At 61.1% G+C, this 226,960-nt stretch carries 213 protein-coding genes, 1 tRNA gene and 2 pseudogenes; 117 read left to right on the forward strand and 99 right to left on the reverse strand.

What is annotated here, in order from left to right; all coding sequences use genetic code 11:
• The first annotated feature begins 49 nt into the window (after positions 1-49).
• Both ATY76_RS00005 and ATY76_RS00010 read left to right on the forward strand, forming a co-directional pair.
• Positions 50-126 (forward strand) — tRNA-Met (locus ATY76_RS00005).
• Positions 127-497: 371 nt separating this feature from the next.
• Positions 498-1,025 carry a L,D-transpeptidase family protein gene (locus tag ATY76_RS00010; protein WP_088673707.1) on the forward strand — a complete coding sequence of 176 codons (528 nt, stop codon included), beginning with the start codon at positions 498-500 and terminating at the stop codon, positions 1,023-1,025.
• Positions 1,026-1,093: 68 nt separating this feature from the next.
• Here the strand turns inward: ATY76_RS00010 and ATY76_RS00015 are convergent, their stop codons facing one another.
• The gene (locus ATY76_RS00015) at positions 1,094-3,406 is read right to left on the reverse strand and encodes a membrane-bound PQQ-dependent dehydrogenase, glucose/quinate/shikimate family (RefSeq protein ID WP_088672753.1); all 2,313 of its coding nucleotides are present in this window, start codon (positions 3,404-3,406) and stop codon (positions 1,094-1,096) included.
• Between the two features lie 200 nt (positions 3,407-3,606).
• On the opposite strand from ATY76_RS00015, the gene ATY76_RS00020 reads away from it, so the two are divergent.
• Together ATY76_RS00020 and ATY76_RS00025 are read left to right on the forward strand one after the other, a co-directional pair.
• Entirely contained in the window at positions 3,607-4,716 is a 1,110-nt protein-coding gene (locus ATY76_RS00020; RefSeq protein ID WP_088672754.1) for an acyltransferase, read from the forward strand.
• Between the two features lie 329 nt (positions 4,717-5,045).
• Positions 5,046-5,345: a hypothetical protein gene (locus ATY76_RS00025; RefSeq protein WP_088672755.1), complete on the forward strand. Its 300-nt coding sequence runs from the start codon at positions 5,046-5,048 to the stop codon at positions 5,343-5,345.
• A 49-nt stretch (positions 5,346-5,394) separates the two neighbouring features.
• On the opposite strand, the gene ATY76_RS00030 is transcribed toward ATY76_RS00025, so the two are convergent.
• A complete protein-coding gene (locus ATY76_RS00030) occupies positions 5,395-6,033 on the reverse strand; it encodes a sugar transferase (protein WP_088672756.1) in 639 nt (212 codons plus the stop codon).
• A gap of 452 nt (positions 6,034-6,485) precedes the next feature.
• On the opposite strand from ATY76_RS00030, the gene ATY76_RS00035 reads away from it, so the two are divergent.
• Positions 6,486-7,232, forward strand: coding sequence for a Crp/Fnr family transcriptional regulator (locus ATY76_RS00035; RefSeq protein WP_088672757.1), 747 nt, complete (start codon positions 6,486-6,488; stop codon positions 7,230-7,232).
• A gap of 98 nt (positions 7,233-7,330) precedes the next feature.
• Here ATY76_RS00035 and ATY76_RS00040 read toward each other — a convergent pair whose 3' ends face one another.
• Positions 7,331-8,353 carry a glycosyltransferase family 2 protein gene (locus ATY76_RS00040; RefSeq protein ID WP_088672758.1) on the reverse strand — a complete coding sequence of 341 codons (1,023 nt, stop codon included), beginning with the start codon at positions 8,351-8,353 and terminating at the stop codon, positions 7,331-7,333.
• A 170-nt stretch (positions 8,354-8,523) separates the two neighbouring features.
• Positions 8,524-9,435: a glycosyltransferase gene (locus ATY76_RS00045; protein ID WP_088672759.1), complete on the reverse strand. Its 912-nt coding sequence runs from the start codon at positions 9,433-9,435 to the stop codon at positions 8,524-8,526.
• Between the two features lie 268 nt (positions 9,436-9,703).
• Here ATY76_RS00045 and ATY76_RS00050 point away from each other — a divergent pair, with 268 nt between their 5' ends.
• Entirely contained in the window at positions 9,704-10,003 is a 300-nt protein-coding gene (locus ATY76_RS00050) for a hypothetical protein (protein WP_088672760.1), read from the forward strand.
• Between the two features lie 65 nt (positions 10,004-10,068).
• Here ATY76_RS00050 and ATY76_RS00055 read toward each other — a convergent pair whose 3' ends face one another.
• From ATY76_RS00055 to ATY76_RS00075, 5 genes are all read right to left on the reverse strand, one after another.
• Complete coding sequence (locus ATY76_RS00055; RefSeq protein WP_088672761.1) at positions 10,069-11,538, reverse strand: hypothetical protein; 1,470 nt, start codon at positions 11,536-11,538, stop codon at positions 10,069-10,071.
• 57 nt (positions 11,539-11,595) lie between these two features.
• Positions 11,596-12,975, reverse strand: a complete 1,380-nt coding sequence (locus ATY76_RS00060) for a polysaccharide biosynthesis/export family protein (RefSeq protein WP_088672762.1) — start codon at positions 12,973-12,975, stop codon at positions 11,596-11,598.
• A 4-nt stretch (positions 12,976-12,979) separates the two neighbouring features.
• Positions 12,980-14,002, reverse strand: a complete 1,023-nt coding sequence (locus tag ATY76_RS00065; protein WP_088672763.1) for a glycosyltransferase — start codon at positions 14,000-14,002, stop codon at positions 12,980-12,982.
• Positions 13,999-15,747, reverse strand: a complete 1,749-nt coding sequence (locus ATY76_RS00070) for a tyrosine-protein kinase domain-containing protein (protein ID WP_088672764.1) — start codon at positions 15,745-15,747, stop codon at positions 13,999-14,001. The genes ATY76_RS00065 and ATY76_RS00070 overlap by 4 nt, the downstream gene beginning before the upstream one ends.
• 119 nt (positions 15,748-15,866) lie before the next feature.
• A complete protein-coding gene (locus ATY76_RS00075) occupies positions 15,867-16,568 on the reverse strand; it encodes a sugar transferase (RefSeq protein WP_088672765.1) in 702 nt (233 codons plus the stop codon).
• Positions 16,569-17,026: 458 nt separating this feature from the next.
• On the opposite strand from ATY76_RS00075, the gene ATY76_RS00080 reads away from it, so the two are divergent.
• The 5 genes from ATY76_RS00080 to ATY76_RS00100 all read left to right on the forward strand — a co-directional run bounded on the left by ATY76_RS00080 (position 17,027) and on the right by ATY76_RS00100 (position 22,785).
• Positions 17,027-17,764: a Crp/Fnr family transcriptional regulator gene (locus ATY76_RS00080; RefSeq protein ID WP_088672766.1), complete on the forward strand. Its 738-nt coding sequence runs from the start codon at positions 17,027-17,029 to the stop codon at positions 17,762-17,764.
• Positions 17,761-19,110 carry a glycosyltransferase family 4 protein gene (locus tag ATY76_RS00085; RefSeq protein WP_245309633.1) on the forward strand — a complete coding sequence of 450 codons (1,350 nt, stop codon included), beginning with the start codon at positions 17,761-17,763 and terminating at the stop codon, positions 19,108-19,110. Before ATY76_RS00080 ends, ATY76_RS00085 begins: the two co-directional genes overlap by 4 nt.
• Positions 19,107-20,351: a glycosyltransferase family 4 protein gene (locus ATY76_RS00090; protein ID WP_088672768.1), complete on the forward strand. Its 1,245-nt coding sequence runs from the start codon at positions 19,107-19,109 to the stop codon at positions 20,349-20,351. The genes ATY76_RS00085 and ATY76_RS00090 overlap by 4 nt, the downstream gene beginning before the upstream one ends.
• A gap of 73 nt (positions 20,352-20,424) precedes the next feature.
• Positions 20,425-21,906: a lipopolysaccharide biosynthesis protein gene (locus tag ATY76_RS00095; protein ID WP_088672769.1), complete on the forward strand. Its 1,482-nt coding sequence runs from the start codon at positions 20,425-20,427 to the stop codon at positions 21,904-21,906.
• Positions 21,907-21,957: 51 nt separating this feature from the next.
• On the forward strand, positions 21,958-22,785 hold the full coding sequence (locus ATY76_RS00100; RefSeq protein WP_088672770.1) for a glycoside hydrolase family 16 protein: 828 nt from the start codon (positions 21,958-21,960) through the stop codon (positions 22,783-22,785).
• A 27-nt stretch (positions 22,786-22,812) separates the two neighbouring features.
• Here ATY76_RS00100 and ugpC read toward each other — a convergent pair whose 3' ends face one another.
• From ugpC to ATY76_RS00130, 6 genes are all read right to left on the reverse strand, one after another.
• Entirely contained in the window at positions 22,813-23,886 is a 1,074-nt protein-coding gene (ugpC, locus tag ATY76_RS00105; protein ID WP_088672771.1) for a sn-glycerol-3-phosphate ABC transporter ATP-binding protein UgpC, read from the reverse strand.
• Positions 23,883-24,809 carry a PfkB family carbohydrate kinase gene (locus tag ATY76_RS00110; protein WP_088672772.1) on the reverse strand — a complete coding sequence of 309 codons (927 nt, stop codon included), beginning with the start codon at positions 24,807-24,809 and terminating at the stop codon, positions 23,883-23,885. The genes ugpC and ATY76_RS00110 overlap by 4 nt, the downstream gene beginning before the upstream one ends.
• On the reverse strand, positions 24,810-25,832 hold the full coding sequence (locus ATY76_RS00115; RefSeq protein WP_088672773.1) for an SIS domain-containing protein: 1,023 nt from the start codon (positions 25,830-25,832) through the stop codon (positions 24,810-24,812).
• Entirely contained in the window at positions 25,829-26,674 is an 846-nt protein-coding gene (locus ATY76_RS00120; protein WP_088672774.1) for a carbohydrate ABC transporter permease, read from the reverse strand. The genes ATY76_RS00115 and ATY76_RS00120 overlap by 4 nt, the downstream gene beginning before the upstream one ends.
• Positions 26,674-27,558: a sugar ABC transporter permease gene (locus ATY76_RS00125; RefSeq protein WP_088672775.1), complete on the reverse strand. Its 885-nt coding sequence runs from the start codon at positions 27,556-27,558 to the stop codon at positions 26,674-26,676. Before ATY76_RS00125 ends, ATY76_RS00120 begins: the two co-directional genes overlap by 1 nt.
• Positions 27,559-27,637: 79 nt before the next feature.
• Positions 27,638-28,876 (reverse strand): extracellular solute-binding protein, encoded by a 1,239-nt coding sequence (locus tag ATY76_RS00130; RefSeq protein WP_088672776.1) that lies wholly within the window; start codon positions 28,874-28,876, stop codon positions 27,638-27,640.
• Positions 28,877-29,101: 225 nt separating this feature from the next.
• Here ATY76_RS00130 and ATY76_RS00135 point away from each other — a divergent pair, with 225 nt between their 5' ends.
• The 5 genes from ATY76_RS00135 to ATY76_RS00155 all read left to right on the forward strand — a co-directional run bounded on the left by ATY76_RS00135 (position 29,102) and on the right by ATY76_RS00155 (position 35,086).
• On the forward strand, positions 29,102-30,307 hold the full coding sequence (locus ATY76_RS00135; RefSeq protein ID WP_088672777.1) for an ROK family transcriptional regulator: 1,206 nt from the start codon (positions 29,102-29,104) through the stop codon (positions 30,305-30,307).
• A 364-nt stretch (positions 30,308-30,671) separates the two neighbouring features.
• Entirely contained in the window at positions 30,672-32,027 is a 1,356-nt protein-coding gene (locus tag ATY76_RS00140) for an extracellular solute-binding protein (RefSeq protein ID WP_088672778.1), read from the forward strand.
• A 127-nt stretch (positions 32,028-32,154) separates the two neighbouring features.
• Entirely contained in the window at positions 32,155-33,039 is an 885-nt protein-coding gene (locus tag ATY76_RS00145) for a sugar ABC transporter permease (protein WP_077994876.1), read from the forward strand.
• A gap of 10 nt (positions 33,040-33,049) precedes the next feature.
• Positions 33,050-33,964 carry an ABC transporter permease subunit gene (locus tag ATY76_RS00150; protein ID WP_088672779.1) on the forward strand — a complete coding sequence of 305 codons (915 nt, stop codon included), beginning with the start codon at positions 33,050-33,052 and terminating at the stop codon, positions 33,962-33,964.
• Between the two features lie 12 nt (positions 33,965-33,976).
• Entirely contained in the window at positions 33,977-35,086 is a 1,110-nt protein-coding gene (locus tag ATY76_RS00155; RefSeq protein WP_088672780.1) for a sn-glycerol-3-phosphate import ATP-binding protein UgpC, read from the forward strand.
• 6 nt (positions 35,087-35,092) lie between these two features.
• Here the strand turns inward: ATY76_RS00155 and ATY76_RS00160 are convergent, their stop codons facing one another.
• Positions 35,093-35,566 (reverse strand): cupin domain-containing protein, encoded by a 474-nt coding sequence (locus ATY76_RS00160; protein WP_009994847.1) that lies wholly within the window; start codon positions 35,564-35,566, stop codon positions 35,093-35,095.
• An 87-nt stretch (positions 35,567-35,653) separates the two neighbouring features.
• On the opposite strand from ATY76_RS00160, the gene ATY76_RS00165 reads away from it, so the two are divergent.
• Positions 35,654-36,190, forward strand: coding sequence for a hypothetical protein (locus tag ATY76_RS00165; protein ID WP_088672781.1), 537 nt, complete (start codon positions 35,654-35,656; stop codon positions 36,188-36,190).
• Here ATY76_RS00165 and ATY76_RS00170 read toward each other — a convergent pair.
• Positions 36,187-36,957 carry a TIM barrel protein gene (locus tag ATY76_RS00170; protein ID WP_088672782.1) on the reverse strand — a complete coding sequence of 257 codons (771 nt, stop codon included), beginning with the start codon at positions 36,955-36,957 and terminating at the stop codon, positions 36,187-36,189. The two genes, ATY76_RS00165 and ATY76_RS00170, sit on opposite strands and share 4 nt — an antisense overlap.
• Positions 36,958-37,085: 128 nt before the next feature.
• Here ATY76_RS00170 and ATY76_RS00175 point away from each other — a divergent pair, with 128 nt between their 5' ends.
• Positions 37,086-37,874, forward strand: coding sequence for an SDR family oxidoreductase (locus tag ATY76_RS00175; RefSeq protein ID WP_088672783.1), 789 nt, complete (start codon positions 37,086-37,088; stop codon positions 37,872-37,874).
• 196 nt (positions 37,875-38,070) lie between these two features.
• Entirely contained in the window at positions 38,071-38,535 is a 465-nt protein-coding gene (locus ATY76_RS00180) for an Rrf2 family transcriptional regulator (protein ID WP_088673708.1), read from the forward strand.
• Between the two features lie 12 nt (positions 38,536-38,547).
• Here the strand turns inward: ATY76_RS00180 and ATY76_RS00185 are convergent, their stop codons facing one another.
• Complete coding sequence (locus tag ATY76_RS00185) at positions 38,548-39,672, reverse strand: acyl-CoA dehydrogenase family protein (RefSeq protein ID WP_088672784.1); 1,125 nt, start codon at positions 39,670-39,672, stop codon at positions 38,548-38,550.
• Between the two features lie 273 nt (positions 39,673-39,945).
• On the opposite strand from ATY76_RS00185, the gene ATY76_RS00190 reads away from it, so the two are divergent.
• Positions 39,946-40,722, forward strand: coding sequence for a metallophosphoesterase family protein (locus ATY76_RS00190; protein ID WP_190233557.1), 777 nt, complete (start codon positions 39,946-39,948; stop codon positions 40,720-40,722).
• Between the two features lie 9 nt (positions 40,723-40,731).
• Here ATY76_RS00190 and ATY76_RS00195 read toward each other — a convergent pair whose 3' ends face one another.
• The 3 genes from ATY76_RS00195 to ATY76_RS00205 all read right to left on the reverse strand — a co-directional run bounded on the left by ATY76_RS00195 (position 40,732) and on the right by ATY76_RS00205 (position 46,895).
• Positions 40,732-43,917 (reverse strand): multidrug efflux RND transporter permease subunit, encoded by a 3,186-nt coding sequence (locus ATY76_RS00195; RefSeq protein ID WP_088672785.1) that lies wholly within the window; start codon positions 43,915-43,917, stop codon positions 40,732-40,734.
• Entirely contained in the window at positions 43,914-45,092 is a 1,179-nt protein-coding gene (locus ATY76_RS00200) for an efflux RND transporter periplasmic adaptor subunit (protein WP_088672786.1), read from the reverse strand. The genes ATY76_RS00195 and ATY76_RS00200 overlap by 4 nt, the downstream gene beginning before the upstream one ends.
• A gap of 261 nt (positions 45,093-45,353) precedes the next feature.
• Positions 45,354-46,895, reverse strand: a complete 1,542-nt coding sequence (locus ATY76_RS00205) for a cation:proton antiporter (RefSeq protein ID WP_088672787.1) — start codon at positions 46,893-46,895, stop codon at positions 45,354-45,356.
• Positions 46,896-47,111: 216 nt separating this feature from the next.
• On the opposite strand from ATY76_RS00205, the gene ATY76_RS00210 reads away from it, so the two are divergent.
• The 4 genes from ATY76_RS00210 (at position 47,112) to ATY76_RS00225 (ending at position 51,369) form a co-directional block, all read left to right on the forward strand.
• Complete coding sequence (locus ATY76_RS00210; RefSeq protein WP_088672788.1) at positions 47,112-47,576, forward strand: MarR family transcriptional regulator; 465 nt, start codon at positions 47,112-47,114, stop codon at positions 47,574-47,576.
• On the forward strand, positions 47,569-48,789 hold the full coding sequence (locus ATY76_RS00215) for an HlyD family secretion protein (protein WP_088672789.1): 1,221 nt from the start codon (positions 47,569-47,571) through the stop codon (positions 48,787-48,789). The genes ATY76_RS00210 and ATY76_RS00215 overlap by 8 nt, the downstream gene beginning before the upstream one ends.
• Positions 48,782-50,323: a DHA2 family efflux MFS transporter permease subunit gene (locus ATY76_RS00220; RefSeq protein ID WP_088672790.1), complete on the forward strand. Its 1,542-nt coding sequence runs from the start codon at positions 48,782-48,784 to the stop codon at positions 50,321-50,323. The genes ATY76_RS00215 and ATY76_RS00220 overlap by 8 nt, the downstream gene beginning before the upstream one ends.
• A gap of 368 nt (positions 50,324-50,691) precedes the next feature.
• On the forward strand, positions 50,692-51,369 hold the full coding sequence (locus tag ATY76_RS00225; RefSeq protein WP_088672791.1) for a hypothetical protein: 678 nt from the start codon (positions 50,692-50,694) through the stop codon (positions 51,367-51,369).
• Positions 51,370-51,402: 33 nt separating this feature from the next.
• Here ATY76_RS00225 and ATY76_RS00230 read toward each other — a convergent pair whose 3' ends face one another.
• The 3 genes from ATY76_RS00230 to ATY76_RS00240 all read right to left on the reverse strand — a co-directional run bounded on the left by ATY76_RS00230 (position 51,403) and on the right by ATY76_RS00240 (position 53,359).
• Complete coding sequence (locus ATY76_RS00230) at positions 51,403-52,020, reverse strand: DNA-3-methyladenine glycosylase (protein ID WP_088672792.1); 618 nt, start codon at positions 52,018-52,020, stop codon at positions 51,403-51,405.
• Between the two features lie 49 nt (positions 52,021-52,069).
• Positions 52,070-52,384 (reverse strand): hypothetical protein, encoded by a 315-nt coding sequence (locus ATY76_RS00235; RefSeq protein ID WP_088673710.1) that lies wholly within the window; start codon positions 52,382-52,384, stop codon positions 52,070-52,072.
• A gap of 66 nt (positions 52,385-52,450) precedes the next feature.
• A complete protein-coding gene (locus ATY76_RS00240) occupies positions 52,451-53,359 on the reverse strand; it encodes a LysR family transcriptional regulator (RefSeq protein ID WP_088672793.1) in 909 nt (302 codons plus the stop codon).
• Positions 53,360-53,478: 119 nt separating this feature from the next.
• On the opposite strand from ATY76_RS00240, the gene ATY76_RS00245 reads away from it, so the two are divergent.
• Positions 53,479-54,222: an SDR family oxidoreductase gene (locus ATY76_RS00245; RefSeq protein ID WP_088672794.1), complete on the forward strand. Its 744-nt coding sequence runs from the start codon at positions 53,479-53,481 to the stop codon at positions 54,220-54,222.
• 237 nt (positions 54,223-54,459) lie between these two features.
• On the opposite strand, the gene ATY76_RS00250 is transcribed toward ATY76_RS00245, so the two are convergent.
• Entirely contained in the window at positions 54,460-55,371 is a 912-nt protein-coding gene (locus ATY76_RS00250; protein WP_088672795.1) for a LysR family transcriptional regulator, read from the reverse strand.
• A gap of 164 nt (positions 55,372-55,535) precedes the next feature.
• Here ATY76_RS00250 and ATY76_RS00255 point away from each other — a divergent pair, with 164 nt between their 5' ends.
• The 7 genes from ATY76_RS00255 to ATY76_RS00280 all read left to right on the forward strand — a co-directional run bounded on the left by ATY76_RS00255 (position 55,536) and on the right by ATY76_RS00280 (position 66,105).
• Complete coding sequence (locus tag ATY76_RS00255; protein WP_088672796.1) at positions 55,536-56,351, forward strand: alpha/beta hydrolase fold domain-containing protein; 816 nt, start codon at positions 55,536-55,538, stop codon at positions 56,349-56,351.
• Between the two features lie 46 nt (positions 56,352-56,397).
• Complete coding sequence (locus ATY76_RS00260) at positions 56,398-57,588, forward strand: efflux RND transporter periplasmic adaptor subunit (protein ID WP_088672797.1); 1,191 nt, start codon at positions 56,398-56,400, stop codon at positions 57,586-57,588.
• Between the two features lie 123 nt (positions 57,589-57,711).
• On the forward strand, positions 57,712-60,912 hold the full coding sequence (locus ATY76_RS00265) for a multidrug efflux RND transporter permease subunit (protein ID WP_088672798.1): 3,201 nt from the start codon (positions 57,712-57,714) through the stop codon (positions 60,910-60,912).
• Between the two features lie 160 nt (positions 60,913-61,072).
• The gene (locus ATY76_RS33540; RefSeq protein ID WP_190233558.1) at positions 61,073-61,228 is read left to right on the forward strand and encodes a hypothetical protein; all 156 of its coding nucleotides are present in this window, start codon (positions 61,073-61,075) and stop codon (positions 61,226-61,228) included.
• On the forward strand, positions 61,225-63,009 hold the full coding sequence (locus ATY76_RS00270) for an IlvD/Edd family dehydratase (protein ID WP_088672799.1): 1,785 nt from the start codon (positions 61,225-61,227) through the stop codon (positions 63,007-63,009). Before ATY76_RS33540 ends, ATY76_RS00270 begins: the two co-directional genes overlap by 4 nt.
• A gap of 155 nt (positions 63,010-63,164) precedes the next feature.
• Positions 63,165-64,955 carry a GGDEF domain-containing phosphodiesterase gene (locus ATY76_RS00275; protein WP_088672800.1) on the forward strand — a complete coding sequence of 597 codons (1,791 nt, stop codon included), beginning with the start codon at positions 63,165-63,167 and terminating at the stop codon, positions 64,953-64,955.
• 298 nt (positions 64,956-65,253) lie between these two features.
• Entirely contained in the window at positions 65,254-66,105 is an 852-nt protein-coding gene (locus ATY76_RS00280) for a GNAT family N-acetyltransferase (RefSeq protein WP_088672801.1), read from the forward strand.
• Here the strand turns inward: ATY76_RS00280 and ATY76_RS00285 are convergent.
• A complete protein-coding gene (locus ATY76_RS00285) occupies positions 66,102-67,019 on the reverse strand; it encodes a DMT family transporter (protein ID WP_088672802.1) in 918 nt (305 codons plus the stop codon). The two genes, ATY76_RS00280 and ATY76_RS00285, sit on opposite strands and share 4 nt — an antisense overlap.
• Before the next feature lie 193 nt (positions 67,020-67,212).
• Here ATY76_RS00285 and ATY76_RS00290 point away from each other — a divergent pair, with 193 nt between their 5' ends.
• A complete protein-coding gene (locus ATY76_RS00290; RefSeq protein ID WP_088672803.1) occupies positions 67,213-68,511 on the forward strand; it encodes an adenylosuccinate synthase in 1,299 nt (432 codons plus the stop codon).
• A gap of 60 nt (positions 68,512-68,571) precedes the next feature.
• The gene (locus tag ATY76_RS00295) at positions 68,572-71,091 is read left to right on the forward strand and encodes a hypothetical protein (RefSeq protein WP_088672804.1); all 2,520 of its coding nucleotides are present in this window, start codon (positions 68,572-68,574) and stop codon (positions 71,089-71,091) included.
• Positions 71,092-71,424: 333 nt separating this feature from the next.
• Here ATY76_RS00295 and rpoH read toward each other — a convergent pair whose 3' ends face one another.
• Together rpoH and ATY76_RS00305 are read right to left on the reverse strand one after the other, a co-directional pair.
• The gene (gene rpoH, locus ATY76_RS00300; protein WP_088672805.1) at positions 71,425-72,333 is read right to left on the reverse strand and encodes an RNA polymerase sigma factor RpoH; all 909 of its coding nucleotides are present in this window, start codon (positions 72,331-72,333) and stop codon (positions 71,425-71,427) included.
• Between the two features lie 176 nt (positions 72,334-72,509).
• Positions 72,510-73,535, reverse strand: a complete 1,026-nt coding sequence (locus tag ATY76_RS00305; RefSeq protein ID WP_088672806.1) for an RluA family pseudouridine synthase — start codon at positions 73,533-73,535, stop codon at positions 72,510-72,512.
• Between the two features lie 41 nt (positions 73,536-73,576).
• Here ATY76_RS00305 and ATY76_RS00310 point away from each other — a divergent pair, with 41 nt between their 5' ends.
• Positions 73,577-73,963 carry a hypothetical protein gene (locus ATY76_RS00310; RefSeq protein ID WP_088672807.1) on the forward strand — a complete coding sequence of 129 codons (387 nt, stop codon included), beginning with the start codon at positions 73,577-73,579 and terminating at the stop codon, positions 73,961-73,963.
• A 7-nt stretch (positions 73,964-73,970) separates the two neighbouring features.
• Entirely contained in the window at positions 73,971-74,795 is an 825-nt protein-coding gene (locus tag ATY76_RS00315) for an RNA methyltransferase (protein ID WP_088672808.1), read from the forward strand.
• Between the two features lie 3 nt (positions 74,796-74,798).
• On the opposite strand, the gene ATY76_RS00320 is transcribed toward ATY76_RS00315, so the two are convergent.
• Both ATY76_RS00320 and ATY76_RS00325 read right to left on the reverse strand, forming a co-directional pair.
• The gene (locus ATY76_RS00320; RefSeq protein ID WP_088672809.1) at positions 74,799-75,959 is read right to left on the reverse strand and encodes a hypothetical protein; all 1,161 of its coding nucleotides are present in this window, start codon (positions 75,957-75,959) and stop codon (positions 74,799-74,801) included.
• 116 nt (positions 75,960-76,075) lie between these two features.
• Entirely contained in the window at positions 76,076-76,663 is a 588-nt protein-coding gene (locus tag ATY76_RS00325; RefSeq protein WP_088672810.1) for an EipA family protein, read from the reverse strand.
• A gap of 194 nt (positions 76,664-76,857) precedes the next feature.
• Between ATY76_RS00325 and ATY76_RS00330 the strand changes: the two genes are divergently transcribed.
• Complete coding sequence (locus ATY76_RS00330) at positions 76,858-77,505, forward strand: histidine phosphotransferase family protein (RefSeq protein ID WP_088672811.1); 648 nt, start codon at positions 76,858-76,860, stop codon at positions 77,503-77,505.
• 120 nt (positions 77,506-77,625) lie between these two features.
• On the forward strand, positions 77,626-77,988 hold the full coding sequence (locus ATY76_RS00335) for a response regulator (protein WP_011426567.1): 363 nt from the start codon (positions 77,626-77,628) through the stop codon (positions 77,986-77,988).
• 215 nt (positions 77,989-78,203) lie between these two features.
• Here the strand turns inward: ATY76_RS00335 and ctrA are convergent, their stop codons facing one another.
• The gene (ctrA, locus tag ATY76_RS00340) at positions 78,204-78,905 is read right to left on the reverse strand and encodes a cell cycle two-component system response regulator CtrA (RefSeq protein WP_003542362.1); all 702 of its coding nucleotides are present in this window, start codon (positions 78,903-78,905) and stop codon (positions 78,204-78,206) included.
• 436 nt (positions 78,906-79,341) lie between these two features.
• Here ctrA and ATY76_RS00345 point away from each other — a divergent pair, with 436 nt between their 5' ends.
• On the forward strand, positions 79,342-79,692 hold the full coding sequence (locus ATY76_RS00345; RefSeq protein ID WP_088672812.1) for a flagellar export protein FliJ: 351 nt from the start codon (positions 79,342-79,344) through the stop codon (positions 79,690-79,692).
• 134 nt (positions 79,693-79,826) lie between these two features.
• On the opposite strand, the gene ATY76_RS00350 is transcribed toward ATY76_RS00345, so the two are convergent.
• Positions 79,827-80,105: a GNAT family N-acetyltransferase gene (locus ATY76_RS00350; RefSeq protein ID WP_088672813.1), complete on the reverse strand. Its 279-nt coding sequence runs from the start codon at positions 80,103-80,105 to the stop codon at positions 79,827-79,829.
• Positions 80,106-80,204: 99 nt separating this feature from the next.
• Here ATY76_RS00350 and ATY76_RS00355 point away from each other — a divergent pair, with 99 nt between their 5' ends.
• Entirely contained in the window at positions 80,205-80,705 is a 501-nt protein-coding gene (locus ATY76_RS00355; RefSeq protein ID WP_088672814.1) for a paraquat-inducible protein A, read from the forward strand.
• A gap of 20 nt (positions 80,706-80,725) precedes the next feature.
• Here the strand turns inward: ATY76_RS00355 and ATY76_RS00360 are convergent, their stop codons facing one another.
• Positions 80,726-81,001, reverse strand: a complete 276-nt coding sequence (locus tag ATY76_RS00360; RefSeq protein WP_007533628.1) for a DUF1153 domain-containing protein — start codon at positions 80,999-81,001, stop codon at positions 80,726-80,728.
• A gap of 398 nt (positions 81,002-81,399) precedes the next feature.
• On the opposite strand from ATY76_RS00360, the gene ATY76_RS00365 reads away from it, so the two are divergent.
• Positions 81,400-82,146 (forward strand): helix-turn-helix transcriptional regulator, encoded by a 747-nt coding sequence (locus tag ATY76_RS00365; protein ID WP_088672815.1) that lies wholly within the window; start codon positions 81,400-81,402, stop codon positions 82,144-82,146.
• A gap of 108 nt (positions 82,147-82,254) precedes the next feature.
• On the opposite strand, the gene ATY76_RS00370 is transcribed toward ATY76_RS00365, so the two are convergent.
• Positions 82,255-82,980 (reverse strand): sugar transferase, encoded by a 726-nt coding sequence (locus tag ATY76_RS00370; protein ID WP_088672816.1) that lies wholly within the window; start codon positions 82,978-82,980, stop codon positions 82,255-82,257.
• Between the two features lie 653 nt (positions 82,981-83,633).
• Positions 83,634-84,431: a 3'(2'),5'-bisphosphate nucleotidase CysQ gene (cysQ, locus tag ATY76_RS00375; protein ID WP_088672817.1), complete on the reverse strand. Its 798-nt coding sequence runs from the start codon at positions 84,429-84,431 to the stop codon at positions 83,634-83,636.
• Between the two features lie 550 nt (positions 84,432-84,981).
• On the opposite strand from cysQ, the gene ATY76_RS00385 reads away from it, so the two are divergent.
• From ATY76_RS00385 to ATY76_RS00415, 7 genes are all read left to right on the forward strand, one after another.
• Positions 84,982-85,884 carry a branched-chain amino acid ABC transporter permease LivH gene (locus ATY76_RS00385; RefSeq protein WP_088672819.1) on the forward strand — a complete coding sequence of 301 codons (903 nt, stop codon included), beginning with the start codon at positions 84,982-84,984 and terminating at the stop codon, positions 85,882-85,884.
• Between the two features lie 4 nt (positions 85,885-85,888).
• Positions 85,889-87,286 carry a high-affinity branched-chain amino acid ABC transporter permease LivM gene (livM, locus tag ATY76_RS00390; RefSeq protein ID WP_088672820.1) on the forward strand — a complete coding sequence of 466 codons (1,398 nt, stop codon included), beginning with the start codon at positions 85,889-85,891 and terminating at the stop codon, positions 87,284-87,286.
• Positions 87,286-88,161, forward strand: coding sequence for an ABC transporter ATP-binding protein (locus ATY76_RS00395; RefSeq protein ID WP_088672821.1), 876 nt, complete (start codon positions 87,286-87,288; stop codon positions 88,159-88,161). The genes livM and ATY76_RS00395 overlap by 1 nt, the downstream gene beginning before the upstream one ends.
• On the forward strand, positions 88,161-88,904 hold the full coding sequence (locus ATY76_RS00400; protein ID WP_190233559.1) for an ABC transporter ATP-binding protein: 744 nt from the start codon (positions 88,161-88,163) through the stop codon (positions 88,902-88,904). The genes ATY76_RS00395 and ATY76_RS00400 overlap by 1 nt, the downstream gene beginning before the upstream one ends.
• Before the next feature lie 128 nt (positions 88,905-89,032).
• Positions 89,033-89,386: a DUF6867 family protein gene (locus tag ATY76_RS00405; protein ID WP_088672822.1), complete on the forward strand. Its 354-nt coding sequence runs from the start codon at positions 89,033-89,035 to the stop codon at positions 89,384-89,386.
• A 120-nt stretch (positions 89,387-89,506) separates the two neighbouring features.
• Positions 89,507-90,628 carry a branched-chain amino acid ABC transporter substrate-binding protein gene (locus ATY76_RS00410; protein ID WP_088672823.1) on the forward strand — a complete coding sequence of 374 codons (1,122 nt, stop codon included), beginning with the start codon at positions 89,507-89,509 and terminating at the stop codon, positions 90,626-90,628.
• Between the two features lie 76 nt (positions 90,629-90,704).
• Positions 90,705-90,971, forward strand: coding sequence for a hypothetical protein (locus ATY76_RS00415; protein WP_088672824.1), 267 nt, complete (start codon positions 90,705-90,707; stop codon positions 90,969-90,971).
• Between the two features lie 44 nt (positions 90,972-91,015).
• Here the strand turns inward: ATY76_RS00415 and ATY76_RS00420 are convergent, their stop codons facing one another.
• Positions 91,016-91,933, reverse strand: a complete 918-nt coding sequence (locus ATY76_RS00420; protein WP_088672825.1) for a response regulator transcription factor — start codon at positions 91,931-91,933, stop codon at positions 91,016-91,018.
• Positions 91,926-95,309, reverse strand: a complete 3,384-nt coding sequence (locus ATY76_RS00425; protein ID WP_088672826.1) for an ATP-binding protein — start codon at positions 95,307-95,309, stop codon at positions 91,926-91,928. The genes ATY76_RS00420 and ATY76_RS00425 overlap by 8 nt, the downstream gene beginning before the upstream one ends.
• Positions 95,310-95,488: 179 nt before the next feature.
• On the opposite strand from ATY76_RS00425, the gene ATY76_RS00430 reads away from it, so the two are divergent.
• The 19 genes and pseudogenes from ATY76_RS00430 to ureG all read left to right on the forward strand — a co-directional run bounded on the left by ATY76_RS00430 (position 95,489) and on the right by ureG (position 112,542).
• Positions 95,489-97,393: a phosphatase PAP2 family protein gene (locus ATY76_RS00430; RefSeq protein WP_088672827.1), complete on the forward strand. Its 1,905-nt coding sequence runs from the start codon at positions 95,489-95,491 to the stop codon at positions 97,391-97,393.
• Between the two features lie 189 nt (positions 97,394-97,582).
• On the forward strand, positions 97,583-98,875 hold the full coding sequence (gene urtA / locus ATY76_RS00435) for an urea ABC transporter substrate-binding protein (protein ID WP_088672828.1): 1,293 nt from the start codon (positions 97,583-97,585) through the stop codon (positions 98,873-98,875).
• A 114-nt stretch (positions 98,876-98,989) separates the two neighbouring features.
• Entirely contained in the window at positions 98,990-100,615 is a 1,626-nt protein-coding gene (gene urtB / locus ATY76_RS00440) for an urea ABC transporter permease subunit UrtB (RefSeq protein ID WP_088672829.1), read from the forward strand.
• Positions 100,612-101,676: pseudogene (gene urtC / locus ATY76_RS00445) on the forward strand (urea ABC transporter permease subunit UrtC); the annotation flags it as partial. The gene urtB and the pseudogene urtC, both read left to right, overlap by 4 nt.
• 104 nt (positions 101,677-101,780) lie before the next feature.
• Complete coding sequence (gene urtD, locus ATY76_RS00450; RefSeq protein WP_088673712.1) at positions 101,781-102,536, forward strand: urea ABC transporter ATP-binding protein UrtD; 756 nt, start codon at positions 101,781-101,783, stop codon at positions 102,534-102,536.
• A gap of 76 nt (positions 102,537-102,612) precedes the next feature.
• Positions 102,613-103,131, forward strand: coding sequence for a hypothetical protein (locus ATY76_RS00455; RefSeq protein WP_088673713.1), 519 nt, complete (start codon positions 102,613-102,615; stop codon positions 103,129-103,131).
• 18 nt (positions 103,132-103,149) lie between these two features.
• Positions 103,150-103,845, forward strand: coding sequence for an urea ABC transporter ATP-binding subunit UrtE (gene urtE / locus ATY76_RS00460; protein WP_003542323.1), 696 nt, complete (start codon positions 103,150-103,152; stop codon positions 103,843-103,845).
• A gap of 149 nt (positions 103,846-103,994) precedes the next feature.
• A complete protein-coding gene (locus tag ATY76_RS00465) occupies positions 103,995-104,816 on the forward strand; it encodes an urease accessory protein UreD (RefSeq protein WP_088672831.1) in 822 nt (273 codons plus the stop codon).
• A gap of 21 nt (positions 104,817-104,837) precedes the next feature.
• Positions 104,838-105,140, forward strand: coding sequence for an urease subunit gamma (locus ATY76_RS00470; protein WP_088672832.1), 303 nt, complete (start codon positions 104,838-104,840; stop codon positions 105,138-105,140).
• A gap of 4 nt (positions 105,141-105,144) precedes the next feature.
• A complete protein-coding gene (locus ATY76_RS00475) occupies positions 105,145-105,396 on the forward strand; it encodes a DUF1272 domain-containing protein (protein WP_085743101.1) in 252 nt (83 codons plus the stop codon).
• Between the two features lie 10 nt (positions 105,397-105,406).
• Positions 105,407-105,712 (forward strand): urease subunit beta, encoded by a 306-nt coding sequence (locus tag ATY76_RS00480; RefSeq protein ID WP_010014268.1) that lies wholly within the window; start codon positions 105,407-105,409, stop codon positions 105,710-105,712.
• A 17-nt stretch (positions 105,713-105,729) separates the two neighbouring features.
• Positions 105,730-106,137, forward strand: a complete 408-nt coding sequence (locus ATY76_RS00485) for a lysozyme inhibitor LprI family protein (protein WP_088672833.1) — start codon at positions 105,730-105,732, stop codon at positions 106,135-106,137.
• A 16-nt stretch (positions 106,138-106,153) separates the two neighbouring features.
• Complete coding sequence (locus ATY76_RS00490) at positions 106,154-106,792, forward strand: Urease operon accessory protein (protein WP_190233593.1); 639 nt, start codon at positions 106,154-106,156, stop codon at positions 106,790-106,792.
• Between the two features lie 101 nt (positions 106,793-106,893).
• Positions 106,894-108,606, forward strand: a complete 1,713-nt coding sequence (gene ureC / locus ATY76_RS00495) for an urease subunit alpha (RefSeq protein WP_088672835.1) — start codon at positions 106,894-106,896, stop codon at positions 108,604-108,606.
• Positions 108,607-108,638: 32 nt separating this feature from the next.
• Complete coding sequence (locus tag ATY76_RS00500; protein ID WP_088672836.1) at positions 108,639-109,310, forward strand: TIGR02117 family protein; 672 nt, start codon at positions 108,639-108,641, stop codon at positions 109,308-109,310.
• Positions 109,311-109,640: 330 nt separating this feature from the next.
• The gene (locus tag ATY76_RS00505; protein ID WP_088672837.1) at positions 109,641-110,504 is read left to right on the forward strand and encodes a GGDEF domain-containing protein; all 864 of its coding nucleotides are present in this window, start codon (positions 109,641-109,643) and stop codon (positions 110,502-110,504) included.
• An 80-nt stretch (positions 110,505-110,584) separates the two neighbouring features.
• Positions 110,585-111,169, forward strand: a complete 585-nt coding sequence (ureE, locus tag ATY76_RS00510) for an urease accessory protein UreE (protein WP_088672838.1) — start codon at positions 110,585-110,587, stop codon at positions 111,167-111,169.
• 5 nt (positions 111,170-111,174) lie between these two features.
• Positions 111,175-111,846: an urease accessory protein UreF gene (locus ATY76_RS00515; RefSeq protein ID WP_088672839.1), complete on the forward strand. Its 672-nt coding sequence runs from the start codon at positions 111,175-111,177 to the stop codon at positions 111,844-111,846.
• Between the two features lie 84 nt (positions 111,847-111,930).
• Complete coding sequence (ureG, locus tag ATY76_RS00520) at positions 111,931-112,542, forward strand: urease accessory protein UreG (RefSeq protein ID WP_008534592.1); 612 nt, start codon at positions 111,931-111,933, stop codon at positions 112,540-112,542.
• A 95-nt stretch (positions 112,543-112,637) separates the two neighbouring features.
• Here ureG and ATY76_RS00525 read toward each other — a convergent pair whose 3' ends face one another.
• From ATY76_RS00525 to ATY76_RS00555, 6 genes are all read right to left on the reverse strand, one after another.
• A complete protein-coding gene (locus ATY76_RS00525) occupies positions 112,638-115,958 on the reverse strand; it encodes an efflux RND transporter permease subunit (protein ID WP_088672840.1) in 3,321 nt (1,106 codons plus the stop codon).
• Positions 115,959-115,970: 12 nt separating this feature from the next.
• Positions 115,971-117,161, reverse strand: a complete 1,191-nt coding sequence (locus ATY76_RS00530; RefSeq protein WP_088672841.1) for an efflux RND transporter periplasmic adaptor subunit — start codon at positions 117,159-117,161, stop codon at positions 115,971-115,973.
• 499 nt (positions 117,162-117,660) lie between these two features.
• Positions 117,661-118,632 carry an ABC transporter substrate-binding protein gene (locus ATY76_RS00535; RefSeq protein WP_088672842.1) on the reverse strand — a complete coding sequence of 324 codons (972 nt, stop codon included), beginning with the start codon at positions 118,630-118,632 and terminating at the stop codon, positions 117,661-117,663.
• 59 nt (positions 118,633-118,691) lie between these two features.
• A complete protein-coding gene (locus ATY76_RS00540) occupies positions 118,692-119,819 on the reverse strand; it encodes an ABC transporter permease (protein WP_088672843.1) in 1,128 nt (375 codons plus the stop codon).
• Complete coding sequence (locus ATY76_RS00545; protein WP_088672844.1) at positions 119,816-120,745, reverse strand: ABC transporter permease; 930 nt, start codon at positions 120,743-120,745, stop codon at positions 119,816-119,818. Before ATY76_RS00545 ends, ATY76_RS00540 begins: the two co-directional genes overlap by 4 nt.
• 234 nt (positions 120,746-120,979) lie before the next feature.
• Positions 120,980-121,765 (reverse strand): ABC transporter ATP-binding protein, encoded by a 786-nt coding sequence (locus ATY76_RS00555; protein ID WP_088672846.1) that lies wholly within the window; start codon positions 121,763-121,765, stop codon positions 120,980-120,982.
• Positions 121,766-121,859: 94 nt separating this feature from the next.
• On the opposite strand from ATY76_RS00555, the gene ATY76_RS00560 reads away from it, so the two are divergent.
• A complete protein-coding gene (locus ATY76_RS00560) occupies positions 121,860-122,273 on the forward strand; it encodes a cupin domain-containing protein (RefSeq protein WP_088672847.1) in 414 nt (137 codons plus the stop codon).
• A 57-nt stretch (positions 122,274-122,330) separates the two neighbouring features.
• On the opposite strand, the gene hydA is transcribed toward ATY76_RS00560, so the two are convergent.
• From hydA to ATY76_RS00575, 3 genes are read right to left on the reverse strand one after another with little or no spacing between them, the layout of a single operon-like run.
• Complete coding sequence (gene hydA, locus ATY76_RS00565; protein WP_088672848.1) at positions 122,331-123,785, reverse strand: dihydropyrimidinase; 1,455 nt, start codon at positions 123,783-123,785, stop codon at positions 122,331-122,333.
• Positions 123,786-123,819: 34 nt separating this feature from the next.
• A complete protein-coding gene (locus ATY76_RS00570; RefSeq protein WP_088672849.1) occupies positions 123,820-124,425 on the reverse strand; it encodes a hypothetical protein in 606 nt (201 codons plus the stop codon).
• Complete coding sequence (locus tag ATY76_RS00575) at positions 124,425-125,678, reverse strand: Zn-dependent hydrolase (protein ID WP_088672850.1); 1,254 nt, start codon at positions 125,676-125,678, stop codon at positions 124,425-124,427. Before ATY76_RS00575 ends, ATY76_RS00570 begins: the two co-directional genes overlap by 1 nt.
• A gap of 299 nt (positions 125,679-125,977) precedes the next feature.
• On the opposite strand from ATY76_RS00575, the gene ATY76_RS00580 reads away from it, so the two are divergent.
• Positions 125,978-126,628, forward strand: a complete 651-nt coding sequence (locus ATY76_RS00580) for a TetR family transcriptional regulator C-terminal domain-containing protein (protein WP_088672851.1) — start codon at positions 125,978-125,980, stop codon at positions 126,626-126,628.
• 4 nt (positions 126,629-126,632) lie between these two features.
• Here the strand turns inward: ATY76_RS00580 and ATY76_RS00585 are convergent, their stop codons facing one another.
• The 3 genes from ATY76_RS00585 to ATY76_RS00595 all read right to left on the reverse strand — a co-directional run bounded on the left by ATY76_RS00585 (position 126,633) and on the right by ATY76_RS00595 (position 130,441).
• On the reverse strand, positions 126,633-129,206 hold the full coding sequence (locus tag ATY76_RS00585) for an HWE histidine kinase domain-containing protein (protein WP_088672852.1): 2,574 nt from the start codon (positions 129,204-129,206) through the stop codon (positions 126,633-126,635).
• Entirely contained in the window at positions 129,203-129,739 is a 537-nt protein-coding gene (locus tag ATY76_RS00590; RefSeq protein ID WP_088672853.1) for a biliverdin-producing heme oxygenase, read from the reverse strand. Before ATY76_RS00590 ends, ATY76_RS00585 begins: the two co-directional genes overlap by 4 nt.
• A 291-nt stretch (positions 129,740-130,030) precedes the next feature.
• Positions 130,031-130,441, reverse strand: coding sequence for a rhodanese-like domain-containing protein (locus ATY76_RS00595; RefSeq protein WP_088672854.1), 411 nt, complete (start codon positions 130,439-130,441; stop codon positions 130,031-130,033).
• 72 nt (positions 130,442-130,513) lie between these two features.
• On the opposite strand from ATY76_RS00595, the gene ftrA reads away from it, so the two are divergent.
• The 3 genes from ftrA (at position 130,514) to ATY76_RS00610 (ending at position 134,327) form a co-directional block, all read left to right on the forward strand.
• Positions 130,514-131,515, forward strand: a complete 1,002-nt coding sequence (gene ftrA, locus ATY76_RS00600) for a transcriptional regulator FtrA (protein ID WP_088672855.1) — start codon at positions 130,514-130,516, stop codon at positions 131,513-131,515.
• A 140-nt stretch (positions 131,516-131,655) separates the two neighbouring features.
• Positions 131,656-133,335, forward strand: a complete 1,680-nt coding sequence (locus tag ATY76_RS00605) for an alpha-amylase family protein (RefSeq protein ID WP_245309634.1) — start codon at positions 131,656-131,658, stop codon at positions 133,333-133,335.
• Positions 133,332-134,327 carry a TIGR03885 family FMN-dependent LLM class oxidoreductase gene (locus tag ATY76_RS00610; protein ID WP_088672856.1) on the forward strand — a complete coding sequence of 332 codons (996 nt, stop codon included), beginning with the start codon at positions 133,332-133,334 and terminating at the stop codon, positions 134,325-134,327. The genes ATY76_RS00605 and ATY76_RS00610 overlap by 4 nt, the downstream gene beginning before the upstream one ends.
• Positions 134,328-134,458: 131 nt before the next feature.
• On the opposite strand, the gene preA is transcribed toward ATY76_RS00610, so the two are convergent.
• The 5 genes from preA to ATY76_RS32980 all read right to left on the reverse strand — a co-directional run bounded on the left by preA (position 134,459) and on the right by ATY76_RS32980 (position 139,754).
• Positions 134,459-135,772 carry an NAD-dependent dihydropyrimidine dehydrogenase subunit PreA gene (gene preA, locus ATY76_RS00615; protein WP_088672857.1) on the reverse strand — a complete coding sequence of 438 codons (1,314 nt, stop codon included), beginning with the start codon at positions 135,770-135,772 and terminating at the stop codon, positions 134,459-134,461.
• Positions 135,773-135,786: 14 nt separating this feature from the next.
• Positions 135,787-137,148 (reverse strand): NAD(P)-dependent oxidoreductase, encoded by a 1,362-nt coding sequence (locus ATY76_RS00620; protein ID WP_088672858.1) that lies wholly within the window; start codon positions 137,146-137,148, stop codon positions 135,787-135,789.
• Positions 137,149-137,556: 408 nt separating this feature from the next.
• Positions 137,557-138,552 (reverse strand): HWE histidine kinase domain-containing protein, encoded by a 996-nt coding sequence (locus tag ATY76_RS00625; RefSeq protein ID WP_190233594.1) that lies wholly within the window; start codon positions 138,550-138,552, stop codon positions 137,557-137,559.
• Positions 138,553-138,744: 192 nt separating this feature from the next.
• A complete protein-coding gene (locus ATY76_RS00630; protein ID WP_088672859.1) occupies positions 138,745-139,539 on the reverse strand; it encodes a response regulator in 795 nt (264 codons plus the stop codon).
• A 32-nt stretch (positions 139,540-139,571) separates the two neighbouring features.
• Complete coding sequence (locus tag ATY76_RS32980) at positions 139,572-139,754, reverse strand: hypothetical protein (protein WP_141103917.1); 183 nt, start codon at positions 139,752-139,754, stop codon at positions 139,572-139,574.
• A 51-nt stretch (positions 139,755-139,805) separates the two neighbouring features.
• Between ATY76_RS32980 and ATY76_RS00635 the strand changes: the two genes are divergently transcribed.
• The gene (locus ATY76_RS00635; RefSeq protein WP_088672860.1) at positions 139,806-140,012 is read left to right on the forward strand and encodes a NepR family anti-sigma factor; all 207 of its coding nucleotides are present in this window, start codon (positions 139,806-139,808) and stop codon (positions 140,010-140,012) included.
• A gap of 10 nt (positions 140,013-140,022) precedes the next feature.
• Positions 140,023-140,580 carry an RNA polymerase sigma factor gene (locus tag ATY76_RS00640; protein WP_004677121.1) on the forward strand — a complete coding sequence of 186 codons (558 nt, stop codon included), beginning with the start codon at positions 140,023-140,025 and terminating at the stop codon, positions 140,578-140,580.
• Between the two features lie 319 nt (positions 140,581-140,899).
• Here the strand turns inward: ATY76_RS00640 and ATY76_RS00645 are convergent, their stop codons facing one another.
• The 7 genes from ATY76_RS00645 to ATY76_RS00675 form a co-directional block, all read right to left on the reverse strand.
• A complete protein-coding gene (locus ATY76_RS00645) occupies positions 140,900-141,301 on the reverse strand; it encodes a hypothetical protein (protein WP_088672861.1) in 402 nt (133 codons plus the stop codon).
• 9 nt (positions 141,302-141,310) lie between these two features.
• The gene (locus ATY76_RS00650; protein ID WP_088672862.1) at positions 141,311-141,655 is read right to left on the reverse strand and encodes a DUF883 family protein; all 345 of its coding nucleotides are present in this window, start codon (positions 141,653-141,655) and stop codon (positions 141,311-141,313) included.
• A gap of 151 nt (positions 141,656-141,806) precedes the next feature.
• Positions 141,807-142,601: a heme ABC transporter ATP-binding protein gene (locus ATY76_RS00655; protein WP_088672863.1), complete on the reverse strand. Its 795-nt coding sequence runs from the start codon at positions 142,599-142,601 to the stop codon at positions 141,807-141,809.
• A gap of 22 nt (positions 142,602-142,623) precedes the next feature.
• Complete coding sequence (locus ATY76_RS00660; RefSeq protein ID WP_088672864.1) at positions 142,624-143,733, reverse strand: iron ABC transporter permease; 1,110 nt, start codon at positions 143,731-143,733, stop codon at positions 142,624-142,626.
• A gap of 2 nt (positions 143,734-143,735) precedes the next feature.
• Complete coding sequence (locus ATY76_RS00665) at positions 143,736-144,665, reverse strand: ABC transporter substrate-binding protein (RefSeq protein ID WP_088672865.1); 930 nt, start codon at positions 144,663-144,665, stop codon at positions 143,736-143,738.
• Positions 144,666-144,676: 11 nt separating this feature from the next.
• Entirely contained in the window at positions 144,677-145,726 is a 1,050-nt protein-coding gene (locus ATY76_RS00670; protein WP_088672866.1) for a ChuX/HutX family heme-like substrate-binding protein, read from the reverse strand.
• Positions 145,727-145,745: 19 nt separating this feature from the next.
• Entirely contained in the window at positions 145,746-145,928 is a 183-nt protein-coding gene (locus ATY76_RS00675; RefSeq protein WP_088673716.1) for a hemin uptake protein HemP, read from the reverse strand.
• Between the two features lie 177 nt (positions 145,929-146,105).
• Between ATY76_RS00675 and ATY76_RS00680 the strand changes: the two genes are divergently transcribed.
• The 6 genes from ATY76_RS00680 (at position 146,106) to ATY76_RS00705 (ending at position 149,389) form a co-directional block, all read left to right on the forward strand.
• Positions 146,106-146,531 carry a hypothetical protein gene (locus tag ATY76_RS00680; RefSeq protein ID WP_088672867.1) on the forward strand — a complete coding sequence of 142 codons (426 nt, stop codon included), beginning with the start codon at positions 146,106-146,108 and terminating at the stop codon, positions 146,529-146,531.
• A 57-nt stretch (positions 146,532-146,588) separates the two neighbouring features.
• The gene (locus tag ATY76_RS00685) at positions 146,589-147,911 is read left to right on the forward strand and encodes a TonB C-terminal domain-containing protein (protein WP_088672868.1); all 1,323 of its coding nucleotides are present in this window, start codon (positions 146,589-146,591) and stop codon (positions 147,909-147,911) included.
• A gap of 109 nt (positions 147,912-148,020) precedes the next feature.
• Complete coding sequence (locus ATY76_RS00690; RefSeq protein ID WP_088672869.1) at positions 148,021-148,428, forward strand: DUF2325 domain-containing protein; 408 nt, start codon at positions 148,021-148,023, stop codon at positions 148,426-148,428.
• On the forward strand, positions 148,425-148,697 hold the full coding sequence (locus tag ATY76_RS00695) for a hypothetical protein (RefSeq protein ID WP_088672870.1): 273 nt from the start codon (positions 148,425-148,427) through the stop codon (positions 148,695-148,697). The genes ATY76_RS00690 and ATY76_RS00695 overlap by 4 nt, the downstream gene beginning before the upstream one ends.
• A gap of 9 nt (positions 148,698-148,706) precedes the next feature.
• A complete protein-coding gene (locus ATY76_RS00700) occupies positions 148,707-149,021 on the forward strand; it encodes an antibiotic biosynthesis monooxygenase (protein WP_016733880.1) in 315 nt (104 codons plus the stop codon).
• Positions 149,018-149,389, forward strand: coding sequence for a VOC family protein (locus tag ATY76_RS00705; protein WP_088672871.1), 372 nt, complete (start codon positions 149,018-149,020; stop codon positions 149,387-149,389). Before ATY76_RS00700 ends, ATY76_RS00705 begins: the two co-directional genes overlap by 4 nt.
• Here the strand turns inward: ATY76_RS00705 and ATY76_RS00710 are convergent.
• Both ATY76_RS00710 and ATY76_RS00715 read right to left on the reverse strand, forming a co-directional pair.
• Positions 149,386-149,757 (reverse strand): DUF423 domain-containing protein, encoded by a 372-nt coding sequence (locus tag ATY76_RS00710; RefSeq protein ID WP_088672872.1) that lies wholly within the window; start codon positions 149,755-149,757, stop codon positions 149,386-149,388. The genes ATY76_RS00705 and ATY76_RS00710 overlap by 4 nt on opposite strands.
• Positions 149,754-150,164: a group II truncated hemoglobin gene (locus ATY76_RS00715; protein ID WP_088673717.1), complete on the reverse strand. Its 411-nt coding sequence runs from the start codon at positions 150,162-150,164 to the stop codon at positions 149,754-149,756. Before ATY76_RS00715 ends, ATY76_RS00710 begins: the two co-directional genes overlap by 4 nt.
• A 170-nt stretch (positions 150,165-150,334) precedes the next feature.
• Between ATY76_RS00715 and ATY76_RS00720 the strand changes: the two genes are divergently transcribed.
• The 4 genes from ATY76_RS00720 (at position 150,335) to ATY76_RS00735 (ending at position 153,291) form a co-directional block, all read left to right on the forward strand.
• Entirely contained in the window at positions 150,335-150,898 is a 564-nt protein-coding gene (locus ATY76_RS00720; RefSeq protein WP_088672873.1) for a TetR/AcrR family transcriptional regulator, read from the forward strand.
• Between the two features lie 19 nt (positions 150,899-150,917).
• The gene (locus ATY76_RS00725) at positions 150,918-151,259 is read left to right on the forward strand and encodes an SMR family transporter (protein ID WP_088672874.1); all 342 of its coding nucleotides are present in this window, start codon (positions 150,918-150,920) and stop codon (positions 151,257-151,259) included.
• A 193-nt stretch (positions 151,260-151,452) separates the two neighbouring features.
• Positions 151,453-152,238 (forward strand): ThuA domain-containing protein, encoded by a 786-nt coding sequence (locus tag ATY76_RS00730; protein WP_088672875.1) that lies wholly within the window; start codon positions 151,453-151,455, stop codon positions 152,236-152,238.
• A gap of 9 nt (positions 152,239-152,247) precedes the next feature.
• Positions 152,248-153,291 (forward strand): Gfo/Idh/MocA family oxidoreductase, encoded by a 1,044-nt coding sequence (locus ATY76_RS00735; RefSeq protein WP_088672876.1) that lies wholly within the window; start codon positions 152,248-152,250, stop codon positions 153,289-153,291.
• A 118-nt stretch (positions 153,292-153,409) separates the two neighbouring features.
• On the opposite strand, the gene ATY76_RS00740 is transcribed toward ATY76_RS00735, so the two are convergent.
• The 7 genes from ATY76_RS00740 to ATY76_RS00770 form a co-directional block, all read right to left on the reverse strand.
• Positions 153,410-153,805, reverse strand: coding sequence for a DUF1236 domain-containing protein (locus ATY76_RS00740; RefSeq protein WP_088672877.1), 396 nt, complete (start codon positions 153,803-153,805; stop codon positions 153,410-153,412).
• A gap of 117 nt (positions 153,806-153,922) precedes the next feature.
• A complete protein-coding gene (locus tag ATY76_RS00745; protein WP_088672878.1) occupies positions 153,923-155,035 on the reverse strand; it encodes an ABC transporter permease in 1,113 nt (370 codons plus the stop codon).
• A gap of 1 nt (position 155,036) precedes the next feature.
• Positions 155,037-156,164: an ABC transporter permease gene (locus ATY76_RS00750; protein ID WP_088672879.1), complete on the reverse strand. Its 1,128-nt coding sequence runs from the start codon at positions 156,162-156,164 to the stop codon at positions 155,037-155,039.
• Positions 156,161-157,906 carry an ATP-binding cassette domain-containing protein gene (locus tag ATY76_RS00755; RefSeq protein WP_088672880.1) on the reverse strand — a complete coding sequence of 582 codons (1,746 nt, stop codon included), beginning with the start codon at positions 157,904-157,906 and terminating at the stop codon, positions 156,161-156,163. The genes ATY76_RS00750 and ATY76_RS00755 overlap by 4 nt, the downstream gene beginning before the upstream one ends.
• The gene (gene hlyD / locus ATY76_RS00760; RefSeq protein WP_088672881.1) at positions 157,903-158,916 is read right to left on the reverse strand and encodes a secretion protein HlyD; all 1,014 of its coding nucleotides are present in this window, start codon (positions 158,914-158,916) and stop codon (positions 157,903-157,905) included. Before hlyD ends, ATY76_RS00755 begins: the two co-directional genes overlap by 4 nt.
• Positions 158,913-159,617: a CerR family C-terminal domain-containing protein gene (locus ATY76_RS00765; RefSeq protein ID WP_088672882.1), complete on the reverse strand. Its 705-nt coding sequence runs from the start codon at positions 159,615-159,617 to the stop codon at positions 158,913-158,915. Before ATY76_RS00765 ends, hlyD begins: the two co-directional genes overlap by 4 nt.
• Before the next feature lie 121 nt (positions 159,618-159,738).
• Positions 159,739-161,103: a phospholipase D-like domain-containing protein gene (locus tag ATY76_RS00770; protein WP_245309635.1), complete on the reverse strand. Its 1,365-nt coding sequence runs from the start codon at positions 161,101-161,103 to the stop codon at positions 159,739-159,741.
• Between the two features lie 64 nt (positions 161,104-161,167).
• Here ATY76_RS00770 and ATY76_RS33935 point away from each other — a divergent pair, with 64 nt between their 5' ends.
• Positions 161,168-161,320 carry a hypothetical protein gene (locus ATY76_RS33935; RefSeq protein WP_176538952.1) on the forward strand — a complete coding sequence of 51 codons (153 nt, stop codon included), beginning with the start codon at positions 161,168-161,170 and terminating at the stop codon, positions 161,318-161,320.
• Between the two features lie 238 nt (positions 161,321-161,558).
• Positions 161,559-161,873 (forward strand): hypothetical protein, encoded by a 315-nt coding sequence (locus ATY76_RS00775; RefSeq protein WP_245309636.1) that lies wholly within the window; start codon positions 161,559-161,561, stop codon positions 161,871-161,873.
• A gap of 12 nt (positions 161,874-161,885) precedes the next feature.
• On the opposite strand, the gene ATY76_RS00780 is transcribed toward ATY76_RS00775, so the two are convergent.
• Positions 161,886-162,902, reverse strand: coding sequence for an NAD-dependent epimerase (locus ATY76_RS00780; RefSeq protein ID WP_088672884.1), 1,017 nt, complete (start codon positions 162,900-162,902; stop codon positions 161,886-161,888).
• A gap of 217 nt (positions 162,903-163,119) precedes the next feature.
• Between ATY76_RS00780 and ATY76_RS00785 the strand changes: the two genes are divergently transcribed.
• Positions 163,120-164,046, forward strand: coding sequence for an endonuclease/exonuclease/phosphatase family protein (locus ATY76_RS00785; RefSeq protein ID WP_088672885.1), 927 nt, complete (start codon positions 163,120-163,122; stop codon positions 164,044-164,046).
• Between the two features lie 151 nt (positions 164,047-164,197).
• Here ATY76_RS00785 and ATY76_RS00790 read toward each other — a convergent pair whose 3' ends face one another.
• The 3 genes from ATY76_RS00790 to ATY76_RS00800 all read right to left on the reverse strand — a co-directional run bounded on the left by ATY76_RS00790 (position 164,198) and on the right by ATY76_RS00800 (position 167,530).
• A complete protein-coding gene (locus tag ATY76_RS00790; RefSeq protein ID WP_088672886.1) occupies positions 164,198-164,503 on the reverse strand; it encodes a hypothetical protein in 306 nt (101 codons plus the stop codon).
• Positions 164,504-164,637: 134 nt separating this feature from the next.
• The gene (locus ATY76_RS00795) at positions 164,638-166,065 is read right to left on the reverse strand and encodes a mannose-1-phosphate guanylyltransferase/mannose-6-phosphate isomerase (RefSeq protein ID WP_088672887.1); all 1,428 of its coding nucleotides are present in this window, start codon (positions 166,063-166,065) and stop codon (positions 164,638-164,640) included.
• A 40-nt stretch (positions 166,066-166,105) separates the two neighbouring features.
• Positions 166,106-167,530 carry a phosphomannomutase gene (locus tag ATY76_RS00800; RefSeq protein WP_088672888.1) on the reverse strand — a complete coding sequence of 475 codons (1,425 nt, stop codon included), beginning with the start codon at positions 167,528-167,530 and terminating at the stop codon, positions 166,106-166,108.
• A gap of 206 nt (positions 167,531-167,736) precedes the next feature.
• Here ATY76_RS00800 and ung point away from each other — a divergent pair, with 206 nt between their 5' ends.
• The 3 genes from ung to ATY76_RS00815 all read left to right on the forward strand — a co-directional run bounded on the left by ung (position 167,737) and on the right by ATY76_RS00815 (position 170,122).
• The gene (gene ung / locus ATY76_RS00805) at positions 167,737-168,438 is read left to right on the forward strand and encodes a uracil-DNA glycosylase (protein WP_088672889.1); all 702 of its coding nucleotides are present in this window, start codon (positions 167,737-167,739) and stop codon (positions 168,436-168,438) included.
• Positions 168,439-168,573: 135 nt separating this feature from the next.
• A complete protein-coding gene (locus tag ATY76_RS00810; protein WP_088672890.1) occupies positions 168,574-169,506 on the forward strand; it encodes a VOC family protein in 933 nt (310 codons plus the stop codon).
• Positions 169,507-169,516: 10 nt separating this feature from the next.
• Complete coding sequence (locus ATY76_RS00815) at positions 169,517-170,122, forward strand: alpha/beta hydrolase (RefSeq protein WP_088672891.1); 606 nt, start codon at positions 169,517-169,519, stop codon at positions 170,120-170,122.
• Between the two features lie 153 nt (positions 170,123-170,275).
• On the opposite strand, the gene ATY76_RS00820 is transcribed toward ATY76_RS00815, so the two are convergent.
• Entirely contained in the window at positions 170,276-170,509 is a 234-nt protein-coding gene (locus ATY76_RS00820) for a KTSC domain-containing protein (RefSeq protein ID WP_088673718.1), read from the reverse strand.
• An 86-nt stretch (positions 170,510-170,595) separates the two neighbouring features.
• Positions 170,596-170,817: a hypothetical protein gene (locus tag ATY76_RS33550; protein WP_190233561.1), complete on the reverse strand. Its 222-nt coding sequence runs from the start codon at positions 170,815-170,817 to the stop codon at positions 170,596-170,598.
• A 311-nt stretch (positions 170,818-171,128) separates the two neighbouring features.
• Between ATY76_RS33550 and ATY76_RS00830 the strand changes: the two genes are divergently transcribed.
• Positions 171,129-171,920, forward strand: coding sequence for a metallophosphoesterase (locus ATY76_RS00830; protein WP_088672892.1), 792 nt, complete (start codon positions 171,129-171,131; stop codon positions 171,918-171,920).
• 107 nt (positions 171,921-172,027) lie between these two features.
• On the opposite strand, the gene ATY76_RS00835 is transcribed toward ATY76_RS00830, so the two are convergent.
• Both ATY76_RS00835 and ATY76_RS00840 read right to left on the reverse strand, forming a co-directional pair.
• The gene (locus ATY76_RS00835; protein ID WP_088672893.1) at positions 172,028-173,347 is read right to left on the reverse strand and encodes a UDP-glucose/GDP-mannose dehydrogenase family protein; all 1,320 of its coding nucleotides are present in this window, start codon (positions 173,345-173,347) and stop codon (positions 172,028-172,030) included.
• Between the two features lie 326 nt (positions 173,348-173,673).
• Entirely contained in the window at positions 173,674-174,273 is a 600-nt protein-coding gene (locus tag ATY76_RS00840; RefSeq protein ID WP_088672894.1) for a transglutaminase-like cysteine peptidase, read from the reverse strand.
• Between the two features lie 308 nt (positions 174,274-174,581).
• Between ATY76_RS00840 and ATY76_RS00845 the strand changes: the two genes are divergently transcribed.
• From ATY76_RS00845 to ATY76_RS00865, 5 genes are all read left to right on the forward strand, one after another.
• The gene (locus tag ATY76_RS00845; protein ID WP_088672895.1) at positions 174,582-175,991 is read left to right on the forward strand and encodes an O-antigen ligase family protein; all 1,410 of its coding nucleotides are present in this window, start codon (positions 174,582-174,584) and stop codon (positions 175,989-175,991) included.
• A 306-nt stretch (positions 175,992-176,297) separates the two neighbouring features.
• The gene (locus ATY76_RS00850; RefSeq protein WP_190233595.1) at positions 176,298-177,509 is read left to right on the forward strand and encodes a polysaccharide biosynthesis/export family protein; all 1,212 of its coding nucleotides are present in this window, start codon (positions 176,298-176,300) and stop codon (positions 177,507-177,509) included.
• A gap of 81 nt (positions 177,510-177,590) precedes the next feature.
• On the forward strand, positions 177,591-178,286 hold the full coding sequence (locus ATY76_RS00855) for a sugar transporter (protein WP_088672897.1): 696 nt from the start codon (positions 177,591-177,593) through the stop codon (positions 178,284-178,286).
• Positions 178,287-178,337: 51 nt separating this feature from the next.
• Entirely contained in the window at positions 178,338-180,614 is a 2,277-nt protein-coding gene (locus ATY76_RS00860; RefSeq protein ID WP_088672898.1) for a polysaccharide biosynthesis tyrosine autokinase, read from the forward strand.
• Positions 180,614-181,318, forward strand: a complete 705-nt coding sequence (locus ATY76_RS00865) for a hypothetical protein (RefSeq protein ID WP_088672899.1) — start codon at positions 180,614-180,616, stop codon at positions 181,316-181,318. The genes ATY76_RS00860 and ATY76_RS00865 overlap by 1 nt, the downstream gene beginning before the upstream one ends.
• 170 nt (positions 181,319-181,488) lie before the next feature.
• On the opposite strand, the gene ATY76_RS00870 is transcribed toward ATY76_RS00865, so the two are convergent.
• Positions 181,489-182,202, reverse strand: coding sequence for an Ig-like domain-containing protein (locus tag ATY76_RS00870; RefSeq protein ID WP_280950920.1), 714 nt, complete (start codon positions 182,200-182,202; stop codon positions 181,489-181,491).
• Positions 182,203-182,841: 639 nt separating this feature from the next.
• Between ATY76_RS00870 and ATY76_RS00875 the strand changes: the two genes are divergently transcribed.
• The 4 genes from ATY76_RS00875 (at position 182,842) to ATY76_RS00890 (ending at position 188,874) form a co-directional block, all read left to right on the forward strand.
• A complete protein-coding gene (locus ATY76_RS00875; RefSeq protein ID WP_088672901.1) occupies positions 182,842-184,410 on the forward strand; it encodes a right-handed parallel beta-helix repeat-containing protein in 1,569 nt (522 codons plus the stop codon).
• A 472-nt stretch (positions 184,411-184,882) separates the two neighbouring features.
• Positions 184,883-186,649: a type I secretion system permease/ATPase gene (locus ATY76_RS00880; protein WP_088673719.1), complete on the forward strand. Its 1,767-nt coding sequence runs from the start codon at positions 184,883-184,885 to the stop codon at positions 186,647-186,649.
• 15 nt (positions 186,650-186,664) lie between these two features.
• Positions 186,665-187,972: an HlyD family type I secretion periplasmic adaptor subunit gene (locus ATY76_RS00885; protein ID WP_088672902.1), complete on the forward strand. Its 1,308-nt coding sequence runs from the start codon at positions 186,665-186,667 to the stop codon at positions 187,970-187,972.
• 206 nt (positions 187,973-188,178) lie between these two features.
• Positions 188,179-188,874, forward strand: a complete 696-nt coding sequence (locus tag ATY76_RS00890) for an SGNH/GDSL hydrolase family protein (RefSeq protein WP_088672903.1) — start codon at positions 188,179-188,181, stop codon at positions 188,872-188,874.
• Between the two features lie 42 nt (positions 188,875-188,916).
• Here ATY76_RS00890 and ATY76_RS00895 read toward each other — a convergent pair whose 3' ends face one another.
• From ATY76_RS00895 to ATY76_RS00950, 12 genes are all read right to left on the reverse strand, one after another.
• Positions 188,917-189,393 carry a glycosyltransferase gene (locus ATY76_RS00895; protein WP_088672904.1) on the reverse strand — a complete coding sequence of 159 codons (477 nt, stop codon included), beginning with the start codon at positions 189,391-189,393 and terminating at the stop codon, positions 188,917-188,919.
• Positions 189,390-189,848 carry a glucuronosyltransferase gene (locus ATY76_RS00900; RefSeq protein ID WP_088672905.1) on the reverse strand — a complete coding sequence of 153 codons (459 nt, stop codon included), beginning with the start codon at positions 189,846-189,848 and terminating at the stop codon, positions 189,390-189,392. Before ATY76_RS00900 ends, ATY76_RS00895 begins: the two co-directional genes overlap by 4 nt.
• A 232-nt stretch (positions 189,849-190,080) precedes the next feature.
• Complete coding sequence (locus tag ATY76_RS00905) at positions 190,081-191,064, reverse strand: glycosyltransferase family 2 protein (RefSeq protein WP_088672906.1); 984 nt, start codon at positions 191,062-191,064, stop codon at positions 190,081-190,083.
• Positions 191,061-191,945, reverse strand: coding sequence for a glycosyltransferase family 2 protein (locus ATY76_RS00910; protein ID WP_088672907.1), 885 nt, complete (start codon positions 191,943-191,945; stop codon positions 191,061-191,063). Before ATY76_RS00910 ends, ATY76_RS00905 begins: the two co-directional genes overlap by 4 nt.
• A 23-nt stretch (positions 191,946-191,968) precedes the next feature.
• Positions 191,969-192,907, reverse strand: coding sequence for a glycosyltransferase (locus tag ATY76_RS00915; protein ID WP_088672908.1), 939 nt, complete (start codon positions 192,905-192,907; stop codon positions 191,969-191,971).
• Positions 192,908-192,985: 78 nt separating this feature from the next.
• Entirely contained in the window at positions 192,986-193,807 is an 822-nt protein-coding gene (locus tag ATY76_RS00920) for a galactosyl transferase (protein ID WP_088672909.1), read from the reverse strand.
• 12 nt (positions 193,808-193,819) lie between these two features.
• Positions 193,820-194,851, reverse strand: coding sequence for a polysaccharide pyruvyl transferase family protein (locus ATY76_RS00925; RefSeq protein ID WP_088672910.1), 1,032 nt, complete (start codon positions 194,849-194,851; stop codon positions 193,820-193,822).
• Positions 194,852-194,881: 30 nt separating this feature from the next.
• Positions 194,882-196,384, reverse strand: coding sequence for a lipopolysaccharide biosynthesis protein (locus tag ATY76_RS00930; protein ID WP_088672911.1), 1,503 nt, complete (start codon positions 196,382-196,384; stop codon positions 194,882-194,884).
• Positions 196,385-196,535: 151 nt separating this feature from the next.
• On the reverse strand, positions 196,536-197,438 hold the full coding sequence (pssM, locus tag ATY76_RS00935) for an exopolysaccharide glucosyl ketal-pyruvate-transferase (protein WP_088672912.1): 903 nt from the start codon (positions 197,436-197,438) through the stop codon (positions 196,536-196,538).
• Complete coding sequence (locus ATY76_RS00940) at positions 197,435-197,941, reverse strand: acyltransferase (RefSeq protein WP_064804382.1); 507 nt, start codon at positions 197,939-197,941, stop codon at positions 197,435-197,437. Before ATY76_RS00940 ends, pssM begins: the two co-directional genes overlap by 4 nt.
• Complete coding sequence (locus tag ATY76_RS00945) at positions 197,941-199,092, reverse strand: glycosyltransferase (protein WP_088672913.1); 1,152 nt, start codon at positions 199,090-199,092, stop codon at positions 197,941-197,943. Before ATY76_RS00945 ends, ATY76_RS00940 begins: the two co-directional genes overlap by 1 nt.
• Before the next feature lie 31 nt (positions 199,093-199,123).
• The gene (locus ATY76_RS00950; protein ID WP_088672914.1) at positions 199,124-200,197 is read right to left on the reverse strand and encodes an endo-1,4-beta-xylanase; all 1,074 of its coding nucleotides are present in this window, start codon (positions 200,195-200,197) and stop codon (positions 199,124-199,126) included.
• A gap of 268 nt (positions 200,198-200,465) precedes the next feature.
• Between ATY76_RS00950 and ATY76_RS00955 the strand changes: the two genes are divergently transcribed.
• Positions 200,466-200,774 carry a hypothetical protein gene (locus ATY76_RS00955; protein WP_245309638.1) on the forward strand — a complete coding sequence of 103 codons (309 nt, stop codon included), beginning with the start codon at positions 200,466-200,468 and terminating at the stop codon, positions 200,772-200,774.
• Between the two features lie 60 nt (positions 200,775-200,834).
• Here ATY76_RS00955 and ATY76_RS00960 read toward each other — a convergent pair whose 3' ends face one another.
• A complete protein-coding gene (locus tag ATY76_RS00960) occupies positions 200,835-201,722 on the reverse strand; it encodes a DUF6030 family protein (RefSeq protein WP_088672915.1) in 888 nt (295 codons plus the stop codon).
• A gap of 545 nt (positions 201,723-202,267) precedes the next feature.
• On the opposite strand from ATY76_RS00960, the gene ATY76_RS00965 reads away from it, so the two are divergent.
• From ATY76_RS00965 to ATY76_RS00995, 7 genes are all read left to right on the forward strand, one after another.
• The gene (locus ATY76_RS00965; RefSeq protein ID WP_088672916.1) at positions 202,268-202,900 is read left to right on the forward strand and encodes a methyltransferase domain-containing protein; all 633 of its coding nucleotides are present in this window, start codon (positions 202,268-202,270) and stop codon (positions 202,898-202,900) included.
• Between the two features lie 211 nt (positions 202,901-203,111).
• On the forward strand, positions 203,112-203,537 hold the full coding sequence (locus ATY76_RS00970; protein ID WP_088672917.1) for a helix-turn-helix transcriptional regulator: 426 nt from the start codon (positions 203,112-203,114) through the stop codon (positions 203,535-203,537).
• A gap of 9 nt (positions 203,538-203,546) precedes the next feature.
• Complete coding sequence (locus ATY76_RS00975; RefSeq protein WP_088672918.1) at positions 203,547-205,388, forward strand: peptide antibiotic resistance protein; 1,842 nt, start codon at positions 203,547-203,549, stop codon at positions 205,386-205,388.
• A 20-nt stretch (positions 205,389-205,408) separates the two neighbouring features.
• Positions 205,409-205,621 carry a hypothetical protein gene (locus ATY76_RS00980; protein WP_088672919.1) on the forward strand — a complete coding sequence of 71 codons (213 nt, stop codon included), beginning with the start codon at positions 205,409-205,411 and terminating at the stop codon, positions 205,619-205,621.
• A 48-nt stretch (positions 205,622-205,669) separates the two neighbouring features.
• Entirely contained in the window at positions 205,670-206,842 is a 1,173-nt protein-coding gene (locus ATY76_RS00985; RefSeq protein WP_088673720.1) for a YcaO-like family protein, read from the forward strand.
• Entirely contained in the window at positions 206,839-207,546 is a 708-nt protein-coding gene (locus tag ATY76_RS00990; protein WP_088672920.1) for a TfuA-like protein, read from the forward strand. Before ATY76_RS00985 ends, ATY76_RS00990 begins: the two co-directional genes overlap by 4 nt.
• Before the next feature lie 102 nt (positions 207,547-207,648).
• Complete coding sequence (locus ATY76_RS00995) at positions 207,649-207,897, forward strand: hypothetical protein (RefSeq protein ID WP_088672921.1); 249 nt, start codon at positions 207,649-207,651, stop codon at positions 207,895-207,897.
• A gap of 376 nt (positions 207,898-208,273) precedes the next feature.
• On the opposite strand, the gene ATY76_RS34495 is transcribed toward ATY76_RS00995, so the two are convergent.
• Positions 208,274-208,480, reverse strand: a complete 207-nt coding sequence (locus ATY76_RS34495; protein WP_088672922.1) for a hypothetical protein — start codon at positions 208,478-208,480, stop codon at positions 208,274-208,276.
• Positions 208,481-208,819: 339 nt separating this feature from the next.
• Between ATY76_RS34495 and ATY76_RS32990 the strand changes: the two genes are divergently transcribed.
• On the forward strand, positions 208,820-209,014 hold the full coding sequence (locus tag ATY76_RS32990; RefSeq protein WP_141104966.1) for a hypothetical protein: 195 nt from the start codon (positions 208,820-208,822) through the stop codon (positions 209,012-209,014).
• Positions 209,015-210,270: 1,256 nt separating this feature from the next.
• Here the strand turns inward: ATY76_RS32990 and ATY76_RS01015 are convergent.
• A complete protein-coding gene (locus ATY76_RS01015) occupies positions 210,271-211,899 on the reverse strand; it encodes a winged helix-turn-helix domain-containing protein (RefSeq protein ID WP_088672925.1) in 1,629 nt (542 codons plus the stop codon).
• 235 nt (positions 211,900-212,134) lie between these two features.
• Between ATY76_RS01015 and ATY76_RS01020 the strand changes: the two genes are divergently transcribed.
• Positions 212,135-212,461 (forward strand): GYD domain-containing protein, encoded by a 327-nt coding sequence (locus tag ATY76_RS01020; protein ID WP_190233564.1) that lies wholly within the window; start codon positions 212,135-212,137, stop codon positions 212,459-212,461.
• A gap of 62 nt (positions 212,462-212,523) precedes the next feature.
• Here the strand turns inward: ATY76_RS01020 and ATY76_RS01025 are convergent, their stop codons facing one another.
• Together ATY76_RS01025 and ATY76_RS01030 are read right to left on the reverse strand one after the other, a co-directional pair.
• Positions 212,524-213,522, reverse strand: a complete 999-nt coding sequence (locus tag ATY76_RS01025; protein ID WP_088672926.1) for an ABC transporter permease — start codon at positions 213,520-213,522, stop codon at positions 212,524-212,526.
• Between the two features lie 35 nt (positions 213,523-213,557).
• Positions 213,558-214,427 carry an ATP-binding cassette domain-containing protein gene (locus ATY76_RS01030; protein WP_348627503.1) on the reverse strand — a complete coding sequence of 290 codons (870 nt, stop codon included), beginning with the start codon at positions 214,425-214,427 and terminating at the stop codon, positions 213,558-213,560.
• Between the two features lie 129 nt (positions 214,428-214,556).
• Here ATY76_RS01030 and ATY76_RS01035 point away from each other — a divergent pair, with 129 nt between their 5' ends.
• Positions 214,557-215,537 carry an NAD(P)-dependent oxidoreductase gene (locus ATY76_RS01035; protein ID WP_088672928.1) on the forward strand — a complete coding sequence of 327 codons (981 nt, stop codon included), beginning with the start codon at positions 214,557-214,559 and terminating at the stop codon, positions 215,535-215,537.
• A gap of 45 nt (positions 215,538-215,582) precedes the next feature.
• The gene (locus ATY76_RS01040; RefSeq protein WP_088672929.1) at positions 215,583-216,572 is read left to right on the forward strand and encodes a sugar-binding protein; all 990 of its coding nucleotides are present in this window, start codon (positions 215,583-215,585) and stop codon (positions 216,570-216,572) included.
• Positions 216,573-216,613: 41 nt separating this feature from the next.
• On the opposite strand, the gene ATY76_RS01045 is transcribed toward ATY76_RS01040, so the two are convergent.
• Positions 216,614-217,483 (reverse strand): LysR family transcriptional regulator, encoded by an 870-nt coding sequence (locus ATY76_RS01045; protein WP_088672930.1) that lies wholly within the window; start codon positions 217,481-217,483, stop codon positions 216,614-216,616.
• A 405-nt stretch (positions 217,484-217,888) separates the two neighbouring features.
• Here ATY76_RS01045 and ATY76_RS01060 point away from each other — a divergent pair.
• Positions 217,889-218,299, forward strand: a pseudogene (locus ATY76_RS01060) (serine hydrolase); the annotation flags it as partial.
• Positions 218,300-218,353: 54 nt separating this feature from the next.
• Here the strand turns inward: ATY76_RS01060 and ATY76_RS01065 are convergent.
• Positions 218,354-219,727 (reverse strand): DUF882 domain-containing protein, encoded by a 1,374-nt coding sequence (locus tag ATY76_RS01065; RefSeq protein WP_088672932.1) that lies wholly within the window; start codon positions 219,725-219,727, stop codon positions 218,354-218,356.
• Positions 219,728-219,939: 212 nt separating this feature from the next.
• Here ATY76_RS01065 and ATY76_RS01070 point away from each other — a divergent pair, with 212 nt between their 5' ends.
• From ATY76_RS01070 to ATY76_RS01080, 4 genes are all read left to right on the forward strand, one after another.
• On the forward strand, positions 219,940-221,085 hold the full coding sequence (locus ATY76_RS01070) for a hypothetical protein (protein WP_210199509.1): 1,146 nt from the start codon (positions 219,940-219,942) through the stop codon (positions 221,083-221,085).
• 402 nt (positions 221,086-221,487) lie between these two features.
• Positions 221,488-221,646 (forward strand): hypothetical protein, encoded by a 159-nt coding sequence (locus ATY76_RS33555; protein WP_190233565.1) that lies wholly within the window; start codon positions 221,488-221,490, stop codon positions 221,644-221,646.
• Positions 221,647-222,190: 544 nt separating this feature from the next.
• Positions 222,191-222,691, forward strand: a complete 501-nt coding sequence (locus ATY76_RS01075) for a hypothetical protein (RefSeq protein WP_088672933.1) — start codon at positions 222,191-222,193, stop codon at positions 222,689-222,691.
• The gene (locus ATY76_RS01080) at positions 222,684-223,412 is read left to right on the forward strand and encodes a hypothetical protein (protein WP_088672934.1); all 729 of its coding nucleotides are present in this window, start codon (positions 222,684-222,686) and stop codon (positions 223,410-223,412) included. Before ATY76_RS01075 ends, ATY76_RS01080 begins: the two co-directional genes overlap by 8 nt.
• Positions 223,413-223,531: 119 nt before the next feature.
• Here ATY76_RS01080 and ATY76_RS33995 read toward each other — a convergent pair whose 3' ends face one another.
• On the reverse strand, positions 223,532-226,624 hold the full coding sequence (locus ATY76_RS33995; protein ID WP_348627493.1) for a helicase-related protein: 3,093 nt from the start codon (positions 226,622-226,624) through the stop codon (positions 223,532-223,534).
• Between the last annotated feature and the right edge of the window lie 336 nt (positions 226,625-226,960).

Consider the following 226,960-nt stretch of genomic DNA (forward strand, 5'->3'; position numbering starts at 1 on the left):
CCGATACAAAAGGGTCGCAAAAGCGGCCCTTTCTGCTGTAAAATAATATCGCGGGGTGGAGCAGCCCGGTAGCTCGTCAGGCTCATAACCTGAAGGCCGCAGGTTCAAATCCTGCCCCCGCAACCAAACAAATAGCCCGCCTCGTGCGGGCTTTTTGTTTGGTAACGGGTCGAGGATTTAATGCCTCTTCAGGGGCCCGCAAGGCGGCAAAGCCGACGAAGCGGGACAGAAAACCTCCAAATCCTGCCCCCGCAACCAAACTTCCCAATATCAGATCAGAACAAAAAGAACTTTAAAGCCCGCGCCAAGTGGGCTTTTGGCGTTCTTGGATACTAACTTGCAGTCCTCCCAGCGCCTCAAGAACCCATCGTGAGCGAAACCGGCCGCAGCGTAACGATGAGGGAAATTCGGCGGCGGTTCCTGGCCTCACTGAAGACATCTTGTTTTGCCCGTGTTGCGTGTGCGATTTGCGCGGGGACGGTGAAGAGGGGCTGTCGATGAAGTTGAGGGCGTTGATATTTATCGTCGGAGCGGGGGCGGCGGCGATTGGGGGGGGTGCTATTCTCGGCAGCGGCATTGAGCCGCCGTTGCCTGCCGATGTGAGGGCAGATGCCGTTCTCATCGACAAGACGAGCCATCGTATGACGCTGTTCAGCGGCGGGCAGACGCTGCGAACCTACGCGGTCTCGCTGGGGCGTGGCGGCCCGGAGGCGAAGACGCGGGAGGGGGACAACAGGACGCCGGAGGGTAATTACCGGATCGATGGACGCAACCCGCGCAGCGCCTTCCACCTTTCTCTCCACATCAGCTATCCCGATTCCAGCGATGTTGCCGCTGCTGCGGCGCGAGGCGAGAAGCCCGGCAGCGACATCATGATCCACGGCATCCGCAACGGTCTTGGCTGGGTTGGCACTTTCCACCGCTGGGTGGACTGGACGGCCGGCTGCGTTGCCATCACCAATGCCGAGATGGAGGAGATCTGGCGGGTGGTGCCGGACGGCACGCCCGTTGAAATCAAGGGGTAGGTGCGATCATGGCGGCGAGCTTATCCGGCACGCGGTTTCCACGCCTGCCGGACAGTACGCGGCCGATCTCAGTTTTTCAGGGAGAAGGCGAGAACGTAGTCGCCGACATCCTTTGAATAGGGCGCCCCGCCGACTGAAATCACGACATATTGCTTGCCTGTCTTCGGCGAGACGTAGGTCATCGGTGTCGCGCTCGAGCCGACGGGCAGGGGATATTTCCAAAGCTCCGACCCATTCTCGGCATCATAGGCGCGGATGTAATAATCCTGGAAGCCGGCGAAGAAGACGACGCCGCCGGCGGTCGCCGACGTGCCGGCATAACTCGGCAGACCCATCGGCATCGGCAGATTGGTTTTGATCTTGAAAGGCCCTAGCTCTTCGGCGGTCCCGGCCGGAACCTGCCATGCGATTTTGCGGGTGTTGAGATCGACGGCCGTGACCGTGCCAAAAGGCGGCTGCGTGCAGGGCACGCGGAGCCTCGAGGTCCACATCTCGGTGTTCATGCCATAGGGTGTGCCGCGCTGCGGGGCGGAGGGGCCGTGGGCGGTCGTGGTCAAGGCAAAGTCGACATAGTCATGGCGCGGAACGAGCGCGAAAATGCTCGGCACGCGGATATCGTTCAGGAAGACCCGGTTGTTGAGCAGGTCGACGGAGACGCTTCCCCAGTTGAGACCGCCCAGATTTCCGGGCTGCTGGATCGTCGGTTGGATGCCGATCGGGGTGAAATCGCCGTCGTACCGCATCTTTCGATAGGCGATGCGGCAGGCCAATTGGTCGAACATCGTGAGGCCCCAGGCCGTCTGCTCGGTCACGCGCTCCGCGCCGATCGTCGGCATGCCGACGGAATAGGGTTGGGTCGGAGACAGTTTTTCATCCGGCGCGCCTCCCTGTTGCGGCACCGGCTTCTCCTGGACCTCGGCAAGCGGCGCGCCGGTCTGGCGGTTGAGCAGGAAGAGTTGGCCGCGCTTGGTGGTCTGCAAGAGGGCGGGCACCGTGCCGCCATTGCCGTCCGGCAGGTCGATCAGCGCCGGTTGGGCCGGCAGATCATAATCCCAAATATCGTGATGCACGGTCTGGAACTTCCATCTCTCCCGACCCGTCGTCACGTCAAGCGCGACCAGGGTCGCGTTATATTGGTCGGCGAAAGCGGGGCGATTGACGCCGTAATAATCCGGCGTGGTGTTGCCGAGCGGCGCATAGATGAGGCCGAGCTTGTCGTCGAAGGCGGCCGTGGTCCACATGTTGGGGGTGGCCCGCGTGTAGGTTTGCCCTTCCGGCGGAAGCTTGGTGATCTCAGGATTGCCGAGATCCCACGCCCATTCGAGCTCGCCGGTAACGACGTTGAAGGCGCGGATGACGCCGGATGGCTCGCCGACCTCCTGATTGTCGGTGACCCAGCCGCCGATGACGATCAGATTGTGGGCGATCAGCGGCGCTGATGTCTGGAAATAATAGCCTGTCTTGACCTCGCCCATGCCCTGGGAAAGCTGCACGGTGCCATTGTCTCCGAAGCCCGTGCACGGCGCTCCGGTTCTGCTGTCGATCTCTAGCAGGCGGGCATCGATCGTCGTTTGCACCAGGCGCTCGTTGCAAAGACCATCGGCCGATTGTGCCTCCGCCGGCATCTTGTAGTAGCCGAGGCCGCGGCAGCGCTGCCAATAGGGCGCGGCCGCCTTAGGGTCGAAGGTCCAGCGAGGCTTGCCGGTATCCGCATCGAGCGCTGCAATCACGTTGGTCGGCGTGCAGGTGTAAACCGTGTCGCCGATCTGCAGAGGCGTGTTCTGATCGGCACCCTCGCTTTTGCCGGTGCGATAGGTCCAGGCGAGATCCAGCGTGGAAACATTGGCGCGGTTGATCTGATCGAAGGGAGAGTAGCGATCTCCGGCCGTGGTGCGGCCGTAGGATGTCCAGTCAGCCGGCGCATTGTCGCCCTTGGCGGTCTTGTAGGCGGGAATGTCGGCCGAGGGGCGAATGGTCCCGTGCGGCGTGAAAGCAAGGCTGAAACCGCTGACGAACAGGATTGCCGCGAGCAGGGCGCCGCCATAGGAGAGCCTGCGGCTGACCGTCGGGCAAAGCGACGGGGCAAAGAGAAGCGCAAAGCCTGCCAGCGCCAGAGGGGACATCAGCCGCGCGAAGAGCGCCCAGAAATTCAAGCCGGACTCCCACAGCGCCCAGGGAACGGTGAAAATGGCGACAAGCAGGACGATGAGGCTGCCCGAAGCCTTCCGGCGCCACAGCAGCAAGGCGCCAGCCAAGTAAGCAAGGCCGGCGAGTGCGTAATAGGGCGAGCCGCCGAGGCTGAGCAGCCAGATGCCGGCCCCCGCCAATCCCAGGCCGATCAGGGCGAGAACAATACAGAAAAGCATGGCAAGAAATTTCATGGATCTCCTCATCCAATCTGCTGTCCGATCGCCCGCGTCCCATCCCAAGCATCGCCTTCGGGAAGCGGCCGTTCGTTCAATTTTTAACTGATGTACCTCTGGTCACTGACACGCGCCGCCGATCCGGCAATGATGCCGCAGTCGTTCTGCGGCAGCAGCCTGCCATTCCAATTGCGTCGATACTTCTGAAAGGGGCACAGATGTTTCTCGGGGAAAAGCTTGATCTGGCGAACGGGCGGCCGACAGGATTCGACTACATGCGATTACTGTTAGCTTTTTCAGTGCTTTGGATACATACGGCCCGCGTCACATATGGCGATGACCTGTTTCTCTGGGAGTCGCCCCTCAGGCCGTTCATCAAATCCGTGCTACCCATGTTCTTCGTCCTGAGCGGATTTCTGGTGGCCGGCAGTCTTGAACGATCGAAGACATTGATTTCCTTCCTGGGCAACCGGTTTATCCGGATCTATCCCGCTCTCACGGTAGAGGTGTTGCTGGCTGCCTTTATACTCGGAGCGATCTATACAGAGTATGACCTGCGTGACTACTTCAGCGATCCGCAGTTCTTTACGTATCTGATGAATGTCACTGGCCATATTCATTTCAATCTTCCAGGCGTATTTCTCGACAATCCCGACGCCGCGATGGTGAACGGACAGCTCTGGACGGTACCTTTCGAGCTTGAGTGCTACATCGTGATCGCCGCGCTCTTCCTGCTTGGCGTCGTCAGGCGGCGCGTGATTGCCCTCGTCGTAACGCCGGGGCTGATCATAGCCTTCGCTCTTGCGCGCTACTGGAAGCACGGCAGCGGCTGGGCCGATATGCCCACGACCGCATCGGGCAATCTTCTCATTTGCGCTTTCCTCGTCGGGGTGACCTTCTATCTCTACAGGGATAGGGTTCTCTGGGATGTCAGGATATTCCTGGCCTCTTTGGCACTCATCCTCGGCGCTTACTGGTTCACATCCCTAGGGGATTTCGTTGCCATTCCAGCCATGGGGTATGTCACGGTCTTCCTCGGTCTGACATCGCCCGCCAAACTCGGCATCCTGCGCGGGGCCGATTATTCCTACGGCGTCTTCCTCTATGGCTATCCGATCCAGCAGGCCTTCGTGGCACTCGGGCCCTGGGCGCATAATTGGTGGCTGAACGGCATCGTCTGCAGCGTCATTGCCACCGGCTTTGCCGCCGTTTCGTGGAGATACATCGAAAAGCCGGCATTGAAATTGCGCAAACAGGTCACCTGGCTCGAAAACCTTCGTCTGCAATACGGCACAAAACGGGAATGGGCCGGCGCGATCTCGAAATAGAATCCCCGGTACCGCCGCCAACTTCATCGCAATCGTGAGAGATCAGCAGGGCTTGCCATCACGGCGGGCCCTGTTTCGTTGCGCTTGCATGATTGCGCAGATGAGGTTCTCTCAGCAGGCAGATCTGCCGGTTGGGAATGCTGAGGACGTCTTCTCGGGATGAATAGTCGAATATTTCAAAGGCGTTTGATCAACCTGTTCATCCGGCTTAGCAATATTTTAACAATAACCGATAAAATACTTTGATCGAACTTCGTTTCGACTTTGGGCTTTGTCGTGTCGTTGAAGGCTGGCGGAAGCTTGAAGGAGGCGTGAAGAGAGGGGTAACAATGCTGAAGAGCGCGCTCATCGTGGTCGCCGTCTCCATTGCCGCCGGAGCGACCATTCGCGCCTGGGCTTTCGCAATTTTTGCATTTTTTCTAATGGCTGCCTTCGGCGTCGTGATCCTGCTGAAGGGCTCTTCGCTGACGGAAGCGATCGTTTCCTCCCTCAAGCTGCTTGTGCTGATGGAGATCTGCTATCTCGCGGGCCTCTTCGCCTTCTCCCTTTGGGGGCATAGTCAAAGGCGCCGGAAAAAGAACGCCATTGCCGACCGCTCGCATGCGACAGGCAAACGTCCGAACGGGTAGGGCCATCTCGCCTATACGATAAGCGAGCTGGTCTTGCGGGACATATTTTTCAGGAGTCCAGCCTCGGCAATAGAGCGTGCCGGGAGATGAGGGCGGAGAGGGTCTTTCCCAGGATGACGAAATCCCAGGCGAGCGTCCAGTTGGACAGGTATTCGATATCGAGGGAAAGCCTGTTCTGGTAGCTGGGTTCGCCGCAACCGCCGGTTTGCCAATGGCCGGTCAGGCCAGGACGGACCGATATATAGGCATAGGCATGTTCGCCATACCGCAGCAGTTCTTCCCCAGTGACGGCGCAGGGGCCGACCAGGCTCATTCGACCTAGCAACACATTGATCAATTGCGGAAGCTTATCGAGGCTCGATCTCCTCAGGATATCGCCGACGATGGTGATATGCGGGTTTGGCGTCGCGTCGGCTCTTGCCGTGCGAAACTCGAGGCAACCGAACTCTCTTCCCTTAAAACCAACCCGAAGATGACGATTGAAAACAGGCCCGCCGTCACTTAGCGTGACGATGATTGCCACCAACAGAAACAACGGCGCCAGAAGGAACAAGAGGCTAGCCGCAACGACGATGTCCAATGCGCGCTTCAGAATTCTGTTGATCGTATGGGATTGTGACGAGTTGGGGGCCTTGGCAAAGTCCCGCCAAGGTTCGCTGGCATCGATCCCCTGATTTTTTCCCGCCATCCGTGTCTCCGTTACATATTCGCAGAAAGCACAGCCAAAGCTTGTTTTAATGCAGATATCATGTCTGTGACCATGGTCATATCCTATGGTAAATTCTTCGCTCATAAAAGTAATCAATTGGATATTTAAAGTATTGCCTGCGGCATGCGAAGCGACTTGCCGATATTCTTGGATGCTTTTCGTTTGTTAAGGTTACTTGGCGGACATTGTTGGGTCGAATGTTATCGCTGGCTGGTCGATGGGAATTGTATAAATTGTCGCACCTCCTTCTACGGTTTTCCTGTAGATAGAATTCGATACGGTTATTATTATATATAAATATGAGCAATCGTCATTTTTATGTATAGTTTCAACACGGGAATTTTATCTTATTATTGTTTGACTTTGCAATCTAACCGATTAGGAATGTCGCTGCTGAAAATAAATTAAGTAGTCTGCGTGAGGTTGCGCGTATGGACGGGGTAATTAATATCAGAGCAGACAGGACTGGCGGGAGCGCGGCGCGTATGGGCGAAGCGGTTATTTCAGGAGCTGGACGTATCGAATACGGCGGCAGGGCCGATCTGGATCACGAATTCCCGTTTTGCCGGACAAGTGTTCGGAAGTTTCGCCGAGGCGAAGTTATTGCCGGCGCCGGCGTCCTCATCGATATGTTCGCCCGCGTCCAGCGCGGAATGGTGAGTGCAAGCACGCCGCTTCCCGATGGGCGCGAGTTCATCGTCGAGATCATTCCGAAGGGCGGGTTGATCGGCGAACTGGAAGTGTTGCGCAAACAGTCGCTCAGCCTCGAATATAGAGCCTCTTCGGATTGCGAGCTGCATTTCTTCGACGGCCGCCTGCTCAGGGAATTGTGTGCCAACGACCAGCAATTTCAGGTGAAGATCCTGTCGAAGGCGCTGGCTCGAGCTTCCGAACTCGAACTGCGTCTCATTTCCAACGCCGGCTCCAGCCTGAAGCAGAGACTGGCCCGGACGCTGCTGCGTCTTTCCGCCGTTTACAAAACGGAGGCGGGCAATAGCGGCGACGAGCTCTTGATTTCCCAAAATGATCTCGCCGCGACGCTGCCGGCGTCGCGTGAAAAGGTCAATCAGTGCCTGAGGCGCTTGCGCGAGAGCAAGGTGCTCGACGGGACTCAGGGTAAAATCCGAATTCTCAATCGCAAGGTGCTGGAAGCCTATGCCGAGGGTGCGGCTGCCTGAGGCGTTATTGCAGAATGAAGTAGCCGAAAAACCCTATACACCCGCCGTCCGGCGGGTTTCTTATGGAATGGATTGGAAACTTGCGTTGAAGAATTGCTTCAGACTTCGCTCTCCGAAGCATTCCTCCAGTATTTCCAGCCTTCGCCCTGGATGAGGCCGTGGTCGGACAGATCCTTCCAGCTTCGATAGGTGCCGGTGTCGTCATAGACGAAATGATCCATGCCCTTGGCCGAGGAATAGACCGTATATTCTTCCGTATGTTGCGACCGGTGCGCGGCATCGGCGACCTTGTGCACGAAGGTCGACAGGAATTTGAAATGCAGGAGCGCGCCGGATACGCCGGGCGCGCCGCGCATATCGCCCAGATTGAGGGCAAGCGGCCAGACCTGATGCGACGACTTCAGAAACAGGCGTTCGCCATCCACATAGACCAACGGGATCTTGTTGAGGGCGGGGCCATCCCAGATCCTGTCCTGGAAGTAGACGCGCCCGCGAACGCCGCCCTTGATCCATATCGTCCAGTTGCTCTCGTCGAAATGCGCGACATAGCCGGACCGGTCGAAAAGATTGCAGATCTCGAGCGGGTTCCGGCCGGGCTCGCATATGTTTTCGAGGACCGGATGGGGGCTGTACATGTCGATCATGACGGAACGGAGGGAACGGCCGCCCATGGAATCGATGTAAGCGGTCAATTGATCGATCGGCCGGGTATCGCAATGCGGATAGACCAGAAACTCATCCGCATCGACATAGAGGACCCACTTGTCCCGGCAGTGGCGGTTGATGACTTCGTTGATCCAATCGTTTCCGAATCTGGCCGCCTTGTAGGAGCCGTGGGCGGAAAGAAGAGAGACATCCTCGAAGCCGGAGAGCAACTCTATCGTGCCGTCGGTCGAGCCGTTGTCGATGCATATGAAGTGCTCGAAGCCGAGATCGCGGTAATATTGCAGGAAGAACGCCAGCCGGTGTCCCTCGTCGCGGATGACGCATATGACGACGTGGCGCGCCTGCTTGAGCCCGTTGCGCAGCAGGTCGTAGCGAAGCTGCCGGGCCTTCAGCGACCGGCGCAGGCGGGCTTTTACATAATGGGAGATGCTGGCGACGGAAGCCCTGTAACCCATAGTCTGCCCCGAATATCCACGCCGCAAGGGCGCATTCTCCCTTTTTGCTCCCGGATGACGATCTGGGTTTATGCCCGTATCCGCGCGGGAGGCGGCGATCCCGCGTTCCGCCCGATGAGGTCCGCTGACATCGCCAGTAGATTCGCCCTCCGTTGCATCGATCCGCTTCATCATACGATGTAATCACCGACCAGCAGGGTCTGGACGCGCGGATTGGGCTGCTCCCTTTGAACGGCGTGCTTCATGCGCGCCCGCATCGAGCGATATTTATAGAGTATTTTTCGGTCGAAACTTATTCCGCGGTAGAGGGCGTTGTAGATCGGGTGGGCTTTGCGCAGATCGACATAGACTTGGCTCTCCGTGTCGCTCCACGGGAAGAAGGTTCCATGCCATGGCTTCGGATGCGCCATGTAGTGGACGATCGACAAGGACGACATGTCCACCAGGTGGAGGAACTGCTTGGGAAAGTTCCAGCGGTTCGAGATCAGGATGAGCGCGGACCCGCAAACATAGTTCAATGCTCCCTGATCATGTTTGCCGTCGCAGGCTTCCGGATTTTTGGCAAAAAGCTCGAGCGCCTCCTGCCCGATCCAGCCGTTGCGATGGAATTTCAGGACACCGGCATTGAAATAATGGCTGTCCTTTCCCGTGGCGAGGAAATCATGGATGGCCGTATAATCGCGTGCGGCGAAAAACCGGCCTTCGGGCACGGCGGCGCTTTCGAATTCACCGAGATCGCTGACGATCTGGGTGTCGCCGTCGAGGTAGATGATCTGGGTATAGTGGGCCGGCAGCACCTCGCAGAGGACCAGCTTCGCCATCGTGCTGACACTGATGCGCCCCTGGAAATGCGCGCCGTCGAGCTTGCCGAGTGAAGCCTGCAGCGCTTCGGTGGCATCGATCAGTTCCACCCCGCTTGCCGCGAGCAGGCTCTTCAATTCGTCGAAATTCTCAAGGTATTCCGACATGAGAACGCAGACATCGCTCGCAAGGCTCGCAAATTTGCGGGCCTGAAGCGCCGACAGAATGGTCGGAAACGAATATTCGACGTCCGTGACGTAGACGATGCATTGGTTGTTCATGGCCTCACCCTTTCGATCGTCCGCAACCGCGAAGTCGAGGGAACAGTTGTTGATTGAGCCGATGGGGCTGTCGTAGGAAAGCCTGGTGCGGTATATACTGCCGCAATGCGGCCTGCGCGTCGGCCAACCCACGTCCGGCTGCTAATGGTTGTTTCATTGTTGAGATGGTCACCATGCAGAATGGCCTGCCTGCGATGAGGCTGTGTTTCGACATCTGGTCCCCTGGTGCGGCGATCCGGACCGGGATGCAGAGAGAAGGGATTTCGCGATGCTGATCACTGCGCTCATTGCCGCCGTGGTTTCGATAGTTGCCGGCGCTTCCATCCGCGCCTGGGCCTTCGTGATCTTTGCATTCATTGTGGCAATCGGCGTCGGCAGCGTGGTTTTCGCGGACGAGGCTTCCGTGCTTGCGGCACTGGGCTCCGCCATTGCGATCCTCGTGCTCATGGAAATCGGCTATCTCTCCGGCGTGTTTCTCTCGGGGCTCGTGCGCAGAAACGCCAGACTGCGCGAAAACAATTCCGTCGCAGACAGTGTTTCTGCCGCCAGCGAACGCCAGCAAGGCTGACGTCGGGACATCCTGCAACGTGCCGGGCTGCCTTTCAGGGACATCACGAAGGTTCTCAGCGGTTCTCATCGGGCTGAACCCATCGGCGCTCTCATAAGAGATGCCGATGCCTCCAGAGAGCGGCGGTTCGCGGCCGAGCGGGCCGTCCGATGCCGCGGGATGTAAGGTTTAGCCAGGCAGCCTGCGGCAAGCCCCGCAGTGGTGCTGAACAGCAGGCCGAGATCCGTGCCGCTGCCCGATATCGCCGCAGAACCGATCTGCGCGAAGGATGCCATGACGGCGGCGTTTCCGATCGCGTGCGTCTCCCGATCGCCGAACTTGTACCGGCCGGACGCTCTTATCAGACTATAGACGAAGGCGACGAACAGGAGCGTGCCGGTCAAGCCGACATTGGACAGCAATGCTGCAATGAAACTGGAGGCGCGGACGGTGCCGAGACCGGCGCCGAAAGTGGCGGTATCGACGAATGCGATCAGCGCCAGCGTGTTCCAGGCGGTGCGTTCTTCGCCGGATTGCGATTGAAGCTTGTCCGATACGGTCGTGGCCAGCAGGCCCGAAACGGAATCCCATGCATCGGGGACGAGGCTGAGGGCGATGATGGCGCAGGGGATGAAGAATAGCGTGATCGCCAGGAAGGTGAGGTGCGGCGTCGTGGCCGGCCCTCCGATCAGCCGTTTCAGGCAGAACAGCATGAACATGCAGACGACGAAGGCGCCAGCGACATAGGCGGTTGTCGAGGTGCAAAGCACGATCGTGGGGACGATGAAGAGGGTCGCAAGCCCTGCCATGCGGCTTTCCACACGCTCCAGCCAAAGCATGAGCGTGAAGGCGAAATAGGCCAGCGCGACGGCGCCGTAGATGCTCGCTTCGGGAAACGGGCCGACGATCCGCTTAAAGCCGTGGATCGCCTCGGCCGTGTGCATCGTGTAATTCGCGTTTCTGATGATGTCGAGCAGTTGGGACTGGCCGATCTGGAATGTTGCGATGTCGATCAGCGCGAAGGCGAAACATACGAGCGACGCGACGATCAGCTGTTGGGCGATGAAACGAGCGTATCCGAGCCGCGCAAACCCGGCGACGACGGCAAAGCAGGCGAGGTCCCCGAGGAGATAGACCGATTGGCTGAGATTGGACGAGCCAGGAGCCAGGGGCGCGGCCACCGTCGACATCATGCCCGAGGCGTCTCTGGCGGAGGAGTAAACGAGGGTCGCACCGGCAAAGATACGCGGCAGGAAGAAGGACGACACCACCGAGAACAGGATGTAGCAGGCGAACCAGAAGCCCGGTCCCGGATAGGCCAAAGTGGAAAGCGTTGCCTGCGTTTGAACTGGGCGCAACAGGGCCGTCATGACGAGAAAGAGCACCAGAAGATGGCTCGGCTGGATGCTGCTGCCGCCGAGCGCGGGCAGTTGCAAAGCCGCCGCGGCTCCGAGCAGGGTCGACATGCAAAGGGCCGTGATCGCAAAGCGTGCGCCATTGAGCATGCTGAGCATGCCAAGCAGCAGAACGAGGAAGCCGATCGGTTCTATCGACATGCTTCAGATCCCGCGAGGCGAACGCCGCCAGTTGTCGTCGATCATCACAGCCGCCTCCTAATTGGATCCCGTCTGGGATATCCAGCCGGAAGCCGCCCGATTGTCGCCGGCCACGTCGGATAGCGGCGCTGCCGAGCTCTGTTTTTGCGGCGCGTTCTCAGGCTGGGAAGGCGATGTCTGAAGGCTGGTGTCCAGGCCGACCTCGACGAGATCATGCGGCAACAATGCGGTTTGCGCGTCCGCCACGATGTCGCGATAGGTGCCGTCGTCATTGCGGCGTACGATCTTGTAATTCTTTTGCGCTCTGCCGAGACCCGGCGTCTCCGCATGGATCTCGGCGAGTTGGGCGTCATAGCCTGCCTGCTCGCCCAGAAGCTGGGCGACCTGAATGTCGATCGCTGCTCTGCCGATTGCGAGATTGACCTGGTTCAGAAGCTCCTGGTTCTCGCTGTTCTGCCGGTTGACAATATTGATCTTGGAGCGGTCGGCCTCGCTCTGGCCCTGGCGCGCCGTGGTGAGGGCAACTTCGAGATCGATCAGGGTGCCTTGAGCGTCCGCGACCCAGCGGTCGACCGAAACCTGGCGGGAGTTGCTGACCAGACCCTTGCTCACCAGGCTGTTGACGTTGTTCAGTTCCTTCTGGGCCAGATCGATCTGCCGCTTCTGCGAACTGATCTTGGCCTCGAGCGACTCGACCTGCTGCCCATAGAGCTGGGTGAGGTTGTTCGCCGCTTCGATCTGGCTTTCGATATCGACGCGCCGCAGCCGCATCAGGTTCAATTCCTGCGCCTTCAGCTTGTCCACGTCGGGGCTGCCGGCGAGTTCGGCGGGGATCTCGAAGCTCTGCTCGCCTGTGATTTCGGCGCGCAGGCGCGCTTGGCGCATCAGGAGATCGCGCCGGTTCAGCACGGCGGTCCGATAGGCGCCGGCAGCCTGGATCCGGTCGCGCTCGAAGTAGGTATTGTCCTCACGCTCCCTGAGGAAGCCGCCGGCGATGCTGACGGCCTTCATCACGGTCATGTTCGGTTCAAAAGGATAGCGGCCGGGGTTCTGAACGGTTCCGCTCACGAAGATCGGTGCATGCTCGGAGATCTCAACGGCGATGTAGGGCTTGCCGGGAAGTGCTGCCTTCGCGGCGAGCGCGCTGGCGATCGCATCCGCAAGTTCTTCGGTGGTCTTTCCGGTGGCCTGCACATGGCCCGCGATCGGGATCGACACGTCGCCGGCATCGTCGATGGTGTAGACGCCATCGAGCGACTCCCAGCTGGCATAGCGGGAATCGGACGACCGCCATTCGACAACGCGCAATCTGACCTTGTCTTCCGGCACGAGCGATAATCCTTGCGCATGGATGACGCTCCCGCCGGTCAGGCAGGAGAATGCCAGCACGGCAAGCAAGGTGGAGATCAAGCGATCGGATAAAGATATGCGTGACATGGGTCTATCTCCGTTTCGTTGCGATCGACGGCGAAGGCATCTCGCGCGGCGAGGGATTGCCGAGTTCGAGAATGCGGGACGGAGAAACGCGGCCGAAGAGAAGATCGGACAGCGCCAGCAAATTGCCATTCAAACGTCCCCACCGATCGATCAGGCGGTCCTTGAAGAGGACGCCCGAGGTATTCGCCAGGATATTACGACCGATCTGCGCGAGTGCGCGGCCTTTCGACATGGTGCCCTTGCGGACCAGGTAGACGGGGTTCGCGACCTGCGAATAGCCGAGCCTTCGGCCGGGTTGCCGCCCCGATCTGACGCCGAGATGCACGCCGCGGGCGCCTTCGACGCGCACGGACCTGCCGTAGCGGGCGATGGACCGGCTGAAATCGACATCCTCGAGCCATCCGTAAAGCGGCAGTTGTTCGTCGAAGGTCAGCGCGTGCTCCAGAACGGGCGCAAGGCGCACCGCCATGTTGCACCCATAGGCGTTATAGACATCCGTCACCCGCTCGACCCCTTCGCCGGCCGTGTCGATGACCTGCAGCGCCTGCGCCATGGCGAGGCCGCCATCGAGGACGCCATCGGCCAGCACCTCGCCGGTCGCGATCGCCACGTCGGACCTGGCCGCGAAGACGGCCGCCATCCGCGACAGGAAGGTCGCGGCAGGAATGAAGTCGTCGTCGAGGAAGATCAGGACGTCGGTATCGGCTGCGGCGGCCTCGATGATCCTGTTGCGTTGGCAGGTCAGGCCGCGGCTGCCGACGATGACTTCCACATCGCGGCGGCCGGCGAGCCCGGAAGCATCCTCGATGGCGGGTACGCAGATGATGAGCCGTTCCGTCTGGCGGGGCAGGCCTGTGAGATAATCGACGGTGTCGCGCAGGATCGAGGGGCGACCCGCCGAGGCGATCCCCACGGCAATTCGCAACGGATCTCCTGCTCGCCCTGCCGCGGCTTCCGCGCCGTGGGGCAAAGGCGCCAGTCCGATCGGACCGCCCTGCCGGGTTGCTCCTGCCGAAGGCGAGATCATGACTCTACCCTCTTCGGTGCATTGTTGATGATCGCGCCGAGGATCTCCCCTCCGACATTACGCAAGGTGTCGATGACGCGCACGGTGTCGTCGATCGAGGTGCGCCCATGCGAGGTGACCACGAGGATGCCATCCAGTTCCGGCGCGATTGCATTGGCATCGGGCGAAGCGGAGAAAGCGGAAATATCGACGAATATGGCGTCGAACTCCTTTTTCAGGTCGGCGAAGCTCAGCTGCGTGCGGCGGGAGCTCAGGCGAATGGCCGGCGTCACCGCCTCCACCTTGCCGAGCGGCAGGAATTTCAGTGTCGGCGTGAGGCGCAAGGCCGCCGTTTGGATGAGCTCGCCGTTGTCGAGCACATCGACGAGGCCTGTGGAGCTATGGGGCGCGATCGATGTGCTGAGCGAGGATTTGTCTGCGGCCGCATCGATTAATAGGGTATGTGCCCCGGATATCGAAGACAGCACCGCCAGTTCGCAGGCAATGGTCGATGCGCCGCTGCCGGGGTCGACGGCAACGATACCGATGACGACGCGGCGTTTGCGCCGCAGACCGACGACGGTCGCGCTCAATTCCGCCATGTCGGGAATGACAGGATAGGCGGCCGTGGAACCGCTGTCCGTGCCGGCGGCGAGGAACCGTGTCGGATCGCCGTTCCGGTTCCTCTTCGATCTCGCCAGCAAGGTGACGAAGGACAGGCCGCCCGCGTCGGCGATCTGGTGGGGGCGGACGATCCGGCGGTCGCTGGCGTGCCTGATCATGGCGAGCGCGAGGCCGGCGCCGAGGCCGACTGCGCCGGCAAAGGTCATGATGAGCGTGCTGCGCGGCCGCGCCTTCGACAGCGGCAGCGTGGCCCGCGAGACGATCGTGGCGTCGGACACTGGGTAGGTGATCCGCTGCTTGGCCTCGGTCAGCTGGGTCAGCGTGCTTTCATAAAGGGTGCGGCGGGCATCCGTCGCGCTCTGCAGCTCGGCAAGCTTGAACTGGTCGCGCGGATTGCTGTTGAAGGTGTTCAGGGCATTGGAGGCATCGGCCAGTCCGCGCTGCTGCTCCCGCAGGAATTTTTCCAGCCAGTCGCTATATTGGCGGGAGGCATCGGCCTTCATCGCGATGTTCTTCTGGATATATTGCCTGGCGAGCGTATCGGCGATGGCGACCGCCTTCTGAGGGCTCGATGCCGCAGCCGATATCTCGATAACCGTCGAACTGCCGATCCGGCGTATGTCCATCATGCTGAGCAGCGTGGCGACCGTTACGTCGTGGAGCCGCTCCTCCTCGGTCTGCGGTCTGGCTTGCATTTCGCTCGGGTCGTCTGCCGTATACTGCGCAGTAGTGCCCAGGAGCCAGTCCTTTGCCCTACCCAGCAGCGAGGGCTTCCAATCGACAAAGTCGGGATCGCTATCCAGATTCAGCGCCCTTACCGTTCCGGCGATGACGTCGGTGGAGCCGGCGATTTCCAGCTGTCCTTCGATGAAAGCGTCCTCCGCGATGGCTCTTTGAGCTTCAGTGCCGCTCACCTGGGGAAAGATCACCAGCTGGGTGCTGGCCACGAAAGTGGGCTTGGCCGTCAGCAGGTAGCTTGCGGCGATCATCAGGAAGACGACCGCCGTCGCCGCGATCCAAGGCCAACGCATCTTCAGGAAGAAGAGCATGTCGCGCAGGGTCAGCGGCGCATTGCCGCCAGTGGCTGCGGCGGCGGACAGGGATATCGGAGAAACACCGCTGAAGATCGTGCTTGAGGTCATGTCGTCCTAGTCCAAAATGGCGAGATTACGGAGGTACGCGGTACTGGCTGCCTGGAAGGGACGAGGGGAGTAGCGCATCTTCCGATTTCGGGCATGATCAGCGCTCTCCCTCGGAATGCTCAGTACGAGCCACGCTGCGAGAACAGAGCGGGAATGGTCTTGGCGATGATGACGAAGTCCCGGGCGAGCGACCAGTTGTTGATATAGTGGACGTCGAGGGAGATCCGGTGCTCGTAGCTGACATCGTTGCGCCCGCTGGTCTGCCACTGGCCGGTCAGGCCCGGGCGGACGGCCATGTAGGCCCACACATGCTCGCCATAGCGGGGCAATTCCTCGGCGGTGACCGGCCGCGGCCCGACGAGGCTCATCTCGCCGCGCACGATGTTGATCAACTGAGGAAGCTCGTCGATGCTCGATCGCCTGAGGATGTCGCCGACGGCGGTGATCCTCGGATCGTCCTTCAGCTTGCGTGTCGTTTCCCATTCGATGCGGGCAGCCGGGTTGTTTTGCAGCAGTTCGGCAAGCTGAGCACTGGCACCGGTCTTCATCGTGCGAAACTTCAGGCATCCGAAGGCTGCTCCGCCGGCGCCGATGCGCGTGTGGGAATAGAAGACGGGACCGCGATCACTGAGCTTCACGATCACTGCGATGATCAACAGAAGCGGGGATAGCAGGACCAGAGCGGTAACCGCGATGAGAAGATCTATCGCGCGCTTCGATGATTTGCCTGCTGCACGAGGCCGGGACGCATGAAGACCGCCGCCGTTCGCGGGGCCTTCGACGCGCGACCATGCCTCGACGCTATGTGCTTCCCATGTCATCGGCCGCCTCCAAAACATCGGTCAAGAACCGTGCAAACTTTGCTGCGCCGCACTCTGGTTGTCTGTTACCAAGGTCATAATCCTTAACAATTTGTTTATGCTACTAACCGGCTCAAGATAATTTCGACTGTCCCACCGTAAGCCTTTTTCTCGTTTCGCCAGTGATATGTCTTGGTTTTGGCGGAAAATATGTGATGCTAATTTATAAAGTTGGCATAATCATTTAAGTTATCGCTTATTTTTAGTTCATAAAGCCGTTTTATTGAGCATATGTATTTAGTATTTTGAAGGCATTCCAGTTTTTTTAAGATGTTATTCTAGCGCATTTAATTTTTAACCAGATATAGAATTGAATTTTACGTTATGTCGCGTTTGTTTTATTTGACTTCGATATTAACGCAATATAAATGATGCAGTGCAGCATTACCTATCGTTATCCGAGTATTGGGAGTTTGCGCATGGACCGGGCGACGCATCTATCGGATCGCAGGATCGGTATCGCTAAGGCCGCGATCGCGACCGGAGGGGGCATTCATCTCAACAGCCGCATTGTCCTCGACGATGAATTTCTTTCCCGCCGCTCGAGCGTGCGACGGTTTCGCCGCGGCGAAATCATCGCCGGGGCGGGCGTACTCGTCGATACCTTCGCGCGGGTGCATTCTGGGCTCGTCAGCGCCAGCACGATGCTTCCCGACGGCCGGGAGTTCATCGTCGAGATCATTCCGAAAACCGGTCTCATCGGTGAGCTCGAGGTGCTGCGCAGGCAGACCTTGACGCTGGAATACCGGGCCGGTTCCAATTGCGAGCTGCATTTCTTCGAAGGCCGGCTGCTGCGCGACATGTATGCCAGCGATCCCTCTTTCCGGGAAAAGGTCTTCTCCAGGGCGATGGCGCGGATTTCGGAGCTCGAGCAGCGGATCATTTCAAATGCCGCGTCGACCCTGCAGTCGAGGCTGGCCAGCACGCTGCTGCGGCTCTCCGCGGTCTATGGAAAAGATGCGGCAAACAGCGGCGACGAGTTGATCATCTCGCAGAACGACCTGGCCGCGACGCTGCCGGCGTCCCGCGAGAAGGTCAACCAGTGCCTGCGCCGCCTTCGGGAATGCAAGATCATCGACGGAGGGCAGGGCAAGATCCGTATTCTCAACCGCAGGGCTCTGGAAGCTTGTGCCAATGGCGCGATGTCGGTGAAGTGATGCGTCCATCGCTTCCCGAGACCCTGAAATTCGCCGCAAATGTCAGCCGCTTCCTCCACCCCAGCAGGGCACGGATCGATCGCGTGGTCGTCATCGACGATTACTCGACGGCCAGGGGCGGCGCGACGGCGCTGGCGGTATTGTCGGCGAAGCTCTTTCGCGGCCTCGATATTCCGGTGACCTATATTTGCGGCGATGACGCCGCCAATGCGGAACTCGCCGCGCTCGGAGTGTCGATGGCCGGCCTCAACAGCCGTGATCTGCTCAGCGCCGACCGCGCGAAGGCCTTCGTGACCGGCATCCATAACGGCGCTGCCGTGCGTATGGTGGCGGAATGGATCGCGGCAAACGACACCGCGCATACCGTCTACCACGTCCATGGCTGGCATCAGATCCTGTCTCCCGCGCTTTTCAAGGCGCTGGCGCCGGTCGCCCAACGGTGTGTCGTTCATGCGCATGATTTCTTCACCGGCTGTCCGAACGGCGCCTTCTTCGACTATCAGTCTCAGCAGACCTGCGTTAAACGCCCGCTCGGCGCCAGCTGCCTTGCGACGGCCTGCGACAAGCGGAGTTATTCGCACAAATTGTGGCGGGTCGCCCGGGGTTCCAACATCTTCCGGCTGCTGAGGGATCAGGCCGATTTCGGCCGGATCATCCTGCTGCACGAGAAGATGGCGAGCTTTCTCGTCGGCGCAGGCTACCGGCCGGAACGGCTGACGACGATCCGCAATCCTGTTGCGCCCTTGTCGGTCAGACGCATCGAAGCGGAGGCGAACGAGGAGTTCGTCTTCATCGGCCGGCTGGACGAGGAGAAGGGCGTCGAAGACGCCGTTGCCGCCACGCGCCGGGCCGGCGTCAGGCTCTGCGTGATCGGCGACGGGCCGCTGATGCCGCAGGTGGCGGCCTCCGGAGATCACGTCCGGGCGCTCGGCTGGCAGTCGCATGCCGAGATCGGCCCGATCATCCGCAAGGCGCGCGCATTGCTGATGCCGTCGCGCTATCCCGAACCCTTCGGTCTCGTCGCGATCGAAGCGGCCCGCAGCGGCCTGCCCGTCATCATGTCGCGCGGCGCCTTTCTGGCCGAGGAAATGGAGCGGGCCGGCATGGCGCTCGCCTGCGATACGGCCGATGAAATCGCCTTTGCCGATACGCTGACGCGCTTCAGCCAGATGCCGAAGCATGAGGTCCGCGCCATGAGCGAGCGGGCTTTCCTGATGTCGCCCGATCTCGCCTCGACACATGAAGAATGGCGCGACGCGCTTCTTGCCGAATATCACAGCCTGCTTTCGACGAATGCGGTTCGCGAGCCGACAAACGGTGCGGCGATACAAGGAGTATTCAGTTGACCCTTAAAGCAACAACCTCCCTTCCCGATGCGAGAGCGTTTCTCACCGATGCGCCCGTTGTGGCGAAACGGCGTGTTGCGGAGGCCGGAAGCGCGAGCGATGGCAAGCAGCTTCGCGTTGCCATCGTGCATTACTGGCTGGTTTCAATGCGCGGCGGCGAGAAGGTTGTCGAAGAGCTGTGCCGGATGTTTCCGCAAGCCGATATTTTCACGCTCGTCTGCAACCGGGATCGCATCAGCGATTTCCTGAAGACGCGCAACATCCGCACGTCCTTTCTGCAGAAGATCCCAGGCGCCCAGCGGCATTACACCAAGATGCTGCCGCTGATGCCTTTCGCGCTCGAGCAGTTCGATCTGCAGGAATACGATCTCGTGCTGTCGAGCGAATCCGGACCGGCCAAAGGCATCATCACGCGCGCCGACGCGCTGCATGTCTGCTACTGCCATTCGCCGATGCGCTATATCTGGGATCAGTTCCATGTCTATCGCCATGGCCTTCCCTGGGTCGGCCGCGCCCTGATGTCGGTCACCGCGCCGATGCTGCGCGCCTGGGATGTGACGACTGCCTCGCGGGTCGATACGTTCGTCGCCAATTCAGACTATGTCGCAAGCCGCATCCGGCGTTTCTACGACCGGGATTCCGTCGTCATCCATCCGCCCGTTGCGACTGACGATTTTGCGGTGGGGAAAGGCAAGGGCGAATTCTATCTCTATGCCGGACAACTGACGACCTATAAGCGGCCGGATATCGCCGTGCGCGCCTGCACCGAAGCCGGTCGCAAGCTGGTGGTGATCGGCGAGGGAGAGCAGCTGGCTTATCTGAAGTCGATTGCCGGACCGACCGTCGAGTTTCTCGGCCACCAGCCCTTCAACGTGCTGCGCGATCACCTGTCGCGATGCCGCGCCCTCCTGTTTCCAGGCACCGAGGATTTCGGCATCCTGCCGGTAGAAGCCATGGCATCGGGGCGTCCGGTTCTCGCTTTCGACGCCGGCGGCGCCAGGGAAACCGTTTCCTCGCCGCAGGTCGGTTTCCGCTTCGCGGAACAGACGACGGAAGCCCTGCTGGAAACGATGGCGGCGTTCGAAGAGGTCGAGGACGATATCGATCCGCATGCGATCCGCGCGCACGCGCTGAAATTCTCCGCCGCCGTGTTCCGCGACCGGCTGACCAATCTCATCGAGCAGCAACTGTCCAACCATGGCGACCGATCCGACGAAATTTTCAGAAGACGGGCTGGCTGAAGGATCGAAGCTGCCCGTCTTAGTGCCGCGACCGAAACCGTCTCATACCGTCGACGAGGAATGATAGCAGAGCATGTCAAGCGTATCTCAGAGGACGGCAACGGCGAGCATCTGGACGATCAGCGGAAAATTCCTCGCCCGGCTGCTTGATTTCGTCAGCCTGCTGGTGCTGGCAAGACTTCTGAGCCCCGCGGATTTCGGCCTCGTCGCCATTGCAACCTCGGTGCTCGTGATCGTCGAAACGGTGCTGGACCTGCCGTTGACGCAGGCGCTGATGCGTCAGCCGTCGCCTTCGGACAAGATGTTTGCCACGGCCTTCACCCTCAGCCTGCTGCGGGGGGCAGCCATCAGTCTGCTGATGATCGTCATCTCCTGGCCGATGGCGCTGATTTACGACGATTCCCGGCTCTTTGCCCTTGTCGCCGTTCTTTCGATCGCGCCTGCCATGCGCAGCATGATCAGCCCGCGCATGGTGCTCTTCATGCAGCGTTTCGATTTCAAGCGCGAATTCGCGCTCGATCTGATCACCAAGGGCTCGACATTGCTGTTCGGTGTCGGCGTGGCGGTGACGACCGGCAGCTATTGGGGGCTGGCGGCCGGAGCGGTCGCAGGCCCGACCGCGGCGATGATCACCTCCTACGTCTTTGCGCCGATGCGGCCGGCCCTCAGCCTTTCGGAATGGAAGCACTTTCAGGACATGATCAGTTGGAACACCGTGTCGCAGGTGTTGAATTCGATCAACTGGCAGCTCGACCGGCTGCTGCTGCCGCGCTTTACCGGCCTGTCGACGTTCGGCGCCTTCAGCGTTGCAGACAATATTGCCGGGATTCCGTACCAGACCTTCGTCGGGCCGCTGCTGCGCCCGCTGATGGCGGCATTTTCCACCGTCGAAGACCGCCGCAATCTGGTCGCTGCCTATCTGAAGGCGACGAACGCGATCAGCTTCGTTGCCGCGCCCATTCTCATCGCGCTCGCCATGCTCGCCGAGCCCACCGTGCGCGTGCTCGTCGGCGAGAAATGGCTATCGGCCGCGCCGATCCTGCAATGGCTCTGCCTCGTCAGCCTGCTCGGTCTTCCCACCAACATCATGCCGGCTTTGGCCATGGTGCTGGACAATACCCGTTCGCTGGCTCTGAGGATGTTCGTCGAATTCGTCGTCCGGGTGCCGGTCACCATCCTCGGCATTGCCTATTTTCAGGTGGCGGGAGCGCTCGGCGCGCGGATCGTGGCGGTGCTCGTCGCCTATGCCGCATCGCTCATCATCACGCGGCGGCTGATCGGCGCGAGTTTTGCAGCGCAGCTGGGTTCCTTCTGCCGTCCGCTGGCCGCGAGCCTGCCGATGATCGCCTTCCTGCTCTGGGTGGAGCCGATGATCTCCGCCATGCCGGTCGGCTTCAATCTCATCGCCGGCCTGGCGCTCTGCGGCGGGGCGGGGGTGGCGATTTTCTGGGCCTTTGCGCTGCTGCTGTGGCAGTTCCTCGGCAGGCCCGACGGCATCGAGACGATCGTCGTTCAAAGGCTGACGCCGCGGCGACACGGGCTTCTCACCTCATGATGGATCGAGGTGCAGTCCAACGATTGGGTTTGGCGTTTTCGGAGGAACGAAATGCGTTACGGGATATCTTCTAAGGCTCTTGGTCTGCTCGTCGTTCTCGGTCTGGCGGCTTTGCCCGGCCAGCCGAGCGTCGCCCAGGAGCCGATCAACATGAATGCCTATCAGCTGACGTTGGAGGAGAATTTCGACAATCTCGACGTTTCGGCATGGGGCGAGAGAAGCTCCCGCTGGATCGCCCATACGCCCTGGAATGGCGATTTCGGTGACGCCCGCTTCACGGATCCGGCTCCCGGCTTTCCATTCACCACCGACCAGGGAATCCTGAAGATCGAAGCGCGCAAGGGAGAGGACGGAACCTGGCGTTCGGGCCTGCTGTCGGCGGTCAACCCCAAAGGCGAGGGGTTCTCGCAGCAGTTCGGCTATTTCGAAGCGCGGATGAAGCTGCCGCCGGGCAAGGGTGTCTGGCCGGCTTTCTGGCTCATCGGGCTCGACCGGTCGAAATACACCGCCGAGATCGACGTCCTGGAATATTACGGACGCGCGCCTTACGAGTTCAGCATGGGCTTCCATATCTGGCGCCAGGCCCAGGGCGGCCAGAACTCCAACGGCGGCTATTGGAAGACCGTCCAGGATGGAATTTTAAACAGCGAGTATCATACCTACGGCGTCGACATACAGGCCGACAAAACGACCTTCTATCTGGATCGCGAATACCTCTGGAGCTTCGACACGCCGAAGGAATTCCACATGCCGTTCTATCCGCTGGTGAACCTGGCGCTCGGCTCGGGCTGGCCGATCGACGAAACGCCGAACCCTTCCATTCTGCTCGTCGACTATATCCACGTCTACAAGCGGAAGCCTGCCGACGCGGCGAATTGAACGAACGGCCGCTTCCGCCGCTCCATCTCAGCCCAGGCAGCTGAGACCTGTTTGAGGATCGAAGAGATGCATCGCCTCCTCATCGAAGAAGAGCGTGAGCTTTTCGCCGTCGCGGATCGCCGTACGCGGCGGCAGGCAGGCCATCAGTCGCTGGTTTCCTGCGAGCGCGGTGACGACGAGTTCGGGGCCGGTCAGTTCCGCAACCTCCAGGGTCGCCTCGATCGACGGGCCGGTTCCGTCCGTGCGGAGCGCTTCGGGACGGATGCCGAGGATCAGGTCACGGCCGTCGCCGGCCGCCTCGCGGAAGCGGGTGGGCAAGGGCAGGCCGGCATCGGAGCCTGAAAGCATCAGCCGGCCGTCACGCGCCGTCACCTTCAGCAGGTTCATCGGCGGCGCGCCGACGAAGGTCGCGACATAGAGCGTGGCCGGATGATTGTAGATCTCTTCCGGCGTGCCCAGCTGCTCGATGCGGCCGTCGCGCATGACGGCGATGCGGCTTGCCAGCGTCATCGCCTCGATTTGGTCATGGGTGACATAGACCACCGTGGTCTTCAGCATCTGATGCAGCCGCTTGATCTCGGTGCGCATCTCCATGCGCAGCTTGGCGTCGAGATTGGAAAGCGGCTCGTCGAACAGGAAGACCTCAGGCTTGCGCACCAATGCGCGGCCGATCGCCACGCGCTGGCGCTGGCCGCCGGAGAGCTGGCTCGGCTTGCGGTCGAGGAGATTTTCGATCTGTAGGAGCTTGGCGGCATCGCGCACAGCCTTGTCGCGCTCGGGCGCCGGCACTTTTCGCATTTCCAGGCCGAAGCCGATGTTCCGCTGCACCGTCAGATTGGGATAGAGCGCATAGGATTGAAAGACCATGGCGATGTCGCGGTCCTTCGGATGCACGCCGAGCACTGACCGCCCGCCGATCCTGACGTCGCCGCTCGTCGCCTCGGCAAGGCCGGCAATGATGTTGAGCAGCGTGGACTTGCCGCAGCCGGAGGATCCGAGCAGCACGAGGAATTCGCCGCTTTCCAACGAAATGTCGATGCCTTTCAGCGTCTCCACCTCGCCATAGGTCTTGCGGATGTTTTCGATGTCGAGCGCGCTCATCGCACGGTCTCCTGTGGGGATGACGGACCGTAGCTGCGGGGAAGAGTGGAGATGGCACGTGAGGCAACCTGCGTTCCGGCCGCCAGGCACGAAGCCAGCGGCTTGCCGTCTGCCAGTGCTGCCAGGAAGCCGGCATTGAAGACATCGCCGGCGCCGATCGTATCGACGACCTTGACGATGGGCGCGGCTACCGACACCGGGAGGCCATCCGGCCCGATCGCGATGGCGCCATCCGGGCCACGCTTGACGACGACGATCGCGCCTTCCGGCATATGCGACCTGATCTCACGGGCGGCCTCGATCGGATCGTTGACGCCGGCAAGCGTCGTCGTCTCGACCTCGTTCAGGAGGGCGATGCCGCTGCGGGAAAGCCAGGCGCGGGCGGCCGCGCAATTTTCTTGTGTCCAGCCGTCGAGCGGCCAGCCGGTATCGAGAGCGACGGTGATGTCGTGGCTTTTGGCCCAGTCGAAGAAGGCGTCATATTCGCTCGCCAAGTCGTCGGTCAGAAAGCCGCCGCAGAGAAGCGCGTAACCGCCGCGCAGCCTTTCGCCGTCGATGACGGCGAATACGTCGGCGAGGCTGAAGCGTGGCAGGTGGCCGGTCGTCGTGAAGAAGGTGCGCTCGCCGTCCGGGTGGGTGATGCCGACGGAAAGCGTCGTTCTCTCGGGGCGCACCGGCCAATTTTGGGAGCGGTGGCCGAAGGCTTCCGCCAGCCAGCGGCCGAACTGGTCGCTGCCGATATTGGCGGCAATCTCGAACTCGATACCGAGCGCCTGCCAGGCGAGCGCGCTGTTGCCGGCCGACCCGCCGACCCTCAGCTCGTCATGATCGACGATGATTTCCGTGCCGGCCTTTGGCCAGGGGGCGGCCGGTCCGAGGATGAGATCGACATTGACGTTGCCGATGACTGCAAGCGGCCGCATTCATTCACTCCGGGTAATCTTGGTGGACCGGACCGGCGTTCCGGCATTCTCCACGCGGGTTTCGGCAAAAGCGATCATCAGCCGCTGGGCGACCGGCAGCATGGCGAAGATCGCCGCAAGGTCCGTCGCCGGCGTAAAGCGGATCGTCACCGCCCCGGCGACCGGGGCTTCGCTCGAAGCATCGAACAGGATGACGGGCGCGCTGGTCTCGACGGCGGACACCGCCATGGCGGTGACGAGGCCGGCGGTTTCGTCGAGACCTCGGAACAGCACGACGCCAATCTCCGGCCCCAGCATCTCCATCGGGCCGTGGCGCAGCTGGCCGCCTTCGAGCGAGAAGCAGGGGCGGCGTGAAAGCTCCGTCAGCCCGAGGGCCAAAGCCTCGGCGACGCCTTGCAGGCGGCGGCCGGAGCTGACGACGGTCGAGACGGTTTCGAGTGCGGCAAGCGCCGCTGAGATGTCATGGTCTTCGGGCGTCTTGAGGACGGCAAGTGCGGCTGCCGGATCTTCGCCGAGGGCGGAAAGGATTGCCAGGTGCAGGGCGAAGGTCACCGTCAGGCTGCGGGTCGCGGCGAAAGCGAGCTCGGTGCCGCCGCTGCCGACCAGTGAGGGGGCGGTTCTGGCGAGGAAGGAACTGCCTTCGAGCGTCAGGCCGAAGGTTTCTTCAGTGCCGCCGGTCTCGTTGAACCAGCGCACCACTTCGGCGCTCTCGCCCGATTGCGAAGTGACGAAGACCGTCCTGCCTGCGATCGGCAGCGGCTGGCCGAGCTGCTCGGAGAGTGGCAGGGCGATGGCCTCGATGCCGAGGGCGCGGTAGAGCGGCTCGACGGCGCGGTTGACCGCATGCGAGCCGCCCATACCGAGCAGAAGCAGCCGGCCGGTCTTCTCAAGCGAGGCGGCCGCTCTTGCCGCCATGGGTGCGGCGGCTTCATAAGAGGCAAGCGCATCGGCGTGCTGGCGCGCCATTTCGCGATCGATCGCCGCAAGTCCGGCGGCCCGGTTTTTCTCCGTTGTCATCTTCATCCCTTGACGCCGCCGCTGGTGAGCCCCGAAATCAGGGCGCGTTGCATGACGAGACCGATCAGCACCGGGGGCAGGGCGGCGAGCACGCCTGCCGTGGCGATCAGTCCGTAATCGGAAACGCGGCCGCCGGCGAGATCGGCAATGGCGACGGTCAGCGTCTTGGCGCGCTGGTCCGAGGTGAAGAGCAGCGCATAGAAGAATTCATCCCAGGCAAGCAGGAAGGCAAAGAGGCTCGATGTCGCGACTACGGGGGCGGCGAGCGGCAGGGTGATGATCCTCAGCGTCTGGAACAGGCCGGCGCCGTCGATCATCGCAGCGGATTCGATCTCACGCGGGATGGAATCGAAGCCCGATTTCATCAGCCAGGTGGTGAAGGGCGCCAGGATGGTGAGATAGACGAGGGCGAGGCCGAAGACGTTGTTCAGCATGCCGAGATGGGAAAGCCCCATATAGAGCGGCACCGCGAGCGCCACCGGCGGCAGCATGTAGGTCGCGATCACCATCGACAGCGACCAGCCCACCGAAGGCGTGCGCGACACCGCCCAACCGGCCGGTATGGCGAGCGCGATGGCGGCGATCGTCGCCATGCCGGCCACCTCGATGCTGTTGCGCAGCGATGAGGTGAAGGCGGCGCCGGCGCTGTTTTCCAGCGTCGACAGCAGGACTTGGTATCGGGAGAAATCCGCCGCCTGCGGCCACCAGCGCAGCGGCTTTGCCGCAAGATCGGCGGCCGGCGAGATGCTCATGATGAAGAGCCACAGGATCGGCGCCAGGATGACGGTGGCAAGCAGGAGCGCGCAAAGATGGATGAAAGCGGAAAAGAGCGGGCTCTGGCGTTCCATCAGGCGGCACTCCCGGCGGTCTTACGCACCAGTGCGGCATAGCCTGCAGCAAGCAGCGTCACCAGCAGCGTAACGATCAAGGCCAGAGACGCGCCCGATCCCGCCCGCTGGAACGAGAAGGCCTCCTGATAGACGAGGATCGAGAGCGTGCGGGTGCTGTTGGCCGGGCCGCCGCGGGTCATGACCCAGATGATGTCGAATACCTTGAAGGCTTCGATCGTGCGCAGCACGAGCGCCACCATCAGCGGACCGGCGAGATAAGGTAGGATGACGAAGCGGAAGCGGGCAAAAGGCCCCGCGCCGTCAACGAGGGAGGCGGCGGTGATATCGCGCGGCACGGCCTGGAGTGCGGCAAGTGCGATCAGCGCCACCAGCGGAAAATTTTTCCAGCAGTCGGCGACGATGAGGGCGGCGAGCGCCGTGCCCGGCTCGCCGAGCCAGGAGCGATAGGCATCGAGCAGGCCGAGCTGCGTCAGCGCTGCGTTGAGCGCACCGTATTCAGGATTGTAGATCAGCCGCCAGAGCGTGGCGTTGACGACGGTCGGCAGCGCCCAGGGCAGGATCATCAGGGCGCGGAGCGCCGTGCGACCGCGGAACTGCTGGTTCAGCAGGAGGGCGGCAAGCACGCCGATCACCATTTCGGCGGCGACCGAGACGATCGCGAACCAGGCCGTCGTGACCAGCGTGCGCTGGAAATTCGAGCCGGAGAGCATCTTCACGTAATTGTCGATGCCGACGAAATTGCCGCCGGTGCCGACGAGCTTGGCGTCGGTGAAGGAGAGGCCGACGGTATCGACCAGCGGCCAGCCGATGACCGAGATCATGACCACGAGAAGCGGCAGCATCAACAGCCACGCGCGCGTTGTCAGCCATGTGCCCGACATCGAGGCGACCCTTTTTCATTCTTAGGTTATTGGAATCGAGCCGGGCGACGACAAGCGCCGCCCGGGGTTCATGCCGGGCTCAGAGGCCGCTGCTTTCGGCGGCCGACTTCAGTGCATCCTCAGGCGTTGACTGGCCGAGCAGCGATTCCTGGATCGCCTGCTGCAGCGCGGTCGAAAGCTCCTGATATTTCGGCGTCGTCGGGCGCGGATACATGGCGGCGAGGCCGACCTTGGCGGCGGAAATCAGCTCCTCCTGGCCCTTGGTAACGGCCGGGTCCGCGTAAGAGGAGGCCCAGATCGGCAGGCTGAGCTTGGCGTAGGCGTTCTGTGTCGCCTGCGAGGTCATGAAGGTGATGTATTTCCAGGCCTCGTCGGGATGTTTGCTGGCGGAGGTGATGCCGAGGCCCATCGAGCCGTTGACGGCCGAAGCCTCGCTCTTGCCGGCGACACCCGGCGCCGGCACGACACCGACCTTGCCCGCGACCTTGCTGTCCTTCGGGTCGTTGGCCATGTTGTACATGTAGGTCCAGTTCAGCGCGAAGGCGGCATCGCCGTTCTGGAAGACCTTGCGGACATCCTCTTCCAGGAATTCCTTGGAGTTCGGGTTCGTCAGGCCTGAGGTATAGCTCGAGACCATGTATTTCAGCGCGTCGAGGCCGCCGCCGGTCTGGAAGGCCGGCTTGCCGTCCTTCAGGAAATCGCCGCCATAGGCGCTGACGAGCGTGGTGTAGTCGCAGACCGCGGCTTCGGCCTGCGACCAGCTCCAGGCGATCGGGGTGGCGAGCAGGCCCTTGTCCTTGATGGTCTTGGCCTGTTCGGCCAGCTCGTCCCAGGTCTTCGGTGGGGCCTTGATGCCGGCCTTCTCCAGGATTTCCTTATTGTAGAACAGGTATTTGGTGTCGAGGATCCACGGCATGCCGTAATATTTGCCGTCATACTGTACCGTGGTCCAGGCACCCGGCAGTACGCCCTTCTTCATCTCGTCGGTGATGCGGGAGGAGACGTCGACCAGCACCTTGTTGGTGGCGTATTCGGCCGGCCAGATGACGTCGAAAAGGACGACGTCGTAACCGCCGCCGGAACCCTGCGCCAGCACCGTCTTGTCGTGCAGGCCTTCATAGGGAACGAATTCGAGATTGACCTTGATATCGGGGTTCGCCTTGGCAAAGGCGTCGGTCATGGCGCGCACATCGGCCTCGCTGTAAGCGGCTTGCGCCATGAACAGCGCGTTGAGCGTCGTTTCGGCGAAAGCATGCGGGGCAAGGGATGCGCCGATCAAGGCCGCACCCAAAAGCGTCTTGTTCAAGGATTTCAGCATTGCAGCCTCCAGTTTTTGACATTTACGCATGGCCGAGGGCGGATTTTCCGCCATCGGTTTTCGAGAAGGCACGCGTAAAAAAACGTGCCGGTTCGTGATCTCGGAGCGCGTTGGAGGCCCTGTGCGGCTTCCTGCGTTCCCTGGAACTCTTCGGTCCCTTATTAAGTCAATTGTCTTGACTTATTACTTCTTCAACATTCTACTGGAGTCAAGAGGCAATTGCACATGAATGACAGCAGGCCGATCAGGGCCAAGAGCGGCACCAATCACGAAGGCACCAGCGCGCATAACCGGCGCGTGATGATCGATGCCCTGCGGATCAACGGCGCGCTCTCGCGCGCCGATCTGGCGCGGGCGACGCGGCTGACCAAGCAGACGGTGTCGAATATCATCGAGGAGCTCGAGCGCGACGGTCTCGTCAGTTCGCAGGAGGCGGTGCGAAAGGGCAGGGGCCAGCCCTCGACCCCGTATCGGCTCGTTCCCGAGGGCGCCTTTGCGATCGGCCTGCAGATCGACCGGCACGTGACGCGGGCGGTCGCCGTCGATCTCGTCGGTAGCGTTCTCGTGCGCGCCGAGGCCGGTTTGCCGCCCGGTGGCCCGTCGACAGGCGCGAAGGTCATTCTCGATCTCGTCACCGGCGTGCGCTCGAAGCTCGCCGCGATCGTCCAGCAATCGGAGACGCGGCTGGTCGGCCTCGGTGTCGCGATGCCCGGCCCCTTCGGGATCGACGGCAGCGGCGACGATCCGTGGATGATGGAGGCCTGGCAGAAGTTTCCGCTGCTGGAGACCCTCACCGCAGGCACCGGGCTCGATGTCGGCCTGCAGAACGATGCGGCCGCGGCTGCGACCGCCGAGCGCATGGTGGGAGCCGCCCACGGTCTCGATCATGCCATCTGCCTTTTCGTCGGTTACGGCATCGGCGCCGGCCTCATTTTAAACGGCGAACTCTACCGCGGCGCCAACGGCAATGCCGGCGAGATCGGCATGGCGCTGCTCTTTGCTGACGGCAAATCGACGCCGCTCGAACACCGCGCCTCGCTTGCCTCGCTCTATCAGCATCTGTCGGCCGACCCCGCCGATCCCGATCTCCATGCGCGCATCGACGACCTCGCCTTGCGGGGCGATCCGAGTATCGAGGCCTGGATCGAGGCGGCGGCGGCGGATCTGCGCTGGAGCATCCATCTGATCGAAACGATCTTCGATCCGCAGACGGTGATCCTCTGCGGCAGCGCGCCGGTGGCATTGGTGAACAGGCTGATTGCGGCGATCGGTCCGCTGCAGCCTTCGACCGCCGAAAGGCGTGGCCGCACCCTGCCGCGCCTGCAACCCGGCATGGCCGATCCCTGGTCGGTGGCGCTCGGGGCGGCCGCCGGACCGATCAGCCGGGCATTCGATCCGCATTTCGCTGCAATTTTGAAGGACTCCCGCTGATTTCCAGGCTGAAACCAAGCGTTGCACAGCAGTGCAGCGGCAGAAAAGTGGTTCTCTTTGTAAGTTTCAAGTGACCATTGCTAGCGAATAAGGCGGCGATGCCGAAGTATAGTCAAATATTGAAAATCGTTGAAATTTATAGGAATTCTGGTATAGATATAATTATTCGGCAGTGCGCTGGGGTGGTTGGTTAGGCTTCTCTCAATATAGCCTTCAGCCGTGGCAAATAACATCCGCATGAAGGTTTCGTGACGGCGCGATTTCGGTTGTTTCATGTCATGGAATATTCATTGGCCGCGGCAATTTGGACCAGCTAATAGGGCGTGCGCTGAAAGTGCGCGTCTCTTTTACGTTCGAGGTTCTCATGCAAGCCAAGCTTCTCGGCGCCGTCGGCGCCCTTCTCGCTACAGCGTTTCTTGCTGGCCCGGCTGCCGCCGCCGAAAAGACCAAGATTGACTTCTGGTTCGGCAATTCCGGCGACATCGCAAAGCGTGTCCAGGAACAGTGCGATCGCTTCAACCAGTCGCAGGCCGATTACGAAGTCGTCTGCACCAGCCAGGGCAGCTACGACGCCTCCCTGCAGAACACCATTGCCGCCTTCCGCGCCGGCAAGCAGCCGACCATCGCCCAGGTTTCCGACGCCGGCACGCTCGACATCATGCTTTCCGGCGCCTACTACCCGGCAAACAAGCTGATGGCCGACATGGGCTACACCGTCGACTGGAACGATTACTTCTCGGGCATCGCAGGCTATTACGCCACGTCGAAAGGCGAGATGTATTCCTTCCCCTTCAACTCCTCGACCGCTCTGCTCTACTGGAACAAGGACGCCTTCGCCAAGATCGGCAAGGATCATGCTCCGGCGACCTGGAAGGAAGCCGGTGAGGACTTCAAGGCTCTGAAGGACGCCGGCTATGCATGCCCGCTCGCCTTCGACATCTCCAACAACGAAGTCTGGCAGTACGTCGAGCAGTTCGAAGCCGTCAACGGCGAGCCGATCGCCACGAAAAAGAACGGCTTCGAAGGCCTCGACGCCGAGCTTGTCTTCAACAAGAACCCGCTTCTCGTCAGCTACATCAAGGACCTCAAGTCCTGGTACGACAACAAGCTCGCCGTCATCAAGAACAAGGCCGTCGGCCAGACCTTCGTCGAAGCCTTCGCTGCCGGCGATTGCCAGGTCATTCTGACCTCGGTCGGCGACCACGGCAATATCGGCCGCACCGCCAAGCAGGGCATGAACTGGGGCGTTGCCATGCTCCCGACCTACGGTGACGCAACCCGTCACAGCTCCTATGTCGGCGGCGCTTCGCTCTGGGTTCTGAAGGGCCATTCGGACGCCGAGTACAAGGCCGCGGCTGCCTTCTTCAACTTCATCGCCAAGCCGGAAGAAGCTCTGACCTGGTCGACCGTTACCGGCTATATCCCGGTCCGCAACTCCGGCTTCGAATATCTGAAGAAGCAGGGCTTCTACGACAAGGCGCCTTACGCCGGCCGCGAACTCGCCATTCAGAGCCTGACCGTTTCCTCGGCTGGCGATGCAGCGGCCAAGGGCATCCGTCTCGGCGGCCTGCTGCAGGTCCGCACCGAGATCGCCAACAGCCTGCAGGCGATCTTCGTCAACAATGCCGACGTCCAGGCCTCGCTCGACTCGGCTGCCGAACGCGGCAACCAGCTTCTGCGCCGCTTCCAGCAGACCTACAAGAACGTTCAGCTCCCCTGATCGCCTGATTGAACCGCACCCGGCCCGCCTCGCGCGCGCCGGGTGCGTCTTTGCAAGTTCTCCCAATCAGTCGCGGATGCGCGCTGCCGCCCGCGCCCGACGTCAAACCAGGCGAAAACGACCACCCATGGAAAAGCGCGTCACTTTCTCCTCGACGACGATCGGCCTGCTCTTCGCATTCCCGATGCTGCTGCTGATCTTCGTCTTCTTCTACTGGCCGAGCGCGCAGGCGCTCTATTGGGCGTTCACGCTCGAACAGCCATGGGGCGGCGGCAATGCCTGGGTCGGCTTCGACAATTTCAAGCTGCTGCTCAGCGATCCGATCTATTGGGAATCGATCACCCGCAGCATGGTCTTCGGCTTCAGCTCGACGATCATTGCCATGGGGCTGGCGCTCATCCTGGCGCTTTTGACGGACCGCGAACTGCGCGGCCATAAGATCTACCGGTCGGTTTTCATCTGGCCCTATGCGATCGCCGCGCCCGCTCTCGGGCTCGCCTTCCGCTTCATCCTGGCGCCGGAGGCCGGCCTTCTCTCGGTCATCAACCATGTCTGGCCGGGCCTCTGGAATCCCGCGCTCGACGGCAAAGACGCGATGATCGCCGTCATCGTCGCCTTCTCCTGGAAATATATCGGCTATAACTTCATCTTCTTCCTCTCGGCTCTGCAGGGCATTCCGCGCTCACTGATCGAAGCGGCCGCCATGGATGGCTCGGGGCCGCTGCGCCGCATGTGGGACCTCCAGTTGCCGCTCTTGACGCCGACCTTGTTCTTCCTGCTTGTCATCAACATCACCGAAAGCTTCCAGGATTCCTTCGGCATCGTCGACGTCATGACGCAGGGCGGCCCTGCGCGCGCGACGGAGCTGATGGTCTACAAGATCTATTTCGACGGTTTCCGGGGCCTCGATTATTCGGGCGCTGCGGCGCAATCCATCATCCTGATGCTGCTCGTCGTCATGCTCACCATCTTCCAGTTCCGCTTCATCGAGCGGCGCGTGCATTACAAGTGAGGTCGCGGACATGATCGAACGCACGCCGATATTCAACTTCATCTGCTACGCGCTTCTGGCGCTCGGCTTGGTGATCGCGCTTCTGCCTTTCGTCATCGTCATCATCGCATCGACGCTCGATCTGGAGACGGTCAACCGCGTGCCGCTGCCGCTGACGCCGGGCTCGCATTTCTGGGAAAACGCCCGCGAAGCCTGGGTGCGCGCCGATCTCGGCAACAAGCTGCTGCACAGCATCATCTTCGCGACATCGGTCGCCGCCGGCAAGGTCATCCTTTCCGCCATGGCAGCCTTCTCGATCGTCTATTTCCGTTTCCGCGGCCGACACCTGATCTTCTGGATCATCTTCATCACGCTGATGCTGCCGCTCGAAGTACGCATCGTGCCGACCTATTCGATTGCGGCCAATGCACTGCAGCCTTTCCAAACAATCCTCGACGTCACGGGCATCACCGCGCTCGTCGCCTGGGTATCCGGCCTCCAGATCAAGCTGGAATGGGGGCTGTTGAATTCCTATACCGGCCTTGTGGCGCCGCTCGTCGCCACCGCGACCGGCACCTTCCTCTATCGCCAGTTCTACCTGACGGTTCCCGATGAGCTTGCCGAGGCTTCGAAGATGGACGGATCGGGACCGGTCCGGTTCTTCTGGGACATTCTGCTGCCGTTGTCGCGGCCGAACATGATCGCGCTGTTCACGATCATGTTCGTCTGGGCATGGAACCAGTATCTCTGGCCGCTTCTCATCACCACCGATCCGAATTTCGGCATTGCGGTGACGCAGCTCAAAACCCTGATCCCATCCGAATTCGGCCTGCCTGACTGGAACGTCGCCATGGCGGGTACACTGATCATCATGTCGCCGCCGCTGGTGCTCGTCATCCTGATGCAGCGCTGGTTCGTGCGCGGCCTTATCTCCACCGAGAAGTGAAGGAACAGTCCTGTGGCACCGATCTCAATCCGTGACGTGAAGAAGAGCTACGGCAAACATCCCGTCGTTCATGGCGTCGATCTGGAGATCCAGTCCGGCGAATTCATCGTCATCCTCGGCCCCTCCGGCTGCGGCAAGTCCACGCTGCTGCGCATGATCGCCGGCCTCGAGGAAATCAGCGGCGGCGAAATCGCCATCGATGGCCGCGTCGTCAACAAGCTGGAGCCGCGCGAGCGCGGCTGCGCCATGGTGTTCCAGAACTACGCGCTCTATCCGCATATGACGGTCGCCGAGAATATCGGTTATGCCTTGAAGGTCGCGGGCGTCGCGAAGGCGGAGCGAAATCGGCGCATCGCCGAAGTCGCCAAGGCGCTCAGCCTCGAACCTTTCCTCGACCGCCGCCCCGCCGCTCTTTCCGGCGGCCAGCGTCAGCGCGTCGCCATGGGGCGCGCGATGATCCGCGAGCCGAAGGTGTTCCTCTTCGACGAGCCGCTGTCGAACCTCGATGCCAAGCTGCGCATCGCCATGCGCGCCGAAATCCGCCGCCTCCACCGGCGCCTCGGCGCCACCTCGATCTTCGTCACGCATGACCAGACCGAGGCGATGACGCTGGCCGACCGGCTGGTGGTGATGAACGGCGGCAGGGTGGAGCAGGTCGGCACGCCGGAAGAGGTCTATCATCATCCGGTCTCGCGTTTCGTCGCCGGTTTCGTCGGCACGCCGGCGATGAACCTGCTTGAAGGCACGATCAACGACGAGGGCGTCTTCGTCTACGACCAGAGCCGCAAGATCGCGCTGCCGCGCGAACGCGCCGCGAGCCTGAAAGGCAAGCGCGTTGTGCTCGGCATGCGCGCCGAGGCCGCCGGGCTGGTGGCGCCGGATGCGCCCGGCGCCTTGATCGCAACGGCCGATTTCATCGAAGAGCTCGGCGCGAGCCGCGTCGTTCATGCCGACTTCGACGGGCTGCCCTTTGCCGTGGCGCTGACGGAGGCCGTGACGGTGAAATCGGGCGATCAGATCGGCATCGCAATCGATCACAATGCAATCCACCTCTATGCCTACGATACCGGCCGGATCATCGAGAATTCCGCCATGAGCAGCGCCGCCACGGTTCACGCGTAACGGATATCAGCGATGGATCGGATCGATCCAGGGAACGTCTTCCGGTTTTTCCACCGGCTCGATATCGAGATTGACGACGACGGGTTCCTGGCCTGAGCGAACGAGCACGCATTCCAGCGTCTCGTCGCGGCTGGCGTTGATCTCCTGATGGGGCACATAGGGCGGGACATAGATGAAATCGCCGGGGCCGGCCTCGGCGGTAAATTCCAGATGCTCGCCCCAGCGCATGCGGGCCTTGCCCTTGACCACATAGATTATGCTTTCGAGATCGCCGTGATGGTGGGCGCCGGTCTTGGCATTGGCATGGATCGTCACCGTGCCGGCCCAGATCTTCTCGGCGCCGGCGCGCGCATTGTTGATCGCGGTCGCACGGTTCATGCCCGGCGTCTGCGCGGTGTTGGGATCGAGCGAATTGCCGGGAATGACCTTGACGCCATGTTCCCGCCAGTCGATGTGAGAATGCTCGTGGTCGCCGCTCATGCCTTGCCTCCGCCTTCGATGTAAACAATCTAGGTGGGCGCCGCCCGGCGGCCAAGTGGATTTATCTTCAAGGAAAGCGTTCACCCGATGAGCCATCTCCCGCAGATCGATTACGACACCGCTTCGCCAGAGGTTCGCGCGGCGCATGATGAAGAAATCAGGCTGCGCGGGCGCATGACCAACATGAAGCGAACGCTCCTGCATTCGCCGGTCGCCCATCGCATCTATGCCGAGTGGTTCACGCTGCGGGCCGAGCTCGATCCTGTCATCAGCGACCGGGAGGTCTGGATCTTCTCACATGCGATCTCGAAGGCGGCGAAGTCGAAGATCGCCATCACCTTCTTTCGCCGGGCGCTGATCGGCAAGGGTTTCGACCCCGATGCGCTGGAGCTTTCGGAAACGGAAGCGCTGCTCGACGCCTTCGGCAGGGCTGTTGTCACCGATTCCAACGCCGTTCCGGCTGATCTCTGGGCCAAGCTGAAGGAGCGCTACGAAACCAAGGTGCTCGTCGATCTCGTCGCTTTCGCCGGCATCATGCTGGCGACCGCCGTCTTCAACAATGTCGTCGAGGTCGAGTTCGATCCCGGACTCGAGGCTTTCGCAGAAGGCGCCAGGCAGATTTAGCCGCCGAGCGAGGCGATCGCGGCTTTGACGGCGTCCGCACCGGACCTGGTCGGACGGTATTCGAGGCCGACGGCGCCATCATAGCCGTTGGCGAAGATCCAATTGAGGCGGTGGGCGAGGTCGATGCCGCCGGAGCCGGGTTCGTTGCGGCCGGGATGATCGGCGACGTGGACGTGGAAGACACGGCCGAGACAGCCGTCGAGCACCTCTTCGGTGCGTTCGTCCATCACGGCGGAATGGTAGATGTCGTAGACGATGCCGATCTCGGGACGGGCGACGTCATCGACGATATCAAGCCCTTCGCGGGTCGAAGCAAGGAAATAGCCGATATGGTCGATACGGGTGTTGAGCGGCTCTACGCCGAGGCGCACGCCGCTGCCTGCGAGGAGGTCGGCGCCGGCTTTCAGCGCTTCGGTGAGCGCCTGGCGCTGCGCCTGCCGGGTGAAGCCGGGAAGATCGTCGCCTGCCTGGGCGATCAGCACCGGCGCGCCGAGACGCCTGGCGACGGCAGCGGATTCGGCAAGACCCTTGAGCCAGGCCTGCCGGTTGGCGGCGTCGGTCAGCGCGATCATCGGTTCGGCAACGAGGCTGGTGACGGCAAGCCCGGTTTCATCAAGCGCCGCCTCGATCGCGTCGAGGTCCTTGTCGGTCCAGCGCCAGAATTCGACCGCCGTCAGGCCGCCGGCATGGGCGCGGCGGATGCGATCGGCAAAGCTGTCGCCTTCTTCGGCAAACAACCACTCTATGCAGGCTGAATAACGTCGCATGAAAACTCCTCCCATGTGCGGGCGCAAGCTGCGACAGATCCGAGCCTGCCGCAAGGCTTGACGCCCGAAATCATTGGCGAAACACTCGCCCCATCGGGCCGGGCTCGCCGGCGCTTGTGGAGGAAGATATGGATCTCGGATTGAAGGGAAAGATCGCGGTCATCACGGGTGCATCGGTCGGCATCGGCCTGGCGATTGCCGAGGGGCTGGCGGCTGAGGGTACGGATCTCGTGCTCGCCGCGCGCGGCGGTGAGCGGCTGGAGGTGGAGGCCGCCCGCATTGCCGAGAAATACGGCGTCAGCGCCACCGCCGTGGCCGCCGACGTCGCGACGGCAGGGGGAACGGAGGCGATCATTGCTGCGGCCGCAGAACGGGGCGGCGCAGATATCCTCATCAACAATGCCGGCACCGGATCCAACGAGACGGTGATGGAGGCGCCGGACGAGAAGTGGCAGGCCTACTGGGACCTGCATGTGATGGCCGCCGTGCGGCTGGCGCGCGGGATCGCGCCGCAAATGAAGAAACGCGGCGGCGGGGTGATCCTGCACAATGCCTCGATCTGCGCCGTCCAGCCGCTCTGGTACGAGCCGATCTACAATGTCAGCAAATCGGCGCTGATGATGTTTTCCAAGACGCTATCGACCGAGCTCATCCCCGACAACATCCGCGTCAATTGCATCAATGCCGGCCTGATCCTGACGCCCGACTGGATCAAGACTGCCAAGCAGCTGACGGCCGAAAGCGGCGGCAACTGGGAAGGCTATCTGCAGAGCGTCGCCAACGAGCATGCCGCCTCCAAACGTTTCGGCACGCCGGAGGAGCTGGCAAACGTCTTCGTCTTCCTGAGCTCGGAGCGGGCGAGCTACTGCATCGGCTCGACCTATTTCGTCGATGGCGGCATGCTGAAGACGATCTGACAGAGCAGCGCGGGCGGCAGGGCCGGGGCTGTAATCGAGCGGCGGCCGGAATGTCGCCGCGCAGCCGCCGGAAGGGTAGGTAGACGTTGCCAATATAAGCTATAAATAATAGCTATTTTGTTGTATGTTCACGCTTTTGACGCTATTTGCCTGCTATTATCAGGATGAATACTGCGATTTCCACAGGGCGACGACGATGCTGACGAAAAAGGGAAAATACGGGCTGAAGGCGCTGGTCGATCTGGCGCGGCTGGCGCCCGGAGAAACCGCCTTCATCAATGACATCGCGTCACGCAACAATATCCCGAAGAAGTTTCTCGACACGATCCTGCTCGAACTGCGCAATGTCGGCATCCTGCGCTCGAAGAAGGGACCGGGCGGCGGCTATTCCCTGTCGCGGCCGGCCTCCGAAATCCGTATCGGCCATGTCATCCGCACATTGGACGGCCCCTTGGCGCCGATCCGCTGTGCCAGCCGCACGGCTTTCGAGGCCTGCGACGACTGTGCCGATCCGGAAACCTGTCAGGTGCGGCGCTCGATGACCGATGTCCGGGACGCGATCGCCGCCATTCTCGACAATATGAGCCTCGAACAATTCGTTTCCGGCGGCGGCCGCATCCAAGGCGACAAAGAGGAATTTCCGATCTCCGCCGCCAGCTGAGATCTCGTCGCTTCAAGCCTCGCCCAGCTTCGCCATATGGTCGCCGGCTGTCCGCAGCAGCTTGTCTCGCGGCAGCGACAACGCGTGGATGCGGGCATTGCGCCAATGGCGGTCGAGGTTGAGCCCGATGCCGGCCGATATTCCCCCCGCGAGTTCGAAAAGCGCATTTGCAGCGCCGAGCGCGGTATCGCCGGCCAGGATTGCGGCAGCCGAGGCGGAGAAATGCGCATCCGCGATTGCGGCCTCCACCGAATTGACCTGGGCGATATCGAGCTTGCGGCCGGCTCGTTCCAGCGCTGCCGCGGTCATTTCGATGCGGACGGCGTGCTGGCCGAGCGGCGCTAGGACGGCGCTGCGATCGCCGATCGCGCTCAGCAGGTCGCTCCATGCGGCGCGCGTGATGCCGAGGCTGACGCCGGCCTTGAGCAGCAAGCCAAGCGAGATGTCTGTCGAATATTCGGAGGCGGGGGCGGGCGCAATCGCATCGGCATTGACATGGAGTTCGGCGACGATCGCCGTCGCCGATCCATTGGTGCGCTGGCCGAAGCCATCCCAATTATCGACCACCTGAACATTGTCGTCGCCGCAAGCCAGGTAGAGCGTGACCGGACGGCTGGGCGGGGCGGTGGCGGCAGCGGCGATCCAGTCGGCGAAGAGAATGCCGGGCGCTTGATGCGTGCGCCCGCTCGCACGGTAGCCCGGGCCTTCGGCCGTCAGGTCGGTGCCGTCAGCGAAGGCGGTTGCCGCGAAGCGGTCGCCGAGCAGCACGCGGGCAAACAGCGACGTCCTGAGATCCTCGGAGGCTTGGGTGCGGATGGTTTCCAGCACGCAGAAATGATTTCCCAGCGCCTCGCCGATCGAGGCATCGCCCTCGGCGATGATCGCAACGATCTCGGCGAGCAGAGCGTTCGACACGTCGAGCCCTTCATATTCGGGTGGAACGGTGATCGCTGTCAGTCCCGATGCCGACAGCGCGTCGAGCTCGGCATGCGGCAGGATGCGGTTGACATCGCGTTCGCTCGCCTGACGCCGGAATGCGGCGGCGAGATCGCGGGCCGCAGATATCGCCTCCTCTTCGCTTTCGATGCGGTGCGCGGGAGGCCTGAGGCTATCATGAAACTGCGATACCGTTCCCATCGGTCACTCTTCCTCGATGGCTACAGGAGTGAGGGATTGATCCTCGAATGATAAGGCCGGTTTTTCCAAGAAACCCGAAAGCTTTGAATTTTCTTACCAACTTGATCGCCTTGTCCTCCGCCCTAGTTTGGGTCAATGAGAGCATGACGTGGAAACGTGTGAGCGGTTTCGGACGACACCATGCTTGAACTCCTAACTGAGAAGAGGATTTAGATTTTAGGCCGCCCCGACCTAAAATCATCCTGTTCCGGGGCTAATCTGATCGGAAGAACGATGAGCGACTCTCTCGCCCGCGACAGCGAGGTTTCTAAAATGGGGCGCCAGCAGAGACCGCGTCTGACGCTTGAGATTGCCGATATCCCAACCTATGCGGTCGGCGATATCCATGGCCGCTATGACCTGCTCGTCAAAGCCGAGGAGGCTATCCTGCGCGATGGCGCACAGCTGCCGGGACGCAAGCTGATCGTGATGCTCGGCGATTACATCGACCGCGGTCCGGAGTCGGCGCAGGTCATCAGTCATTTGATGGATCCGCTGTCCGACGATTTCGAGCGCATCTGCCTTGCCGGCAATCATGAAATCGCCATGCTCGATTATATCGACGGCTGGGCGTCCTATGACGACTGGATGCGCATGGGGTCTGCGGAACTGCTGAAGTCCTATGGCCTCGATCCTGAGCATCTGCCGCTGATCTTCCCATCTGGCGCGAAACTCGACGCCTTCATCCGCCATTCGCTGCCGCACACGCATATCGATTTCATGCGGGCGATGCCGGTGATGCTGGACACGCCTTATGTGCTCTTCGTGCATGCCGGCATCGATCCGACCGTGCCGCTTGCCGCGCAAACGGACGAGGACCTGGTTCTCATTCGCCACCGCTTTCTCGAAAGCAGGGTGCCCCTGCCGAAGCTCGTCGTCCATGGCCATACCCCGAACGATGAGCCCGAGATCCGGCCGAGGCGGCTCAATCTGGACACGCGCGCCTTTCGCAGCGGCAAGCTCACTGTCGCCCGCTTCTGGCGGGGTCAGGTGCATCTGTTTTCCACCTGACCCGCAGTTTTAGACGGTCTCTCTTTCAACCGGCACCGCCTCGACCGGCTTTTCAGCCGGCCGGGCGCGGCGCCGGCCGCGCAGCACGACGTAGAAGACCGGCGTCAGGAACAGGCCGAAGAGCGTCACGCCGAGCATGCCCGAGAAGACGGCGGTGCCGAGCGACTGGCGCATTTCGGCGCCGGGACCGGTGGCGATAGCGAGCGGCAGAACGCCGAAGATGAAGGCGAAGGCCGTCATCAGGATCGGGCGCAGGCGAAGGTGGCTGGCCTCGATGGCGGCCTCCACCGAAGACTTGCCTTCCTCTTCCGCCTGTCTTGCGAATTCGACGATCAGAATGGCGTTCTTGGCCGCAAGGCCGATCAGCACGATCAGGCCGATCTGCGTCAGGACGTTATTGTCCATTCCTCTCAGCGAGACCCCGATCAGTGCCGCGAGAACCGCGAGCGGGACGATGAGAATGATCGCCAGGGGCAAGACCCAGCTTTCATATTGAGCTGCCAAGGCCAGGAAGACGAAAATGACGGAGAGGGCGAAGATATAGACGGCGGTGTTGCCGGTATGGGTCTCCTGATAGGCGAGTTCCGTCCATTCGAAGGTCGTTCCCGGCGGCAGGATCTTGGCTGCCAGTTCCTCCATCTTCTTCAGCGCATCGCCCGTCGAAGTGCCGGGCGTCGGGTTGCCCTGAAGCGGCACCGAGACATACATGTTGTAGCGCTGGACGAGGGCAGGGCCGCTGGAATCCTGGATATCCATCAGCGTTCCGAGCGGCACCAGCGCGCCGGTCGCCGAGCGGACCTTCAGGGCGAGGATGTCTTCCCTGTCCATGCGGTATTGCCGGTCGGCTTGGGCACGAACCTGGTAGACACGGCCGAACGCATTAAAATCGTTGACGTAAGCAACGCCGAGATTGATCGAAAGCGCGTTGAAGATGTTGGGGATCGGCACGTTCAGGAAGCGCGCCTTGTCACGATCGATCGACAGGAAATATTGCGGGCTCGCATCGGAGAAAGTCGTAAAGACGCCGGTCAGCCCGTCGGTCGTTGCCGCCGCCCCCATCATCTGGCGGGCCAGGCCGAGCACGCGCGTCATGTCGGGGTTTTCAAGATCGGAAATCTGCATCTTGAAGCCGCCGGAATTGCCGACGCCGCGCACGGAGGGCGGCGGGATGGCGATGATGAAGGCTTCCTGGATGCTTTGCAGCTTGCCGAAGAGCTCGCCGATGATCTTGTTGGCGTTGTCTCCGCCCTCCTCGCGCTCGGCGAAGGATTTGAAAGGAACGAAGACGACGCCGGAATTCGAGGCATTGGTGAATGTCGCCCCGCTGAAGCCTGCAAATTGCACGGCGTTGCCGACGCCGGGCACGGTTCGGGCGATGTCGCCGACCCGTTTGACGACGGCATCGGTGCGCGCAAGCGAGGCGCCGTCTGGAAGCTGGACGACGACGATCGCGTAGCCCTGGTCCATGGTCGGGATGAAGCCCGAGGGAACTTTGGTGCTCATGTACCAGGTCGCGCCGAGAAGGCCGGCGAAGGCGAGCATCGAGCAGGTCAAGCCCACCCAGCTGCTGACCAGGTGCCGGACGGTCCAGGAATAGCCGGAGCTCATCCGGTCGAAACCACGGTTGAAGCCGTTTGCAAGGCCGCTTCCTAGCCGTGACGCGATGCTCTTACGCTTTCCTTCGTGGTCGTGGGGTTTCAGCAATATACCGGCAAGAGCAGGCGAAAGCGTCAGCGAGTTCAGCGCCGATATCGCGGTGGTGACGGCGATCGTGACGGCGAACTGCCTGTAGAACTGGCCCGAGATGCCTGGGATGAAGGCTGTCGGCACGAAGACCGCGATCAGCACCAGGGAGATGGCGATGACCGCGGTTCCCACTTCGTCCATGGTGACGTGAGAGGCCTCTTTCGGCGTCATGCCGCGCGCCAGATTGCGCTCGACATTTTCCACCACCACGATCGCGTCGTCGACGACGATGCCGATCGCCAGCACGAGGCCGAAGAGCGTCAGCATGTTCAGCGAAAAGCCGAAGGCCAGGAGAACGGCGAAGGTGCCGATCAGCGAGACGGGAATGGCGACGATCGGTATGATCGCGGTCCGCCACGATTGCAGGAAGACGAGGACGACGATCGCCACCAGGATGGCCGCTTCGGCGATGGTTTTATAGACCTCGTTGATCGAGGCCGAGATGAACTCGGTCGTATCGTAGACGATGCGATATTCCAGACCTTCCGGGAAGTTCTGGGAAATATCCTTCATGATCGTCTGGACCTGATGGGCGGTGTCGAGGGCGTTGGTGCCGGGCCGGGCGAAAATGCCAAGCGCAACAGCGGGATCGTTGTTGAGGTAGCTGTTGGTGACGTAGTCCTGCGCGCCGAGTTCGATGCGGGCGACATCCTGCAACTGCACGAGCCGGCCGGCGCCCGTCGATTTGACGATGACGTAGCGGAATTCGCGCGCGTCGGAAAAGCGTCCGTCGGTTCGCACCGTATATTCGAAGGCGTTCCTGCCGGTCACCGGTGGCGCGCCGATCTTGCCGCCGGAAACCTGGACGTTCTGGTCTCTCAAGGCGGAGACCACGTCGTCCGATGTCATGCCGTAGGCGGAGAGTTTTTCCGGGTCCAGCCAGATGCGCATCGAATATTGCCGCTCACCGAAAAGCTGCACGTCGCCGACACCGTCGAGACGCACCAGAACGTCGCGAATGCGGTTGCGGGCGTAGTTCGAAACGTAAAGTTGGTCATAGCGATGCGACGGCGACAGGAGGTGCACCACCATCATCAGGTCAGGCGAGCTTTTGTCCGTCGTCACGCCCAGCCGCTGGACTTCCTCGGGAAGACGGGGGAGCGCGATCGACACGCGGTTCTGGACAAGCACCTGGACCTTATCGAGATCGGTGCCGAGCTTGAAGGTGATCGTCAGCGACATCGCGCCGTCGGCGCTGGAATAGGAGGACATGTAGAGCATGTCTTCGACGCCGTTGATCTGCTGTTCGAGCGGCGTCGAGACGGTGTCGGCGATGGTCTGCGGGTCGGCGCCCGGATAGGAGGTGCGCACGACGATGGTGGGCGGCGCGATCTCCGGATATTGGGAGACCGGCAGCTGCGTATAGGCGATGCCGCCGACGACGAGGAAGACGATCGAGATGACGGCCGCGAAAATCGGCCGATCCACGAAGAAGTGTGCAAATCTCATTGTCCGGTCTCCGCATTTGCGGCTTCCGGCGGCGTGTCCTGCCGCTCCTGCGGCAGCTCGCTCATCTGAGGCGTGATCGTCGAGCCCGGCCTTGCGCGCATCAGGCCGTTGACGATGATCGTCTCGTTGCCGTCGAGGCCCTCGCGGATGACGCGATAGCCATAAAGCCGCGGTCCGGGCCGTACCGGCTTGGTCGTAACCTTGCCTTGCGCGTCAACGACATAGACGACGCGTTCATTCTGATCCGCGCCGATCGCCTCATCAGGAACGAGGATGGCCTTGTAGGTGTTGGAGGCTGCGACCTGCACGCGGCCGAACAGGCCCGGCTGCAGGACGAGATCGGGATTTGCAAGGCGGGCGCGGATGCGGATGGTGCCGCTCTCGTTGTCGACCCGGTTCTCGGCGAAATCGAGTTTTCCCTTGAAGGGTTTGGCATTGGGATCGGAGATCGTGACGGAGACGTCCACGCCGCCGCCGCCCAGTTGGAGGTCCGTGCCCATCTTGCGCGCGGTGTCGGCGAAATTCAGCAGGCGGCGCTCGTCGACGTCGAAATAGAAATCGATCGGATCGAGGGAAACGATCGTGGTAAGCACCGTCTGGTCGGCCTGCACGAGGTTGCCGGTCGAGATCAGTCGGCGGTCGATGCGGCCGCTGAGCGGCGCCTTGATTTCGGTATATTCGAGATCGAGCGCCGCGCGATCGGCGGCGGCCTGCGCGCCGCGGACATTGGCCTGGGCGGAATCGAATTCACGGCGGCGATCATCAAGCGTCTGGGCGGACTGACTGCCGCTCGAAGCAAGCGACTGGGCGCGCTTGTACTGAGCATCGGCGAAGACGAGGGTGGACTGCGACGCCTCGAGCGAGGCCTTTGCCTGATTGAGCGCGGTTATGAACGGCCGCTGGTCGATGACGAAGAGCAGGTCGCCCTGCTTGACGAGGGCGCCGTCCTCGAAATGGACTTCCTGCAAATAGCCGCCGACGCGTGAGCGCACGGAGACCTCGTCGACCGGCTGGAAACGGCCGATGAATTCGTCATTATCGACGACATCGCGCACCACAGGCTTTGCGACGGTGACGGGAGGAGGAGCGGACGGTGCGCCTTGGGCCATTGCGGCCAGAGGCATGAACGTGGCGATGCAGCCGAGCATCAATATCCGTCGAAGCGCGTAAGTCATACCGGTCCCTCCAATCTCGACGGCCGATCGACTGCCGCCGAACCTAAGATGAAGTGATGCTATTCATGTCTTGCTGCTGTGAACGGAAGCCTGAGCTCCCGTGATTTCCCCCGGCGTCCGATCGATGGAAGGGAAGGCCGGCACGCGATGCATAATGGAAAAGTCGTAACGCTGTGGAACGGGATATAAACGGCAGCGGCGAAAAATAGCAAATGCCAATTATGTCAAATTCCGGATTCCACGAAAACGTCATGGAGCACATCAGCTCTCGACGATCTCGTCGCGGCCGGGCGGCAGGACGGCGAGTTCGGCCCAGTCGAGCTCCTGCTCCAGCGTGTGGAAGACATCGTCGTCGATCTCGCCGGCACGGCGCATCGCCGCCAGTTTTCGGCGTTTGGCGATGATGACATTGCGGCGCTGTTTGTCGAGCCTGCTGACCTCGCGCGGGTGTTTTCCGTCGGCGGCGATCTCGCGCTCGGAGGTGTAGACGTCGCGCAGAATTCGGGTGGATTTGTCCTCGCCTTCTAGCTCGGCAAGCGCTGCATCGATGAGCGCGATGCGGGCTTTGGTGAGATCGCGGTCCAAGGATGTGTCCGGATCGAATTTCAGGAAGCGGATCAGCGGCCCGAGCGTCAGCCCCTGGACGATCAGTGTGCCGAGAACGACGGCAAGGGCGCTGAGCAGGATGATATCGCGGTCGTGGAAATCGATCGGCAGGGCGAGCGCGGTCGCGAGCGTCACGAGGCCGCGCATTCCGCACCATCCGGCCAGCAGGCTCGTTGGAAAGGTGGGAACGGCTTGTTTCGTTCGCCCGCGCACGGCGAGATAGGTAATTGCGCGATTATAGAGGAGCACCCAGATCAGGCGGACGACGATGACAGTGACGAAGACCGAGGCGGCCAGGGTGATCGCGAAGTCGAGCCGGCCGGGATCGATATCAACGACGATTTGACGAACTTGCAGGCCCATCAGCAGGAAGGCGAGCACGTTGACCAGGAAGACCGCGGCTTCCCAAACCGAATAGGAATGGATGCGATGGCGGGCCGACTGCCGCTCGGGCATGTAGCGGGCGATCACCATGGCATAAACGACGATGGTCAAAATCGCTGAAAGGTGCAGCCGCTCGGCGATAATCCATGCGCCAAACGTGGCGACGAATTCGAGCAAGGTGCCGCCGAGCGTGCCCGCCAGTTTGACGCCGACGACCATGTAGAGGCGGCCGAGGAGATAGCCGAGAAGGATCCCTCCCGGCACCGCAAGCGCCAGCTGCGCCAGTGCGCCGCTGAAGAAGGCCGGGCTCGAGGCGGCGGCCACCGCCGCGCTGAAGATCAGGAGCGCGACGGCATCGTTCAAAAGGCTCTCGCCTTTCAGAACCACGTAGGTCTGGCGCGGCAGGTCGAAGCGGTCGAGCATGGCGGTCGCCGCTGCCGCATCGGGTGGCGCGACGATGGCGCCGAGGGCCAGAGCTGCGGCAAGCGGCAGGCCGGCCGTCGTCATGGCGACGGCGGCTACTGCGACGGCCGTCAGGATGACGGCGATGGCGGCGAGCGAGAAGAGCGGCAGCCAGTTGCGCCTCAACGTCCTTGGCGGCAGGTCGTAGGCGGCGTCAAAGAGCACAGGCGCGATCAGCAGCGCCAGCGCCAGTTCCGGATCGATGGCGACCTCGGGCGCCCAGGGTACGGCGGCGACGATGATGCCGGCGATCGCCAGCATCGTGGGATAAGGGATGCGGAATTTCCGGGAGAATTGCAGGAAGACGATCGCTACCAGAAGCAATGTCAGCATGCTTTCGAAGAACGCCATCGAGCCCTCCTGCGCGCCTCCGGCGGAGGCGATCTCCCTCGGAAATTAGGGCCGAAGCCGGCCCGCGGCTACCGTAGGAGCCAGCTCTTTCGCGGCTGCTGCGGCATTTTGGCCGCAGCAGCGGAATCTGCCGCCAGCGCTCTTGTGCAGTGCACGCGGCGGAAATATATCTACCCATATCATAAGTATGCTTATAAATAGCCGGCAAAGGTCCACATGAACGCCACGCCCACACTCGGTTTCCTTCTCCACGATGTCGCACGGCTGCTGCGCAAGCGGTTCGAGCAACGCGCGAAGTGCCTCGGGCTAACGCGGTCGCAATGGCAGACGCTTGCCTATCTCTCGAACAATGAGGGCATCCATCAGAGCGGTTTGGCCGAAATCCTCGAAATCGAGCCGATCACGCTGGTGCGCATCCTCGACAAGCTCGCCGAACGCGGGCTGATCGAGCGCCGTCAGCACCCGACCGACCGGCGCGTCTGGCTGCTCTACATGCGCGAGGAGGCGCATCCGCTGCTCGCCGAAATGCGCGAGCTCGGCGATGTGACCCGCGCCGAGGCGCTGGACGGTGTTTCGGCCGAGCAGCGCGAGCAGCTCTACCAGATCCTATCCGCAATGAAGACGAACCTGGTGCAGGCTTGCCGAACACCGGTTGAAGAGAATGAGATGAACGATGGCTGATCAACCCAACCTCCGCGTCGTTGCCGACGCCAATGCCAAGACATCTGAAGAAATCCAAATCAAACAGCAGGAAACGGTAGCCGAAGCGCCTTCATCCAATTCAGCGCCGGCTGCCGCCGTGGCTGCGCCTGGCGGCAACAAGGTCCGCCGCCGGCGCAGTCTCACGCGGCCCGTTCTTTTCGCCCTGCTGCCGGTGGCGCTAGTCATCGGCGGTTATTACTACGTCAATGGCGGCCAGGTGATGTCGACCGACAACGCCTATATCCAGTCCGATATGGTCGGGGTCACCACCGACGTCTCGGGCATCGTCGACGCGATCAATGTGCATGAGAACGAGGCGGTCAAGGCGGGGCAGGTGCTCTTCAGCCTGAAATCGGATTCCTTCAAGATCGCGCTCGACGGCGCCAAGGCGCAGCTCGGCGCGCAGCGCAACCAGATCATGAACCTCAAGGCGAGCTATCAGCAGTCGCTCGCCGAGATCACCCAGGCGCAAGCCGATCTGCCCTATTATCAGGATCAGTTCGACCGGCAGCAGAGTCTGGTCAACAACGGCAGCGCGACGCAATCCGCCTATGACGAGGCCAAGCACAATCTCGAGGCCGCGCGGCAGAAGGTTGCCGTCGCCAAGGCGGAAGCGGCAACGACGCTGGCCCAACTCGGCGGCTCGGCAGACCAGCTGGTCGAGGAAAACCCGCTCTATCTGCAGGCGAAGTCACAGGTCGACAATGCGCAGCGCGAGCTTGACCACAGCGTCGTCAAGGCGCCGTTCGACGGCATCGTCACCAATGTCAACGCCTTGCAGGTGGGCTCCTACCTGCAGGCCTCGCAGCAGGCGTTCTCGCTCGTCGCCACCGACCATCTGTGGATCGCCGCCAGCCCGAAAGAAACCGAGCTGACCTACGTCAAACCAGGCCAGACGGCGGAGATCTATGTCGATACCTATCCCGGCGTGACGTGGAAGGGCAAGGTCGAGAGCATCAGCCCGGCTTCCGGCTCCAGCTTCTCGCTGCTGCCGGCCCAGAACACCACCGGCAATTGGGTGAAGGTCGTGCAGCGCATTCCGATGCGCGTCAGCATCGAGGATACCGACGGCAGGCCGCCGCTTCGCGTCGGCATGAGCACGGTGGTCGATGTCGAAACCGGCCATATCAGAGGCCTGCCTGACTTCGTCAACACGCTTCTGGGCCGGTCTCAGGGCAAGGACCATGAGTAACGCTTCCGCATCTCCGGCAACCCCTGTTGCCAATCGCGGCGCGATCACCGCCTGCGTCATTCTCGCTGTCATCATGCAGGCGCTAGATACGACGATCGCCAACGTGGCGCTGCCTTATATTCAGGGCAGCGTGTCGGCCTCCGCCGACCAGATCAACTGGGTGCTGACCTCCTATATCGTCGCGGCGGCGATCATGACCCCGCCCTCCGGTTTCCTCGCCGCCAAGTTCGGCCGCAAGCGGGTGCTGCTCGTCGCCATTGCCGGCTTCGTCGGCGCTTCGGTGCTCTGCGGGCTTGCGCAGTCGCTGAACCAGATCGTCGCCTTCCGCCTGTTGCAGGGCCTGTTCGGCGCATCGCTGGTGCCGCTTTCCCAAGGCATCCTCCTCGACATCTATACGGTCGAGGAGCGCGGCTCGGCCATGGCCCTCTTCGGCGTCTCGGTCATGGTCGGGCCGGTCCTCGGGCCCGTCATCGGCGGCTGGCTGACCGACAATATCAGTTGGCGCTGGGTGTTCTACATCAACGTGCCGATCGGGGCGCTCGCCTTCGCCGGCATCGTCATCTTCGTCTCGGAAACGAAGAGGGATGCGCTCGCCAAGCTCGACTGGTTCGGTTTCGGCATGATGAGCCTGTTCATCGCCTCGCTGCAGCTCTTCCTGGACAGGGGCGAGCAGCTCGACTGGTTCTCATCAGGCGAGATCATGCTCGAAGCGATCATCTGCGCCGCCGCCTTCTATCTGCTTCTGGTGCATACGCTGACGGCGGAGAAATCCTTCGTCAATCCGAAGCTGTTTCTCGACCAGAACTTCTCGATCAGCATGATCTTCATCTTCGTGATCGGCATCACCTATCTCGCCTCGCTGGCGCTGATGACGCCCTATCTGCAGACGCTGATGGGCTATCCGGTCATCACCGCCGGTATCGTCATGGGTCCGCGCGGCCTCGGCACCATGCTGTGCATGTTCATCGTCGGGCGGCTGATCGGCAAGGTCGATACGCGCTGGCTGCTGGTGCTGGGGCTCGGACTCACCGCCTGGGCGATGTACGACATGACCGGCTGGACGCCCGACGTCTCGCAATGGACGATCGTCTCGGTCGGTTTCATCCAGGGCGCCGGTCTCGGTTTCCTCTTCGTGCCGCTGACGACGATCGCCTTCGCCACGCTACCCGCCCATATGCGCGGCGACGGTACCGGCCTCTACAACCTGTCGCGCAATATCGGCTCGTCGGTCGGCATCTCGATCGTCTCGGCGCTGATCGTCGAGAATACGCAGAGCAATCACGAATCGATTGCCGCCTATGTGACGCCGTTCAACCACGCCTTCAACGCGGTGGCAGCGCAGGGGCTCAGTCCCGTGACGGCGGCCGGACGCGCCTCGCTCAACGAGATCATCACGCTGCAATCGACGATCATCGCCTATATGGACGATTTCAAGCTGTTGATGCTGATGTCGCTCGCGGTCATCCCGCTGGTGCTTCTGCTGCGCAAGCCGAAGGCGGCGCCTGCCGTCGATCACAGCGCCGTCATGGAATAAGCTCCGGATTTTGCGAAACTTTAGATCGCCTATGCCGGGCTTATCACAAGGTCGACACAAATAAGAGTTGACTGAAATGAAGTGAATGTGCGGAATAGGTTGTCGAGGGGAAGTTCACGGCTAGCTTTTTGCTGCACGCATGGAAGCCGTTGAATCGAGGGACATAAGGCTTCAGCGGTGGCAGAATCTTCATCAAGGCCTGAAGGGGATAGAATTGTTATTGAGCTATATCCGGGGATCCGATCGAGCTCGGTGACCTCTCCAATAGTTTTGCCGCTTTGGCGCGGATCTATGAACGCCATTACCGGCAAAGCGGCGAAACGGGGCCAAAACTCCATATAACCAAGTTGGAAACTGGCTCCATCCTCATGGAGATTGCTCCCTATATTACCATGATGGGTGTGCTGACTATAATGGACAACACGGTAGTTGTAGCGGATTTTGCTAACAGGCTTTCGCGTGGAATCAAGGCATTCTCATCGCCTGCCGACGTTGCCCCTCCGGTAGACCCGCCATCAATCGGTGATGCAAAAGATATTCGAGAGTTTACCAAGCCTCTTCTTGGTAAGGTCGGCTCGTCTCTTGGCATAAAGCACGCGCGCTATAAAAAGACTGATGGACATAAAACAGTCGTGGTCGAATATAGTTTTGCGGAACCTGAATTAAACCGTGCCGCCATCAACATAGAGAGGCTTATAGACGGCCCTATCATGATTGAAGCTCCGGCCGAAATGGTGACATTGTCTCCGCCGAGCGAGCAGATAAAGCGCGAAGTTATGCTGTTTATGGATCAAGCCAACCGACATCCTGGCAAAGAAAGCGGCCGCACCGGAGATAGGGGGATTATTCCGTCAATCTCGGAGAAGGCCTTGCCCGTTTATTTCCGCAAGAGCTTTCACGATATCAAGGGGCACATTACTCGTGACATTAATCCGCTAACGAGCACGTTCGTCGTTGATGTGCATGTGCAATACCTCGGAAATGAGCCAAAAGGCTATATGATTACAGATGTGCACCAAGCTATACCCGCAGATGACAGCGAATGATTATTCTTTGTTACATTAGGCCGTGGAATTGCCTTAGCGAAACGGCTTGCTGAGATAACGCGATCCCTGAATGCCAAAGCGCCAAGGTGCTTCGGCATTTCTAGTGATGCCGATGCGCTTTCCCGAAACGACAGGCACCGGCGCGGATGGCGTGAGCGCATAAGGCGGGCGGTCGAGCAGTCTGTCGTTGATGTCGATATCGATGCCGAGCGCTTGGCAGAGCTTGCCGGGACCGCTGCAGAGCGCCGTCAGCATATCGGTGCCCCGGCGCTCCATCATGGCGGGGATCCCTGTTTCAGGCTCAAGCGCCCGGATCAGCACGGCCGAGCCCGGATGACAGACGAAATTCAGGCACCAGTACATGCCGTAGATGCGGTAGATATAGACATTGCCCGGTCTGCCGAACATGGCGCCGTTGCGCCTGGTAGGCCCGCGAAAACTGTGCGAGGCCTCGTCATCGGGGAAATAGGCTTCCGTCTCGGTGATGCGGCCGCCGGCGCCGTTGACAGTCAGGTGGCAGCCGAGCAGATCGCGGGCGACAGCGATCGCGTCTCTTTCGAAAAACGCCCTGAGGCTTTCGCCGGCAAGCGTGCCGGCGCCGATCGCGCTTGTTGTCATTCCACCATCGGTCATGGTCGAGGCAGATACCATCCGGCGCGCCTGACGTCATCCCTAAACCTTCGGACGCGGCAGGCAGGTTTCACCGGCCGGCATTCGGGTCGCGCATCGGGATCGAGGAGACGGTGACGGAGACCGGGTCGCTCGCCGGGAAGGAATCTTCCAGACCCTCCTCAAGCTCCTCTTCGAGCAAGGCGGGGTCCTTGCGGCGCGCGCTGTCTCTGTGGGCCGGTTCAATGGCCACCGCCAGCAGGGCCTTGGCGCGCGAGACGGCGTTTTTGGAGGTCAGCTCCGGCGTGCTTCGCAGCGTCACGGCAATGCTGTCCTCGCCTTCGCCGCCGAATTCGACGACGAAGCCGTCTTCCGTCTGGTAGACGGTGATATCGTTGAGTGCCATGGCCATCCCCTCCTGCGCCTCACAAGGACGCGCGGCGCCGCAGCGCTCATATTAGCAAGGCTCGATTTACTGAAGCGCGTTTTCGGAATTTTGTCGAGCGAAGACCTTCACCAGCCAGTCGATGAAGACGCGCACGCGCGGCGAAAGCTGTCGGTTGCGGGGATAGAGCAGCGAGACCGGGGTCGGCGTCAGGGGGAAATCCTCCAGCACATGGACCAGCGTTCCCTCTGCTAAGTCCTTTTCGGCGTGGTAGCGCGGGATCTGAATCAGGCCGAGGCCCAGCCTCGCCGCCGAAACATAGCTTTCGGCGGCATTGACGGCGACGGCTGCGGGGATGATGATTTCACGCACGGTGCCTTCGACGATGAATTCGAGCGGCAGCAGACTGCCGGTGGCGCTGGAACGGAAACCGACCATGCGATGGCCGGCCAGCCGATCCGGATGCTGCGGCAGCCCATGGGCGGCGATATAGGCGGGAGAGGCAAGCGTAATCTCATCCAGCATCGCGACGCGGCGGGCGACCATGTCGCTATCCGCAGGCATGCCGACGCGCAGCACGCAATCGATGCCTTCGCGCACCAGATCGACCAGCCGGTCGCCCTCGCTCATGTAAAATTCGATCTCCGGATAGGTTTGGAGAAAGGACGGCAGGCTCGGCAGCACGAAATGGCGGGCGAGCGTGCCGTGCACGTCGACGCGCAGCAGGCCCTTCGGTTTGGTGCCGGCGAAAGCGCCTTCCGCATCCTCGATGTCGGCGAGGATCGACAGGCAGCGCTGATAATAGGCCTCGCCATCGAGCGTCGGGCTGACATGCCGCGTGGTGCGTTGGAGCAGGCGAACGCCAAGGCGGGCTTCGAGCTGCTTCACCGCATCGGTGACGGTCGAGCGCGGCAGGCCGCTGTCTTGCGCGGCGTGAGTGAAGCTGCGCCTTTCCACGACGCGGCAGAAGACACGCATGGCGTCGAACCTGTCCATGTAATTTGTTCGCCATTCCCGGATGGTGATGTCGAAGATTGCCCGATTATCCGTCACAAGAAAAGGCGCATCTTCTCTTCATCGAAAACGCGCTGAGGCGCACATGAAGGAGAAGAACAATGGCTTCGAACGACAATCGCAAGGTCGCACTGGTCACGGGCGCTTCCCGCGGCATCGGTGCCGAGGTCGCCAAACGTCTTGCCAAGGACGGTTTCACCGTCGTCATCAACTATTCCGGCAATGCCGCGCCGGCCGAAGAACTGGCCCGGGAGATCGAGCAGGCCGGCGGCGAGGCGCTGACGGCGAAGGCCGATGTCAGCGAGGCGCAAGCCGTCCGCCGCATGTTCGATGCTGCGGAAGCTGCTTTCGGCGGCATCGATGTGCTCGTCAACAATGCCGGCATCATGATGCTCTCCCCGCTCGCCGAGGCGGAGGACGAAAATTTCGACCGCCAGATCGGCGTCAATCTCAAGGGCACCTTCAATACGCTGCGGGAAGCCGCCAAGCGCCTGCGCGACGGCGGCCGGATCATCAATTTCTCAACCTCAGTGGTTGGGCTGAAGCTCGAAACCTATGGCGTCTACGCCGCCACCAAGGCCGCCGTCGAGACGCTGACCGCGATCATGGCCAAGGAGATGCGCGGCCGCGACATCACCGTCAACGCCATCGCTCCAGGCCCTGTGGCCACTGAGCTTTTCCTCAACGGCAAGTCGGAGGACCTCATCGCCCGCATGGCCAGGATGAACCCGCTGGAGCGCCTCGGCACGCCTGAAGACATCGCGGCTGCGGTCGCCTTTCTCGCCGGTCCCGACGGCGGCTGGATCAACGGTCAGACACTGCGCGCCAATGGCGGGATGATCTGACGAGGGCACCGTCATCGCAAATATGTGAACGGAACTCGCGGCCTTGCCCTCTTACAATCTTTCGGAGAGTGCCTATAACTCATTTATCGCGAATGAGTGGAGTCCCTTCCGCTTCCTTGCGAACCTCCAGCGCCTGCCGCACCCTCCCTACGGTGCGACAGGCACGATGTTCAAAGAATTGCGGCCCGTCGAAGGTTTCCCCTGCCTTCCGGGCCGTACCTGTTTTGATTGTGACGCTCAGAGGTCGTTCAGCTTCGCCTCGACCAGCAGTTTCACCAGCCAATCGACGAAGACGCGGACCTTGTTGCTGAGGTGGCGGTTCGGCGGATAGACCACGTAGAGCGGGATCGCATCGCGGCGCCATTCCGGCAGCACGCGCAAAAGTTCGCCCCGTGCCATCGGCTCGCGCGCCATGAAGGTCGGTATCTGGGCAACGCCGAGCCCCGTCAGCGCCGCCGTCAGATAGGTGCGGCTGTCGTTGACCGAAGCGATGTAGCGCGGCGTGGTCTCGACCATTTCATTGCCCTTGCGGAATTCGAAGGGCAGCGTCCGGTTGTTCTGGGCGCGGAAATAATTGACGGAGTAGTGCGTCGCCTCCAGATCCTCCGGCCGCTCGGGCATGCCGAATTTCTGGATATAAAGCGGCGCTGCGCAGGTGATCATTTCCATCTCCGAAACCCGCCGCGCGATCAGCGATTGATCGGTCGGTGTGCCGGCCCGCAACGCGCAGTCGACGTTTTCCGCGAGATAATCGACGGTGCGGTCGCTGACGCCGACATCCAGGCGGATATCGGGATAGCGCTGATAGAAATCGCACAATGCCGGAACGACAATCGCATCGGCGAAGGCGCCGCTCATTTCGACGCGCAACCGTCCGCTCGGCAGGCTCTGCGAGTTGGACAGGCTGCCGTCGAGTTCTTCCAGCTCGGAGATGATCTGGGCGGCACGTTCATAGTACAGTGCACCGTCCGTGGTCACCATGACCCGGCGGGTGGTGCGGTTCAGAAGCTTGGTGCGCAGATGCGCTTCCAGGCCTTGGATGAGATTGGTCACCGTCGCCTTGGGCATGGCGAGCATGTCGGCGGCGCGGGTGAAATTGCCCGTCTCCACCACGCGGATGAAGACGCGCATTGCCGAAAGCTGATCCATCGGTTTCAAATCCGCAGTTTGCGTTGCACCATTATTCGAGAATTGGAACAGTGTAATCGCGATATCGCTTCTTATTCCCTGTTCTGAATAACAATATCTTTTTTGTGCAAAATGCAAGCGGCAGGCGTTGTCCGCTTGTGACTGCCCGCAAAAGAGATCGACCGATGACGGTGGAATGGAAAGATATGATGCTGGATAAGGTGGCCATCGGCCCCGTATCCGCGCGTGTCTACCAGGGCGCCGATTACGGCAAGGGTCCGCCGATCGTGCTTTACCTGCATGGCGGCGCGTTTCTCGACAGCGAAACGAATGTCGACAGGCCGGTGGCGATGAGCCTCGCCAAGGCTGGCGCCATCGTCGCCGCCGTCGACTACAGCAGCCTGTCCGGCAACCTGTTTCCGAAGGCGCTGGAAGTTTCCTTCTCCGTTTTCACCTACCTCGCCAACAAGCGCGCCGCCGGTCTCGGCGACCGGAAGTCGCTGCTCTTCGTCGCCGGCGAAGAGGCGGGTGGCAATGTCGCCGCCGGCGTGGCGCTCAAGGCGCGCGACCAGATGCCGGATGCGCTCGACGGCCAGGTGTTGATTTCGCCGCTGCTCGATCCCTTCATGGGCACGTCCTCGATCCGCAAGGCCGAAGCGGTCGGCATGCGTCAGCGCTGGACGGAGGGCTGGAGCCATTACCTGAGCGGTGGCGGCTGCCATCCTTATGCGGCGCCCTGTCTCTGTTCGCGTCTTTCAGGCGTCGCGCCGGCGCTGATCTTCACCGCGGAGGACGATCCTCTGCACGACGAAACACTTGGTTACGGTGCCCGCCTGAAACAGGCCGGCGTCGGTGTGCGCCAGCATGTTCTTCCCGCCGGGACGGGCTGGCCCTCGATTTATGGTGGGAAATCCGGGGAAGCGCCGGACTGGCAGGAACACGTCAGCCGTCATTTCGGAAGCTTCCTTCAGGACGTGAGCGTCCAACCGCAATTGCATTGAAGAAGATCTGATATTTCGGCGGCCTGGGGCCGCAAGGAGAGTACTGATGACGTCCAGAAGTAAACGCTGGGCCCTGGTGGGCGCCGGCATAGGCCTTATTGCGTCGGTTTCAGGCGCTGCATTGTTTTTCGAGCTGCCGATGAGCCGGACCGCCACGGCCGCGTCCGAGCCGGCGCAGCCCCCCGCCGTGCCGGTGACGGTTGCCGTCGTCGCGGCGCGCGACGTGACGGCCTGGGAGAGTTTCTCCGGCCGTCTCGAAGCGGTCGACCGTGTCCAGGTCCGTCCTCGCGTCGAAGGCGCGATCCTCTCGGTGGCTTTCCGTGAGGGCGCGCTGGTGAAGCAGGGCGACCTGCTCTTCACCATCGACCCGGCTCCCTATCAGGCGAGCGTGGCGCAGGCCCAGGGCCAGGTCGCTTCGGCCGAAGCCAAGGTCAGCCTGGCACAGACCGAGCTCGACCGCGGCCGCAGGCTTTCCGACAACCGCACCATCTCCCAGAGCGATCTCGATCAGCGCCAGAGCGCGCTGGCCGAGGCTCAGGCCGGGCTGCGTTCGGCGCAGGCCGCATTGCAGTCGGCCCAGCTCAATCTCGATTATACGCAGGTGCGGGCGCCGGTCTCGGGCCGCATCGGCAAGATCGAGGTGACGACAGGCAACCTGGTTGCGGCCGGTTCGGCGTCGCCGGCGCTGACGACGCTCGTTTCGGTCGATCCGATCTATGCGAGCTTCAACGCCAGCGAAGAGATGGTGACGCGCGCGCTCGCCCAACTGCCGCAGACCCACGGCGCTCTGCCTCCCGTCGAGCAGATCCCCGTCGAGGTCGGTACGCTCGCCGATGATGGCACCCCCATCAAGGGCAAGCTGCAACTGATCGACAACGAGGTCGATGCATCGAGCGGCACGATCAGCGTACGCGCCGTCTTCGACAATCCGGGCGGGCGCCTCATCCCCGGCCAGTTCGTGCGCGTGCGCATGGGCCAGCCGAAGGCCGAGAACAAGATCGTCATCAGCGATCGCGCGGTCGGCACGGACCAGGACAAGAAGTTCGTCTTCGTCGTCGATGGCGAAAACAAGGTCGCCTACCGCCAGGTCCAGCTCGGCATGCTGTCCGATGGCCAGCGGGTGGTCGAAAGCGGCCTGACCGCCGGCGAGAAGATCGTCGTCAACGGCCTGCAGCGCATTCGTCCGGGCGCCGTCGTCATCCCGCAGATGGAAGAGAAGGTCGCGACCGCGCAGTAACGGCCTGGATGCCCTTTCCCATCGGGGAGAGGGCTAATACCCGAAATAATACGACCTACCGGCGGCTTCCAAACCGCTGGCGAGGGACTTTGCATCCATGTTCACCCCGGAGAGGGCTTTGATATGAACATCTCCAGATTCTTTGTCGACCGGCCGGTCTTTGCCGGCGTTCTTTCGGTCCTCATCGTGGTTGCCGGCCTGATCGGCCTGCGCGCGCTGCCGATTTCCGAATATCCCGAAGTCGTGCCGCCGTCGGTCGTCGTGCGCGCCACCTATCCCGGCGCCAACCCGAGCGTCATTGCCGAAACCGTGGCAACACCGCTCGAAGAGCAGATCAACGGCGTCGAGGGCATGCTCTACATGTCGAGCCAGGCGACGTCGGACGGCGTGCTCAACGTCACCGTCACCTTCAAGCTCGGCACCGACCCCGACAAGGCGCAGCAGCTCGTGCAGAACCGCGTCAGCCAGGCCGAACCGCGCCTGCCGGCGGAAGTGCGCGCACTTGGCATCACGACGGTCAAGAGTTCGCCCGACTTCATCATGGTCGTCAACCTCGTCTCCGACGGGAGCAGCCACGACATCACCTATCTCCGCAACTACGCGACTCTGAACGTCAAGGACCGGCTCGCCCGCATCGCCGGCGTCGGCCAGGTGCAGGTCTTCGGCGCCGGCGATTATTCGATGCGCGTGTGGATCGATCCGCAGAAGGCCGCCGAGCACGATCTCGCCGCAAGCGACATCAGCAACGCGATCAGCTCGCAGAACGTCCAGGCGGCAGCCGGCATCATCGGCGCGTCGCCGAGCCAGCCGGGCGTCGACCTGCAGCTCAACGTCAATGCACAAGGACGTCTGCGCACACCCGAGGAATTCGGCAACATCATCGTCAAGACGGGCGCCAATGGCGAGATCACCCGCCTTCGCGACGTCGCCCGCATCGAACTCGGCGCCGCCGATTACACGCTGCGTTCGCTGCTCGACGGCAAGCCGGCCGTTGCCGTTGCCGTGCTTCAGGCGCCTGGTTCGAACGCCATCGAGATCGCCGACAATGTGCGCGCGACCATGGACCAGCTGCAGCTCGCCATGCCCGAAGGGGTCAAATACGAGATCGTCTACGATACGACGAAATTCGTGCGCTCCTCGATCGAGAAGGTCATCGACACGCTGCTCGAAGCCGTCGCGCTCGTCGTCCTCGTCGTCATCCTGTTCCTGCAGACATGGCGCGCCTCGATCATTCCGCTGATCGCGGTTCCGGTCTCGATCATCGGTACCTTCGCAGTCATGTATGTCTTCGGCTTCTCGATCAACGCGCTCAGCCTGTTCGGTCTGGTGCTCGCGATCGGTATCGTCGTCGACGACGCGATCGTGGTCGTCGAAAACGTCGAGCGCAACATCGAACACGGCCTGTCGCCACGGGCCGCGACCTACAAGGCAATGAAGGAAGTCTCCGGCCCGATCATCGCGATCGCGCTGGTGCTCGTCGCGGTCTTCGTGCCGCTCGCCTTCATCTCCGGCCTGTCGGGACAGTTCTATCGGCAGTTCGCGCTGACGATCGCGATCTCCACCGTTATCTCGGCCTTCAACTCGCTGACCCTGTCGCCGGCGCTCGCAGCTCTTCTCCTGAAGGGTCATCATGCGCCGAAGGATTGGCTGACGCGGTTCATGGACGCGATCTTCGGCTGGTTCTTCCGCGGCTTCAACCGCGTCTTCGGTGCCGGCTCGAATGCCTACGGCAAGGGTGTCGGCGGCCTATTGTCGCGCAAGAGCATCGTCATGGTGATCTACCTGGCTCTGGTCGGCGCGACCTACAGCATGTTCACCACCGTCCCGGGCGGCTTCGTGCCGTCCCAGGACAAGCAGTATCTGATCGGTTTCGCTCAGCTGCCGGATGCCGCCAGCCTCGACCGCACGGAAGACGTCATCAAGCGCATGACCGACATCGCGCTCGCCCAGCCGGGCGTCGCCAATGCGATCGCCTTCCCCGGCCTGTCGATCAACGGCTTCACCAACTCCTCGAATGCCGGCATCGTCTTCGTGACGCTGAAGGACTTCGAGGAGCGCAAGACGCCTGATCTCTCGGGCGGCGCCATCGCCATGGCGCTGAACCAGAAATTCGCAGTCATCCAGGACGCCTTCATCGCCATGTTCCCGCCGCCGCCGGTCAACGGTCTCGGCACGACGGGCGGTTTCAAGCTGCAGATCGAGGATCGCGCGGGCTTAGGCAACCAGGCACTCGACGAGGCGACCAAGGCGGTGCTCACCAAGGCCTACCAGACGCCTGAGCTCGCCGGGCTGTTCTCCAGCTTCCAGATCAACGTGCCGCAGCTCTATGCCGATCTCGACCGCGCCAAGGCCGAGCAGCTTGGAGTTTCCGTCACCGACGTCTTCCAGACGCTGCAGATCTATCTCGGTTCGCTCTATGTGAACGACTTCAACGCCTTCGGCCGCACCTACAGCGTCCGGGTGCAGGCCGATGCCAAATTCCGCGCCCAGCCGGAAGATATCGGCCAGTTGAAAGTTCGTTCGGCATCTGGTGAGATGATCCCGCTTTCGGCGCTGCTGAAAGTGGAGCCGAGCACCGGTCCTGAGCGCGCCAACCGGTACAACGGCTTCCTCGCCGCCGATATCAACGGCGGTCCGGCGCCGGGCTTTTCCTCCGGTCAGGCGCAGGCGGCAATCGAGAAGATCCTTCGTGAGACCCTGCCTGCCGGCATCGACTTCGAATGGACGGATCTGACCTATCAGCAGATCCTGGCCGGCAATTCGAGCGTTGTCGTCTTCCCGCTGGCGCTGCTGCTTGTCTTCCTGGTGCTCGCCGCCCAGTATGAAAGCCTGACGCTGCCGCTTGCGATCATCATGATCGTGCCGATGGGCGTGCTCGCCGCGCTGACGGGCGTCTGGCTCACCGGTGGAGACAACAACATCTTCACCCAGATCGGCCTCGTCGTCCTTGTCGGTCTATCGGCGAAGAACGCGATCTTGATCGTGGAGTTCGCCCGTGAGCTGGAGTTCGAAGGCAGAACGCCGCGGGAGGCCGCGGTCGAAGCCAGCCGCCTGCGTCTTCGCCCGATCCTCATGACCTCCATGGCCTTCATCATGGGCGTCGTGCCGCTCGTTGTCTCCACAGGCGCCGGTGCGGAAATGCGTGCGGCCATGGGTGTCGCGGTCTTTTCCGGCATGATCGGCGTCACCTTCTTCGGCATCTTCATGACGCCGGTGTTCTACGTGCTGCTGCGGCGGATGACGGGCAATCGCCCGCTCGTTCAGCACAAGCCGGACGAACACAAGGAAGAAGAGGCCGAGGTCATCAGGCTCGCCGCGGAATAACGGAATTCAACCTTCCTTTGTCGAGTAAATCGGGCGGGAACTTCGGTTCTCGCCCGTATCGTTTTTGGCATGTCTCATAAAAATGCGTTACGTTCATCAAAATGGTTTGCAACGGTAGGCGAGGGGACTATCAAAGACGTTCAGCAGTTGGGAGGACTGAATGATCGGTGCGAGCCTGGCGGTGACGGTCCGGGATCAATATCCCGGCAACGCCCAATCTCTTGCGGCAGAAAATGCAGTTGGCGCGGAATGGCTTAACGGCGCGCTTCTCCTCCATCTCGAAGAGAAGAATGCCCGGCCGGGAGGAAGACAGTGACGAATAGCCATTCGCCGAAGCGGCGCCTGCGTTCACAGGACTGGTTCGACAATCCCGATCATATCGATATGGCGGCGCTCTATCTCGAGCGTTTCATGAATTACGGGATCACGCCGGAAGAGCTGCGTTCGGGCAAGCCGATCATTGGGATTGCCCAGAGCGGCAGCGACCTTACCCCCTGCAACAGGGTCCATGTCGAGCTCGCCAAGCGCGTGCGCGACGGCATTCGCGATGCCGGCGGCATTCCGATCGAGTTTCCGACGCACCCGATCTTCGAGAATTGCAAGCGCCCGACGGCCGCACTCGATCGCAATCTTGCCTATCTCGGCCTCGTCGAAATCCTTTACGGCTATCCGCTCGATGGCGTGGTGCTGACGACCGGCTGCGACAAGACCACGCCGTCGGCGATCATGGCGGCCTCGACGGTCGATATCCCAGCGATCGTGCTCTCGGGCGGGCCGATGCTCGACGGCTGGCACGAGGGGGAGCTCGTCGGCTCCGGCACGGTGATCTGGCGGATGCGGCGGAAATATGCGGCAGGCGAGATCGATCGGGAAGAGTTCCTGCAGGCAGCGCTCGATTCGGCTCCATCCGTCGGCCATTGTAATACGATGGGGACTGCCTCGACGATGAATGCGCTCGCCGAAGCGCTCGGTCTTTCGCTGACCGGCTGCGGCGCCATTCCGGCTGCCTACCGCGAGCGCGGCCAGATGGCCTACCGCACCGGACGGCGGGCCGTCGAGATCGTGTTCGAGGACCTGAAGCCGTCCGATATCCTCACGCGTGAGGCTTTCCTCAATGCGATTCGCACCAATTCGGCGATCGGCGGCTCGACCAATGCGCAGCCGCATCTGGCCGCCATGGCGAAACATGCCGGCGTCGAACTTCATCCCGACGACTGGCAGGTGCATGGCTTCGATATTCCGCTGCTGGCCAACGTCCAGCCGGCGGGCGCCTATCTCGGCGAACGCTATCATCGCGCCGGCGGCACCCCGGCGATCATGTGGGAACTGCTGCAGGCCGGAAAGCTTGACGGCAACTGTCGCACGGTGACCGGCAGGACGATGGGCGAGAATCTCGAAGGGTGCGAAGCCAGCGACCGCGAGGTCATCCGGCCATTCGGCGAGCCGCTGAAGGAGCGGGCCGGCTTCCTCGTCCTCAAGGGCAATCTCTTCGATTTCGCGATCATGAAGATGAGCGTCGTCTCAGAGGATTTCCGCCAGCGCTATCTCAAGGAACCCGGGCGGGAAGGCGTCTTCGAGGGCAGGGCCGTGGTCTTCGACGGGTCGGAGGATTATCACAAGCGTATCAACGAACCTGAACTCGGCATCGACGAGAACACCATTCTCGTCATCCGTGGCGCCGGGCCGCTCGGCTGGCCGGGCTCGGCCGAGGTGGTCAACATGCAGCCGCCGGATCATTTGCTGAAGCGCGGCATCCGCAGCCTGCCGACGATCGGCGACGGCCGCCAGTCCGGCACGGCCGACAGCCCTTCCATCCTCAACGCCTCGCCGGAAAGTGCCGCCGGCGGCGGCCTCGCCTGGCTTCGTACCGGCGATGTCATCCGCATCGATTTCAACCAGGGGCGCTGCGACATGCTGGTCGATGAAGCCGAGATCGAGCGGCGCAAGGGCGACGGCATTCCGCCGGTGCCGGCGGATGCGACGCCCTGGCAGCGGATCTACCGCCGCTCGGTGACGCAATTGTCGGACGGCGCCGTGCTGGAGGGAGCGGCGGAGTTCCGCCAGATCGCCAAAAGTCCGCCGCGGCACAATCACTGATTTGGCAGGGACGCGGGCCTGCAATCCCTATGATCCAAAAAGGGAAGCCGTAACCAACGGTTCACCTAGTGACTAGTTCGCGCCTCCGGACAAGGCTTCCTTAATGCCGGGCTGAGACCATATTGCCATTAAGGAAGCTTCCAAGGCTGAGAGCGTTGCCAGAGAACAAAGCCACACGGTCCGAACAAGAGTTTCAGGATCTTCTGCGCCGTCTCGAACTCGCCCTCGATGCATCTCAGATCGGTGTCTGGGAGCACAGCATCGCGAAGGACGGGATCTTATGGGATGCGCAGATGCACCGGCTCTACGAAACCGGCGAGACATGCCGGCATGTGCCGGCGTGGTTCTGGTCGAATGCGATCCATCCCGATGACCGCGAGCGGGCCGAACGCGACTTCGACCAGGCGATCGCGGCGCGGGGCGCCTATAACTCCCAGTTCCGGATCGTGCTGCCGGGCGGCGAAATCCGCCATTTGAGGTCGCGTGCGCATTTTTATGTCGATGCGGAGGGCATGCCTTCCTTTATCGGCGCCGAGTGGGATGTGACCGCCGACGTGCAGCTTAATGCGGAACTCGCGCGGCAGAAGATCGTCGCCGAGGCGAGGGCGCTGGCGCTCGAGGAAAGCAATGCGCGCATCGAGCATGTCGCCGATCACGATTACCTCACCGGCCTGCCGAACCGGCGCCTGCTCGACAAGCGTCTCGGGGAGCTGCCGGCTGACCGGAACATCGCGACGCTCGGCGTGCTGCATCTCGACCTCGACCAGTTCAAGCAGATCAATGACAGCCACGGCCATGGGGCAGGCGATGCGGTGCTGAGAGCCGCAGCCCTTCGCATCACCGCGGCCATTCCCGCCAATGGCATGGTGGCGCGTGTCGGCGGCGACGAATTCGTCATCGTGCTGGTCAATTTCACCGACCTCGCCGAATTGAAGCTGATCACCGAGGATCTCCAGCGGCGGCTTCGGAAAAAGATCCGTTTCGGCGAACAGATGCTGCAGTCCGGCGCGTCGATCGGCGTGTCCTGGAGCGGCGACCGGCGGGCGCGCAACCTGCTTGCCGAATCCGACCTGGCGCTCTACCAGGCCAAAAAGCTCGGGCGCAATCGCGTCGAATTCTTCACGCGGCAACTGCAGGAGGACCTGCGTGCCAAGCGCCGCCTTGCCGAGGAGATGAAGCTCGGGCTGGAGCGCGGCGAGATCGTTCCCTATTATCAGGTGCAGGTCGATGCCCGGACGCGGGAGGTGATCGGTTTCGAGGCGCTGGCCCGCTGGAAACATCCCGAGAAGGGCGTGCTTGCGCCGGGGGTATTCCTGAAGATCGCCGATGAGCACGGGCTTTCGGCGGAAATCGATGCGGCGATCCTGAAAAGCGTTCTCGAAGACCGGCTGTTCTGGCTGTTGCGCGGCGTCGCGGTGCCGCGCATTGCCGTCAATATCTCGGCGTCTCGCCTTGCCGATCCGGCGCTGCTCGGCAAGCTGAGGAAACTCGACATCCCGCCCGGCGTCATCGCCTTCGAACTGATCGAGACCATTTTCCTCGATGACAGCGACGAGAAGCTGCTCGAGCATATCGACGATATCAAGAAGATGGGCATCGACATCGAGATCGATGATTTCGGATCGGGTCACGCCTCGCTCATCGGTCTCGTCAAGCTGCGGCCGAAACGGCTGAAGATCGACCGGCAACTCGTCAAGGAGGTCGTCAGCTCCGCCGAGCAGCGGCGCGTGGTGGGGTCGATCGTGGAGATCGCCAAGGCGCTCGATGTCGAGGTGATCGCCGAGGGCATCGAGACCGAGGAGCATGCCGTCGTGCTGGGTGAGCTCGGTTGCGACGGCCTGCAGGGTTATGCATTCGGTTATCCCACGCCGGCGGCCGAGATGGACCGGCTTTTTGCATCGATGATGAACGGGACCGAAAAGCAAAAGACGGCGATGGGCGGCTGAGATGCTTTCCTCGCCCTCAAAAGCGGGCGGACGTTATATCTTCGCTGCGGCGTTTTGCTCCTATCGACAGGAAGACAAACGGTCCGCAAGTAATTTTCTTGAGCTTGCAACGGCCCGGTTTCATGATAATGCGGAAACGAAGCTTTTTGCATTGCATCGAAAATGATTATACCGCGTCGCCAAGACCATGAGCGCGGGATTCTCCATCATTTGCAGGTGCAATCGGGGAGCCTGGACCTGACAATTGCTTTGCCGTTGCCGGGATGGACTTGCGGGACATTAAATCTGGGAAGGTCGCATGAATTCGGGGGATTTTGCCGTTCGTTCGATGCGGCCCGGCGAACTGGAGCTCGTGCTCGAATGGGCGCGCCAGGAGGGATGGAACCCGGGCCTCGACGATTCGCTGGCATTTCTCGAAGCCGATCCTTCGGGCTTCTTCGTCGGCGCCATCGGTGAGGTTCCGGTCGGCTCGATCTCGGTCGTCAAATATGGCGACAGTTTCGCCTTTGTCGGCCTCTACATCGTCCATCCGGATTTCCGCGGCAAAGGTTACGGCAAGGCGATCTGGGAGGCGGGTATCGCCACGGCGGAAGGCCGGACGATTGGTCTCGACGGCGTCGCCGCACAGCAGGAAAATTACCGCAAGGCCGGCTTCGAGCCCGCCTATTCCACCATCCGTTACGGCGGTGTCGCCTCTTCCCTGCCTGTCTCGACGCTCATCGCGCAGCCGGTGCTGGATTCACGCCTCGAGGGCTTGCAGCGCTACGACTCGGCGATCTTTCCGCAGCCGCGGGATGCGTTCCTTGCGGCCTGGTGCACAGGCCGCAAGGGCCGCCGGACGGCCGTGGTGCGCAAGAGCCACAAGATCCGCGGCTACGGCACGATCCGCCGCTGTTACGAGGGCTACAAGATCGGGCCGTTGTTTGCCAATGATGCCGACAGCGCCGCGGCGCTGCTTGCCGAACTGATCCCCGAAGCGAAGGGGGCTTCGATCTTCATCGACATTCCCGTCGAGAACCGCGAGGCGGTGGTACTTGCCGAAAGCATCGGCCTTCGACCGGTGTTCGAGACGACGCGCATGTATCGCGGGCCGGCCCCGGCCATCCCGCTGAAACACGTCTTCGGCGTGACAACGCTCGAGCTTGGTTAGTCCACGGGCGAGGCGGGAACGGTCGGAGCTGAAGCTTTCGGCCGGCCCTTTTCGGCGATCGCGATGCCGCCGAGGGTCAGCACCAGTGCGATCATGTGGAAAGACTGAAGCTTCTCGCCGATCAGGGCGACGGAGAGCAGGGTTCCGAATACTGGCACGAGATTGATGAAGAGCCCGGCCCGGTTGGCGCCGATCGCTTCGACGCCCTTGATATAAAGGATCTGCGCCAGCAGCGAGGGGAAGATTGCCGTATAGAGCGTGATGCCCCAGCCGGCCTGATCAGGCCATTGCGCCGCACCCCGGCCTGCTTCCCAAAGGAGCAGCGGCAGCGAGGTCAGCATGGCGGCGATGGCCGGGAAGGCCATCAGCGTTCGCCAGTCGACCGGCGGTTTCCAGCGCAGGAAGATCGTGTAGAGCGAATAGGCGACGATGGCGATCATCATCAGCCCGTCGCCGCGGTTGAGCTGCAGCTGCAGCAGCGTGGCGAGGTCGCCATGGGCGGCCGTCAGCGCCACGCCCACCAGCGTCAGTCCGAAGCCGAGGCACTGCGCCAGCGAAATGCCGGTGCGGAAGAAAACGAAATTGAGCAGGAAGATCAGCATGGGAATGCCGGCCTGCTCGATGGCGACGTTGATCGCCGTCGTATATTGCACCGCCGAGTAAAGCATGGCGTTGAAGAGCGTGTAGCCGATTGCGCCGTAACACAGCAGCAGCGGCAGGTTCTTCCTGGCGATCGGCCAGTCCTTCTTGAGCTGTGGCACCGAAATCAGCGCGATCAGCGCGACGGCCAGGAACCAGCGCAGGAAGGTCAGCATCATCGGGCTGACATGGCCGACCGCAAGCTTGCCGGCGACGGAGTTGCCGCCCCAGCAGAGGGTGGCAATGACGAGGCAGATATAGGCCGTGGCTTGCAAGAGCGTTTCTTCCTCGGGTTTTGGTGAGCGACAAGCGACGTTTTCGCAGGGGAAATAGCCTGCCGGCGGCTGATTTGTCACGTAAAAAGCCCAATCGCCTGTGACAACAGGGTCGCTTTCCCAAAAACAAAGCTTTATAGATGCGCGGGTTTGAGCAGGTGCGCGGTTCAGCGCCGGTAACAGGAAGAGTTAGATGACGAACGTAGTCGTGGTCGGTTCGCAATGGGGTGACGAAGGCAAGGGCAAGATTGTCGACTGGCTTTCTGAACGCGCGGATATCGTCGTGCGCTATCAGGGCGGACACAATGCCGGCCATACGCTCGTCATCGACGGCACGAGCTACAAGCTCTCGCTGCTGCCCTCCGGCGTCGTGCGTCCCGGCAAGATGGCGGTGATCGGCAACGGCGTCGTCGTCGACCCGCACGCGCTGATCGCCGAGATCGGCCGGCTGGAGGCCCAGGGCGTGAGTGTCACGCCTGACAATCTGCGTATCGCCGACAATGCGACGCTCATCCTGTCGCTGCACCGCGAGCTCGACGCGATGCGCGAGGATGCGGCTTCCAACAGCGGCACCAAGATCGGCACGACGCGCCGCGGCATCGGCCCGGCCTATGAAGACAAGGTCGGCCGCCGCGCCATCCGCGTCATGGATCTTGCCGACCTCGAAAGCCTTTCCGGCAAGGTTGACCGTATCCTGACGCATCACAATGCCCTTCGCCGCGGCCTCGGCGTTGCCGAAGTCAGCCACCAGGCAATCATGGAGGAACTGACCTCGATTGCCGATCGGGTCTTGCCGTTCCGCGATACGGTCTGGCTCTTCCTCGACAAGGAGCGCCGCAAGGGCGCCCGCATTCTTTTCGAAGGCGCGCAGGGCAGCCTGCTCGACATCGACCACGGCACCTATCCTTTCGTGACCTCCTCGAACACGGTGGCCGGTCAGGCTGCCGCCGGTTCCGGCATGGGTCCCGGCTCGCTCGGCTATATCCTCGGCATCACCAAAGCCTATACGACCCGCGTCGGCGAAGGCCCGTTCCCGACCGAACTCACGGACGAAGTCGGCCAGTTCCTTGGCGAAAAAGGCCACGAATTCGGCACGGTGACCGGGCGCAAGCGCCGCTGCGGCTGGTTCGACGCGGCCCTCGTGCGCCAGTCGATCGCCACCAACGGCATCACCGGTATCGCGCTCACCAAGCTCGACGTGCTCGACGGCCTCGATGAATTGAAGATCTGCGTCGGCTATATGCTTGACGGCGAACAGATTGATCATCTTCCCGCAAGCCAGGGAGCGCAAGCTAGGGTCGAACCGGTCTATGTCACGCTGGAGGGATGGAAGGAATCGACCGTGGGCGCGCGCAGCTGGGCGGATCTTCCGGCACAGGCGATCAAGTATGTTCGCCAGGTCGAAGAGCTGATCGGGGCGCCGGTCGCGCTGCTTTCCACCAGCCCGGAGCGGGATGACACCATACTTGTGACCGATCCGTTTGAGGATTAAGCTCACGGGTCACTGTAGGGGATAGTTCGGGAGAGTGCCGGACTTCTTGAGAAAGTACTGATGGCGGATTTTATTGCAGTTATTCGGCGGGCCGTGGACGGCTTGGCTGAAAATACCCCCGAGATGCGGGTGAAGGTCTACGAACGTGCTCGCGGCGCAGTGCAGCGGCAGCTCGAGAACATGAAGCCGCGTCCGCCGGAAGCCATGCTGCAACGCCAGCTCGAAAAGCTCGAGGCCGCCATCCGCGAAGTGGAAGGCGAACACGCCGAGGCGCTGCCGCTCGACGAGGCGGTTGCCGCCGAAGCCGAGCCGGAGGTTTCGGAAGAACAAGCGGTTCACGACGAAGGCGAATCAGCACCCGCGGCGCAGACGGCAGCCGGGGAACCGGTTTACGAAGCCTATGCGGAACCGCAGGCCGCCGAGCCTGCCGCGACTGCCGAGGAACCGGATCAAGAGCACATGGAGGCTGTCGCGCCGCAGGAGCCTCAGGACGAGGTCCCTGCCGACGAGCCCCTTTCCGAAGAGACGGCTGCCCCCACTGAGGCCCATGTTTCCCCGGAGGAAGAGGAGCCCGCTCCCGCCGGGACATACTGGCATCCCTCGCATGAGGAGGAGGCGCCGGCCGAGGAATGGCATGCCGCCGAGGCGCATCACGCCACTGCCGAGGACGTGCCGGCTGAGGACGGCCTTCGGGAGCCGGTCGCCGAGCATCATCCCTACGAGGAAGCCGACGATTACCGGGGTGACGAGCAGCATCCCGCGCAGGCCGAAGAGATCGCGGCCGAACCGGCTGATGCCGAAGCCGACGAGCCTCAGGGCGAGGCGGCTTACGAGCCTATCGAATCCTTCCAGCCGGTCGCGGGCGGCCTGGGCCAAGCGGCCCAGCGGCTGGTGGAGCCGGTCGCCGATTTCGATCGTCCGCAGGAATTTGTCGAGCATAGCCGCGAGGAGCCGCTGCAGGCGGATGCCGCGGGACATTTCGATCCCGTCTGGACCGAGCCTGCCGCCGAGACGCCGGCCCCGGCACCCAAGGATGCCGAGACCGAATGGGCGGAAGAAGAGCTCCGGCAATATTCGGAAACGGCGCCTGCTGCCCCCGACACTTCGGCGCGCGCCTTCGAAGACGTGATATCGAGCCTCGAAAAAGTGGCGCCCGCCGCCGTGATGCCGACCGCCAAGGAAGCTTTCTCTTGGGAGAAGGCCGCCTTCGACGATCTGCCGCCGATCGAGGCCGGCACCGACAAGAAGACGCCGGTTGCCTCGCATTTCGACGATGTCGATATCTTCGCGGAAGTGCACGACGGAAAGCCTGCGCCCGCCGCCGGCGCACCGAACGAGCAATGGCGCGAAGCAAAGACGCTTCGCGGCTACGATCGCCGCGGCCCGGTCGCCGCAGACGACGATGACAGCAATCCCGGCATGGATATCGATCAGCTCGTTGCCTCCAAGCTGCAGGGCAAGAGCTTCCGCATGGAGCCGAAACGCCGCCGCTTCGGCATCGGCACGGTGATTACGCTCATCTTCGCGCTCATTCTGATCGGCGGCGGCGCCTATGCCGGCTGGATGAACAGAGAAGCGCTGGTGGCGATGGTCGACGGGCTCGTGAGCTCGGCGCCGTCGCAGGCGACCCGGAACGAAGCGACGATGGCTCCGTCCGAGTCTGCGACGCCTCAACAGCCGGGCGCAGCGGCGCCGGCCGCCCAGCCGACAGCCCCACAGAGTGCTGAGAATACTTCCCCGGCGCTGGCACAGCCGAACCAGCAGGTGGCGTCGCTGAACAATGACGGCGCGGCGGCCAGTTCCAAGTTTACCCAGCGGCTGTTGACCGACGGCACCGAGGTCGATAGCGGGCCGGCCAGCGTGCCGGGAACGCCGACTGCGGAAGGAAAGTCGGTCGCCGAACAGAACGTCGCCGCGGCCGATACGCCGCCGGCGAGCGCGCAAGGCGATGCGGCACCGGCCGAAACGCTGACGCCGAACGGTCCGGCGGCATCGCCGCAGCAGACCGCACCCGTCGGCTCGTCGCAGAAAATGTTCCTCTATGAGGAGCGCATCGGCCAGAGTTCGCCAACGGCGATCGAGGGATCGGTCGTCTGGAGCGTGCAGCGCGAAGCCGGCCAGGACGGCCGGCAGGAGGCGACGGTGCAGGGCAACGTCACAGTTCCCGAGCGCAATCTCTCGGCACTCGTCACCTTCAAGCGCAATTCCGATCCGTCGCTGCCGGCAAGCCACCTCGTCGAGATCGTCTTCTCCGTGCCGCCGAACTTCGAAGGCGGCAGTATCGAAAGCGTTCAGCGTATCTCGATGAAGCGCACCGAGCAGGATCGCGGCGACGCGCTGATCGCGGTTCCGGCCAAGATCACCGATGATTTCCACATGATCGCACTCAACGACTATCCCGACGCCCGCAAAGCCAACCTGGACCTCATGGCCACCCGCAGCTGGATCGATATCCCGATCACCTACCGAAACGGCCGCCGCGCGCTGCTGACGATGGAAAAGGGCGACTCGGGAACGGAAGCCTTCAACACCGCGATCAAGGAATGGAACGCTCTCGGGGATGTCTCGACGAGCCAGTGAGGTGGATCGCGGCTTCTGCCGGTGGCCCCCTCATCCGCCTGCCGGCACCTTCTCCCCGCAGGGGAGAAGGAGAGCTGTGACAGCGTTCCGCCCCTCTTGAAAGCATCGATCGTGGAAACGAAGGCAAGCGGCTTGCTCCGTCTTCTCCCCAGCGGGGAGAAGGTGGCCCGAAGGGTCGGATGAGGGGGCCGCACGGCGTGCCCGTCAGGACCGCCTGTTTTGCTGAGCTTGAGCCACATAGCCACAGCCTTACGCGCTCTGTACAAACCGTAGAAACAGAAACGCCACCCGTCCGTGCCGGAGGGGTGGCGTTTCGATTCTCAAGCCAGTCTATCAGGCCGTAGCTTCGACCACGCGGACGGCCTTGGCGCGTTCCAGGGCTTCCTTGCGGACGGCGTCCTGGACTTTTTCGAAGGCGCGGACCTCGATCTGGCGGACGCGTTCGCGGCTGATGTCGAATTCCGCCGAAAGATCCTCCAGCGTTACCGGATCTTCGGCGAGGCGGCGGGCCTCGAAGATGCGGCGTTCGCGTTCGTTCAACACGCTCATGGCTTTCGCCAGCATGCGCCTGCGGGTTTCGAGCTCATCCTGTTCGATCAGCACGTCTTCCTGGCTGTCGTGGTCGTCAACCAGCCAATCCTGCCACTGGCCGCTATCGCCTTCGGCTGCCTTGATCGGCGCGTTCAGCGAAGCGTCGCCGGAAAGGCGGCGGTTCATCGAGATGACCTCCTCCTCCGACACATTCAGCTTCGTGGCGATTTCCGAGACGTGCTCGGGCTTCAGATCGCCGTCGTCGATCGCCTGAATGCGGCCTTTCAGCCGGCGCAGGTTGAAGAACAGGCGCTTCTGGTTGGCTGTCGTGCCCATCTTCACCAGCGACCACGAGCGCAGGATATATTCCTGAATCGAAGCCTTGATCCACCACATGGCATAGGTGGCGAGACGGAAACCGCGCTCCGCGTCGAATTTCTTCACGGCCTGCATCAGGCCGACATTGCCCTCGGAGACGACTTCGCCGATCGGCAGGCCGTAGCCGCGGTAACCCATTGCGATCTTCGCGACGAGACGAAGATGGCTGGTGACGAGCTTGTGGGCGGCATCGCGGTCGCCATGTTCGGCGTAGCGCTTCGCAAGCATGTATTCCTGTTGCGGTTCGAGCATGGGAAACTTGCGGATTTCGTCGAGATAACGATTGAGACCGGCTTCGCCGGCGGTAATGGACGGCAAGGTATTTCGGGCCATAGTGCACCCTCCTGATATAGATTCCGGTTCCCGATGGAAACGCGCCCTCGCGTCAAGAAAGGCAAACCGGGACGTGCGGCTTTATCCAAGCCCGCACTAAGTCTATATACAGATAAGTATGGCAAAAGCGCGGTTCAAGGCGTCGCTCACGCAGGTGTGAGACCCTCGAGAAACGTCTATCCCCGCAGCGCCTCGATCAATTCCACCATATCATCCGGCAGTGGCGTTTCGAAATGCATGACCTCGGCGGTGCGGGGATGCTCGAACTGCAGCATGAAGGCATGCAGGGCCTGACGGTCGAACGCCTTGACGATTTTGCGGACCTCTTCGGGCAGGGCATTGGCCTTGGTCTTGAAGCCTGCGCCATAAACCGTATCGCCGAGCAGCGGATGGCCGATATGGGCCATGTGGACGCGGATCTGGTGCGTGCGGCCGGTTTCGAGATGGCACTCGACCAGCGAGGCGAGCGCGGTGGCGTCCGGGTTCTCCTGGAAACGCTCGATCACTTGGTAATGCGTGATCGCCTCATCGGCGTCGTGACTGTCAGGGCGCTTGACGGCGCGGCGGGTGCGGTCGCCGGTGGCGCGGCCGAGCGGTGCGTCGACCGTGCCCGACAGCGAGCGGGGCCGGCCCCAGACGACGGCCTGATAGGCCCGCTCCAGCGGCATGGTGCGGCCGTGATCGGCAAATTGAAGCGAGAGATGGCGGTGGGCGATGTCGTTCTTGGCGACGACCATGACGCCGGTCGTGTCCTTGTCGAGGCGATGGACGATGCCGGGGCGGCGCACGCCGCCGATGCCGGAAAGCGTATCGCCGCAATGGTGGATCAGGGCATTGACCAGCGTCCCCGTCCAGTTGCCCGCGGCGGGATGGACGACGAGGCCGGCTGGCTTGGAGATGACGATGAGGTCATCATCCTCATATAGGATATCCAGCGGAATATTTTCACCCCGCGGCGTCGGGTCTTCGGGCTCGGGCAGGGTGATCTCGAAACTGTCCCCGGCGCGCACCTTGCGCTGCGGATCGGTGACGAGCTGGCCGCGCATGGAAACCTGGCCGTCCTTGATGAGCACCTTGATCCGGCTGCGGGAAAACTCCTCGCCGAGCTGCGCCGTCAGCCAGGCGTCGAGCCGGCCTTCGGCGGTTTCATCGGCCGTCAGGACTTTTCTAATGCCGGCTGCTTGTTTAAAGGGGTCGCTCAAGACGCTTCTTCTCCGACGTATTTTTAGAACGGGACGCACAGATGACAGTAATCGAGCCAGACGACCAGGAAGAGAAGCCCCTTGATCCGGCGATGGAAAGTGTCCGGCGCAAGATGGTCCGCCTGCAGATCGTTTCCGGCGCCATCATGTTCGTGAGCCTTATGGCGGTCTTCGGTGCCGTTGTCTACAAGGTGACGCGCAGCGAATCGAAGGAGCCGGCCTCGGCCATCAGCGCCTCCGGCGTGCCTTCGGATGCGCCGCTTGCGGCGACTGTCTCCCTGCCGCTCGGCTTCAAGGTGCAGTCCACGTCGTTATCGGCAGGGCAGATCCTGTTCTACGGCGAAACCGTCGAGGGCAAGAGAAAGGCGCTGGTGCTCGATCTCAGGACGGGCCGTACCGTCGCCGACGTCACCGTCGCTGGCAATTGAGGCCGGCATGGCCGCCGACCCGATCGTCATCGACAGCGCCGCCGACCCGCGCATTGCCGAATTCCGCGATATCCGCGAGCGTGACCTGACGGGCCGGGAGAACCGTTTCATCGCCGAAGGCACCGTCGTGCTGCGCATGCTCGCCGAGGCGCATGCGGCAGACCGCGGCTTCTCGGCCGAAAAGATCCTGCTGCTCAGCAACCGCGTCAACGGCGTGCGGTCCATCCTGGAGCGGTTTCCTGCCGATGTGCCGGTCTATGTCGCCGAGGCGGATGTGCTTGACGGCATCGTCGGCTTTCACCTGCATCGCGGTGTTCTCGCCCTCGGCCGGCGAGAGGATCGCGGCGAGGCGGCCCTTCTCGATGCATTGCCGGAACGGGCGCTGGTGCTCGTCGGCTGCGGCATTTCCAACCACGACAATGCCGGCTCGATGTTCCGCAATGCGGCCGCCTTCCGGGCGGATGCGGTTCTGCTCGACGAAACTTCCTGCGATCCGCTTTACCGCAAGGCGCTGCGTGTCTCGGTCGGTTCGGTGCTGAGCGTCCCGCACCGGCGCGGCGGCAAGGCGCTGGATATGCTTCTAGCACTTGCCGAACGTGGCTTTGCCATCTGGACGCTCTCACCGCATGGCAAGACCGATATCCGTGCCATTCCGGCCTCGGCGCGTATGGCGCTGGTCATCGGCACGGAAGGGGAGGGCTTGCCGGAAGAGCTGCTTGCGCGCTTTCAGAGCGCACGCATCCCGCAGTCTGACGAACTCGACAGCCTCAACGCCGCGACCGCGACGGGGATCGCGCTGTTTTCCATGGCCTCGGCCATGGGCCGGATCTGAAGCTTATCGCACCGGATCGGCAATGATGGCGGCCGCCCGGTCGGCAAGGCTGACGCGCTCGTTCGGGTTCTTGTTGCCGGCATCCGGCAGCAGTGTCCGGATCGGTGAAGAAGGGCCTTCGTTGAGCGCGGTCAGCGCCACCATATTGGCGGCGATCGAGGCGATCTCCTCGCGGATCGCGCCATCGCGTCCGGTCACGGTCTTTGCCTTCTGCAGGCGCTCGGCAAGGGCAGCACTGCGCGTGCGGACATCCTCGCCCATCTCAGCGGTGATGGCGGCGGCGTCGAATGCGGATTCGGCTGCATCTTCGGCGGTTATTTCCACCGGCAGTTCGGCCGCCATCTTGGCAAGGCCGGCATCGCGCAGCACCCGGTTGATCTTGCGGATCTCGGCATTGGCGGCCTTCAACTGGTCCTTCAACTTGGTGATCTCCTGCTGGCGGCGGGCGAGCTGTGTTTCCTTTTCAGCGGCGGAAGCGCTTTCGCGCGCGGCCTTGTCCTCCAGGCGGATCACCATATGCTGCTGCTGCGTCAGTTTTTGCTCGGCATCCTTGGCGCGCTTCTGCAGCAAGGTGACGTCCTGGCGCAGCGTGTCGCGTTCGTCGCGCAGCGCGTTGGCGCGGAATTTCAAGCTTTCCGCCTCGGTGTCGCGTGCCGCCAGGTCGATTCTCAGCCCGTCGGTCTGTTCGCCGAGCTTGCTCAGCCGCGTGCGCATTGTCGCCAGCTCGCTCTCCTTGTTGGCAACGGATTGCTCGGCGATGTGAAGGTTGGTCTTCAATTGGCTGATATAGTTCTCGTCCTTGCGCAGATGCGAGCGCTGCTCGGCCGCCTCGACATGCATCTCGCCGATCTGAGCCTGCAATTCGCCGATCTCGGCGGCAAGCCTTCCGGCATCGACGGCAAGCGCATCGTGGCGCAACTGGAACGACAGGGATTTTTCGCGCTCGCGCAGAAGGTCCTGCGTGGTGCGGGCGTTCTCGGCGGCATAGAGCGCGCGCACCATATCCTTCTGGGCGCGCACTTCCTGCGGGCTCAGCGGCATCGTCGCCTTCAGCCGGTTCTCGGTGTACCAGACGATGCGACGATGGACGGCGGGCGAAACCAGAAAGACGAGGAAGGCCGCGGTCAGGAAGCCCAATCCGAACAACAGAGCATATTCGATCACGGCGCGGCCATCGATTAGAAGGTTAATACAGGGTCAACCGTGATGATTAAGCATGCATGGCGGATATCGCAAGGCCGCCGATGCGAACGGCGGCCATTTGCTGCGGTTTTGCCGGCTCAGAAGGGGTTCCAGGTCGGCGCGCTGGTGATCTTGAGATAGCCGACATTGACGCCGAGGCGGGCGCCGACGCCGGTGCGGATCGGCACGACCAGCACGTCGTTGTTTTTCAGCAGCGTCATGCCGAAGCCGGCGATCACATAGGCCGAGCCGCTGACGCCGCCGAAGCGGGCATAGATGCCGTTGACGGTAGGCAGGTCGTAGACCAGCATCATCACGCGGGAGCCCTGGCCGCCGTAGTCGATGCCGAGGGAAGGGCCCTGCCAGTAGAGCGGATGTTCGCCGGCATTCTTGGTGTTCAGCTGGCCTTCGCCATAGGTGAGACCGGCGATGAAGGCGCCGCCGCCTTCCTGTCCGAGGATATAGCCGTTCGGCAGACCGTATTTCTGAAAGGCGCTCTCGACGACTTTAGCAAGTCCGCCGCTGGCCGAGCCGAAAAAGGAGTGGCCGGTATCGACGATCTCCTGCATCGTATATTTGCTGTTGTCCTGCGCGGCGGCCGTTCCGGCAACCATTAAGGTGGAGAGGACGATGGCCGAAAACAGCCTGCAGAAGCCGATGAATCGGCGCGGGAATCGATGGCGCATGGTGTCATCCGTTCGTCGGTTGGCTGTGAGCGGCAAGCGCTCGCGGCGATTGATGCATTTTGCGCCGATGATCTTAACAATCGGTTTACCAAATATGGTGTCATTATGGCACCGAATGCGATCGCAAACTTCGCGCAATTTCGACGAAGCATAATCCCGGGCGCGATGAACTTGCCGCCCCTCAGGAGACGATGATGTCCAAGAACCCCAATCTTACCCTGTCCGGCCCGGACCTGGCCGCGCTTCTCTGCAGCCGCGTTTGCCACGATGTCATCTCGCCCGTCGGCGCGATCAACAACGGCCTGGAACTCCTGGATGAGGGCGGTGCCGATTCCGATGCCATGGATCTGATCCGCACCAGTGCACTCAACGCTTCTGTCCGGCTGAAATTCGCCCGTCTTGCTTTCGGCGCGTCCGGCTCCGTCGGCGCGTCTATCGATACCGGCGAGGCCGAGCGGGCGGCGAAGGATTTCGCTGTCGCCGAAAAGAAGACCGAGGTGATCTGGAACGGGCCGCGCGCCATCGTCGCCAAGAACCGCGTCAAGCTGCTGCTCAATCTCTTCCTCGTCGCCTATTCCTCCATTCCGCGCGGCGGCGTGCTGGAGGTGACGCTCGAAAATCCCGAATTCGACGCCAAGTTCAAGCTCACGGCGAAGGGCAAGCTGATGCGTCTGCCGCCGAAGTTCGTCGAGATCTCGACCGGCACGATCGAGGAGGCGATCGACGCCCATTCGATCCAGCCTTACTACGCGGTGCTTCTGGCCGAGGAGTGCGGAATGACACTCGATCACAGCGCAAGCCCCGATGAACTGGTGTTCACCGCAGTGGTTGCCACTGCCTGAAATCGGTGCGGGGAGGGGTCGCTGCGCGCGTCCGGTAACGATTCCTTAGCCTGATGGACCTATTCTCTAAGGTTGTAAGAGGCCCCTCGCTGCGACGAATGCGGGGGAAAAGGAGCGGCCATGCAAAGGTTCATGATCACCGATAATTCGGACATCGTCCGCAAGGTCGGCAAGCGCATTCTCTCCGAACTCGACTTTCTCGTCAGCGAGGCCTCCAATGCCGCCGAGGCGCTGCAGCGCTGCCAGACGGAACTGCCGGAATATCTGATCGTCGATTCCGGCATGGAGGGCGCGCTCGATCTCATTGCTGCCATCCGCGCCATGGACGGCGGCAAAGAGGTCAAGATCTATTACTGCGTCATCGAGGCCGATTTGAAGAAGCTGATGGCGGGAAAACGCGCCGGCGCCACCGACTTCCTGCTGAAGCCGTTCGATCGGAAGATCCTGACCGCCGTCTTCGGAAATCGCGCCATCGCCGCCTGACGGAAGGCGTATTCCGCAACATCGCCCAATCCCGGAACCCGATGCCGAAAAGCGCGGGCGCGTTCGGCTGACGCCGCGGCTCTCTATTTCTTCTGCTTCGCTGGCCGAAATGAAAGGTTCTGCCCCTATTGGCTGAGGCAGCGTTGCCGGCCAAAAACGAAAAAATCCCGCCGGAAGGGCGGGATCTTCGTCATCCGATAAGGGGGATCGGAAAATCAAGCGGTTTCAGCGTATTCGGCGCCATCCGGCTCGCGAAGAACATAACCGCGGCCCCAGACCGTCTCGATGTAGTTGGCGCCGCCGGCGGCGTTGGCAAGCTTCTTGCGCAGCTTGCAGATGAAGACGTCGATGATCTTCAGTTCCGGCTCATCCATGCCGCCGTAAAGGTGGTTCAGGAACATTTCCTTGGTGAGCGTGGTGCCCTTGCGGAGCGAAAGCAGCTCCAGCATCTGATATTCCTTGCCCGTCAGGTGGACGCGCTGGCCGCCGACTTCGACGGTCTTGGCGTCGAGGTTGACGATGAGCTCGCCCGTCATAATGACCGACTGTGCGTGGCCCTTGGAGCGGCGAACAATAGCGTGAATGCGGGCGACGAGCTCGTCCTTGTGGAACGGCTTGGTCATGTAGTCGTCGGCGCCGAAGCCCAGGCCGCGAACCTTGTCTTCGATGCCTGCCATGCCCGACAGAATGAGGATCGGTGTCTTGACCTTGGACAGGCGGAGAGTGCGGAGCACTTCATATCCGGACATGTCGGGCAGGTTCAGATCGAGAAGGATGATATCGTAATCATACAGCTTGCCCAGATCGACGCCTTCTTCACCGAGATCGGTGGTATAAACATTGAAACTTTCAGATTTGAGCATCAGTTCGATGCTCTGCGCCGTAGCGCTGTCATCCTCGATGAGTAGTACCCGCATAATTATCCCCTTTACCGCCGCCGAAAGGTGGTCTGGCCCCCTACACGCTACCGAACAAGCTACGTGATTTGGAAGCTGCCACGAAATGGTTAACAAATTCTAATTCACTCTGGCAAGGAGTATCGAATTTATTAAATAATTTTTCCATTTCTCTGTTTTCCAATAGGAATCTCAAAAAGGCGTTCCTCAACTTTAACATTAGGAAACAGCGCTAAGTGATTCATCCGACTCGCCAATGAAAAGGTTCGAACTTCATGCCGCGGCATTTACCGAGCCTTAAATCATCGGGTCTATCATTAACGATGCCCGTAAACGAAAGGTTACCAGCGGTAGGTTTTTGTTAATATCGCAGGAAATTTTTTAGCAAACCGTGTCAAAGCGGCGCGCAGGGCGGTTTCAAGTTGAGCCGGGGTCTCGCATCACGGGAGTAATGCGTATGAAGTCGCGAGAAAGTCTCGTTCGCCTGAAAGAGTTTCAGGTGAACGAAAAACGACGTCAATTGCAGCAATTGCAGATGATGATGTCCGAATTCGAACGGATGACGAAGGATCTGGAGAGCCAGATCGTCGTCGAGGAAAAGAAGTCCGGTATATCAGACCCGAATCACTTTGCTTATCCGACCTTCGCCAAGGCTGCGCGTCAGCGGGCCGACAACCTGCAGGTTTCGATCAAGGAACTGAAGATGCAGGAAGAGGCGCTGGAATTGGCGCTCGAGGAGATGCAGGCGGAATATGCAAGGGCGGCGGCGCTGGAAGAGCGTGACGTCAGCGCCCGGGCAAGGGCCTAACAGAAGGACGGGCGCCGGCTTCGGCGCCTGGGATCGCCAGAGAGAAGCCATGTATGATGGGCGCGCTGTCCGTCATACATGGCTTTTGGTGTTTCCGTTATCGTCCCAAAGTGCGGCTACTTCGGCCGCATGAATCAATTCACGACATCGTGCCATTCCGGGTGGCGCTGCGCCTGGGCTTTGAAGAAAGGGCAGAGCGGAATGATCTTCCAGCCGCCGGCGCGGGCAGCTTCCACCGCGTGAAGCGCCAATGCCTGGCCGACGCCCTTGCCGCGCAGCGCGTCGGGAACGGCCGTGTGATCGATGATGACGAGCTTCGGCGACGTGCGTGAATAGGTCATCTCCGCCCCGTGGCCTTCGACCTCTACGGCATAGCGGCCGCCGGAGGCGCCTTCTTCATTTCGAATGTCCATCGTCTTTCCTCATGCACAGATATTGTTGCCGCCGACGGTGACACGGCGGCGCGGCCGTGCCAAGCCGGTGACGCAGTTCCAGGGGGAAACGGAGTGTTCATGAAAAATGTCGGATCGGCGCGAGGTTTCACGGCAAGGAGCGCGCTTTCGGTAATCCGCCCGGTTCTTCTCGTGACGGCGCCGTTCCTTCTGGCGCTCGGCCTCGTCTTGCCGCTGGTCCGTTTCGAGACGCTGTATTTCTTCGATCAGACCCCATCGCTCATCGAAATCGTCGTTTCGCTCTGGCAAGGCGGGGATGGGCTGCTGGCGGCGATCGTCGCGCTGGTGTCGATCGTGCTTCCGCTCCTGAAGATGATTGGGATCGCGGCGGAAGCGACGGCTGCCGGCGCGGCCGGGAGCCTTTTCTATCGTCGCGTCGTGCCGCATCTGTCCAAGTGGTCAATGATGGACGTGCTGCTGGTCGCGATCGTCATTGCTGCGGCGAAGACAACGGGGTTGGCGGATGCCTTCACGCAGCCCGGCCTCTGGTGTTACGCGGCCTCGTCAATGATTTCGGGCCTTCTTCATTCCCTGATGGGAAATGCGTCCGGCCCGAAATAAATGTCGATGATGGCGTGCGATCAGTGGCGATATTGCTGGATGCGCGTGGTGCGCAGGCCGGCCAGGCCATGGCTGTTGATCGACGACTGCCAGGAAAGGAACTCTTCGACCGTGAGCGTATAACGCTCGCAGGCCTCTTCCAAGCTCAACAGGCCACCGCGAACAGCCGCGACAACCTCTGCCTTGCGGCGGATCACCCAGCGCCGCGTATTGGGCGGCGGAAGATCCGCGATCGTCAGGGGGCTGCCATCGGGGCCGATGACATATTTTACTCGGGGACGTATCATTTCGGTCATGGGACTCTCTACACAACGCAAGACCACGGACGCCACTCTAGCTTGCCACATTTAAAAATTGCCTAAGCCCATCGTAAGACTTTGATAACAAATTTAGATGGGCCGAGGCGATTTAGGACGATTGCCCGCCGCTACGTCAATTTGTGACGGCTGCATGGGAGCCATGCGGAATAAATATTACCTGCTTTTCCCGGAAAATTTTATAAGCGGCGCAGCATAAACGAGCGCAAGCCTTCGTCTCCGTCTTTCCGCTGTATCAGTTCAGTTCGGGCTTTTTCGTTTCGTACTCTCGGAATTCGGAATGGGTGCGGGCGAAAGCCGGCTTTGCCGATGCTGTGGCGTGAGCCTTCTCCGCCGCCAGCGACGCGAGCCGAAGCTTGCTCCAGAAGGATACGCACATGAAAAGACGCGAGCGCGCAGGCGGCGACTGCGCTGAGGATGCTGCATTTTCGCCTTCGCAGGCCGATGGCTCCGGCATGTCTTTCAACGAAAGCAAGGCGCGGCTCGGGGAGCTGGCGAAGCTTGCGGATTTCGATTTCTACCTGCTTTCGGCTTTCCCGCGCGGCGACCGCACGGGCTTCATCGAAAATTGCCTGAGCAGCAACTGGCCGCAAAACCTCGTCAGCTTCTACGAGGCGGCCGATCTCTTCTATTGCAGCCGGCTGCTGACCGCGATGAAGCGCACGGCGATGCCGGTCTTCTGCGAGGAGGGATCTTTTGAGGGCAGTGCGGCCAATCAGGAAAACCGGCGTCTCAACACACTCTTTCAGATGCACGGACTGAAGAACACCTTCGCCCTCACGCTGCACGACGCTGACCTGAAACAATACATCTTCGCCTTCTCGGGCAGCGCTCCCATGCCCGCACGCGAGCAGGCGACGGCGCTGCTTTACGGCTGCATGGAGCTTCTGGACAGGGTCTCGCGCGCTCAGAGCTTCAAGGATGCGCCATTGGAGACGCTGACGCGGCGCGAAATCGAATGCCTGCGCTGGTCGGCAGCCGGAAAGAGCAGCGACGAGATCGCGATCATTCTCGATCTCTCGTCGCATACGGTGGCTGGCTATCTGAAGAGCGCGATGCGCAAGCTTGATTCGGTAAACCGCATGCAGGCGGTCGCCAGGGCATTCCGATACCGGCTGCTCTGAAAAGCGTTGCTCTTCGCTACGAGATTTTCCTCCAAAAGCATTTCGCCCAAAACCGCGCTGCGGTTTTGGGCGAAATGGGAAGGGGCGGGCTGGCTGGTTACGGAAGGCTTAGAAGCCTTTTCCGCGGGTCAGTTCCGACACGACGGTGCCGACGATGATGTGCATATCCATCAGAATGGAAAAATTCTGAACGTAATAGAGATCGCAGGCGATGCGGGCGCGGGCCTTGGCCGGACGATCGGTCGGGCCGCGCAGGCCGCGCATTTGGGCAAGGCCGGTCATGCCGGGACGCATGGCGTGGCGCTGGTGGTATTCCGGAACGAGTTCTTCGTAAAGCATGTCGCTGGCGCGCATGCCGATAGCATGGCAACGCGGGCCGACGACCGACATGTCGCCCAGCAGCACGTTCAGCAGCTGCGGCAGCTCGTCGATATTCGTGCGGCGCAGGATGGCGCCAATGCGGGTGACGCGTGGATCGTTCCTCACCGTCTGGGCAACGCCGGTGGCATCGCAGAGATCGGTGCGCATGGAGCGGAACTTGTAGACCTTGATGGCCTTGCAGTTCTTACCCCAGCGGGTCTGCTTGAAAAGTACCGGTCCCGGGCTGTCGAGCTTGATCAGCACGGCGACCAGCAGAAGGAAAGGAGCGAGGACGAGGAGGGCGCTCAACGACGAAACGATGTCGAACGCCCGCTTCAGGGCAAGATCCATCCACGGCGCCTGCGGCGCATCGCTATGGATAACAGGGGTCTGGATCTTCAGGCTCGGCAGCTGGCGGCGGCTCGGCCGGAAGGACTCATTCGAAATGGTGTTGTTTAGTTCCGTGATGCTCAAGGATCGTACTCTGTTGTCTTCGAGGGGGCGCGGCGGCAATAGGCGATCAATGGTTAACCCTGTCACCAGGGCTGCACTCAGGTCTTGGTAACCCTACTAAAACGGAAAAATGCGACAATTGTGTAATGCTGTCCAGAGAAATATCGCATCGCAACAAATCTTTCGCATTTGCGTTAAGTTGAGGCAAGCTCATGATATTTCGTTAATAATTGGAATTTCATCAAGTTTTTTAGGCCTTTGGCATGGGCTTCCAGGGGTTGGCCGGCGTGCGGTTTCGGCACGCGACCAATAGACGTCAGGGAATGTTTTTAACGAATTCCCGCCCTAAATTTTGAGGGCGAGGGTGTTCGCTGGTTCCCAAAATGTGTCGGAATATGACAAAATCAAGGCGAGGCCGCGCATAGCAGACGTTCGAAAAAGACGCAGCAAGCCGGCTCCGGGGGTAGAATCACCCCTAAAACCCGGCGATCGCGAATCAGTTTGCGAGCTCATCGCCTCTGGTGGCGCAGGGAGCGGCTCGATCACAGCAAGACAGTAGGTGGCGAGGGGAAGGGATGGCTGCACGTGCGGAACTGGTCGCTACCAGCTGCAGACAGGCAGTAAATTTCGAAGGACGAGCGCCGTTGCCGGTATTCGGCGATCCCGGCGCGGAATCATGCCGGCTCGAGCACGCGTTTCCTGCCGCCCCAGGAAATGAAGTTCGGATTGGCGAAGTCGAAATCGGCGGCCGTTCCCGTCTTTCCATAAGTCAGCGGCGCGCCGTCCAGTGTCACGGTCGAGCCGCCGGCGGCGCGCAGCACGGCGTCGCCGGCCGCGGTATCCCATTCCATGGTGCGGGTGAAGCGCGGATAGACGTCGGCCTTGCCTTCGGCCAGCAGGCAGAATTTCAGCGACGAGCCGATGTTGGTGCATTTGGAAATGGCGTGGTGCGCAAGGAAGCTGCCGGTTTCCGGACTGTTGTGGCGCAGGCTTGCGAGCGCCAGCCTGTCGTCCGGCTGCTCGCGGACGGTGATGGCTGTACGCTGGCCGACCGCGAAATCCTCGGTGATGACCAGCCTTTCCGCGCGGCCGCATTCTCCGGAGAAGGCAAGCCCGAGTGCGGGAGCATAGACGATGCCGGCCACCGGTGCGCCGTTTTCGATATAGGCGATGTTGACGGTGAATTCCTGCCGTCCGTCGACGAATTCACGCGTGCCGTCGAGAGGATCGACCAGGAAGAAACCGCGGCCGCTGATATCGGGCACCTTGCCGGCGGCAACCGATTCCTCGGCCACGACAGGTATGTCGGGATAATCTCTGGCAAGATGGCCGAGGATGATGCGCTCGGCCTCCTCGTCAGCGACGGTGACCGGACTTGCATCCGCTTTCATCGCGACGGGAAAGCCCTCGCGCAAGACCGTGATGATGGCCTTACCGGCTTCCAGTGCCGCCTTTTCAAATGTCCTCAGCATTGTCCTTTTGCCGTTCGCCACGCGTCGAGCGCCCCGCTGCCGCTCGTCCGCAAACCATCCCTGTCACAACCATATACTTGCCAGCTATTTATATGGTGTTTCCGTCACGCTGCGCATCCCCAATTCACGCATTCGGAATGCTACCATAAGTTCCCAGTATTGTCAGACGAAGATGGCGGGCGTTTGCTCGTGAAATGGCATTCGAAAAAACACCCGCCTCAGGGTCGGAATTTGCGCCAACTTCCAATTCGGTGGAATAGCTTACGCACTATGGTGTTGGTAGGAATCACCGGCGTCGTTTGGGAACGGTTAATTCAGTGACCGTTTTTGGCTAAAAACGCGCCCAACTTTGCTGTTTTTCTGTGGATTTTGGTTCAAAATGGGCCATGTCGGCCTGTTTCCGCAAGAATCTGGCGGAGTAAATCCTTTTTGTCTTCACATTTTCAACGAAACCGCTATGCATGCGGCTTATGAGGTTGCCTGAAACGGGGAACCGAATAACCAAAAAGAGATGCAGCATTTTGCGCTCGCATCCAGGGGAAAACGACATATGGAGTATTTCGTCCAGCAGCTCTTCAATGGGCTGACGCTCGGATCCATCTATGGCCTTGTGGCTATCGGCTATACGATGGTTTATGGCATTATCGGCATGATCAACTTCGCCCATGGCGACATTTTCATGCTCGGTGGTTTCGCCGCTCTTATCGTCTTTCTCGTCCTCACATCCATCTTCGCAGGTCTCCCGGTGGCAGTGCTGCTGCTGGCGATGCTTGTCGTCGCGATGTTGATGACGAGTTTGTGGAATTGGACGATCGAGCGCATCGCATACCGCCCATTGCGCGGTTCGTTCCGCCTGGCGCCGCTGATCACTGCGATCGGCATGTCGATCGTGCTGTCCAACTTCATCCAGGTGACGCAGGGTCCGCGCAACAAGCCGATCCCGCCGATGGTGAGCTCGGTCTACCAGTTCGGCAATATTTCGGTGTCGCTGAAGCAGGTCATCATCATCGTCATCACGGCGGTGCTGCTTGCGGCCTTCTGGTATATCGTCAATCGTACAGCACTCGGCCGCGCCCAGCGCGCCACCGAGCAGGACCGCAAGATGGCGGCGCTGCTTGGCGTCAATGTCGACCAGACGATCTCCATCACCTTCGTCATGGGTGCGGCACTCGCTGCCGTCGCCGGGACGATGTATCTGATGTATTATGGCGTTGCTTCGTTCGCCGACGGCTTCACGCCGGGCGTGAAGGCGTTTACCGCGGCCGTTCTCGGCGGCATCGGCTCGCTGCCGGGCGCCGTTCTCGGCGGGTTGATGATCGGCCTCATCGAATCGTTGTGGTCGGCCTATTTCACGATCGCCTACAAGGATGTCGCGACCTTCGCCATCCTCGCTTTCGTGCTGATCTTCAAGCCGACAGGTATCCTGGGACGGCCGGAAGTCGAGAAGGTATAACGTCATGGCAAATATCGAGAATTCTGCAGGCGAGCCCGATGCCGGACTTGTCCAGAAGGGGCTTAGGGAAGCTTTTTTCGCCGGCCTCGTCACCCTTGGTCTGTTCGTGCTTTATGTCGGTCTCGGCACGCAGCAGAACATCAATAACGAGCTGATTGTCGTCCAGCGCTGGGGGCTGCTTGCGATCTTCGTGCTGATCGCTGCCGTCGGCCGGTTCATCATGGTCGTCTTGATCAAGCCGAATATCGATCGCCGCAAGCTCAACAAGGCGCGAGAGGGCGATCTCGAGATCTCGACCGAGAAGAACTTCTTCCACCAGCATTTCCTCAAGATCGCTCTTGTATTCCTGCTGATCTACCCGATGGCTGCTCTGCTCATCTACGGTCCGCAGCGCTCACTGACGATGGTCGATAATTTCGGCATTCAGATCCTCATCTACGTGATGCTCGCCTGGGGCCTCAACATCGTGGTTGGTCTCGCGGGTCTTCTCGATCTCGGATACGTCGCCTTCTACGCCGTCGGCGCCTATTCATACGCGTTGCTTTCAAGCTATTACGGCCTCTCTTTCTGGGTGCTGCTGCCGCTTTCGGGTATCCTTGCGGCTCTCTGGGGCGTCATTCTCGGCTTTCCGGTGCTGCGTCTGCGCGGTGATTATCTCGCGATCGTCACGCTGGCCTTCGGCGAGATCATTCGTCTGGTCATCATAAATTGGACGGAAGTTACGAAAGGCACTTTCGGTATTTCCGGTATCGCCAAGGCGTCGGTCTTCGGCATCTGGACTTTCGACGTCGGCAAGGCGAACAATTTTGCCAAAGTGTTCGGGCTGCCCATGGCCTCCGGCTACTACAAGGTCTTCCTGTTCTACGTCATCCTGGCGCTTTGCATGCTGACCGCCTATGTCACGATCCGGCTGCGCCGCATGCCGATCGGTCGTGCATGGGAAGCACTGCGTGAAGACGAGATCGCCTGCCGTTCACTTGGTATCAACACCGTGACGACCAAGCTCACGGCGTTCGCGACGGGTGCAATGTTCGGGGGCTTCGCAGGCTCGTTCTTCGCAGCCCGCCAAGGCTTCGTTTCACCGGAATCCTTCGTCTTCCTCGAATCGGCAGTCATTCTTGCTATTGTCGTTCTTGGCGGCATGGGTTCGCTGACGGGTATTGCGATCGCTGCTGTCGTCATGGTCGGCGGCACCGAGGCTCTTCGCGAAATGGATTTCCTGAAGGAGATCTTCGGACCTGACTTTACGCCGGAACTTTACCGGATGTTGATCTTCGGCCTGGCCATGGTCATCGTCATGCTGTTCAAGCCACGCGGCTTCGTTGGTTCGCGTGAGCCGACCGCCTTCCTCAAGGAGCGCAAGGCGGTCTCAGGAAGCTTCACCAAGGAGGGCCACGGTTGATGAGCCCCATTAGCAACGCGATGTCGAACGACACGCTTCTCAAGGTCGAACACCTGTCGATGAAGTTCGGCGGCCTGATGGCCATCAACGACTTCTCCTTCGAGGCCAAGCGCGGCGATATCACCGCGCTGATCGGTCCGAACGGTGCCGGCAAGACCACCGTCTTCAACTGCATCACCGGCTTCTACAAGCCGACGATGGGGATGATCACGCTCAACCAGAAAAGCGGCAAGCAATATCTGCTGGAGCGTCTGCCGGACTTTCGCATCACCAAGGAAGCCAAGGTGGCGCGCACCTTCCAGAACATCCGGCTGTTCTCCGGCCTGACGGTTCTCGAAAATCTGCTCGTCGCCCAGCACAACAAGCTGATGCAGGCATCGGGCTTCACCATCCTCGGCCTCATCGGCATCGGTCCCTATAAGCGGGAGGCAACCGCCGCGGTCGAACTTGCGCGCCATTGGCTCGAAAAGGCAGAACTGATCGACCGCGCCGATGATCCGGCGGGCGATCTTCCTTACGGCGCCCAAAGGCGTCTCGAGATTGCGCGCGCCATGTGCACCGGGCCGGAATTGCTCTGCCTGGATGAGCCGGCCGCGGGCCTCAATCCGCGGGAATCGGCGAAGCTCAATGAGCTTCTGCAGAGCATCCGCGCCGATACCGGAACATCCATTCTGCTCATCGAGCACGACATGTCGGTGGTGATGGAAATTTCCGACCACGTCGTCGTCCTCGAATATGGCCAGAAGATTTCCGATGGAACGCCCGACCATGTGAAGAACGACCCGAAGGTCATCGCGGCCTATCTCGGTGTCGAAGACGAAGAAGTGGAAGAGGTGATCGCAACCGTCGAGCAGCTCGAAGGAGGCGCAAATTGATGGGCGATGCAGCAATGACGGGTCAACCGCTTCTTCAGGTGAATGGCGTCGAAACCTATTATGGCAATATCCGTGCGCTGGCCGGCATCGATGTCGAGGTCAACAAGGGCGAGATCGTCAGCTTGATCGGCGCCAACGGCGCCGGCAAATCGACGCTGATGATGACGATCTGCGGCAGCCCTCAGGCCCGCACCGGCTCCGTCGTCTTCGAGGGCCGCGACATCACCAAGCTTCCGACCCACGAAATCGCCCGGCTGCGCATCGCGCAGTCGCCGGAAGGTCGCCGCATCTTTCCCCGTATGACGGTTCTGGAGAACCTGCAGATGGGGGCGGGTCTCGACAATCTCAAATATTTCGCCGAGGACGTCGAGAAAATCTTCACGCTCTTCCCGCGCCTCAAGGAACGCCACGCCCAGCGCGGCGGCACCCTTTCGGGCGGCGAGCAGCAGATGCTGTCGATCGGGCGTGCACTCATGGCCCGCCCGAAGCTGCTGCTGCTTGACGAACCTTCGCTCGGCCTGGCGCCGCTCATCGTAAAGGGCATCTTCGAGGCGATCAAAAAGCTGAATGAGCAGGAAGGTCTGACCGTGTTTCTGGTCGAGCAGAATGCATTCGCAGCTCTTAGGCTTTCGCATCGCGGCTACGTCATGGTGAACGGCAAGGTAACGATGAGTGGCTCCAGCAAGGAACTCCTCGCCAACCCCGAGGTCCGCGCCGCTTATCTCGAAGGTGGAAGACACTAGACAGGATGATTTTAGGGCGCGTTAGCCAAAATCTGAATCCTGCTCTGAATGAAATGATGAGAGCATGACGACCAAAACCGCGGGTTATAATTTTCGGTATCGTGCTCTCGTCGAAGGGAGAGATTAACATGCAGGGGCTTTTCTTCGAAAGCGATAGCGGCGCTCGCGTCGTCATCCGCGCGATCGTCGTACTGATCGGCTTCTGGACGGCCTGGCGGGCCGGCAAGGCGGTTGCCGATGGCTGGAGCAACTATCCGCTGGTGGTCGTCTATACCTTTCTGCTGGCCTGGGCGATGCAGTTTCTGCATCATGCCCTGTTCAATGGGCCGATGCTCAGTGCTCTCTACTACGGCATCGATTTCGTGACGCTGCTGGTCTTCGCGACGGCCGGCTTCCGCTATCGCCGCACCAATCAGATGGTCAACAACTATTACTGGCTGTACGAAAAAACTTCCGCGTTTTCGTGGAAGGACAAACATTGACAGTCCGTTGAAACTAGGCATGAATTGCCTTCAGAGTGGAACAGCTTTCCTGGCGCAGTCAATGGTGGGTAATGCGCCGGGTCTTGGACCGGAACCCGCCCAAAAATTGGGAGTAACAATATGAAGAAGTCTCTTCTGTCGGCAGTGGCTCTGACGGCGATGGTCGCCTTCAGCGGCAACGCCTGGGCCGACGTCCTCATCGCTGTCGCAGGTCCGCTGACCGGCCCGAACGCCGCTTTCGGCGCGCAGCTTCAGAAGGGCGCCGAGCAGGCGGCCGCTGACATCAACGCAGCCGGCGGCATCAACGGCGAGCAGATCAAGATCGAGCTCGGCGACGACGTCTCCGACCCGAAGCAGGGCATTTCGGTCGCCAATAAATTCGTTGCTGACGGCGTCAAGTTCGTCATCGGCCACTTCAACTCGGGCGTTTCGATCCCGGCTTCGGAAGTTTATGCCGAAAACGGCATTCTCGAAATCACCCCGGCCGCTACCAACCCGAAGTTCACCGAGCGCGGCCTCTGGAACACGTTCCGCACCTGCGGCCGTGACGACCAGCAGGGCGCCATCGCCGGAAAGTATCTTGCCGACCACTTCAAGGATGCCAAGATCGCCGTCGTTCACGACAAGACCCCCTACGGTCAGGGCCTTGCAGACGAAACCAAGAAGGCCATGAATGCCGCCGGCGTGACCGAAGTCATGTATGAAGGCATCAATGTCGGCGACAAGGATTTCTCGGCCCTCATCGCCAAGATGAAGGAAGCCGGCGTCTCGATCATCTATTGGGGCGGCCTGCACACCGAGGCCGGTCTCATCATCCGCCAGGCTGCCGACCAGGGCCTGAAGGCAACGCTGGTTTCGGGCGATGGTATCGTTTCGAACGAACTGGCCTCGATCGCTGGTGACGCCGTTGCCGGTACGCTCAACACCTTCGGTCCCGACCCGACGCTGAACCCGGCCAACAAGGAACTCGTCGAAAAGTTCAAGGCCGCCGGTTTCAACCCCGAAGCCTACACGCTCTACTCCTACGCTGCGATGCAGGCGATCGCCGGTGCGGCCAAGGCTGCCGGTTCGGTGGATCCTGAAGCCGTCGCCGCTGCCATGAAGGAAAAGGGTCCGTTCCCGACGGTTCTCGGCGACATCTCGTTCGACGAAAAGGGCGACCCGAAGATCCCCGGCTACGTCATGTACGAGTGGAAGAAGGGTCCGGACGGCAAGTACAGCTACTTCCCGCAGGGCATGTAAGCCTTATTTCCCTTATGGATATGATCTGATCGAAGCCCGGCTCCTGCCGGGCTTCTTTATTTTTCAGGTTATTTCAATGCGGTTCGCCCGCGGCGACATGATGGACGAAGCTGTGCCGATTTCGGCGCGGGTAGCAGGCACGATCCGCGGCGCGGGTCTCGACGCCTATAAGGCGAAGCCGAATGTACCGGAAATCTTACGGCAAATGGCGAACGTGATCTGCCGCATCTCGGCAGCGGCAGCGGCGGCGGCGGCGGAGATGCGGACCGCCATGGGTATGAAGGTGGTCGAGAAGGTGACGGATCTCTTCGAGGGCGGGGACGCGCCCGATCGGATCGTCTGAAGGATCATGGAGAGAGCGGGTACAGCGTGCGCTCCAATATGCCTTTACATCTCGTGCAGCACATGCGTCGCCTTTACCGCGGCTGATGCGCGGTTCTCGACGCCGAGTTTCACATAGATCTGCTCGAGGTGCTTATTCACCGTGCGCGCCGACAGTCCCAATATCTCGCCGATATCGCGGTTGGCCTTGCCCTTGGCGATCCAGAGAAGCACTTCGGATTCGCGCTGTGTGAGCGAGAAGCGCTGGCGCAGCACCTCGTCGTCGCTGCGCTGGCTGGCGGCCGTGAGGCGGAAGAGATATTCGTCCGGGCCGATCGCGCCGAGGAAGGCGAGCTGCAGCGCCGCCTGGCCGGCATGGGTGATCGAGATGATGCCGTCGCGCACTGCGGCCATGCGGTCGCGCATCCAGCCGGCGATATGGCGGACGACGACCTCCATGCCGTCGTCGCTGCCCATCGCCGTATTGACCAGCCGCGTCGCCTGCGGCGTCGACCAATGGATCGCACCGTCGCCCTTGACCGCCAGCAGGTGGCGTCCGGCGGCATCAAGCGCGACACGGGCGCTCTGGGTCGAGCGGGCATTTCGGAGATGGACACGGATGCGGGCGCGCAATTCGTCGATGTTGATCGGCTTGGTGAGGTAATCGACGCCACCGGATTCCAGCGCATGCACGACATGCTCGGTCTCGGTCAGTCCGGTCATGAAGATGACCGGCACCTGCGCCACCGCGGCATTCGCCTTCAGCCGGCGGCAGGTCTCGAAGCCGTCCATGGTGGGCATGACCGCGTCGAGCAGGATGAGATCGGGCGTGATGCGCTCGACGATGCCAAGTGCCGCCGTGCCCGACGTCGCGATCAGCACGGAAAAGCCGGACTGTTCGAGCGCGTCGGTCAGGAAGCCCAGCGCCTCCGGCGAGTCGTCGACGAGAAGAACGATGTCGCGAGGGAGGGCCGGCTCAGCCAATGGATTCCACCTTTTCGTCGAAGTCGTGCAGGAAGTTCATGAAGCCGGTCAGATCGAAGGCGGCCACATAGGGTCGAAGAGCCTCCGTGAATGGCCGATTTGCCTCCACCTTGGCAAGGTCGGAAAGCTTCGCTTCAATGCCTCTGATGTAACCGATCTCGCCGAGCCGCAGCAGTTCCTGCACATGGGCGGCACCCGGGCTCAGCATCGGCGCCTCGGTCTTTTCCACGATGGCCGGCGCCGCATCGGCGTAGATCCATTTCAGGCCGAGATGCAAAGCGAACTTGTCGCGCAGCTGGCGGATGTCGACGGGTTTGCCGATCGCATCATTGTGGCTGTCGTCGCTGTCGCTCAGAACTGCCGCATCGCCGATATTGGCCGAAAGCATCAGCACCGGCGCCGTCTGGCCGGCTTCGCGCAGGCGCGAGACGAGCTGCCAGCCGCTCATGCCGGGCATCAATATATCGACGAGGAAGAGGTCGGGCATGATGCCGTCGATCAGCGTCAGGCACTCCGCACCGCCTGCCGCCGTCAGCACGATGAAATCGAGCGGCGCCAGGATTTCGCGCATCATCTCGCGGTGATCCTCGTTGTCGTCGACGACGACGATCGTGCGGCGCGGACCGTCATAGCCGGCGATGCGCTTTTCCTGCGGCGGTGCTGCGGCGCGCATGACGGCGGAAAGCATCAGCCGCACGCGGAAGGTCGAGCCTTCGTCCTTGACGCTCGAAACCGCAATTTCGCCGCCGAGCGTGTTGGTCAGGAGCCGGGTGATGGTGAGGCCGAGACCGAGGCCGGGCATCGGCCGCACGCTGTCGGCCTCGCCGCGCTGGAAGGGTTCGTAGATGCGGGTCAGATCCTTCTCGGCGATGCCGCGGCCGGTGTCGGTGACGGTGAAGGTCGCAACCTGGCTGCGATAGGCGATCTCGAAGGTGACGCTGCCCTCGTCGGTGAACTTGATGGCATTGGAGAGCAGGTTGACGAGGATCTGGCGCAGGCGCTTTTCATCGGTGCGGACGAATTGCGGCAAGGCGGGCGAGCGCTCATGCAGGAAGGCAAGCCCCTTTGCCTGCGCCTGCGGGCGGAACATCTCGACGATCTGGTCGAGGAAATCCTGGATGTTGATCTCGTTGGAATAGACCTGCAGGCGGCCAGCCTCGATCTTGGAAATATCGAGAAGGCCGTCGATCAGGCCGGAGAGATGTTCGGCGCTGCGGCGGATGACCTTGATCGAGGAATGGCGCGGCGCCGGGATCGTCTCGTCGCGTTCGAGGATCTGGGCATAGCCGAGCACGGCATTCAAAGGCGTGCGCAGCTCATGGCTGAGGCCGACGACATAGCGGCTCTTGGCGCGATTGGCAGCTTCGGCCGTTTCCTTGGCATTCTGCAGGGCGGCGTCGGTCTTCTTGTGCGCGGCGATTTCCTTGAGCAGCAGCGTGTTCTGGCGCGAGGATTCCTCCTCGGCGACGACGCGGCTGTCATGGGCGAGCACGTAGAACCAGCAGACGACGCCTGAAATCACCGAGAAGACGAAGAAGACGATCAGGATGGTGCGGTTGACCACTTCGGCCGTCTCGGGCGAGGCGGAGGCGACCTGATGGGCGATCATCGCCAGGATTGCGCCGATCGCGGTCAGCGCCAGCGCGACGGCGATGCCATAGCGGCCGAGGCGCGTCGTCAGCTTGCCCAGAATGCTTTCCGGCAGCAGCGTCCTGGCGACGGTGCCGACCTGCGCGTTGAAACGGGCGGCCGGCTTGCACATGTCGTGGCAGCGGCTGTCGAGCGAGCAGCAGAGCGAGCAGATCGGCGCGGCATAGGCGGGGCACCAGGCCATGTCCTCCGGCTCGAAAGGGTGTTCGCAGACGGAGCAGGTGATGCTCGTCAGGTTTTTCCAGCTCTGGCGCGGTTTGCGGGCGAGGTAGAACTTGCCCTTCGTTGCCCAAGCGAGGGCCGGTGTGGCGATGAAGGCGATGGCGAGGGTGATATAGGGAGCGAGCGAAGCGGCCGTCTCGCCGAAGGCGCCGAAATGGGCGATCAGCGATACCGTCGCCGACAGCGTCATGGCGCCGAGGCCGACCGGGTTGATGTCGTAGAGATGGGCGCGCTTGAACTCGATGCCGGGAGGGGCGAGGCCCAGCGGCTTGTTGATGAAGAGATCGGCGGAGATCGTGCACAGCCAGGCCATGGCGATGATCGAGAAGATGCCGAGCGTCTCCTCCAGCAGCCGGTAAATGCCGAGTTCCATCAGCAACAGGGCGATCGCCACATTGAAGACCAGCCAGATGACGCGGCCGGGATGGCTGTGGGTCAGCCGCGAGAAGAAGTTCGACCAGGCGAGAGAGCCCGCATAGGCGTTCATCACGTTGATCTTGAGCTGCGAGACGACGACGAAGGCCGCCATCAGCAGCAGCGCGGCATTGTGCCAGGGGACCATGTAGCCGAAGGCGGTCAGATACATCTGCGCGGGATCGGCGGCGCGGTCGAGGGGCACGCCGGAGGTGAAGGTCAGCACGACGAGGAAGGAGCCGGCAAGCAGCTTCGGCGCGCCGATGATGACCCAGCCGGGTCCGGCAAGGAAGACGGCCAGGCGATGGCGCCATTTGCGCTGCGGCACCGGCGGCAGGAAGCGCAGGAAATCGGCCTGCTCGCCGATCTGCGACATCAGCGCCAGGATGACGGCAGAAGCGGCGCCGAACTCCACCAGATCGAAATCGGCGATGGTGCCGGGCGGGCCTGAGGCGTGGCGGATGCCGGAAAAGGCGCGCCAGAGATCGAACTTCTCCCAGTCCATGAAGGCGATGAAGATGAAGGGCAGGATGTTCAGCACGATCCAGAAGGGCTGGGTGATCAGCTGGAACTTGCTGATCAGCCGCACGCCATGCGTCACCAGCGGGATCACCATGACGGCGCTGATGATATAGCCGATCCACAGCGGAATGCCGAGCGTGAGCTCCAGCGCGCCGGACATGATCGATGCTTCGATCGCAAACAGCATGAAGGTGAAGCTCGCATAGATCAGCGAGGTGATGGTGGAGCCGACATAGCCGAAACCGGCGCCGCGCGTCAGAAGATCGATATCGACGCCGTGGCGGATGGCGTATCGGCTGATCGGCAGGCCGATCGCCAGCATGGCGAGCGAGGCGACGATGATGGCATAGAAGGCGTTGGTGGTGCCGTAGGAGAGGGTGATCGCGCCGCCGATTGCTTCGAGCGCCAGGAAGGAGATCGCGCCGATGGCCGTCTGCGAAATGCGCTCGGAGGAGAAATGCCGGGCGCTCTTTGCGGTGAAGCGCAACGCATAATCTTCAAGCGTTTGGTTGGCGACCCAGCGATTATATTCGCGTCTCACCGGAATGATGCGTTGGCGCGCTGTCATGCCCTCTTTCCGGCACTCTCGTTGGGCTCATCTTCTCCGCGGCAGTTTTGGCGGGATGGACGGGAAAGGCAAGAGGCGGAGCATTGGCAGATTCGCAGAACAGTAATATTTTTGAAACGGCTCTGTCACATAAGCGCTCTAACCCTCCCGCCGTTCGTTCAACCATTTCGGGTGCACCCATGTCTGTTTTAAGCCTTTTCCGTTTGAGCACCGCTCTCGTCTGCCTGGTTTCGATCGTCCCGTCGCTTGCTGCCGCCGATCAGGCCACGGCGGCAAAGGCGCCTTACGCCGAGACCGGAAATACCAACAAGCGCGGTGACGCCTGCTTCTCGACTGTCGACACCAATGCCGCCGTTCATCTTCTCTCCGGCTTCCTGGAAGTCTGGACGCCGCGCACGCCTTTCGTCGATGCCGGCGTCGAGGCGCCTGCCAAGGACAATTGCCCGGCGGTCGCCAAAACGGATTGGGACGGCATTCCCTTCAGCAAGACCGACGGCCAGATCGTCAACAAGCTCGTCCATGACGCGAACATCGCCTATTCCGTCAAGGTGACCAAGGCGCGGACGCCCGAGCAGGCCGTTGCCGCCTATCTCGACGACCGGCGCGGCAAGAATGCCAGCATTGTCGACGGCCTCGGCCCTCTGACGGATGCCTGGAAGGCCGGTTCCAAGCAGACCACCACGATCACCGAGGTGGCGGCCGATGCGACGACGGTCAAATATGACGACAAGGGCAACAATCGCGGCGCCGGCAGCAAGCCGGACACGGAAAACAAGACCGATGCCAATCCCGATATGGGCCTGGCCATCGACTTCATCAACGCCGCAAGCGGTGACGGCTCGACGGAGCCTGCCAAGCGCTATTTCAAATATGGCCGTCCGTATCGCTGGAGCCGGGACGTGTCGGTTGTCCCGACGCTCGAGCCCGCCAAGAGCGGCAAGCCGGTCGAGGATGGCGGCTTCCCGAGCGGACATACGGCGGAAGCCTGGCGCGATGCGCTCGCCATGGCCTATCTCGTGCCGCAGCGCTTCCAGGAAATGATCACGCGCGCCAGCGAACTGGGTGAGGATCGTATCCTCGCCGGCATGCATTCGCCGCTCGACGTGATGGGCGGCCGCATGCTCGGCACCGCCACCGTCGTCTACAACCTGAACAAGGCCGATAATGCCGCGCTGAAGAGCGATGCTTACGCCCAGGCGCAGTCGTGGCTGATCGCAAAGTCCGGCGTTGCCGATGCGGGTGCGCTTCAAGTCGCCGCTCATGCGGCGCCGCTTGCCGCAGACCGTTTCGCCGATCATGAGGCCAACCGCGCTTACGTGCTGCAGCGCCTGAGCTACGGCCTGCCGACGATCCATGCGACCGACCAGCCGGCCCGCGTGCCGCAGGGCGCCGAAGCGCTTCTCGAAACCCGTCTGCCCTATCTCGACGGCGAACAGCGCCGTGCGGTGCTCGGCACGACGGCGATCGCCTCAGGCTATCCGCTCATCGACGACGCCGAAGGTTACGGCCGCCTCAATCTGTTTGCCGCAGCCGACGGCTACGGCGCTTTCGACCAGGATGTGACCGTGACGATGGATGCGGAGAAGGGCGGTTTCAATGCGATCGACACCTGGCGCAACGACATCGGCGGCAAGGGCAGACTTGTAAAGAGCGGCAGCGGTATCCTCGGCCTGTCAGGCGCCAACAGCTATGCCGGCGGCACCGTCCTGGAAGCAGGCGTGCTGGTCGCCGGCTCGTCTTCGGCCTTCGGCACCGGCGGACTGACGGTCAATGGCGGTTCGCTGGTCGTGGCCGCCGACAAGCCGCTGACCGTGGGTGGTGATTATCAGCAGGCCTCCAATGGCGTGGCGAAGCTGACGCTCGGCGCGGACGGCGCCGGCACCCTTGTCGTCAAGGGCAAGGCGGAGCTCGCGGGCAATCTTGACGTGGCGCTTGCCAACGGCTTCACCCCGGCGTCCGGAACCACGATCGAAATCCTGAAGGCAGGCAACGTCACCGGCAGCTTCGGCAAGTTCACAATTTCCGGCCACAGGGCGAGCCTCTCCTATGGTCCGACATCGGTCACTTTGACGATCGGCGACTGATTTCCGTGTCATAGCTGGAAGGGCATCCCGGCCGCGGGATGCCCTTTGCTTTTCGGCCTGCCCGTTTACCCCCTGCGCCTACGTCATTTTGCGTATGTGTTTTCGCGCTGCAGCACCCGATAGTCCCCTCGGCAACAGTTGATTTCCGTTTCCGGCCTGTTGCGGAACAAAAGAGGGGAGTTCAATCAGATGAATCTCAGAACTACTATTACAGGTGCCGCGCTCGGCGCCGTCATGGCTGCCTCGGCCGCCTTCCATGGCGCGGTCGCTGCCGATGACACCATCAAGGTCGGCGTGCTGCATTCGCTATCCGGCACGATGGCGATTTCCGAAACCACGCTGAAAGACGCCATGCTGATGCTCATCGACGAGCAGAACAAGAAGGGCGGCCTTCTCGGCAAGAAGCTCGAGGCCGTCGTCGTCGATCCGGCTTCCGACTGGCCGCTCTTTGCCGAAAAGGCGCGCGAGCTGATCGAAAAGGACAAAGTCGCCGCCGTCTTCGGCTGCTGGACGTCGTCCTCGCGCAAGTCCGTCCTGCCTGTTTTCGAAGAGCTGAACTCGCTGCTCTTCTATCCGGTGCAGTATGAGGGCGAAGAATCCTCGCGCAACATCTTCTACACGGGTGCCGCACCGAACCAGCAGGCGATCCCGGCCGTCGACTACCTGATGAACACCGAAGGCGTGAAGCGCTTCGTGCTCGAAGGCACCGACTACGTCTATCCCCGCACGACCAACAAGATCCTCGAAGCCTATCTCGAATCCAAGGGCATTCCGAAGGAAGACATCCTCGTCAACTACACGCCCTTCGGCTTCTCCGACTGGCAGACAGAGGTCGCCAAGATCAAGGAATTCGGTTCTGCCGGCAAGAAGACCGCCGTCGTCTCGACGATCAATGGTGACGCCAACGTGCCTTTCTACAAGGAACTCGGCAACCAGGGCATCAAGGCAACCGACATTCCGGTCGTGGCCTTCTCGGTTGGCGAAGAAGAGCTTGCCGGTCTCGACACCAAGCCGCTCGTCGGCCATCTCGCCGCCTGGAACTACTTCGAGTCCGTGGAAAGCCCGGCCAACAAGAAGTTCATCAAGGAATGGCATGCGTTCACCAAGAACGACAAGCGCGTGACCAACGACCCGATGGAAGCCGCCTATATCGGCTTCAACGCCTGGGTGAAGGCCGTTCAGGCCGCCGGCACCACCGATACGGATGCCGTTCTCGACAACATCATCGGCGTCACCGTTCCGAACCTTTCCGGCGGCTATGCCACCGTCATGCCGAACCACCACATCACCAAGCCGGTGCTGATCGGTGAAATCCAGGCCGACGGCCAGTTCGAAATCGTCCAGCAGACGCCGGCCGTCGTCGGTGACGAATGGTCGGATTACCTGCCCGACTCCAAGGACCTGATCTCCGATTGGCGCAAGCCCCTCAACTGCGGCAACTTCAACGTTGCGACCGGCAAGTGCGGCGGCAAGGGCTCCTGAGGAAAACCCCGATCCGTTGACAGCCTGAAGACTTCCGTCCGGATCGGATCCGGGCGGAAGCTCCGTCCTTACCGCTGCGCCTGCAGGCCGGCGACAATCAAGGCGAGAGAGCCGATGTTTCGCGCCATCAAGATTTTTCTTCTGACATTTTGCCTGCTGCTTTCGGGCCTGACGCTCCCGGCGGCCGGCCTTCGCGCTGAGGACGATGTGCACGCCCTTGTCGATGCGCTCGGCGTCGGCGGCTTTCCCGAGCGTGACGCGGCCATCCGGGCGCTCGTCGCTTCCGGGGATTCGCATGTCAGCCAGATCCTGCAGCGCTTGAGCGACGGCCAGCTCTACGTCAATTCGGAAGGCGGTCCCGTTCTCGTGCAGGGCGGCACGGAGGACGAGCCGACTTATTCCGATCCGATCACCGGCGAGGCGGTCGCCGACATCGACCCCGACATGATGTCGAAGGTCAAGATCAACAATGCGCTGCGCACCACGATCACGACCATGATGAGCCAGCTGACGCTGCTGAGCCCGGATCGCGCCGCGCGGCTCGCAGCCGCCGAGGGCATGCTCAAGGATGCCGATCCCGCCAATCTCGATCTCCTGAATTCGGCTCTTTCGAGCGAGAAGGACGGCGAGATCAAAAACACGATGGAAGCGGCGCGCGCCGTGATGGTGCTGAAGAGCGACGCCGGCATCGAGGAGAAGAAGGCGGCGATTGATACGATCGCCGCGCGCGGCGGCCGCGATGCGCTGACGATCCTGTCGACAGCGATGGCGACCGCGCCCGACGACCTGAAGCCGGCGATCCAGGCGGAGATCGACTCGATCAACCGCGATCTGGCGCTTTGGGATGTCGTGCAGAACGTCTGGTACGGTCTGTCGCTTGGCTCGGTGCTGCTGCTTGCGGCCATCGGCCTTGCCATCACCTTCGGCGTCATGGGCGTCATCAACATGGCGCATGGCGAGATGGTGATGATCGGCGCCTATACGACCTATGTGGTGCAGGAAACGATCGCCTCGGCCTTTCCCTCGTTTGCCGATTATTCGCTGGCCTTCGCGGTGCCGGCCGCCTTCCTCTTCACCGGCCTCGTCGGCCTCGTGATCGAACGTTCGGTGATCCGCTATCTCTATGGCCGGCCGCTGGAGACGCTGCTCGCCACCTGGGGCGTGTCGCTGATCCTGCAGCAGGCGATCCGCAGCTATTTCGGCCCGACCAACCGCGAGGTCCGCAATCCGAGCTGGATGTCCGGCGCCTTCGATTTCGGCGGGCTCGTCATTACCTGGAACCGGCTCTGGATCATCGTCTTCTCGATGGTGGTATTCGTGACGCTCCTGATGCTGCTCAAGCGCTCCGCCTTCGGCCTGCAGATGCGGGCGGTGACGCAGAACCGGCGCATGGCCTCGTCGATGGGCATCCGCACCGGCTGGGTCGATGCCTTCACCTTCGCGCTCGGCTCCGGCATCGCCGGCATGGCCGGCGTGGCGCTCTCGCAGATCGACAACGTCTCGCCGAACCTCGGGCAGAATTACATCATCGACAGCTTCATGGTCGTCGTCTTCGGCGGTGTCGGCAATCTCTGGGGCACGTTGGTCGGCGCGCTGTCGCTCGGCGTCGTCAACAAGTTCCTCGAGCCCTTCGCCGGCGCCGTGCTCGGCAAGATCCTGGTGCTCGTCCTCATCATTCTCTTCATCCAGAAGCGTCCGCGCGGGCTCTTCGCACTCAAAGGAAGGGCGGTGGAAGCATGATAACGGCCTTCCTTCTCCGGTCTCTCGATCGCAGGATCTCTGTCGCCGTCGCGCTGCTGTTGGCGGTCGCCATTCTGGTGCCCGTCTTGAACCTCGCGACCGGCCCGAGCCATCCGCTGCACATCCCGACCTATATCATGGCGCTGTTCGGCAAGTATCTGACCTATGCGCTGCTGGCGCTGGCGCTCGATCTCGTCTGGGGTTTCTGCGGCATCCTCTCGCTCGGCCACGGCGCCTTCTTCGCGCTCGGTGGTTATGCGATGGGCATGTATCTGATGCGCCAGATCGGCTCGCGCGGCGTCTACGGCGATCCCGTCCTGCCCGATTTCATGGTGTTCCTGAACTGGAAGGAACTGCCCTGGTTCTGGTACGGCTTCGACCAGTTCTGGTTTGCGGCGCTGATGGTGCTCGCCGTGCCCGGCCTGCTCGCCTTCGTTTTCGGCTGGTTCGCCTTTCGCTCGCGCGTCAACGGCGTCTACCTCTCGATCATCACCCAGGCGATGACCTATGCGCTGCTGCTGGCCTTCTTCCGCAACGACATGGGCTTCGGCGGCAATAACGGCATGACCGACTTCAAGGATATCCTCGGCTTCAACATCCAAGCCGACGGCACGCGCGCCAGCCTCTTTGCCGCGACCGCGATCTTCCTGGCGCTGTCGCTTACGATCGCCTCGGCGATCGTGCGCTCGAAGTTCGGCAAGGTGCTGGTCGGCGTGCGCGATGCTGAAAGCCGCACGCGCTTCCTCGGCTACCGCGTCGAGCATTTCAAGCTCTTCACCTTCGTCGTCTCGGCGATGATGGCGGGCATAGCAGGCGCGCTCTACGTGCCGCAGGTCGGCATCATCAATCCCGGCGAATTCGCACCGGCCAATTCCATCGAAGTCGTCATCTGGACGGCCGTCGGCGGGCGGGGAACGCTGATCGGGCCGATCATCGGCGCGATCCTCGTCAATGGCGGCAAGACGATCTTCACTGGCCTGTTCCCGGAGTTCTGGTTGTTTGCTCTCGGCGGTCTCTTCGTCGCCGTGACGCTGTTCCTGCCGAAGGGCGTCGTCGGCACGATTTCGCACTATCTCGGCAAGCGGAAGATCGTGTCCGAACGTGCGCCGCCGCCGGCGCGGGAAGAAGGCGTCGAGCCGAAAATTCAGGCAGCGGAGTGAAGGCCATGATCCCCGACGTCAAACCCACCAGCGTGCTTTATCTCAGCGGCGTCTCCGTTTCCTTCGATGGCTTCAAGGCGCTGAATTCACTCTCGATCGTCATCGAACCGGGCGAGCTTCGCGCCATCATCGGCCCGAACGGCGCCGGCAAGACGACGATGATGGATATCATCACCGGCAAGACTAGGCCTGACGAGGGCGAGGTGTTCTTCAACGGCACCATCGACCTCACCAAGAAGGACGAAGCCGATATCGCCCAGCTCGGCATCGGCCGCAAATTCCAGAAGCCGACGGTCTTTGAAGGCCATACGGTCTGGGACAATCTCGAACTGGCGCTGAACCGCCGCCGCTCGGTGTTTTCGACGCTGTTCTACCGGCTTTCGGGCGAGGACAAGGCACGCATCGAGGAAATCCTCGAAACGGTGCGGCTGACGCACCGGCGCGACGAACTGGCCGCCAACCTCTCGCATGGGCAGAAGCAGTGGCTGGAGATCGGCATGCTGCTCGCGCAGGAGCCGAAGCTGCTGCTCGTCGACGAGCCGGTGGCCGGCATGACGGACGCGGAGACGGCGGAGACGGCAATCCTGCTCAAGGACATCGCCAAGACCCGCTCGGTCGTGGTCGTCGAGCACGATATGGGCTTCATCCGCGACCTCGGCGTCAAGGTGACGTGCCTTGCGGAGGGCTCGGTGCTGGCGGAAGGATCGATCGATTTCGTCAGTTCCGATCCGAAGGTGATCGAGAACTATTTGGGGCGGTGAAGAATGCAACTTCCAGGCTTGAACCTGACAAGAGAAGACGCTCTAAAACGGGCGGGTTTTATTGTGGGGTTTCATCATGGCTTTTCTCGGCATTCTGGTGGTGGCGATCAGCGGCGCGGCCGTCTGGTATTGGCGTTTGAAAATGATGCGTGAGGCGGGAAGCGAGATCATCGATTCCGTCGAGCGCATGAGGGGCGCCTATAAGCGCGGAAAGCTTCGCAAGCAGGCGGAGGCAGCGCCGATGGCTTCGATTGCCGATCCGGCGATTGCGGCGGTCGCGTTCTTCTTCTGCCTCGCCCAGGAAAAGCCGATGTATCTGGATGCGGCGAAAGACGTCATCCGCAACCGCATGAGAGGCATCATCCCGCCTGAAGACATGGAGGAGGTGCTGGTTTTCGGTGAGTGGACGTCCAAGAACGTCACCAGTCCCGAAGATCCGATCCGCCGGTTCCGCGATCTCTGGATCAAGGCGCTCGACATGCACGAGCGCCAGCAACTGATCGCCATTGCCGAGGATGTGGCCGCCGCTGGCGGCGAAAAAACGACGCAACAGGAATACGCCCTGCAGATGCTGAGGCGCAGCCTGATGAACTGATGGGAAACGGGTGAACGGATGCTGACAGTCGAAAACGCAAACCTGCATTATGGCGCCGCCCAGGCGCTGCGCGGTATCTCCATCAAGGCGGAGATGGGCAAGATTACTTGCGTGCTGGGGCGCAACGGCGTCGGCAAGAGTTCGCTGCTGCGCGCGGTCACCGGCCAGCACCCGCTATCGGCCGGCACCGTCACCTTCAACGACACCAAGCTCAACGGCCTGCCGCCCTTTGCTCGTGCCAAGCAGGGCATCGGCTACGTGCCGCAGGGGCGCGAGATTTTCCCGCTGCTGACGGTCAAGGAAAATCTCGAAACCGGTTTTGCGCCGCTCGGCCGCCGCGACCGCAACATACCCGACGACATCTTCAGCCTCTTCCCGGTGCTGAAGTCGATGCTGTCGCGGCGCGGCGGCGATCTTTCCGGCGGGCAGCAGCAGCAGCTGGCGATCGGCCGGGCGATGGTGACGCGGCCGAGGATACTGGTGCTCGACGAGCCGACCGAAGGCATTCAGCCGTCGATCATCAAGGATATCGGCCGGGCGATCCGTTACCTGCGCGACTCCACGGGCATGGCGATCCTGCTCGTCGAGCAATATCTCGATTTCTGCCGGGAACTTGCCGACTATGTCTACATCATGGATCGCGGCGAGATCGTGCATGAAGGACTGGCCGAGACGCTGGATACGCCGGAGGCCCGCCGTCATCTGACCGTCTGACCGGCAGCTGCCGCTTTTTACGGCAGGCGGCGCAATGCTTTGCAGCTCTCCCGCGCCGGCTGGCGGTCTTCGCAGGCGGCATGGGAATTGCTTCCTTTCCGTCATCTGCGCGATTGAATGGAAGCGGCGGAGCGACTGAAAGGGACGATATGACGATTGTGGCGACAGCCACGCGACCGCAAAGAGCGGAAGGACGCGGGCATCTGGCAGCAAAACTGCTCGACGGCCGTACGCGCATCCGTGAGCTCTATCAAGAGGGGGCGGCGAAGATCCGTCTGCCGGATACGTTCGATGCCTCGATGGAAGCCGTCATCATCAACACCGCCGGGGGGCTGACCGGCGGCGACCGGATGGACTGGAGCGTCGTTGCCGGCGCCGGCACGAAGATCGACGTCACCACCCAGGCTTGTGAAAAGATCTACAAGGCCTCGGCCGGCGTCGCCGAGGTGACGACCCGCATCGAAGCGGGGGCAGGGGCGCGCGTCGACTGGCTGCCGCAGGAAACGATCCTATTCGACCGGGCAGCACTCTTCCGCCGGCTCGATGTCGATCTCGACGAGAGCGCCGAATTCCTGGCCGTCGAAGCCGTGCTGCTCGGCCGCAAGGCGATGGGCGAGACGGTGGACACGGGTCTCTTCCGCGACCGCTGGCGCATCCGCCGCTCGGGCCGGCTGATCCATGCCGAGGAACTCAGGCTTTCCGAGGGTGTTGCGGCGCTCTCGGCGCGCCAGGCCGTGCTCGGCGGGCAGGTGGCCTTTGCGACGCTGCTTTATGCCGGGCCGCTGGCGGAAGCCTATCTCGGCAGGGTCAGGCCTCTCCTTGAAGGATCGATGGGCGGCGCAAGCGCCTGGAGCGACAAGCTGGTCGTTCGCCTTGCGGCGGCCGAGGGCTTCACGCTGAGAAAAATCCTGATCCCCGTCATTTCCGCCTTGCGCAATGGTGCGCCTGTGCCGAAAGTCTGGAATCTCTAAAGCGAAGCAGATGGGCAAGCAATGAACCTCACTCCGAGAGAAAAAGACAAGCTGCTGATTTCAATGGCGGCGATGGTGGCGCGGCAGCGGCTCGAGCGCGGCGTCAAGCTGAACTATCCCGAGGCGATCGCGCTGATCAGCGACTTCGTCGTCGAAGGCGCCCGCGATGGCCGTCCGGTCGCCGAACTGATGGAAGCCGGCGCCCATGTGATCAGCCGCGATCAGGTGATGGAAGGCATTGCCGAGATGATCCACGACGTGCAGGTCGAGGCGACATTCCCCGATGGCACCAAGCTCGTCACCGTGCACGAACCGATCAGGTGAGGAAATGCTGGAACTCAGACCCAACTGCGAGTGCTGCGACAAGGATTTGCCGCCGGAGAGCATGGAGGCGCGGATCTGCACCTATGAATGCACCTTCTGCGCCGATTGCGCGGACGATGTGCTGAAGGGCGCCTGCCCGAATTGCGGCGGCAATCTCGTCGCGAGGCCCATCCGGCCAGCGGCCATGCTCGCCAAACATCCGGCGTCGACGAAACGCGTGCTGAAGGCCGAGGGCTGCGCGCCCAGGGCAGCTTGAGGAGAACGAGATGATTCCGGGCGAAATCATTGCCGCAAGCGGCGACATCGAACTCAATGCCGGCGCGCCGACGGTGACGCTGGAGGTTTCCAATACGGGCGACCGGCCGGTGCAGGTCGGCAGCCACTATCATTTCGCCGAGACCAATGCCGGCCTCTCCTTCGACCGCGCGGCCGCGCACGGCAAGCGGCTCGATATTCCCTCGGGAACGGCCGTGCGTTTCGAGCCGGGGCAGACGCGCTCGGTGACGCTGATCCCGCTTTCCGGCAAGCGCGAGGTCTACGGCTTTCGCCAGCTGGTGATGGGCAAGCTTTAGAACAAGGAGAGAGATTCATGCGTTTGAATATCCTCCTCATCGGGGCGGCGATGCTGCTGACGGCAGGTCACGTCTCCGCTCAGGATATCGATTGCCAGAACCCCAAGACGCAATCGGACATGACCGCTTGCGAGGTGGCGCGTCACGATGCTGCCGACAAGGCGCTGAACGAGCAATACAAGAAGACCCGCGCCGCCATGGTGGCGATCGACAAGGATCTCGACGGCGACATGAAGGGCGCGGAAAAGGCGCTGGTGAAAGCGCAGCGTGCCTGGATCGACTATCGCGACGCCCAATGCGACGCCTTCGGCTTTCAGGCCCGCGGCGGCACGATGGAGCCTATGCTGGTTGCCGGATGCCTGGCGGAAGAGACGGACAAGCGCACCAAAGAGCTGAAAGAGCTCGAAGAAACGATGGGCAACTAAGGTGATCAGGAAGATCGTGATCGTCGGCAACGGCGAGGTTGGAGAGGGAGAGGCAGGCATCATCGATGCCGCCGATTTCGTCATCCGCTTCAATGATTGCCGCTCCTATGGTTCCGGCGGCAGCAGGACGGATGCCGTCGCGGTCTGCAATACCGGACGGCCGGCAAAGGCGATGCTCGGTTCGCCGGAGTGGCGCGCTCATCCCGGCATCGTCTCGGCCGGCGAAATCTGGAGCGTGCGTGATCCGGAAAAATTCGTCGGGATGCGGGCGCCGCTTGCCGTCGCGCATCCGGAACTCGACGATTTCTGCGATGATTATACGGAGGCGTTCAGCGCCTTCTGCGCCGAGACCGGCAAGAGGCATGTGGTGATCGGCAAGTCGGTCCACGAGGCCGTCGATGCCTCGCTTTCGGCCTTTGCGCCCGCGCCCTATGTCGTGCCGAGCAGCGGCATGATCGTCATCGCCGAGGTGCTGGGCAAATATGCCGAGGCCGAGGTGGCGCTGGCAGGCTTCGGTCACGCCGGCTGGGAATGGCACCCCTTTGCCGCCGAACGGCAGCTTGTCGATAATTATATTGCCGCTGGCCGCCTCAGGCGGCTCGGCGGAAAAATGCTAGAACAGGATGATTTTAGGCCCGGTTGGCCTAAAATCTGAATCCTGTTCTAAATTAAAGAGTTAGAGCATGATGTCGTCCGAAAACCGCTCACACTTTTCGGCATCATGCTCTTGTCTCTTCCTCCTACGGAGCCTGATGGATGCCCTATAAGATCTCGCGCGCCGCCTATGCCGGCATGTTCGGACCGACCACCGGCGACAAGGTGCGCCTTGCCGATACGGAGCTCTTCATCGAGATCGAGAAGGATTTCACCACCTATGGCGAGGAGGTGAAGTTCGGCGGTGGTAAGGTGATCCGCGACGGCATGGGCCAGAGCCAGGTGACGCGGGCGGACGGCGCGGTCGACACCGTCATCACCAATGCGGTGATCGTCGATCACACGGGCATCTACAAGGCCGATATCGGCCTCAAGAACGGGCGCATCGCTGCGATCGGCAAGGCCGGCAATCCCGATATGCAGCCCGGCGTCAACATCATCGTCGGCCCGGGCACGGAGGCGATCGCCGGCGAGGGCAAGATCGTCACCGCCGGCGGCATGGACAGCCATATCCACTTCATCGCGCCGCAGCAGATCGAGGAAGCGCTGATGTCGGGCATGACCTGCATGCTCGGCGGCGGCACGGGACCGGCGCACGGCACGCTTGCCACCACCTGCACGCCCGGTCCCTGGCATATTGCGCGCATGATCGAAGCGGCCGACGCTTTCCCGATGAACCTCGCTTTTGCCGGCAAGGGCAATGCCTCGCTGCCGGGGGCTTTGACCGAAATGGTGCTGGCCGGCGCGACGTCTCTCAAGCTGCATGAGGACTGGGGCACGACGCCGGGCGCGATCGACTGCTGCCTGTCGGTCGCCGACGACTATGACGTGCAGGTGATGATCCACACCGATACGCTGAACGAAAGCGGCTTCGTCGAGGATACGATCGGCGCCATCAAGGGCCGCACCATCCATGCCTTCCATACCGAGGGTGCCGGCGGCGGGCACGCGCCTGATATCATCAAGATCTGCGGCCAGCCGAACGTCATCCCGTCGTCGACCAATCCGACGCGGCCCTATACGGTCAATACGATTGCCGAGCATCTCGACATGCTGATGGTCTGCCACCATCTTTCGCCGTCGATCCCCGAGGATATCGCCTTTGCCGAAAGCCGCATCCGCAAGGAAACGATCGCCGCCGAAGACATATTGCACGACATCGGCGCCTTCTCGATCATCTCTTCCGACAGCCAGGCCATGGGCCGCGTCGGCGAGGTGGCGATCCGCACCTGGCAGACGGCTGACAAGATGAAGCGCCAGCGCGGCCGGCTGAAGGAGGAGAAGGGCGACAACGACAATTTCCGTGTTCGCCGCTACATCGCCAAATACACGATCAATCCGGCGATCGCCCATGGTCTCAGCCATGAGATCGGCTCGGTCGAGATCGGCAAGCGCGCCGACCTCGTGCTCTGGAATCCGGCTTTCTTTGGCGTGAAACCCGACATGGTGCTGCTCGGCGGCTCGATCGCGGCTGCACCCATGGGCGATCCGAATGCCTCGATCCCGACGCCGCAGCCGGTGCACTACCGGCCGATGTTTGCCTCCTACGGCAAGAGCCTCACCAATTCCTCCGTCACCTTCGTCAGCCAAGTCTCGCTTGATGCCGGCCTGAAGGGCCGGCTCGGCGTCGCCAAGGAACTGGTGGCGGTGAAGAACACGCGCGGCGGCATTTCCAAGGCATCGATGGTTCATAACGACCTGACGCCGGAGATCGAAGTCTATCCGGAGACCTATGAAGTCAGGGCGAATGGCGAGTTGCTGACCTGCGAGCCGGCGACGGTGCTGCCGATGGCGCAGCGCTATTTCCTGTTCTAGGCCGATCATCCGTGCGGGGCCGGACGTCTCCGATGAAAACAGGCATACGCTGGCTGTTGCGGATCGTAGCGCTGCTCGTCGCTCTGGCGACGGCCGGAACCATCATTCCCCGGCCGCTGTTTGCCCCGGTTAAGGCCTCGTCCGCGGCGGCGACGCAGCGGATTCTGCTTCTGTCGGGACCGATTCATACCGATATTGCCATTCCGCTTGACGAGGAAACACGGGCCGCATTTTCGTTCCTCGACGATCCCGGCTTTCCGCTCGGCCATCCGAATGCGGAATGGCTCGTCGTCGGCTGGGGCGGCCGCGCCTTCTATCTGGAAACGCCGACCTGGTCGGAGCTGAAGCCGCTGCCGGTGCTGCGGGCGCTGACGATCGATCGCTCGGTGCTGCACGTGGATCTCGCCGGCCACATCGCCGAGCCGCAGCCGGCCGTGATGGCTTTCGATATCGATAGCGATCAACTGGCGCGGCTGCGTAGCTTCATCTTGGACAGTTTCGTCCGCAACGAGGGAGAGATCGCGCTGATCCGGAATGCAGGCTACGGCGAAATCGACCGGTTTTTTGAGGCCAAGGGATATTTCAACGCGCTCGTCGGCTGCAACACCTGGACTGCCGCAGCACTGCGTTCGGCCGGGCTTCGAACCGGCTTATGGAATCCGCTCCCACAATCATTGCGATTATCCATTGATGTCTACAATTGACGCAGTCGCAGGCCAGTCCTGACGTAAACGCAATTGTGAACGGGACACCCGATCTGGTTGTAAAAATCGATGGGGAAACCTGTGTTTTCCACAGGTAAGCCATTCTGGAACAGGCCTGGGGTCCAGCCCAGAAAAACCTTTTAATATCAATTATCTCACTGTCTCCCCGCCCTGTCCGGCTCAGGGATCGGGTGCTTGCATCCCCTGCTAGAAAAAATCCGCACGTCAAATCGTCCAAAACCGTTCGAATTTTAACGATCCGATTAAGACACCCGCAGCAATTGGCCTCTTATCAATGCCTTGAAACGCCGGGCAGGAAGGTCGATTCTCATGAGAAACTGGATGTCGCTGCAGGCCGATTTCGGCAATTTTCAATATCGCAGGAACGTCTATGTCTTTGCGTTGAAGATGAGCTTTCTTGCCGTCATTCTCTCCGGCGCCATCATGGCGCTGACGATACCGCCGCTCGGCTTTTTCGGGCTGCTGCCGGTGAACCTTCTGCATGCGATCGGCTTCGGCGCCGTCTTTTCATGGCTCGTCGGCGGCACGGTTTCCGGCGTACTGTCGCTGGCGACGGGGTTTACGATGCGCGAGCTGACACTGTCGCGGGCGGAATTCGAAAAGCTGAGCCGCACCGATACGCTCTCCGGCCTCTTGAACCGGCGCGCCTTCACGGAGGCGCTGGACAGGATCGAAGGCGATGCTTCACTCGTCATTTTCGATGTCGACCGCTTCAAGGCGATCAACGACCGTTTCGGCCACGCCTGCGGCGACGCCGTCATCACGGCGGTCTCGGCGGTGCTGACCTCTGCCTTCGATGAGCTCTCCGTCGTTGCGCGGCTCGGCGGCGAGGAATTCGGCGTCATCGTTTCCGGCGAACCGCTGGAAGCACGGCTCGAGCGGATAGAGGCCGTGCGGGCAAGGCTCGCCGGCGGGCCGATCCTGGCGGACGGGCACAATATCGCCATTACCATTTCCGGCGGCGTGGCCGATCTCGTCGCCGGGCGCAACAAGCAGCAGGTCTATGCCTCGGCAGACCGGGCGCTCTATCTCGCCAAGGCGCTCGGGCGCAACCGTGTCGTCCACGAGCGGGAAGGGCTGCATCATGCCTGGCACGGGCTTTCCGAAAACAGTCCCGACGCCGAGAGCCGGGGGCAGGGGAGCGACAACGTGATGCAGGCCTACGGAATATAAAAGCCGCAAGCCCGACCATTGGTGCTTGCATCGGAAAGGGCTATTTTGCATGGTCGTCGTCTCAGCAAAGTGGACATATCATGCAGCGCGTCACCTCCTATCTTCCCGCCGGAACCCCTTCTTCCCATCCGACCGCCCAGGTCAAGCTGCCGCATGACCTGCGGCATCTGCGCCGCAAGCTCCTGCATCTGGAGAATGGCGAGATGGTCATGCTCGACCTCAAGGATCCGGTGCTTTTCGCCAATGGCGACCTGCTCGTGCGCGAGGACGGCGAACTGATCGAGATCCTTGCAGCCGACGAGAAGCTCTTCGAAATTCGCGGACGCGACCGCACGCATCTCATCGAGCTCGCCTGGCATCTCGGCAACCGCCATCTGGCAGCCCAGATCGAGGAAGACCGCATCGTCATCCTGCGCGATCATGTCATCCGTTCCATGCTGCAGGGCCTCGGCGCCACCGTGCTCGATATCGAGGAGCCCTTCCAGCCGGCGCGCGGAGCCTATCATTCCCATGGCGGGCATTCGCACGATCACGGACATGCCCACCACGATCACGGGCATGAGCATAAGCACGATCACGGCCATGACCATGGCCATGTGCATGGGCCGGGCTGCGATCATGACCATGACCACGACCACGGACATCACGGTCACAAGCACGACTGAAGCGGATGACTGGGGATCGTGAACTGCAGGCATTGCTGCGCCTGACGGCATGGCTTTCGCCGGCCTTTCCGGTTGGCAGTTTTGCCTATTCGGGCGGGCTGGAGCGGGCGGTGGCCGATGGGCTCGTCTGCGATGCGGTCTCGCTGGCTGCGTGGATCGGCACGCTGATCGAACACGGTTCGGCCTGGAACGATGCCGTGCTTCTGGCCGAAAGCCACAGGCAGCAGGCAGATCCCGCGCGCCTTGCCGAAATCGCGGCACTCGCCGAGGCGCTTGCCGGATCGCGCGAACGCCATCAGGAAACCATGCTGCTCGGCGACGCCTTCCTCGCGGCGGCGCGGGCCTGGCCGGATGACGTTTTCGACAGGTTGCCTGATAAGGCTGCTTATCCGATCGCGGTCGGAGCGGTTGCGGGCGCGCATGGCATTGGGCTTGAGAAGGTGATTGCGGTCTTCTTGCATGCCTATGCCTCGCAGGCCGTTTCGGCGGGCATCCGCCTCGGCGTCGCCGGACAAAGAGACGGGGTTGCCGTCCTGGCCGGCCTCGAGGAACAGGTTGCGGCGACCGCCCGGCGGGCTGCGGGCTCGACGCTCGACGATCTCGGTTCGGCCGCCATACAGGCCGATATCGCCAGCCTGCGGCATGAGACGCAGGCGACGCGGCTGTTCCGCTCGTGAAAGATTATCGCAGCATCTGCGTCGTTTGACGGTGGCGCGCGCCGCCGGCGTCGCTATCATCGGAATCCTATTGGAGTGCAACACATGAAATCAAGAAACGGACCTTTGCGCGTCGGCATCGGCGGGCCGGTCGGCTCGGGCAAGACGGCGCTGACGGAAAAGCTCTGCAAGGCGATGCGCGACGACTATTCCGTCGCCGTCGTCACCAACGACATCTATACGACCGAGGATGCCGAGGCGCTGGTGCGCATGCAGGCCCTGCCTTCCGACCGCATCGTCGGCGTGGAGACGGGCGGCTGCCCGCATACCGCCATTCGCGAGGATGCGACGATCAATCTTCAGGCGATCGCCGGGCTCAACGAGCGGATTCCCGATCTCGACGTCGTCTTCATCGAATCCGGCGGCGACAATCTGGCGGCGACCTTTTCACCCGATCTTGCCGATATCACCATCTATGTCATCTCCGTCTGCCAGGGCGAGGAAATCCCGCGCAAGGGCGGACCCGGCATCACCCGCTCCGATCTGCTCGTCATCAATAAGAAGGACCTGGCGCCGCATGTCGGCGCCGATCTAGAAGTAATGGACCGGGATGCGACGCGGATGCGTGCGAGCCGCCCCTTCGTGTTCTCCGACATGAAGCGGGGCGACGGCGTCAGCTCAATCGTCAGCTTCCTGAGGGAGCAGGGCGGGCTCTGAGGGTCAGACACCTCTCGCCGACGGCGGCGAGGGCGGTAAAACGAAACGGGCCGGGAGATATCGCTCCCGGCCCGTTTTGCTTCTCGAGATGTTGCTCACTCAGCTGCGAACGGCGGCAAGCGAAGCACGTTGGTGTCGTTGGCGCTTTTGCGCTTGCTTTCCGGCTTTTCGATCGCGGTCAGGCGCTCGTCCAGCGCGTCGATATCGCTGCGGTTCTCGCGGGTCACGCGGGTGAGATCCTCGCGCGACAGCGGCAGCTCCTCCTCATCCTTCCTGCCGACCATGCGTCCGAACATCCAGCCGAGCAGGCGGGAGAGATCGTCCATAATCAGGAAGAAGGAAGGCACGACGACAAGCGACAGCACGGTCGAGACGATGATGCCGCCGATCACGGCGATTGCCATCGGCGCGCGGAACGAGCCGCCTTCGCCGACGCCGAGCGCCGACGGCAGCATGCCCGCCGACATGGCGATCGAAGTCATGATGATCGGGCGGGCGCGCTTGCGGCCGGCCTCGACCATGGCCTCGACGCGGCCCATGCCCTGATGGCGCATCTCGATCGCGAAATCGACGAGCAGGATGGCGTTCTTGGTGACGATGCCCATCAGCATCAGAATGCCGATCATGACGGGCATGGACAGCGGGTTGCTGGTGATGATCAGGCCTGCCGCGACGCCACCGATGGCGAGCGGCAGCGAGAACAGGATGGTGAAGGGCTGAATCACGTCCTTGAACAGCAGGATCAGCACCGTCAGCACCAGAAGGAGGCCCATCAACATCGCGTTGACGAAGCTCTGCTGCATCTCGGTCTGCACCTTGGTATCGCCGCTTTCGGCGAGGTGCACCGTGGCCGGGATATTGGCCGCGTTGACGATCTCGCGGAAACGGGCCGAAGCCGTATCGAGCGCCACGCCCTGCGGCAGATCGGAGCCGATCGAGACGACACGGTTGCGGTTGTTGCGCTTGATCGAGCTGACGCCTTCCGAATAGTCGATATTGGCGACGCTCGAGAGCGGAACGGTGCCACCGCTGGCGGTCTGGATCTTCAGCGCCCGGAGGGCGGCAAGATCGCGGCGCATGTCGAGCGCTGCCTGGACGCGGATCGGGATCTGGCGATCGTCGAGCGAGATCTTGGCAAGTGCCGCATCGACATCGCCGATGGTGGCGACGCGGATCGTCTCGGAGATCTGCTGCGGCGTGATGCCGAGGCGGGCAGCCTCATCCTTGCGAGGATAGACCTGCAGTTCCGGACGGGGCAAGGCGCCGTCGGCGCTGACATTGGCGAGCAGCGGGTCGGCGCGGAGCTTCGATTCCAGAATGCCGACGGCGTCGTTCAGGTCCTTCTCGTTCTTGGACAGGAAGTTGAAGGAGAGGTCGCGCTCGCCGCGGTCGTTGAGCTTGAGGATATGGACGTCGGGAATGTCGCGCAGCTTGGCGAAGACTTCCTTTTCAATATCCCACTGCGGGCGTTCGCGGCCATGGACCTCGACCTTCGGCAGCATCGGCCCGATGACGGGAATGGCGCCGAAGACGTCGTTGACCACCTTCTTGATCAGCGACTGGTCGAGCTTGTGAAGCGCGAGCGTGATGGTGGCGCGGCGCAGTTCGAGATCTCCCTTCGGCGACGCGCCGCCGAGGACGAAGACGCTTTCGACGCCGTTGATGTCCTTGACCCTGTCGTAGATCGACTTTGTCGTCTTCTCGGTGTCGTCAAGCCGCGCATTGGGCGGCAGCTCGACGGAGAGAACGATACGCGAGGCGTCCTCGGGCGGCAGGAAACTGCCGGGAACCTTCATCAGCAGGAAAACGGAGCCGACGAGGAAGCCGATCGCCGCAAGCAGCGTCAGGTATCGCGAATATTTGTGCCCGGTCGTGCCGCGTATCAGGCGGGTGTAACCCTTCATCAGCAGGCTATCATTGTCGTGATGGTCTTCCATGCCGTCTTCGGCGCGCATGAGATAGGCGGCCATCATCGGGGTGATGAGGCGCGCCACCATCAGCGAGAAGAAGACGGAGAAGGCGACGGTCAGGCCGAACTGGATGAAGTACTGGCCCGGAATGCCCGGCATGAAGGAGACCGGCACGAAGACGGCGATGATGGTGAAGGTGGTGGCGATGACGGCGAGGCCGATTTCATCGGCGGCCTCGATCGCCGCCCGATAGGGCGTCTTGCCCATCTTGATGTGGCGGGCGATGTTCTCGATTTCGACGATCGCGTCGTCGACCAGAATACCGGTTGCCAGCGTCAGGGCGAGGAAGCTGACGAGGTTCAGCGAGAAGCCCATCAGGTCCATGACCCAGAAGGTCGGGATCGCCGAAAGCGGCAGGGCGATCGCCGAGATCAGGGTCGCACGCCAGTTCCTGAGGAACAGAAGGACGACGATGACGGCGAGAAGCGCGCCTTCGAGCAGCGTGTGGATGGCAGCTTCGTAGTTGCCGTAGGTGAAATAAACCGAATCGTCGATCAGTTCGATCTTCACATTCGGGTTTTCGCTCCTGACCTTCTCGAGGCTCTGCGCCACGGTTTCGGCGACGCTGACTTCGCTGGCGCCCTTTGAGCGGAAGACGCCGAAGGTGACGACTGGCGTGTCGTTGAAGCGCGAGAAGGATTTTGGCTCCTCGTAAGTGTCCTTGATGACGCCGAGATCCGACAGTTTGACGAAGCGGCCGTTCGGCAGCGCAATCGTCGTGTCGGCAAGTTCGGCGACGTTGCGGGCGTCGCCGAGAACGCGGATCGCCTGTTCGCTGCCCGCCACCTGGCCGCGGCCGGAACCGAGGTCGATGTTGGTGCCGCGCAGCTGCTCGTTCACGCTGGCAGCGGTGATGCCGTAAGCATCGAGCTTGCCGGGGGTGAGCTCGATGCGCACTTCGCGCTCCGCGCCGCCGTAACGGTCGACGCGGCCGATGCCGGCCTGGCCCTGCAGGGCGCGCTTGATCGTATCGTCGACGAACCAGGAGAGTTCTTCGAGCGACATGTCGGGCGAGGAGACGGCGAAGCTCTGGATCGCCTGGCCCTCGACGTCGACCTTGGTGACGATCGGGGTTTCTGCCGTCGCCGGCAAGTCGCTGCGAATGCGGTCGATCGCGTCCTTGACGTCCTGCACGGCCTGTTCCGTCGGCACTTCCATGCGGAACATGACGTTGGTCTGCGAACTGCCGTCGGTGACCGTCGACTGGATTTCGTCGATGCCGGTGATGGAGGCGATCGCGTCTTCGATCTCCTTCGTCACCTGCATTTCGAGTTCGGCCGGCGAAGCGCCGCTCTGCGTCACGCTGATCGAAACGAGCGGTACGTCGATGTTCGGGAAGCGCGTGATCGGCAGCTTGTTGAAAGACTGCATGCCGATGAAGATCAGCAGGCAGAAGGCCAGGAGCGGCGCGATCGGATTTCGAATGGACCAGGCTGAAAAATTCATCGGATGGTCTCTTTAGTTGGAAGCCGCAGGCTGTTCACGCACTGGCGTAATGCGGTCGCCGTCGCGGACATAGGCGCCCGCCTTGGCCACGACCTCGTCGCCGGTCTTCAATCCGTCGACGATCTCCACATAGGCGCCGTCCTGTATGCCGGTTTCGATCTTGGCGAATTTCACCACGCCGTCCTCGACCTTGCGGGCCGACGAGCCTTCGTTGCCCGTGAGCACCGCGGTCAGCGGCAGCGATACGCCCTCGGTCTCGCGGACGATGATTTCGGCGCTGCCATACATGCCGGAGCGCGCCTTGCTGTCATCGTCGATGGAGATATGGACGAGGCCGAGGCGGGTGCTCGGATCGACGGTCGGAGACACCAGGCGCACGGCGCCGGAAAGCTTTTCGCGGCTGCCGGAAAGCGAAATCGTCGCCTTCTGACCGGCGACGATCCTGACGATATCGCTTTCGGCGACTTCGGCCACGAGCTCGATATCGCCGTCACGAATGATCGTGAACAGCGGATCGCCGTTGCCGGCGGCAATGGCGCCGACCTTGGCATTCTTTGCCGAAACCACGCCGGCAACCGGCGTCTTCACGTCGGTGCGAGCGAGTTTCAGATCAGCATCGGCGATCTGGCTGTCGAAGACCTTGAGATCGGCTTCGGCGACCTCGATCGCCTGTTCGGCGGAGACGACACGAGCATTGGCGGCGGCGGCGGTCGCATCGGCCTGCTCCACCTGGGCCGTGGAAACCGTGCCCTTCTTGCCCATTTCCTGGGAACGGGCCTGTTGCTGCCTTGCCTGTTCGGCATTGGCCTGCGCCTCGATGAGCTGGGCGCGCAGCTGGGCGAGGCTTGCCTCGCCCTTGGCCTTGGTCGCCATCATCTGGCTCTTTTCCAGGATCAGCGCGTCGTCGTTGAGTGTCGCCAGCGTGCTTTCGGCCTGAACCTTGTCACCGACATCGGCTTTCAGCGTGCGGATCGAGAGGCCCTCGACCTGCGGCTGGATATAGACTTCCTCGACTGGCTTGACCGTTCCGGTGCCGATGACACGATCGACAAGCGTGCGGTTCACTGCCGTGGTGACGACGATCGCCGGCAGGTTCTGCTGCGGCTTTGCGACCGGCGCTTCCTCGGAAAATGCGGTGGATGCAGCGAGCGCGGCTGCAAAAAGGGTGGATGCGCCTAGAATTCTGGTAGGCTTGCGTGCCATGCGTTTTCGTCCAATCTTATCACAAGGTTAGCCGAATTCGCGCGTCTGCCATCGAGCTCGCGACTAGGCCACTGCCTTTCCTGCATTCTCAGGGGTATCCGCACATTATTCGCCGTCTTCTTCCCTCGTCGGCAAATCGGCCTCTAATTGGTATCGATTTGCGCGATATGCAAGGCCGGCAGAAAACAATTCCCCATGAGCCGATAATAATTACCATCAGAACCTGAATCAATCACTGGAGGGTTATGTGAACATTACGATGATTGATCCTGCTCCTCTCTAAAGCGCGTCACATCGAATTTGATCCATGCGATCGGCTTCGCCTCGTTGTTTTGCATGCATCTCGCGTCTCAACCGCCGCAGATGTCGGGCGGTTTATATCAATGACGTTTCAGGCTCGATAAATGCTACAGTCGCAAGACATTTTTTTATCAACGGGAAAAATGCGGAACGCGCGGGGAGATCTCCCCGCGCGTTCGCTTCAAAATCCCAGCCGCGCTTACTTGGAAGCGGCGTCGGTGATTTCGTGCGTCCAGGCGCCCGAGGGCTCCTTGCTGATGATCTTCTGGTCGAGCAGTGCCTTTGCCGTGCGGGCATAGAGCGCCTCGTCCAGCTTGCCGGAGCCATCGCCGACGAGCTTGGCGACTTCGCCCATCATGCGCTTTTGATGGTTCTCGTCCTGGCCGCCATTGTCCAGCACGATCTCGGCGGCTTCATCAGGGTTTTCGGTCGCATATTTCCAGCCCTTCATCGAGGCGCGGACGAACTTGACCATTTTCTCCTTGAAGGCCGGATCCTTCAGCTTGTCCTCCATGGCGTAAAGGCCGTCTTCCAGGAGGTCGTTGCCCATATCCGTATAGTTGAACACCGTCAGTTCTTCCGGCTTGAAGCCGGCATCGATCGCCTGCCAATATTCGTTATAGGTCATGACGGAGATGCAGTCGGCCTGCTTCTGCACGAGCGGCTGCACGTCGAAGCTCTGCTTCAGCACGGTGACGCCATTTGCGCCGCCATCGGTCGAAAGGCCGAGCTTGTTCATCCAGGCGAAGAAGGGATATTCGTTGCCGAAGAACCAGACGCCGAGCGTGTGGCCCTTGAAATCGGCCTCGGTCTTAACCGGGCCGTCCTTGCGGCAGATCATTTCCAGGCCTGACTTTTGATAGGGCTGGGCAATGTTGACGAGGGGAACACCCTTTTCGCGAGCAACCAGCGCGCCGCCCATCCAGTCGACGATCACATCGGCGCCGCCGCCGGCGATGACCTGCTCGGGAGCGATATCCGGACCGCCCGGCTTGATCTCGACGTCGAGGCCTTCTTCCTTGTAGAAGCCCTTGTCCTTGGCGACATAATATCCGCCAAACTGGCTCTGCGTGACCCATTTCAGCTGCAGAACCACCTTGTCGGCAGCCATCGCGTGGGCGGCTGCGAGCGACATGGCGCTCGCCAACATTGCAACCATCAACTTTTTCATTTTCTTGTCCTTACCCTCTGAAGTTATGCCCGAACCCCATTTGCGAAGCCCGCGCGCGCCTAGCCACCACGGATAGACGGATGCCAGAATGTCACCGCCCGTTCCGTCAGGGCGATGATGCCATAGAAGATCGAGCCGGCCAGCGCCGCAACGGCGATTTCCGCCCAGACCATGTCGACGTTCATGCGGCCGATCTCGGTGGAGATGCGAAAGCCCATGCCGACGATCGGCGTCCCGAAGAATTCCGCAACGATGGCACCAATCAACGCCAGCGTCGAGTTGATCTTCAGTGCGTTGAAGATGAAGGGCATGGCCGCCGGAAGCTTGAGCTTGAGCAGCGTCTGCCAGTCGCTCGATGCATAGGTGCGCATCAGGTCGCGCTCCATGCTGCCGGAGGCGGCAAGGCCTGCGACGGTGTTCACCAGCATCGGGAAGAAGGTCATGATGATGACGACGGCGGCTTTCGACGGCCAGTCGAAGCCGAACCACATGACCATGACGGGGGCGATGCCGATGATCGGCAGGGCCGACACCATGTTGCCGATCGGCAGCAGGCCGCGGCGCAGGAAAGCGACGCGATCGGCCAGCACCGCGACGACGAAGCCGCTGAGGCAGCCGACGATATAGCCGATCAGCACCGCCTTGAAGATCGTCTGCCTGACGTCGTCGCCGAGGATCGGCAGGGACGCCATGATGCGCGCGCCGATGGCGCTCGGCGGCGGCAGCAGGATGAAGGGCACGCCGGCGCCGCGGGTGATCGCCTCCCAAAGGATCAGGATCCAGGCGCCGAAGATCGCCGGGATCAGCAGCTGCAGCGCCGACTTGCTGAATGTGGTCGGCGGCTGCAGCTTCGAAAACTCCGTGACGCAGCGCCAGGCAAGCAGCCAGGAGGCGAAGAGCAGCAGGAAGAAAGCGCGGGTCGCCAGGCCTTCGTTGCCGGACAGCGTCGACAGCAGCATCCAGGCGGCGCCATGCGCGCCGATGAACAGAACGGTGGCGCGGTAAGCCGGCGGCTGCGGCGCGAAAGACAGGAGAGCAGCCGCGGCGACGGTGATGAAGATGAGGCTTGCCGTGCCGTCGGTTAGGGGATTGGCTGCGCCCTCGGCCACAAGCGGCAGGCTCATCAGAGCCGCGAGACAGAGGAGCAGGGCAACCGTGCCTTGCCAGGAGGAGGTCAGATGTCTCATGCCGGCCTCCCGCCCATGGCGCGATCGACGATCTTCGCCGCAAGGCCGACGATCGCGACCAGAACGCCCGCCAGCAGCGATCCGGCGACGAGGGCCGCCCAGATATCGATGGTCTGGCTGTAATAGGAGCCGGCGAGCAGCTTCGACCCGATGCCGGCGACGGCACCTGTCGGCAGCTCACCGACGATGGCGCCGACGAGGCTTGCGGCGATCGCGACCTTCATCGAAGTGAAGAGGAAGGGGATCGAGGCCGGAACGCGCAGCTTCCAGAAGGTTTGCATCGGGCTGGCATTATAGGTGCGCATCAGGTCGAGATACATGATTTCGGGCGAGCGCAGCCCCTTCACCATGCCGACGGCGACGGGGAAGAAGGAAAGATAGGTGGAGATCAGCGCCTTGGAGACGAGGCGGGAGGCGTCGGAATCGAGGTTCAGGAGATGCGCCAGCGCATTGTCGCCGGTCAGCACATTGTAGGAGATGATGACGATCATCGGCGCGATGGCGAGGATCGGGATCGTCTGGCTTGCCACCAGCCAGGGCATGAGCGAGCGGTCCATGGCGCGGTTGTGCACGATCAGCACGGCAAGAAGGATGCCGAGCAGCATGCCGAAACCGAAGCCGAGCAGGGTGGAGGAGAGCGTGACCCAGCTGTGATAGACGAGGCTGCGGTTGCTCGAGAGGCTGCGCAGGACGGTGTTCTCATAGACATTCTGCGCCACCTGATGCGGCGCCGGCAGGATCGGTTTCGGCTGCGCCAGCGCCTTGCCGATGAATTCCATCGCCGTCGGCGTGACGCCGGCGCGGCTGTCCATGTCGCGCTGGAACGGCGCGTTCATCAGCACGGCAGCGACATACCAGATGGCGATCAGGAGGAGCAGGATGGCGGTGACGGGGACGATCTTGTCCTTGAAGGTGTCGGGTTTCATAGGGTCTGCCCCCACTTTGGGGCGTTGAATGCGTAGCCACCCCCCTCTGCCCTGCCGGGCATCTCCCCCACAAGGAGGGAGATCGGCAAGAGGATAGCGCGTCGGTCCCCAATGCTCCGACGCTGGATCAGGGGGCTTTGATTGTTTGGGGAAGCCGTTTCGGCATATCGATCTCCCCCCTTGTGGGGGAGATGCCCGGCAGGGCAGAGGGGGGTAACCCTCGGATTCAACCGCCTAAACCTCATGGCTATGCCCCGTCCTCAGCCCCTCGCGGACGCGGTGGGCGATTTCCAGGAACTCGGGGGTGTCGCGGATGTCGAGCGGGCGTTCGGCCGGGAGCGTCGAGTCGATCACGTCGGTGACGCGGCCCGGGCGCGGCGACATCACCACGATCTTGGTGGAGAGATAGACCGCCTCGGGGATGGAGTGCGTGACGAAGCAGATCGTCTTGTTGGTGCGGGCCCAGAGTTTCAGCAGCTCTTCGTTCAGATGGTCGCGGACGATCTCGTCCAATGCGCCGAAAGGCTCGTCCATCAGCAGCAGGTCGGCATCGAAGGCGAGTGCGCGGGCGATCGACGCGCGCTGCTGCATGCCGCCGGAAAGCTGCCAGGGGAATTTCTTCTCGAAACCGGAGAGCCCGACGAGATCGAGCGCTTCGGCGATCCGCCTCGTCCGATCGGCGCCTCGATAACCCATGATCTCCAGGGGCAGGGCAATGTTGTTTTCGATGGTGCGCCAGGGATAAAGCGCCGGCGCCTGGAAGACATAGCCATAGGCGCGGGCCTTGCGGGCCTGTTCCGGCGTCATGCCATTGATCGAGATTTCGCCCGACGTGCTCTTTTCGAGATCGGCGATGACACGCAGGAAAGTGGTCTTGCCGCAGCCGGACGGACCGATGAAAGAAACGAAATCGCCCTTGCGCACATCGAGATTGACATCGCTCAGCGCCCGCACCGGGCCGTCATTCGCCTGGTAGGTGAGACAGAGATCCTTGGCGGATACGACGGAGGGTGCTTGCATCAATGCGACCGATCTTGTTTTCGCCGCCGGGAGGCGGTTTGCATGTTACCATCGCCGCAGGCTTGGCCGGCGGCATATTTCATGGAGGAAGAAAATGGACGCGACATCAAAACCCACCTGCCACATCGTTCGCCCCAACCATGCCTATGACGGCAAGCAGGGGCTCAGCTATTTCCAAGGGATAGCGGCTGAGACGGTCGGCGCCAAGGGCATCTGCATGCACCTTCTGACGATCCCGCCGGGCGTGCGCGCCAAGGCGCACCTGCACGAAGCGCACGAGACGGCGATCTACATGCTCTCCGGCGAGGCCCATACCTGGTATGGCGACCGGCTGGAGCATCACGTCGTCGTTCATGCCGGCGAGCTCTTCTATATCCCGGCCGGCGTGCCGCATATGCCGGCAAACCTCAGCAGCACGCCCTGCACGGCGGTCATCGCCCGCACCGACCCGAACGAGCAGGAAAGCGTCGTGCTTCTGCCGGAACTGGACGCGCTGGTGCCGGCGTGAGGTCATCCGCATGGAGGCGTCATTCCCCGGTTGATGGCCGTATCGCAAGGCGCCATGTCACACGCCCGTTGCCGGGATGCCGCTGCGCTCCACCTTGCGCGGAGAGGTGATCTCCTTCCAGGTGGAGAGCGCCTTGCTGACGGCGGTTACCGGCTCGCGCCGGACGAATTCGCCGTGGCCTTCTTGGGTCTTGATGATGCTTTCCTCGATCGCGACGACGCCGCGTGTCAGCGTGTAGCGCGGCAGGCCGGTCACTTCCTTACCTTCGAAGACATTGTAATCGATCGCCGACTGCTGGCTCTTCGACGAGATGGTCTTGGAGCGCTTCGGATCCCAAACGACGATATCGGCATCGGCGCCGACGAGGATCGCGCCCTTCTTCGGATAGATGTTGAGGATCTTGGCGATGTTGGTCGAGGTGACGGCGACGAATTCGTTCATCGTCAGCCGGCCGGTGTTGACGCCGTGCGTCCAGAGCATCGGCATGCGGTCTTCGAGGCCGCCGGTGCCGTTCGGGATCTTGGTGAAGTCGCCGACGCCAAAACGTTTCTGCGCCGTGGTGAAGGCGCAATGGTCGGTGGCGACCACCTGCAGCGAGCCGGAGGCAAGCCCGGCCCAGAGGCTGTCCTGGTGCTGCTTGCTGCGGAAGGGCGGTGACATCACCCGGCGGGCGGCGTGATCCCAGTCGGGATTGGAATATTCGCTCTCGTCGAGCGTCAGGTGCTGGATCAGCGGTTCGCCATAAACACGCATGCCCTTGGCGCGGGCGCGGCGGATCGCCTCATGCGCCTGCTCGCAGGAGGTATGGACGATATAAACAGGGCAGCCGGCCATATCGGCGATCATGATGGCGCGGTTGGTGGCCTCGCCCTCGACTTCAGCCGGGCGGGAATAGGCATGCGCCTCGGGACCGTTATTGCCTTCGGCGAGCAGCTTTGCCGACATCGAGGCGACGACATCGCCGTTTTCGGCATGCACCAGCGGCAGGGCGCCGAGTTCGGCGCAGCGCTGGAACGAGGCGAACATCTCGTCATCATCAACCATCAACGCGCCCTTATAGGCCATGAAATGCTTGAAGGTGTTGATGCCCTTGTCGCGGACGATGGTCTCCATCTCCTTGAAGACCTGCTCGCTCCACCAGGTGACCGCCATGTGGAAGGAATAGTCGCAATTGGCCCGCGTCGATTTGTTGTCCCACATGGTCAGCGCTTCCAGCAGCGACTGGCCGGGGGCGGGAAGGGCGAAATCGACGACCATCGTCGTGCCGCCGGAAAGCGCCGCGCGTGTGCCGCTCTCGAAATCGTCGGAGGAATAGGTGCCCATGAAGGGCATTTCGAGATGGGTGTGCGGGTCGATGCCGCCCGGCATGACGTAACAGCCGGTCGCATCCAGCGTTTCGTCGCCGGAGAGGTTCAGGCCGATCTCGACGATCCTGCCGCCATCGATCTTGACGTCAGCCTTGTAGGTGAGGTCGGCCGTGACGATGGTGCCGTTCTTGATGACTGTGGTCATGGCTGCTGTTCCTTCTCCCTGCGGTCCGTTGCTGTTACTGCTCAACTGCCATCGTGGGCGTACCACCACGCAGGAGCGCTGCACCCTTGGCGATGAGGCTGTAGACGGCTTCCTCACTCAGCTCATCGGGCGTGTCATGCTCTTCCTCATAATACCAGTCAGGCCGTTCGACGACATCAGTGCCGCCGACGGATAAGGACCAATAACCATCGCTTTCGCGAAAATAGAAATCCTTGCCATCGATCAGCCCGGTCGACTGTACGGGTTGGCTTCCCTTAGGGCGTTCGATCAGTATGCCGGGCATGGAAGGGCCGAGTTCGACCCGAACGATAACAACAGCTTCGGGCTTCCCAACGATATAGTAGGATTGATGGCGCGAGGTGTCGTCACCAGAAATGGCCAGCTGAACACTCGAAGGTTCATAGCGCCAAAAGCTCGATATTTGCGAAAGCTTGATGCGCTCGCCCGCGGTGTTAATGCCAATGTAGAAGACTCGCACGGCAGGAACGCCGCCCCACGGCCCTTCGTTCACCGGCGTCAAATTGGCATTGGCCCACGCAAGGTCGTCGGCAGTTCGCTGACTAGAAAAGTTAAGGGCATCAGCGTAGTCGAGATAGGCCATCGGCAAGTCGGACGCCATCACGCCACAATCCCCGCCGTCTCCACGACCGCATGAAACAGCACATCGGCGCCCGCCGTCGCCCATTCCTTGGAAATCTCTTCCGCTTCGTTGTGCGAGAGCCCGCCGACGCAGGGGCACATGACCATCGTGGCAGGGGCGACCTTGGCGGCCCAGCAGGCGTCGTGGCCGGCGCCGGAGATGAGGTTCATGTGGCTGTAGCCGAGCCGTTCGGCGGCGGAGCGGACTGCGGTGACGAGCTTTTCGTCGAAGGTGACGGGGGCGAAATGGCCGATCGCTTCAATGGAGCAGCCGACGCCGAGCGCATCGCAGATCTTCGGGGCTTCAGCCTCGATCTTTGCCCGCATGCGGTCGAGCTTGGCCTTGTCGGGCGAGCGGATGTCGACGGTGAAGACGACCTTGCCCGGCAGGACGTTGCGGGAGTTCGGCGAGAAGAAGACCTGGCCGACGCCGCCGACGGCGCCCGGCTGCTCGCCCATCGCGACAGCTTGGACCATTTCCATGATGCGCGACATGGCAAGCCCGGCATTGATGCGCATGTTCATCGGCGTCGAGCCGGTATGGGCTTCCTTGCCGGTCAGCGTGAATTCCAGCCACCACAGGCCCTGACAGTGGGTGACGACGCCGATCTGCTTGTTTTCGGCTTCGAGGATCGGGCCCTGTTCGATGTGATATTCGAAATAGGCGTGCATCTTGCGGGCGCCGACCTCTTCGTCGCCGACCCAGCCGATGCGCTTCAGCTCGTCGCCGAAGAGATTGCCCTCGGGGTCGCGGCGATTATAGGCGAAATCCAGGCTGTGCACGCCGGCGAAGACGCCTGAGGCTAGCATGGCAGGGGCAAAACGCGCGCCTTCCTCATTGGTCCAATTGGTGACGACGATGGGATGCTTGGTCTTGATGCCGAGGTCGTTCATGGTGCGCACGACTTCGAGGGCTGAGAGTACGCCCAGCACGCCGTCATATTTGCCGCCGGTCGGCTGGGTGTCGAGATGCGAGCCGACATAGACGGGCAGGGCATCGGGATCGGTGCCGGGCCGCGTGGCAAACATCGTGCCCATCTGGTCGACGCCCATGGTAAGGCCCGCTTCGTCGCACCATTTTTGGAAAAGGCTGCGTCCCTCGGCATCCGAATCCGTCAGCGTCTGGCGGTTGTTGCCGCCGGCAACGCCGGGGCCGATCTTCGCCATGTCCATGAGACTGTCCCAGAGACGGTCGCCATTGACGCGCATGTTCTCGCCTGGTGCTGCCACCATTTTTTAAGCCCTCACCTGTTTGCGGCAGTCATGCAAGGGGCATGCCTGCCTGTTCCCGTGGTCTATTCCAGCGCCTCTTATTGGTTTTGTCGAGCGCCGGAAAATCGCCAGTTGCCTTTGTTTTTCATCTGGCGGATATTTGACCGATTGGTAAACATTACAACTTCCACCGCCGGGCTCAAGACGAAAATCACGAAAATTGCCGATAAAAATGCGGGCAGTTGCTCAAGAAAACGGCAGGGTCGCCCTCAGCCGAAACCTGAGCGAAGAAGTTGAATTTCAAGGGGAAACAATAGCCGATGGCTATTCCGAGAGCAGCGAAGACCTTGAGGCGGACGCGGATCCAGGAGGAGAAGGAAGAGCAGATTCTGGAGGCGGCGCTCGACGTGTTCTCGGCACGCGGTTTTCGCGGCTCGACCATCGACCAGATCGCCGAAGTGGCCGGCATGTCGAAACCCAACCTGCTCTATTATTTCCGCACCAAGGAGGCCATGCACCGGGCACTGATCGACCGGGTGCTCTATACCTGGCTGGAGCCGCTGCGCGCCTTCGACGCCGAGGGCAATCCGGAGGAGGAAATCCGCAGCTATATCAGGCGCAAGCTGGAAATGGCGCGTGATTTTCCGCGCGAAAGCCGGCTTTTCGCCAATGAGGTGCTGCAGGGCGCGCCGCATATCGAGGACGAGCTGAAGGGGCCGCTGAAGCAACTGGTCGACGAGAAGGCCGAAGTCATCCGCGCCTGGGCGAAATCGGGCAAGATCGCCGAATGCGATCCCTACCACCTGATCTTCTCCATCTGGTCGACGACGCAGCATTACGCCGATTTCGACGTCCAGGTGCGCGCGGTGCTGGGTCAGGAGCATGCCGGCGACGGGAGTTTCGAGGATGCGGCGCGGTTCCTGGAGCAGCTCTTCATCGGCGGGCTGCGGCCGGATACTCCGGCGACCTGACCGTCTATTCTCTCCTGGGAAGCTGCACCCGGGCGAGGAGATCGGTGATGCCTTCGGTCGTATAGGGCTTCTGCAACACGGGCGCACCGGAGTGGCTGTTTGCCTGGGCGATGCCTTCGCCGTAGCCGGTGGCAAAAACGAAGGGCACGCCTGCGGCCGCCAATCGGTCGGCAATCCCGAAACTCGTTTCGTCTCCGAGATTGACGTCGAGAAGCGCGAAATCGAAGGACTGGCCGTCGAGGATTTCCATCGCCTCGGCGACACTCGGCGCCGTCGTCACCTCCGCGCCGAGGCGGCGCAGGATGTCCTCTCCGTCCATGGCGATGATCAGGTTGTTTTCGACCAGCAGGATCTTCAGGCCCGCGAGTTGCTCCTGATTGGCGGGAGCGGATTTGTGCTCCGCAACGCCGGCAGGAGCCGCTTGCGGCAACACACTTGGGTCGACGGCGTCCACATAGCGGGCGGGAATGACGAAGTCCGCCTCCAGCCCCTGTTTGACATAGCGGATTTCGGCCTTGCCGCCGAGGTCGTAAGGAATGGAGCGCCGGATGATTGTCGAGCCGAAACCGTGGCGCTTCGGCTCGGCCACCGGCGGGCCATCCTTTTCACGCCAGCCGATGCGCAGATTGCCTTCATCGTCACGATTCCAGCCGAGTTCGACGGTGCCGCTGCCGGCGACGGAGAGGCTGCCGTATTTGGCGCTGTTGGTCATCAGCTCATGGAAAACCAGCGCGGCGGTGGAAAATGCCTGGGGATCCAGCAGAACGTCTTCGCCGTTCATCCGGAAGCGTTGCGCGGTTTTGCCGAGATAGGCCGCGGTTTCGGCCGATAGCAGTTGTCGCAGCGAGGCGGGCGCCCAGTGATCCCGGGTGATCTGGTCATGGGCGCGGGCGAGCGACTGAATGCGGCCCTCGAGCTGGCGGATATAATCACCGAGGCTGACCGACGTCGTCTGCGACTGCCGGATGATGCCGGTGATCAGGCTCAATATGTTGCGGACGCGGTGGTTGAGTTCGGCGATCAGCAGCTCCTGCCGCTCGTTCGCCATCTGGCGCGCCATGCTGGCCTCGTCAGTCAGGCGCAACACCACCTCGATCAGAGTCACGCGGATCGTTTCGGCGACTCGGCGCTCGGCCTCGGTAAAGGGGAGGGAGCGGCCGCGCACCAATTCGGACCAGGCTTCGAAGCTCTTGCGCGGCGTCAGCCGCGGGCCGTTGGGGCCGTATTCCACCGGCTTATGGGGATCGCCGCCCCAGCGGACGGTGCGCACCAATTCCTGACGGAACAGCACGACGTAATCGCGCGGCGAACGCGAAATCGGTATGGCAAGCATGCCCGCCACCGCATCGTCAATCTCAAGATCCGGATAGGTCTCCGCGAGCCTGTCTACCGCATAGATGCGCCCGCCGGCATTGCGGTTGAGATGACGCACGAGTGCGGAAAAACCTCTCTCGTCCGGCCCGATGCCGGCCAGCGCCATCCGGCCGTTGATCCAGACGCCGATTCCGTCGGCGGGCACGGCATCGGCGAGCGCCTCGATCAGCCAGGCGGGGTCGTCGAGCAGGCTGGCATTATCCGCCACCGACGTGAGAAGCCGGTCGGCGATGCGGCGTGCCTTGGTCTCGTAGTCGAGCGCCAGCCGCCGCTCGCGGCTTTCAAGCCGCGACGCGAACATCTGGCCGAAGAGTTCGGCGGTGGAGCGGCTCTGTGCCGAGGGCAGATGCGGGCCGTAGTGATGGCAGGCGAAGAGGCCCCAGAGCTTGCCGTCGACGACGATCGATATGGAGAGCGAAGCGCCGACCCCCATATTTTTTAGATATTCGATGTGGATGGGCGAGACCGAGCGCAGCACCGACATGGAGAGATCGAGCGGCTGGCCGTATTCGTCGACTTGCGGAAGAACCGGCACCGGCACCGCATCGACATCGGCGATGATGCGAAACAGGTTGCGCAGATAAAGCGCGCGCGCCTGGACCGGGATGTCGGAGGCCGGATAGTGCAGCCCGAGGAACGAGCCGATGCCGCTGCGGGCGGCTTCCGCCACCACCTCGCCGGAGCCGCCTTCGTCGAAACGATAGACCATGACCCGGTCGAATCCGGTCAGAGCGCGTGCCTGCCTTGCGCCCTCGCGGAAGAATGCCTCCAGCGTCTCCGCCTGGTCGAGGCGGGACATCATGCTGCGCATGGAAAGCGAGGGGGCGTTGCGCCGGTCTTCCTGGCAGCGTTCGCCTTCGAGGATGACCTGATTTTCGTTGATGTGCACGGCAAGGTCGAAGCGGGACTGATCAGCCGTCAGGGTGATGTCGAAAATGCGTTCGACGACATCGGGACCGCGCAGCGTGGTCAGCTTGTTGCGGATCGTATGAAGCGCCTCCGGCGTGATCAGCGTCGAAATCGGGCGGCCGAGCGCATCGGCCTGCGGTATTCCGAGAAAATCGGCAAGATTTGCGGAAGCCCGCGTCACCATCCAGTCGAGCGAGATCGCCAACAGGAAACCGAAGGGCTGGATGGCGCCGAGCTGATGGATCGGTTCGCGGTCGCAATTGGTGAGATCGACAGGTTCGCGCGCGCGGTTCATGGGACGGCTTCCAGTTCGCGCTGCCCGGCCTTGAGGAAAAGATCAAAGAGCGCGCGGGCTGCCGAAACGGCGGTGGCGGGATCGGCGACATCGCTCGCGTCGAGACGATCCATGAAGACCTTGATGGCGCCCTTGGGGCCCTGCGGCGTGAGATAGGCGCTGGGCAGAGGATCGGGCACGGATTTGGCGAGCAGCGCGCCGCCTAGTTTAGAGCCTTCCAGGACGTAGAGGGCGCCCCACAGAGCCGCTTCGCCATGCAGAACAGGTGAGGGAAGTCGTTCGGGCAGCCGGTCGCCGAGTTCGCCGATATCGGCAGAGAGCAGCTGTGCCCGCCTTCGTTCCGGCCAGTCGGGCAGCAGGCGGATGACGCCGGCTTCCTCGAGCGCATCTTCGGCGGCCGGTATGATGCGGGCATGCGCGCGCAGGAATGTCCTGTACTGCTCTTTGCTGGAGAGGTCGAAAGTGCCGAAGAGCTTGTCGACTTCGGCGTGGCAATCTGCTGTTTGTGCGCGAAGCACGCTGCGAAGTGACATGCGGACCGTGTTCTGAGCGATATGGCACGGGGTGCCGTTTATTCGGATGGCAGATTAGCGATATATTGCAGCCCCTCAGTATTTCCAGAGAAACCCATAGAAAAACATGAGCTTCCCCACTTTCGCGAATCCGCCGCCTGGTCTATGCCGGTTTAACCGGCGGCACTTACGGCGCGAGCGCGCCGTTCAGCCTGCAGGCGCTCGATCATCTCTATCGCGGCCCGTTCGGTAACTTCGTCATCGAGTTTCGAATCAAGCGCTCCCCTCCGCATCATGGAGGGGAGCGTGTGGCTATTCGGCGGCGACGGCCTCGCTTTCGAAGGCGAAGCCTTCGTCGGCCCAGCCGGTCATGCCGCCGATCATCAGCTTGGCCTGGAGGCCGAGCTTGGCAAGGCGAAAAGCGGCCTTGTCGGCGCCGTTGCAATGAGGGCCGGCGCAATAGACGACGAACAGCCTATCCCTTGGCCATTCCGACATGCGATGCGCGGTCATCTTGCCGTGCGGCAGGTTGATCGCGCCCGGCAGATGGGATTGCGCAAACAGCGCCGGCGAGCGCACATCGAGAAGAACGAAATCGATTTTGCCGGAGGCGAAGGCGGCGCGGACATCCGAGCAATCGGTTTCGAAAGCGAGCTTGGCGGCATAATGGGCGGCGGCGAGATCGGGTGCGGCGGCGGGCATTTCGGAGACGGGGCTTGGCATGGAGTCTTTTCCTTCGGTGTTGGAATTGCCGTCTGGTATCGCCGATGGTAGGTCTTTGCGAAATTGGCCATCATGACTGACAGCGTAAAGATCATGCCAAATACATCGCCGCCGCAGACGAAAGGGCCGCTGGTCGCAGTGCTCGCCTATGATGGGCTCTGCACCTTCGAATTCGGCATTGCCTATGAGGTCTTCGGTCTGCCGCGTCCGGAGATGGGCGAAGGCTGGTATCGCTTCTCCGTCTGCGGCATCGAGCCGGGTCCGCTTCGCGCCGCCGGCGGATTGACCGTCGCGGTCGACAAGGGGCTGGAGGTGCTTAACGAGGCGGACCTGATCGTCGCGCCCGGCTGGCGGTCGATCGATGCGCCGGTGCCGGAGCCGCTCGCCGCCGCACTCAGGGCGGCGCATCAGCGCGGCGCGCGCATCATGTCGCTCTGCTCCGGCGTTGCGGTTCTCGCCGGCTCCGGGCTCCTCGCCAACCGCCGGGCGACGACGCATTGGCGCTATGTCGCCTCGATCGCTGCGCGTTACCCCGATATCACGCTCGATGCCGACGTCCTCTACATCGACGAGGGCAGCCTACTGACGGCGGCCGGCAGTGCCGCGGGCATCGATCTCTGCCTGCATGTCGTGCGCGGCGATTTCGGCTCGGAGGCCGTCAACAGCGTCGCCCGCCGCCTCGTCGTGCCGCCGCACCGCGAAGGCGGGCAGGCGCAGTTCATCAGCGCACCGGTGCCGGAGGAGCGCGAGGGCATCCGCCTCGGCCCGCTGATCGAATGGATGCGCGAGAGCCTCGCCGAGGAGCAGCCGATCAGCCTGCTTGCCAAGAGAGCGGGCATGAGCATGCGCACCTTCCAGCGCCGCTTCGAATCGACGACGGGCCTCAGCGTCGGCGAATGGCTGCTGAAGGAGAGGCTGCGCCATGCGCGCGATCTTCTCGAACGAGAGCTTGCCGTATCGCTCGACGACATCGCACTATCAAGCGGCTTCGGCACGCTGGCAACGATGCGGCACCATTTCCGCCGGCGGCTCGGAACGAGCCCGCGCGCCTACAGGAAATCATTCGGCGGGTAGAGGGCCTTCCTCGGTATCTTCAGTCCCGATCCCTCCCGCTTGATGCCGTCGTATCGGCCTGCTGCGCTTTGCCACCAATTCCTTTGACGCCCTGTGGACCCGGCCAAACTCCAAGGAACCTGATCCCTCCGGAACAGTTAGTGTTTTTCAACGGGGACTGGCAGGAGAGCGTCGCGGTGCCGAGCCGGAGCAGCAGCTGGTATGAAGAGGCTGTGATCTACAGCATCGATGTCGAGAAATTCGCCGATGGCAATGGTGACGGCATCGGTGACTTCATCGGTCTGGCGGAAAGGCTGACATATCTTTCCGAGCTCGGGATCACCTGCATCTGGCTCCTGCCGTTTTATGGCAGTCCCGATCGCGACAACGGCTATGACGTCAGCGATTTTTATTCGATCAACCCAAAGGTCGGGACGCTCGACGACTTCCTGGCATTCCTGCACAGCGCCGGCGAGCACGGCATCCGGGTGATCATCGATCTCGTCGTCAACCACACCTCCGATCAGCATCCGTGGTTCCAGGCCGCCAGGCGGGACGATCAGACGCGCTACCGCGATTACTACGTCTGGAGCGCCGATCCTCCGCCTGTCGCTTCGGGGGCCAAATCCATCTTTCCGGGCGAAGTGAATAGTCTCTGGACCTATGACGAGGTGGCGAGAGCCTATTATTTCCATCATTTCTACGATTTTCAGCCTGAACTCAATGCTGCGAACCCCGAGGTGCGCGAGGAGATTTTGCGCATCGTCGATTACTGGATCGCTTTCGGCGTCAGCGGGTTCAGGCTCGACGCCGCCCCGCTGATCATTGCCGACAAAGGGCTGGAACATGCCAATCCCCGCGATCCCCATGGCATATTGCGGCAGATCGGCGGCTACCTGCAAAGCCGGCGGCCGGGCGGTGTGCTGCTCGGGGAAGTCAATCTTGCGCCTGAGGCTTCCGACGCCTTTTTCGGAGAGGGAGATCAGCTCCAGCTTCTGCTGAACTTCATGCTTGCCTGCTATCTCTTCGCAGGTTTCGCCCGAGAAGACGCGGCCTCTATCAATCAGGGGCTGAGCCTGCTTCCGGAGCCGCCGCCGGGCTGCGGCTGGGTCAATTTCCTGCGCAATCTCGACGAACTCGATTTTTCCCGGGTGCCCGCGGATTTGAAGAAGGACGTCTTTGAGGTCTTCGCGCCGAAGGAAGAGATGCAGGTTTTCAACCGCGGCATCCGTCGCCGCGTCGCGCCGATGCTGCAAGGCGACCAGCGGCGCATCGAACTCGCCTTCAGCATCATCTTTTCCCTGAGCGGGCCGCCCCTCATCGTTTACGGAGACGAGATAGGCATCGGCGAGGATCTTTCCCAGGCCGGACGCAACACGGTGCGGGTGCCGATGCAGTGGTCGGCGGAGAAGAACGCCGGCTTCTCCGGCGCCAGCAGCGGAAAGCTGTGCCAGCCGCTCGTCGCCGACGGGCCGTTTTCCTACAAGAAGGTGAATGCCGCTGATCAGTCGAAAGATCCTCATTCCCTGCTGAACAGGATCAAGCGCTTTATTTCTCTCCGCCGGAAACAGCCGATTTTCACGAAAGGCCGGATGGTGAGGCTGAGCGCCGACGATCCAGCGGTCTTGGTCCACGGGTTCGAGGACGCCGGCGCCCTCCTGCTGCTCGTCCACAATCTTGCGGATCGGCGCATCAAGACGAAAATCAATTTTGGCGGCATGCAGCCCAGAAGCTTTCGCGATCTGATCGCCGACGTCGAATATGAAGGGCTGAGCGAACCGCGTCTTGAGCTCGAACCTTATGCCTACCGCTGGTTTATTTCCGAGGGCAACGGATCATGACGCTGATCGGTTATCACGCTTCCCATGAACAATTTTCGCCGGCCGAGCTTCTTGGACATGCGCAGGCTGCGGAGGCTGCCGGGTTCGGGGCGGTGATGTCGTCCGACCACCTGACGCCGTGGAGCGAGAGGCAGGGGCAGTCGGGATTTGCCTGGGCCTGGCTGGGGGCGGCGCTTCAGGCGACGCGGTCCATTCCGTTCGGAATCATCAGCGTGCCGATGGGATGGCGTTATCACCCGGCGATCACGGCTCAGGCTGGAGCGACGGTCGCGCAGATGTTTCCGGGACGGCTGCCGTGGATCGCCGTCGGCACCGGGCAGGCGATGAACGAGCACGTCATCGGCGAACGCTGGCCTTCCAAGCCCGAAAGAAACGAACGGCTGCGGGCGGCGGTCGAGATCATGCGCGAGCTGTGGGCAGGCAAGCTTGTCAGCCGGACGGAGCCGATCAAAGTCGATCAGGCACGCGTTCATACGCTTCCCGGTGAGATTCCTCGGATCGTCGCCGGGGCGCTGTCGCCGAATACGGCGGAGTTCGCAGGAGGCTGGGCGGATGCGCTCATCACCATCAATCAGCCTCGGGACAAGCTCGGTGAAATCATCGATGCTTTCCGGCGCGGCGGCGGGAAGGGGAAGCCGCTCTATCTACAGACACATGTTTCCTTTGCCGGTTCCGACGAGGAGGCGAGGGCGAACGCCTTCGACCAGTGGCGCAGCAACGCAATTTCCGCTGCGATCTCGGAAACGCTGCGATTGCCGGAGGAGTTCGATGAGGCCTGCCTCAAGGTGCGGCCGGAAGATATGGACGAGCATGTGCGCATCTCGGCCGATCCGCGACGGCATGTCGAATGGCTGAAGGCCGATGCGGCAATGGGATTCGAGGAGATCTACATTCACAATGTCGGGCGCAATCAGCGCGAGTTCATCGAAGTCTTTGGGCGCGAGGTGCTGCCCTCTTTCAAGGCTGACGCGTCGGGGCCGACGTCCGTTTGAACCGGCGGACCCTAGTGCCGATTGAGGGTTCCAAGCGCCATTTGCCCCTTTCGAAGTTGCCTTCGCTGAGCAGGGTTCGCCGGCTCAGCGCAACGCCGAGGATCGAATGTCTCCGCGGCATCGCAAAACCGTTACTCCGCCGCCTGGCGGGCCATCGGGTTGTTCGGGTGCGTCGTCCAGTTGGCATAGTTCGGATCGACCACGCGGCCGGTGCGCTTGTCGAGGGTGCCGGCGGGGAGTTGCTCCATAGTGATGCAGTTCTCGACCGGGCAGACGCTGACGCAGAGATTGCAGCCGACGCATTCCTCGTCCAACACCTCGAAGTGACGCAAGCCATTGACGACGTTGGTGATCGCCTGATGCGACGTGTCCTCGCAGGCGATGTAGCAGCGGCCGCATTTGATGCAGGCATCCTGGTCGATCTTCGCCTTGGCGATGTAGTTGAGGTTCAGATACTGCCAGTCGGTGACGTTGGGCACGGCGCGACCGGTGATGTCGTCGAGGGTTTTGTGACCCTTTTCATCCATCCAGTCGCTGAGGCCGGTGATCATCTCCTGCACGATCTTGAAGCCGTAGGTCATGGCGGCGGTGCAGACCTGGACGTTGCCGGCGCCGAGAACGAGGAATTCAGCCGCGTCCCGCCAGGTGGTGATGCCGCCGATGCCCGAGATCGGCAGGCCGTAGGTCTCCGGATCGCGGGCGATCTCGGCCACCATGTTGAGGGCGATCGGCTTGACCGCCGGGCCGCAATAACCGCCATGGCTGCCCTTGCCGCCGACCGTCGGGTTGGGGGCGAAATTGTCGAGATCGACGGAGACGATCGAATTGATCGTGTTGATCAGCGAGACGGCATCGGTGCCGCCGGCCTTGGCGGCGCGGGCAGGGCGGCGGATATCGGTGATATTGGGCGTGAGCTTGGTGATGACGGGCATGCGGGTATACTGCTTGCACCAGCGCACGACCATTTCGATATATTCCGGCACCTGGCCGACGGCCGAGCCCATGCCGCGCTCCGACATACCATGCGGACAGCCGAAATTGAGCTCGATGCCATCGGCGCCGGTCTCTTCGACGAGCGGCAGGATCGACTTCCAGGCCTGCTCCTCGCAGGGCACCATGATCGAGGCGATCAGCGCCCGGTCCGGCCAGTTCATCTTCACCTGCTTCATCTCGCGCAGGTTGGTGTAGAGGTCGCGGTCGGTGATGAGCTCGATATTGTTCAGGCCAAGCAGGCGGCGGTCCGCACCCCAGATAGCGCCGTAGCGCGGGCCGTTGACGTTGACGACGGGCGGGCCTTCCTCGCCGAGCGTCTTCCAGACCACGCCGCCCCAGCCGGCCCTGAAGGCGCGCTCGACATTGTAAGCCTTGTCGGTCGGCGGCGCGGAGGCCAGCCAGAACGGGTTCGGGGATTTGATGCCGACGAAATTATTGCGGAGATCAGCCATTGTTCTCTCTCCCCTCAAGCAACCGCGACAGCCGGAGCGGCTGCTGCGGAAAGGGTACGATGGATGGATTCGGCCGCGTCGCGGCCATGGGCAACGGCGGAAACCGTGAGATCCTCGCCGCCGAAGACGCAGTCGCCGCCGGCCCAGGTGCCGTCGAGCGAGGTGCGGCCTTCGACATCGACCGCGATCCGGCCGGATTCCATACGCAGGGAGCCAAGCCCTGAAGCTTCAAAGGTCTGGCCGATCGCCTTGAAGATCTGGTCGGCAGCGATCACGCCGGTTTCGCCGGTGCCGACGAGGCGGCCGTCCAGGATTTTGGTATATTCCACTTCGATGGCGGCGACCTTGCCGTCCTGCGACAGGATCGACTTCGGCGCCAGCCAGTGACGGATGATGACACCCTTGGAGCTTGCCAGATCCTGTTCGTATTCCGAGGCGTTCATGTGTTCCTTGCCGCGGCGGTAACAGATCGTCACCTCCTCGGCGCCGAGCAGCTTTGCCTGGACGGCGGCGTCGACCGCTGTCATGCCGCCGCCAAGGACGACGACGCGGCGGCCGATGGCGATGTCGCTCTTGTTTTCAGCCTGGCGAAGTGCGGCGATGAAATCGACGGCATCGTCGACGCCGGCAAGATTTTCGCCCTCGATGCGCAGCGCGTTGACGCCGGCAAGGCCGATGCCGAGGAAGACGGCGTCATATTGCGCCTGCAGATCGGCAAGCGAAAAGTCGCGGCCGAGAAGGGCGCCGTGGTGCACATCGATGCCGCCGATCGACATGATGTAATCGACTTCCTGCTGGGCGAAGTCGTCGACCGTCTTATAGGTGGCGATGCCGTATTCGTTGAGGCCGCCGGATTTTTCCCTGGCGTCGTAAATCGTGACGGAATGGCCTTTCACCGCCAGCCGATGGGCTGCGGCAAGGCCAGCCGGGCCGGCGCCGACGACGGCGATCCTCTTTCCCGTGGCCTCGGCCCTTACATAGAACTGCTTGCCGGCTTGCATGGCGGCATCGGTCGCGTAACGCTGCAGGCGGCCGATCTCGACAGGCCGCTCTTCGGCCGTGTTGCGCACACAGGCCTGTTCGCAGAGCTCTTCGGTGGGACAGACGCGGGCGCACATGCCGCCGAGAATGTTCTGATCGAAGATCGTCTTTGCCGAACCGAGCGGATTGCCGGTCGAAATCTGGCGAATGAAGAGCGGGATGTCGATCGAGGTGGGACAGGCCGTCATGCACGGCGCGTCATAGCAGAAATAACAGCGATCGGCGGCGACCAGCGCCTCATGATTGTCGAGGCGCGGATGCAGATCGGAAAAATTAGCCTCATACTCGGCGGGCGTAAGCCGGCCGGCATGAATCCCAGTTTCCAGTCGTTCCATTGAAGTTCCCTCATTATTGGTAAACGGCCTGTGAGGGAAAGCGTAACTCAGGTTTAAAAATTTATCAAACGGTAAAATTTTGAAGATTCGCCATTGATTTCAATCTGGCAAGTCTTTGTTTTTAAAGGTGGAATTTGCATTCTCCGAATCCGAGATTCACCCGGGAACGCGGGAAGGGCTGAGCCCCAGAAAAAAGATTCAAAAAAAGTCGATTTTTTTCGAATGCCCGGGAACCAATCCTGAGCTTCCTCGTTATTGCGATATCCGGATGGTGATCGCATCGACCCAACATGCGCGCCCCCAACCCACTATCCGGACGTACTCACGGTCCCCTCCCGGTGAGTGAAGACAGCCGGTGCGCCGCCCTCGCACCGGCTGTTTTTCCGTTCCCGGCCTTCTGTTTGGGCTTCACACCCGCTTGAGGATTTCGAATTCGGTTTCGGGAATGGTCAGGCGATATTCGATGCGGCCTGGCACGAGGTTCAGCTCCGCCTTGCCGTTCACCGAGGAAGGGACGACGCGTTCCAGCACGGTGCGGCCGAAGCTGTTGTCGCTGAATTCATGAACTTCCAGCTGATCCTGCAGCACCTCAGCCCAGGCGATCTCAATCGCCCTTCTTTCGCCGATCATCGCTTCGCGGCAGTTGAGTGTGATGGAGGCGGCGCCGCCCGATATGGCGCCATAGGAAGCGGAATTGACGATCAGTTCATGGAGAGCAAGGCCGAGATGCACGGCGGCATTCGGCGTCAGATGGGCGTTGATGCCGTAGATCGGCATGGAACCGGCCGTTTCCGGCCAATAGGGAGCGAACTGCTTTTCGGCGAGTTCGAAAAGGAAAGCGCCGCGCCAGCTCGAATCGGTGATTAGATCCTGCGAGTTGGAAAGCGACTGCAGCCGTCCGCGGAATTTGCCGAGGAAGCTGTCGAGGGAGAGTGTGTTGCGCGCCGTCTGCGTGGCAATGCCCTGAATGATGGCGAGAAGGTTCTTCGAGCGGTGCGAGAGTTCGCGCAACAGCGATTTCAGCACTTTTTCGCGATGCCGGCTTTCGGTGACTTCGGCCATGACAGACAGAAGCCCATAGGTGCCGCGTTCGCCGGTGCGCTGGATCTTCAGCTCATAGGTGCGCATTTCGCCGTCGACGTCGATCTCGACCTCGGCATTGTTGGGAATGCCGGTTTCCAGCACCTTATGTTTCAGCGCCGTCAGATATTGCCCATGGGCATCGCCGAAAAGCGCGGCGTCGCTGCCGCCGGGCGCAAAGAGCGCGGCGAAATACGGCGGCAGATTTTCGGCGTAGAAGATCGAAAGCCGGGCGTCCTGGCAGAGGACGGAAATCCCGGCGCTGCCGAGCGCGCGTTCCATCATTGCGGCCTTGCCTTCGAATGCGAGAGGCATGCCGGACAACGGTTCAGTCGTATTCACTCGGCCGCCTTTCCTTGTGACATCTCGAACGCCGCTAGAGAGAGCGCACTTCCAGAAATCGCCTGCCAACTCTAGAACAAAGCGCTGCAAAAACCGTTAAAGCCGCCGGGGCGTCCCGGCAGCACCGGAACGCTTGCTTTGACGATTTGGTTCCGAGGGCCGGAAAATTGCGCCTCAGGCGGCTACTCTGGTCGATTCATTGAAGAAAAGAGCCTGACTGATCAGGGCTTTGACCATGTCGGGATTGAAGGGCTTGGTGACGAGGAAAGTCGGTTCCGGGCGCTCGCCGGTCAGCAGCCTTTCCGGGAAAGCGGTGATGAAAATGACCGGCACGCTCGCCGTCTTGAGGATGTCGTTGACCGCGTCGATACCAGAACTGCCGTCGGCAAGCTGGATGTCGGCCAGCACCATGCTCGGCTTCGTCTTGTTGTAGAGCGCCACGGCCTCGGCATGGGTGCGGGCAATGCCGGTGACGCGGTGACCAAGGCTTTCGACCATCTGCTCGATATCCATGGCGATCAACGGTTCGTCTTCGATGATCATGATATCGGTTGCAACCTGGCGTGAAATTTCCTGCGAGGCCTTGTCGAGCAGACGCATGACGTCCTGTTCGTCGAGCTCCAGGATTTCCGCGATTTCGGCGACGCGGAAATTCTCCACGGCGGCGAGCAGGAAGGCCTGGCGGGCGCCCGCCGAAACCTTGGAAAGATTGAGCGTGGCACGCTGCTCCCAGGCGTAGGGAGAGGTCGGCTCTGGAATCTGGATCGCGGTGGAACCAAACAGTTGAGTAAACAGTTTGTAGAGTGCAACCCGGTCATTCGCCGTATCCGGGAAAATCGAAAGATCGGCGATAATGGCTTCAAGAACGGCGGCGACATAAGCGTCGCCCGATGTCTGAGTGCCGGTAAGGGCGCGGGAATAGCGACGCAGATAAGGAAGGTGCGGCGCAATTCGAGTAGAAAGTGTCATAAAGGGCTCCCGTATGCAGGCCGGTCTTGGCTTCAATGAGCGGTTAACGCCGCCTTGATAAAAAAGTTCCGGAACGGCAGGAACTTTTTTTGTCGCGCCGCATTATCCAAGCCGACATGAAAGGGCGTAACATTTTGACCCACGCAGCAGCAGATGCCCGCGACATTGATAGTAGAACACTCAATATCGACGGCATTGGCGGCTGCTGAAATCATGGTTATTCCACACTGCGCCCCTGGAACAGATAACGGCGAGAAGACGAGTTGATGACTACACGCAATAAAGAAGCAGCGGAGCAGCGGAAGCTCGAGCTGCGGGCAAGCGACATCCTGGACCCGAACAATCAGATCGGCGTCAAGCTGCGGTCTCTCTATGCTGCCGCGCAGGATGAGGCGATTCCAGATCGTTTTCTCGACCTTCTCGAAAAGCTCGACCATGCCGAAATGATGGCTTCTGCCAAGATGGCCGAATAGGATCGCCCGCATGGAAGACAAAGTGCAACCCAGCTTTAAGCGGGAATTGCTGGCGGCCCTCCCTAGCCTTCGCGCATTTGCAATCTCCCTTATCGGCCGGCATGACCGGGCCGACGATCTCGTTCAAGACACCATCATGAAGGCCTGGGCCAAGCAGGACCATTTCGAGATGGGCACCAATATGAAGGCCTGGCTCTTCACGATCCTGCGCAACGAGCTTTACAGCCAGATGCGCAAGAGCGGCCGCGAGGTGCAGGACAGCGACGGGCTGTTCACGGAATCGATGGCGATGCACCCCTCGCAATATGGCGCGCTCGACCTGCAGGATTTCAAGAAGGCGCTCGACCAGTTGCCGCCCGACCAGCGTGAAGCGATCATCCTCGTCGGCGCCTCGGGCTTCTCCTACGAAGAGGCAGCCGAAATCTGCGGCTGCGCCGTCGGCACCATCAAGAGCCGCGTGAACCGCGCGCGACAGCGCCTGCAGGAACTGCTGCAGATTTCAGGCGAGGCCGATTTCGGCCCCGACGCGACATCTGCGCCGCTGACGTCGAAGGCATTTGCGTTTTGATGACGGGTTAGGGGAGCCGGCCGCCTGTTGCGGCGCCGGCTTTTTGTATCGTATTAAGGGGTGTCGCTACCTCTCCCCGCCCTCATTCCTGTGCTTGTCACAGGAATCCAGTGCGCCCAAGTCGTTGGGCGCGAAAGACTCTTTCCGTTTAAGATGGTAGTTCACTCACGGCGCGGACGCGCCGTGGCTGGATTCCTGTGACAGGCACAGGAATGAAGGTGGGTGGGGTCGGCGTCCCACCCTAATCTTCGCCGGTACGGAGGGCATAACCCACGTCTCCTCATTCTCTGTGGCAGGCGAGCAGAAGATCGACCGCCCTTCAATCCTCCCGCTTCGACCCCACCAAATTGGCCGCGACGATAGCCGCCAGCACCCCCGCCGTCAGCAGCGGCTGGGCGCGGACGAGGCCGAGGCCTACCGTTGCCATGGATTCCAGCGCGGCGCGGCGGTCGCGGGCGCGGCGGGCGTCGCGGGCGTTCATGACCGACATCACCACCAGCAGGATGATGGCGAGCAGCAGCGCGCAGGCGGCAAGGAAGAGGGCGGCGCCGACCGGGCCGTAAATGCCGGCGAGCCAGATGGCGCCGGCGGTGACCGCCAGCGCGTAGGCGGTGAGGAGGAAGAGCACGGCAAGCGCGATGAAGATACCGGTGCGCTTCGTGCGGGCGATGGTCCGGCGCAAGCTTGAGCCCGTCAGCAGGCTGAGGATCGAAAAGAGCATCGCGCTTCCTCAGCGGCGGGCGAGGAAGGCGATGGCGAGGCCGATGGCGGCTGCGGCGCCGATCGTGGCGAGCGGATGCTTGCGCACGGTCTCGCGCATCTCGGTCGCGCTGCGCTCATAGCCGTGCTGCAATTCGCGCAGCAGGTCCTCGCTGCGGCTCAGCAGCTCGTCATAGCCGGCGCTCGCCTGGCTGCGGATCTTGTCGCCCTGGTGGCGCGATCCCTTGCCGACGAGGCGCGTCAGTTCGGCGAGTTCGTCGCGCAGGGCTTCGATCTGCTCTTCGATGCCGGATTCGATATTGTGGAGGGTGCCGTTGCGGCGGCTGCGGCCGGAGTGGAAAATGGAATAGGTCATGGCTGTCTCCATTGGCTGGGGCGCGCGCAAGCCCGCCTGTTCTGCACCGGGGGGTCACGACCGTTCGTTGCATGCATGAGACCGCCCGGCATTGACCCAAATCATTGGCGACAACGTGTTGAGCTATGAAAAAGTTCCGCCGGACAAGCCGTTAGGAGCGGGAAACAGCGCTGTGAGCGAGCACGAAGGGCGTGCCGTCGGCCGGCACCTGGTTGATCCGGAGCGGGCAGCCGAAGACGGAGAGCATGGTTTTGTCGTTCAGCACCTCGCGGCCGCTGCCGGCGGCGGCGAGCCGGCCGGATTTCATCAGCACGATGCGGTCGGCAAAAAGCGCGGTCAGGTTGAGGTCGTGCATGACGGCGATGACGCCGCCGCCGCGTTCGCAGAAATTGCGGGCGAGCGTCATGATGGTCAGCTGGTGGCTGATGTCGAGGCTCGAGACCGGCTCGTCGAGCAGTAGCCAGCAGGGTTTGCCGTCGACGACGGGCTCGGAGATCTGGCAGAGCACGCGGGCAAGCTGCACGCGCTGCTGCTCGCCGCCTGACAGTTCCTGGTAGAAGCGGCCTTCGAAGCCGGTCAGATCGACGGAGGCCAGTGCCGCCGCCGCGGTCTGATCGGCTCTGTCGGGATTGAGGTTCAGGCCCGAGGTCAGGCCCATGCGGACAATCTCGCGCACGGTGAAGGGAAAGGAGATGGTGCTGGCCTGCGGCAGCACGCCGCGGATAGCGGCAAGCTGCCAGGGCTTCAGCCCCTTCACCTCGTGGCCGTCGATGCGCACCGAGCCGTCATAGCCGAGTTCGCCCGAGATCGCCTTCATCGTCGTCGTCTTGCCGGAGCCGTTCGGCCCGGCGATCGCCGTCAGCTCGCCGGCCTTTGCGGTGAAGGCGACGTCGCTGATGATAGCCTTGCCGGAAAGGCGCACGGAGAGGCCGGACACTTCGATCATCTGCACGTCACTCACAAGTCACTCACAGGGCAAGGCGCGAACGCTGCTTCAGCAGGATCCACAGGAAGAAGGGACCGCCGACCGCTGCGGTGATGATGCCGATCGGCAGCTCGGCCGGCGCGACCAGGGTGCGGGCGAGCACGTCTGCGAAGATCAGCAGCGAACCGCCGAGAAGGGCTGCGGCCGGCAGCAGGAAACGATGATCCGGGCCGATCGCCATGCGCAGGATATGCGGTACGACGATGCCGACGAAGCCGATGCCGCCGCTGACGGCGACGGAAGCGCCGGTTGCGGCCGCGACGCCGACGATCGCGACGTTCTTCAGCCGCTGGACTGGAATGCCCATGTGAAAGGCGGCGGCTTCGCCGAGCGTGATGGCATTGAGGCCGCGGGCCATGAAGGGCAGGGCGGTGAAGGACAGAAGCACGATCGGGCCGGCGGCGGCGATCTTTGTCCATGTGGCGCCGGCAAGCGAGCCCATGCTCCAGAAGGTCAGGTCTCGCAGCTGCTGGTCGTTCGCCATGTAGATCAGCAGGCCGGTAAGCGCGAGCGCAAGCGCGCCGAGCGCGATGCCGGCCAGCAGCATCGTCGCGACCGAAGTCTGGCCGTGGCGGGTGGCGATCCTGTAGAGCAGCAGCGTCGTGGCGAGGCCGCCGCCGAAGGCAGCCGCGGGCAGCGCGTAGATGCCGAGAAGCGCTTCGAGCGGGGCTGCAAGACCGCCGCCGAGCACGATCATGGCGACCGCGCCGAAGCTTGCACCGGAGGAGACGCCGACGAGGCCGGGATCGGCCAGCGGATTGCGGAACAGGCCCTGCATCACCGTGCCCGAAACGGCAAGCGAGGCGCCGATCAGGAAGCCGAGAATCGTTCGGGGCAGGCGGATATCGAAGATGATGATTCGGTCACGGGCGCTCAGCGCCGCCTCGGAGCCGGCCATGTTGGCGATGACGTCGACGATCGAGGCATCCGAGGCGCCCGTCGTCACCGAAAACAGCATCGAGAAGATCGAGCCGGCAACGAGCAGGGCGATCGCCAGCAGGGCGAGGCGCGTCCTGTCGCCCGCCTGCCTGACGTCGCGCATCTCCATCGGGACCAGTCGCCTTCGTTCCATCATGGCTTGCTGCAGGGCCATGATTAGCCCCCGTAGATCGCCGCGTTGAGGTCCCGCACGGCGGCTGCCGTGCGCGGGCCGAAGCCGAGCAGGTAGACGCCATCCATCCGGATGATCGCTTTCTTCTCGCCGGCCGGTGTCAGCGCGATCGCGGGCTGGGCCAGCAGATCCTCGTTCTTCGTGCCGGCGCCGTCGCCGCGATTCATCATCAGGATGATATCGGGCTTGGCTTCGATGATCGCCTCGTCCGTCAGCGGCTTGTAGCCTGGGAATGCGCCGACGGCGTTGACGGCGCCGGCAAGCTTGATGACGCCATCGGCCGCCGTGCCGGTGCCCGATGCCATGATCCGGCCGTTCTGGGCGCTGAGGATGAAGAGAACACGCTTGCGCTCGGCCTCCGGGCGCTTTCCGGCATCGGCGATCGCCGCGTCGAGATCGGCCGCGACCGTTTCTTCGAGCGCCTTTGCCTTGTCGGGCACGCCGAGCAGGGCGCCGACCCGGTCGATCTTGGCGATGATGCCGTCCCGGGTGAAGGTGTTCGGCACGGTCTCGAAGGGCACGCTGGCATTTTTCAGCACGGTCAGCGCCTCCGGCGGACCGGAGCCCTCGACGGCGATGATCGCCGTCGGGTTCATGGCAAGGATGCCTTCCGGCGAGAGCGCGCGCATGTAGCCGACATTGGGTAATTTCAGTGCGGCTTCCGGATAGAGGCTCGTCGTGTCGCGGGCGATCAGCCGGCCTTCCTCGCCGAGCGCGTAGACGATCTCGGTGACGTCGCCGCCGACCGAAACCAGGCGCGACGTATCGAGCTTCTTGTCCTCGGCGTGGGCGGCGCGGACGAAGGCGAAGCTTTGGCCGGCCGGCGCGTTCGGGATCAGCGGCAGCGCCATGACGGCCGCCGTCAGGGCCAGTTCCCAGGGACGGATCCGGCGCAGATTGTTACGCATCGTCATCGCTATGATCCTTAAGCGGCCACGCTTGCTGCCCGCGGCAGGTTTTCCATGATCTCGCGCCATTCGGCGCGTTCGTCGAAACCTTCCTTCCGCTTGCCGAAGAACTGGATGATCATCTCGCCCTCGGCATTGTAGGCCTCCAGCGAGGTCACGTGGCCATCCTTGGTCGGCTTGCGCACCGCCCAGGTCTCGGCGATGTGATCCTGGCGCAGATGCAGGTGGAAGGTCGGGTCCATGATGTTGATCCACGGACCCATGGCCTGCACGTTGAAGATCGGGCCGGAATGGATCTGGACGATGCCGTTATTGGCGACGAAGCACATGATCGGCAGGCCCGACTTTACCGAAGCATGCATCATCTCAGCCGTCGCGGTGTTGTCGAGTTTCCAGGCATAGTCGTCGCCGACGCTGCGGATGGCAGCCTGGCGGCCGATCTTCAGGCGCTTCAGCATGCCGAAGAACTCATGGGTATCGGTAAGCTTGCTCCAGTTGTCGCGCAGCTCGTCGCGGCTGACGTCGGCGGCGTCGTCGGCGGCATTCGAGATCTCGGCCTCGACGAATTCCTGCGACTGCTCTTCGAGCTTCAGCTCGGCGACGATCGCATGATAGGCTTCGACATTCGAATTCGGGCGCAGATGCACCTTGTGCACGGCGTTGCCCGCCTTGTCGAAATATTGCAGGCTGAGGCGCTCCTGATCACCATCCTTCTTGGAGACGGCGAAGCCATGCTCCCAGCGGCTCGGGAAGATGCGCAGGTCGATATTCTCGCCGAGCACGATCGCGCTCTGCATGCCCGCCTTGATGTTTTCAAACATGCCGATCTTTTCGTGCACGGCGCTTTCGTTGCGCGACAGCGCCATGACTTCGCCGAGGCGTTCCACGCGTTCGAGAAGCTTCGTCGCGCTGCCATCGATGCGGGTGACGCTGATGCCGGTTTCGGCGGCGACGAGGGCTGCCTCGGAAATCTTCAGCTGGGCGGCGATATCGCGCTCACGCATTTTCGGATTGTCGGCGCGAAACGCACGGATTTCGGCTGGCGCCGGTCTTTTCTGCTCAGTCATGTCTTACCTACTTATTGGCCTATTTATTGAGAATGAGTTTGCCCTGGCGGGTGATCTTCAGGCGGTAAACCAGCCCGTCATGTCTGATCATGATCTCGTTGGTGCCGCGGAAAAGATCCGCGCTTTCGACGATCCGGTGTTGCGCCGCCGGCTCGCTGGGCAGTGGCGCATGCTTAAAGCTATCTGGCTTTTCAACCATCATTTCGGCTGGCAATTCCATGAGACCGGGGATCGGGAGGTCTCCGGTTGCGTTTACAATTATCTTGACTTTCATACTCATAGTTTTTTAAAGACGCAATAGAAGACTAACGCAGTCAAGTTTTTGAGATTGCTGATATGAAGCCGTCCGCCGACGGCTCGCGACAGTGCGGAGAAGATTATGACGGGTAGGTTTGCGGCCGTTGCGGCCGGCATCGTGATGGCGATTTCAAGCGTATGCCAGGCGCAGGAGGCGGCGCCCGCCGCTTCTCTCGATGTCGAGCTCAATGCGCTGGCGCCTTCGCAGAAGGGCTGCATGATGACCTTCGTGGCGCTCAACAAGCTGCCTGCCGCCATCAACAAGGTCTCCTTCGAGCTCGCCTTCTTCAACGACAAGAACGCCGTCGACCGCATCACCGTTCTCGACTTCCGCGATCTGCCGCAAGGCAAGAAGCGCGTGCGCCAGTTCGACATGCCGAATGTCAAATGCGAGAGCGTGACCCGCATCCTCATCAACGACACGCCTGTTTGCGACGGGCCGGCTGCCGGCGAATGCATGAAGGGTATCGTCACCCGCTCGCAGATTTCCGTTCCCTTCGAGGGATAAGAACACGCCGGGGATGAACCCCGGCGGGCATGTTTCAGGCTGTCCGAGGCGTAGGCAATGGCGATTTCAGCGAAGTCCAGATCGAGACAGGTGCTCATCGGGGAGGCGGACGCCGGCGACAGCCTGAACGACAATACGCCCGGCATGCACCCCGGCCACGAGCTTCCGGAACTGCGCAACGCGCAGCGCCAGCCGGCCGGCGAAACGGTAGTCCACTATACGCGTTTCGCGCAGATATCTTCCTTCCCTGACCATCCGGAAACCGCGCCGGAAACTCCGGCTCCTGCGCCGCCGATGGATGCGGCGGTGGAAAAGCAGGAAGACGAGCAGAAACCGGTGCGGCGGCGGGTGGCGCTAAGTTGCGCCGGCTCATTCTTTTTTCATGCTGCGTTGGCCGCCACGCTGTTTGTCGTGATGCCCGCGCCCTCGGATGAGACGCTGATGGAGGCGGGCGAGGCGATCAGCGTGGTCATGCTCGGCAGTTCCGACGCCGATCAGAGCGCAGCCGGCGACACCGAGGTGACGATACAAGAAGAGGTGGTCCCAGAGACTGTTGAACCCGATACGGTTAAGCCAGTCGAAACAGCCGAGGTGCAGCCGGAGGTCGTCCAGCCGGAAACCGTTGAGCCGGCTGACGCAGAGCCGGTCGAGACCGTTCAGCCTATACAGGACGTTACGCGTCAGTCAGCCGAGACGGTTGTGACTGCAGAACCGGAAGTTCTCGTATCGGAAACCCCTGCCGAAACATCCGTCGCACAGCCGATGTCAACGGTGGTGCCGGAGCAGCCGGTGATTTCAAGCGAACTGCCAACGGCAGCCGCAATGCAGTCCGAATCCGAAGAGATCAAGCCTGTCGAGGTGGCTCCCGTTTCTCCCGAGCCGGAACCGCCGACAGAAGTGGTTACTCCGCAACCGAAGCCGAAGCTGGAGAAGCCGGTAGAAAAGAAGGTGGTGGAAAGAAAACAGCCGCCGAAGAAAGCACAGGGTTCGGAAGGCGATGCCAAGCAGGAATCTCGCAGAGGAGCTGCCGACGGTCAAGCTAACGCCAACTCCGACAACAATTCGCGGACATCCGGGGGCAGAGAAGGCGCTGGCGGTGCTTCTCAGGCAAATTACACGGGTAAGGTTTTTTCGCGCCTATATCGTTGTATCGACCGGCTGAAGTCGCAGTATCGGGATACTGCGGTATCCCTAAGAGTTCGCGTTATGGTCAATAGCGACGGAAATGTCACCTTCTCGCGGATCACTAGAGGCTCCGGTATGGCCGACGTGGATAACGCGGTTCTAGGCAGCCTAAATTCCTGCAATCTTCCCGCTTTGCCTGATGGATGGGGGGCTTCGCACACATTCGACTTTCCGATCCAAGTCACAGTCCGATAAAATATGATAAAAATAATCAACTTTATACTTTACTCTAAAAATCAAGTTTACTAAGGTCCGTTCGCACACGCAGGAATCGTGTGACGATCAACGAGCGAACGGGTGGTATATGGCTCGCAAGGGCAAGAAGGGATCGAACCGGGAGGTCCGCGACAGCGCGGGTGAGGAGGCCGGCTTGGCATCCTATGGGCGATCGAAACTCGATGGCCGCAGTTTCCTCTATGTCGGCGGGCGTGACTGCCAGGTGGCGCATCTTCGCCAGATCTGCAGCAATTTCGGCGCCGAGCTCATTCATCACGACGGGGGCTTGCGCGAGGCGGTTTCGCGCATCGATACCGTGCTTCCCTCGGTCGACTGCGTGTTCTGCCCGATCGACTGTATCAGCCACGATGCCTGCCTGCGCGTGAAGACCGGCTGCAAGAAGTTCGGCAAGGCCTTCATCCCGCTTCGCAACGGCAGCAAGTCCAGCCTGGAGCGTGCGCTGCAGACGATGAACGAACGAGACAATTCCCGATGAACGACCACCGCCCCGACGGCTTCACCATGATCGGCCTGCACAAGCTCGCGGCCCAGAGCGGCGACGGCCTCGTGCCCGAGCTCTACGAACTTTTTCAGCAGCATGCCGAACGCCAGCAGATCTATCAGAACGTGACGCTGTTCCCGACCTGGGAGGCGCGCATGCCCGGAGAAGCGACGACGAGACCGCTTGGCGCGGCGGCGGCAAACGGCAATAATATTCTCGCCTTTCCCTCTCGTGCGGCAAGGGCGGCCAAGAGGAAGGCGTAAGGAGATTTCATGTATATCGCAATGAACCGCTTCAAGGTCGTCACCGGGACCGAGGGCGATTTCGAGACCGTCTGGCGCAACCGTGATTCCAGCCTGGCCGAGGTGCCCGGTTTCGTCGAATTCCGCCTGCTGCGCGGCAAGCTCAACGAAGAGGAGGGCTATACGCTCTATTCCTCGCACACGGTCTGGAAGAGCGAAGAGGATTTTCAGAACTGGACGAAGTCCGAGAATTTCCGCGCCGCGCACCGCAATGCCGGCGACCGCAAGGCGATGTACAAGGGGCCGCCGGTCTTCGAAGGCTTCAACGTGGTCGATGGCATATGAACCATGGGCCTGATCGCATCGAGGTCCTGCCGGTTCTTCCGTCGCTCGATATCGATGCGACGCTTGCTTTCTATCGAGATAAGCTCGGCTTTGCCAACGTCGTCTATCAGGCGGGGGATTATCTCATCCTGCGGCGTGACGACATGGAACTGCATTTCTGGCGCACCGAAGATGCCGGGCTCTGCGAAAAGACCTCCGTCTATCTCAGGGGCGGCGGTATCGGCGCCCTTCATGCGGAATATCGCGAAAAGGGTATCGAACGCCTGACCGAGATGGAAGTGCGGCCGTGGAACATGGAGGAATTCTATATCCACGATCCACACGGCAATCTCCTGCGCTTTGGCCGGGTGCCGCAGCAGCGCGGCTAAGCCCTGACGCGGAAGACGGCGCCTGCCGCGACGGCCAGCCAGCCAAGCATCATCGCCCAGCCGCCGGTCGGTGCGGCATAGGGGAAGAGGCCGGCGCCGGTGAAGCGCAGGGTGACGAGGTCGCCCGCAAAGAGCAACGTTCCGACAATCATGAGAAAACCGGCCAGCCAGGCGGTTTTGAGCCTTGCGGTGCCGAGAGCCAATGCCAGCAGGGCAGGGGCGTGGGCGAGGCACATGGCGGATGCGGATGCGGCGAGATTGGCCTCGCCGCCGCCGTGAGCGGCAAGGGCGGCGAGCGCCACGCCTGATACACCGAACAAGCCGGCAAAGAGATAGAGCACCGGCTCCAGACGCGTGTTCAGGCTCATGGCTGTTCCTCGGTGTCAGGGGCCTTGTTCTGCATGTGATATGCAAGGCGCTCGACCGGCGCCCAAATCAGGTTGCGCAACGCCTGGCTCGCGATCGTCTCGTCGAGCGCGCGGCGGAAGCAGAGCAACCATTCGTCGCGCTCGACCGGGCCGATCTCGGCGACGAAATGGCGGCTGCGCAGTCGCGGGTGGCCGCGCTTGTCGGTATAGAGCGGCGGGCCGCCGAGATAGCCGGTCATGTATTCGTAGAATTTCTCTTCGCTGCCTTGAAGGCTCGGCGGGTGCACGGCGCGCACGTTTCTCGCCTCCGGCAGCTCGTCCATCAGCGCGTAGAAGCGATGCGTCAGTGCCCGAACGGCGGGATCGCCGCCGATCGCCTCATATAGAGTGGTGACCTTTTCCGTCACGAAATCATCCCCGGTATCCTTGCCATCCGCCCGACCCTTCATGCACCGGGCGGGAGATGATCGCAACTGTCATCAAAGTGCCGCGGCATTTCGCCCATAATGCCCATGGCGCAAGGCGTTCCAGCCGATTCCTCTTGACAAAACCGTCCGGACGGTATCTTTGTATTCGTATGTCAAACGCTCACCATCGCAAGAAACAACCGGCCCTCGTGCGCCAGCAGTTGCTGGAGGTCGCCGCGCGGCTTGCTGCCAGCGATGGAATGGCGGCCGTCACGCTCGATGCGGTCTCTGCCGCCTCCAGCGTTAGCAAGGGCGGGCTGCTGCACCATTTCCCGACGAAGAATGCGCTGCTCGACGCGCTGTTCGAGAGCCTGCTCGAAAAGTTCGACGCCGATATCGAGGAACTGATGCGCGGCGATCCGCAGCCGCAAGGCCGCTTCACCCGCGCCTATCTCAGGGCGGTGTCCGGTCTCAAGGATCGTCCCGATGATTCCCGAAGCTGGACGCAGGTGACGATCGCGCTTCTTGCCGAACCCCGGCTGCGCCTACGCTGGCGCCAATGGGTGCAGGCGCGGGCCGAGGAATATGTCGGCACAGATTCCTCGCTCGATGCGCAGATCGTGCGCTTTGCCGCCGACGGCCTTTGGTTCTCCGATACGCTGGAGAGTCATGACATCAGCGATGCTCTGAGGCGGGATCTCATCGACCGCCTTGTCGAGCTCACCGGAAAGTAATCCGAAAAGGAATGCCTCTATGAGCCAGGCCGCCATTTACGGGCTGCTCTTTGCAGCCATCGTGCTCGAAGTCATCGGCACGACCGCGCTGCAATTATCGCAGCAGTTCACCCGTATCGGGCCGACGGCACTTGTCGTCGCCTGCTACGCGGCCGCCTTCTATTGCCTGTCGCTGACGCTGAAAAGCATTCCCGTCGGCATCGCCTATGCGATTTGGAGCGCTTTGGGAATCGTGCTGATTTCCTCGGTCGGCCTCGTCTTCTTCAAGCAGCGCCTCGACCTGCCGGCGATCATCGGCCTGGGGCTGATCATATCGGGCGTCGTCGTCGTCAACCTGTTCTCGAAGTCCGTTTCACATTGATTTCACTGCGATATTTTAGAAATCTCCTCCGCGGCCCGCGCACAAATTTTCCCCTTTGTCAAATTCCTGACAAAGGGCTATGTGTTGCTTGGACGTAGAGGAGATCGGGGCGCACCTAGCGCCTTTTTCCAAAGCGCTTTGAATTCTGCTTTTCCCGCCTGCTCGATACTTCCAGCTTCCAGAGGAGCACATCATGGCCATACGCACCGTCGTCTGGGGTGAAAACATCCACGAGACCACCAATGAGGTCGTCCGCGGCATTTATCCCGAGGGCATGCATACGACGATCGCCAATGCGCTGAATGCCGATCCCGCCATCTCGGCGACGACGGCGACCCTGCAGGAGCCGGAGCATGGCCTCAGCGAAGCCCGGCTTGCCGAAACCGACGTGCTGACCTGGTGGGGCCACAAGGATCACGGCGCCGTCTCCGACGTCGTGGTCGAGCGTGTCGCCAAGCGCGTCTGGGAGGGCATGGGCCTGCTGGTGCTGCATTCCGGCCATTTCTCGAAGATCTTCAAACGGCTGATGGGCACGCCCTGCGCGCTGAAATGGCGCGAGGCCGGCGAGCGTGAGCGGCTGTGGACGATCAACCAGCGCCATCCGATCGCCGCCGGCATCGGCGAGCATTTCGAGCTCGAGAACGAGGAAATGTATGGCGAGCAGTTCTCGGTGCCGGAGCCGCTGGAAACCGTGTTCATCTCCTGGTTCCAGGGCGGTGAAGTGTTCCGCTCGGGCCTGACCTGGCGGCGCGGGGCCGGCAACATCTTCTACTTCCGCCCCGGCCACGAGACCTATCCGACCTATCACGACGCCACCGTCCAGAAGGTGCTGATCAACGGCGTCAAATGGGCCTATAACCCTGAGGGCGCGTTGACTGCCATTACCGACGCTCCAAATGTGCCGGTAGAAAAGGCGTTGGAGCCGATCGTCGAACGCGGCCCGAGACTGCACCAGGCCGGCGAAGCCGGTTATCGCTGAGGAGCATCCATGCGACTACTCGTTCTTGGCACGGGCGTGATGGCGAAAAACCAGCTCACCCACTTCAGCAAAATCGACGGCGTGACCGTGGTCGGCGCCGTCGATACCGATCCCGACCGGCTTTCCGCCTTCGCCGACAAGTTCGGCATCGAAAAGCGATTTCTTTCGCTTGATGAGGCGATCGCCTGGGGTGAATTCGATGCGGCGACGAACATCACGCCCGACCGCATCCATCACCCGACGACGCTGGCGCTGATTGCCGCCGGCAAACATGTGCTTTGCGAGAAGCCGCTGGCGGAAAACTATCCGAAGGCGCTGGAGATGACCGAGGCAGCCGAAAAGGCCGGCGTCATCAACATGGTGAACCTCACCTATCGCAATGTCGCGCCCTTGCAGCGCGCCCGTGAGATGGTGCTATCGGGCGAGCTCGGCACGATCAAGCATGTCGAGGCCTCCTATCTCCAGAGCTGGCTCGTCTCGCGCGCCTGGGGCGACTGGCGCACGGAATCGACCTGGCTGTGGCGGCTTTCCACCGGCCACGGCTCGAACGGCGTGCTCGGCGACGTCGGCATCCATATCCTCGATTTCGCCGCCTATGGCGCCGCCACCGACATCGACAATGTCTTTGCGCGGCTGAAGACCTTCAACAAGGCGCCTGGCGGCCAGATCGGCGAATATATGCTTGATGCCAATGACAGCTTCACCATGGCGGTCGATTTCGCCAACGGCGCGCTCGGCGTCATCCATGCCAGCCGCTGGGCGACCGGGCATCTGAACGAGTTGAAGCTGCGCATCTACGGCGAAAAGGGCAGCCTCGAGGTCATCCACCGGCCGGCCGGCTCCGAGCTGCGCGGCTGCCTCGGCGAGGATGCCGAGACCGCCACCTGGAAGGAGATCGAGGTGGCGCCGGTGCCGACCAACTACCAGCGTTTCGCCGAAGCGGTCGCAAGCGGCATTCAGCCCGACCCGAACTTCCGCCACGCCGCTAACCTGCAGAAGGTGCTCGACCTTGCCATGGTGACGGAGCGCGAGCGGCGCGAGCTGAAGGTCTGATCAGCGGTTCGAACCGTGACGCCAACGGCCGGCCGTTGGTGCAGCCGGATGAAAAAGGGCCCCGCCGAAGCGGGGCCTGAGGTAGCCGAGCCGCAGCAGGCGGTCTCGACATTTTTGATTATTCGATCACCTGCACGACGCGATGCGTGCGGGGTTCGACGATCACACGGCGATCGTTGATGACGGTGTAAGCATATTTCGGGTTATCGGGCACCGGCGTCACGACGACATCGGCCGGAAGCGGCTTGCCGACGATGATCGGCTGTTCGACGACCACGCGGGAGGTCGGGGCGGGCTGCTGCTCGACATAGGTGACGACCTCGCGCGGCGGCGGATCGACCACGGCACCGGCGACACCGCCGGCGACGCCGCCGATGGCAGCACCTACAGGGCCACCGACGATTGCGCCGGTGATGGCGCCGCCGGCCGCACCGGTGACAGCGCCATCAGCAAGCGCGTTGGTGGCGAAAGACGAAAGCGCAAGGGCGCCGGAGACAAGTAGAATCTTGTACATTTTGCTTCTCCTTTGCTGGGGTTGCGTCTGGGTAACGACGCCGCCTGGCCGATGTTCCGGCAGGAGATTCACGCTTTGGAAGCCCGGTTTACATTCTGTGAGGCAGCTTGAATCGCCTCATTCCAGACGTCGGCGGAAGAGCCAAGCGGCGGCGCTGAGGGTGACGGCGGCGATCAGCGCCAGCGGGATCGTCTGGTTCACCACCTCGCTCAAAGGGATGTCCTTCAAGAAAACACCTTTGACGATCACCAGGAAATAGCGCAGCGGGTTGATGAAGGTTATCGGCTGCAGCCAGCCGGGCATGTTTTCGATCGGCGTCGCAAAGCCCGACAGCAGCATGGCCGGGACCATGAACAGGAAGGCGCCGAGGATCGCCTGCTGCTGCGTCATCGACAGCGCCGAGATGAACAGGCCGAGGCCGGCGACCGAACCGAGATAGAAGATCGCGCTGCCGTAAAGCAGGAAGAGCGAACCGCGCAGCGGCACCTCGAAGAGGAAGACGGCGGCGATGATATAGACGGTGATGTGGAAGAGGCCGATCATCATCGGCGGGATCAGCTTGCCGATCAGGATCTCGTGCATGCGCAGCGGCGAGACCATCAGCTGGTCGAAGGTGCCGAGCTCGCGCTCGCGGGCGATCGACAGGGCCGTGACGATCAGGCCGATCAGAAGCGCGATGCTGGCGATCAGGTTCGGCACCATGAACCATTGGAAGGTGAGGTTCGGGTTGAACCAGTTGCGGGGCACCGTCGAGACCATCTCGCTGCCGGCGCGCTTGCCTGCCGGCGTCTCGGCGGCAAGGGCCGCGCCGATCTGCGAGAGGTAGCCCGCGACGATCTGCGAGGCATTGGAGCGGCGGCCATCGAGCACGACCTGCAGATCGGCAGGTGTTCCCGCTTCGATGCTGCGCGAAAAATCTGGGCCGACCTCGACGGCGGCGATTACCGTCTGGTTGTCGATCGCCACGCGGACTTGGCCCTGATCGGCGGCGAATTCGATGTTGCGAAAGGTTGGCGAACCGTCGATGCGCTCGATCAGTTCCTGGCCCCAGTGGCCGCTGTCGCGGTTGAGGATCATGACGTCGACATTGCGCACTTCGAGCGTGGCGGCATAGGAAAAGACGAGGAGCTGGACGATCGGCGGGCCGATCAGGATGGCGCGGCCCTTGGGGTCGCGCAGCACGGCGAGCAATTCCTTGACGATGAGGGCGTAAAGCCTTGTCCATCCCATCTCAGCCGATCCTCTTTCTGGTGCTGCGCGCCGCCAGCATGAACATCACGGTGCCGATCGTCAGCATGACGGAGATCGCCTTTGCGAACATCGGCCAGATGTCGCCGGCGAGGAACACGGTCTGCAGGCTGGGGATGAGGTAGCGTGCCGGCACGATGAAGGTGATCCACTGGATGATCTGCGGCATCGAGTTGATCTCGAACAGGAAGCCCGACAGCAGGAAGGCCGGCAGGAAGGCAGTGATCAGCGCCAGTTGCGAGGCGAGGAACTGGTTCTTGGTCGCCGTCGAGATCAGCAGGCCCTGGCCGAGGGCCGGGATCAGGAAGGCGGCCGAAAGCGCGTAGAGGGCCGCGACCGAGCCGCGAAACGGCACGCCGAAGAGAAAGACCGCCAGCAGCACGCAGAGCGTCATCGAGGTAAGGCCGAGCAGGAAATAGGGCAGGATCTTGCCGGCGAGCAGTTCCACCGCCGTCACCGGCGTCGCCATCATCGCCTCCATCGTGCCGCGCTCCCATTCGCGGGCAACAACGAGCGAGGTCAAAAGCGTGCCGACCAGCGTCATGACGATGGCGATCGAGCCCGGCACGAGGAAATTGCGGCTGGTGAGCTCCGGATTGAACCAGAAGCGCTGCTCGACCGAAATGGCGGGACTGCGGGAGGCGACGTCCGCCTGGCGCTGCTCCTCCCAGTTGGCAACGGCGCCCTGCGCATAATTCTGGACGAAATTGGCGGTGTTCGGGTCGGAGCCATCGACGATCACCTGGATGGAGGGATGGTTGCCGGCGGTGTAGCGCGTGGTGAAATCGGCGGGGATGACGACGATGCCGCGCACCTTGCCGAGCACGAGATCCTCCTCGAACAGGCGCCGGTCGCGGCCGATCACCACATCGAAATAGCGCGAGGCCTGGAAACCGGCCGCCAGATCCTGCGTCAGCGGCGTCATCTCCTCGGTCGCCAGCCCGATGCGGGTGCGGCTGGTATCGAGCGAGACGCCATAGCCGAAGAGAAAGAGCAGGATCAGCGGCAGCACGAAGGCGATGAGAATGCTGCTCGGATCGCGCACCGCCTGGAAGCTTTCCTTGCGCACCAGGGCAAAAAGGCGGCGAAGCCGGCCGGAGGAGGCGCTCATGCCGCATCCTCCGCTTCCGATTGCTGCACCAGCGCGATGAAGGCATCCTCCATGGTCGGGTCCGGCTCATCCTTGGTCGCGACGCGGGCCTTCAACTCGTCGGGCGAGCCGAGCGCGATCGAGCGGCCGCGATAGATGAGTGAGATGCGGTCGCAATATTCGGCCTCGTCCATGAAATGGGTGGTGACGAGGACGGTGACGCCTTTTTCGACGAGCGCATTGATATGGGTCCAGAATTCGCGTCGGGTGATCGGATCGACGCCGGAGGTCGGCTCGTCGAGGAAGAGGGCGCGCGGCTGGTGCATGACGGCGCAGGCGAGCGCCAGGCGCTGCTTGAGGCCGAGCGGCAGATCCTTGGCGGCTTCGCGGGCATGGCGGCCGAAATCGAAGATATCGGCCATCAGTTGGATGCGTTCGCGCCGGCGCTGGCCGCGAAGGCCATAGACGCCGGCGAAGAATTCGAGGTTCTGCATGACGCTCAGATCGCCGTAAAGCGAGAATTTCTGCGCCATGTAGCCGAGCTGGTTGCGGGCTTCGGCGGCATCGCGGCGAAGATCGAAACCGGCGACACGGCCTTCGCCGCCGGTCGGCTTCAAGAGGCCGCAGAGCATCTTGAAGGTGGTGGACTTGCCGGCGCCGTTCGGGCCGAGCAGGCCGAAGATCTCGCCGCGGCGGATATCGAAGCTGATGTCGTCGGCGGCGGTGAAATCGCCGAAGCGTTTGGTCAGGCCCTTGGCTTCGATGACCGGCCGGTCGCCCTCGGCCTTCAACGGTTCCTGCGCCTCCGCCAGTCTGGAACGGCCGCCGGGACCGCCGCCCAGCATGTCGACGAAGGCATCCTCGAAGCGGGGCGGGGCAGGGGCAAGCGATGCGCCGTCGCCGGCCTGGCCGATATCGGGCGTCTTGTCCTTGGCCGCCACGAGACGGATCGCCTCGCCCTGGATCACGCCGTCGATGACGCCATCGGCCTGCAGCAGCTCGGCAAGCACCTGCCGGCGGCGTCCCGTGACACCGGAGACCCTGAAGACCCGGTCGCCGACGCGTTCGGTCAGCTCCATCGGTTTTCCCGAGAAGAGCAGCTTTCCCTGGTTCAAGAGCAGCACATGGTCGCAGGCTTCCGCCTCATCGAGATAAGCGGTCGACCAGAGCACGCCGATGCCCTCCTTCGTCAGGTTCTCGACCATCTTCCAGAGATCGCGGCGCGAGATCGGGTCGACGCCGACGCCCGGCTCGTCGAGCAGCAACAGGCGCGGCTTTTTCAGAAGCGCGCAGGCAAGGCCGAGCTTCTGCTTCATGCCGCCGGAAAGCTTACCGGCGAGCCGGCCGGTGAAGCGCTTGAGGTCGGTGAAGGAGAGCAGCTCATCGAAGGCGCCGGCGCGTTCGCTTTTCGGCAGGCCGCGCAGATCGGCGTAAAGATTGAGGTTTTCCAATACCGAGAGATCCTCATAGAGACCGAAGCGCTGCGGCATGTAGCCGATCGCCGCCTGGATGCCGGCGGCGTTCTTTCGCGTATCGAAGCCGAGAATCTCCACGGTCCCCGCATCGGGCAGCATCAGTCCGGTCATCAGGCGGATCAGCGTCGTCTTGCCGGCGCCGTCGGGGCCGACGAGGCCGGTGATCGCGCCGCCGCCGATCACGCCGGAGACGGCGTCGAGGGCCGGCGGCGCGTCGGCGAAGCGCTTGGTGACGCCGTCGATCCGGACGAGCGGTCTGTCGTCCCAACTTGTCTCGGCGGCGGTCATTGTCCGCCTGCCGGAGGCTGGGAAAGCCGCACCGTGACCGGCATGCCCTGGCGCAGATCCGGGCCGGGCCTGTCGATGACGATCCTCAGGCGATAGACGAGATCGGTCCGGAGTTCCGGCGTCTCCACCGATTTCGGGGTGAATTCGGCGACCGGCGAGATGAAGCCGATCGTGCCTTCATAGGGCTTGTCCGGCGCCGTATCGGAGGCGACCGATACCTTCATGCCGGGATGGATGCGGCCGAGATCGGGCTCGGCGACATAGCTGCGCACCCAGACAGGCTCGGTCAGGGACAGCACGAAGACGGTATCGGCCGGCGAGACGATCGCGCCGTTCTCGCGCACCCGCGAGAGGATGATGCCATCGTTCGGCGCGCGCAGCTCCGTGTCGGCGAGCGAGGTGCGGGCCGAGGCGAGCGTCGCCTCGGCGGCCTTCAGCTGGGCGTCGGCTGCGGCGATATCCTCGACGCGCGAGCCCTCCTCGAGCAGCTTCAGCGCTTCGCTGGCGGACTGCGAGCGGGCGGTGGCCATCGCCTTTGCGGCGGTCGCCTGATCGAGGCTCGCCTCGGAGATCGTGCCCTGCGGGCGCAGCTGGCGGGCACGCTCATAGGCGAGGTTGGCATTTTCGAGATCGGCGAGGCTCTCGTCATAGGCGGCACGCGCCTGGGCGATCTCGGTCGGCCGTGGGCCGGCCTTCAGCTTATCGAGCGTTGCGCGAAGGGCCGCGGCATTGGCCTCGCCGGAGCGGACGGCGAATTCATAGGGGGTGGCGTCGAGCTTCGCCAGGACCGCGTCCCTCTTGACGACATCGCCCTCGTCGACGCGGAGTTCGGAGAGGCGGCCGCTGACGCGAAAACCGAGCGAGACCTGGCGGATATCGACATTGCCGTAAAGGACGAATTCGCGGCGGGCTTCGGGCAGCCAGCCGAGCTTCTCGGGCAGGCCGTACCACCATGCGGCGGCCCCGCCGGCGGCGAGAAGAAGGATGGCGAGGGGAAGGATGCGTTTCATGCCGCACCGCCTTTCGGCTGGCCGATGACTTCGGCCAGTTCGGCCGCCAGGCGCCGCAGGATTTCCACCTGCTCGGGGCCGAAGGTCTCCCATTCCATCTGGGCGAGCACGGAGGCATGGGCGAAGCGGAAGATGAGGATGCTGCCGACGAGATTGAAGGTGCGCAGGCGCACATGTTCGGATGCCGGATCCTCGCGCAGAATGGCGCCGACGAGCCGGCGGCCCATCTCGATCATCGGCCGCATAATGCCCTGATAGACCCGCCTGAAGGCTTCGGTCGGCTCCATCTGCTCGCGGATCAGAAAGCGGGCCCAGGGCTCGGATTCCTTTGCGACGAAGAGCGTCACCATGGTCTGGAGGACTTCGGTGAGGAAAGCGCGCGCCTCGGCCTCGCCGAGCGGTTCGCCGGCTGCGTCGAGCGCCATCAGATGCGCGCCGATGCGCGCCCGCATGCCGCTGACATGGGCGTCGATCCGCATCATCAGATATTCGGCGGTGGCGATGTAGAGGCCTTCCTTACTGCCGAAATAATAGGGGATTGCCTGCAGGTTGACGCCGGCGGCTTCGGTCAGCTGACGGGTCGAGGCGCCGTCGAAACCGTAGCGCCCGAAAACGTCGAGCGCGGCCGTCAGCATCTTCTGGCGCGCGATCTCGGCGCGGGCGGAGGCGGGTGGGTTTTGGGTGTCGTTGTTCTGGGTCATGACGGATTTATAACACCAACATTGAAATCAGTCAATCGAATGATATATTATGGAAGCGCATGCATTCGTGAATGCGAAAAAGGGCACCCCACCGACGGGGTGCCCTTTCCAATCGTCGACGTTATCCTTCAAAGGCCGAGGAAATAATTCCGGCTCGACGGCGCCTTGGCAGGGCGAACCACTTGCCCTGCCAGCTCGCCTTGGTGTTGAGGAAGCCGCCGCCGGTATCCGCTTTCGGCGGCCGGCCCGTGGCAATCAGCGACTGGCGGAGCTCCTCCTGCAGCTTGGCACGCAGGACGTAGTGATCGTAGATATCGAGAATATGGATCGCGTAGGCGATGGCGAGCGACTGGTTGCCGCGGATGACCAGCAGGTTCTCGTCGTTCTGGTAGGAGGCCTTGTATCCGAGATTGTGGCTGCCTGTTATGACGGTGCAATTGTCGGGATGGAGCGGATCGATGACGACGATCTTGTCATGGATGACCGCATGGCCGGCGCTCAGCAATTCGGGCCTGAGATCGCCGAACTGGGCGGAGATCGCCGCTGCCCGCACCATCACGACGCGGCCGGCATCGCCACCCGGCCACCAGATCGCCCGCTGCGGCAGATCCCGGACCGTGCCATCCGGCCTGGTATAGGTCGTCGGCTCGCCGGGTTTTGCCGGCGGCAGCGCCGCCGGATTGCTGATCGCACCCTGAACGAGCAGATCCGGCCGCTTGGCGGCAGCCTCCGCCGCCTGGCCGATGACGTTCTGTTCGCCGCGCACTCCCGGATAGAAGGTGAGGAAGAGGATCGCGTCGTCGGCATGTTCCATCAGCGAATAGACGCGGCTCAGATCGACGGGCGTCGGCGATGTCTTGTTTTTGGTCGGCGCCTTGGTATTGGATGAAAACAGGATTTCGACGGTGGTCTTGCCGTCCGCCAGCTTTATCGGCGTGACCGGTTCGGCATTGTCCTGGCGCAGCGCCGTGCCCTGCACCCCCTTGCTCGGTGCAAATCCCACGGCGGTTTCGCCGTGTTTGGTGACGGTCAAGGGCACGCCTGCGGGCTGCGGATCATCCCGCAGGAGCTTCCAATAGGCAAGGGACCGTGCCGCGACCTTCTTGTCGTCGATCAGGATGACGTTGTTCGACTGGGTGCAGAGCCCGGTTTCGGTCCAGTTGGTGCTGCCGGTCATGACGGTGCGGGCGACACCGCCTTCGACATAGACGGCGAATTTATTGTGACCGATGTGGCTGTTGTTGTTGAAGAGTCGATCCTGCACGCGATCGGCCGCCGGGGCGGCGGCATGAAGGCCGGCGCGGGATTTATTGTTGCCCGTATCCCAGACGACCGGTTTTCTCGGCGGTGCATCGCCCTTCTTGTTGAGATCGGTCGATCCCGAAGTGGAGAGGATGACATGCGCCTTGCCCGCCTCGACGAGCGCCGTCAGCCTTCTCACCAATTCCGGATCGTGCCGGTAGCTGCGGAACGGAAAGCCTGCCATTTTTCTCGTTATACGCTCATTTTTTGACACAAAACTGCCTTGCTCCTTCCGTATCGCCAATGTGATGCGTATCCAAATCTATATTATCGCGCTTCTGCTCAGCGCCATCATGTGGTCGATCTCGTTCGATGCGGCGCGAGAATCCTATCATGCCGCGCAGAGCGCCGGCCTGATGCCGAACCTGCATATCAACAAGAGGCTGGATCGCATCCTCTAAGCTGCGATCCGCGTCCGGCATCGCTTCCAGCCGCGGTTTGGCTGGTTTCGTCACGCATCTCGATGGCCTTCCGGACAGAAAATCAAATATCGTAAAATTTGACCGATCTGCTTAAAAGCCCTGCAAATACTGGTGTGTAGAGTGTTCCCATGAAGGCGGCCGAAGCGTGGACAGACGCGTCGACCGCTTGGATCAGGGCGAAACGAAAGCCCGGCGATCCGAAAACGGGGACTTCGACATGCAGAAAACTCTTGCCGCCATCGCCTTGACCTTGAGCATCACAGCAGCTGCCGGTCCGGCCTTCGCCATCGGGCCCGCCGGTCTTGCCCAAGACCTGATGTACACTTCCGCCATCGGCCATTCGCCCGAGGTTCCGCTGACGACACGTGTGGGTTTCGTCCGGCCCGGGGTTCCCTTCGTTCTGCGCAGCCCGGCTGCCGTCGAAGGCGAGGGCTATCAGCTCAAGGCCTATTCGCAGAGTCTGACCTTTGCCATCGACTATGTGTTTTCGAAGACGGTTGGTGCCGTGGAAGCGATCGCGTTTCTGCGCTGAAGCGCGGAAACGTTAGGCACCCAGTTCGCGGCGAACGTCGAGATACCATTCGACGAAGGCTTTGACGCCGACGTCGAGTGTCGTGCCCGGCTTGTAGCCGGTCAGCGCGACGAGCAGATCGGGAGCGGCGAAGGTGCGCGGCACGTCGCCCTTCTGCATGGCCAGCATCTTGCGGATGGCAGGGCGGCCGAGCGCCTTTTCCACCGTTTCGACGAAATCCATCAGGCTGACCGGCTGGCCGCCGCCGATATTGACGACGCGGAAGGGTGCCTGGCGCGAGAGCGTCTCGATGCTGGCATCGGCCAAACGATTTTCCTCGCTCGGGGCAATGGCCGACAGCCGGACGATCGCTTCGACGAGATCGTCGATATAGGTGAAGTCACGGCTCATATTGCCTTCGCCGTAGATCTCGATCGGCTGCCCCTCGAGCATGTTCTTGGCGAATTTGAACAGCGCCATGTCGGGCCGGCCCCAGGGACCGTAAACGGTGAAGAAGCGGAAGGCCGTGGTCGGAATCTTGTGGAGGTGCGCATAGCTGTGTGCCATCAGCTCCATCGATTTCTTCGTCGCCGCATAGATGGTCAGCGGCTCGTCGGCGCGGTCGGTTTCGTGGAAAGGCACGGTCGCATTGGCGCCGTAGATCGACGAGGTCGAGGCGAGCATCAGGTGGCGGATTTCGACGCGCCGCGCGATTTCCATGATGTTCCACGAGCCTTCGACATTCGAATGAATATAGGCCTCGGGATTTTCCAGGCTGTAGCGCACGCCGGCCTGCGCGGCGAGGTGGATCAGGATATCGGGCTTGGCCGCGACGACCGCCGCCTCGAGCGCCTTGCGATCCTCGAGCATTGATATGACGGGTGTGAAAGCGGGAAACTGGGAGAGGGCGGCATGGCGCATCTCCTTGAGCTTGACATTGTAATAGGGTGTCAGGCCATCGAAGCCCGTCACCTCGTGCCCTTCCTGCAGCAGGCGCCTGGCCAGATGAAAACCGATGAAGCCGGCAGTGCCCGTAATGAAGTAGCGCATTCCCACCTTTTCTCGGCTCCCTGCCGACGGCAAAAAAGCCGATTCCGTATAAAAGTGGCCCCCACTTACAAGATAAAAACGGGGCGAGTCGATAGGGCTTTGACAGATAAGCCTTGAGCGCCGCCGCTGCCGCCGTTTGTCCAAATTATGCTGCGTTGCACCATATGGATTGGCGTGTTATGGCCGGCTGGTCGTCTGCGATCGGAACCAGGGATCGATGAGAAACATAGTTTATTGGATTCTCTCGGCATTTCTCACCCTGGCCATAGCGCTCGTGTCCCTGCGCTATGTCACGAACTTCTGGCTGCTGTCCTTCATCTACAGTTTCCAGATCCATCTCGGCGTCCTATTCGTCGTCGCCAGCCTGGTGATCCTGGCGGTCAGGCGGCACGCCTACGGCTTCGTGCTTCTGCTCGCTTCGCTTGTTCTCACCACGCATGGCGTCGTCATGCTGCGCGAATTCGGCGAGCAAGACAGAGGGGCGGGGGCGCCGCTTTTCCGTCTGATGTCGTTCAATGTCGCGATCGACAACTGGAAAAATTCCACCGCCATTGCCGATATGGTGATCGCCTCGAATGCCGATGTCGTCAATCTGATGGAAGCCAAGCCGCTGACGTTTCATCTGCAGCGACTTTACAAGGTCTATCCCTACCATATCGGCTGCGACCACGGCAAAGACAGCTGCGATACGCTGCTCTTGTCCAAGCGCCCCCTCGTCACGCGGCAGGTCGCGAGCATCGGCAGCCTCAGGAAAGACAGGCTGGTCGTCGCGGGCGTCGAGTTCGGCGGGCAAACCGTCAATCTCGTCTCGGCGCACCTGAGCAAGCCCTATTTCGACGATTACCAGGCGGAAGAATTGGGAGATCTCGGCAAGGCGCTCGGCGCGATCTCAGGTCCGCTGGTTCTGTCGGGCGATTTCAATTCGTCGTCGATTGCCCCCGGCATTCAGGCTTTCCTGCGCAAACAGAGGCTGAAGACCGTGGCGCCCGAACCGGCGACATGGCCGATCGCCGCCGGCCGGTTCGGCATCGCCATCGACCACATCTTCGCGCGGGCGCCGCTGCATCTGACATCGCTGAAACGCCTCGACGACAATCTCGGCTCGAACCATTCAGGCCTGATCGCCGAGTTCGTTCTCGACTAGAGCATGATGCCGAAAAGTGTAGACGGTTTTCGGGCGACATCATGCTCTAACTCTTTAATTTAGAACAGGATTCAGATCCTAGGCCGAACGGGCCTAAAATCATCCTGTTCTAGGACGGCCAACCTTAACCGCTGCGATAACCGGCCCGAAATCAGAATCTGGCTCGGCCGCCCTTTCGGTCGATCATCTGAAATTTCTTCCCATCGGTCTTCACGCTGACGCAATCGGTCGATTTGTCGGGAAACCGGACGCACACCTGGCCATTGCTGATCTTGTAGCCGTTCTTGCTGCCCTCACGATATTCGTAGCCGTTCTTGGCTTCTTTCAGCTCCGACGTGCCGGGCAGGTGTTGGCGAATTTCCGCTTCGCTTGCGGCTCGCATATTCGCCGTCTGGGCAACGGCCATTGCAGGCAGCACGAATGAAAGCAAACCGGCGAGGGCGGGCAGGCTACGCATTATGGACATCTCCTGTCAGGTCTGTCGGCGCATTCATTCTACGAGAATCCCCGCAGGGAATTCAACAGGGATGGCAGTCATGCCGCAATGGCCGGCGGATGATCTCGGCCCGCCGGCCATTGCGGCCGTCTGTTTTACGTTCTTCCGAATTCGTCGACGATGCGGATGATGTCATCCTCGCCGAGATAGGAGCCCGTCTGGACCTCGATGAGTTCGAGGACGATCTTGCCGGGATTGGCCAGGCGGTGGACTTCGCCGAGCGGAATATAGACGCTTTCGTTTTCGCGCAGCATCCGCACGGTCTCGCCGACCGTCACCTCCGCCGTTCCCTTGACGACGACCCAGTGTTCGGAGCGATGGTGATGCTTCTGCAGCGAAAGCTTCTTGCCCGGCGTGACGAAGATGCGCTTCACCTGGAAGCGGTCGCCGTTGAAGATCGAGGTGTAGCCGCCCCATGGACGATAGGACGTCGGATGGGTTTCGGTGAGTTTGGCCGTGGCGGAGGTGTTGGCCAGCATCTTCACCAATTGCCCGACATTCTGGCTGTCTTTGAGGGGGCCGACATAGACGGCGTCCTCGCTGGCGATGACGGCGACATCTTCCATCCCCTGGACGGCAAGGTGCACGCCATGCGTCATGACGAGCGAGTTGCGGGTATTGACAACGGTCGTATTGGCAGCGGCGACGTTGCCGTTGTCGTCGCGGGCGCCGGACTTCCAGACGGCATCCCAGCTTCCCATGTCCGACCACCTGAAGGGCGAGGGGACGACGGCCGCCTTGGCGGTCTTTTCCATGATCGCGTAGTCGATCGATATATCGGGACTCTTGGCGAAATGGTCGGCATCGAGGCGGGTGAAGTCGAGGTCGCGGCTTGCCTTGGAGACAGCCTTGCTTGCCGCCTTCAGCACGTCAGGCGCATATTCCTCCAGTTCGGCGATGAGCTCCGTCACCGGGAACATGAAGATGCCGGAGTTCCAATAGAAGCCGCCATCGGCGATCATCTGCTCGGCCTTTTCCAAAGCCGGCTTCTCAACGAAGCGGCTGACCTTGTGGGCGCCATTTCCGAGCGCCTCGCCGATCTCGATATAGCCGTAACCGGTCGCCGGCTCGGTCGGGTTGATGCCGAAGGTGACGAGCTTGCCGTCGGCGGCGGCATCGCGGGCGATGCGGATGCAATCGAAATAGCTGTCGTCGGCAAGGATCTCGTGATCCGAGGCGAGCATCTGGATGATGGTGTCCTTGCCGAAAAGCTCGCTGGCCAGCGTTGCGGCTGCCGCCACCGCTGCGGCGGTGTTGCGGGCGACCGGTTCGAGCAGCACGGCGGCGAGCGGGATGGCAAGCGCACGCGCCTGCTCGGCGACCAGGAAGCGGAATTCTTCGTTGGTAACGACGATCGGCGCTTCATAGAGCGCTGGATTGGACACACGTTCGAGGGTTGCCTGAAACAGCGTCTTGTCGCCGACGAACTGGATGAACTGCTTCGGGGCGGTGGCACGGGAAAGCGGCCAGAGCCGCGTGCCCTTGCCACCGGCCATGATCACGGGAACGATTTTCTGCGTCATAGGCGGTTTCCTTGAACTAGACGACTTTTTCGTCGCATGCTTACCGGGCATTTGCCCAGTCCCTTATTCGATTGAGCCCTGCATCCAAAAGGTGAAGAGCCGCGCCTTCGCTCTCGGCTTCCACATAGCAGCGCATTTCCGGCGCATTGCCGGAGGGGCGAAAATGGATGATCCTGCCATCCCCAAGTGTGACCCGAAGTCCATCGATATCGGATTTCGCCGCAACCGCGCCGATCGGCTGCAGGAAGGCGGAAAGATTTTCGTCCGAGGCGCGCAGATGCGCCATCAGCGCCGCACTGGTCTCCACCGGGAAATTCTCCAGACGGTCGGCCGCGGCAAAGGGCAGGCGGTAGGAGGCGGCAATGGCGGAAAGCGGCTGCCTGCGAATGGCGGCGAGCGACAGGATCGCCAGCATCGGGATGAAGCAATCGCGTGTCGGCAAGGCGCGCACGGTTTTGCCGTTGATGTCGAAGGGGGTTGCCGTCAGCAGCCCGCCATTTGCCTCGAAGCCCATGACGTGGTCCCGCCCGGCAGCAACGGCCCCTTCCATCCCCGATATGACGAAAGGCGAGCCGACGCGGGTGCGTGTGACGGCGAAAGAACCGGCGGCTTCGATGCCGGAATTGGAGGTAACGGGTGTCACCACGGTGCCGGCGCCCAGGAAACCGGCAGCCACCAGACCGAGAAGGTCGCCGCGCAGCGGTGTGCCCGTTTCGTCGGCGACCAGCGGGCGGTCGCCGTCGCCGTCGGTCGAGACGATCGCATCGAACTTGTGATCGGTCGCCCAGCGCTTCATCAGCGCGATCGTCTCGTCGGACACGGCTTCCGTATCGACGGGAATGAAGCTTTCCGAACGGCCGAGAGCGGTGACCTCGGCGCCGCAATGGGCGAGGACGTCGACAAGGAGATCGCGGGCGACGGTGCTGTGCTGGTAGACGCCGATCTTCAATCCCGACAGCGCGCCTGCCGGAAGCAGGGATGCATTGCGTTCGAAAAAGAGCTGGCGGCAGACCGCCTCACGATCTTCCGTTGCGCCCGGCGCCTCGACCACCGCTTCGCCGCTTGCGTCGATCTCAGCCGCCAGCGCGGTAATCGCTGCCTCGTCGGATTTATCGATCTCGCCGTCAGGGCGGTAGAATTTGATGCCGTTGCGATCGGCCGGGATATGCGAGCCTGTTATCATCAGGCACGCGGCCCCGCTTTCGAGGCCATAGAGAGCAAGGGCAGGCGTCGGCACATTGCCGCAGTCGAAGACCTGGAAGCCGAGCGCTGTCAGCGCGCCGGCACAATTCGAAGAGATGTCGGGGCTGGAATCACGAAAATCGCGGCCGAGCAGAACGACATCGCCGTTTTGCGCCTTGCCTGTCTGCAGCAGATATTTGCCGAACGCGGTGGCGTAAAGGGCGGAAGCGCGTCCCTTGAGATCGACTGAAAGTCCGCGAAGGCCGCTCGTGCCGAATTTCATATGAACACATGGCTCCGATTGTCACCATAAAGGTTCTACTCAGGCCGACTGTCGGCGTAAATACCGAAAGCGGGCATATAGTTAAGTACGGGCGAAACGTTCCGGGCGGGCTATGGCAAGTCTGCCCTGCCGGCAGGCATTGCGACATCAGGCTATTTTGCTAGAACCTTATGTCACTTGTTTTGTCATCTGCTGAAGGTTTCCTGATGAGCGATACATCCGTCAGTCTCGAAGAGAGCTGGAAGGCCGCGCTGGCCGGGGAGTTTTCCAGCCCCTACATGCAGCAGCTCAAATCCTTCCTCATCGCGCAGAAAGAGGTCGGCAAGCGGATTTTCCCCAGGGGCAGCGAATATTTCCGCGCCCTCGACCTGACCCCGGTCGCGAAGGTCAAGGTGGTGATTCTCGGCCAGGACCCCTATCACGGGCTCGGGCAGGCGCATGGCCTGTGTTTCAGCGTCCGGCCGGGCGTGCGCATACCGCCTTCGCTCGTCAATATTTACAAGGAGATGCAGGCGGATCTCGGCATATCGCCGGCGCGCCACGGCTTTCTCGAACATTGGGCAAGGCAGGGCGTGCTGCTGCTGAACAGCGTGCTGACCGTCGAGGAGGGTCAGGCGGCCGCCCATCAGGGCAAAGGGTGGGAGCGCTTCACCGACGCCGTCATCCGCAAGGTCAACGACGAATGCGAAGCCGTCGTCTTCATGCTCTGGGGTTCCTATGCCCAGCGCAAGGCCGCCTTTGTCGATACGGCGCGGCATCTGGTGCTCAAGGCGCCGCATCCCTCGCCGCTTTCGGCCCATAATGGCTTTTTCGGCTGCAAGCATTTTTCGAAGGCGAATGCCTTTCTGCAATCGCGCGGACGCGAGCCGATCGACTGGCAGTTGCCGGCCGATCCGCATGGTGCATGAAGTGAACGTAGTCTGATCTTCGTTCACTAAAAGAAGACAATGCGTTTTGGTCTGCGGCTCTATCCGCAGGGCCTCGGGGCGCGCATTTATGATCCATCGAAAGCCCGCGAGAGGCGGGCAAGAAAGGGGTCTCACATGCTCGATCAGATCAAGGGTCTACACCACGTCACGTCGATGGCGGAGGACGCCCGCACCAACAACCAATTTTTCACCCATGCGCTCGGCCTGCGCCGCGTTAAGAAGACCGTGAACTTTGATGCGCCTGATGTCTATCACCTCTACTATGGTGACGAGACCGGTGCGCCCGGCACGATCATGACCTATTTTCCGTTTCCGAAGATGGCGCAGGGCCGTCCGGGCACCGGCGAGGTCGGCACCACGGTGTTTTCCGTTCCGCAGGGCTCGCTCGGCTTCTGGAGCGACCGCTTTGCCACGCTCGGTCTCGGCGGCCTGAAGGCCGAGGAAAGCTTCGGCGAAAAGCGCCTGAACTTCTCCGGCCCGGATGGCGACGGCTTTGCGCTCGTCGAGGTCAAGGATGACGCCCGCCAGCCCTGGACGCATGGCGGCATCAGCGAGGACCATGCCATTCGTGGCTTCCACTCCGTCGCCCTGCGGTTGAGAGACGAAGGCGCGACAGCCGAACTGCTGAAGTTCATGGGTTATGAGGTGGCCGAGGAAAGGGATGGCGTCAAACGGCTGATCAAGCCCGATGGCAACGGCGCGCATCTCATCGATCTCGAAACGATGCCGAACATCGCCCGGGCGCTTCCCGGCGCCGGCTCCGTCCACCATGTCGCTTTCGCCGTCGAGAACCGCGAAAAGCAGCTCGAAGTGCGCAAGGCGCTGATGGATACGGGCTATCAGGTGACGCCGGTGATCGACCGCGATTATTTCTGGGCGATCTATTTCCGCACGCCGGGCGGTGTGCTGTTCGAGGTCGCGACGAATGAACCTGGCTTCAATCGCGACGAGGATACGGCGCATCTCGGCGAAGCGCTGAAGCTGCCGCAGCAGCACGCCCATCTTCGCAATCTGCTCGAGCAGCATCTGCAGCCGCTCGAAGGTTAAGGAGAAGGATATGACCGAAACAGTATATGTGCACCGGCTACACGCCGGTGCGCCCGATAATCCCATTCTGGTCGTTCTGCACGGCACCGGCGGCGATGAGAACCAGTTCTTCGACTTCGGCCAGCGCCTGCTGCCTGACGCGACGATCCTCTCGCCGCGCGGCGATGTTTCCGAATATGGCGCGGCGCGATTCTTCCGCCGGACCGGGGAGGGGGTCTACGATATGGCCGACCTTTCTCGCGCGACGGAAAAGATGGCAGCTTACGTCAAGGCGTTCGCGGAGGAGTATCACGCCTCCGCCATTCTCGGCCTCGGCTTTTCGAACGGCGCGAATATCCTTGCCAATGTGCTGATCGAGAAAGGCATTTTCGATGCCGCGGTTCTGATGCATCCGCTTATTCCGTTTCAGCCCGAGGCCCGGTCGACCCTTGCGGGAAGAAAGGTGCTGATAACGGCAGGGCAGCGGGATCCGATCGCGCCCGTACCGATGACCGAGGCGCTGTCTGAACATCTGAAAGACCGGGGGGCGGAGGTCAGGACGGTCTGGCATCCCGGCGGCCACGAGATCGCGCCGCTTGAAGTCGATGCCGTTCGCGATTTTCTCGGCGGCTATTGATGGCCGATCGGCTGTAAGCCGACTTGCGGGACCGGCTGGCGCCGGCCCCGCATCTTTACCGGAACGATGATCCCGTCGTCATGGACCGATAGAATGATTTTTTAATTGATATCCATCTTTTCCGAAAACCGATTCCGATTTTCGGGCCGATGGCTAGGGGCGGGGAGGATATTTGCCCCGGATTGCCTTCATGTAAAAATTCCCCGGAGATTCCGCCATCGTCAAACCAACGACGACTCCCTTGGGAACGCCTTCATATTCTCGTCTCTGACCATTTGTCAGATAGACCCGTAGATGCCGGCTGTCTTCGTCGTAGGTAATCGCCTCGATAAGTTTCGAATCAACCGCAGTTTCCACTTTGCACCCCGCGATTTTTGGATCTGAGATTACTGAGTCGAGAACGTCGTTCACGTTCGCAACGCGCCATCATCATGCGCCGCCGCAAGGGCGTCAAGCACGATAAGCTTAAACGTTCATTTTTTTCCAATCGCTCTCGCCATGGTTGATTTATACAGCTTTTTCGGAGACATCGATCTGTGGAAATCCGCTTGCCGGCAGTTCTCCAGTGCGGAGACCGAGTAGCAAGCACAGATGCTGATCGGGCGAACAGTATGGCTTAACGCCGGTTTAACCATCATATACCAAAATACAGCGCAATATTGACCGCGAATCCTTTCCGGAATGGTCGAAGACATGGGCCGTTTCTCGTAACAGCAGTGTCGCCGTCATTGGCGGGTTGCATGAGGACCTTGCACTTTCTGGCAGGAGCTACAAGGATGGACGATCATCGTTTGCCGTTGTGCCGACTCCGCCGTGCTCGGCGGCGACGGTCTGACGCAGGCGGTGCAGCAAGTGGCGAGGGACGACGTCGTTTTAAATGTGGAAGCAGTTCCGGTTCCCTCGACGAGGCCGCTATCAGGTCAACTTCTTTATGAACACTGACCACATGCCGAAATGAATCAGCAATGGACCGCACCCGAGCCTTATGTTCGGTCGGATCCCGTAAATGGGTTACATGTTTAACTATCTAGGGCCGTGGCGAGAACAGATACCGATACTGGCCGGTAACCGCAAAGGACGCGCTCGGCTGACATTTGCCGAGGGGGAATTCGCTGCGGTCTACGCAATGACCGATATTCACGGCTGCTACAACGAACTCGTCGAAGTGCATCGTCGCATCGAAGAGGATGCCGCGCGCATACCGGGACCAAAACTGATCGTCATGCTCGGCGATTATGTCGATCGGGGGCCGGATTCGAGCGCGGTGCTGGAGTTCCTGAGCAAGGGGCCGCCGGCGGGATTTCAGCGTTTGGTCCTTTGCGGCAATCATGATGCCGAACTGGCGAAGCTCTATCGCAAGCCGGCGCGCATCATCGAATGGCTCAATTTTGCCGGACCGGAGACGCTGCACTCATACGGCATCGATATCGAGCATCTGCTGCAGTCGTCGGCCGGAAACGAGGCAATCGCCCGCGTCATTCACAATATGATACCCGAACGGCATATTCAGTTTCTGGAATCGCTGCCGATCATGCTGCGGATGGGACGGGTCGTCTTCGTTCATGCCGGCGTCAAGCCGGGCATCGATCTCAAGAAGCAGAAGGACAGCGACCTCATGTGGATCCGCCAGCCCTTCCTGGATCTGGGGCCGCAGCTTCCTGTGCTGGTGATTCACGGGCATACGCCGGCGCGAACCCCGACATTCGGGCCACAGCGCATCGGTATCGACACCGCGGTGTCGGCAACGGGCCGCCTGACGGTGCTGACGATCAAGGGAACGCGTGTCGGCCTTCTTTGAACGAAGGTGACGAAATGCGAAGGCATTTCCGTTTCTCCGACCGCTCAAAAGCAAACGCCGCGGGTTATGCCCCGCGGCGTCAGAACGTTCAGATATGCCCAAGCCGATCAGGCGTCATGATAGAGATTGGTGCCGATACCGGCATAGGTAAAGCCGTGTTTGCGGATCTCGTCGCTGCGGTAGATATTGCGCAGATCGACGAGGATCGGAGAGCGCATCGACTGCTTCAGGCGGTTGAAATCGAGCGCCCGGAACTGGTTCCATTCGGTGACGATGACGATAGCATCGGCACCGGCGGCGGCTTCGTAAGGGCCGTTCGCATATTCGATGTTGTCGATGACCTTGCGGGCATTCTCCATGCCCTCAGGATCGTAGCCGACGACCTGGGCGCCGTTGTCCTGCAGGGTCTGGATGATGGCGATCGCTGGGCTGTCGCGCATGTCGTCGGTGTTCGGCTTGAAGGTCAGACCGAGGATGGCGATCTTCTTGCCGCGAATGTCCCCGCCGACGGCCGAAATGACCTTGCGGCCCATTGCGCGCTTGCGGTTGTCGTTGATCGAGATCGTCGTCTCGATGAGACGGACCGGTGCATCGTAATCCTGCGCCGTCTTGGCAAGGGCAAGCGTGTCCTTGGGGAAGCACGAACCGCCGTAACCCGGGCCGGCATGCAGGAACTTGGAGCCGATACGGCCGTCGAGACCGATGCCGCGCGAAACGTCCTGGACGTTGGCGTCGACCCTTTCGCAGAGATCGGCGATCTCGTTGATGAAGGTGATCTTCATCGCCAGGAAGGCGTTGGCGGCATATTTGATGAGCTCGGAGGTGCGGCGGCTCGTGAAGACAAGGGGAGCCTGGTTCAGATAGAGCGGGCGATAGACCTCGGTCATGGTTTCCCGTGCGCGGTCGTCATTCAGTCCGACGACGATACGGTCGGGACGCTTGAAATCCTCGATCGCAGCGCCTTCGCGCAGGAACTCGGGATTGGAGACGACGGCGACATCGGCCGAAGGATTGGTTTCCCGCACGATGCGCTCAACCTCGTCGCCGGTGCCGACCGGAACCGTCGACTTGGTGACGATGACGGTGAAGCCTTCGACATAGGTGGCAATCTCGCGTGCAGCCGCGTAGACATAGGACAGGTCCGCATGGCCGTCGCCGCGCCGGGACGGCGTGCCGACCGCGATGAAGACGACGTCGGCGCCACGCACGCTTTCGCCCACGTCCGTGGAAAAGGACAGCCGGCCAGTGCTGGTATTTTCGGCGACGAGTTGATCGAGACCCGGCTCGTAGATCGGAATGCGGCCTTCGCGAAGGGCTTCGATCTTACTCAGATCCTTATCCACGCAGATGACGTCGTGGCCGAAATCCGCAAAGCAAACGCCTGAAACGAGGCCGACATAGCCTGATCCAATCATCGTGATGCGCATATTTCCCTCAAATCATTAGAGTAGAACGTCATGCTGCGTCGCAGCATGACGCTCGTCATACTGAATCTGGGCCAAAAGACAATATCGAAGATCGCTTGATACCCATATCGGAAGTCGTAGTCGGGGTGCCACTGCTCGTTGCCGGCGGCCCCATCGACAGCCAAAACATAGATTTGTGTGCGCGATATGACAAGCCGAGCCGTTCATCAGAGCCGGCTCGGCTTCAATCCCGTGGAGGGTGGATCGGTCTCTACACTGCGGAAAGCGCGCTCGCGAATTTGCGGATCCGCTCGTCGCGCCTTTCGCCTGTGGTTATAACTTCGCTGTTACAGCCGGTACCAGACGTATGGGTCGGTTCCCGACTGAATCTTGTCCCAGCGCAGATCGGTATCGCGCCAGTTCTTGATGCTGCTTTGCCTGTTGTCGAGCACCAGGTCGCCCTTGTCGGTTCTGACCACAAGGACCGCATGGCCTTCACCGGAGGGTGTATAGGCCGTGGCGATGCGCAAAGCCCGCGATGACCAGCCCATTGCCATCAGCCGGCTGCGCTTGGTCAACGCGAAATCCTCGCAGTCGCCGCTGCGCACATTCACCTTCCAGACGTCGCCGTTCAATTCGCTGCGGGAGTCGTTCCGGCCGATTATCGTGCGGTTGACGCTGCTGTTCACATTCTTCAGCTGCAGCATGTCCTTGTCCGTCAGCGCGAGAACCTCAGAACCGTTATTGTCGCGGCATTCGGCCGGATTCTGGGCGCAGAACAGCACCTGGGCGAAGGGCGGAATGATCTTGCCTTTTTCAGAGATATAGCTGACCGCCGAATTGTTGTTCAGGCCGCGGGCAAGACCTGCTGGGCCGGCGGCCAATGCCGAGCTAACATTGCCTGCTGCGAAGGTGAGTGCCAGAAGTGTAACAAATGTTTTCTTCATGTCGTAATCCCCGTTCAGGACAACCGATTGAGATCAGGCTTGCCTTTTTTCCCAGTCAATGGCATGGCGATTGAGTGATCTGCCAAGTATTGGCCGTAGAACGTCTGTCCCGTTCTTGCTGCTTTGACAGGAGCATAGCCGGGGCTTGTCTCGATTGGTTTAAACCTTTCGCGACAATTTTATACGATGTGGAATTCTGTTACGATTTAGCACGCAAGCGCTTGATATGCAACTTATGTTAGTGCGTGTAGATTAAACGCTTTGGTTGCATGGCTTTGATTGCTGCCTGCCTTGGTAAACGAAATCGAATGTTATCCAGCTTCATCAACAGGCAGGTTTTACGAGAGGTCCTCCTCTTCGCCTTTGTCGGCCTCGTTATACTGACACTTATTCCTTTTGGCAGCGTCACGCCCTTTCCCTTCGCCTTCGCCGCGATCGCCATGTTTGGCCTCGCCATTGTTTCCGCGCTGATTTTCGGGGAGCCGAGGCAGAGCAGATGGGTTTTCAGCAGCGCCTTGCTTGTGCTGGTCGTGGTGACGGGCTGGACCTTCGTGCAGACCATCGACATGCGCTCCGATTGGCTGACAAACCCCGCCTGGCGTGCTGCGCGTGAGCTGGCAGGCGTGCAATATGCTGCGATCTCGGTCGAGCCGGCCGACACGCTCGCTTCGATGCTCTGGGTCGCGCTGCCCTTCGTCACCTTCCTGACCGGCCTTCTTCTGTGCGATACCGACCAGCGTGCGAGAAAAGTGTTGAGCGCGCTTGGGCTTTCGGCCGGTGCGATTGCGGTTTTCGGCCTGCTGCAGTTTTCGATGTTTCCCAAAATCCTGATCGTCATCGAAAAACACGCCTACCTCGACAGCCTGACGGCTGTCTTCGTCAACCGCAACACTGCCGCGACCTTCCTTGGGCTCGGCACGTTGCTCATGCTGACCCTGATCAGGGATATTACCCGCGCGCTTGCGAAGTATCCGCCGGACGAACCGGGCCGGAACATGCTGCTCGTGAGATCCTGGATTTACATTCTGCTCCTATGCGCATGCTTCACCGCCTTGATGCTGAGCCGCTCGCGCGCCGGGATCTTCGCGACATTCGTTGCCGCTCTCATCTATTTTCCTTGGCTTGTCATCCACTGGAACGGCTCGACGCGTCATCTGACGGCGGCGCCGAAATGGCGCTCGATGCTGAAGCTTTTCTCGGCGATCGCTTTCGTCGTCGTGTTGCTGGCAGTATTTGCAGGCCAGGCGATCCTGCGTGCAAAGGAACGGCGGCTCGAAGACGACCAGCGGTTCTGCATGCTGCCGGGCATATGGCGTGCCATTTCGGATCACTGGCTGACAGGCACGGGCCTTGGAACCTTCCGCACCGTCTTTCCCGCCTATCGCGATCCGGCCTGCGGAATTCTCGGGGTTTTCGATCGCGCGCACAATTTCTACCTCGAAGGATTTCTGGGCCTCGGGATCGTGTTTCCCATCGCGGCCCTTGCTGTCTTCGGGGTGCTTGCCGTGGTGTTCCGGCGCGGGCTCACCCAGAGGCGGCGCCTGCGGCATTATGTTCTTCTGGGCGTCGCGGCGACGGTTCTGGTCGCCCTCCATGCGGCGGTTGATTTCTCGCTGCAGATACCGGGTTTCGCCGTATTTTTCGCCGCCTTCCTCAGCGCAATCGTCGCCATAAGTCTGGGCCGCAGCCAGCCGGAGACGGATCGGCAATATGCGTGATTGCTAAGTAACAAAAAGCTAAATGAATGGTTTTTATGAAGGTTTTTCGAAAACGGTAATTGTTGCAGTGCCGCAGTGTTGACTCTCAAATGCAAGAGATTTTATAGCGGGGGGAGCCTTCAGATTATTGCCGACGCCAGAAGAGTCGGATTGGGGCCGTTTTCGTTTGCTGGGGGTCCGGACGTTGCCGGGCTGCCACAGTTAGAGAAATGTTAATCGGCTTTCAGTGATGATGGATCGGGGATTGTCTTGTATTTTGGCAGATTGCGGGGCAGTAGCTTCAAGGGCGTTAACACGGGATATTCTATGAGTTGTTTTCCTGTAGCTAGTACACGCGTCGCCATTGTTGTTGCGCTAACCACTATATTGGCAAGCTGCACGTCCTTGCCAAGATCCGGTCCTGATCACAAAGACGTTGATCGAGATGCAGCGGTAAAGGTCACCACAGAGAAGCGGCGTGTCGGCATTGACTACGCTCTCGTCGACCTCAGCAAGAACGTTCTGCCGCATTTTACCTCCGTCCAGCCGACGTCCTTCAAGGGGTTCGGCGGCGGTCGTGGCGGGGCGCCTGAAATTCCGCTTGGCTATGGCGACGTCGTCCAGGTTGCCATCTTCGAAGCTCAGTCCGGCGGGTTGTTCATTCCCTCGGATGCCGGAAGCCGGCCCGGCAATTACATTTCTCTGCCAGAGCAGACCATCGATAGAAACGGGACGATCACCATTCCCTACGCCGGTCGCGTTCCGGCCGCCGGTCGCCTGAAGGAGACCGTGGAGCAGGACGTCGAAGATCGGCTGGCAAGCCGCGCGATCGAGCCGCAGGTGGTTATTACGACGACGACCAACCGCTCCAGCCAGGTGGCCGTGCTCGGGGACGTCAACAATCCTCAGCGCATCACGATCAGCCCGGCCGGTGAGCGCATTCTCGATGTCATTTCCGCCGCCGGCGGTTTGACGACCAACAATATCGAAACGAATGTAACGCTGCAGCGTCGCGGCAAGACGGCAACCGTCGCCTACAACACGCTACTGAAGAATCCGGCGGAGAATATCTATGTCGCGCCGAATGATACGGTCTCGGTCGATCATGAGCGCCGTACCTATCTTGCGCTCGGCGCCGCAGGCGTCAGCGGCCGTTTCGATTTCGAAGAATCCGACCTGACCCTCGGCGAAGCCATCGCCAAGGCGGGCGGCCTGCGTGATGACCGCGCGGATCCGGCTCAGGTCCTGCTCTATCGCCTTGTCCCGAAGAAGACGCTTGCAGCCATGCATGTCGACACGACGAAGTTTGCAGGCGACACGATTCCGGTGATCATCCGCGCCAACCTTCGCGATCCTGCCACCTTGTTCGCCGCCCAGCAGTTCAAGATGGAAGACAAGGATATTATCTATATTTCCAATTCGGACTCTGTCGAACTGGTCAAGTTCCTTGACATCGTAAACTCGGTATCGTCCACTGTGTCAGGTGTAACGGATGACGCCAACGATACCCGTAATGCGATACAGGATCTTGGCAATTGAGTGAAATAGCCGGCGTTGGTCGCAAACGACCAACGCCGCGCGCTGTTTTCATTAGCGGTTTTGATGAAGGAAACCACTGATATGGCAAGGTTTGGTGTTTCTCGTAAGCTTGCATATGGCGGAATTGCTGTTGCGATGTTTGCCGGCATGAATTCAAGCGCCTTTGCGGCAGCTTGCCTGGGTCCCGCAAATCTTACTTCCGTCGATATCAGTGGATTTACGGCCAATCCTGCCGCTCTGCTCGATATGTCCGACCCGCTGGTTCTGTCATCGCGTGTCCGTGCACTGGTCGGAAGCAGCAATGATGCGCTGGCGCCGGTGATCGAGCAGGCCAAGAAGGCCGATGCCGCGCAGATGGCGGCGATCGGCTCCGGTCTCGGCCGGGCGGCAAACAGCTGCCAGGTGAGCGATCCGCAGTTCAAGCTGGCGATCGAAAAGGCGGTCGCCGAGGCGGCGAGCGCCGATCCGAATCTCGCGCCGCTGCTTGCCGCCTTTGCAAAGGTCCTCGCCGAAGGCGGGACCGCGGCGCTCGGCCCGGGTGCGAGTGCAGCCGCTGCCGCAGCCGGCATCGGCAATGATGGGTCGATCGGCCGGACAGGCCCCGGCTCTGACGACGGCACGCCGTTTGATGGCGCAGAGACCACTGCCGGAACGCTGAAGGTTTCGAACGCCGACTCGTCTTCGACCACCACGACTATCGTCAGTACGAATGGGGGAGGCCAGTCGTCCACTGACACGACGGAGTCGACGAGCCAGAGTGTCCCGGTCACACAATAGCTGGAATTGCCTGTAGATCTTGGCGCTTGACGCCTTTGTTGGAGATCGAAATTGCTATCGCCAGATAAACTTACGCCGCGTATCGACCCCTCCCGCGATACCGGAAACGATGCTGATTTCATCGATTTCGACAAGCTCATCGCAATTGCCCGCCGTCAGTGGCGGGTTGTCGCGGCTTGTGCTTTTGCCTTCGCCATACTTGGCGTGGTCTATGTGCTGACATCGGTGCCGGTCTATACCGCCGACACGAGTGTGCTGATCGATCGCAGCGACAATCAGGTGATCAACCAACTTGCGGCTTTCGGCCAGCTGGACGACGACGAGGGCACTGTCCTCAGTCAAGTGGAGTTGTTGAAGTCCGACACGATCGCCTATGCCGTCGTCGATAAGCTGAAGCTCGTCGACGATCCGGTGTTCAATGCGCAGCAGAATTCGCTGTTTTCGATCGCGACATTCAAATCTCTGCTGAATTTCAAATCGTGGTTTGCCGATGACGCCGTCGTCGCGCCCGATCCGGAAATGAAGCGGCGCAACGCTGCGCAAACCGTGGCGGGCAACATCGATGTCGAGCGCGTCGGACGTTCCTACGTCCTGGATGTCAGCTATACCTCGCAGTCACCCGATCTGGCCCGCGACATCGCGGCGGCCATTGCCGACGTTTACCTGGTCGATAAGCTCAATTCGAAATATGAGGCGACACGCCGGGCCGGTGAATGGCTGCAGCAGCGTATCGAGGAACTCCGTCAGCAGGCGCTGGACACCGACCTCGCCGTCCAGAAGTTCCGCAGCGAGCATGGACTTGTCGAGGCGGGATCCGGCACGCTGCTCAGCGAGCAGCAGCTTTCCGAACTGAACACCCAGCTGATCAAAGCCCAGGCCGACACGGCACAGGCCGAAGCGAAGTATGCGCGCATCAAGTCGATCATCGACGCCAAGCAGACCGACGCGATCGTCACCGACGTGCTCGACAGCTCGATTTCCAACGACCTTCGCAAGAAATATCTGGAAGCTTCGAAGCTCGAGACGGAGATCGAGGCGCGGCTTGGTCCCGACCACGTCCAGGCGGTTCGTCTTCGCGCTGAAATGGCGGAATATCGGCGGCTGATGTTCGATGAGCTGAACCGTATCGCCGAAAGCTATCAGAGCGAGCTGCAGGTCGCGAAATCCCGTGAAGTGTCCCTGCGGACGAGCGTCGATGAGGCGACGGGCATAGCCGCGAGTGCCGGTGAAACGCAGGTGCAGCTTCGCGAACTCGAGCGGACGCGTGATACCTATAAGAACCTCTATCAAAGCTTCCTGACGCGCTACCAGGAGGCAATTCAGCAGCAGAGCTTCCCGATCACCGCTGCGCGCATCATCACGAAGGCGGAGACCCCGACGAAACCCAGCGCTCCCAAGCGCAGCCTGGTCGTCGCCATCGCGATGTTCTTCGGATGTGCTTTCGGAAGCGGGATTGCTGCTTTCCGAGAATTCCGGGATCGGTTCTTCCGCACCGGCGATGATGTCAGAGAGGTACTCGATATCGAGTCTCTCGGTGTCATGCCGCTGGTCGAAAACAACGTGGATGATCCGACGCTGGTCGATCCGAATAATCCACGCAGCATCGCCAAGGGCGGTAAGACCACCGTCTATGTCGAGGAGCATCCGCTATCGGCATTCGCGGAATCGCTGCGAAGCGCTAAGATTGCCATCGATATCAGTGCGTCGGATCAGCGCTGCAAAGTCATCGGCGTCGTGTCGAGCCTGCCAGGCGAGGGCAAGTCGACGACTGCAATCAATTTCGCCAAGCTTCTGGCGATGCAGGGTGCGCGCTGCCTGCTCATCGACGGCGATATGCGAAATCCTGGCGCAACTCGGGCGATCGGTCGCCATGCGGAAGCCGGGCTGCTCGAAGCGATTGTCGATAACCGTCCGCTGAAGGACTTGATCCTCCTCGATCCCAAAACGAAGCTCGCGTTCCTGCCGGCGGTTGCGCGTTATCGTGTTCCGCATTCCTCCGAACTGCTCGCCTCGCATGGGATGGAGCAGCTTCTGGAAGTTGCGCGCCAGAACTTCGATTATGTTGTCGTCGATCTACCGCCTCTGGCTCCCGTGGTGGATGCGCGCGCCATCAACTCGAAGCTCGATGCGATGGTATTCGTCATCGAGTGGGGGAAGACGTCGCGTAAGGTGGTGCAATCGACCCTGTTGTCCGAACCGGAAATCTACACCAAGTGCGTCGGTGCGATTCTGACTAAGGTTGACCCGTCGCAGATGAAACTTTACCGGACGTTCGGCTCCAGCGAATATTACTATAAGCGCTATTCTCGGTACTATACCGAAAGCTGATGTTTCGCCGTCAGTCCTTCTCGGTCTCGAGAATCGCTTTTCTTACCGTTGCCGTCGTTTTTTCGATGCTGGCTGCCCGAGAGCTATACGCCTCGATAAGGGCGGCCAGCATCTCGATCATTGCGGAAAGAATTGAGCGCGGCCAAGTCGTATCGGATGATGTCGCAGCAAGATATGCCTCGCAGATCGCCGGTATGACCGGCGGAAACTATTGTCGATCCGACATTGTCGCAGCTGGTGCGACGCTCGTTTTGTCGCAGCTTGACCGGCAGAATGCCAATGTAAATTACGAGGCTTGGGCTGCTGCTGCTGCGGGAGCCCGCGATTATCTGCGCTATGCCGTTTCCTGCATGCCGACGAACAGCAATTTTTGGCTTCGCCTTGCAGCCATACAGTCGACGATTGCAGAGGAGTCACATTCGATAGCCGGTATGATGGAGCGGTCAGTTGCTCTCGCGCCCTACGACCAGTCGATGGTTCTGACGCGGTTCTATTTCTGGAACGAATTTACCGAGGCAACGCTTTCGGCTTCAAAACGCGTGCTGGATAGGGATCTCGTGACAATGCTGAAACTTGGAGATCGCTGCTTGGTCAATGCGGCCATGAAAGCGATCAGCCCGCAGCTTCGTCCGATTTTCGATCAAACCTGGACGAGCGTAGGTGTCGGCGCAACGGCACGGTTTCGACAGCGGTGCAGCAAGTGATCGCCAGAAGCTTCCATGAAAGCGATCTGGAGTAGTTAAGCCACGCACCAGGCCTTAGTGATTGCAAGGTTTTGGAAGGGTGAGCTGGAATTCCTCACGAAATCCCCGCTTATAAAAGTAGTGCCCGCCACGTGAGTGGCGGGCACTGTCCCTTGACGGGCTCTTGATGATCAGACCTCTGCGCCTGCGCCCGTGATGTTGAGCGTTAGAATGCCGGCATCCGTGTGGCCTTCGCCATCGGAGATCTTGTAGTATTCGACGGTTTCCTTGACCTGCTCGCCCGGAGCGAGGTCCGACGTCAGCTCGTAGGTGAACTCGCCATTCGCCTGGACGTGGAAGGTGCCGTAGGTGCCGGCGATGTCGGTCACGGCGCCATTGGCGCCCGCAACGGCCGTGCCGTCGAACTGACGGAGGAAGAGGTGACCGTTGTCGCCGGGGATGTCGTTGTCGAGAACGTTGCCGCCGATCGGGCTGCCTTCGGTGAAGCTGTAGGAATCGTCGACTGCGATCGGCTTGACTTGGGTGACGCCCTGGATGTTCAGGGTGAAGAGGCCGACGTCGGTGTGGCCAGCGCCGTCGGAGATCTTGTAAGAGACCTTCTCCTGGAGAATTTCGCCATTGGTGAAGCCCACCTTGGCAGCATCGCTCAGCACATAGGTGTAACTGCCGTCAGGCTTGACGAAGAACGTGCCGTAATCGCCCTGGATTTCGGTGATCTGGCTGTTGCCCTGCTTGGCTCCGACGCTCTGCTGGTCGAAGAAACGAAGGAACAGATTGCCGTCGGATGTGTCATTCGCAAGCAGATTTCCAGAAATTACATCAGTTTCCAGAAATGTTGCTGTATCGTCTGTTGCGTGAATAGCCATTGTTCTCTCTCCGTGAATTGTTATTCGCTGGTCAATACTGGCACAGGCGAGCTGGCCGATTAAGGATGTGTTAATACATGGAGTCAAGAACATAATTAACACGGAGTGAACATTTCTGGGTATGTATTGTAATAATCACGCACCCTAAATATGTATAGGATGGTCAAGCGCCTGAATATTATAGCGTTAGTAAAAATTGGTGGCGCAAGGGTTTAAGCAGAAAACGATATTTATTCGAATGAAACATTTTTTTATTTATGTGACATTTATGCGAATAGGACTGTTCTCTTTTGGGGTGAGCCGGATATCCATCTAACCACTTTGGGTTATTGAGGTCGGGCGAGCCCCCGCATAGAACCGTCCGTCGTGGACTGATATCCCCCAAACGATCGTCCCCCTCTCCGACGGTGATAAAAAATAGGGTAAACGCTTCCTCTTTCGGCAACCAGCGCTAGTAGAAGATCGAAAGATTCTCAGTTTAGTATGCGTGTTCTTCTTGAATTTTAATTGCTGCACCGCGAAATATGCCGCTTTCGTCGATTATTATGCTGACAACTGAAGAATTACGGCCAGATGCAATGCATTTTAGTGTTTCATTTTAGCAGGTAGAGAGAGGTCCGCGGTTAGAAGCTTTTCCATAACTCTGGGGAGCGCCGCATGACCGTCTACTATGTAAACTCAGCAATAGGTTCCAACTCCAACAGCGGAACCAGCGAGAGTTCACCTTTTGCGACATTCTCAGCTGTCGAATCCCTGAGGCTGAAGCCGGGCGACAGCGTTCTGCTTGCGGCCGGAAGCGTGTTCAACGAGCAATTCGACTTGAAATACTCCGGCACTGTCGCCGCTCCGATCACGATTGGCAGTTACGGAGTCGGCGAGGCGCCGGTTATTCACAGCAGCAATGACGGCATTCACGGATCAAAGGCCTCCAACATCGTTGTCGAGAATATCAAGATCGCTGATACCGGCGGTGCGGCGATTTATGCAGGGAACGTCTCGAATTGGACCGTGCGCAACGTCGAGGTGGAAAATACCGGTCTTGCCGGCAAGCCGGGTTCGGTCAACTTCCAGAGCAGCCAGAATATTACCATCGAGAACAGCAAGATCGTCGGCGTAAATGGTGACGGCATCTGGATGGAGAAAGTCAACGGCGTTACCATTGCCAACAATGTGGTCCTCAACAGCCAGGGTGCAGCGGCTGACGCCGTCCAATTGAACGACAGCAGCAACATCCTGATCAAGGACAACCACCTGGAGCAGACGGAGACCAACAGCGCGAAGGGGGTCCTGGTGCTGGTTCGGGCTGTAAATGCCCTGGTCGAGGACAACACCGTGGTCGGCGGCGGGTTCGGCATCGGTGCCAACGCAGGCACGAATATCGCCATCCACGACAATGACATCTCGGGATATGGCGGTTACAACTGGTCTTTCGGCATCGGCCTTGGAGACCAAGGCAATGCAACGAATTATGATATCAGCGGGAATTATATTCATGATGGCGCCTGGGGCGTCTCGATCAGCGCCGCGGGTTACCCAAACTATGTCCGTACGGATATCAACGTCCACAACAACGTCTTTGACGACCTGTCCTCGTCGGCTTTGAAGGTTGACAGGCCGGCAACAGGCTCCTTCTATGACAATATCATCGACAGCGATATACCGACGCTGACGATGCCTACGGCAATTGCCGTCCAGAACACTTTCTCGATAGGCGAGAACAAGACGCTCGAACAGGCGCAAGCCGAAATCGACGCTTCGACTGGTAGTGAGCCTACCCCTGTAACGCCGACCGAGCCTGTCGAAGTGCCGGCGCCCACGCCTGAAGTCCAGACACCGATCGTATCCGCTGGCGTCGTTCAAAAGATTCTCGCCGTCCATGACAGCCTGAAGATCTCGACCGACACGGGCGGCGCCTATCATGGCAATCTTCTCGACAATGACAGTGCGGCCAATGGAACGGTTCTGCTTCGCCGCTTCGGCGACAGTGCGGTGGAGAAGAACGGCCTAACGCTGACCGGGAAATACGGTGTCATCCACATCGAGAAGGATGGCGACTATACCTACACGGTCGATGAAGCGAAAATCGCCGGCCTCAGTGGCAAAGTCAGCGAGTCCTTCCAGTACAAGATCTCCGATGGCGCTTCGCACATCGATACGGATAGCCTGAGTGTGTTCATCAACGTGGATTCGTTCCATAGCAGCCAGGCTTCGCACCTGCTGGTGTGACGGCCCGTGCCACGCGGATGCCTTATTCTCGACGCTCCAAGACCGTGCAGCCGCCCGGTTGCGGAGGGGAAAAGTGGAGGGAGGATCTCGGGGCGAAATGTTCCGCCGATCACAGGCGGAAAACTATAGATTGAAACTATAGTTAACATCCCAGTAAATATCGAGTCTCTGCACGTGATGCGTTCATATGTCTGAGCCGTTGTTGGGCGCTTTTGCGATTTTCACTTGCTTGCGCTGGTCTGTTTAGCGTAGCGTTAAGCTTGAGCCCCCCTGAAATCGCTCGTTATAAATTTGTATTTTTGGTCACTTTTCAGTGGGATTCATATAATAAGCTATCGGCTGCAATCGGAAGTTCGGCGCCGGCGTCGGACTTCTAAAGCAGGTGTGTCAATGTTCGGGCCTGATGAACCCGTAGCTGCAATGTGTGCAGGCCTATTTGCTTGCGTGCGATGTGGTAGGAGAGGATTAATTGGTGTTTCAGAATTCAGCAGCTGATATCAGCGAGCCATCCAAAGCCTTGCGCAAATGCAAGGGGGGCCTTGTCTTCATCGGAATAGCAAGTGCGCTCGTCAACATCCTTTATCTCACAAGTTCATTTTTTATGCTTGAGGTATATGACCGGGTCATCCCGAGTAAAAGCATACCCACGCTTGCGGCCTTGGCTATACTTGCGTTAACTCTTTACACCTTTCAGGGGGCGTTCGAAGTTCTGCGCAGCAGGATGCTCGTTCGCGTGGCAGGTGCGCTCGACGAGATGATGAACGGGCGGGTGTTCCGGGCGTTGATCAAGGCGCCGATGAAGGTCAAGATCGGCGGGGACGGGCTTCAGCCGCTGCGCGACTTCGATCAGATCAGAACCTTCCTGTCCGGCATGGGCCCGACCGCGATGTTCGATCTGCCGTGGCTGCCTTTCTATATCGTGATCTGCTTCCTGTTCCATCCGGCGATCGGCTATATCGCGATCGGTGGCGCGCTCATACTCGCCATCCTGACCTTCCTGACCAACCAGGGAACGCGGACGCTTTCGAAAAAACAATCCGAAGCCGCCAATATGCGCAATGCCTTCGCGCAGACCTCGATCCGCAACTCGGAGGTCATTCACGCGATGGGCATGGCTGGCACCATGGGTGAAATCTGGAACCGCAAGAACGACGAATACCGGACCATCAACCGGCAGGCATCGGATGTCGGCAACGGCTATGCGACGCTCTCGAAGATCTTCCGTATCGCGCTGCAGTCCGCAACGCTGGCAACCGGCGCAATCCTGGTCATTCAAGGCCAAGCCTCCTCGGGCATCATCATCGCCGGTTCTATCCTGACGTCCCGCGCTCTGGCGCCTGTGGAAGCAGCGATCGGCAACTGGCGCGGCTTCGTCTCCGCCCAGCAGAGCTGGGCGCGGCTGTCGAACCTTCTGAAAACCATTCCGGAGGCTCCGGCTCCGCTGGCGCTTGCCGCCCCTTCCAAGCAGGTCACGGTTGAGGGGCTGGCGAGCGGACCGCCGGCCGGCCAGCGCCTGGTCATCTCCGATATCAGCTTCGGCCTGAGGGCAGGGAGCGCGCTCGGCGTAATCGGTTACAGCGCCTCGGGTAAATCGTCTTTGGCGCGGGCAATGATGGGCGTTTGGCCGACCGTCAGAGGTTCCATCCGTCTCGATGGCGCGGCACTCGATCAGTGGGATGGCGATGCGCTCGGCCGCCATATCGGTTATCTCCCGCAGGATGTGGAGCTTTTCTCCGGCACGGTCGCGCAGAATATCTGCCGCTTCGCCAAGGATATGTCGCCGGAGGCAGTCGTTGCCGCGGCGCGGGCGGCGCGGGTCCACGATCTCATTCTGCGTCTGCCGAACGGTTACGAAACCGAAATCGGCGAAGGCGGGGCAGCGCTTTCGGCTGGCCAGAGACAGCGCGTCGCACTTGCGAGAGCGCTTTACGGCGACCCCTTCCTCGTCGTTCTCGACGAACCGAACTCCAATCTCGATGAAGAAGGCGAACGGGCGCTGAGTGCGGCGATCATGAGCGTGCGTGCACGCGGTGGCATCGTCGTCGTCATCGCGCATCGCTCCGGCGTTCTGGCCGTCTGCGACTTCGTGCTGATGATGCAGGAAGGCCGGATGATCGCTTTCGGCCCGAAGGAAGAAGTGCTGGCGCGGGTCAGTCGGCCGGAACCGGCGCGTACGCCGATTGCCGACCGCGTCGCGCAGCTTAAGGTCGTCGTTGACGGCATGAACGCGGCCGAATAGGCCGGAGGGACTATCGTGAATAAGCTTGTCAGTGAATCGAAACGCTCCCTCAATCGCCATGTGGCGGTTGTCGGCGCCCTGTCCATTGCTCTCGTGTGCGGCATCGGCGGCTGGGCGGCAACGACAGAGCTTTCGAGCGCCGTCATCGGCGAAGGCGTGGTCGTCGTCGACGGCGACGTCAAGAAGGTCCAGCATCTGACCGGCGGTATCGTCTCGGAACTGCTCGTTGCCGAGAATGATCATGTGTCGGCCGGACAGGTTCTAATACGGCTCGATGGGACGAAGACGAAGGCGGAGCTTTCGATCGTCGAGAGCACGCTCGCCCAGCTCTATGCGCGCCGTGCGCGGCTGAAAGCGGAGCGGATCGGCGCCGAGTCTTTCCAGGTTCAGGAAAACATCAGCGATCTGACATCCAGCACCACCGCACGGGATCTGCTCGACGGCGAGACGAAACTGTTCGACAGCCGCAGATCGGCGCTGATCGGCATGAAGAGCCAGCTGGCATCACGCAAGGATCAGTTGGCCGAGCAGATCAAAGGCTTGGTCGTTCAGATCAACGCGACGAATGACTCGCTTGCCCTGATCGAGCAGGAACTTGAAGGCATCGACGTCCTCTACAAGAAGGGGCTGGTCACGCTGCAGCGTTTGAACACCCTGAAGCGAGCGCGCGCCGACCTGCAGGGCAATAGCGGCCAGGAAATCGCCGCAAAGGCGGAGGCCGAGGGCAAGGCGATCGAGATCGATCGCCAATCGATCCAGCTCGATGAGGATCGCCGTTCGGAGATCGCGAAAGACCTCACCGACGTCGAGGCGCAGATCGCCGAATATGAAGAGCGGCGCGGAACCGCGGTCGATCAGCTCCGCCGTCTCGATATTACCGCGCCGCTCAGCGGGCGCGTTCACGAGCTTGCAATTCACACGATCAACGGCGTCATCAATCCCGGTGAGACGCTGATGCTCGTCGTTCCCGAGAACGAGGATCTGACGGTCCAGGCGAAAGTCGCTACCCGCGACATCGACCAAATTCACGTCGGCCAATCCGTCGATGTGCGCTTCAGTGCCTTCGATCAGCGCACGACGCCCGATGTGCAAGGCGAGATCACGTCCATCGCGCCAGATATCGTCAAGGATGAGCGAACCGGCATCAGCTATTATCCTCTCCGGGTTAAGCCGAAGGCGGACAGCATTGCGAAGCTGAAGTCGATAAAGCTCTATCCTGGCATGCCGGCCGAAGTCTTCATCAAGATCGCCGACCGGACCGTGATTTCCTATCTCACGAAGCCGCTGACCGATCAGATGCAGCACGTGTTCCGCGAGGAATGACCTGCAGCCGTGTCGGGCCGCGTAAGCGAGCTAACGGCACGGCAGAGTGCGCGCGTTGATGAAGCGAGGTTCTTCTCGCATCGAAGAGGCGCGCGGCCACCTCCTGATATTGTCTCAAGCCTGCTGTAGGCCGGCTTGGTCGGGGATGAGCGGTACTTCCTTGCTGTTTGCGTGACGTATCGCCTCCGCCGGGATATGGTCTCTCCATGATAGGTTTGCGGTTCAGGCGTGCGGCGCCATCTGAGAGACGGCGGGTCCATGGACTGGTTCTGTTTTTGGCGTGCTTCATGGCGCTCTCGATGTCCAAAAACGCTTTTGCGGACAACCTTCCGCCATTGAAGATCGTTGCTTTCGGAACATCCTTGACGGCCCGCGGCGGCTGGCAGCCTGCTCTTCAGGCGGAGCTTGCAGCCTGCCTGCACAGGCCCGTGGAAGTCGATAGCGTGGCGAAAAGCGGCGAGACGACGCTTTGGGCTCTGACCCAGATCGATCGCGTCGCTGCCGAGCAGCCGGATATCGTTCTGATCGAGCTTTATGCCAACGACGCGACGCTGCATCGGTTCGTGTCGCTTGCGCAAAGCCGAAAAAATATCGGCGACATCCTCGACAAGCTTCGGCAACGCCTGCCGCAAGCGCGGATTATCGTGATGGCCATGAACCCGTTTTCAGGCATGCGCGGCCTGATCCGGCCCTTTGTCGGAAGCTATATCTTGGCGCATCAGGCGGAGGCGGAAAAACGCGGCCTGGAATTTGTCGACCACCGGCCGAACTGGGAGCGCCTGACGCCGGATGACCTGGATGTTGCTATTCCCGATGGCGCTCATCCCCTGCCTGGCATGGCTGCCAAAATCGTCGTGCCCGAACTGGTCGAAAAGATTGCCGGGCGCAATTGCGGAGAATGACATCTCTCTGCCTTGCCGGCAGCGTCTGCGGCGGCTTCCGGCTCAGACTTCGGCGAGATAGCCCTTGAGGTAGCTGACCAGCGAAGCCCTTCCAGCTTCCGACGGGTCCTCGTGGGAGGGACTGTCCAGGTCCTGGAGGAGGTAGTTTTTGAGATCCTCCTCGGTATGCGCGACATAAATGCCCGGCCGGCCTTCGAGCTGGCTGACCGTGGCAAGCTGATGATCGTTTCGATGCTCGCCGAGGGATGCCTGCCGGGGAATGAGAATGATCGGTTTGCCGAAGCGCTTTGCCGTGAGGACGGTTCCGATCCCCGCATGGGAGACGATAACAGTTGCGTCGCGAAAGACCTTATCGAAGTCTTGAGGCTCGATATTCTTGATCCATTTCATGTTCTGCGGCGTGTAAGTGCCCTTGCCGATCTGTGCCAGGACAGGTTTGGTCAAGTCCTTCGCGAAGCTATCGACAGCCTTGATGAGGCGATCGAAGGGCAGCTGCGTTCCGACGGTAACGAGGATCAAAGGACGGCTCCTGCGTAATGGGGGCCATCCGGCCGCGACAGATGTTGCCACTGCGTGAGCCACAGCGTGGCGATATGGCCGGCCAGTTTGCCCGAGAGGGAGAGCTTCTCGACATTGGCGACGCTATCGATCCAGATCGTTCGCTTGCCCGCGAGCTTGCCGGCCAGCAGGCAGAAAAGCCCGGGTGCGGCGCCGGTGGAGATGATGACGTCGGGCCGGTGTTTGATGACGATCGCGAAGGCGCTGAAAAAGCAGCGGATCGACATGGTGATCGAGTCGCGGCTGCAATCGGGAAGAACCAGTCCGTCCCGAATGTCGTATTTGGCAAGCAGTCCCGGGATGGTCGTTGCAAAGATGATATCGCAGCCTTCGAATGCGCCGCGCATGGCCATGAGCTGCTCCCAATGGCCGCCTCCCGAGGAGGCCGCGAGAACCTTCAATTTTTTCTCAGCCATGGACAGGCATCCCCCATGTTGGACCGACGATAAGAGCGTACGACCGTTCCACCGAAACCGTGGCTCCATCGTGGCAGTTCAATGGAATTCTACTATTACTGACCGAAACTCGAAACTTGAGGATCATGTGGAAACTCGCGATTCGAAACAATGTTTCATCTGACGATATTTACCGAGGGCCGGCGGCTGGCGATCTTTTCTATTCGCAACAGAAGAAAAGCCGCAATGAATACTAATGGGCGGCATTGGGCTTATATTCCTGGTATGCATGTCCGAGGATCCCGTTGACCATGCCGGCGCCGCGCAGAAGATGGGTGAGGGCGCGCATGCCCCAGTAGGGCGAAATCAGGATTGCCGGCAGCATGGCCACCCCGAGCATCACGCGCGTGGCGCCATAGGCCGCGCGATAGATCCGGCGCTTGAGGTTGCCATGCAGGACCTCGCTGACTGCGAAGGTATTGCCGAGCCTATATTGCCGCTGCAACACCCATTTCCAGGTCATCCGGCTCGCAGGAACGATATCATAGACCAGCGCCTTGTCGGCCCAGAAAACCTTCATCCCGCGGCGGACGGCCTGATTGAAAAACAGGTAATCGGTCCCGCCGGTGTAGCGCATCTTCTCTTCGAAACGCAGGTTCCATGAGCGGATCAGCGGATAATCGAACATGACGTTGTTGGAAGCGGCATAATAAATGCGCTGGCCGTCGCTGTTCTTCTTGCGCTCGAAGACCCTCGCCTTGATGAAGTATTCCGGCGGATTTTCGGGATAGACCGGCTGCACTGGGCCGTAGACGCAATCGGCGCGGTTCTTTTCGCGCGTCTCCAGCATCGCGTCCAGCCAGCCATCGACCGGCCACTCATCATCATCGAGAAAGCAGAAGAGGTCGGTGCCGGCAGGCGCCGAATCCATCGCGCGGTTGCGCGCAAAGGGTATGCCCTGGTTCTGTTCGACGACGTAGATCAGGTCGTAGGCGCCGGTTTGCCCGAAGCTCTCGACCGTGGCCCTTGCGCTGCCGGCCGCGTCATTGTCGACGATCACCATGGTGAGATGATAGGGGCGGGCAGGATCCTTGATCTGGCGTGTCATCACGTCGAGCAGCTTGGCGATCCCGTCGAGACGCCGGTAGGTCAGCACGCCGACGGCAATGTTCAAGGGCACCGCGCCTGCCTGAGCGGCGCCGGCGGAGGACTGCTGAGAAGCATCCTGCTGGTTCATGACTGGCCTCTCCGCAGCATATTTCCGAGACGCTTGCGCGCCGCCATCCAGGCGACTTCGGTCGCCGCATTCTCGCCGAACGGGCCGCCGGCAACCGTATCGCGCGCTTCGCTGTGAAGCTTCAGCAGCGATGTGGTCTGGGCAATGCCGCCGGCCACGAGGCTCTTGCCGAGCGCCTGCAGGCCGTCATAGCGGCGCGCCAGTTCCAGCCCGGTTGCGATCATGATCCGCGGGCGCAGCGTCTTTGCCCTGTTCGTGTGGGTGTAGCGGTTCGATGCATGAATGCGTTGAAACGTCAGCGGCGTTTCGACGATGGCGCCGCGACCGAGATAGGCGGCGGCGAATTTGATGTAGTTGTCGCTGAGTACGACATCCCTCGCGACGGACATCGGCAGGATCTGGGCCAGCAGGTCGCGGCGGAAGCTCAGGCCCGATGTCGGCACGGGCAGCGAGGGAAAGCCGCCTTTGCGCAATGTTTCCCGCTTGTCGAACAGTGCTACCTGCAGCTCCGGCGAAGGCTGATCGTCTTCATTCGTCGTTACGCGGTCGAAGCACCAGTCGATCTCGTTGCGGTCGTAGATCTCGGCGATGCGCTCGAGCTTGCCGGGCAGAAACGTGTCGTCGGCATCGAGGAGAAAGAGAATATCGCCGCTTGCGGCCGCAAAGCCCGCATTGAAGCTCGAGGCCTGGCCGCCGTTTTCCTTCAACACCGACCGGATCTTGTCACCGTAGGACGCGAGGATGTCGCGGGAATCATCCGTCGAGCCATCGTCGACGACGATTACTTCGAAGTCGGGATAGGTCTGCGACAGAACGCTGTCGATGCATGGGCGCAGGAACTGCCCATAGTTGAAATTGTTGATCAGCACCGAGAGTTTCAAATTACCGCCTCCTGGCCAATCGATCACCGCGCCAGCGGCGCGTATCGGCGGATGCCGGCACGATACCCGCGCATATAGTAGTATTTCCAGATCGCCCAGAAACGCTTCTTCGACTGCGGCAGCAGATAGAGCATGGCCGCCCGGAAGGCCCATTGGGCGCTTTCAAGCCAGGTCTGCAACGGAACGCCGCTCAGCCTTATGCCTTCGGGAACCTCGTCCGGAAACAGCGCCGGCATGCCGTAGCCGAGCCGCTCGCCGCGCTTCTGAACCCAATCCTCGGTCACGCTCGACGCCGGGATCCAGTGGTGAACCACGGCCTCGGCGCATCGATAGGATTTGGCGCCGCTCGCTGCCAGGCGGATGATGATTTCGGCATCTTCGCCCATCGCGAACATCTTTCCGGGCAGGGGGCCGATATCCTCCCGGTAGCGCACGCTCGTTCCAAGCAATTCCCGCCGGACGATCGTGTTCGGACCCCACACCTTCGTCGGGTCGCACGGCCCGCTTTGCGTTTCGTCGACGATCGCGAAGGTGGACCCCATCGGGATCCAGTCGATGAAGCGGTCCTTCGGCTCCCTTTCCCAATCGGGAACGATCCGGCCGCCGAAGACGCCAAAACCCGGATGCGCGACGGCGCAGTCGACGATCGCCTTCAGCCAGTTCGGCTCGGCACGAATGTCGTCGTCCGTGAAGACGATGAGATCGCCCTTGACGCGATCCAAAGCCATGTTCAGTGCACCGGATTTTCCCGGCTTCCGCTGCTGAAGGACGGTGATCGGAAGCTTGTCGCTGTACGATTTCAGAAGGTTGAACGTGTCGTCATTGCTATTGTTGTCGACAGCAATCAATTCCCATCGGTCGTGGGGAAGTTCCTGGGTGACCAGGGATTCCAGCGTATGGCGCAGCCGGCGGCTGGCGCCATTGTAGGATGAAAAGAGCACGCTGACGAATGGGTCCGACATCAGTTACCAACCCTCTTGGTGAAGTCGTAGGTGAAAAGCCTCATATTCCGGCTGCCTGTGATGTTCGAGCGGATCATTCTACGCGGGATTCGACCGCGCCTTGCCGAAAAATTCGCGCCTATGCCCCTCGCCGAGCATTCTCAGCTTGCGGAAATTGCGCAACCAGCGCCGTGGCTTGGACAGCGCGCCGCGATTGAGGAAATACTGCCTCATCAGGCTCGGCGCCCGGCTGTGCGAGCCGCCATGAGCAACGCGATAGACGGCGCCCCGGAAGGGCAGTTTCGTCAGCGGCGCTCCGCGCTGGGCGAGAATGTTGGCGATGCGGACGTGGCTGCCCAGCATCGATTTGATCCAATCGAGCGAGGCATCCTCAAACCGCTGCGGCACTTCGTAGAGATCGGCGCGAATGATCAGAGACGTGCCGCAGAGATGGCTGAAGTCATCGTGACCAAGCAGGAAATTGCCGCCATCGTCCCAGATGTAGCCATGGTCGATCGTCCAGCCGTTGGCATCGCGATTTTCCGATACGTATTGAACGATCCGGGAGCTGACGAAGTCATCATCGTCGACGATCATGAAAAAGCGGCTGTCGGCGGCGGCCAACATGCCGCTCAGCACGCGCCGGCCCTTGTCGGCGCGGAAGGCATCGAGGAAGTCTTCCTTGGTGCCCTTGCCAAGCTCATGCATGTCGTTCGGCGGAAACGTCACGCGTACCGCCGAGAATTTCTCCGGCAAGTCAGGCAGGTCGGCGCCTTCGTTGGCCACAATGATGCCGCGCCAATCTCCATTGGTCTGATTGGCGATGGAGGCGACGGTCTGGCCGAGGTTCGCCTTCAGCTTGCTCCAATCGCGGGCATTGTCCTGATGTCGGACGGGGATGATGAAGGTGACAAGTGGCATCAAATAACCCCCTTACGCCCGCAGGCCGACAGCTTCTTTCTCAGCGACACGCCCCTTGGCCGCCTGTTGACGCGCCCACTCGATGCCGTCTTCGAGCGAGGTCGCCTTGTATGAAAGATCGGTTCCGCCGGAGAATGCATTCATGAAGCGGCGGATCTTTCCATAGCTGTTGTCCAGCACCGCATGCGGGCGGCCGAGCAGCAGCGAGCAGATATGAACGTGCAGGCGATCGGTCACGATCGCGCGGGCACGCGAGATCTGGCTGATGCCGCGTTCGAAGCGGTTGTGAGCCGCTGCGTCCAGCCTGCGCAAGGCAACTTCGCTCGGTTTCAATGCGAGGTAGGCCGAAGCGACACCCAGCTTTTTGGCAATATCCACCTTCCGTTTCGACTCGGTAATCCAGTCTTCCACAGGAATATCGGAAGGAATCTTGCGATCGCCGCCGCCGACTCGTTCCGCATCCTCGCGCAGCATGGCGAGGACGGGAATCTGCGTCGCCCGTTCCGGAAGCGCGCCGATGGCAAAGGCCATGTCGGGGCATAGGCGCACGGCGCAGTCGAAGTGCTTCTCGGAAAATTCCTTCGATTCCTCGTCGCGCACCAGCAGCACGAAATTCTTGTGGCGCCCGATGGCCCGCTTGGACTGTTCGATGCGCTCGGCCGAGCTGTAGTGGATCGACTGCGGAAACTGGACGATCTGCCGGTCCGGGAAACGCTCCATGATCATTTCACGGAAATCCTGGTGGGCAACCCAGATATCGCCGAAATTGCCGCCGCCGTGGATGAAGATCGGGCCTGTGGGCACGCGGCGTTTCAGTTCGTCGGCGGAAAAATCGTACAGCCTGGAAACATAGTCCGGGCGCTTGCCGAAGCGATTTTTGAGATAGGCCATCTCACCCAGCCAGATTGCCGAGTCGCCGCAGTTGCGGATGTCGGGAAAGTCGAGAATCGCAAGCGGTTCATCGCGCGAGACATAGTCTTTCAGGCAATCATGGATCATGCCATTGAGTTTTGCGATCAGCTCCGATCTGGATTGGCTGGTCATTCTGCCTCTCTTGTTGATGTTCGTTTAGCTTCAGGCCGACTTGGGTACGGCAATACGTTTTGCTTTTGACAGGAACTTGACAGCGATGCGCTGAACTTCGGTTTCCGGGCCGGCGGGCTTCTTCATCGCAACCCAAAGAACGAAGCTCGATCCGACATAGATGATGCCGCCGGTGATGACGAGGAAGGCGAGATACAGCGCCAGATGCAGCTTGTCGGCGGGCATGCTGACAATATGCGACAGTCCCCAGACGCCGGCGGCCATCAGGGCGACGCTCGCAAGCGCGCGGAAATTGGCCGCGAGCTGCTGGAAGAACGGCAGGTTGATCAGGCGCTTGACGAGAAGCATGTTGACCACGGTGGAAATCAGGCCCGTCAGCACGCGCGCATATACGACGCCCGTAAGTCCGCCGATCACGAGGCCGGCGATGATGATGGGAACGCGAACCACCAGCATCTGTGTATCGCGGATGAACAGCATCTTGGTATGGCCTTTGGCCATGCCGAGCGGTTGGACGAGCGAACCGAGGGTCTGCAGGGCGAAGACCGATGCGAGCGCCTGCACGATGAAGATCGCCGGAACCCACTTCTCGCCCAGGGCAAGCCTCATCATCGGATCAGCCACGACCGCCATGCCGATACCGGCCGGAAGCGCTACGGCCGCCAGCAGCGCCTGAGCCCGCTGATAGGCCGCTATAAGCCGGACCGGATCGTTGCGGACCTTGGAAAAGCCCGGATAGATCGTCTGGTTCAGCGGCGCCGTGGCCTCACGCGTCGGCAGCGTCGAAAGCGTGTTGCCGACCGTGTAATGGCCGAGCTGCGTGGCGCCGAGCATCTTGCCGATCAGCAGATATTCGATCCGCCAGTTCAGCGTGTTGACGATCTGTCCGGCCGTCAGCCACACCGAGAAGGAGAACAATTCCCGTGCATGGCGGAAGGTTATGCGCGGCCAGAAGGGCAGGACGGTGTAGGAAACGATGATATTGGTCACCTGATAGGCCAGCGTGCCGATCACGAGGGCCCAATAGCTCTGATAGATGGCGGCAATCGCCACCGTCACGATGAAGCCGACCAGCTTCTGCGAGACGTTGAGGACGAATTCCTGCCAGAAGATCAGATCGCGCTGGAGCATGACGCGGCGCGGATTGGCGAGACCGCTCAACAGCAGGCTGAAGCTCAAGGCAAGCATGACGCTCGTCAGGCGCGGCTCGTTGTAAAACTCGGCGATCGGATAGGAAGCGGCGGCAAACAGCAGCGCCAGGATGGCGCTTCTCGTCACGCTCAACGTCCAGACCGCGCTGAAGTGCGTTTCGCTCGGCGACTCGTGGCGGATGAGCGCCTGGTTGAGCGAGAGTTCGGTGACCGAACTCAAGATGACCTGGATCGTCGTTGCGATGGCGACGAGACCAAAATCTGCCGGCACGAGATACCAGGCGAGCACGAAGGTGCTGAGTGCCGAGAGCCCGTTGACGATGGCGCGGGAGAGACTCAGCCACATGCTGCCCTGAATCAGTCGGTCGGTAACGCTGCTCATGGGCGAACGGCTCCTGAGGTCTGGGACATTGACCATTTCAGCGGGCTGCGCGCCCGGCCAGCGTGCTTCTCTCCCCGAAGGGAGCAGCAAGTGTTGATGGCGTTGGAAAGCATCATGCCTTCTTGCCTCGTCAGGAACCCGGTTTGCGACATCACAGGGCGCTTGCCGTCTTCTTCGAAAAATCTTGCTTCAGCCGGTCCAACTCGACCAGCATTTTCTCATGCGCTCTTACGATCGCCTGATCGGAGCTGAGCTGGCCTGGCTTCCCAGCCACCCGCTGCAGCGTCTTGACCGTCGAGCCGAAGACATAGTTGCCGGTCAGCTGCCGGATGCGGCGGTGACGGAAGGTTATGTTCTTCAGCAGATATGTGTTTTTCCGGACCAGCGATGCGCCTGCCTCAACGAGGTTCGACGGGCCGATCGGATCGAAATCGATCTCCAGATCGAGCGCGCTCGCCCAATCATACCACTTGGCGCGGTTGCCGGGCGCAATCGGCCGGATCGCCCGCCACGGAACGCGCAACGCATCCGAGATGATGCAGCCGTGCATCGCCTCGGAGACGACCTTCTGCGATGCGCTGATCTCGGTCAGAACCTTTTCCACCGACCAGCGAGGATCGATATAGTGGATGCCGGCGAGGTCGCAGACCTTGTCCCAGCTGCCATACATGGCGCTTTCGTAATGCGGCATGAAGGAGACGGGATACCGCTTCTCAACGGTCGTCGCATCCCAGCAGCTGCGCGTGAGGATGCCCGAATCGCCGATGGCGTAGCTCGGATCGATGCCGAGGACCTCGGCGGTCTTCTTTCCGCGCACGAAATAGAACGTCCAGTTGCCGTCGACTTTCGGCGGATTGGTGTAGCCGCCATAGCCCGAACCGAAGACGATCTTCTGCATTTTCGGGTCGAAATTGTCATAGAGGATCGAGCCGATGCCGAGAAAGAGCTGGCTTTCGTCCTCGTCGAAGAAGCCGGGCAGCAGACGCTCCCAGAGCCAATGGTTCAGTTCGTCGCCGAAATTCTCGTGTTTCCCACGATAGGCAAACATCTTCATCGTGCTTCTCCAGTCGGCAAGTGCGTCACGATCTGCGTGACCGTTTCGTCCTCGCGGGCCATGCGTCCGTAACGCGAAATGATCTTGATGTCGCTGCGGATTATCTTTGCCGGGTTGCCGGCCACGAGCGAGCGCGGCGGCACGCTCTTGGTCACCACCGAGCCGGATCCGATGACGCATTCATCGCCGATCTCGACGCCGGGCAGGATGATGCTGCGCGCGCCGATGAAGCAGCGCTTGCCGATCCTGGTGTGAAGGTAGAGCCCGCGCGTGAGGTCGTGGGTGAGGATCGCGGCTTCGAAAGCGACATAGGTTTCGGCGCCGATGTGCAATCCCTTCGGATTGGTCTTGTCGAAGCGCACGCTCAAGGAAAAGCTGGCGGTGGGATCGATGTCCATACCCCAGAATTTCGTGTAATAGAGCCACTTGGCCTTAACGATCCCGTTCCGCAGCGGCCGAAATACGTTCAGCCCCCACTTCGGCTTCTTTCCTGTCTGCACCATCAAGTCCGACCCCGGCTGGCAAATTCGTCTAGAACGGAACTGTAATAGTCCTCTAGCATCCCCGTTTGACGACGTATGTCGAAGCGCTCGGCCACCAGAAGCGGTGCCCGCGCGCTGAAGGCTGTCCACAGGGCCTGGTCGTTGAGCAGCCTTCCAACCGCTTCCGCCATGCCTGCGACATCCCGCTCCTCCACGAGATAACCAGTTTTCCCCTCTTCGATCGCTTCGCCCACACCTCCCGAGCGAAATGCGACAACCGGAGTACCGACGGCTTCGGCTTCCAGATTGGCGAGGCCGAATGCTTCTGCATGACCGTTATCGAGGGTCACACTGCCATGAAGATAGAGTTCCGCACTGGCGAGCAGATCCCTTATCTCAGTCTGAGACAGATTTTCATGGATCGTGACGCTTGGCAAGGAACGACGCGCCAAGGCTTCGATTTCCTCCTTCAATGGTCCTTGTCCGACCATGACGAATTCAACCGGGGTGCCGGCGGCCGCCACGCGTGAAAGCGCGTCGATCATGAAGCGGTGGCCCTTATAGTCGACGAAACGGGCAATGGAAACCACCAGTCCCTTTTTTCGTGGACGCGGCTCTATTTTGAAGAGATCGAGATCGATGCCGATGTGGTGGCGATAGACGCGATCGGGGCGGAATCCAAGCGCCAGCAGCCGGTCGCGGATGAAATCGGAAACGGCGATGTTCCAGCTGTTCCAGCCGGCCATCTCCCGGCGTCCCTTGGCGAAGAAGCGCACCTGGTTGAAGCCGCCCGGCTTCTTCGGATCGCCGCCATAGGTGGCGTCGAAGCCGTGGAACGTCGTGACCAGCGGCTTGCCTGCGGCTTTGGCCAAGGGGCCGATGACATAGCCGTTCTTGCCGAAATGGGCGTGGACGAGATCGGCCTGGCCGATCGCCGGAAACAGGAAAGGCAGGCCGATCTGCGGGATTTTCAGAAGCAGCTCGCCGGCCCGCGCCACGGGAGAGCGACGGATGTCATGAACCGGAACAGTGGATTTTTTGGTGTGGGCGGAAGAGATGCGCGAACCGGCAAGAATCTCAGCTTCGAACGAACGAAATGCCACCGCCTGGTTGAGAACAAATGCCTGGCTGGCAGGCAAAAATTTTTCCACGTAAATAACGGCTTTTCTCATGAATCTATTCGCGTCTCCGCTGTCTTGGCGATCACATTGCCTCTATTGCCCGCTTGATGCCATCAACCGAACTTCTCGGATCGTTGTTTTCGTCGTAAAGATTAACGCGCTTCGCGCATCCCGCGCCGGGATTGGTGTCCTTCTCGTCAAGCTCGCCATATTTCTCCGACATGCCCCAAACGGTGGCACCTTTCAAGTCACCACGCTCGGCAGCGACGGTGATGACGTCGCCGAAGATCTCGGCATAGGAGGCCGGCGTGAAGCCTTTGTCGCGCTGGAGGAAGTGGCAGGAGGCATCGAGTTCGGTGATGAAAACGCCGACGCCCATATCCTTCAGCGCTGCGCAGAAGCGGCCCATTCCCTCCGGATCGATCCTATCGAGACCGGGACGGAAATGCGATTGCAGGCCGACGGCGCCGATCGGCGTTTTCCTGGCGACGAGATCCTCGACGATTTTCAGGATGCGCGTGCGCTTCTGCTCGAACACGTCGGATTTTTTCTCCAGATGCGTTTCGTTGAGAACGAGCATCGCGCCGGGATTGGCCTCGTGCGCCATGTCGAAACTCATACGGATATAGTCGTCGCCAAGAAGGCGTCGGAAAACACAATCCCGCAGATCCGGCGCATCATACTCCAACGGTTCGTTCACCACGTCCCAAGCATCGATCGACCTCTTATAGCGAGTGACAACCTGTTTTATATGACGGTTCATTGCCGTCCGAATGGTCTGCGTATCCTTGATGGCGGACACCCAATCCGGGACGCGATACCAGATCAGCGTGTGGCCATAAACCTTCATATTATTTTTGCGTGCAAACGCGACGATCCGGTCGGCGGGGCCGAAGGAAAAGACGCCGGGCCTCTTTTCCGTCGCGTTCCACTTCAACTCGTTTCGCGGCGTGATCGAATTGACGCTGTCGATGTAGAGCTGCGAAGCGACGGGGTCGTTGATATCCCCGGCGTCGATGGCCGAGCCGAATCGGAACGATTTCCTGTCGGCAAGGGCGCGCAGCCCGGCAGACGGCGCCACTTGCGCCAGCGCGTCACCGGCGCGGACATATAACAGGGCGAGCGGAACGGAGGCGAGGAAACGTCTTCTATTCATTCTTTCTCTCACTGTTCGCTGGTTTCACGTCTGCGGTGGCGCTCGAGGCCCGGTTCGGCGGCGCCGATCCTTCCGCGGTTCGCGCTCAAATCAATAGGGTAATACCACTTCGAATATACTTCCGCTGTGGGGCGGCTCTGGCAGTATTCTCTAGACTTTTCAGCATGCTCCAAGATATAAGCCGCTGTGGAGGACGCTCTTGATGGAAGATTGGGTTAGCTATCTGACGAGCTGTTTTCATATGGCATTTCATAATGCCGCTTTTTTTATGGCGACTGTCCGAAACAACCTATCCCATCTCGATGATCGCCAGTTCTCGGCCCTCGTTTTCGGCGTCATCGGCATCATTCTCGTCCTGCTCGCCGCACTGGTCAGAGCCTCTTCGCGGCTGCGGCAATCGGCGGTCGTCATTCAGTCACTGAACGACGATCTTGCGCAGGTCACGCAGGATCTCAATGTCGAACGCGTCTGGCGCCTGACGGGCGGCGACAGCACGGAACGGCCGGATCCCGACAGCTTGACCGAGCTTTATAAGCTCCTCTCCTGGCATCACAAAGATGCAAGCCATATGGCCTGACCGGGTCTGAACTCGGCCTGTGACCCAGGTCCCGGTTTTCGCATATCGTGGTGATATGCGCTAACGCGGCTGTTGCGGATCTTCCGTCTGCGCGGCCGGATCGGGAGGCTCGGTTGCTGCTTCCGATTGCGCGTCGCCGGTCTTGCCCGAAGGGTCCGGCGAGAGGAGCCATCTTCTCTCGGAGAAATAATTCCTCGTTCTTTTCTGGGGAGGCGAGGTCGGATCCAGCGAAAGGGTGAAATTGTACCGCCCCTCGTTGAGCACCTCGCGGCTGAAATTGATGTTGGCTCCGAAGCCGTCTTCCTTGACGTCCCGCAAATTCTGGATCGCGTTCAGCGTTTCGTGGAAATCGAGCCATTGCGGCTGGCGCAGCATGATTTCGAAAATTCGCAGAATGACGGGATCGAGCTGGCCGTGCTGATCGGTCTGAGGATTGATGATCTTCACGCGCATATTGTTGATCGTGCCGGCGGCGTCGCCGCGGACGATGACGAAGATGGAGCTCGGAAGCTGATCCTTCTCCCGCTTGCCGCTGTGCTCGAAGAAGCATTCATATGTATCGGCGTTGAAGCTTGCCGCCGCCCACTCGCTGGTCTCAATGCCGGCATCGCGCAGCGCCGCGCACATTGCCGGGCCGGATATCCGCCATGTGCGGAGAAAAGCCGATGCGGTCTGCGCGATGGGCGTTTCGATGACGTGCAAAGGCAGCTTGAACGTGGCCGGCGGCGCCGGGCGGGGGAGGGCCTTGGGTGGAGGCGGCTGCACCTCCTGAGGGAAGAGATCGTAGCCGAAGTAACGGCCGGCCTCCCTCAAGTGTTTCATGTCGTTGGAAAGAAGCACCGTTCCCATGATCAGCGAGAGGGAAATCGCCAGCAACAACCAGAAAACCACGGGAAGCCGCGGTTTTTTCACCGGTTGTTTCGCATATGCGGGCGAGGTGTTGGGCAAGCTTGTCTTCTCCGAAACGCGAGAAGGGTTTCGATCGGGCTGTCTAAATCCAGCAGTATACAGGCATCCGTTAAATATCTTTGGCTTCATGTCGGCAATTGGGCATCTTTTCCATTCGCCGCCGGCTCGGGCGCGCTACAGATTTCCTGAAGGACGCTTCGGCACCATTTCAGCCGAGAATCTCCAATGCCGCTATCAACAATTGCAACGAGGGATAGAGGATAATCGCGCCTCCTAACGACAGCCAGCCGGCCGACAAGACGATTTGGATTGGTATCCCGGTAGATGGTTTTCGAATGTTATTGAAAATCCGGTTGACCGCTTAAGCTTATCTGCGTCAGAGCGATAGCTTATCCTGTTGGTTTTCTGTAATTTATTTTCATAAATATCAAATTCTCGCGCAAAAGTTTTTGTTTATCCGTGATAAAACTATAGATTTATTTCGGCTGTCCTTTCCGCTTTTTCGGATTTATCGGTTTTCATCAAATTTTCGACGTATTTTTCGATAGGGTCCGGTGCAATCGCAGAGCAGAAAGGAGACGCACATGTCTGTAGAGCTAGACGCGACCACCTACGTACACGCCAAACCGACGACCGCGCACTCCTACATTCTGCCGACGGTCTTCGATGTGCTGGAAAACCATTTCGACGGGACCCTGGAAAACGACGTCTTCGATTTGGGATGTGGAACCGGCGGGGCGGCGGCGGCTCTCGCGCAAAAGGGATATGATGTCGTCGGCGTCGATCCGTCCAATGACGGCATCACCAAGGCCAACATCCACTATCCCGATCTGCCGCTGAATGTCGGCTCGGCCTATGACGACCTTTCCAGGGAATACGGCAAATTCAATGCGGTCATCAGTCTCGAGGTCGTCGAGCATGTCTACGACCCGAAGTCATTCACCTCGACGATGTACGATCTCGTCAAGCCGGGCGGTATTGCCGTGATGTCGACGCCCTATCACGGCTATCTGAAGAACCTCGCTTTGGCAGCGGTGGGGAAGATGGACGATCACTTCATGCCGCTGAAGGATCATGGTCATATCAAGTTCTGGTCGAAAAGTACGTTGAGCACGCTGCTGGCGGACAGCGGCTTCGACAATATTCGTTTCGAATATGTCGGCAGGATCCCAGCTTTCGCCAAGTCAATGATCGCCGTCGCCCAGAAGCCTGCTTAGAGCGGGCGGCTGGCCGCAGGCGGCCTGTCCGCCCTGCCGACTGCTCCGGGTCGGGCTCAAATCGTCTCAGGGGCCTAATAATCCACAGGTTGTTTTTACTGTATTGGCCGGTGAAAAAATTCCTTACCAAAATATTTACTTTTAGTTGCATTCTTGGTTAAACTCTCCATTATACAGCAGGGCGTGCTGATCAAGCGGGAGAGTTGTTCACATGAAGGCTAAATCGCCGAATTCAATCGACGTCTATGTTGGTAACCGCGTGCGCGTTCGGCGAAAGACGCTCGGGATGACCCAGCACGGACTGGCCGAGCTTCTGGGTATTACCTTCCAGCAGATCCAGAAATATGAAAAGGGGACGAACCGGATAGGGGCCAGCCGGCTTCAGCGCATATCCGAGATCCTTCGCGTGCCCATCGGCTTCTTCTTCGAGAATAGCGGCGCCGGGCCGATCGAAGGCGAAACGAGCGAGTTGAACAAGTTCCTGTCGTCGAAGGAGGGCCTAGCCCTCAACAGGGCGTTCATCGCGATCGAGGATCCGAATATCCGGCAAAAGCTCGTGGCATTGGCCAAAAGCCTGGCGGTCGCGGGACTGTCCGACATCGATGCTGAATTACAGGATCCGGTTGTGAACGGCTGAGGATGGATCGTGTTTCACCTGCAGACATTTGGCGATCTGCGGTTGATCGAGACGAGTGGCGATCCGGTTCGCTATCCGATCAAGGGCCTGTTGATGATGGCCCTTCTCTATACCGGCCCGAGCCGTGAGCTCAGCCGGTATGAACTGGCTCAATTCCTGTGGAGCGACGTCGAGCCCGAGCAGACGCGGCTCAATTTGCGCAAACTGCTTTCGCGCATCCGCGAAATGGATGGCGCACGCGCCGAACTGCCCTTCGATTTCACCGCCACCAGCGTTCGTCTCGACGCCCAAGCGGTTTCCAGCGACCTCGATATCTTCCACGCCGGCGGTGCGCCGCTGGAGCGGCTGAAGGCGATCGCCGAACTGACCCAGCGCGGCTTCATCGGAAATATCAAGCCGGCGACCAAGCCGATCGATGCCTGGATCAGGGCGCAGCGGGACGCCCAGGCGCTGCAATTGCGGCAGGCTTGGCTGGACGCGCTGCCCGAGGTGCACAATCCAGGGGATGCGCGCATCATTTCCAGCGCGGCTCTGCAGATCCTCGAACGCGACCCGAATGACGAGCAGGTAAGGGCATTACTGCATCAGTTGTCCGGTGGATCCTCGTTAAGCGAGCGATTGGGCGATCGCCCCGCAAGAGTGGAGGTGAAGCGTTCGGCGGCTGGCGGGGAGGCGCCTGGCGACACGGAGCACATATTACCTGCACCGCTGATCCTGCCTCGCCTGGTGCTGCTTCCCCCGACATCGAAACATGCGGATGCCGGGCTTGCTCTTGCGAATGCGCTCATCGAAGATGTCACGATCGAACTCTGCGCGGTGAGGAACATTTCCATCGTCGCGCCGCATACGGCAGGGCAGATCCGCCGCGACTCCGAGAAGGCGGCCATCGTCGCCCGGCACTCGATCGCCTATCTGCTTGATACGCGCTTCTCCGAAGAGGGATTGTTCGCGCAGCTGATTTATTTCCCCACGGACGAGATCATCTGGGCCAATCGCTTTGCGATGACGCCCGATATATTGCCGCGCCAGCGGCGGCTGATCGCCCAGCAGCTGACTTTGTCGGTGGCGAGCGAGCTGGCCGAAAACGAGGAGGAGCGGCTGCGTTTCGAAGCCAACCCGCAGGCCTATCATTCCTATCTCGTCGGCTCGAGCCTGATGAGCAAGTTGACCTTGCCGCATATTCGGCGGGCAAGAAAGGCGTTCAAACAATCGCTGGCGCACAAGCCGGATTTTTCGCCTTCCTTTACCGGGCTGGCGAGGACCTTTACCAGCGAATGGCTGGTGACGGCGCAGGGCGACAACGAATTGCTGCATCTGGCCGAGCAGCACGCGCTGCGCGCCATCGAGCGGGATCCGTCCTCGGCGGCGGGGCATCGCGAGCTCGGCGTCACCAAACTCTATCTCGGCGATGTCGATGCCAGCGTCGCGGCGCTTGATTTGGCGGAAGAGCTCAGCCCGCATTTTGCCGATGTCATTTACAGCCATGCCGACACGCTCGTGCATGCTTCGCGCCCCGGCGATGCGCTTGCCAAAATCACAAAGGCGATTTCGCTTAATCCGCTCGCGCCCGACGCCTATCTCTGGTGCGCCGCAGGAGCGAGCTTCTTCCTTGAGCAGTACGAGGAGGCAGTCGCCTATGTCGAGGCGATGAAGGACAAAGCGCCGGCCCATCGCATCGCGGCGGCCAGTTGCGCAATGATCGGCGATCGAAAACGGGCGCTTTTCCATCGGCAGCGCGCCGAGAGCATCAACCCGGTGTTCGACGTCGAGAAGTGGCTCGCCATCGTTCCCTTCAAGGAACTTTGGCAAAAGGAGCTTTATCGGGAGGGCCTGTTGAGGGCTGGTTTTTAACAATTATTGAGGGGCATTACATGGCAAAGGCAGTCATTATTGGAATACCGGGCGAAGCAGGTCTCTGGCTCGCCGATCTCGATGCGGGCACGGTCAAGCCACTCAATCCGACAGGAGACCTGGCGACCGCGAGCGGCCTGCGCAAATCGGGCGGCACTTTCGTCAACAACGTCGATCTCGCCGTCGCCGTTTCGTCGGTGCAGGTTGCCCTTTCCGGTCACGTCGACGGCTGAGCAGGCTCTCTGACACAGCTGATGCCGAGCCTATATTCCGACAGGATCATCTCGCCGCGGGAAACCCTTTCCCGCGTCGAACCTTTGCTGACGCGGTTCGGCATTACCAGGGTCGCCAGGCATACTGGACTGGACGATATCGGCATCCCCGTCTGGTGCGCCTATACTCCGAACTCCCGATCGATCGTGATCGCCCAGGGAAAGGGCCTGACCGATCTCGACGCCAAGGTGTCCGCCGTCATGGAAGCCCTCGAGCGGGCGGTTGCAGGTGAACCCTCCGTCAATCTCGTCCATGGTTCTGCTTCCGGTCTCCAGGCAAAGGGCTGCCTGGTCGACAGGCTGGACTGCCTGGCCGCCGTCCATAAGCTGGATCTCGGGCCGGACGAGGAGACCGAATGGGTCGCCGGCGTCAATATTCTCACAGGCGACACCATCCATATTCCCTTCGAGGCGGTGGTGCTCGACCGCACGCGCGAGGCCCGATACTGGATGTCGTCGGATGGGCTGGCATCGGGAAACACTGTCGAGGAAGCGGTCTTTCACGGCGTGCTGGAGCGGATCGAGCGCGACGCCCATATGCTGTGGCAGGTTGGCAGGGAGGCGGAACGTTATTCTCGCTGCGTCGATCCCCGGGGCTTTGGGGATAGCGCGCTTACCGGACTGATCGACAGGATCGAGGCACCGGGCCTGGCGCTCAGGCTCTTCGACATTACCAGCGACATTGCGATCCCCTGTTTCACCGCCATGCTTGGCCCGGGCGACGTGCTGGGCCACAGGGACATTCGCCTGGTCGAGGTGACGGGCGGGGCGGGAGCGCATCCGTCCCCTGTGCGGGCGGCCATTCGGGCGGTGACGGAGGCGGTGCAGTCGCGGCTCACCTATATCAGCGGCGCCCGGGACGATATTTCTGAGGCAGCTTTCTCGGGACTTTTACCGCCGTTCATGCGGCGGGCTTTCGATGCCGTCGCCGCCCCGCCCGCTGCCGCCATCGACCGTGACGGCACGACGGGACTTGGGCAACAGGATCTGCCGCTCCTGCTGCAGCACGTGCTCGATAGCCTGCGCAGCAGGGGGATTTCGTCGGTCGTCGTCGTGCGCCTCAGCGACGAGACGCTTCCCTTCAGCGTCGTCAAAACCGTCATCCCCGAGCTCGAAAATCCGGAGGGTGAGCGTGCCCGGCGATTTGGAACGAGGGCGCTTGCGAAAGCGATAGGGTTTTGAAGATCATTTTTGCAGGCCCCAGTCTTCCCGACGCGGCTTCGCTTGCCGGCGAGGGGATACGCGTGCTGCCGCCCGCCACGCAGGGCGACGTGCTGGCCGCGGTGGCAGAGGGCGCCAATGTCATCGGCCTGATCGACGGCGGCTTCGAATATGCGGCGCCGGTCTGGCACAAGGAAATTCTCCATGCCCTGTCGCTCGGCGTGACGGTGCTGGGGGCAGCGAGCATGGGGGCGCTGCGGGCCGCGGAATGCCATCCGTTCGGCATGATCGGGATCGGTCGCATTTTCGAAGACTACCGCACCGGCCGGCTCGTCGACGATGCCGCCGTCGCGCTGACGCATGCTCCGAGCGCGCTCGGCAACAAGCCGCTGACGGTGCCGCTGGTCAATGTCACGGCAACGCTCGATGCGATGGAGCGTGACGGGCTGCTGACACACCGGCAGCGCGAGGCGCTCGAAAAGGCCGCAGCTGCGATTTTTTTCAAGAAAAGGACATGGCGGACAGTTGTCGAGCGATGCACTGATCTGGTCGAAGCGGATCGCCCGCAGCTGCTGGCGGCGCTCATTGCCCATTCCATCGATCAAAAACGCATCGATGCCCTGGAATTGCTGAAAGCCGTGCAGGAAGCCGAAGACGCCCGCTCGAGCGCCGTTCTGCCCTGGAAGCTCCACGAAACCTCGTTCCGCACTCGACCTGTGCTGTGAGCAAAATGTGACGAACGTCACCAAGGGTTGTGTCACGCTTTTTTCACGGGCTGGAACGCCGCCGCCCGCGTATTGTGCCTTGAATTCGTGGGAGAATAGGGCATGGGCGTGACATCGGTTGCCAGGATAAACACAGACCAAGGGGCGGAAGACGGTCTGGACGAACTCGTCGCACTTGCGCGAATGATCGCCTATGCGCGGCAGGTCGCCCAAGACGTCAAACTGCAATTTGCGACGCATTGCCTCGATCTCGCACTCGAGGCCGTGAAACAGGAAGTGGGAGGGGGCCTGACCAGGGATCTCGCCGAGTTGAGTTCTCCGGTTCCGCAGGTGAGCGTGCGAAGCCACTGAAGCATGTCGCGCAAAAGGGTGGTTTTGCGCGACATGCGAAAAGGACCTAAAGCGGAAGAAGCGAATCTCAAAGATCGCGACCTGCTTTAGAAAGCTTACGCCCGGCCGGGCGCCGCTGTATCAGACAGAATAGCCCCGAAGATCGCGAGATGTTCGGGGCTTTGGCGTGCGCGACTGAACAGACTGGAGCGAGGTGTAGGTGGGGGGCCGCCGATAGCGGGAGCGTTGGGTGAGCGTAGCTCTGCCGCCATCCTGGGATGGCTTCAAGCAGTTCTAGGCGGTCTTCTCAGCTTGGCTTCCACCGGAGAAGCGGTTGCGAAATCGCGATCCGCGCGTCCTATGGACGAGTGGGCTGCCTTGCCGCCGGTTCGGGACCTCAATGGGTCAAGTTGCGCTTCTGAGCCAGAAGCAAAATGTAATCGTCGGCGATATCTGCGATGGCCATTGCGACTTCCGCCGGATCGCATCCGTCGACCTTGGTATTTGCAATGAACTGATAAACCGCCTTCTCGATCTGCTTGCGGCAGATCATCACGCGCTCATCGTAACCAAATTCCGGAATCTGCGATGCTAAATCACTCATCTGGTCGGCTCCCTCACTACTTACAGTGACCATGACACAAATTATAAGTTGAGCAAGCAAATGCTTTATGAAGAGTTGATTCGGCTGCCGAGTGCGACCATTTCGACACAGGTCGGAGCGGGCGGAATCGCAGCGGGCCAGGGTTATCTGGACGTATCGGACAGCTCGGCAGGCGCGGCCGTCAAAGAGAGCAGGTCGTATCGGCAGCTCAGGTTGAAGCCCGATGGAGGGATATTCCCAGACCCAGGAGGCGCCCGGCGGAATTCCTGGGATGATCGGCTTAAGACGCTGATTTAGCTGCATATACGGGCGCGCCGTCGTATAAAGATGCTGCCATCCATGAACAAGTTTCGGCGCAAGCGCACTCGGGAGCGACTCGAAAAATCCATGGTCGTCGATGACGCCGACAGCCTGTCGGCTGCCGGCGACCGGATATGGAGAGCGCTTTTGATGGCGATTTTCCGTTCTTTGCAGACGAAGAATACGGCCATTTCGGCGGCAAGGTGCATGGGCAAATTTTGTGCAGGGGAGTGAAAATTTTATCAAAAGATAAAATAAATGATTTCATACGGAAGTTGTATTTATATATCAATTATAAGATGATTAAACTTTAGACAATGGTGATCATTGGATGTATTTCTGCGAGGAATTACACAGATTATTGTCGTCGTTTATCCTGAAATAATATCACTATCATGACGGTGACTAAGGTCACGGCTTCGTTGTCGGGGATTGACTCGGAGATAGATTGTCATCCTGGTGGAAATATTATCGCGGGATGCTTTTGCTTTCGTTTGCGCCTCGCGCTGGCGACAGCCCAGGTTATCCGCCAGAACTCGCCCCCGCACCGAGTGCATCCCGCTGGAATAGGTGCCATGAAAAGTTGAGGACCCGCCGGGGTGGTTGACGGGTCCTCATATGGGAATATTTGCACTTTGCACCGGTATTATTGCAGTAAATTTCCCCTTGTCATAGATCATTATTGGGAGAATTGTTGTTTATTGTGCATAAGTGGATAATTTGCAGTCTTTTATGGCTGCTCATCGTCGTGATGTAGCCTGGCATCTCCATGATATTCATGGTCGTCCTCCTATCGGATCTTGCGAACGGCTGATTGCCGATGCGCGCCGGTCGAATTCCAGGCGCCGGAGATCATTTTGCTGCGAGCGCGGTCAGTATGTCGTAGGCTGCGGAGACGCGATCTTCGTTGGGATAGTTCTTGTTGGCGAGAATGACGATGCCGAGGCGCTAAGAACCGCCGCCTCGCGGTTTGCTCGACGGTATCGGTTTCAGAGTGGCAAGCCGTTCGGGTCAAGCTGCGGCGTGGGCGCGGGCGCCGGCTTGGATGTGGACGTCGGCGTCGGCGTCTTCATCGAACTCCCGTTTGATTCACTTCGCCCGAACGCCAGTGCCTGATCCCACAGCTCCTTTTGGGCTTTATCGTCCAGCTTCCTCTGCTCAATGTCCGCGGACATCTGCTGGCACCCCTCAAGAATGCTGGCATCGATGAGAAGGGTTGCGCAGAGAACGACTCTGTATCGGATACGCCTGACTGGAAATGGCATGCGAGTATGGCCCCCTCAATAAAGATTGCACGCGGCTTTTGGCTCGACGCGCCGCGCTCGTGATCATTCAACAGCCGTTGCCCTGGCCTTCGTCTTCATAAGGGACGTGACCGCCAGGGGCAGCGGCGGTCGTGGCTATCAGAGGATTGTTTGCTCAATATTTGAGGGCGCAGAAAACCGGCATGCCGGCTGGCGCGGGCGGCAAAGACAGATATGAGCGATGGCTCAGGCGCCGGCGGCGGAACCGATGCTGCGCAGGACGAAATCGGGAATAGCCTGCCTGCCGTACAGGCGCGAGACATGCGCGATCATGTTGCGCATGACGTTTGCGCGCCCGTCCTGTGAGACGACGTGGCGCGCGGAGGTGAAGTAGAGATATTCGATTGCCGCGGCGGCATGATCCGGCCCGAGGGCGGCAAGCGCCCGTTCCGAGGCGTCCGGCAGTTTCCGATCCGGCTGCGCCGCCATCCAGCCGATCATCAGGGCGATCTGCGGCGGGCAATCCGAACCGAGGTTCGATATATCGGTGGCCAGGGCGGCCGAAGAAGGGCTGTGGCCGGCAGCCAGCAGGGCAATGCACTTCAAGACCCTGAGATGGCGATTAAACTCCGTGCCCGCTTCGCCCGCCTTGATGCCCCGATCGAAGAAAGCGACCGCTTCGTCGAAACGGCCGCGGGCATAGCTGAGCTGCCCGAGAATGGGCAGGCCGGCGGTGGAATCCTGCGTGCGGGTGAGCGCCCGCTCGGCCAGTTCGGCGGCAAGGTCGAGATGGCCGCGATTGATGAAATAGAAAAGCTTGGCGGCCCCCAGCATCAGGAGCGGCTTGTCCTCGATTTCGGGCAGGCACTCCAGCACGGTGCCTTCGATCTCGCTCTCGATGCGATCGCGCTCTTCCAGGCTGATGCGATCCCCGAACGGATTGGTGAGGATAAGGCGCGCGAAAAGGTGCAGGCACCACTGGATCGCGGCGTCTGCATCGAAGGGATCCTGCTCGCGGCTGCTGGCAAGCCGCTCGCCGCTGGCCAGCCATTTCGGGTTGGAGGTCGACAGCAGCTGTGAGGCGCTTTTCAGCCGGACCTCAGGCGTTTCATCCGCGGGTACGCCGAGCCCGTCGGAGGCGTCTTTCAGGGCCTGCTGAAGGGCTGCGACAACGCCTTCGGAGAGGCGCGCCGCCTCGTTCACGAAGGACAGGTCGTCCGCGGCATCGAGATGCAGGCGGAAGGCCTTGACGATACGCTTTGCGGGCATTTCCCGCAGCGTGGCGGCACAGTTGAGCCGGCCGCTATCGCCATGAAAACCGGCATCGGCATGAAAACCAACCTGCAGCAGATAGCGCGCCTTGTCATAGGCGGCGAGAAGGTTTCTTTCCGTAATGGCGACCTTGCGGCCGGCGCCGATCGCCGGCGCGATCCTGTCGCGGAGCCTGTCCACCAGCGACAGGCCTTGCTGGCGCAGCGGATGTTTCTCAAGCTCGAAGCTGGGAGCGATGATCAGGAAGGCATCGATCGGGCCAGGCCGGGATGGAGTGGCGATCCAGACGTAGCCCTCGCCATATTGGGTCGCGATGTAGAGGGGGGACTTGGCGTTGTCGCCGAGCTTCAGCCGCAATCTGTTGACCAGAAAATCGATATTGCGGTCGGATGCATCCGAGCCCGGCTGGGCGATCTCATCCAGCAGACGGTTGCGGCTCATGAGACGGCGCGGATTGCCGGTGAAAGCCAGCAGCAAAGCGCGCTCGTTTCTGGTGAACTGGATCGTCTGCCCATTGCGATGGGCAAACATGCAGGCTTCATCGATGACCAGATCGCCGAAGCGGAGATCCTGTGCCTTGCCCGTATCCGCAAATGAAATCATCTCGACCCAAACGCCTGATGGGCGAACACCGCATGTCGCGCGCCTGAACGGCTCGGCTCCACCCCAACCCCGAACTGCTTATAAGGTCAATATCTGCAAAACAATATACGTCGTTTGACAGACCCTGTGGGCTGCTTTGCGACTGAACGCAGGAGAGCACGATACGCACATCGAATGACTGGCATTCCCTGCCGCTTGAGCGTTTACTGTATCGCTCTGGCGGAGGAGGCAAACCATGGCCATGTATCTCACGCGCTTCAGCTACACGCCCGAGACCTGGGCGCGCATGATCGAAAACCCCGAAGATCGCCGGGAGGCGGCACGGAGCTACATCGAATCCGTAGGCGGAAAACTCCACGGGTTCTGGTACGCCTTCGGCGAGCATGATGGGTGGAATTTGTGGGAAGCGCCGGACAACGTATCGATGGCGGCTGTCGCGCTTGCGATCGGCGCAGGAGGCGCGCTCAGCTCGATGGAAACCACCGTCCTCCTCGACGTCGACGATACGATCCGCGCCTTGGAAAAGGCGAAGTCGATCCGGTATCGCCCACCGGCAGCGTAGGCGGGCCGCGCGCTCGACAGCCGTTTCGCTTCTGTTACCCAGCCGTCCGATCGGGGCGTCGCCTACTCGCTCTGCCTGAAATTCCGTATCCGATCAAACAGCACCGCCAGCACGATCGCTCCGCCGATAAACGTCCCCTGCCAGAATGCATTGATGCCGAGCAGGCCGAGACTGTTGCGGATCACCTCGATCAGCGCCGCTCCCACCAGCGCACCGAAGGCCGTGCCCACACCGCCGGCGAGATTGGCGCCGCCGATGACCGCGGCGGCGATGACCTGCAGCTCCATGCCGGCGCCGATATTGGTGGTGACGGCGCCGAGCCAACCCGTCTGGACGATGCCGGCAATGCCGGCCGAGAGCGCCGAGATCATATAGACGGCGACCTTGATGCTGCGCACGGGAACACCGGTGAGCGTGGCGGCATGCTCGTTGCCGCCGATCGCGAAGACATAGCGGCCAAACCGCGTCCAGCGCAGCACGAAGCCGGTGAGCAGCGCCAGGATCACCATGTAGAGCACCGGATTGGCGATGCCGAGAAACCAGGCGCCGCCGCCGAGCGCCAGCAACTGGTCATGATCGGGACCGAACTGGAACACGACGGTGTTGTTGGAGGCGACCATCGCCAGGCTGCGTGCAATCGACAGCATGCCGAGCGTCACCACGAAGGGCGGGAAGTCGAGATAGGCGATCATCACCCCGTTGAAGGCGCCGACCACAAGCGCCGTGCCGATGGCCGCCGCTATCCCGACCTCGATGCTGTAGCCGGCATTCATGGTCACCGCCAGCACCATGCTGCAGAGGCAAAGCACCGAACCCACCGAAAGATCGATGCCGCCGGTGATGATGACGAGCGTCATGCCGAGCGCGATGATGGCGACGAAGGTGACGTTGCGGGTGATGTTGTAGAGGTTCTTCGCCGTGGCAAAGGAATCCGTGGCGAAAGACAGGAAAATGCAGGCGAGGACGACGGCGATCAGCACCCAGAAGGTCTGGCTGCCGACAAATTCCGAAAGCCGGCTTCGCTCTCTCTGCGCAATGGTCTGTTCAAGGGTAGTGGCCATCTCAGACTTCTTTTCTCCCGATCGCGCCGAACCGATCAAACCTGCTCGATGGCGCCTGTGATAAGACCCGTGACTTCCTCCGGCGAACTCGCCGCAATCGATTTGTCGGCCACCTTCCTGCCGCGGCGCATGACGATCACCCGGTCGGCGACGGTGAAAACGTCGGGCATGCGGTGGCTGATCAGGACGACCGCAATGCCCCGGTCGCGCAGCTCGCGGATCAGGTTGAGCACCTCCGCCACCTGGCGGACCGAAATGGCCGCCGTCGGCTCGTCCATCAGCACGATCTTGGCTTCCGACAGCATGGTGCGGGCGATCGCCACCGCCTGGCGCTGCCCCCCCGACATCTGCTTGACGAGGTCGCGCGGGCGCGTTTCCGATTTCAGCTCCTTGAAGATCTCGCCGGCGCGCCGGTACATCGTTTTGTAATCCAGGATTTTCAGGGGGCCGATGCCGCGCCTCAGCTCGCGCCCCAGGAAGACGTTGGCCGCGGCAGTCAGATTGTTGCAGAGCGCAAGATCCTGGTGGACGATCTCGATGCCGTGCTGACGGGCCTCGACAGGGCGGTGCATGACGATTTCCTGGCCATCGAGGCGCATCGTGCCTTCGCTCGGCCGAAAGTTGCCGGCAATCATCTTGACCAGCGTGCTTTTGCCCGCGCCGTTATCGCCCATGAGGCCGACGACTTGGCCGGCTTCGAGCGAGAACGACACGTCATTCACCGCCTGGATGGCGCCGAAATGTTTCGAGATATTGGTGAGTTCGAGAACTGCGACCAGCCGACTACCCTCCCCGGAACCTGCAGGCCTGCCTTCGCCGCCGGCTGCCGATACCCGGCCGCCAGTTAGACGCCTGCGATCTCGCTCGGCCGATCTCCTCCCGGAAAAGCGATTATGTTCATTAATGCAAAAGCACTAGGAATCGTCAATCAAATGTCCGCTAAAACGGTCCCTCATCACAAAAATCTATTTTGTACGATAAATACAGATTGACGCCGGAAACGGGCGGATATTAGCTGTTACTGGGAGAGAGGTATGCTGATCCTTGTCACCGGGGCTACGGGCAAGGTCGGGCGGCGCTTCATAACTGGGCTGCTTGACGAGCCGAGATTTTCCAATGCACGCATTCGCGCGCTTTGTCACAATCGCGCGCTCGAAAAAACCGACCGCATCGAGGTGGTCAGGGGTTCGATCGCCGACGGCGATGCCGTGGCAGCGGCGATGGACGGCGTCACCCATGTCCTGCATCTCGCCACCTGCAAGGAAACGCCCACCGACGTCATGGATGTGACCGTCAAGGGCCTCTTCTGGCTGCTCGAAGCCTTCCGCACCAGCCTTACGGCAAAACAATTCATTCTCATCGGCGGCGACGCCGGCATCGGCCATTTCTTCTATCGCCATGACGGGCCGGTGACCGAAAAGACGCCGCACCGCGCCTATCCCGGCTGCTATGCGCTCTCCAAGGTGCTCGAAGAGGTGATGCTCGAGCAGTTCGCCATCCAGTACGGCATCAACACCTGCTGCCTGCGTGCGCCCTGGATCATGGAGAAGGACGATTTCAAATTCACCCTCTCCTTCGGCGACGATGTCTTCGGCGGGCCGGACTGGAAGACGCTCGTCCCGCCGGCCGATGCCGAGCGTTATCTCAGGGACGGCACGGTGCCGCTGCTGCGCGATGCCGACGGGCGGCCGCTGAAGCGCAATTTCGTGCATGTCGACGATCTCGTCTCGGCGATCCTGGCGGCGCTCGACAATCCGCGCGCGAGAGGCGAGCTGTTCAATATCGCGATGGACCGTCCGGTCGATTACGGTGAGGTCGCCGCCTATCTCGCCCGCACGCGCGGGCTCGGCTCCGTCGACATTGCAAGCGGGTTCCACTCGAACTGGATGGACAACAGCAAGGCGAAATACCTGCTGGACTGGCGTCCCGTCTACGATCTCGAAAAGCTTATCGATTCAGCCTGGGAATACCGGCGTTCAGGGGAGGAGCCTCGCATCGTCTGGTATCCCGGTTGATAATGCGGCGGGCGAAGGCGCCCGTCTTTTCAAAGGGAGGAAGCTATGAGGAAGGCATTACTGATTACAGCAGCCGTCCTGGCGTTCACGGCCGGAGAGGCCATGGCAGCCAAGAAGCAGCTGGTCATCGTCGTCAAGGGCCTCGACAACCCGTTCTTCGAGGCGATCAACCAGGGCTGCCAGAAGTGGAACAAGGAAAACGCGTCTTCGGAATATGAGTGCTTCTACACCGGCCCGGCATCGACCTCCGATGAAGCAGGCGAGGCACAGATCGTGCAGGATATGCTTGGCAAGGCCGATACGGCCGCCATCGCCATCTCGCCGTCCAATGCCAAGCTGATCGCTCAGACGCTGAAGACCGCCAATCCGAGCGTTCCCGTGATGACGCTCGATGCCGATCTTGCGGCGGAGGATGCGAGCCTCCGCAAGACTTATCTCGGCACCGACAACTACCTGATGGGCGCCAAGATCGGCGAATACATCAAGAAGGCCAAGCCGAGCGGCGGCAAGATCTGCACCATCGAAGGCAATCCCGGCGCCGACAATATCCTGCGCCGCGCGCAGGGCATGCGCGATACGCTGAGCGGACAGAAGGGGCTTGCCGAGCTGAAGGGCGAAGGCGGCTGGACGGAGGTTGCCGGCTGCCCGGTCTTTACCAATGACGACGGCGCCAAGGGCGTGCAGGCGATGACCGACATCCTCGCCGCCAACCCAGATCTCGACGCCTTCGGCATCATGGGCGGCTGGCCGCTGTTCGGCGCCCCGCAGCCCTACCGCGACCTGTTCAAGCCGATGGCTGACAAGATCGGCAAGAACGAGTTCGTCATCGGCGCCGCCGATACGATCGGCGACGAAGTGGCAATCGCCAAGGAAGGTCTGGTAACCGCTCTCGTCGGCCAGCGGCCGTTCGAAATGGGATACAAGGCGCCTTCGGTCATGATGGACCTGATCGCCGGAAAGCCGGTCGAAGACCCTGTCTTCACCGGGCTTGACGAGTGCACCAAGGATACCGTCGACACCTGCATCCAGAAGTAAGCTGCGGTTTGAGCGCTCGCGCGGGCGAGCGCTCAAACACGTCACAGGTTCGAAAAGATCCAGTCGGAAAAGGCGCGCATCGCCGCCGTGACCGGCCTCGATTGCAGGCGCGTCAGCCAATAGCTTCCGAGCGATATGGCTGTCGGGAACGGCTGCACGATCGCGCCCGAGGAAAGCTGCCGGGAAAACATCGAGGGCGGCGCCAGCGCGATCCCCAGCCCCTGGAGTGCCGCCTCCATCATGCCGACCGAGGAATCGAAGACGATGCCGGCATTCACCTGCGCCGCCGGCGCGACGCCTGCGGCGTGGAACCACGTGCTCCACTCATCCGTCCGATAGCTGCGAAGGAGCGCCGCGCCGGCAAGATCGGCGGGCGATTTCAGATCTTCCGCCAGCTTGGGAATGCAGAGAGGCGAGAGCGGCGCGTCGAACAGGCGCGTCGCCTCGGTGCCGTGCCAGGATCCGCTGCCGAAGCGGATGGCGAAGTCGAGCCCTTCCGCGGCCGGGTCGACGCGGTTGTTGTTGGTCGAAATTCTGATGTCGATGAAGGGATGGCGGCGCTGGAAATCCGATAACCTCGGCAGCAGCCAGCCGACCGCGAACGTGCCGACCACGCCGAGAAACAGCAATTCCCGCACTTGGCCCGCCTCGATCCTGTCCAGCGTCGTCGCCATCTGATCGAAGGAGGCGGTCACCGTCGGCAGCAGCGCTTCACCTTCCGCCGTGATCTTCAGACCGCGGGGAAGACGCTGAAAGAGCGATACACCCAGCCGCTTCTCCAGCCCCTTGACCTGCTGGCTCACGGCAGCCTGGGTCACGCAAAGCTCGATCGCGGCGCGGGTGAAGCTCAGATGTCTGGCAGAGGCCTTGAAGGCTCTCAGACCGTTCAAGGGAAGGAATGGCCGAACCACGATTTAGAGCCTTTCCTGGTTAGATTGAAGCATTCTGCCGGAGCAGGTTTTCGTCAGGGCAGAGGCGATTGGCGATGGGCATACCCCCAGGTACGTCCGAGCCGATCGCCTCTGATCCTGGCGGAAAGATGCCCGGCCCTTCGGGTTGGCTGAAACGGGCCGGCTGATCGACCGGCCGGCTTGGCCGTAGAGCCGGGCTACGACGCGCGCCGGCCGGTCGACCATCCGACTCCGTTTGAGCCAACAGAATGCTTCAATCTAACCAGGAAAGGCTCTCACCCTAGATTTTCTTGCAGCTGTCGCGAGATATCATCGTTTGTGATCGTAAGACAGCCTCGTTAAACGCCATCCACATGCGCTTTCGCGCGGATACGGACCGCCCGTTGATCTGAAGGATGACGAAAAATGAAACGTGATTGGGTAAAAATTTTATCGGCCGTTCTGATCTCGACATGCGCTTCGACGAGCGGCTTTGCCGCCGACGAGACGAAAGTGAAGGCGATCGCGGACGCGGCGATCAAGCCGCTCATGGAAAAACACGCCATTCCCGGCATGGCCGTCGCCATGTCAGTCGATGGGCAGGATCACATCTTCAATTACGGCGTCGAGTCGAAGGACACGGGCAAGCCGGTCGCGTCAACCACGCTGTTCGAACTCGGCTCGATCAGCAAAACCTTCACCGTGACGCTGGCTGCCTATGCGGAAGCGAATGGCGAGCTTTCGCTCTCGGACACAGCGAGCAAATATCTCCCCGCGATGAAAGGAAAGCCGTTCGGCGACGTCGCGCTGGTGAATCTCGCCACCCACACGGCGGGCTCGTCTTGCGAGGCGCTTTTCTCTCGGCTGCAGCACATACTTTGACGATCGAGGTCATCCCTCCGGGGGCGATGTAAACCGGCCGGCATCGAACGGACCGCTGGCGGCATCCGGGCCGCTGGCAGCAACCGGGATGACATCTCCAGCCGACGTCGCGACATCAGCCTCACGATGAACCGTGCGGGGGGAGACGCGCGGCGGGCTCAATGCAACGGTCTCGCCGGGAGAATGCAGCGCCCATGCCATCAGCGCGGTCTCGGAGGTCGATCCAAGGAAGTTTGCTTCTTCCCAGGAAGCGGTCATGGGCAGGGAGGCGATCATACCAGCGCCCTGCCTGGAAGCCTCCGGTGCAACGATGCGGGGATGGAAGCGGGCGTGATCAGGCAATGCCGAGGGCCTTCTCTCCGGAAGTGCGGAAATTGGGCCGATCGACGCAGTCTCCAGTTCGTCGTCCGTCTCCGCCTCGTCAGCGAGGGCAGGCGGGCGCATCGCCGGTATCGGAATCGGCAAGGATGGGAGATCCGGAGCGGAGCCTTTGTCCTCCCGCCCGGCCGCGCCGGTCTGCAGCGCGAGCGCATTCAACGCCCGGCTTTTCGGCGTCGGCAGAAGCGCCGTCACGAGCTTGTTGTCTGCGGCGCCGCTCGGCGATGCGGTTACCTCCTCATCCTCTCCAGCGGTGCTGGCGATCTGGGTCGCGGTGGGGCTGACGCGTTTCTTGTAGTTCGCGACCGCCTGATTGTATCCCGGCAGAGGCCGGCCATCGGCCGGAAGATGCATCGTCTGCCCGTTCGGGAAGATTCGGGCGAGTTCCTGCCGGGACATGCGGGGCCAGGCCCTGACATTGCCGACGTCGAGATGCACGAACGGCGATCCCGAAGTCGGATAATATCCGACCCCGCCGACCTGCATCTGCATGGCAGTGGCGCGCAGCGTCGCAAGCTTCACGCCGGGAACGTAGAAATCCATCGCCTTGCCGAGCATGTGCTGGCTCTTCTTGGCGACACCCGTGCTGCGCGAACGGTTGCGGAGCATGTTGTTCGTGGCAGGGGAACGATAGGCGGAAACGACGTGGATGTAATCCCTGCCGCCGCTGCGCTTATACACCTCCCAGACCAGGTCCAGCAGCCGTGGATCCATCCGGGTCGGCTCGTTCCTTCGCCAGTCGCGCAGAAACCGATTGATCTGGGCAAGGCCCTTCGGATCGAACTTGCCATTCCGCTTGTAGGTAATCGTAGCCTTCTCGCCCGTATGGGTAAAGAACAGCTTGAGCGCGCGATCTTCCGCCGAGGCAAAGGATGCGGAGCCGACAAGGGCTGGCAGCGCCAACAGAGCCGGTAGAACGGTGCGTGCCGCGAAGCGCTCCACACGCGACAGGAGTGCCGCAACTCCGCCCGACAAACCTTGCACTGAATACTTCAACACGAACAACCCGTCCTACACGAAACACTCGACGACGGGCGGGAACTCCGCATCCATCAGGATTAGTAAAGCCAGCTTATGGTCAATAAATTACTAACGAGGGGTGTGGGGAGGCTTGGAGGGTTGAGGATGCGGGCCATGTGAGGTTCGATCGCGGCCTTCATCAGCGGGTCGAGGAGAGCGCTGTGCGCATTGTATAGGTCGTGTAATGCTGGCGTTTGGTGGCGGCCTGGTGCCTCGGCATCGCTAATCCGGTTCTCTACATGATCGTTCCGGCTCTGCTGACGGGTTCCTGCTGCGCTGGATGTGTTTCGGCCGCCCGCAAATCGGAACTGCGCAAGCGAACTCGAGAGCCTTCAGTAGGGCATCGCAGTATCCGTTCCAAAATCGTCGACCGTGCTTTCAGAGGCAGCGATCAGCACCAAAAGGGTGAGCAAAGAGTCTCCGAAATCTGTCTGCTTGGGAGACGTGGTATGCAGTTTTGGTTTATTCATACGGCAAGCGGGGGCAAAATGACGAAGCAGTTCTACTCAGTAAGAGCCGGAAAGAATAAAAATTCGGCGGGCTTTCCACTGGAAGTCATCAGGGATTTGTTTTTTCGGTTATTCAAAGACCTCCGAGCTGAAGGTTTTTTCAATGAATATCTCGGCTGGTATTGCGTCGATCAGGGCGATGTGCCGGGTCTGATATCCTCCCCCGACCTCGACATGATGCTGAAGCTTCGAAAGGATGGACTTTGGCCGCTTGACGAAAAATACGCCTTTTACGCCGAGGAAGATTTACTCGATGTCATTGAGTACCTTTATTCCATAGTCTCGAAGCCAATAGATGGAACGTATCACTCCTTTAATGACTGCGGCATGCACTGGGAGACTTTCAATAAACACGAGGGCGAGAAGGTCTTCCGCGAAAAAATCAACGGCCTTCTGGACCTCTATCAGGTAAAGTTCGAGCTATCGGAAACTGGTGACGTTATGCACAAGCCTGATCGGGGGTTTGAGGCGATTTTTGCCGCCGACACACCCACGAAGGACAAAAATATTCGCGAGCGTATTGATTCGGCGGTTGCGCAGTATCGGCGCCATGGGTCAAATCTCGACGACCGGCGACAAGCCGTTCGCGATCTGGCTGACGTCCTGGAGTACCTTCGGCCGCAGGTGAAAACTGTTCTCGACAACAAGGACGAGAACGATCTGTTCAACATCGCGAACAATTTCGGCATCAGGCATCATAACGATAAGCAGAAAACTGGCTACGACGCGGCCTTGTGGCTAAGTTGGATGTTCTATATTTTCTTGTCGACCATTCATGTTGTTCTGCGAAAAATAAACAGCGGCAGTGAAGAGCGGGGAACGAGGCGAAAATAGTCTCGATTTGGTTGAGCTAGCTTGTTTTCGCTTGCGCGAAGACAAGAAAAGACCGAAATGCCGACAATTCAGAGATATAAATGTAGCGCACGTCATCAGCGTAAACCGAACACCATAGGATTCATTGAACTTTCTGGGGCGAATCTGCGCCCTGGCGTGCACCGCGCTTTGCAACAGCGTACACTAGAGGATCTCTGCTTGGCATCAGCGTAAACTGAGCGATGCTGGTCTTTCCAGATCGATTCCGCAGCTCTCAGAAGAGAATGAACGCCGGAAATTGCTCGAGGCTGACCTCGTTGCCCTACGAACCGGTGGGAAGTCATGGAAGTGCAGGACGGCACAGTTGCCTGACGTGCTCCGCGGCGGCGGCTTGACCGTCGTAGTCACGAGGGTGAGCGCCAAGTGCAGGATGCCGCCGACACCATGATCGGCTCCTCGAACAACCGGTTCGTAGCCCCCTTCAGTCGTTTAGTCGGCATCCTGGCTGCGCGCGAAGCACCGACGGTGGCCGCGGTGATCTGGATGGATCCCGCCTATGGCGTCGAAGGCAGCGATTGGTAGCGGCACATCTGGCGCTGCAACGGCTGGAAGCGGGTGAGGGCGAGTTCCCACGAACGGCGTCGGCCGATCCCCGATGGAGTTCTGGCAAGAACTCGATGGACTGCTGCTGCGGAACCCGTTGGTCAGGATTCATCTGTGCGAGGGGCTTACGGGCATCGCCGGGAATGAGATCGCGGATGGGGCGGCGAGGCTTGCAAAAAGCTACAGCATCCGGTGGATCGACTGATCTTCAGAAGACGAAACCCCCGGCGTGCATGTCTGCCTGGCACGAGGGCTCTCGTGCTCACCGCAGCGCATAACCTTTAAGGGCAGAGGCGACTGGGATACGCGACATACATGATCGTCTAGGCAACGGCCGGCTGTCAAATAGATCGAGCGACCGTCGGTTACGGCATTATAGAACGGATAGAATCCGCTGCGGCCTCTGCACAATCGGAAGATGCCTATCAATAGTATTGGATTCGTCGTTGTTAAATCGCCCATCGTCTTGACTTATTTCAAGGACTCGACACGTCATGTCGCTTTTAGGGCTGGAGACGTAGGAATGACTGCCAAAATCCGCATCAAAGCTGGGCCTGTAGAGTTCGAATACGAAGGCGAGACAGAACTCGCCGTCGCTGACATCAAGGAATTGTTCTCGCACATCGAGACCCTCTTCAAGGTTCCTGTGCTCGCCGAAGGAGGTGACGGGGCGCATCCACAACAACATGGTGCGCCCACGTATGTCGAACAACCTCAGCAGGGGGGGTCGAAACAGATGCTTCATGTCAACAGCATCGCGTCGGCCTTGGGTGCGAAGAGTGGGAGTGAAGTAGCAGTCGCTGCGGCCGCCTCACTGCAAATCTACGAAGGGAAGGAAACCTTCACCCGATCCGAACTCCTCGATACGATGAAGAAGGCGACCATGCACTACAAGGATTCCATGTCCGGGAACCTCAGCAAGGCGTTGACGACCCTGGTCGGATCCAAGTTCAATCAGATCAAGGACGGCGTCTATTCACTGAACAAGGCAACCTACGATCAGTTGGTTGGTCAGCTTGATTGATAAGGAAACCCTAAAGAACTGGCTCCACCGCGATCTGAGCAGCCGTGAAAAGCTCCTGTTGATCCTAGGATCATTCGATGCTCCAGGAAAGCTTGACGAGATCCGTAATCGTGCCGTGGAGGCTGGGTTCCGTATTCCGAAAAAATGGAACCTCTCCGACATTCTCGGTAGAAGTGGCGGCCTAGCTCTCCGGATGCCAACAGGGTGGGAGCTTTCCCAGTCCGGGAAGGCCCACCTCCAGGCGATGGGAATAGTGTCGGCCAGTCCTGGCGTGGTGCGGATCGCTGTTGATCTCCGAGCGCATCTCGAGAAGATCACAAACCAGACTACGCGGGCGTTTGTCGAGGAAGCAATCAATTGTTACGAGGCCGGTCTGCACCGATCCGCCATCGTGATGTCATGGATCGCTGCGGTGGACGTCCTCTACCACGAGGTAGTCACGCATCACCTTGCCGCATTCAACAAAGAAGCAAAGACGGTGAATGCGAAGTGGAAGGACGCTGTCAACGCCGATGGACTCACACGCATGGGTGAGTCGGATTTCCTCGAGCGTTTGGTGCCGATCGGTGTGATTGGCAAGAATGTTAAGGATGAGCTGCAGAAGGCGCTCAAGCTCCGGAACGGATGTGGTCATCCGAACAGCTTGAAGACGGGGCCGAACATGGTGGCTAGCCACATCGAGTCCCTTCTTCTGAACGTCTTCGAGACTTTTACAACTTAGCCGGAAGCCGTGGGCGAGGGCCAGCTCCCGAATCCGTGGCCCAAAATAATGCACGCGTTTTCCTCGCAAGATGCGCGTGAGCTACAGGATCCCCGACAATGTGCCGGGGACTTTTCTCCTTACTTTGTCCGCGATACCACGATGTATGTCGGGCCATGTCCATTGCGCGTCAAAGGAACCGAAAGACGTGAAAGTGCATTCGCTTGGCGAGGAAGCGCTGCCGAGAAGTCATGGCGGATGTTCGCACCACTGCGCGGCGTCTGCCAGGCGCCAAATCCTTGATCGAACGCGAGCGACACAGAGAGGCCTCCCTCAAAGGTGACATCCATATACCTTGCATGCGGGATCTGTGCGAATTGGACGTTCAGGTTCACGCCCTTCTCGCGTGCGTAAGCTTGTATGGATTGCTCCGCTTCTGGACCGTCGCGCCAGTCATCGAACACCCGATACTGCGCTCCATTACGAGGGGCAGGAGGCGAGGTAAGGAGTTCGACAGTGTGAGGTGATCCCTTCACCAGCGCGACCACGGTATCGATGAATAATTTCGCAACCAGTGGCGACCGGACATATTGATCACTGTACCTGATTGACGTCACCTTCTGTTCCCTCGCAATAGCGAGTGGAGCAAGCAGCCCCCGGATACGATTTGCCATCGCTGCTCCGAACAAGGATGCGGGGCGGTCGAGTTCGTTGGTAATGGTTTCGTACTTCGAATCCGGCGACGGAAGGAGTGTCGTTTCGTCCAACGGTTTAGTCTCGCTTTGGAAGTCGATCGAGCCTCTTACGATCGGCCGTTCTACCGGGGCACCCCAGGTCTCTCCTGGAAGCCATGGCTTTTCCTCCCGCGAGGCCCACACCGTTAGGCTTCCAGTGCTGCTTACAGCAACGCCAATCTTGCTCCCATTGCCCGTGATAGGCATTGAGCCGATACAGATAGGGAAGGGTCTGGCGCCCGTGGCGAACCTCTTGCCAAGATCATACAGAGCAAGTCGACCCGCGGTGTCGCAGTTCTTAATAAGCTCGTCCGGCACCACAAAGCCGATCTTGTGGCCATGGACTCGCCATCTATCCAGAACGGAAATGAGTGGCCACGCCGCCATCTCTCCTGCATCAGTTTCCGCAGGCAGGAATATCTGCAAGCTCGGCTTCTGCCCGTCTCTGAGCGCTCGCTCAACTTCATCGAGAACGGAAGTCGAAGCAAGTGAGTCCTTGGAGTACCGATCCCCGTCATCGAGCGCCTGATCGAACGAGAGGTGATTTCTTAGGAATCGGAGGGCGCCGATCCGATCGAGGGAGCCGGATTCGAATGGCGCGTCGCGAACCAGCACGCAAGCTGCGCATCCACTCGTGCAGCCAGAGTTCGAGCAATCGAGAACTTCGGTTGCTTCATATAAGACCTTCGAAAGATTTCCTGGGATCGAGGCAGCGAATCCTGCCCCACCTGCCGCCCGGTCAAACACCAGCATCGAAGCTGCTCTGCCGCCAAGGAAGCCGTCGGAGATCTTTGTGGCAAAGCCCATCTCGTCCGCCTCTATCCCGAGGATCCTCGCGGTACCTTCGCGAATGGCTATCGCCAGTGCCGTGGCGGCCGCCTTGCTGAGAGGATTCGACGGCTGCAGTTCGAACACGTCAGTAGTGATCTCGTAGCCTAGTTCCATGTTCCGACGGACGGCCCAAGCGTTGTTGTTCCCTTCGCAAACGAGCGCGTTTTCGTCCTTTTTCCAGCGGAGAGGAGCGTGCCCAGCAAGAGGCGATGGAGTGGTCTGGTCGACATCCCCCGTGTCCAATACTGGGTGGTCTGGCGCGGCTCTTCCGCAGTGAAGGCAGAGAGCATATCCATTCTTGGTCGGCCCGCGATTGCTGTAATAGACGGCGCCTTCGCGCGTGCTGCGCAGACGTCCGAGGTCTGGAATCGGCAGCGATACCCACGGAGCAGCTCGTACCGAAACGCTCGGCTCCTCGGGAGCAACGTAAGATATCAAGTCGGTTTCGGCATGGACCTTGTCCCTGACGTCCACGGAGAAGCCCGCGGGACGGAGATACGGAGTGCTCGTCAGCGGCCCGGCGCATGTAGGGCATGAGACAATCTTGGTCCGGCTGGAATCGCTTGACCCGCAGCGCTTGCAATTCCAATGAAATTTCAGGCTTTGGACATCTCGAATGTTCTCTTCCGTTGCAGGTCGTTTCCAGTTCAGCAGGACGCCCGCTGACTTGTGCACCAAGCCGTCGAGCACGATCTCGGAGCCTGGCGCGTAATCCCTGATGGCGAGGTCAAGCGATCTCTGTGGGCCAGACAACCTCGTCGTACGTCGCCCATCGATCGGCTGATCCAACTTTGATCGATGCGGCAGGAACGTCACCACTCCGGTGGGGAACCCGTGTCCGGGCAAGAACCCACGATCGGCAAGTGCGCTCAGCAGGAATTCATCACAGAGCCTCTGAAGCTCCATTCCCATTCTGCTTCTGCCAGCTCCCTTCACGCCCTCATCCCTGGCGAGAGCCTGGAGGCCGTCCCATTCGTTCTGGAATGTGTCCTCAAGATCAGTGATGGTCTGAAGGCAGGTGTCGATCATCACCCTTTCCCCCTCTAAGACAGAATGCCTCACGAGTCGCTCCAGGTCTGCGCCAACAAGTTCGGCTGTCGTCGGTGCTTGGAGCCAATCCTTGAACTGCTCGACGGGGCGCTGGTCCGCGAGATGCCGCCGTTCGCCGACTCCAGCCGGCGTTCCGAGGAATGCACCAATGGTCATGCGGATCGGGTCTCCACCCCGTCCAACCATGAACCGACGAAGAAGGAAGGCATTGACATGTCGCTGGACGATCGGACGACTACTCAGGGCAACGCGCGGCGCTGCCAGCTTCCGGTCAAGATAACTGATTGGCGAGACGAAGGCTTCTCGGTCAAGCGGTCGATCACGGCAGAATGTGAAGGCGAGGGAGAATGACTGACCCCGTCGACCAGCACGACCGACGCGTTGTTTATAGCTCGCCACCGACGGAGGAACGTTCGTCATCATGACGGTTGATACGGAGCCGATATCGACGCCCATCTCCATCGTCGTGGAGCAATTCAGGATGTTGATCTCGCCGTCTTTGAACTTCTGTTCGTAAGTGCGTAGCAGCGCACTTTCCTGTTGGGCGGAATGTTCAGCAGATCGGGCATATTCCGCAAAAAGAGCAACACGGTCCGAGATGTTGTTCCATGCTCCCAACGCTCGAAGGTTCTGGACCTCTTCGGCATCTTCAAGCCATCCGCTGATCGCGCCCGGGCCACGACCGGGTCGACCTCGCCAAGCAACGGCTTTGGATGCCGGGGTAGCTCAATTCTATCGGAAGGGCTGGGCTTTGATCGCTGCGTTCCTTGGGCAAATGGACTTGTGCCAAATGGGGCAGTGTCAAGGATCCTGCGTGTCGTCGAGCAGAGGAACCCTTCGACCACGGGAGCGATATAGGCTTTTCTTAAATCAAGCGCGGGTTTGTCCGGATCGGAACTTAGAATAGGCTGCAGGTTCTGCCAGGCGCGGTCGAAGCACTCCTCGATGTCTGCT

The sequence above is a fragment of the Rhizobium sp. R339 genome (assembly GCF_002211395.1).
GTDB lineage: Bacteria > Pseudomonadota > Alphaproteobacteria > Rhizobiales > Rhizobiaceae > Rhizobium.

Bases quoted from the DNA above. Each gene is read 5' to 3' on its own strand.
- ATY76_RS00010 (WP_088673707.1), top strand. From the start codon at position 498: ATGAAGTTGAGGGCGTTGATATTTATCGTCGGAGCGGGGGCGGCGGCG.
- ATY76_RS00015 (WP_088672753.1), bottom strand. From the start codon at position 3,406: ATGAAATTTCTTGCCATGCTTTTCTGTATTGTTCTCGCCCTGATCGGC.
- ATY76_RS00020 (WP_088672754.1), top strand. From the start codon at position 3,607: ATGTTTCTCGGGGAAAAGCTTGATCTGGCGAACGGGCGGCCGACAGGA.
- ATY76_RS00025 (WP_088672755.1), top strand. From the start codon at position 5,046: ATGCTGAAGAGCGCGCTCATCGTGGTCGCCGTCTCCATTGCCGCCGGA.
- ATY76_RS00030 (WP_088672756.1), bottom strand. From the start codon at position 6,033: ATGGCGGGAAAAAATCAGGGGATCGATGCCAGCGAACCTTGGCGGGAC.
- ATY76_RS00035 (WP_088672757.1), top strand. From the start codon at position 6,486: ATGGACGGGGTAATTAATATCAGAGCAGACAGGACTGGCGGGAGCGCG.
- ATY76_RS00040 (WP_088672758.1), bottom strand. From the start codon at position 8,353: ATGGGTTACAGGGCTTCCGTCGCCAGCATCTCCCATTATGTAAAAGCC.
- ATY76_RS00045 (WP_088672759.1), bottom strand. From the start codon at position 9,435: ATGAACAACCAATGCATCGTCTACGTCACGGACGTCGAATATTCGTTT.
- ATY76_RS00050 (WP_088672760.1), top strand. From the start codon at position 9,704: ATGCTGATCACTGCGCTCATTGCCGCCGTGGTTTCGATAGTTGCCGGC.
- ATY76_RS00055 (WP_088672761.1), bottom strand. From the start codon at position 11,538: ATGTCGATAGAACCGATCGGCTTCCTCGTTCTGCTGCTTGGCATGCTC.
- ATY76_RS00060 (WP_088672762.1), bottom strand. From the start codon at position 12,975: ATGTCACGCATATCTTTATCCGATCGCTTGATCTCCACCTTGCTTGCC.
- ATY76_RS00065 (WP_088672763.1), bottom strand. From the start codon at position 14,002: ATGATCTCGCCTTCGGCAGGAGCAACCCGGCAGGGCGGTCCGATCGGA.
- ATY76_RS00070 (WP_088672764.1), bottom strand. From the start codon at position 15,747: ATGACCTCAAGCACGATCTTCAGCGGTGTTTCTCCGATATCCCTGTCC.
- ATY76_RS00075 (WP_088672765.1), bottom strand. From the start codon at position 16,568: ATGACATGGGAAGCACATAGCGTCGAGGCATGGTCGCGCGTCGAAGGC.
- ATY76_RS00080 (WP_088672766.1), top strand. From the start codon at position 17,027: ATGGACCGGGCGACGCATCTATCGGATCGCAGGATCGGTATCGCTAAG.
- ATY76_RS00095 (WP_088672769.1), top strand. From the start codon at position 20,425: ATGTCAAGCGTATCTCAGAGGACGGCAACGGCGAGCATCTGGACGATC.
- ATY76_RS00100 (WP_088672770.1), top strand. From the start codon at position 21,958: ATGCGTTACGGGATATCTTCTAAGGCTCTTGGTCTGCTCGTCGTTCTC.
- ugpC (WP_088672771.1), bottom strand. From the start codon at position 23,886: ATGAGCGCGCTCGACATCGAAAACATCCGCAAGACCTATGGCGAGGTG.
- ATY76_RS00110 (WP_088672772.1), bottom strand. From the start codon at position 24,809: ATGCGGCCGCTTGCAGTCATCGGCAACGTCAATGTCGATCTCATCCTC.
- ATY76_RS00115 (WP_088672773.1), bottom strand. From the start codon at position 25,832: ATGAAGATGACAACGGAGAAAAACCGGGCCGCCGGACTTGCGGCGATC.
- ATY76_RS00120 (WP_088672774.1), bottom strand. From the start codon at position 26,674: ATGGAACGCCAGAGCCCGCTCTTTTCCGCTTTCATCCATCTTTGCGCG.
- ATY76_RS00125 (WP_088672775.1), bottom strand. From the start codon at position 27,558: ATGTCGGGCACATGGCTGACAACGCGCGCGTGGCTGTTGATGCTGCCG.
- ATY76_RS00130 (WP_088672776.1), bottom strand. From the start codon at position 28,876: ATGCTGAAATCCTTGAACAAGACGCTTTTGGGTGCGGCCTTGATCGGC.
- ATY76_RS00135 (WP_088672777.1), top strand. From the start codon at position 29,102: ATGAATGACAGCAGGCCGATCAGGGCCAAGAGCGGCACCAATCACGAA.
- ATY76_RS00140 (WP_088672778.1), top strand. From the start codon at position 30,672: ATGCAAGCCAAGCTTCTCGGCGCCGTCGGCGCCCTTCTCGCTACAGCG.
- ATY76_RS00145 (WP_077994876.1), top strand. From the start codon at position 32,155: ATGGAAAAGCGCGTCACTTTCTCCTCGACGACGATCGGCCTGCTCTTC.
- ATY76_RS00150 (WP_088672779.1), top strand. From the start codon at position 33,050: ATGATCGAACGCACGCCGATATTCAACTTCATCTGCTACGCGCTTCTG.
- ATY76_RS00160 (WP_009994847.1), bottom strand. From the start codon at position 35,566: ATGAGCGGCGACCACGAGCATTCTCACATCGACTGGCGGGAACATGGC.
- ATY76_RS00165 (WP_088672781.1), top strand. From the start codon at position 35,654: ATGAGCCATCTCCCGCAGATCGATTACGACACCGCTTCGCCAGAGGTT.
- ATY76_RS00170 (WP_088672782.1), bottom strand. From the start codon at position 36,957: ATGCGACGTTATTCAGCCTGCATAGAGTGGTTGTTTGCCGAAGAAGGC.
- ATY76_RS00175 (WP_088672783.1), top strand. From the start codon at position 37,086: ATGGATCTCGGATTGAAGGGAAAGATCGCGGTCATCACGGGTGCATCG.
- ATY76_RS00180 (WP_088673708.1), top strand. From the start codon at position 38,071: ATGCTGACGAAAAAGGGAAAATACGGGCTGAAGGCGCTGGTCGATCTG.
- ATY76_RS00185 (WP_088672784.1), bottom strand. From the start codon at position 39,672: ATGGGAACGGTATCGCAGTTTCATGATAGCCTCAGGCCTCCCGCGCAC.
- ATY76_RS00190 (WP_190233557.1), top strand. From the start codon at position 39,946: ATGAGCGACTCTCTCGCCCGCGACAGCGAGGTTTCTAAAATGGGGCGC.
- ATY76_RS00195 (WP_088672785.1), bottom strand. From the start codon at position 43,917: ATGAGATTTGCACACTTCTTCGTGGATCGGCCGATTTTCGCGGCCGTC.
- ATY76_RS00200 (WP_088672786.1), bottom strand. From the start codon at position 45,092: ATGACTTACGCGCTTCGACGGATATTGATGCTCGGCTGCATCGCCACG.
- ATY76_RS00205 (WP_088672787.1), bottom strand. From the start codon at position 46,895: ATGGCGTTCTTCGAAAGCATGCTGACATTGCTTCTGGTAGCGATCGTC.
- ATY76_RS00210 (WP_088672788.1), top strand. From the start codon at position 47,112: ATGAACGCCACGCCCACACTCGGTTTCCTTCTCCACGATGTCGCACGG.
- ATY76_RS00215 (WP_088672789.1), top strand. From the start codon at position 47,569: ATGGCTGATCAACCCAACCTCCGCGTCGTTGCCGACGCCAATGCCAAG.
- ATY76_RS00220 (WP_088672790.1), top strand. From the start codon at position 48,782: ATGAGTAACGCTTCCGCATCTCCGGCAACCCCTGTTGCCAATCGCGGC.
- ATY76_RS00225 (WP_088672791.1), top strand. From the start codon at position 50,692: ATGGAGATTGCTCCCTATATTACCATGATGGGTGTGCTGACTATAATG.
- ATY76_RS00230 (WP_088672792.1), bottom strand. From the start codon at position 52,020: ATGGTATCTGCCTCGACCATGACCGATGGTGGAATGACAACAAGCGCG.
- ATY76_RS00235 (WP_088673710.1), bottom strand. From the start codon at position 52,384: ATGGCACTCAACGATATCACCGTCTACCAGACGGAAGACGGCTTCGTC.
- ATY76_RS00240 (WP_088672793.1), bottom strand. From the start codon at position 53,359: ATGGACAGGTTCGACGCCATGCGTGTCTTCTGCCGCGTCGTGGAAAGG.
- ATY76_RS00245 (WP_088672794.1), top strand. From the start codon at position 53,479: ATGGCTTCGAACGACAATCGCAAGGTCGCACTGGTCACGGGCGCTTCC.
- ATY76_RS00250 (WP_088672795.1), bottom strand. From the start codon at position 55,371: ATGGATCAGCTTTCGGCAATGCGCGTCTTCATCCGCGTGGTGGAGACG.
- ATY76_RS00255 (WP_088672796.1), top strand. From the start codon at position 55,536: ATGACGGTGGAATGGAAAGATATGATGCTGGATAAGGTGGCCATCGGC.
- ATY76_RS00260 (WP_088672797.1), top strand. From the start codon at position 56,398: ATGACGTCCAGAAGTAAACGCTGGGCCCTGGTGGGCGCCGGCATAGGC.
- ATY76_RS00265 (WP_088672798.1), top strand. From the start codon at position 57,712: ATGAACATCTCCAGATTCTTTGTCGACCGGCCGGTCTTTGCCGGCGTT.
- ATY76_RS33540 (WP_190233558.1), top strand. From the start codon at position 61,073: ATGATCGGTGCGAGCCTGGCGGTGACGGTCCGGGATCAATATCCCGGC.
- ATY76_RS00280 (WP_088672801.1), top strand. From the start codon at position 65,254: ATGAATTCGGGGGATTTTGCCGTTCGTTCGATGCGGCCCGGCGAACTG.
- ATY76_RS00290 (WP_088672803.1), top strand. From the start codon at position 67,213: ATGACGAACGTAGTCGTGGTCGGTTCGCAATGGGGTGACGAAGGCAAG.
- ATY76_RS00295 (WP_088672804.1), top strand. From the start codon at position 68,572: ATGGCGGATTTTATTGCAGTTATTCGGCGGGCCGTGGACGGCTTGGCT.
- rpoH (WP_088672805.1), bottom strand. From the start codon at position 72,333: ATGGCCCGAAATACCTTGCCGTCCATTACCGCCGGCGAAGCCGGTCTC.
- ATY76_RS00310 (WP_088672807.1), top strand. From the start codon at position 73,577: ATGACAGTAATCGAGCCAGACGACCAGGAAGAGAAGCCCCTTGATCCG.
- ATY76_RS00315 (WP_088672808.1), top strand. From the start codon at position 73,971: ATGGCCGCCGACCCGATCGTCATCGACAGCGCCGCCGACCCGCGCATT.
- ATY76_RS00325 (WP_088672810.1), bottom strand. From the start codon at position 76,663: ATGCGCCATCGATTCCCGCGCCGATTCATCGGCTTCTGCAGGCTGTTT.
- ATY76_RS00330 (WP_088672811.1), top strand. From the start codon at position 76,858: ATGTCCAAGAACCCCAATCTTACCCTGTCCGGCCCGGACCTGGCCGCG.
- ATY76_RS00335 (WP_011426567.1), top strand. From the start codon at position 77,626: ATGCAAAGGTTCATGATCACCGATAATTCGGACATCGTCCGCAAGGTC.
- ctrA (WP_003542362.1), bottom strand. From the start codon at position 78,905: ATGCGGGTACTACTCATCGAGGATGACAGCGCTACGGCGCAGAGCATC.
- ATY76_RS00345 (WP_088672812.1), top strand. From the start codon at position 79,342: ATGAAGTCGCGAGAAAGTCTCGTTCGCCTGAAAGAGTTTCAGGTGAAC.
- ATY76_RS00350 (WP_088672813.1), bottom strand. From the start codon at position 80,105: ATGGACATTCGAAATGAAGAAGGCGCCTCCGGCGGCCGCTATGCCGTA.
- ATY76_RS00355 (WP_088672814.1), top strand. From the start codon at position 80,205: ATGAAAAATGTCGGATCGGCGCGAGGTTTCACGGCAAGGAGCGCGCTT.
- ATY76_RS00360 (WP_007533628.1), bottom strand. From the start codon at position 81,001: ATGACCGAAATGATACGTCCCCGAGTAAAATATGTCATCGGCCCCGAT.
- ATY76_RS00365 (WP_088672815.1), top strand. From the start codon at position 81,400: ATGAAAAGACGCGAGCGCGCAGGCGGCGACTGCGCTGAGGATGCTGCA.
- cysQ (WP_088672817.1), bottom strand. From the start codon at position 84,431: ATGCTGAGGACATTTGAAAAGGCGGCACTGGAAGCCGGTAAGGCCATC.
- ATY76_RS00385 (WP_088672819.1), top strand. From the start codon at position 84,982: ATGGAGTATTTCGTCCAGCAGCTCTTCAATGGGCTGACGCTCGGATCC.
- livM (WP_088672820.1), top strand. From the start codon at position 85,889: ATGGCAAATATCGAGAATTCTGCAGGCGAGCCCGATGCCGGACTTGTC.
- ATY76_RS00395 (WP_088672821.1), top strand. From the start codon at position 87,286: ATGAGCCCCATTAGCAACGCGATGTCGAACGACACGCTTCTCAAGGTC.
- ATY76_RS00400 (WP_190233559.1), top strand. From the start codon at position 88,161: ATGGGCGATGCAGCAATGACGGGTCAACCGCTTCTTCAGGTGAATGGC.
- ATY76_RS00405 (WP_088672822.1), top strand. From the start codon at position 89,033: ATGCAGGGGCTTTTCTTCGAAAGCGATAGCGGCGCTCGCGTCGTCATC.
- ATY76_RS00410 (WP_088672823.1), top strand. From the start codon at position 89,507: ATGAAGAAGTCTCTTCTGTCGGCAGTGGCTCTGACGGCGATGGTCGCC.
- ATY76_RS00415 (WP_088672824.1), top strand. From the start codon at position 90,705: ATGCGGTTCGCCCGCGGCGACATGATGGACGAAGCTGTGCCGATTTCG.
- ATY76_RS00425 (WP_088672826.1), bottom strand. From the start codon at position 95,309: ATGACAGCGCGCCAACGCATCATTCCGGTGAGACGCGAATATAATCGC.
- ATY76_RS00430 (WP_088672827.1), top strand. From the start codon at position 95,489: ATGTCTGTTTTAAGCCTTTTCCGTTTGAGCACCGCTCTCGTCTGCCTG.
- urtA (WP_088672828.1), top strand. From the start codon at position 97,583: ATGAATCTCAGAACTACTATTACAGGTGCCGCGCTCGGCGCCGTCATG.
- urtB (WP_088672829.1), top strand. From the start codon at position 98,990: ATGTTTCGCGCCATCAAGATTTTTCTTCTGACATTTTGCCTGCTGCTT.
- urtD (WP_088673712.1), top strand. From the start codon at position 101,781: ATGATCCCCGACGTCAAACCCACCAGCGTGCTTTATCTCAGCGGCGTC.
- ATY76_RS00455 (WP_088673713.1), top strand. From the start codon at position 102,613: ATGGCTTTTCTCGGCATTCTGGTGGTGGCGATCAGCGGCGCGGCCGTC.
- urtE (WP_003542323.1), top strand. From the start codon at position 103,150: ATGCTGACAGTCGAAAACGCAAACCTGCATTATGGCGCCGCCCAGGCG.
- ATY76_RS00465 (WP_088672831.1), top strand. From the start codon at position 103,995: ATGACGATTGTGGCGACAGCCACGCGACCGCAAAGAGCGGAAGGACGC.
- ATY76_RS00470 (WP_088672832.1), top strand. From the start codon at position 104,838: ATGAACCTCACTCCGAGAGAAAAAGACAAGCTGCTGATTTCAATGGCG.
- ATY76_RS00475 (WP_085743101.1), top strand. From the start codon at position 105,145: ATGCTGGAACTCAGACCCAACTGCGAGTGCTGCGACAAGGATTTGCCG.
- ATY76_RS00480 (WP_010014268.1), top strand. From the start codon at position 105,407: ATGATTCCGGGCGAAATCATTGCCGCAAGCGGCGACATCGAACTCAAT.
- ATY76_RS00485 (WP_088672833.1), top strand. From the start codon at position 105,730: ATGCGTTTGAATATCCTCCTCATCGGGGCGGCGATGCTGCTGACGGCA.
- ureC (WP_088672835.1), top strand. From the start codon at position 106,894: ATGCCCTATAAGATCTCGCGCGCCGCCTATGCCGGCATGTTCGGACCG.
- ATY76_RS00500 (WP_088672836.1), top strand. From the start codon at position 108,639: ATGAAAACAGGCATACGCTGGCTGTTGCGGATCGTAGCGCTGCTCGTC.
- ATY76_RS00505 (WP_088672837.1), top strand. From the start codon at position 109,641: ATGAGAAACTGGATGTCGCTGCAGGCCGATTTCGGCAATTTTCAATAT.
- ureE (WP_088672838.1), top strand. From the start codon at position 110,585: ATGCAGCGCGTCACCTCCTATCTTCCCGCCGGAACCCCTTCTTCCCAT.
- ATY76_RS00515 (WP_088672839.1), top strand. From the start codon at position 111,175: ATGACTGGGGATCGTGAACTGCAGGCATTGCTGCGCCTGACGGCATGG.
- ureG (WP_008534592.1), top strand. From the start codon at position 111,931: ATGAAATCAAGAAACGGACCTTTGCGCGTCGGCATCGGCGGGCCGGTC.
- ATY76_RS00525 (WP_088672840.1), bottom strand. From the start codon at position 115,958: ATGAATTTTTCAGCCTGGTCCATTCGAAATCCGATCGCGCCGCTCCTG.
- ATY76_RS00530 (WP_088672841.1), bottom strand. From the start codon at position 117,161: ATGGCACGCAAGCCTACCAGAATTCTAGGCGCATCCACCCTTTTTGCA.
- ATY76_RS00535 (WP_088672842.1), bottom strand. From the start codon at position 118,632: ATGAAAAAGTTGATGGTTGCAATGTTGGCGAGCGCCATGTCGCTCGCA.
- ATY76_RS00540 (WP_088672843.1), bottom strand. From the start codon at position 119,819: ATGAGACATCTGACCTCCTCCTGGCAAGGCACGGTTGCCCTGCTCCTC.
- ATY76_RS00545 (WP_088672844.1), bottom strand. From the start codon at position 120,745: ATGAAACCCGACACCTTCAAGGACAAGATCGTCCCCGTCACCGCCATC.
- ATY76_RS00555 (WP_088672846.1), bottom strand. From the start codon at position 121,765: ATGCAAGCACCCTCCGTCGTATCCGCCAAGGATCTCTGTCTCACCTAC.
- ATY76_RS00560 (WP_088672847.1), top strand. From the start codon at position 121,860: ATGGACGCGACATCAAAACCCACCTGCCACATCGTTCGCCCCAACCAT.
- hydA (WP_088672848.1), bottom strand. From the start codon at position 123,785: ATGACCACAGTCATCAAGAACGGCACCATCGTCACGGCCGACCTCACC.
- ATY76_RS00570 (WP_088672849.1), bottom strand. From the start codon at position 124,425: ATGGCGTCCGACTTGCCGATGGCCTATCTCGACTACGCTGATGCCCTT.
- ATY76_RS00575 (WP_088672850.1), bottom strand. From the start codon at position 125,678: ATGGTGGCAGCACCAGGCGAGAACATGCGCGTCAATGGCGACCGTCTC.
- ATY76_RS00580 (WP_088672851.1), top strand. From the start codon at position 125,978: ATGGCTATTCCGAGAGCAGCGAAGACCTTGAGGCGGACGCGGATCCAG.
- ATY76_RS00585 (WP_088672852.1), bottom strand. From the start codon at position 129,206: ATGAACCGCGCGCGCGAACCTGTCGATCTCACCAATTGCGACCGCGAA.
- ATY76_RS00590 (WP_088672853.1), bottom strand. From the start codon at position 129,739: ATGTCACTTCGCAGCGTGCTTCGCGCACAAACAGCAGATTGCCACGCC.
- ATY76_RS00595 (WP_088672854.1), bottom strand. From the start codon at position 130,441: ATGCCAAGCCCCGTCTCCGAAATGCCCGCCGCCGCACCCGATCTCGCC.
- ftrA (WP_088672855.1), top strand. From the start codon at position 130,514: ATGACTGACAGCGTAAAGATCATGCCAAATACATCGCCGCCGCAGACG.
- ATY76_RS00610 (WP_088672856.1), top strand. From the start codon at position 133,332: ATGACGCTGATCGGTTATCACGCTTCCCATGAACAATTTTCGCCGGCC.
- preA (WP_088672857.1), bottom strand. From the start codon at position 135,772: ATGGCTGATCTCCGCAATAATTTCGTCGGCATCAAATCCCCGAACCCG.
- ATY76_RS00620 (WP_088672858.1), bottom strand. From the start codon at position 137,148: ATGGAACGACTGGAAACTGGGATTCATGCCGGCCGGCTTACGCCCGCC.
- ATY76_RS00630 (WP_088672859.1), bottom strand. From the start codon at position 139,539: ATGACACTTTCTACTCGAATTGCGCCGCACCTTCCTTATCTGCGTCGC.
- ATY76_RS32980 (WP_141103917.1), bottom strand. From the start codon at position 139,754: ATGATTTCAGCAGCCGCCAATGCCGTCGATATTGAGTGTTCTACTATC.
- ATY76_RS00635 (WP_088672860.1), top strand. From the start codon at position 139,806: ATGACTACACGCAATAAAGAAGCAGCGGAGCAGCGGAAGCTCGAGCTG.
- ATY76_RS00640 (WP_004677121.1), top strand. From the start codon at position 140,023: ATGGAAGACAAAGTGCAACCCAGCTTTAAGCGGGAATTGCTGGCGGCC.
- ATY76_RS00645 (WP_088672861.1), bottom strand. From the start codon at position 141,301: ATGCTCTTTTCGATCCTCAGCCTGCTGACGGGCTCAAGCTTGCGCCGG.
- ATY76_RS00650 (WP_088672862.1), bottom strand. From the start codon at position 141,655: ATGACCTATTCCATTTTCCACTCCGGCCGCAGCCGCCGCAACGGCACC.
- ATY76_RS00655 (WP_088672863.1), bottom strand. From the start codon at position 142,601: ATGATCGAAGTGTCCGGCCTCTCCGTGCGCCTTTCCGGCAAGGCTATC.
- ATY76_RS00660 (WP_088672864.1), bottom strand. From the start codon at position 143,733: ATGGCCCTGCAGCAAGCCATGATGGAACGAAGGCGACTGGTCCCGATG.
- ATY76_RS00665 (WP_088672865.1), bottom strand. From the start codon at position 144,665: ATGACGATGCGTAACAATCTGCGCCGGATCCGTCCCTGGGAACTGGCC.
- ATY76_RS00670 (WP_088672866.1), bottom strand. From the start codon at position 145,726: ATGACTGAGCAGAAAAGACCGGCGCCAGCCGAAATCCGTGCGTTTCGC.
- ATY76_RS00675 (WP_088673716.1), bottom strand. From the start codon at position 145,928: ATGATGGTTGAAAAGCCAGATAGCTTTAAGCATGCGCCACTGCCCAGC.
- ATY76_RS00680 (WP_088672867.1), top strand. From the start codon at position 146,106: ATGACGGGTAGGTTTGCGGCCGTTGCGGCCGGCATCGTGATGGCGATT.
- ATY76_RS00685 (WP_088672868.1), top strand. From the start codon at position 146,589: ATGGCGATTTCAGCGAAGTCCAGATCGAGACAGGTGCTCATCGGGGAG.
- ATY76_RS00690 (WP_088672869.1), top strand. From the start codon at position 148,021: ATGGCTCGCAAGGGCAAGAAGGGATCGAACCGGGAGGTCCGCGACAGC.
- ATY76_RS00695 (WP_088672870.1), top strand. From the start codon at position 148,425: ATGAACGACCACCGCCCCGACGGCTTCACCATGATCGGCCTGCACAAG.
- ATY76_RS00700 (WP_016733880.1), top strand. From the start codon at position 148,707: ATGTATATCGCAATGAACCGCTTCAAGGTCGTCACCGGGACCGAGGGC.
- ATY76_RS00705 (WP_088672871.1), top strand. From the start codon at position 149,018: ATGAACCATGGGCCTGATCGCATCGAGGTCCTGCCGGTTCTTCCGTCG.
- ATY76_RS00710 (WP_088672872.1), bottom strand. From the start codon at position 149,757: ATGAGCCTGAACACGCGTCTGGAGCCGGTGCTCTATCTCTTTGCCGGC.
- ATY76_RS00720 (WP_088672873.1), top strand. From the start codon at position 150,335: ATGTCAAACGCTCACCATCGCAAGAAACAACCGGCCCTCGTGCGCCAG.
- ATY76_RS00725 (WP_088672874.1), top strand. From the start codon at position 150,918: ATGAGCCAGGCCGCCATTTACGGGCTGCTCTTTGCAGCCATCGTGCTC.
- ATY76_RS00730 (WP_088672875.1), top strand. From the start codon at position 151,453: ATGGCCATACGCACCGTCGTCTGGGGTGAAAACATCCACGAGACCACC.
- ATY76_RS00735 (WP_088672876.1), top strand. From the start codon at position 152,248: ATGCGACTACTCGTTCTTGGCACGGGCGTGATGGCGAAAAACCAGCTC.
- ATY76_RS00740 (WP_088672877.1), bottom strand. From the start codon at position 153,805: ATGTACAAGATTCTACTTGTCTCCGGCGCCCTTGCGCTTTCGTCTTTC.
- ATY76_RS00745 (WP_088672878.1), bottom strand. From the start codon at position 155,035: ATGGGATGGACAAGGCTTTACGCCCTCATCGTCAAGGAATTGCTCGCC.
- ATY76_RS00750 (WP_088672879.1), bottom strand. From the start codon at position 156,164: ATGAGCGCCTCCTCCGGCCGGCTTCGCCGCCTTTTTGCCCTGGTGCGC.
- ATY76_RS00755 (WP_088672880.1), bottom strand. From the start codon at position 157,906: ATGACCGCCGCCGAGACAAGTTGGGACGACAGACCGCTCGTCCGGATC.
- hlyD (WP_088672881.1), bottom strand. From the start codon at position 158,916: ATGAAACGCATCCTTCCCCTCGCCATCCTTCTTCTCGCCGCCGGCGGG.
- ATY76_RS00765 (WP_088672882.1), bottom strand. From the start codon at position 159,617: ATGACCCAGAACAACGACACCCAAAACCCACCCGCCTCCGCCCGCGCC.
- ATY76_RS00770 (WP_245309635.1), bottom strand. From the start codon at position 161,103: ATGGCAGGCTTTCCGTTCCGCAGCTACCGGCACGATCCGGAATTGGTG.
- ATY76_RS33935 (WP_176538952.1), top strand. From the start codon at position 161,168: ATGCGTATCCAAATCTATATTATCGCGCTTCTGCTCAGCGCCATCATG.
- ATY76_RS00775 (WP_245309636.1), top strand. From the start codon at position 161,559: ATGCAGAAAACTCTTGCCGCCATCGCCTTGACCTTGAGCATCACAGCA.
- ATY76_RS00780 (WP_088672884.1), bottom strand. From the start codon at position 162,902: ATGCGCTACTTCATTACGGGCACTGCCGGCTTCATCGGTTTTCATCTG.
- ATY76_RS00785 (WP_088672885.1), top strand. From the start codon at position 163,120: ATGAGAAACATAGTTTATTGGATTCTCTCGGCATTTCTCACCCTGGCC.
- ATY76_RS00790 (WP_088672886.1), bottom strand. From the start codon at position 164,503: ATGCGTAGCCTGCCCGCCCTCGCCGGTTTGCTTTCATTCGTGCTGCCT.
- ATY76_RS00795 (WP_088672887.1), bottom strand. From the start codon at position 166,065: ATGACGCAGAAAATCGTTCCCGTGATCATGGCCGGTGGCAAGGGCACG.
- ATY76_RS00800 (WP_088672888.1), bottom strand. From the start codon at position 167,530: ATGAAATTCGGCACGAGCGGCCTTCGCGGACTTTCAGTCGATCTCAAG.
- ung (WP_088672889.1), top strand. From the start codon at position 167,737: ATGAGCGATACATCCGTCAGTCTCGAAGAGAGCTGGAAGGCCGCGCTG.
- ATY76_RS00810 (WP_088672890.1), top strand. From the start codon at position 168,574: ATGCTCGATCAGATCAAGGGTCTACACCACGTCACGTCGATGGCGGAG.
- ATY76_RS00815 (WP_088672891.1), top strand. From the start codon at position 169,517: ATGACCGAAACAGTATATGTGCACCGGCTACACGCCGGTGCGCCCGAT.
- ATY76_RS33550 (WP_190233561.1), bottom strand. From the start codon at position 170,817: ATGTCTTCGACCATTCCGGAAAGGATTCGCGGTCAATATTGCGCTGTA.
- ATY76_RS00830 (WP_088672892.1), top strand. From the start codon at position 171,129: ATGGGTTACATGTTTAACTATCTAGGGCCGTGGCGAGAACAGATACCG.
- ATY76_RS00835 (WP_088672893.1), bottom strand. From the start codon at position 173,347: ATGCGCATCACGATGATTGGATCAGGCTATGTCGGCCTCGTTTCAGGC.
- ATY76_RS00840 (WP_088672894.1), bottom strand. From the start codon at position 174,273: ATGAAGAAAACATTTGTTACACTTCTGGCACTCACCTTCGCAGCAGGC.
- ATY76_RS00845 (WP_088672895.1), top strand. From the start codon at position 174,582: ATGTTATCCAGCTTCATCAACAGGCAGGTTTTACGAGAGGTCCTCCTC.
- ATY76_RS00850 (WP_190233595.1), top strand. From the start codon at position 176,298: ATGAGTTGTTTTCCTGTAGCTAGTACACGCGTCGCCATTGTTGTTGCG.
- ATY76_RS00855 (WP_088672897.1), top strand. From the start codon at position 177,591: ATGGCAAGGTTTGGTGTTTCTCGTAAGCTTGCATATGGCGGAATTGCT.
- ATY76_RS00865 (WP_088672899.1), top strand. From the start codon at position 180,614: ATGTTTCGCCGTCAGTCCTTCTCGGTCTCGAGAATCGCTTTTCTTACC.
- ATY76_RS00875 (WP_088672901.1), top strand. From the start codon at position 182,842: ATGACCGTCTACTATGTAAACTCAGCAATAGGTTCCAACTCCAACAGC.
- ATY76_RS00890 (WP_088672903.1), top strand. From the start codon at position 188,179: ATGATAGGTTTGCGGTTCAGGCGTGCGGCGCCATCTGAGAGACGGCGG.
- ATY76_RS00900 (WP_088672905.1), bottom strand. From the start codon at position 189,848: ATGGCTGAGAAAAAATTGAAGGTTCTCGCGGCCTCCTCGGGAGGCGGC.
- ATY76_RS00905 (WP_088672906.1), bottom strand. From the start codon at position 191,064: ATGAACCAGCAGGATGCTTCTCAGCAGTCCTCCGCCGGCGCCGCTCAG.
- ATY76_RS00915 (WP_088672908.1), bottom strand. From the start codon at position 192,907: ATGTCGGACCCATTCGTCAGCGTGCTCTTTTCATCCTACAATGGCGCC.
- ATY76_RS00920 (WP_088672909.1), bottom strand. From the start codon at position 193,807: ATGCCACTTGTCACCTTCATCATCCCCGTCCGACATCAGGACAATGCC.
- ATY76_RS00925 (WP_088672910.1), bottom strand. From the start codon at position 194,851: ATGACCAGCCAATCCAGATCGGAGCTGATCGCAAAACTCAATGGCATG.
- ATY76_RS00930 (WP_088672911.1), bottom strand. From the start codon at position 196,384: ATGAGCAGCGTTACCGACCGACTGATTCAGGGCAGCATGTGGCTGAGT.
- pssM (WP_088672912.1), bottom strand. From the start codon at position 197,438: ATGAAGATGTTTGCCTATCGTGGGAAACACGAGAATTTCGGCGACGAA.
- ATY76_RS00940 (WP_064804382.1), bottom strand. From the start codon at position 197,941: ATGGTGCAGACAGGAAAGAAGCCGAAGTGGGGGCTGAACGTATTTCGG.
- ATY76_RS00945 (WP_088672913.1), bottom strand. From the start codon at position 199,092: ATGAGAAAAGCCGTTATTTACGTGGAAAAATTTTTGCCTGCCAGCCAG.
- ATY76_RS00950 (WP_088672914.1), bottom strand. From the start codon at position 200,197: ATGAATAGAAGACGTTTCCTCGCCTCCGTTCCGCTCGCCCTGTTATAT.
- ATY76_RS00955 (WP_245309638.1), top strand. From the start codon at position 200,466: ATGGCGACTGTCCGAAACAACCTATCCCATCTCGATGATCGCCAGTTC.
- ATY76_RS00965 (WP_088672916.1), top strand. From the start codon at position 202,268: ATGTCTGTAGAGCTAGACGCGACCACCTACGTACACGCCAAACCGACG.
- ATY76_RS00970 (WP_088672917.1), top strand. From the start codon at position 203,112: ATGAAGGCTAAATCGCCGAATTCAATCGACGTCTATGTTGGTAACCGC.
- ATY76_RS00980 (WP_088672919.1), top strand. From the start codon at position 205,409: ATGGCAAAGGCAGTCATTATTGGAATACCGGGCGAAGCAGGTCTCTGG.
- ATY76_RS00995 (WP_088672921.1), top strand. From the start codon at position 207,649: ATGGGCGTGACATCGGTTGCCAGGATAAACACAGACCAAGGGGCGGAA.
- ATY76_RS34495 (WP_088672922.1), bottom strand. From the start codon at position 208,480: ATGAGTGATTTAGCATCGCAGATTCCGGAATTTGGTTACGATGAGCGC.
- ATY76_RS32990 (WP_141104966.1), top strand. From the start codon at position 208,820: ATGAACAAGTTTCGGCGCAAGCGCACTCGGGAGCGACTCGAAAAATCC.
- ATY76_RS01015 (WP_088672925.1), bottom strand. From the start codon at position 211,899: ATGATTTCATTTGCGGATACGGGCAAGGCACAGGATCTCCGCTTCGGC.
- ATY76_RS01020 (WP_190233564.1), top strand. From the start codon at position 212,135: ATGGCCATGTATCTCACGCGCTTCAGCTACACGCCCGAGACCTGGGCG.
- ATY76_RS01025 (WP_088672926.1), bottom strand. From the start codon at position 213,522: ATGGCCACTACCCTTGAACAGACCATTGCGCAGAGAGAGCGAAGCCGG.
- ATY76_RS01035 (WP_088672928.1), top strand. From the start codon at position 214,557: ATGCTGATCCTTGTCACCGGGGCTACGGGCAAGGTCGGGCGGCGCTTC.
- ATY76_RS01040 (WP_088672929.1), top strand. From the start codon at position 215,583: ATGAGGAAGGCATTACTGATTACAGCAGCCGTCCTGGCGTTCACGGCC.
- ATY76_RS01075 (WP_088672933.1), top strand. From the start codon at position 222,191: ATGACTGCCAAAATCCGCATCAAAGCTGGGCCTGTAGAGTTCGAATAC.